At 73.0% G+C, this 230,686-nt stretch carries 202 protein-coding genes and 3 tRNA genes (2 of these 205 cut by a window edge); 134 read left to right on the forward strand and 71 right to left on the reverse strand.

Annotated features, from left to right (window positions below; genetic code table 11):
* Positions 1-55 carry the beginning of a VOC family protein gene (locus tag KG102_RS02705; protein WP_208210000.1) on the reverse strand. 380 nt of this gene lie to the left of the window's left edge, so 55 of the gene's 435 nt are visible here — the first part of the coding sequence; the start codon lies at positions 53-55; the stop codon falls past the left edge of the window.
* A gap of 62 nt (positions 56-117) precedes the next feature.
* Entirely contained in the window at positions 118-714 is a 597-nt protein-coding gene (locus KG102_RS02710) for a TetR/AcrR family transcriptional regulator (protein WP_208209999.1), read from the reverse strand.
* Positions 715-822: 108 nt separating this feature from the next.
* On the opposite strand from KG102_RS02710, the gene KG102_RS02715 reads away from it, so the two are divergent.
* The 3 genes from KG102_RS02715 to KG102_RS02725 are packed head-to-tail and all read left to right on the forward strand — an operon-like array spanning position 823 to position 3,253.
* Positions 823-1,254: an organic hydroperoxide resistance protein gene (locus KG102_RS02715; protein WP_249667442.1), complete on the forward strand. Its 432-nt coding sequence runs from the start codon at positions 823-825 to the stop codon at positions 1,252-1,254.
* A 38-nt stretch (positions 1,255-1,292) separates the two neighbouring features.
* On the forward strand, positions 1,293-1,853 hold the full coding sequence (locus KG102_RS02720) for a hypothetical protein (RefSeq protein WP_208290560.1): 561 nt from the start codon (positions 1,293-1,295) through the stop codon (positions 1,851-1,853).
* The gene (locus KG102_RS02725; protein ID WP_208290559.1) at positions 1,850-3,253 is read left to right on the forward strand and encodes a dihydrolipoyl dehydrogenase family protein; all 1,404 of its coding nucleotides are present in this window, start codon (positions 1,850-1,852) and stop codon (positions 3,251-3,253) included. The genes KG102_RS02720 and KG102_RS02725 overlap by 4 nt, the downstream gene beginning before the upstream one ends.
* 35 nt (positions 3,254-3,288) lie before the next feature.
* On the opposite strand, the gene KG102_RS02730 is transcribed toward KG102_RS02725, so the two are convergent.
* From KG102_RS02730 to KG102_RS02740, 3 genes are all read right to left on the reverse strand, one after another.
* Positions 3,289-4,284: a hypothetical protein gene (locus KG102_RS02730; protein WP_213363026.1), complete on the reverse strand. Its 996-nt coding sequence runs from the start codon at positions 4,282-4,284 to the stop codon at positions 3,289-3,291.
* Entirely contained in the window at positions 4,278-4,883 is a 606-nt protein-coding gene (locus KG102_RS02735) for a hypothetical protein (protein WP_208290557.1), read from the reverse strand. Before KG102_RS02735 ends, KG102_RS02730 begins: the two co-directional genes overlap by 7 nt.
* Positions 4,884-5,005: 122 nt before the next feature.
* A complete protein-coding gene (locus tag KG102_RS02740) occupies positions 5,006-5,725 on the reverse strand; it encodes a hypothetical protein (protein ID WP_208290556.1) in 720 nt (239 codons plus the stop codon).
* Between the two features lie 88 nt (positions 5,726-5,813).
* On the opposite strand from KG102_RS02740, the gene KG102_RS02745 reads away from it, so the two are divergent.
* A complete protein-coding gene (locus KG102_RS02745) occupies positions 5,814-6,371 on the forward strand; it encodes a hypothetical protein (RefSeq protein WP_208290555.1) in 558 nt (185 codons plus the stop codon).
* Positions 6,372-6,374: 3 nt separating this feature from the next.
* On the opposite strand, the gene rox is transcribed toward KG102_RS02745, so the two are convergent.
* Entirely contained in the window at positions 6,375-7,799 is a 1,425-nt protein-coding gene (rox, locus tag KG102_RS02750) for a rifampin monooxygenase (protein WP_208290554.1), read from the reverse strand.
* Between the two features lie 256 nt (positions 7,800-8,055).
* Between rox and KG102_RS02755 the strand changes: the two genes are divergently transcribed.
* The 8 genes from KG102_RS02755 (at position 8,056) to KG102_RS02785 (ending at position 23,722) form a co-directional block, all read left to right on the forward strand.
* The gene (locus KG102_RS02755; protein WP_208290553.1) at positions 8,056-13,779 is read left to right on the forward strand and encodes a DUF7927 domain-containing protein; all 5,724 of its coding nucleotides are present in this window, start codon (positions 8,056-8,058) and stop codon (positions 13,777-13,779) included.
* A gap of 80 nt (positions 13,780-13,859) precedes the next feature.
* Complete coding sequence (locus KG102_RS02760) at positions 13,860-14,615, forward strand: DinB family protein (protein WP_208290552.1); 756 nt, start codon at positions 13,860-13,862, stop codon at positions 14,613-14,615.
* A 209-nt stretch (positions 14,616-14,824) separates the two neighbouring features.
* The gene (locus KG102_RS02765) at positions 14,825-16,285 is read left to right on the forward strand and encodes an MATE family efflux transporter (RefSeq protein WP_208290551.1); all 1,461 of its coding nucleotides are present in this window, start codon (positions 14,825-14,827) and stop codon (positions 16,283-16,285) included.
* Positions 16,286-16,421: 136 nt separating this feature from the next.
* On the forward strand, positions 16,422-17,738 hold the full coding sequence (locus KG102_RS02770) for a helix-turn-helix domain-containing protein (protein ID WP_208209987.1): 1,317 nt from the start codon (positions 16,422-16,424) through the stop codon (positions 17,736-17,738).
* A 120-nt stretch (positions 17,739-17,858) separates the two neighbouring features.
* Positions 17,859-17,981 (forward strand): hypothetical protein, encoded by a 123-nt coding sequence (locus KG102_RS18895; protein ID WP_255547449.1) that lies wholly within the window; start codon positions 17,859-17,861, stop codon positions 17,979-17,981.
* A 374-nt stretch (positions 17,982-18,355) separates the two neighbouring features.
* Positions 18,356-22,735: a hypothetical protein gene (locus tag KG102_RS02775; RefSeq protein ID WP_208290550.1), complete on the forward strand. Its 4,380-nt coding sequence runs from the start codon at positions 18,356-18,358 to the stop codon at positions 22,733-22,735.
* Between the two features lie 51 nt (positions 22,736-22,786).
* Positions 22,787-23,068: a hypothetical protein gene (locus tag KG102_RS02780; RefSeq protein ID WP_208211207.1), complete on the forward strand. Its 282-nt coding sequence runs from the start codon at positions 22,787-22,789 to the stop codon at positions 23,066-23,068.
* Positions 23,069-23,143: 75 nt separating this feature from the next.
* On the forward strand, positions 23,144-23,722 hold the full coding sequence (locus tag KG102_RS02785) for a dienelactone hydrolase family protein (RefSeq protein ID WP_208209985.1): 579 nt from the start codon (positions 23,144-23,146) through the stop codon (positions 23,720-23,722).
* A gap of 189 nt (positions 23,723-23,911) precedes the next feature.
* Here the strand turns inward: KG102_RS02785 and mscL are convergent, their stop codons facing one another.
* The 3 genes from mscL to KG102_RS02800 form a co-directional block, all read right to left on the reverse strand.
* Complete coding sequence (mscL, locus tag KG102_RS02790; protein ID WP_249667443.1) at positions 23,912-24,544, reverse strand: large conductance mechanosensitive channel protein MscL; 633 nt, start codon at positions 24,542-24,544, stop codon at positions 23,912-23,914.
* 66 nt (positions 24,545-24,610) lie between these two features.
* Entirely contained in the window at positions 24,611-25,189 is a 579-nt protein-coding gene (locus KG102_RS02795) for an SAF domain-containing protein (RefSeq protein WP_249667444.1), read from the reverse strand.
* 235 nt (positions 25,190-25,424) lie between these two features.
* Positions 25,425-25,754 (reverse strand): FmdB family zinc ribbon protein, encoded by a 330-nt coding sequence (locus tag KG102_RS02800; protein WP_208209984.1) that lies wholly within the window; start codon positions 25,752-25,754, stop codon positions 25,425-25,427.
* Positions 25,755-25,911: 157 nt separating this feature from the next.
* On the opposite strand from KG102_RS02800, the gene KG102_RS02805 reads away from it, so the two are divergent.
* A complete protein-coding gene (locus tag KG102_RS02805) occupies positions 25,912-28,479 on the forward strand; it encodes a penicillin acylase family protein (protein ID WP_208290549.1) in 2,568 nt (855 codons plus the stop codon).
* Here the strand turns inward: KG102_RS02805 and KG102_RS02810 are convergent.
* The gene (locus tag KG102_RS02810) at positions 28,469-29,107 is read right to left on the reverse strand and encodes a 5-formyltetrahydrofolate cyclo-ligase (RefSeq protein ID WP_208290548.1); all 639 of its coding nucleotides are present in this window, start codon (positions 29,105-29,107) and stop codon (positions 28,469-28,471) included. The genes KG102_RS02805 and KG102_RS02810 overlap by 11 nt on opposite strands.
* Before the next feature lie 109 nt (positions 29,108-29,216).
* Between KG102_RS02810 and galU the strand changes: the two genes are divergently transcribed.
* The 5 genes from galU (at position 29,217) to KG102_RS02835 (ending at position 33,361) form a co-directional block, all read left to right on the forward strand.
* A complete protein-coding gene (galU, locus tag KG102_RS02815; RefSeq protein WP_208290547.1) occupies positions 29,217-30,140 on the forward strand; it encodes a UTP--glucose-1-phosphate uridylyltransferase GalU in 924 nt (307 codons plus the stop codon).
* Between the two features lie 26 nt (positions 30,141-30,166).
* Positions 30,167-31,402 carry a molybdopterin molybdotransferase MoeA gene (locus KG102_RS02820; RefSeq protein WP_208209980.1) on the forward strand — a complete coding sequence of 412 codons (1,236 nt, stop codon included), beginning with the start codon at positions 30,167-30,169 and terminating at the stop codon, positions 31,400-31,402.
* On the forward strand, positions 31,402-32,001 hold the full coding sequence (locus tag KG102_RS02825) for a GNAT family N-acetyltransferase (RefSeq protein ID WP_208209979.1): 600 nt from the start codon (positions 31,402-31,404) through the stop codon (positions 31,999-32,001). Before KG102_RS02820 ends, KG102_RS02825 begins: the two co-directional genes overlap by 1 nt.
* Before the next feature lie 60 nt (positions 32,002-32,061).
* Positions 32,062-33,234, forward strand: coding sequence for a hypothetical protein (locus KG102_RS02830; RefSeq protein ID WP_208209978.1), 1,173 nt, complete (start codon positions 32,062-32,064; stop codon positions 33,232-33,234).
* Positions 33,235-33,288: 54 nt separating this feature from the next.
* Positions 33,289-33,361, forward strand: a tRNA-Ala gene (locus KG102_RS02835).
* A 61-nt stretch (positions 33,362-33,422) separates the two neighbouring features.
* Here KG102_RS02835 and KG102_RS18705 read toward each other — a convergent pair.
* Complete coding sequence (locus KG102_RS18705; protein WP_322972667.1) at positions 33,423-33,722, reverse strand: tyrosine-type recombinase/integrase; 300 nt, start codon at positions 33,720-33,722, stop codon at positions 33,423-33,425.
* On the opposite strand from KG102_RS18705, the gene KG102_RS18900 reads away from it, so the two are divergent.
* From KG102_RS18900 to KG102_RS02855, 4 genes are all read left to right on the forward strand, one after another.
* Positions 33,690-33,821 (forward strand): hypothetical protein, encoded by a 132-nt coding sequence (locus tag KG102_RS18900; protein WP_255547448.1) that lies wholly within the window; start codon positions 33,690-33,692, stop codon positions 33,819-33,821. The two genes, KG102_RS18705 and KG102_RS18900, sit on opposite strands and share 33 nt — an antisense overlap.
* Positions 33,822-34,311: 490 nt before the next feature.
* Positions 34,312-34,473, forward strand: coding sequence for a hypothetical protein (locus KG102_RS02845; RefSeq protein ID WP_208290546.1), 162 nt, complete (start codon positions 34,312-34,314; stop codon positions 34,471-34,473).
* 530 nt (positions 34,474-35,003) lie between these two features.
* Entirely contained in the window at positions 35,004-35,801 is a 798-nt protein-coding gene (locus KG102_RS02850) for a hypothetical protein (protein ID WP_208290545.1), read from the forward strand.
* A gap of 2 nt (positions 35,802-35,803) precedes the next feature.
* Entirely contained in the window at positions 35,804-36,661 is an 858-nt protein-coding gene (locus KG102_RS02855; protein ID WP_208290544.1) for a hypothetical protein, read from the forward strand.
* A gap of 711 nt (positions 36,662-37,372) precedes the next feature.
* Here KG102_RS02855 and KG102_RS02860 read toward each other — a convergent pair.
* Both KG102_RS02860 and KG102_RS02865 read right to left on the reverse strand, forming a co-directional pair.
* Positions 37,373-37,921: a hypothetical protein gene (locus KG102_RS02860; protein ID WP_208290543.1), complete on the reverse strand. Its 549-nt coding sequence runs from the start codon at positions 37,919-37,921 to the stop codon at positions 37,373-37,375.
* Positions 37,902-38,360, reverse strand: a complete 459-nt coding sequence (locus tag KG102_RS02865) for a hypothetical protein (protein WP_208290542.1) — start codon at positions 38,358-38,360, stop codon at positions 37,902-37,904. Before KG102_RS02865 ends, KG102_RS02860 begins: the two co-directional genes overlap by 20 nt.
* A gap of 922 nt (positions 38,361-39,282) precedes the next feature.
* Between KG102_RS02865 and KG102_RS02870 the strand changes: the two genes are divergently transcribed.
* From KG102_RS02870 to KG102_RS02885, 4 genes are read left to right on the forward strand one after another with little or no spacing between them, the layout of a single operon-like run.
* Positions 39,283-40,113: an ABC transporter ATP-binding protein gene (locus tag KG102_RS02870; RefSeq protein WP_208290541.1), complete on the forward strand. Its 831-nt coding sequence runs from the start codon at positions 39,283-39,285 to the stop codon at positions 40,111-40,113.
* Complete coding sequence (locus tag KG102_RS02875) at positions 40,110-40,940, forward strand: ABC transporter permease (RefSeq protein ID WP_213363027.1); 831 nt, start codon at positions 40,110-40,112, stop codon at positions 40,938-40,940. Before KG102_RS02870 ends, KG102_RS02875 begins: the two co-directional genes overlap by 4 nt.
* Entirely contained in the window at positions 40,898-42,121 is a 1,224-nt protein-coding gene (locus tag KG102_RS02880; RefSeq protein WP_208290540.1) for a sensor histidine kinase, read from the forward strand. The genes KG102_RS02875 and KG102_RS02880 overlap by 43 nt, the downstream gene beginning before the upstream one ends.
* On the forward strand, positions 42,118-42,753 hold the full coding sequence (locus tag KG102_RS02885; protein WP_208290539.1) for a response regulator: 636 nt from the start codon (positions 42,118-42,120) through the stop codon (positions 42,751-42,753). Before KG102_RS02880 ends, KG102_RS02885 begins: the two co-directional genes overlap by 4 nt.
* Positions 42,754-42,817: 64 nt before the next feature.
* Here KG102_RS02885 and KG102_RS02890 read toward each other — a convergent pair whose 3' ends face one another.
* A complete protein-coding gene (locus tag KG102_RS02890) occupies positions 42,818-43,096 on the reverse strand; it encodes a GlsB/YeaQ/YmgE family stress response membrane protein (RefSeq protein WP_208209974.1) in 279 nt (92 codons plus the stop codon).
* A 100-nt stretch (positions 43,097-43,196) separates the two neighbouring features.
* On the opposite strand from KG102_RS02890, the gene KG102_RS02895 reads away from it, so the two are divergent.
* Both KG102_RS02895 and KG102_RS02900 read left to right on the forward strand, forming a co-directional pair.
* Positions 43,197-44,198, forward strand: a complete 1,002-nt coding sequence (locus tag KG102_RS02895; RefSeq protein ID WP_249667445.1) for a bile acid:sodium symporter family protein — start codon at positions 43,197-43,199, stop codon at positions 44,196-44,198.
* A gap of 40 nt (positions 44,199-44,238) precedes the next feature.
* A complete protein-coding gene (locus KG102_RS02900) occupies positions 44,239-45,705 on the forward strand; it encodes a family 20 glycosylhydrolase (RefSeq protein ID WP_208290538.1) in 1,467 nt (488 codons plus the stop codon).
* Positions 45,706-45,709: 4 nt separating this feature from the next.
* On the opposite strand, the gene KG102_RS02905 is transcribed toward KG102_RS02900, so the two are convergent.
* The gene (locus KG102_RS02905) at positions 45,710-47,482 is read right to left on the reverse strand and encodes a dolichyl-phosphate-mannose--protein mannosyltransferase (protein ID WP_208290537.1); all 1,773 of its coding nucleotides are present in this window, start codon (positions 47,480-47,482) and stop codon (positions 45,710-45,712) included.
* Positions 47,483-47,547: 65 nt separating this feature from the next.
* Here KG102_RS02905 and rsmI point away from each other — a divergent pair, with 65 nt between their 5' ends.
* Positions 47,548-48,417, forward strand: coding sequence for a 16S rRNA (cytidine(1402)-2'-O)-methyltransferase (rsmI, locus tag KG102_RS02910; protein WP_208290536.1), 870 nt, complete (start codon positions 47,548-47,550; stop codon positions 48,415-48,417).
* A gap of 64 nt (positions 48,418-48,481) precedes the next feature.
* On the opposite strand, the gene KG102_RS02915 is transcribed toward rsmI, so the two are convergent.
* Together KG102_RS02915 and KG102_RS02920 are read right to left on the reverse strand one after the other, a co-directional pair.
* Complete coding sequence (locus tag KG102_RS02915) at positions 48,482-49,405, reverse strand: cytochrome d ubiquinol oxidase subunit II (protein ID WP_208290535.1); 924 nt, start codon at positions 49,403-49,405, stop codon at positions 48,482-48,484.
* Complete coding sequence (locus KG102_RS02920) at positions 49,402-50,601, reverse strand: cytochrome ubiquinol oxidase subunit I (RefSeq protein ID WP_208290534.1); 1,200 nt, start codon at positions 50,599-50,601, stop codon at positions 49,402-49,404. The genes KG102_RS02915 and KG102_RS02920 overlap by 4 nt, the downstream gene beginning before the upstream one ends.
* A 149-nt stretch (positions 50,602-50,750) precedes the next feature.
* Between KG102_RS02920 and KG102_RS02925 the strand changes: the two genes are divergently transcribed.
* The 12 genes from KG102_RS02925 to KG102_RS02980 all read left to right on the forward strand — a co-directional run bounded on the left by KG102_RS02925 (position 50,751) and on the right by KG102_RS02980 (position 64,620).
* Positions 50,751-51,833 carry a PQQ-dependent sugar dehydrogenase gene (locus KG102_RS02925; RefSeq protein ID WP_208290533.1) on the forward strand — a complete coding sequence of 361 codons (1,083 nt, stop codon included), beginning with the start codon at positions 50,751-50,753 and terminating at the stop codon, positions 51,831-51,833.
* A gap of 426 nt (positions 51,834-52,259) precedes the next feature.
* Positions 52,260-53,060: an endonuclease domain-containing protein gene (locus KG102_RS02930; protein WP_213363028.1), complete on the forward strand. Its 801-nt coding sequence runs from the start codon at positions 52,260-52,262 to the stop codon at positions 53,058-53,060.
* Positions 53,061-53,530: 470 nt separating this feature from the next.
* Positions 53,531-55,324, forward strand: coding sequence for a methionine--tRNA ligase (metG, locus tag KG102_RS02935; protein ID WP_208290531.1), 1,794 nt, complete (start codon positions 53,531-53,533; stop codon positions 55,322-55,324).
* Positions 55,325-56,227, forward strand: coding sequence for a TatD family hydrolase (locus KG102_RS02940; protein WP_208290530.1), 903 nt, complete (start codon positions 55,325-55,327; stop codon positions 56,225-56,227).
* Positions 56,228-56,356: 129 nt separating this feature from the next.
* Complete coding sequence (locus tag KG102_RS02945; RefSeq protein ID WP_249667446.1) at positions 56,357-57,556, forward strand: aggregation-promoting factor C-terminal-like domain-containing protein; 1,200 nt, start codon at positions 56,357-56,359, stop codon at positions 57,554-57,556.
* 368 nt (positions 57,557-57,924) lie between these two features.
* Entirely contained in the window at positions 57,925-59,169 is a 1,245-nt protein-coding gene (locus KG102_RS02950) for a resuscitation-promoting factor (RefSeq protein ID WP_249667447.1), read from the forward strand.
* A gap of 68 nt (positions 59,170-59,237) precedes the next feature.
* A complete protein-coding gene (gene rsmA, locus KG102_RS02955; protein WP_208209963.1) occupies positions 59,238-60,176 on the forward strand; it encodes a 16S rRNA (adenine(1518)-N(6)/adenine(1519)-N(6))-dimethyltransferase RsmA in 939 nt (312 codons plus the stop codon).
* Complete coding sequence (locus KG102_RS02960) at positions 60,173-61,111, forward strand: 4-(cytidine 5'-diphospho)-2-C-methyl-D-erythritol kinase (RefSeq protein WP_208290529.1); 939 nt, start codon at positions 60,173-60,175, stop codon at positions 61,109-61,111. Before rsmA ends, KG102_RS02960 begins: the two co-directional genes overlap by 4 nt.
* Positions 61,112-61,160: 49 nt before the next feature.
* Positions 61,161-61,496: an ArsR/SmtB family transcription factor gene (locus KG102_RS02965; protein ID WP_208209958.1), complete on the forward strand. Its 336-nt coding sequence runs from the start codon at positions 61,161-61,163 to the stop codon at positions 61,494-61,496.
* Between the two features lie 2 nt (positions 61,497-61,498).
* Positions 61,499-61,972, forward strand: coding sequence for an SRPBCC family protein (locus KG102_RS02970; protein ID WP_208209957.1), 474 nt, complete (start codon positions 61,499-61,501; stop codon positions 61,970-61,972).
* A 54-nt stretch (positions 61,973-62,026) separates the two neighbouring features.
* The gene (locus KG102_RS02975; RefSeq protein WP_208290528.1) at positions 62,027-62,746 is read left to right on the forward strand and encodes a hypothetical protein; all 720 of its coding nucleotides are present in this window, start codon (positions 62,027-62,029) and stop codon (positions 62,744-62,746) included.
* Between the two features lie 65 nt (positions 62,747-62,811).
* Positions 62,812-64,620 (forward strand): ABC-F family ATP-binding cassette domain-containing protein, encoded by a 1,809-nt coding sequence (locus KG102_RS02980; protein ID WP_208290527.1) that lies wholly within the window; start codon positions 62,812-62,814, stop codon positions 64,618-64,620.
* A 32-nt stretch (positions 64,621-64,652) separates the two neighbouring features.
* Here KG102_RS02980 and KG102_RS02985 read toward each other — a convergent pair whose 3' ends face one another.
* From KG102_RS02985 to KG102_RS02995, 3 genes are read right to left on the reverse strand one after another with little or no spacing between them, the layout of a single operon-like run.
* Complete coding sequence (locus KG102_RS02985; RefSeq protein WP_208209954.1) at positions 64,653-65,828, reverse strand: MFS transporter; 1,176 nt, start codon at positions 65,826-65,828, stop codon at positions 64,653-64,655.
* 4 nt (positions 65,829-65,832) lie between these two features.
* Positions 65,833-66,357, reverse strand: coding sequence for a MarR family winged helix-turn-helix transcriptional regulator (locus KG102_RS02990; protein WP_208209953.1), 525 nt, complete (start codon positions 66,355-66,357; stop codon positions 65,833-65,835).
* 48 nt (positions 66,358-66,405) lie between these two features.
* Positions 66,406-67,002, reverse strand: coding sequence for a TetR/AcrR family transcriptional regulator (locus KG102_RS02995; protein ID WP_208210957.1), 597 nt, complete (start codon positions 67,000-67,002; stop codon positions 66,406-66,408).
* A 117-nt stretch (positions 67,003-67,119) separates the two neighbouring features.
* On the opposite strand from KG102_RS02995, the gene KG102_RS03000 reads away from it, so the two are divergent.
* From KG102_RS03000 to KG102_RS03050, 11 genes are all read left to right on the forward strand, one after another.
* A tRNA-Gln gene (locus KG102_RS03000) sits at positions 67,120-67,191 on the forward strand.
* A 235-nt stretch (positions 67,192-67,426) separates the two neighbouring features.
* Positions 67,427-68,980 (forward strand): bifunctional UDP-N-acetylglucosamine diphosphorylase/glucosamine-1-phosphate N-acetyltransferase GlmU, encoded by a 1,554-nt coding sequence (gene glmU / locus KG102_RS03005; RefSeq protein ID WP_243885161.1) that lies wholly within the window; start codon positions 67,427-67,429, stop codon positions 68,978-68,980.
* Positions 68,977-69,960 carry a ribose-phosphate diphosphokinase gene (locus KG102_RS03010; protein WP_208209951.1) on the forward strand — a complete coding sequence of 328 codons (984 nt, stop codon included), beginning with the start codon at positions 68,977-68,979 and terminating at the stop codon, positions 69,958-69,960. The genes glmU and KG102_RS03010 overlap by 4 nt, the downstream gene beginning before the upstream one ends.
* A 109-nt stretch (positions 69,961-70,069) precedes the next feature.
* Entirely contained in the window at positions 70,070-71,314 is a 1,245-nt protein-coding gene (locus tag KG102_RS03015; RefSeq protein WP_208290525.1) for an acyltransferase family protein, read from the forward strand.
* A gap of 269 nt (positions 71,315-71,583) precedes the next feature.
* A complete protein-coding gene (locus KG102_RS03020; RefSeq protein WP_208209949.1) occupies positions 71,584-72,207 on the forward strand; it encodes a 50S ribosomal protein L25/general stress protein Ctc in 624 nt (207 codons plus the stop codon).
* 91 nt (positions 72,208-72,298) lie between these two features.
* A complete protein-coding gene (gene pth, locus KG102_RS03025; protein WP_208209948.1) occupies positions 72,299-72,919 on the forward strand; it encodes an aminoacyl-tRNA hydrolase in 621 nt (206 codons plus the stop codon).
* Positions 72,920-73,070: 151 nt separating this feature from the next.
* Positions 73,071-74,600, forward strand: coding sequence for a sugar transferase (locus KG102_RS03030; protein ID WP_208290524.1), 1,530 nt, complete (start codon positions 73,071-73,073; stop codon positions 74,598-74,600).
* Positions 74,601-74,673: 73 nt separating this feature from the next.
* Positions 74,674-75,126 (forward strand): adenylyltransferase/cytidyltransferase family protein, encoded by a 453-nt coding sequence (locus tag KG102_RS03035; protein WP_208290523.1) that lies wholly within the window; start codon positions 74,674-74,676, stop codon positions 75,124-75,126.
* The gene (locus KG102_RS03040; RefSeq protein WP_208290522.1) at positions 75,126-76,286 is read left to right on the forward strand and encodes a DUF1972 domain-containing protein; all 1,161 of its coding nucleotides are present in this window, start codon (positions 75,126-75,128) and stop codon (positions 76,284-76,286) included. The genes KG102_RS03035 and KG102_RS03040 overlap by 1 nt, the downstream gene beginning before the upstream one ends.
* Positions 76,283-77,023: a CDP-alcohol phosphatidyltransferase family protein gene (locus KG102_RS03045; RefSeq protein ID WP_208290521.1), complete on the forward strand. Its 741-nt coding sequence runs from the start codon at positions 76,283-76,285 to the stop codon at positions 77,021-77,023. Before KG102_RS03040 ends, KG102_RS03045 begins: the two co-directional genes overlap by 4 nt.
* Positions 77,020-77,985 (forward strand): glycosyltransferase, encoded by a 966-nt coding sequence (locus KG102_RS03050; protein WP_208290520.1) that lies wholly within the window; start codon positions 77,020-77,022, stop codon positions 77,983-77,985. The genes KG102_RS03045 and KG102_RS03050 overlap by 4 nt, the downstream gene beginning before the upstream one ends.
* Here the strand turns inward: KG102_RS03050 and KG102_RS03055 are convergent.
* Complete coding sequence (locus KG102_RS03055; protein WP_208290519.1) at positions 77,940-78,959, reverse strand: glycosyltransferase; 1,020 nt, start codon at positions 78,957-78,959, stop codon at positions 77,940-77,942. The genes KG102_RS03050 and KG102_RS03055 overlap by 46 nt on opposite strands.
* A gap of 43 nt (positions 78,960-79,002) precedes the next feature.
* Here KG102_RS03055 and KG102_RS03060 point away from each other — a divergent pair, with 43 nt between their 5' ends.
* On the forward strand, positions 79,003-80,046 hold the full coding sequence (locus KG102_RS03060; RefSeq protein ID WP_208290518.1) for a glycosyltransferase family 2 protein: 1,044 nt from the start codon (positions 79,003-79,005) through the stop codon (positions 80,044-80,046).
* Positions 80,047-80,191: 145 nt separating this feature from the next.
* Entirely contained in the window at positions 80,192-81,535 is a 1,344-nt protein-coding gene (locus tag KG102_RS03065; RefSeq protein WP_208290517.1) for a lipopolysaccharide biosynthesis protein, read from the forward strand.
* Here KG102_RS03065 and KG102_RS03070 read toward each other — a convergent pair.
* Positions 81,523-82,812: a glycosyltransferase family 4 protein gene (locus KG102_RS03070; RefSeq protein ID WP_249667448.1), complete on the reverse strand. Its 1,290-nt coding sequence runs from the start codon at positions 82,810-82,812 to the stop codon at positions 81,523-81,525. The two genes, KG102_RS03065 and KG102_RS03070, sit on opposite strands and share 13 nt — an antisense overlap.
* Complete coding sequence (locus KG102_RS03075; RefSeq protein ID WP_208290516.1) at positions 82,809-83,948, reverse strand: glycosyltransferase family 4 protein; 1,140 nt, start codon at positions 83,946-83,948, stop codon at positions 82,809-82,811. Before KG102_RS03075 ends, KG102_RS03070 begins: the two co-directional genes overlap by 4 nt.
* A gap of 168 nt (positions 83,949-84,116) precedes the next feature.
* Here KG102_RS03075 and KG102_RS03080 point away from each other — a divergent pair, with 168 nt between their 5' ends.
* On the forward strand, positions 84,117-84,785 hold the full coding sequence (locus tag KG102_RS03080; RefSeq protein ID WP_208290515.1) for a hypothetical protein: 669 nt from the start codon (positions 84,117-84,119) through the stop codon (positions 84,783-84,785).
* 174 nt (positions 84,786-84,959) lie between these two features.
* Complete coding sequence (locus tag KG102_RS03085; RefSeq protein ID WP_208290514.1) at positions 84,960-90,830, forward strand: LamG domain-containing protein; 5,871 nt, start codon at positions 84,960-84,962, stop codon at positions 90,828-90,830.
* A gap of 54 nt (positions 90,831-90,884) precedes the next feature.
* On the opposite strand, the gene KG102_RS03090 is transcribed toward KG102_RS03085, so the two are convergent.
* The 5 genes from KG102_RS03090 to KG102_RS03110 form a co-directional block, all read right to left on the reverse strand.
* The gene (locus tag KG102_RS03090) at positions 90,885-92,006 is read right to left on the reverse strand and encodes a glycosyltransferase (protein ID WP_208290513.1); all 1,122 of its coding nucleotides are present in this window, start codon (positions 92,004-92,006) and stop codon (positions 90,885-90,887) included.
* On the reverse strand, positions 91,993-93,762 hold the full coding sequence (locus KG102_RS03095) for a polysaccharide biosynthesis tyrosine autokinase (protein WP_208290512.1): 1,770 nt from the start codon (positions 93,760-93,762) through the stop codon (positions 91,993-91,995). Before KG102_RS03095 ends, KG102_RS03090 begins: the two co-directional genes overlap by 14 nt.
* Entirely contained in the window at positions 93,749-95,167 is a 1,419-nt protein-coding gene (locus tag KG102_RS03100) for a hypothetical protein (RefSeq protein WP_208290511.1), read from the reverse strand. The genes KG102_RS03095 and KG102_RS03100 overlap by 14 nt, the downstream gene beginning before the upstream one ends.
* Before the next feature lie 131 nt (positions 95,168-95,298).
* A complete protein-coding gene (locus KG102_RS03105; protein ID WP_208290510.1) occupies positions 95,299-97,905 on the reverse strand; it encodes a right-handed parallel beta-helix repeat-containing protein in 2,607 nt (868 codons plus the stop codon).
* Between the two features lie 517 nt (positions 97,906-98,422).
* Entirely contained in the window at positions 98,423-99,538 is a 1,116-nt protein-coding gene (locus KG102_RS03110) for an acyltransferase family protein (RefSeq protein WP_208209932.1), read from the reverse strand.
* A gap of 248 nt (positions 99,539-99,786) precedes the next feature.
* Between KG102_RS03110 and mfd the strand changes: the two genes are divergently transcribed.
* The 13 genes from mfd (at position 99,787) to KG102_RS03175 (ending at position 115,147) form a co-directional block, all read left to right on the forward strand.
* Positions 99,787-103,461: a transcription-repair coupling factor gene (gene mfd, locus KG102_RS03115; protein WP_208209931.1), complete on the forward strand. Its 3,675-nt coding sequence runs from the start codon at positions 99,787-99,789 to the stop codon at positions 103,459-103,461.
* 121 nt (positions 103,462-103,582) lie between these two features.
* Positions 103,583-104,125 carry a hypothetical protein gene (locus KG102_RS03120; RefSeq protein ID WP_208290509.1) on the forward strand — a complete coding sequence of 181 codons (543 nt, stop codon included), beginning with the start codon at positions 103,583-103,585 and terminating at the stop codon, positions 104,123-104,125.
* Positions 104,122-104,763 (forward strand): MazG family protein, encoded by a 642-nt coding sequence (locus KG102_RS03125; RefSeq protein ID WP_249667449.1) that lies wholly within the window; start codon positions 104,122-104,124, stop codon positions 104,761-104,763. The genes KG102_RS03120 and KG102_RS03125 overlap by 4 nt, the downstream gene beginning before the upstream one ends.
* A gap of 144 nt (positions 104,764-104,907) precedes the next feature.
* The gene (locus KG102_RS03130) at positions 104,908-106,464 is read left to right on the forward strand and encodes a Re/Si-specific NAD(P)(+) transhydrogenase subunit alpha (protein ID WP_208290508.1); all 1,557 of its coding nucleotides are present in this window, start codon (positions 104,908-104,910) and stop codon (positions 106,462-106,464) included.
* A gap of 4 nt (positions 106,465-106,468) precedes the next feature.
* Positions 106,469-107,851: a Re/Si-specific NAD(P)(+) transhydrogenase subunit beta gene (gene pntB / locus KG102_RS03135; protein WP_208290507.1), complete on the forward strand. Its 1,383-nt coding sequence runs from the start codon at positions 106,469-106,471 to the stop codon at positions 107,849-107,851.
* A 96-nt stretch (positions 107,852-107,947) separates the two neighbouring features.
* Entirely contained in the window at positions 107,948-109,228 is a 1,281-nt protein-coding gene (eno, locus tag KG102_RS03140; protein ID WP_208209927.1) for a phosphopyruvate hydratase, read from the forward strand.
* Between the two features lie 416 nt (positions 109,229-109,644).
* Positions 109,645-110,094, forward strand: a complete 450-nt coding sequence (locus tag KG102_RS18710) for an FtsB family cell division protein (RefSeq protein WP_249667451.1) — start codon at positions 109,645-109,647, stop codon at positions 110,092-110,094.
* Positions 110,095-110,119: 25 nt separating this feature from the next.
* A complete protein-coding gene (locus KG102_RS03150) occupies positions 110,120-110,620 on the forward strand; it encodes a DUF501 domain-containing protein (protein WP_208209925.1) in 501 nt (166 codons plus the stop codon).
* A 146-nt stretch (positions 110,621-110,766) separates the two neighbouring features.
* Positions 110,767-111,720, forward strand: a complete 954-nt coding sequence (locus KG102_RS03155) for a Ppx/GppA phosphatase family protein (RefSeq protein WP_307802860.1) — start codon at positions 110,767-110,769, stop codon at positions 111,718-111,720.
* Between the two features lie 294 nt (positions 111,721-112,014).
* On the forward strand, positions 112,015-112,344 hold the full coding sequence (locus tag KG102_RS03160; RefSeq protein WP_055917522.1) for a PadR family transcriptional regulator: 330 nt from the start codon (positions 112,015-112,017) through the stop codon (positions 112,342-112,344).
* Complete coding sequence (locus KG102_RS03165; RefSeq protein ID WP_208290504.1) at positions 112,341-113,462, forward strand: hypothetical protein; 1,122 nt, start codon at positions 112,341-112,343, stop codon at positions 113,460-113,462. Before KG102_RS03160 ends, KG102_RS03165 begins: the two co-directional genes overlap by 4 nt.
* A gap of 86 nt (positions 113,463-113,548) precedes the next feature.
* Positions 113,549-115,039: an NAD(P)/FAD-dependent oxidoreductase gene (locus KG102_RS03170; protein ID WP_208210949.1), complete on the forward strand. Its 1,491-nt coding sequence runs from the start codon at positions 113,549-113,551 to the stop codon at positions 115,037-115,039.
* 34 nt (positions 115,040-115,073) lie between these two features.
* Positions 115,074-115,147, forward strand: a tRNA-Leu gene (locus tag KG102_RS03175).
* 41 nt (positions 115,148-115,188) lie between these two features.
* On the opposite strand, the gene KG102_RS03180 is transcribed toward KG102_RS03175, so the two are convergent.
* From KG102_RS03180 to KG102_RS03190, 3 genes are all read right to left on the reverse strand, one after another.
* Positions 115,189-116,580 (reverse strand): family 43 glycosylhydrolase, encoded by a 1,392-nt coding sequence (locus KG102_RS03180; protein WP_208290503.1) that lies wholly within the window; start codon positions 116,578-116,580, stop codon positions 115,189-115,191.
* A gap of 75 nt (positions 116,581-116,655) precedes the next feature.
* A complete protein-coding gene (locus KG102_RS18715) occupies positions 116,656-116,829 on the reverse strand; it encodes a VOC family protein (RefSeq protein ID WP_243885159.1) in 174 nt (57 codons plus the stop codon).
* A gap of 136 nt (positions 116,830-116,965) precedes the next feature.
* The gene (locus tag KG102_RS03190) at positions 116,966-117,826 is read right to left on the reverse strand and encodes a siderophore-interacting protein (RefSeq protein ID WP_208290501.1); all 861 of its coding nucleotides are present in this window, start codon (positions 117,824-117,826) and stop codon (positions 116,966-116,968) included.
* Positions 117,827-118,000: 174 nt separating this feature from the next.
* On the opposite strand from KG102_RS03190, the gene KG102_RS03195 reads away from it, so the two are divergent.
* Complete coding sequence (locus KG102_RS03195) at positions 118,001-121,102, forward strand: efflux RND transporter permease subunit (RefSeq protein ID WP_208290500.1); 3,102 nt, start codon at positions 118,001-118,003, stop codon at positions 121,100-121,102.
* A 58-nt stretch (positions 121,103-121,160) separates the two neighbouring features.
* Here KG102_RS03195 and KG102_RS03200 read toward each other — a convergent pair whose 3' ends face one another.
* Together KG102_RS03200 and KG102_RS03205 are read right to left on the reverse strand one after the other, a co-directional pair.
* On the reverse strand, positions 121,161-122,030 hold the full coding sequence (locus KG102_RS03200) for an ABC transporter permease subunit (protein ID WP_208209918.1): 870 nt from the start codon (positions 122,028-122,030) through the stop codon (positions 121,161-121,163).
* Positions 122,027-123,016, reverse strand: coding sequence for an ABC transporter ATP-binding protein (locus tag KG102_RS03205; RefSeq protein WP_208209917.1), 990 nt, complete (start codon positions 123,014-123,016; stop codon positions 122,027-122,029). The genes KG102_RS03200 and KG102_RS03205 overlap by 4 nt, the downstream gene beginning before the upstream one ends.
* A gap of 197 nt (positions 123,017-123,213) precedes the next feature.
* Here KG102_RS03205 and KG102_RS03210 point away from each other — a divergent pair, with 197 nt between their 5' ends.
* The 3 genes from KG102_RS03210 to KG102_RS03220 all read left to right on the forward strand — a co-directional run bounded on the left by KG102_RS03210 (position 123,214) and on the right by KG102_RS03220 (position 126,549).
* Positions 123,214-124,038, forward strand: coding sequence for a Bax inhibitor-1/YccA family protein (locus KG102_RS03210; RefSeq protein WP_208290499.1), 825 nt, complete (start codon positions 123,214-123,216; stop codon positions 124,036-124,038).
* Between the two features lie 99 nt (positions 124,039-124,137).
* Positions 124,138-125,523 carry a cystathionine beta-synthase gene (locus tag KG102_RS03215; RefSeq protein ID WP_208290498.1) on the forward strand — a complete coding sequence of 462 codons (1,386 nt, stop codon included), beginning with the start codon at positions 124,138-124,140 and terminating at the stop codon, positions 125,521-125,523.
* Positions 125,524-125,559: 36 nt separating this feature from the next.
* A complete protein-coding gene (locus tag KG102_RS03220) occupies positions 125,560-126,549 on the forward strand; it encodes an acetylxylan esterase (protein ID WP_208290497.1) in 990 nt (329 codons plus the stop codon).
* A 23-nt stretch (positions 126,550-126,572) separates the two neighbouring features.
* Here the strand turns inward: KG102_RS03220 and KG102_RS03225 are convergent, their stop codons facing one another.
* The 3 genes from KG102_RS03225 to KG102_RS03235 are packed head-to-tail and all read right to left on the reverse strand — an operon-like array spanning position 126,573 to position 128,953.
* Positions 126,573-127,481, reverse strand: a complete 909-nt coding sequence (locus KG102_RS03225) for an arginase family protein (RefSeq protein ID WP_249667452.1) — start codon at positions 127,479-127,481, stop codon at positions 126,573-126,575.
* 22 nt (positions 127,482-127,503) lie between these two features.
* Positions 127,504-128,091, reverse strand: coding sequence for a TetR/AcrR family transcriptional regulator (locus tag KG102_RS03230; protein WP_208290495.1), 588 nt, complete (start codon positions 128,089-128,091; stop codon positions 127,504-127,506).
* A complete protein-coding gene (locus tag KG102_RS03235) occupies positions 128,084-128,953 on the reverse strand; it encodes an alpha/beta fold hydrolase (protein WP_208290494.1) in 870 nt (289 codons plus the stop codon). Before KG102_RS03235 ends, KG102_RS03230 begins: the two co-directional genes overlap by 8 nt.
* 117 nt (positions 128,954-129,070) lie before the next feature.
* Here KG102_RS03235 and KG102_RS03240 point away from each other — a divergent pair, with 117 nt between their 5' ends.
* The 3 genes from KG102_RS03240 to KG102_RS03250 are packed head-to-tail and all read left to right on the forward strand — an operon-like array spanning position 129,071 to position 131,309.
* Positions 129,071-129,481 carry an FKBP-type peptidyl-prolyl cis-trans isomerase gene (locus KG102_RS03240; protein ID WP_208209910.1) on the forward strand — a complete coding sequence of 137 codons (411 nt, stop codon included), beginning with the start codon at positions 129,071-129,073 and terminating at the stop codon, positions 129,479-129,481.
* Between the two features lie 55 nt (positions 129,482-129,536).
* Positions 129,537-130,361: a MerR family transcriptional regulator gene (locus KG102_RS03245; protein ID WP_208290493.1), complete on the forward strand. Its 825-nt coding sequence runs from the start codon at positions 129,537-129,539 to the stop codon at positions 130,359-130,361.
* 33 nt (positions 130,362-130,394) lie between these two features.
* The gene (locus KG102_RS03250) at positions 130,395-131,309 is read left to right on the forward strand and encodes a transglutaminase-like domain-containing protein (RefSeq protein WP_208209908.1); all 915 of its coding nucleotides are present in this window, start codon (positions 130,395-130,397) and stop codon (positions 131,307-131,309) included.
* Here KG102_RS03250 and KG102_RS03255 read toward each other — a convergent pair.
* The 3 genes from KG102_RS03255 to msrA all read right to left on the reverse strand — a co-directional run bounded on the left by KG102_RS03255 (position 131,306) and on the right by msrA (position 134,423).
* Complete coding sequence (locus tag KG102_RS03255; RefSeq protein WP_443623133.1) at positions 131,306-132,550, reverse strand: D-arabinono-1,4-lactone oxidase; 1,245 nt, start codon at positions 132,548-132,550, stop codon at positions 131,306-131,308. The genes KG102_RS03250 and KG102_RS03255 overlap by 4 nt on opposite strands.
* A gap of 9 nt (positions 132,551-132,559) precedes the next feature.
* The gene (locus tag KG102_RS03260; RefSeq protein WP_372438463.1) at positions 132,560-133,405 is read right to left on the reverse strand and encodes a CPBP family glutamic-type intramembrane protease; all 846 of its coding nucleotides are present in this window, start codon (positions 133,403-133,405) and stop codon (positions 132,560-132,562) included.
* A 349-nt stretch (positions 133,406-133,754) separates the two neighbouring features.
* The gene (gene msrA, locus KG102_RS03265) at positions 133,755-134,423 is read right to left on the reverse strand and encodes a peptide-methionine (S)-S-oxide reductase MsrA (RefSeq protein WP_208209906.1); all 669 of its coding nucleotides are present in this window, start codon (positions 134,421-134,423) and stop codon (positions 133,755-133,757) included.
* A 222-nt stretch (positions 134,424-134,645) separates the two neighbouring features.
* Between msrA and KG102_RS03270 the strand changes: the two genes are divergently transcribed.
* From KG102_RS03270 to ilvA, 3 genes are read left to right on the forward strand one after another with little or no spacing between them, the layout of a single operon-like run.
* Complete coding sequence (locus tag KG102_RS03270) at positions 134,646-135,875, forward strand: cystathionine gamma-synthase (RefSeq protein WP_208290491.1); 1,230 nt, start codon at positions 134,646-134,648, stop codon at positions 135,873-135,875.
* Positions 135,872-137,197, forward strand: coding sequence for an AI-2E family transporter (locus KG102_RS03275; RefSeq protein ID WP_208290490.1), 1,326 nt, complete (start codon positions 135,872-135,874; stop codon positions 137,195-137,197). The genes KG102_RS03270 and KG102_RS03275 overlap by 4 nt, the downstream gene beginning before the upstream one ends.
* Complete coding sequence (ilvA, locus tag KG102_RS03280; protein WP_208209903.1) at positions 137,194-138,396, forward strand: threonine ammonia-lyase; 1,203 nt, start codon at positions 137,194-137,196, stop codon at positions 138,394-138,396. Before KG102_RS03275 ends, ilvA begins: the two co-directional genes overlap by 4 nt.
* A 60-nt stretch (positions 138,397-138,456) precedes the next feature.
* Here ilvA and greA read toward each other — a convergent pair whose 3' ends face one another.
* Both greA and KG102_RS03290 read right to left on the reverse strand, forming a co-directional pair.
* Positions 138,457-138,942 (reverse strand): transcription elongation factor GreA, encoded by a 486-nt coding sequence (greA, locus tag KG102_RS03285; RefSeq protein ID WP_208209902.1) that lies wholly within the window; start codon positions 138,940-138,942, stop codon positions 138,457-138,459.
* Positions 138,943-139,192: 250 nt separating this feature from the next.
* Entirely contained in the window at positions 139,193-139,612 is a 420-nt protein-coding gene (locus tag KG102_RS03290) for a DUF4307 domain-containing protein (RefSeq protein WP_208290489.1), read from the reverse strand.
* Between the two features lie 191 nt (positions 139,613-139,803).
* Here KG102_RS03290 and mca point away from each other — a divergent pair, with 191 nt between their 5' ends.
* Genes mca through KG102_RS03305 form a run of 3 tightly spaced genes read left to right on the forward strand, consistent with a single transcriptional unit; the run spans position 139,804 to position 141,850 of the window.
* Positions 139,804-140,664 carry a mycothiol conjugate amidase Mca gene (mca, locus tag KG102_RS03295; protein WP_208210944.1) on the forward strand — a complete coding sequence of 287 codons (861 nt, stop codon included), beginning with the start codon at positions 139,804-139,806 and terminating at the stop codon, positions 140,662-140,664.
* Positions 140,661-141,020, forward strand: coding sequence for a hypothetical protein (locus tag KG102_RS03300; protein WP_208290488.1), 360 nt, complete (start codon positions 140,661-140,663; stop codon positions 141,018-141,020). The genes mca and KG102_RS03300 overlap by 4 nt, the downstream gene beginning before the upstream one ends.
* Positions 141,017-141,850 carry a carbon-nitrogen hydrolase family protein gene (locus tag KG102_RS03305; RefSeq protein ID WP_208209899.1) on the forward strand — a complete coding sequence of 278 codons (834 nt, stop codon included), beginning with the start codon at positions 141,017-141,019 and terminating at the stop codon, positions 141,848-141,850. The genes KG102_RS03300 and KG102_RS03305 overlap by 4 nt, the downstream gene beginning before the upstream one ends.
* 8 nt (positions 141,851-141,858) lie before the next feature.
* Here the strand turns inward: KG102_RS03305 and trhA are convergent, their stop codons facing one another.
* Entirely contained in the window at positions 141,859-142,632 is a 774-nt protein-coding gene (trhA, locus tag KG102_RS03310; protein ID WP_208209898.1) for a PAQR family membrane homeostasis protein TrhA, read from the reverse strand.
* Between the two features lie 191 nt (positions 142,633-142,823).
* Here trhA and KG102_RS03315 point away from each other — a divergent pair, with 191 nt between their 5' ends.
* Together KG102_RS03315 and KG102_RS03320 are read left to right on the forward strand one after the other, a co-directional pair.
* Positions 142,824-143,585: an isoprenyl transferase gene (locus tag KG102_RS03315; protein ID WP_208209897.1), complete on the forward strand. Its 762-nt coding sequence runs from the start codon at positions 142,824-142,826 to the stop codon at positions 143,583-143,585.
* A gap of 431 nt (positions 143,586-144,016) precedes the next feature.
* Positions 144,017-145,426 (forward strand): PhoH family protein, encoded by a 1,410-nt coding sequence (locus KG102_RS03320; RefSeq protein ID WP_372438462.1) that lies wholly within the window; start codon positions 144,017-144,019, stop codon positions 145,424-145,426.
* 32 nt (positions 145,427-145,458) lie between these two features.
* Here KG102_RS03320 and KG102_RS03325 read toward each other — a convergent pair whose 3' ends face one another.
* The 6 genes from KG102_RS03325 to KG102_RS03350 form a co-directional block, all read right to left on the reverse strand.
* Positions 145,459-146,187: an ABC transporter ATP-binding protein gene (locus KG102_RS03325; RefSeq protein ID WP_208209896.1), complete on the reverse strand. Its 729-nt coding sequence runs from the start codon at positions 146,185-146,187 to the stop codon at positions 145,459-145,461.
* A complete protein-coding gene (locus tag KG102_RS03330) occupies positions 146,184-147,188 on the reverse strand; it encodes an ABC transporter ATP-binding protein (protein ID WP_208290487.1) in 1,005 nt (334 codons plus the stop codon). Before KG102_RS03330 ends, KG102_RS03325 begins: the two co-directional genes overlap by 4 nt.
* Before the next feature lie 25 nt (positions 147,189-147,213).
* Positions 147,214-150,024 (reverse strand): FtsX-like permease family protein, encoded by a 2,811-nt coding sequence (locus KG102_RS03335; RefSeq protein ID WP_208290486.1) that lies wholly within the window; start codon positions 150,022-150,024, stop codon positions 147,214-147,216.
* Positions 150,021-153,299, reverse strand: coding sequence for an FtsX-like permease family protein (locus KG102_RS03340; protein WP_208290485.1), 3,279 nt, complete (start codon positions 153,297-153,299; stop codon positions 150,021-150,023). The genes KG102_RS03335 and KG102_RS03340 overlap by 4 nt, the downstream gene beginning before the upstream one ends.
* Positions 153,300-153,476: 177 nt before the next feature.
* Positions 153,477-154,874: a class II fumarate hydratase gene (locus tag KG102_RS03345; RefSeq protein ID WP_208290484.1), complete on the reverse strand. Its 1,398-nt coding sequence runs from the start codon at positions 154,872-154,874 to the stop codon at positions 153,477-153,479.
* A 21-nt stretch (positions 154,875-154,895) separates the two neighbouring features.
* Positions 154,896-155,540, reverse strand: coding sequence for a carbonic anhydrase (locus tag KG102_RS03350; protein ID WP_208290483.1), 645 nt, complete (start codon positions 155,538-155,540; stop codon positions 154,896-154,898).
* Positions 155,541-155,648: 108 nt separating this feature from the next.
* Here KG102_RS03350 and KG102_RS03355 point away from each other — a divergent pair, with 108 nt between their 5' ends.
* Genes KG102_RS03355 through KG102_RS03370 form a run of 4 tightly spaced genes read left to right on the forward strand, consistent with a single transcriptional unit; the run spans position 155,649 to position 160,078 of the window.
* On the forward strand, positions 155,649-156,944 hold the full coding sequence (locus tag KG102_RS03355) for a sugar ABC transporter substrate-binding protein (RefSeq protein WP_249667453.1): 1,296 nt from the start codon (positions 155,649-155,651) through the stop codon (positions 156,942-156,944).
* Positions 156,941-157,936 (forward strand): carbohydrate ABC transporter permease, encoded by a 996-nt coding sequence (locus tag KG102_RS03360; RefSeq protein WP_208209889.1) that lies wholly within the window; start codon positions 156,941-156,943, stop codon positions 157,934-157,936. Before KG102_RS03355 ends, KG102_RS03360 begins: the two co-directional genes overlap by 4 nt.
* Positions 157,936-158,784: a carbohydrate ABC transporter permease gene (locus KG102_RS03365; protein ID WP_208209888.1), complete on the forward strand. Its 849-nt coding sequence runs from the start codon at positions 157,936-157,938 to the stop codon at positions 158,782-158,784. Before KG102_RS03360 ends, KG102_RS03365 begins: the two co-directional genes overlap by 1 nt.
* A gap of 37 nt (positions 158,785-158,821) precedes the next feature.
* Positions 158,822-160,078, forward strand: a complete 1,257-nt coding sequence (locus KG102_RS03370; protein WP_208209887.1) for an ABC transporter ATP-binding protein — start codon at positions 158,822-158,824, stop codon at positions 160,076-160,078.
* 75 nt (positions 160,079-160,153) lie between these two features.
* Here KG102_RS03370 and KG102_RS03375 read toward each other — a convergent pair whose 3' ends face one another.
* From KG102_RS03375 to xseA, 3 genes are all read right to left on the reverse strand, one after another.
* Positions 160,154-161,086, reverse strand: a complete 933-nt coding sequence (locus tag KG102_RS03375) for a carbohydrate kinase family protein (RefSeq protein WP_208290481.1) — start codon at positions 161,084-161,086, stop codon at positions 160,154-160,156.
* Complete coding sequence (locus tag KG102_RS03380) at positions 161,083-161,346, reverse strand: exodeoxyribonuclease VII small subunit (RefSeq protein ID WP_372438461.1); 264 nt, start codon at positions 161,344-161,346, stop codon at positions 161,083-161,085. Before KG102_RS03380 ends, KG102_RS03375 begins: the two co-directional genes overlap by 4 nt.
* 64 nt (positions 161,347-161,410) lie before the next feature.
* Positions 161,411-162,682 (reverse strand): exodeoxyribonuclease VII large subunit, encoded by a 1,272-nt coding sequence (xseA, locus tag KG102_RS03385; protein WP_208290480.1) that lies wholly within the window; start codon positions 162,680-162,682, stop codon positions 161,411-161,413.
* 148 nt (positions 162,683-162,830) lie between these two features.
* Here xseA and KG102_RS03390 point away from each other — a divergent pair, with 148 nt between their 5' ends.
* Positions 162,831-163,889, forward strand: coding sequence for a 4-hydroxy-3-methylbut-2-enyl diphosphate reductase (locus tag KG102_RS03390; RefSeq protein WP_208290479.1), 1,059 nt, complete (start codon positions 162,831-162,833; stop codon positions 163,887-163,889).
* Between the two features lie 6 nt (positions 163,890-163,895).
* On the opposite strand, the gene KG102_RS03395 is transcribed toward KG102_RS03390, so the two are convergent.
* Positions 163,896-165,272: a DNA recombination protein RmuC gene (locus KG102_RS03395; protein ID WP_243885157.1), complete on the reverse strand. Its 1,377-nt coding sequence runs from the start codon at positions 165,270-165,272 to the stop codon at positions 163,896-163,898.
* Positions 165,273-165,348: 76 nt separating this feature from the next.
* Between KG102_RS03395 and KG102_RS03400 the strand changes: the two genes are divergently transcribed.
* From KG102_RS03400 to ychF, 3 genes are read left to right on the forward strand one after another with little or no spacing between them, the layout of a single operon-like run.
* Positions 165,349-166,116 (forward strand): ABC transporter ATP-binding protein, encoded by a 768-nt coding sequence (locus tag KG102_RS03400; protein WP_243885156.1) that lies wholly within the window; start codon positions 165,349-165,351, stop codon positions 166,114-166,116.
* Positions 166,092-167,651: a hypothetical protein gene (locus tag KG102_RS03405; RefSeq protein WP_208290477.1), complete on the forward strand. Its 1,560-nt coding sequence runs from the start codon at positions 166,092-166,094 to the stop codon at positions 167,649-167,651. The genes KG102_RS03400 and KG102_RS03405 overlap by 25 nt, the downstream gene beginning before the upstream one ends.
* Positions 167,652-167,678: 27 nt before the next feature.
* A complete protein-coding gene (ychF, locus tag KG102_RS03410) occupies positions 167,679-168,752 on the forward strand; it encodes a redox-regulated ATPase YchF (RefSeq protein WP_208209880.1) in 1,074 nt (357 codons plus the stop codon).
* 54 nt (positions 168,753-168,806) lie between these two features.
* On the opposite strand, the gene KG102_RS03415 is transcribed toward ychF, so the two are convergent.
* The 4 genes from KG102_RS03415 to KG102_RS03430 all read right to left on the reverse strand — a co-directional run bounded on the left by KG102_RS03415 (position 168,807) and on the right by KG102_RS03430 (position 171,849).
* Complete coding sequence (locus KG102_RS03415; RefSeq protein ID WP_208290476.1) at positions 168,807-169,391, reverse strand: DapH/DapD/GlmU-related protein; 585 nt, start codon at positions 169,389-169,391, stop codon at positions 168,807-168,809.
* Between the two features lie 131 nt (positions 169,392-169,522).
* Positions 169,523-169,810 (reverse strand): metal-sensitive transcriptional regulator, encoded by a 288-nt coding sequence (locus KG102_RS03420; protein ID WP_208210933.1) that lies wholly within the window; start codon positions 169,808-169,810, stop codon positions 169,523-169,525.
* Between the two features lie 144 nt (positions 169,811-169,954).
* Positions 169,955-171,661 carry an FAD-dependent oxidoreductase gene (locus KG102_RS03425; RefSeq protein WP_208290475.1) on the reverse strand — a complete coding sequence of 569 codons (1,707 nt, stop codon included), beginning with the start codon at positions 171,659-171,661 and terminating at the stop codon, positions 169,955-169,957.
* Positions 171,658-171,849, reverse strand: coding sequence for a rhodanese-like domain-containing protein (locus KG102_RS03430; RefSeq protein ID WP_208290474.1), 192 nt, complete (start codon positions 171,847-171,849; stop codon positions 171,658-171,660). Before KG102_RS03430 ends, KG102_RS03425 begins: the two co-directional genes overlap by 4 nt.
* 179 nt (positions 171,850-172,028) lie before the next feature.
* Here KG102_RS03430 and KG102_RS03435 point away from each other — a divergent pair, with 179 nt between their 5' ends.
* The 4 genes from KG102_RS03435 (at position 172,029) to KG102_RS03450 (ending at position 175,067) form a co-directional block, all read left to right on the forward strand.
* Positions 172,029-172,991, forward strand: coding sequence for a ribokinase (locus KG102_RS03435; RefSeq protein ID WP_208209877.1), 963 nt, complete (start codon positions 172,029-172,031; stop codon positions 172,989-172,991).
* A 146-nt stretch (positions 172,992-173,137) separates the two neighbouring features.
* On the forward strand, positions 173,138-173,755 hold the full coding sequence (locus KG102_RS03440; protein ID WP_208290473.1) for an HD domain-containing protein: 618 nt from the start codon (positions 173,138-173,140) through the stop codon (positions 173,753-173,755).
* A 149-nt stretch (positions 173,756-173,904) separates the two neighbouring features.
* Positions 173,905-174,246 (forward strand): nuclear transport factor 2 family protein, encoded by a 342-nt coding sequence (locus tag KG102_RS03445; protein WP_208290472.1) that lies wholly within the window; start codon positions 173,905-173,907, stop codon positions 174,244-174,246.
* 56 nt (positions 174,247-174,302) lie between these two features.
* Complete coding sequence (locus KG102_RS03450) at positions 174,303-175,067, forward strand: class I SAM-dependent methyltransferase (RefSeq protein WP_213363031.1); 765 nt, start codon at positions 174,303-174,305, stop codon at positions 175,065-175,067.
* Here the strand turns inward: KG102_RS03450 and KG102_RS03455 are convergent.
* From KG102_RS03455 to KG102_RS03465, 3 genes are all read right to left on the reverse strand, one after another.
* Positions 175,060-175,557 (reverse strand): hypothetical protein, encoded by a 498-nt coding sequence (locus tag KG102_RS03455; protein WP_208209873.1) that lies wholly within the window; start codon positions 175,555-175,557, stop codon positions 175,060-175,062. The two genes, KG102_RS03450 and KG102_RS03455, sit on opposite strands and share 8 nt — an antisense overlap.
* Before the next feature lie 189 nt (positions 175,558-175,746).
* Positions 175,747-176,313 carry a GNAT family N-acetyltransferase gene (locus KG102_RS03460; RefSeq protein WP_208290470.1) on the reverse strand — a complete coding sequence of 189 codons (567 nt, stop codon included), beginning with the start codon at positions 176,311-176,313 and terminating at the stop codon, positions 175,747-175,749.
* Entirely contained in the window at positions 176,310-176,774 is a 465-nt protein-coding gene (locus tag KG102_RS03465) for a nitroreductase family deazaflavin-dependent oxidoreductase (RefSeq protein ID WP_208290469.1), read from the reverse strand. Before KG102_RS03465 ends, KG102_RS03460 begins: the two co-directional genes overlap by 4 nt.
* A gap of 364 nt (positions 176,775-177,138) precedes the next feature.
* On the opposite strand from KG102_RS03465, the gene KG102_RS03470 reads away from it, so the two are divergent.
* The 3 genes from KG102_RS03470 (at position 177,139) to KG102_RS03480 (ending at position 181,820) form a co-directional block, all read left to right on the forward strand.
* Positions 177,139-178,923, forward strand: coding sequence for an ABC transporter family substrate-binding protein (locus KG102_RS03470; RefSeq protein WP_208290468.1), 1,785 nt, complete (start codon positions 177,139-177,141; stop codon positions 178,921-178,923).
* A gap of 225 nt (positions 178,924-179,148) precedes the next feature.
* Entirely contained in the window at positions 179,149-180,690 is a 1,542-nt protein-coding gene (locus KG102_RS03475; RefSeq protein ID WP_208209869.1) for an ABC transporter permease, read from the forward strand.
* The gene (locus KG102_RS03480) at positions 180,687-181,820 is read left to right on the forward strand and encodes an ABC transporter permease (protein WP_208209868.1); all 1,134 of its coding nucleotides are present in this window, start codon (positions 180,687-180,689) and stop codon (positions 181,818-181,820) included. The genes KG102_RS03475 and KG102_RS03480 overlap by 4 nt, the downstream gene beginning before the upstream one ends.
* A gap of 2 nt (positions 181,821-181,822) precedes the next feature.
* Here KG102_RS03480 and KG102_RS03485 read toward each other — a convergent pair whose 3' ends face one another.
* On the reverse strand, positions 181,823-182,443 hold the full coding sequence (locus KG102_RS03485; protein ID WP_208209867.1) for a PH domain-containing protein: 621 nt from the start codon (positions 182,441-182,443) through the stop codon (positions 181,823-181,825).
* 26 nt (positions 182,444-182,469) lie between these two features.
* Between KG102_RS03485 and KG102_RS03490 the strand changes: the two genes are divergently transcribed.
* The 7 genes from KG102_RS03490 to KG102_RS03520 all read left to right on the forward strand — a co-directional run bounded on the left by KG102_RS03490 (position 182,470) and on the right by KG102_RS03520 (position 193,679).
* Complete coding sequence (locus tag KG102_RS03490; RefSeq protein WP_208209866.1) at positions 182,470-184,272, forward strand: ABC transporter ATP-binding protein; 1,803 nt, start codon at positions 182,470-182,472, stop codon at positions 184,270-184,272.
* A gap of 188 nt (positions 184,273-184,460) precedes the next feature.
* On the forward strand, positions 184,461-186,236 hold the full coding sequence (locus KG102_RS03495) for an ABC transporter substrate-binding protein (protein ID WP_208209865.1): 1,776 nt from the start codon (positions 184,461-184,463) through the stop codon (positions 186,234-186,236).
* A 105-nt stretch (positions 186,237-186,341) separates the two neighbouring features.
* The gene (typA, locus tag KG102_RS03500; protein WP_208209864.1) at positions 186,342-188,303 is read left to right on the forward strand and encodes a translational GTPase TypA; all 1,962 of its coding nucleotides are present in this window, start codon (positions 186,342-186,344) and stop codon (positions 188,301-188,303) included.
* 11 nt (positions 188,304-188,314) lie between these two features.
* On the forward strand, positions 188,315-189,265 hold the full coding sequence (gene mshB, locus KG102_RS03505; protein ID WP_208290467.1) for an N-acetyl-1-D-myo-inositol-2-amino-2-deoxy-alpha-D-glucopyranoside deacetylase: 951 nt from the start codon (positions 188,315-188,317) through the stop codon (positions 189,263-189,265).
* A gap of 5 nt (positions 189,266-189,270) precedes the next feature.
* Positions 189,271-189,690, forward strand: coding sequence for a hypothetical protein (locus KG102_RS03510; RefSeq protein ID WP_208209862.1), 420 nt, complete (start codon positions 189,271-189,273; stop codon positions 189,688-189,690).
* On the forward strand, positions 189,687-190,178 hold the full coding sequence (locus KG102_RS03515; RefSeq protein ID WP_208209861.1) for a flavin reductase family protein: 492 nt from the start codon (positions 189,687-189,689) through the stop codon (positions 190,176-190,178). Before KG102_RS03510 ends, KG102_RS03515 begins: the two co-directional genes overlap by 4 nt.
* Before the next feature lie 165 nt (positions 190,179-190,343).
* A complete protein-coding gene (locus KG102_RS03520; RefSeq protein ID WP_208290466.1) occupies positions 190,344-193,679 on the forward strand; it encodes a VanW family protein in 3,336 nt (1,111 codons plus the stop codon).
* Here KG102_RS03520 and KG102_RS03525 read toward each other — a convergent pair whose 3' ends face one another.
* Positions 193,680-193,970, reverse strand: a complete 291-nt coding sequence (locus KG102_RS03525; protein WP_208290465.1) for a hypothetical protein — start codon at positions 193,968-193,970, stop codon at positions 193,680-193,682.
* Positions 193,971-194,033: 63 nt separating this feature from the next.
* Between KG102_RS03525 and fdxA the strand changes: the two genes are divergently transcribed.
* The 3 genes from fdxA (at position 194,034) to KG102_RS03540 (ending at position 196,983) form a co-directional block, all read left to right on the forward strand.
* The gene (gene fdxA / locus KG102_RS03530; RefSeq protein WP_028050935.1) at positions 194,034-194,360 is read left to right on the forward strand and encodes a ferredoxin; all 327 of its coding nucleotides are present in this window, start codon (positions 194,034-194,036) and stop codon (positions 194,358-194,360) included.
* A gap of 10 nt (positions 194,361-194,370) precedes the next feature.
* Positions 194,371-195,498 carry a succinyldiaminopimelate transaminase gene (dapC, locus tag KG102_RS03535; protein WP_208290464.1) on the forward strand — a complete coding sequence of 376 codons (1,128 nt, stop codon included), beginning with the start codon at positions 194,371-194,373 and terminating at the stop codon, positions 195,496-195,498.
* Between the two features lie 186 nt (positions 195,499-195,684).
* Positions 195,685-196,983 (forward strand): citrate synthase, encoded by a 1,299-nt coding sequence (locus KG102_RS03540; protein ID WP_208209857.1) that lies wholly within the window; start codon positions 195,685-195,687, stop codon positions 196,981-196,983.
* Here the strand turns inward: KG102_RS03540 and KG102_RS03545 are convergent.
* The gene (locus tag KG102_RS03545; RefSeq protein WP_208209856.1) at positions 196,980-197,873 is read right to left on the reverse strand and encodes a hypothetical protein; all 894 of its coding nucleotides are present in this window, start codon (positions 197,871-197,873) and stop codon (positions 196,980-196,982) included. The two genes, KG102_RS03540 and KG102_RS03545, sit on opposite strands and share 4 nt — an antisense overlap.
* On the reverse strand, positions 197,870-198,811 hold the full coding sequence (dapD, locus tag KG102_RS03550; protein ID WP_208290463.1) for a 2,3,4,5-tetrahydropyridine-2,6-dicarboxylate N-succinyltransferase: 942 nt from the start codon (positions 198,809-198,811) through the stop codon (positions 197,870-197,872). The genes KG102_RS03545 and dapD overlap by 4 nt, the downstream gene beginning before the upstream one ends.
* A 45-nt stretch (positions 198,812-198,856) precedes the next feature.
* Between dapD and dapE the strand changes: the two genes are divergently transcribed.
* The 8 genes from dapE to KG102_RS03590 all read left to right on the forward strand — a co-directional run bounded on the left by dapE (position 198,857) and on the right by KG102_RS03590 (position 206,015).
* Positions 198,857-199,945, forward strand: a complete 1,089-nt coding sequence (dapE, locus tag KG102_RS03555; RefSeq protein WP_208290462.1) for a succinyl-diaminopimelate desuccinylase — start codon at positions 198,857-198,859, stop codon at positions 199,943-199,945.
* 66 nt (positions 199,946-200,011) lie between these two features.
* Positions 200,012-200,845, forward strand: coding sequence for an LOG family protein (locus KG102_RS03560; protein WP_208209853.1), 834 nt, complete (start codon positions 200,012-200,014; stop codon positions 200,843-200,845).
* Positions 200,815-201,747, forward strand: a complete 933-nt coding sequence (gene folP, locus KG102_RS03565) for a dihydropteroate synthase (RefSeq protein ID WP_208290461.1) — start codon at positions 200,815-200,817, stop codon at positions 201,745-201,747. Before KG102_RS03560 ends, folP begins: the two co-directional genes overlap by 31 nt.
* Positions 201,744-203,000: a hypothetical protein gene (locus KG102_RS03570; RefSeq protein ID WP_208209851.1), complete on the forward strand. Its 1,257-nt coding sequence runs from the start codon at positions 201,744-201,746 to the stop codon at positions 202,998-203,000. Before folP ends, KG102_RS03570 begins: the two co-directional genes overlap by 4 nt.
* Before the next feature lie 200 nt (positions 203,001-203,200).
* A complete protein-coding gene (locus KG102_RS03575) occupies positions 203,201-203,368 on the forward strand; it encodes a DUF3117 domain-containing protein (RefSeq protein ID WP_013772033.1) in 168 nt (55 codons plus the stop codon).
* A gap of 2 nt (positions 203,369-203,370) precedes the next feature.
* Positions 203,371-204,963 carry a leucyl aminopeptidase family protein gene (locus tag KG102_RS03580; RefSeq protein ID WP_208290460.1) on the forward strand — a complete coding sequence of 531 codons (1,593 nt, stop codon included), beginning with the start codon at positions 203,371-203,373 and terminating at the stop codon, positions 204,961-204,963.
* Between the two features lie 131 nt (positions 204,964-205,094).
* Entirely contained in the window at positions 205,095-205,847 is a 753-nt protein-coding gene (locus KG102_RS03585) for a class I SAM-dependent methyltransferase (protein WP_208290459.1), read from the forward strand.
* 24 nt (positions 205,848-205,871) lie between these two features.
* Positions 205,872-206,015: a hypothetical protein gene (locus KG102_RS03590; protein ID WP_208290458.1), complete on the forward strand. Its 144-nt coding sequence runs from the start codon at positions 205,872-205,874 to the stop codon at positions 206,013-206,015.
* Positions 206,016-206,054: 39 nt separating this feature from the next.
* On the opposite strand, the gene KG102_RS03595 is transcribed toward KG102_RS03590, so the two are convergent.
* The gene (locus tag KG102_RS03595; RefSeq protein WP_208209848.1) at positions 206,055-206,927 is read right to left on the reverse strand and encodes an alpha/beta hydrolase family protein; all 873 of its coding nucleotides are present in this window, start codon (positions 206,925-206,927) and stop codon (positions 206,055-206,057) included.
* 210 nt (positions 206,928-207,137) lie between these two features.
* Positions 207,138-207,770, reverse strand: coding sequence for an O-methyltransferase (locus KG102_RS03600; protein ID WP_208210926.1), 633 nt, complete (start codon positions 207,768-207,770; stop codon positions 207,138-207,140).
* A 173-nt stretch (positions 207,771-207,943) separates the two neighbouring features.
* Between KG102_RS03600 and sigE the strand changes: the two genes are divergently transcribed.
* The 7 genes from sigE (at position 207,944) to KG102_RS03635 (ending at position 214,213) form a co-directional block, all read left to right on the forward strand.
* Entirely contained in the window at positions 207,944-208,549 is a 606-nt protein-coding gene (gene sigE, locus KG102_RS03605) for an RNA polymerase sigma factor SigE (protein ID WP_208209847.1), read from the forward strand.
* Positions 208,546-209,541 carry a zf-HC2 domain-containing protein gene (locus KG102_RS03610; RefSeq protein ID WP_208290457.1) on the forward strand — a complete coding sequence of 332 codons (996 nt, stop codon included), beginning with the start codon at positions 208,546-208,548 and terminating at the stop codon, positions 209,539-209,541. Before sigE ends, KG102_RS03610 begins: the two co-directional genes overlap by 4 nt.
* Before the next feature lie 29 nt (positions 209,542-209,570).
* Positions 209,571-211,043 (forward strand): S1C family serine protease, encoded by a 1,473-nt coding sequence (locus tag KG102_RS03615; protein WP_249667456.1) that lies wholly within the window; start codon positions 209,571-209,573, stop codon positions 211,041-211,043.
* Between the two features lie 87 nt (positions 211,044-211,130).
* Entirely contained in the window at positions 211,131-211,499 is a 369-nt protein-coding gene (locus KG102_RS03620; protein WP_208290456.1) for a Sec-independent protein translocase family protein, read from the forward strand.
* Between the two features lie 66 nt (positions 211,500-211,565).
* Positions 211,566-212,606 carry a tryptophan--tRNA ligase gene (trpS, locus tag KG102_RS03625; RefSeq protein ID WP_208209844.1) on the forward strand — a complete coding sequence of 347 codons (1,041 nt, stop codon included), beginning with the start codon at positions 211,566-211,568 and terminating at the stop codon, positions 212,604-212,606.
* The gene (locus tag KG102_RS03630) at positions 212,603-213,175 is read left to right on the forward strand and encodes a 2'-5' RNA ligase family protein (protein ID WP_208209843.1); all 573 of its coding nucleotides are present in this window, start codon (positions 212,603-212,605) and stop codon (positions 213,173-213,175) included. The genes trpS and KG102_RS03630 overlap by 4 nt, the downstream gene beginning before the upstream one ends.
* A 9-nt stretch (positions 213,176-213,184) precedes the next feature.
* Positions 213,185-214,213, forward strand: a complete 1,029-nt coding sequence (locus KG102_RS03635; RefSeq protein ID WP_208209842.1) for a YihY/virulence factor BrkB family protein — start codon at positions 213,185-213,187, stop codon at positions 214,211-214,213.
* Here the strand turns inward: KG102_RS03635 and KG102_RS03640 are convergent.
* The 6 genes from KG102_RS03640 to sdhC all read right to left on the reverse strand — a co-directional run bounded on the left by KG102_RS03640 (position 214,210) and on the right by sdhC (position 219,347).
* Entirely contained in the window at positions 214,210-214,887 is a 678-nt protein-coding gene (locus KG102_RS03640) for a hypothetical protein (protein WP_208290455.1), read from the reverse strand. The two genes, KG102_RS03635 and KG102_RS03640, sit on opposite strands and share 4 nt — an antisense overlap.
* A 57-nt stretch (positions 214,888-214,944) precedes the next feature.
* The gene (locus KG102_RS03645; RefSeq protein ID WP_208290454.1) at positions 214,945-215,721 is read right to left on the reverse strand and encodes a phosphotransferase; all 777 of its coding nucleotides are present in this window, start codon (positions 215,719-215,721) and stop codon (positions 214,945-214,947) included.
* A gap of 126 nt (positions 215,722-215,847) precedes the next feature.
* Positions 215,848-216,618: a succinate dehydrogenase iron-sulfur subunit gene (locus KG102_RS03650; RefSeq protein ID WP_208209839.1), complete on the reverse strand. Its 771-nt coding sequence runs from the start codon at positions 216,616-216,618 to the stop codon at positions 215,848-215,850.
* Positions 216,618-218,468, reverse strand: coding sequence for a succinate dehydrogenase flavoprotein subunit (gene sdhA, locus KG102_RS03655; protein ID WP_208290453.1), 1,851 nt, complete (start codon positions 218,466-218,468; stop codon positions 216,618-216,620). Before sdhA ends, KG102_RS03650 begins: the two co-directional genes overlap by 1 nt.
* Positions 218,469-218,517: 49 nt before the next feature.
* The gene (sdhD, locus tag KG102_RS03660; RefSeq protein WP_208209837.1) at positions 218,518-218,976 is read right to left on the reverse strand and encodes a succinate dehydrogenase, hydrophobic membrane anchor protein; all 459 of its coding nucleotides are present in this window, start codon (positions 218,974-218,976) and stop codon (positions 218,518-218,520) included.
* Positions 218,976-219,347, reverse strand: coding sequence for a succinate dehydrogenase, cytochrome b556 subunit (gene sdhC, locus KG102_RS03665; protein WP_307802342.1), 372 nt, complete (start codon positions 219,345-219,347; stop codon positions 218,976-218,978). The genes sdhD and sdhC overlap by 1 nt, the downstream gene beginning before the upstream one ends.
* Positions 219,348-219,535: 188 nt before the next feature.
* On the opposite strand from sdhC, the gene KG102_RS03670 reads away from it, so the two are divergent.
* The 10 genes from KG102_RS03670 to KG102_RS03715 all read left to right on the forward strand — a co-directional run.
* Positions 219,536-220,636, forward strand: a complete 1,101-nt coding sequence (locus KG102_RS03670) for a mannose-1-phosphate guanylyltransferase (RefSeq protein WP_208209835.1) — start codon at positions 219,536-219,538, stop codon at positions 220,634-220,636.
* 116 nt (positions 220,637-220,752) lie between these two features.
* The gene (locus KG102_RS03675; protein WP_208210920.1) at positions 220,753-221,925 is read left to right on the forward strand and encodes an amidohydrolase; all 1,173 of its coding nucleotides are present in this window, start codon (positions 220,753-220,755) and stop codon (positions 221,923-221,925) included.
* A 208-nt stretch (positions 221,926-222,133) separates the two neighbouring features.
* Complete coding sequence (locus KG102_RS03680) at positions 222,134-223,225, forward strand: BMP family lipoprotein (RefSeq protein WP_208209834.1); 1,092 nt, start codon at positions 222,134-222,136, stop codon at positions 223,223-223,225.
* A gap of 124 nt (positions 223,226-223,349) precedes the next feature.
* Positions 223,350-224,972 (forward strand): ABC transporter ATP-binding protein, encoded by a 1,623-nt coding sequence (locus tag KG102_RS03685; RefSeq protein WP_208290452.1) that lies wholly within the window; start codon positions 223,350-223,352, stop codon positions 224,970-224,972.
* Positions 224,969-226,258 (forward strand): ABC transporter permease, encoded by a 1,290-nt coding sequence (locus KG102_RS03690; protein WP_372438460.1) that lies wholly within the window; start codon positions 224,969-224,971, stop codon positions 226,256-226,258. The genes KG102_RS03685 and KG102_RS03690 overlap by 4 nt, the downstream gene beginning before the upstream one ends.
* Complete coding sequence (locus KG102_RS03695) at positions 226,255-227,550, forward strand: ABC transporter permease (protein WP_208290451.1); 1,296 nt, start codon at positions 226,255-226,257, stop codon at positions 227,548-227,550. Before KG102_RS03690 ends, KG102_RS03695 begins: the two co-directional genes overlap by 4 nt.
* 8 nt (positions 227,551-227,558) lie before the next feature.
* The gene (locus KG102_RS03700) at positions 227,559-227,966 is read left to right on the forward strand and encodes a cytidine deaminase (protein ID WP_208209831.1); all 408 of its coding nucleotides are present in this window, start codon (positions 227,559-227,561) and stop codon (positions 227,964-227,966) included.
* A complete protein-coding gene (locus KG102_RS03705; protein WP_208209830.1) occupies positions 227,963-229,255 on the forward strand; it encodes a thymidine phosphorylase in 1,293 nt (430 codons plus the stop codon). The genes KG102_RS03700 and KG102_RS03705 overlap by 4 nt, the downstream gene beginning before the upstream one ends.
* 39 nt (positions 229,256-229,294) lie before the next feature.
* Positions 229,295-229,519, forward strand: coding sequence for a hypothetical protein (locus tag KG102_RS03710; protein WP_208209829.1), 225 nt, complete (start codon positions 229,295-229,297; stop codon positions 229,517-229,519).
* Positions 229,520-229,557: 38 nt separating this feature from the next.
* Positions 229,558-230,686, forward strand: the 5' portion of a protein-coding gene (locus KG102_RS03715; protein WP_208290450.1) for an adenosine deaminase. It continues 26 nt past the right edge of the window; the window shows 1,129 of its 1,155 coding nt (coding positions 1-1,129); it begins with the start codon at positions 229,558-229,560; the stop codon falls past the right edge of the window.

The raw sequence follows: 230,686 nt of genomic DNA on the forward strand, positions 1-230,686 counted from the left end.
ACGCCGTGGCGCGCTCCAGGTCGGTCACCGGCAGGTTGACGAACATCGAGGTCATCGTGGTCACCTCTCGGGTGCGGAACGGGACCGTGCTGACACTTGCAAAAAACAAGTGGGGCGTCAAGACCTCGCGGTCGCGATCACCGACGTGAACGCCGCGCCCAGGGAGTCCGCGACGGACGTCGGGTCGTCGAGGTAGCCGTTCACCATCGCCCCGTCGCGCAGGATCATCAGCTGCCTCGCGACGGAGTCGACGTCGCTGACCCCCGCCTCCGCGGCGATCCGGGCGAAGGCGCCCAGCATCCACCGGCGGTGCTCGTCGACGGTCTGCCGGACGGGGTCGGCCGGGTCGGAGAACTCGGCGGCCGCGTTGATGAACGCGCACCCGCGGAAGCCCGGCCGGCAGCTGGCGGAGCCGATGTCGGCGGCGAGCGCGTGCAGCGAGCCCACCGCGTCGCCCGCACGGAACAGGCCGTCGATCCAGGCCCGCTCCCCGGCCGCCTGCTCCCCGAGGTAGGCGACCACCAGGTCGCTCTTGGACCGGAAGTGCCGGTAGAAGGTGACCTTCGTGATGCCGACCTGCTCGATGATCCGGTCGGCGCTCGTGGCGCGGATGCCGTGGGCGTAGAAGAGCTCGTTCGCCGCGCCGAGGATGCGCGCCCTCGTGTCGGCTCCGGTCCCCGTGCGCGTCGCCGGCTCCGTGCTGTCGGCACGCATCTCCTGCTCCTGTCCTGTTCGGCTGGTTGCGCCAGCGCTCGCTGTGAGTCTATGGTCGGCGATGTAGACGAACTAGTAACTCTACATCGCCTCGACCTAGGAGATCTCGTGTCCGCAACCCTGTACACCGCCAGCGCCACCTCGACCGGCGACGGCCGCGCGGGAGGCCGTGCCGTGACCGACGACGGCGTCCTCGACGTGACGCTCGCCATCCCGGCCTCGATGGGTGGCCCCGGTGGGGCGACGAACCCGGAGCAGCTGTTCGCCGCCGGGTGGTCGTCGTGCTTCCACTCCGCCCTCAAGCTCGTGGCCTCGCAGCGCAAGCTCCGGCTCGTGGACTCCTCGGTGGTGGCCGAGGTGTCGATCGCCCCCGGCGCAGGCGGTGGCTTCGCCCTGGAGGCTGCGCTGCGCGTGCACCTGGGCGGCGGCATCGACCTCGAGACCGCCGAGAGCCTGACCGCAGCGGCGCACGAGGTGTGCCCCTACTCCGTCGCGACGCGGGGCAACGTGCCCGTCACCCTCACCACGTCCGTCGGCTAGTTCCACCCACACATCCGCACGAGAGAGAGAAGACCTCCATGACCACGTCCGTCCTCAAGCAGCCGTCGACCATGACGGCGATGCTGCGTCGCCTGTACCTCGTCCGCTTCGCCTTCGCGGTCGTCTGGGCCGCCCTGCTGTTCCTGACGGCGTCCGCGACCGGGCCGTTCCTCACCATCCTGCTCGTCGTCTACCCGCTGGCCGACGCCGCCGCCGTCCTGTGGCAGCTGCGCTCCAAGGACCAGGCGGCCTCGCGAGCCGCGGAGCGCATCAACGTCGCGGTCAGCGTGGCCGTCGCCGTCGCGCTCGGCTGGGCGTCGACCGTCTCCGTCTCGGCCGCCCTCACCGTCTGGGGTGTGTGGGCCGCCGCCGCCGGGCTCGCACAGCTGGCCACCGCGGTGGCACGGCGGAGCTCCGGCGGCCAGGTGCCGCAGATCCTCAGCGGTGCACTCTCGGTGCTGGCCGGCCTCGCCTTCACCGCGCAGGGGATCCAGGGCGCGTCCAGCATCTCCGGCGTGGGCGGCTACGCGATCCTCGGCGGGGTCTTCTTCCTGATCTCGGCGCTGCGCCTCGGCGCCCTGCAGCGGAGGGCCTCATGACCGACTACGACCTGATCGTGATCGGCGCGGGCCCGGTCGGGGAGAACGTCGCCGACTACGCGACCAAGCGGGGTGTCCGGGCGGCGATCGTCGAGGCCGAGCTCGTCGGTGGCGAGTGCTCGTACTGGGCGTGCATGCCGTCCAAGGCGCTCCTGCGCAGCGGGCACGCGATCCGTGCGGCCCGACGGCTCGCCGGTGCGCGCGAGGCGGTCGGGGGAGCCCTCGACGCGTCGGCGGTCCTGGCCCGGCGCTCGTCGTTCACCGACCAGTGGCGCGACGACGGCCAGGTCGCGTGGCTGGAGTCCGCGGGCATCGACCTCATCCGCGGCCGCGGCCGGCTCACCGGTCCGGGCCAGGTCACGGTCGACGGACGGACCTACTCCGCCCGGGCGGTCGCCCTGGCCACGGGCTCGGTGCCGGTCCTGCCCGACATCCCGGGCCTGGCCGCCGCCGCGCCGTGGGGCACGCGGGAGGCGACCGCAGCCGACCACGTCCCCGAGCGGCTCACCATCATCGGCGGGGGCGTGGCCGGTACCGAGCTCGCCTACGCATTCACCTCCCTGGGCTCACGAGTCACGGTGCTGTCCCGGGCGGGACTCCTGGACCGCGAGGAGCCCTTCGTCGGGGAGCACGTCGCCGCGGCCCTGGCCGTTGAGGGGGTCGACGTGCGGCTGGGTGCCGTGCCCGTGCGCGTCGACCGCGACCCGCACGGGACCGTCCGCGTCGTCCTGGCGGACGGCACCGAGGTCCTGGCCGACGAGCTCCTGGTCTCGACCGGACGCCGCCCCAGCACGGGCGACCTGGGCCTCGACGTCGTCGGGATCGACCCGGGTGCCGTGCTGAAGGTGGACGAGACCATGCTCGTCGCGGGCACGGACTGGCTCTACGCGGCGGGCGACGTGAACGGCCGAGCGCTGCTCACCCACCAGGGCAAGTACCAGGCGCGGGCGGCGGGCGAGGTGATCGCCGCCCGGCTGCACGGTCACCCGGTGGCCGACCAGCCGTGGGGAGCCCACGCGGCCACCGCGGACGAGGTGGCTGTACCGCGCGTGGTGTTCTCCGACCCCGAGGTGGCCGCCGTGGGGTTCACCGAGGCCCAGGCGCGGGGCCGGGGCCTCACCGTCCGGGCCGTGGAGTACGACCTCGGCCAGGTCGCCGGCGCCAAGCTCCACGCGGACGGCTACTCCGGCCGCGCCAAGCTGGTCGTCGACGAGGACCGGGGAGTGGTGGTCGGAGCGACCTTCGTCGGCCAGGACGTCGCCGAGCTCCTGCACGCCGCGACCATCGCGATCGTCGGCGAGGTCCCGGTCCACCGGCTGTGGCACGCCGTACCCGCCTACCCCACGATCAGCGAGGTGTGGCTCCGGCTGCTCGAGGCCTACGGCCGACCGACCGCGTAGGGATCACCGTCGGGAACCCCGCGCAGCCGCGGCGGCTACCGGCCGACGATGCTCTGGACCTCGGCGACGGGGATCTCGGCGGTCGCGGTCAGGGTCTGGGACGGGAGCGGGGTGGGGGTGGCGTCGAGCGACGACGTCCACGACGCGGTCCAGGTGGCCCGGGCCGTCAGCGTGGTGGTCCGCTGGGACTGGCCGGTCTTGACCGGCTGGTTCGCCGTCGACCGGAGGAAGGTGATCGCGCACGTCGTGGACGTCGCCCCCTCCGACCAGGGGGTGCCGGCGTCGGGGCAGTGCACCGTGTCCGCCGCCGGGGCGGACGCCTCGAGGCCCGACAGCACGGCATCCACCTGCGCCCAGGTCCCGGGGATCTCGGCGCGGACCGTGACCGTGGTCGGCGCGTCCTCGACCCACAGCCACGTGCTCGCGCCGACCACCGTGGCCCCCGACCCGGCCAGCGACGGGTTCCACCTGATCGTGCCGGTGGGCAGGTCCATCGCGTCCGACGCCACCTGCGCCAGGACCTCCGGGTCCACCACGACCTCGGTCGCGGGCGGGGTGTCGGTCGGGCCCACCCAGACCGCGGGATGGCTGAGCACGTAGCGGGTGGCCTCGTCGCTAGGGATGTCGTACCGGCACTCCGCCTCGTACCAGTGGCCCTCGGTGTCCGTGGCGTGGGACTCGAAGTCCTTGTGCAGCAGGCCCTGCGCCGCGAACGCATCGAGCGTCGGGGCCTGGCGGGCGGGACCGCCCGGCTTCCAGTACTCGTAGTACTCGAACCCGGTCATGCCCTGCCCGTACCAGCACGACGGCAGCACCCGGACCGACCTCGACGGGCTCGTGAACTGACGGCCCGACGACGTCGACCCGGACTGCGAGACCGTGACCTCCACGCCCTCGCCGGCGGCCACGGGCGTGACGGCAGGAGGAGTCGCCGGTGCGGGGTCCTCGTCACGTCCACCGGCCTGCGCGACGCCCGGGACCAGCACGATGAGCGCGGCGATCCCCAGGACCGCAGGCCGGCGCCTCAGCACGTGCCTGCGCCGGTCTCGCTGGTCAGCACGGTCCACCGCTGCTCACCGGCCACCCGGGCGAGCGTCATCTGCTTGGGCACCAGGTCCGGCCCCAGCTCCTCCGGGGTGAGCGCGCGGCCGTCCTCGGTGGCGGTCGTGTCCGAGAAGTCCCGGCACACGGCTGCGCTCGCTGTGTCGCCGTCGACGACGATCGAGTCGATGCGCACATGCATCGTGCCGTCGATGACCCACTTGTCCGCGACGTTCGACTGGACCAGCGTCGTCACGCGTTGCTGGAGCTCAGGAGACGCGAGCAGGCTCATCGCCGGGCTGATGGCGTTCGTGGTGAGCGTGCGCCAGTACTCCTTCTCGTACGTGGCGGCCCAGTTGTAGACCTGCGCGTCGTCACCACCCAGCTCGGGGACGTCGTCGAGGACGATGCCCAGCTCGAGGTCGGAGCCCTCGACGATCCCGGACGGCGACGGCGTCGGGGTGGGGGTCGGCGACGGAGCGGCAGTCGCGGACGAGGTCGGCGCGGGCGGGTCGGCCTCCTGCGTGGAGCACCCGGCCAGGACCGCGATCGAGAGTGCTGTACCGACGACGACTGCTGCTCGTCGCATTCGTGCCTCCGCTCATCGAAGTGACGGCACCGTACCGAACAAACCGGACCCCGGGGGTGCCGTCGTGACCATTGCCCCCGATCGCCGACCTTGATGTGGCGCGGTGCCCGGCTGGCGCACGGTCAGCGAGGGCCGGCTCCGACGGCCGACCGGCCACCTGGGGAGCCGGCCTCGACGGGGCTGCCCGGCCCCGCACGGCCGGGTGACGCCTGAGCGGGGACGTCGGTCCGCGGCTCCCGTCCGTCCAGCACGGCGTGCAGCCCGCCCGTGAGCACCACCGCCAGGGTGGGGACCCAGTTCGACCCGTCCGGGAACGCGAGCAGCGTCCCGACGGCGGCGAGGTACATGTTCGCGAGCCCCGAGCTGGACCGCAGGCCGCGCAGGGCGACGTCCGCGGCGCGCACGACGCGGGGGCTGTCGGCGCCGTCTGCGAGGTGGAGGGTCGCGCCGTCCCGGATGGCGCCGGCGTACCCGAGCATCCCGAAGCCGAGGACGCCGAGGACCACGACCAGCGCCGCGGTGCGCCACCACGACCCGTCGAGCACGGTGAGGGTCGCGGGCACGGCGAGCAGCACGCCGAGCGCCATCGCCACCAGGTCCCCGGTCGGCACGCGGGCCAGGTCGAAGCCGCCGGCCGCCGAGCGGACACCGGACCGGTTGGCCAGCGCCCAGAGCGCGATGGGCAGCAGGACCATCCACAGCATGGCGTAGTCGCGGATCATCACCGCGAAGAAGAGCCCGAGCGCCACGCCGACCACGAGCCCGAGGGCCTGCAGGGCGATCCGTGCCGTCCACCGGCGGGCCGTCGAGGGTGCGGACGGGGAGGGGTGGCGCGCAGACACGCGGTGAGGATACGTGCGTGCAGGTGGCCGGCCGGCACGACATAGTGCGGGGAGGTCTCCGTGGAGGGACCGACACCGGAGGCGCACCGTGCGACATGCCCGACCCGTGGCCGCCATCGCGCTCGCGGTCCTCACCGTGGCCCTGGCCGGGTGCGCCGGTCAGCAGTCCGACGACGAGCCGCCGGCCGCGACCCCGACGGCCGCGACCTCGCCGGCCGCGACCCCGGCGGCCGGGGTGGACTGCGGCACCGCCGACGTGCTCGACGCGCTCGAGGGTGGCGGCGGCTACCCCGACGACGCCAAGGCGCCGCCCCCGCTGCCCGCCGACCTGGACCCGGTCGCCGTGGTCTGGTGCCGCGGCGAGCCCGTCGGGTCGCCCGACGCCGTCGTCCAGCAGGTCACCTTCGACGACGGCATCGCGCCCGTGCTCGAGGCGCTGGCGCAGCCCACCGAGACGCCCGGCGGAGCGGACGTCATGTGCACCCTGGACTTCGAGTACAAGCCGGTGGTCTTCCTGGTGGACGACGCCGGGCGGTCGGTGCGCGCCTACTGGCCGGTCGACGTCTGCGACAAGACCCTCGCGGGCGCCGGGAACCTGATGGCGGGTCTCACCCCGACCTCCGTCGTCGACGTCGAGCGCACCTGACGCTCAGCGCGCCGGCCCGAACCAGGTGGGCAGGTGGGCACACAGGTCGTCCTGGTCGTCGCCGATCCAGACGACGTGCCCGTCCGGCCGGAGCAGGACGGCGGGCGCATCGAGCTCGGAGCTGACGTCCGCGACGTGGTCGACGCGATCGGTCCACCCGGCAACCGAGAGCGCGCCCGTCTGGTCGAGCAGGAGCCCGCGTCCGCGGCGGGTCAGGTCGTAGAGCCGCCCGCGGGAGAGCGGGAGGTCGCGCAGACGTCGGCCCAGCAGCGCGGGCCCGTCGCCGACGTCGTAGCGGATCCCCGTCCCGGCGATCTTCTCGGCCAGGAACCGGCTGACGTCCTCGAAGTCCATCAGCTCGGTGAGCAGCCGCCGCGGCGCCTGCGGGCCGGGCTCGGGGGAGAGCAGCTCGCTCTGGGCGCGCGTCAGGCTCAGCACCTCCCCGGCGACCGGCCGCCGCTCGGCGGCGTAGGTGTCCAGCAGGGCGTCCGGTGCCCACCCCTCGACCTCGGCGGCGAGCTTCCACCCCAGGTTGAACGCGTCCTGGATGCCGAGGTTCAGCCCCTGACCCCCCAGCGGCGGGTGCACGTGAGCGGCGTCGCCGGCGAGCAGGACCCGGCCCACCCGGTACCGCTCGGCCAGGCGGGTGGCATCGGTGAACCGGGACAGCGACCGCGGCGAGTGGACCCCGAAGTCGGTGCCCGCGTACGCCCGCAGCTGCGCCCGGAACTCCTCGAGGGTCGGCGGGACCGAGCGGTCCTCGGACACGCTCGACGCCGGCACGACGCCGCGGTGCAGGCCGTCGCCGCTGGGACCGATGCCGAACCCCTTGTGCGTCCGGCGGACGCGGTTCGAGATCTCGGTCAGCTCGTCGGTCGGCATGGTGACCCGGACCTCGCCGAGGATCCACTCGGTCGACGCCGGCTCGCCCGGGAAGTCGATCCCGAGCAGGCGCCGCACCAGGCTGCGTCCGCCGTCGCAACCGACCAGCCAGCGCGACCGCAGCCGGGAGCCGTCGGCCAGCTCGACGTCCACCCCGTCGTCGTCCTGGTCCAGCCCCGTCACCTCGGCGCCGCGGCGGATCTGCGCCCCGAGCTCGGCGGCGTGCTCGGTCAGCAGGCGGTCGGTGACGGGCTGGGGAATGCCGAGGACGTAGTCGTGCGCGGTGTCCAGCGGTACCGGGGGCTTCTCGATGGCGGCGAACCGGCCGACGCCGCTGGGGTACGTCTGCCCGTGCGCGAGGAATCGGTCCAGGAGCCCGCGTTGGTCCAGGATCTCGATGCTGCGCGGGTGGAGTCCGAGCGAACGGACCGCCGGGCTCGGCTCGGCATCCCGCTCCAGGACCAGCACGTCCACGCCGTGCAGACGCAGCTCACCGGCCAGCATCATCCCGGTCGGCCCGCCGCCGCTGATGAGCACGTCGATCATGGATCTCCCTCGTCGGATGCGTCGCGCACCGCGGGTCCGCGCCGCGGCCGACCATCCTGGCGGCGGGTGGGGGGCTTGTGGGAAGCCCCCGGGGGAGCTATACCTTGAAGGTGGCGAGGAGATCCGTTCTCCTCGCCTTTCGCATGCGCGGGGTATTCGGGCGGATCGCCCCCCAGGTTCCCTTTTGCCCGTCCCGGGGCATACTCGATGTATCGCGCCATTCTGTGGCGCGGTTCCGTGCGACCGGGGGGACGCCATGGACAAGAGCTTGCGACGGCTGCGGCGCTTCGGCGCGGCCCTGCTCTCGGCGGTGCTCGCGCTGGCCTTCCTGGCCCTCGGCGCGGCGCCGTCCCAGGCGCGCGGCCCCGGTGCCGTGCCGATGGTGGTCCCGCCCGCGACCGGCAACAACGCCGTCATCACGGTCCAGGTCGGAGCAGACCGGCAGGGCACCCGGGGTGTCTCGGGCCTGGCCGGAGTCACCCTCCAGCTCTACGACGGCGGCACCACCGGCCCGACCACCCCGGTCGCCGACGCCTGGGCCACGTGCACCTCGGACGCCGACGGCGACTGCAGCTTCGTCGTTCCCAACACCCAGTCCGGCATTTTCGGTTGCTTCGGCGCCGCCGCGGGGGCCAACTGCGACCGCAGGTTCTGGATCGTGCAGACCGGTGTGCCGGACGGCTTCACGCAGAACTCGACGCTGCGCACGGGCAACGGCAACGGCACCGGTTCACAGCTGACGCCCTACCAGTTCCGCACCGGCACCACGCTGCGCGCGGGGAACACCTATACCTCGAGCTCGGACTTCATGGTCGGGACGGGGTCGACCAACCGCAGCGCCTCCGGCGGCATCTGGCAGCAGTCCCGGACCAATCCCCCGCCCGTGCAGTCGTGCGGCCTGCGCGTGGCACTCGTCCTCGACCTGTCGGGATCCGTGACGTCGCCCCAGCTGGCGGCACTGAAGTCTGCCTCCGACACGTTCGTCGACGCCCTGACCGGCACGCCGTCGGAGGCCGCCCTCTTCTCGTTCTCGACCGCGACGCCCGCCCTCGGGGCCACGCAGAACTACCCCGGCCTGTCGCCCATCTCCACGCCGGCCGCTGCGGCCGAGTTCAAGGCGCGCTACGCGTCGTGGACGTCGCAGGGCGGGACCAACTGGGACCGCGGGCTCGCGGCCCCGGCGGAGGCGGCGGCGGAGTACGACGTCGCCATCGTCATCACCGACGGGGACCCCACCTACTACAACCAGCCCGCCGAGGGTCCCGGCAACTTCACCCGTCTCCGGGAGATGGAGAACGGCATCTTCTCGGCCAACGCGCTCAAGGCGCAGGGCACCCGGGTCCTGGCCGTCGGCGTCGGTGCCGGCGTGAGCGACGCCGCGACCGCACAGAACCTGCGGGCCATCTCCGGCCCCACGGCCTACGACGGCACCAACTCCCAGGCGGCCGACTACTACCAGGTGACCGACTACTCCGCCGTCGGGCAGGCGCTGCGCCAGCTCGCTCTGGGCGAGTGCGCGGGGTCGCTGTCGGTGGTCAAGCAGATCGTCGACTCCAGCGGCGACCTGTCCACCGCAACCCCGGGTGGTGCCGGTTGGACCTTCGACGCGTCGACGGCGACCACTGGTGTCACCATCGCGAACCCGAGCGCGACGACGGACTCCTCGAGCGCGGTCAACTTCCCGCTCACCTATGGCGGCGGTGTGACCTCCGGAGCGATCGAGGTCCAGGAGCAACCCCAGACGGGCACCACGCTGTTCCCCGTGGACGGCGCCAACGCGGTCTGCACCGACCTCGACACCGACCAGCCGTTGACCGTCACCAACGCGGAACCCACCGGGTTCACCGTGGACGTGCCGAGCACGGACGCGGTCACCTGCACGGTCTACAACCAGGTCGCCGCGCCTGCGTCGGTGACCGTGGACAAGGAGTGGGCGATCAACGGCGCCGCGCCAGTGCCGGAAGGTAGCCAGCCCGCGGGCTTCACCTCACAGCTGACGCTGACCGGCCCCGACGGCGCGGCCGCGAGCAACCAGCCCTGGCGGGTCACGCGCTCGGGCTACGTCGCGGGGGACGCGGTCACCATCGACGAGCAGGTCACGCTGCAGGCGCCCGACATCGACGCCGACCTCTGCACGGTCTCGACGCCGCAGATCGTGGAGATCGACGGCGCCGTGGTGACCCCCGTACCCGTCCCGCAAGGGGGGTACGCGGCGACGCTGATCGAGGGGGCCAACACCTTCACCATCCGCAACACGGTCACCTGCGAGTCGCGGCTGACCCTCGCCAAGAACGTCGAGGGCGCCGCCGACCCGGCCCTCTGGACGCTGGACGCACTACCGACCGCTGCCGGGAGCCAGCTGCCGGGACCGAGCGGCCAGGCGGGCAGCACCGGCGTGACCGACGTGTCGGTGACCGCCGGGATCGCCTACCAGCTCGCGGAGTCCGGAGGCCCGGCGACGTACCTCCAGGTGGACCAGAGGTCCGACCTGCAGACCTATCCGCTGGCCACCGGGTCGTGGAACTGCATCCGGATCGATGCTGAGGGCAACCAGGTCTCCGGCTTCGCCGACGGGCTCAACGGTGGGGTCACCGTCCCGATCGCCGAGCGGGTCAGCTGCACGGCGACCAACCAGACCGCACAGCTCGTGCTCGCCAAGGAGGTCAACAACACCGCCGGCGGCACCGCCGTCGCCTCCGACTTCACGCTGCGCGCCGTGCCGAGCACGACGCCGCCGGTCACCGGGCTGTCCGACGTCGAGGTGCCGGGCGCCGCGCAGGCCGACGCGCAGGTGGTGGAGATCCGGCCCGACCACACCTACACGTTGGACGAGACCGGCCCGGCCGGGTACGGCCTCACCGACCTGCAGTGCACCATCGACGGCGTCCTGCAGCCGGTCACCGAGGTCACCGTCGGCCGCGGCGAGACGGTCGTGTGCGACTTCGTAAACACCGACAACCCGGCGCAGCTGACGCTGCGCAAGAGCGTCGAGGCGGGGGCGACCGGAGCCACCGAGGTGCCTGCGGACTGGACGCTCACCGCTACCCCGCAGGACATCGAGGACCAGGAGCCGGTCTCCGGCAACGGTGCCGACGGCGTCACCGACGAGGAGGTCGCCGCCGGGCCGTACGCGCTCACCGAGTCGACCATCGCGGGCTTCGACGCGCAGGAGTGGGCGTGCGTCGACGCGGGTGGCGAGGACGTCACCGTCGACGCGGGCGTGGTGACCCTGGAGAACGGGTCGGACGTCACGTGCACCATCGCGAACGTCGCCGTGCAGCCCACGCTGACGCTCGTGAAGGAGGTCACGAACGACGACGGCGGCTCGGCGGTCGTGGGCGACTGGATCCTGACCGCCGACGGGCCCACGCCCGTGACCGGGGCGACCGGGGACACCGAGATCACCGGCGCCCCCGTCGCGATCGGCAGCTACGCGCTCAGCGAGGACGGGCCCGCGGGCTACACGCCGGGCGAGTGGGCCTGCGCGGCCGACACGACCGACCTGCCCGTGGCGGACGGCGCGGTCGAGATCGGCCTCGGGCAGGACGTCACCTGCACGATCACGAACGACGACCAGCCCGCGCAGCTCACGCTCCGCAAGGCCGTCGAGCCCGGGACGACCGGTGCGACGCAGACGCCGGCCGACTGGACCCTGACGGCCGACGGTCCCGACACCGTCTCCGGCAACGGTGCCGACGGAGTCACGGACGCGCCCGTCGCCGCGGGTTCCTATGCGCTGTCGGAGTCGACGGTCGCCGGCTTCGACGCCGGTGCCTGGGGGTGCGTCGACGCGAGCGGGACGGTGCCGGTCACCGACGACGAGGTGGTCCTGACCAGCGGCGCCGACGTCACGTGCACGATCACGAACACGGCCCAGCAGCCCACGCTGACGCTGGTCAAGCTGCTGACCACGGACCAGGGCGGATCGGCGGTGGTCGGGGACTGGACGCTGACCGCGACCGGGCCCACGACCGGGGTGACCGGCGCGACCGGCGACCCGGAGGTCACCGACGCCCCCGTCGCCATCGGCAGCTACGCCCTCGCGGAGGAAGGACCCGCGGGGTACACCGCCGGGGAATGGGCGTGCGAGGCGGGCGGGACGGCGCTCACCGTCACGGACGGCGCCGTGGACATCGGTCTCGGGCAGGACGTCACCTGCACGATCGAGAACGACGACCAGCCGGCGCTGCTGACGCTGCGCAAGGTCGTCGACGTGGGCGCCACCGGGGCCACCGCGGAGCCGGCGGACTGGACGGTCCGGGCGGCACCCGAGGACATCCCCGGCCAGGACATCGTCGAGGGCGACGGTGCGGACGGCGTCACCGACGTGGCCGTCTTCGCGGGTCCGTACGCACTGTCGGAGTCGTTCGTCGACGGCTTCAGCGCGGGGACGTGGGGGTGCGTCGACGCGGCCGGCGCTTCCGTCGTGGTCGACCAGGGCACCGTGACCCTGACCAGCGGCGCCGACGTCACCTGCACGATCACCAACACCGCGGTGCCCTCCACGCTGACGCTCACCAAGCTCGTCACCAACGACGACGGCGGGACAGCGGACGCGCGCGACTGGGTCCTCGTCGCGATCGGCCCCACGACCAGCCGGGCCGGGGCGACGGGCGACGACGACATCACGTCGGCCCCGGTCGAGGTGGGCCGCCACGCAATCTCGGAGTCCGGCGGGCCGACGGGGTACACGACGAACGACTGGACCTGCGCGGACGGCGACACCGACCTGCCGGTCGAGTCCGGGTCGGTCCTCATCGGGCTCGGGCAGGACGTGACCTGCACGGTCCTCAACGACGACCAGCCGGGCACGCTCACGCTGGTCAAGGAGGTCGTGAACGACGGCGGGGGGACGGCCGAGGTCACCGACTGGACCCTTGTGGCCGACGGGCCGACCCCGGGGATCTCCGGCCAGACCGGAAGCGCTGCCGTCACCGGGGTCGACGTGTCGGCCGGGAGCTACACGCTGTCCGAGGCCGACGGGCCGTCGGGCTACAGCGCCTCACCATGGACCTGCACGGGCGGCACCGTGACCGGCGACATCGTGACCGTCGCCAACGGCGAGGAGGTGACCTGCACGATCACCAACCGGTTCCAGCCGCCGCTCCTCACCCTGGTCAAGCAGGTGGTCAACGACGGCGGGGGGACGGCGGTCGCGACGGACTGGACCCTGGCCGCCGACGGCCCGGTGCCGGTCTCCGGCACGACCGGGAGCACGGCCGTCACGGGCGCAGCGGTCGCACCGGGGACGTACACCCTGTCCGAGTCGGGTCCCGCGGGCTACGTCGGCACGGGCTGGGCGTGCGAGAACCGGGGCGCGCCGGTCACCCTCGACGGTGCCGACCTCGACCTCGCCGCCGGCGACGACGTGATCTGCACCGTGACCAACGTCTTCACGCCGGCCCAGGTGAGCACCTGGACCGCGGAGAAGTCGAGCGACCCGCCGTCCGGCACGCAGGTGGATCCGGGCGAGGTCATCACGTACACGGTCCGGGCGGGCATCGTGACCGGGGACCGCGCGGCCGGCGTCGTGATCACCGACGACCTCTCGGACGTCCTGGACGACGCCAGGCTGGTCGCCGGCAGCATCCGGGCGAGCGCCGGGACGGCGACCCTGTCCGGGACGCAGCTCACCTGGACCATCGGGACGCTCGAGGGCGTCCAGGCGCTGATCTACCAGGTGCGGGTCGACGACGACGTGAACGGGGACGTGCTGCGCAACGTGGTGACGGCTCCGGGGGCGCTGCCGTGCCCGCCGGAGGGGACGGCACTCGGTGCCGCGGCCGTCGGCGAGGACGACTGCCGGAGCACCACCCACCTGACCCCGACGGCACCGGGGACGACGTGGGGCGGCGGATGGCTGTCGGACACCGGCGGGCCGGAGCCGTGGCTCGGGATCGTCGCGCTCGGGCTGCTGGCGACCGGTGCCGCGATGCGCTGGGGCACGCGGCGAGGCGCCCGGGTGCCCCCCGAGGGGTGAGGGGCCGCTCTGGCACCGCTGTCGGACCCCGGGTGTAGAAAAGGAGCGACCACTCACCGGTGCCCGGCGGGGAGACAGCCATGACCACCTTCACCCGGTCCGACGACCTGCGTGCCTCCGAGTTCCGCGGCGTGGACCTCACCGGCGCCCGGTTCGTCGGCTCGGACCTGTCCCGCGTGGTGATGCGCGGGGTCGACGTGGACGGCGCGGACATCGACGCGCCCTGGCTCCCCGGTGCCGACGGCTTCCGGATCAACGGCGTCGACGTCGTCGGGTTCGTCGAGGCCGAGCTGGACCGCCGCTTCCCCGGTCGCGCCGAGCGGTTCGCCGCCGACCCCGAGGGCCTGCGAGCCGCCTGGGCCACGCTCCAGCGCACCTGGGACGCCACGCTCGAGCAGGCCGCGGGGATGCCGGCGGGGACGGTCGACGTGTCGGTCGACGGGGAGTGGTCCTTCGCGCAGACGCTGCGTCACCTGGTGATGGCGACCGACACCTGGCTGGGCCGGGCGATCCTGCGGCTGGACCAGCCGTACCACCCGCTCGGCCAGCCCAACTCGGGGGCGGACGGCGACGGCCTGGACCTGTCGCTGTTCACCACGGGCACGCCGCCGTACGCCCAGGTGCTCGAGGCGCGGGCCGACCGCGTGGCGATGGTGCGGGACCTCCTCGCCGCGGTCACCTCGGACGACCTCGACGCGCCGTGCGTCAACCCCTGGGATCCCCGGCAGCCGGAGACCACCCGATCCTGCCTGCACACGATCCTGGAGGAGGAGTGGGAGCACCTCCGCTACGCCGTCCGCGACCTCGACGCGATCGAGGCGACTGCGGGCGCCTGAGTCCCGGCCGCACACGGGCGGCCTCGGCGGAAACCGCTCGGCGGCCACCCTCTGCTCGGTGCGGCACGCGATCGGGTGACGCGGTGTGACGTGCACCAAATTGCTCGCGGAAACCGGGATCGTATCGATACGATCGGCGCACGACGCGACCCGGCACCACCGATCACCGCGGACGTCCCACCCCGTCCCTCAAGTCCCAAGGTTTCGCTGTGCCCAAGGTCCTCACCGCCGGTTCTCCCTGGCGCGTCATCCTCCTGTTCGCCGTCCCCCTGCTCGTCGGCAACGTCGTCCAGCAGCTCTACCAAGCGGCCGACGCCGTCGTCGTCGGCCGCGTCCTGGGCGTCGACTCGCTCGCCGCCGTCGGCGCCACCGGCGCCCTGCTGTTCCTCCTGCTCGGCTTCGCGTGGGGCATGACCAGCGGCTTCGCCATCCCGACCGCGCACGCGTTCGGCGCCGGCGACCACGCGGCCGTGCGGCGCTCCGTCGCCGCCGGCGCGGTCCTGTCCGGCGCGACCAGCGCGGTGCTCACCGTCGCGGCGCCGCTGCTGGCCGGTCCGGCGCTGCGGATGCTCAAGACCCCCGAGGAGCTGCTCCCCGAGGCGACGACCTTCGCGGTGATCAGCTTTCTCGGCGCCAGCACGATGATGTTCTTCAACTTCCTGTCGGCCATCATCCGGGCGATCGGCGACTCGCGGACCCCGCTGATCTTCCTGAGCATCAGCTGCGTCCTGAACATCGTGCTCGTGGTGGTCGCGGTCGCCGGGCTCGGCATGGGCGTCGCCGGTGCCGCGGTGTCGACGGTCCTGTCGCAGGCGGTCTCGGTCGCGCTGTGCCTGGAGTTCGTGCGACGACGCGTCCCCGTGCTGCACGTGCGCCGCGAGGACTGGCGCGTGAGCGGGCACGAGCTGCGTAGGCACCTGAAGCTCGGGCTCCCGATGGGGTTCCAGGCCTCGATCATCGCCATCGGCACGCTCGCCGTGCAGGTCCGCCTCAACGGGCTGGGCTCGGAGGCGGTCGCCGCCTACACGACCGCCACACGCGTGGACGGGCTCGCGGTCGCGCTGCTGGCGTCGCTGGGCCTGGCTGTCTCGATGTTCGTCGCACAGAACCTGGGCGGCGGGCGGCCGGACCGCATCCGCCAGGGCGTCGTGCACGGCCTGTGGATGTCCGTCGCCGGCTCGCTCCTGCTCGGTGTCGTCCTGGTGGCGGCGGGCTCGACCCTCGTCGGCCTGTTCGTCGGAAGCGGTGAGGAGCGCGTCGTCGAGATGGCCGCGCACTACCTGCTGGTCAACGGAGCGCTCTACGCCGTGCTGGGCGTGCTGTTCGTGCTGCGCGGCGCCCTGCAGGGACTCGGGCAGACCGTGATCCCGACCGCGACCGGCGTGGTCGAGCTCATCTGCCGGGTCGGTGCCGCGAGCGTCCTCGGCGCGGCCTTCGGGTACAACGGTGTGGTCTGGGGCAACCCGCTGGCCTGGATCGGCGCGGTCGTGCTGCTGGTGCCCGCCTACCGGGCGGCGCAGCGGCGCCTCGCGCTGCAGCCCGTGACGGGTGCGGTCGGAGCGGTCCTCGGGGACGCGACGTCGCCGCGGCGCGTCACGCGCCTGCGGCGTCGGGGGCCGTCGGGTCGCAAGGTCACGCGGCGCCACCGCGTGCCGACGCCACCTGCGTGACGCCGCACCGCGGACGGTGGGGCAGCCCGCCGGCCGCGCGTCGAGCGCTCCGGCTTGGGCGGGTTTGTCCGGATGTCGGACATCGCGTCGCCCGCTGCGCTACCGGTGGGCCCCGCGCGGTCCCTATCGTGGCAACGTGAACCCGCTGAGCCAACGGATGCGCGACGCCCGGGACAAGGCAGGGCTGAGCCAGGGCGAGCTCGCGCGTCGGGCGGCGGTGCACCCCACGTACATCTCGCACGTCGAGAACGGTCGCCGCGGACTGGGCCACGAGGCGCTCGCCCGGGTCGCCGAGGCGCTGGGTGTCACGTCCGCCTACCTCCTCGACGGCGAGGAGGCCTCCGACTACCGGTCGGCCGGGAGCGCCCTGGTCGAGGCGCGTCGGCTCTCCCGGATGGGCGAGCCGCGGGCCGCCGCGGAGGTGCTCAGGCGAGTCGACGTGAGCGGCCTCGACATCGACACGGCCGCGCGGTTCGGGCTCGCGCTGGCCGAGACGCTTGACCTCGCCGGGGATCTGGAGGCGTCGATCGACGCACTGGAGACCCTGTGCGGCCGTCTCATCGAGTCGCGCCGGTACCCGCAGGCGGCCTACGCCGCGATGCGCATCGTCATGGCCCTGACCGAGGTCGCCGACCTGCACCGGGCGGTCGCCCGCGGGGAGCACCTGCTCGCGCAGCTGCCGGCGTCGGCGGCCGGCAGTGACGAGGTCGTCCGGCTGGAGTCGACGATCATCTGGGCGTACATCGCGCGCGGTGACACCACCTACGCGCGGTACCGCGGGCGCCAGCTGCTCGCGCACACCCGCCAGCACGGCTCGGCGCGCGCGGTCTCGTCGGTGCACTGGAACCTCGCGTTCGTGGACGACGCCCTCGGCGACCCCGACGCGGCGCTCGCGCAGCTGGAGTCCGCGATCGCGTTGGCCGGGACGGACGAGATCGACCGCGACCTTCCGCGGCTGCGCCTGGACCGCGCCCTGCTGCTGGTGTCCGTGGACCCGCCGCGTGCCGCCGACGCGCTCGCGGACCTCGACGCCGTGCAGACCGCGCTCGAGGTGGGGGAGTCGCAGATCGAGCTCGCCCGCGCCGAGTCGGTCCGGTCGAGGGTGTGGCTGCTCCTCGACGACCCTGTCGCGGCGCAGCGCCACGCGGCCCGGGCGGTCGAGCTGCTGCGCGAAGGGGTGCGCAGGGACTCGGCGTCCGCGCACGAGGCGCTCGGCGACGCGATGCTCGCGCAGAGGTCGCGTCCCGAGGCGGTCAAGGAGTACCGGTCCGCGGCCGAGCTCCTCGACATGATCTCGTCGGGGCGGTCCGCGGCCGTGCTGTGGCGCCGGATCGGTGACCGACTGCGCGTCGCCGGGGACGATGACGAGCGGGTGGTCGAGGCCTACGGCCGTGCGCTCGCGGCCGCCGGGATCCGCGGGACGCTCCCGGCACCGCCCCCGCACGCGGGGTAAACGTGGGCAAACGGGCCATGTCTACCCCGTGGTGTCCTACGTCATTGCGCCCCAGACATCGGATCGGGACCATTCGAGGTGTACCGGACAGTCCGGTACTCCCTCCGGAAGGTTCTCCCCATGAAGAAGCTCAGCATCGCCCTCCTCGTCGCCCTCGCCGCCTTCGCCGGTGTCAGCGGAGCCACGGCCGCATCCGCAGCCGCCCACGTCTCGGCCCAGCCGTGCTGCAAGATCGTGCACTGAGACCACTGGACACGGTGTCACCGGGTGCGTGGGCCGGCCTTCGGCGGGGACGCCGAAGGCCCCCGGGCGACAGCCTTGCGGTGGCATGCGGCGAGCGCGCCGGGACGCCTCCGGGCCGGTCGTGCGCACGTTCGAAAGTCCACCCTGGGTATTCACCCGGACGGGTGCCTTGGACGTTTGACCAACACCACTTTCGTACCGCACACTCGTCCTGACGGTGCGCATCGCCTGCCCCCTGCGCGGTGCGCACCGTCGCAACTTTCGGAAGGGCGGGACCGGTCCATGCGACCAGTCCCGCCCTTTCGTGCATCCCGACCTGCCGCACCCCGGCGCGTCCTGCCCGAGATCCTGCGCCGCGCGGTTAGCGTTCCAGCGTGACCGTCCCCGTGCGCACCTCCGGCCCGGGACCCGACCAGGCTCCTGAGACCGGCGCAGACTCAGCCGACCGCCCGCTTCTCGTCGAGCCCCCGACCGCTGCCGAGGTGCTCGAGGGCGCCGTCGCCACCTGGCGGGCGTCGCTGGTCGAGGCGGCAGGGGGGTCCACGCTCGTCGACGTCGAGCTGCTCGGTGACGCCGCGCTCGACCTGTCGGCAGCGCACCCGTCCGGGATCTCCCAGCTGTTCGCGGGGCGCGAGACCCGGCTGTCCAACCTCATCCGCGAGGGCTCGGCGCTGTCGACCGCACGCCGCCGCGCGCGGGCCGTGAGCGCCCGTGCCGCGGTCTACGCCCAGCGGTACGGCATCGCGCCCACGTCGCTGGCCATCGGGGTCGCCACCTGGACCGAGCGCACCACCCCGGACATCGCGAGCGACGACGTCGCCGCCCTCGCGTCGGTGACCCGGCAGCGCACGCCGGACGGCGAGCAGCCGGCCGACTCGGTCCCCCGCACCGTGCGGGCGCCCGTCCTGCTGCGGCCGGTCACGCTGCGCGCCCGGGGCTCGGGCGAGAGCGACTACGAGCTCGCGCTCGAGCCGTCGCTGGAGGTCAACCCGGTGCTCGCCCGGGCGCTGCGCTCGCGCGGGGCGCTGCTCGACGCCGGCGCCGTGGCGCGGGGCACGTTCGGCTCCGACGGGTTCGACCCGCGCGGCGCGCTGCAGCGGCTCACCTCGCTCGGCGAGGCCGTCCTCGACGACTTCTCGATGAGCGAGCGGGTCGTCGTCGGCACCTTCGTGCACCCCGGCCAGATCCTGGTCGACGACCTCGACAACCTGTCCGGCACCCTCGAGCGCCACGAGGTCGTCGCGGCGCTCGCCGGCGTGGAGGAGTCCCGCACCCGGCTGCGCCGCATCCTGCCCCAGCCGGTGCCCGGCGACCGCGACCCCGGCCACGAGCGCGGCGTTGGGGACCTCGACCCCGCGCAGCAGCACGTGCTCGACGTGGTCGCCACCGGCACGCACCTGTTCGTCGACGCCCCGGCGGGTGCCGATGTGACCGGAACCCTGGCCGCGCTCGTCGCCGACGCCGCGGCCACCGGCCGGACGGTCCTGTACGTGCCGGGGCACCGCCGGTCGGCCACCGCGCTCGCGGACCGCTTGGGTGCCCTGGGCCTCGGTGACCTGCTCCTCGACGTGGCCCCCGACGCCGGTTGGCGCGCGGCGATCTCCCGTCGCCTGCTCGGTGCCATGACCCTCGAGGCGCCCCCGGTCGACGCGAACGGCGTCGTGGCCCTGCGCAGCGAGCTGGTCGGCACGCGGGAGCGCCTGCGCTCGTACGTCGACGCGCTGCACACCGAGCGCGCACCGTGGGGCGTCTCGGCGTACGACGCGCTGCAGCAGCTGGCGCGCCTGACCTCGACGCGGCCGACGCCGAAGACGACCGTCCGCCTCCCCGCCGACGTCGCCCGCCTGCTCGACGCCGACCGGCGGGCCGACCTCACGGCGGACCTGGTCCGGGCGGGAGAGCTCGGCGCGTTCCGCATCCGGCCCACCGACACCCCCTGGTACGGCGCCGACCTGCGCACGCGTGCCGACGCCGACGCCGTGGTGCACCGGCTCGCCCGCGTGCTCGACTCCGGGCTGCCCGGGCTCGTGGCGCGCACCGCGCAGGTGGCCGCCGAGACGGGGCTGCAGCAGGCGACCACCGTCGTGGCCTGGGCCGAGCAGCTCACCATGCTCGACGGGGTGCGTGCGGCGCTCGACGTGTTCCAGCCGGTCGTCTTCGAGCGCACCGCCGCCGACCTGGTCGCCGCGACGGCGACGAAGCAGTGGCGCGCCGAGCGTGGTCTGGAGATGGGGTACTGGCTGCGCCGGCGGCTGCGCAAGCAGTCGAAGGACATGGTGCGCCCCGGTCGTCCCGTCGCGGACCTGCACTCCGCCCTGCTGGAGGTGCAGGCGCAGCGCGAGGTCTGGCAGGCGCACTGCCCGTCCGGCGGGTGGCCCCGGTTGCCCGACGGCCTCGAGCACATCGAGGAGGAGTACGCCGCCGTGCGGGCCGACCTCGACGCGCTCGACGAGGTGCTCGCGACGACCCCCGCCGGTGCGGGCCTGTCCGCGCTGCCCTTCGCAGCCCTCACCGAGCGGCTCACGCGGCTGCGCGCCGACCTGGGTGCGCTCACCGACCTGCCCGAGCGCACCGCCATCCTGCACCGCCTGCGGGCTGCCGGCCTCGGCCCGCTCGTGGACGACCTGGCGGACCGCGGCACCGATCCCGCGCTCGCGCCGGCCGAGCTGGACCTGGCCTGGTGGAGCACGGTGATCGAGCAGATCCTGGGCGAGGACCCCGCGCTGGCCGGTTACGACGGTGCCGCGCTGGGTGCGCTGTCCAACCAGTACGCCACGCTCGACCGCGCGCACGTGAAGAGCCTGTCCGGTCCGGTGCTCGGCGCGGTCGTCGGGCACGTCTCGCACGCCCTGCGCCAGCACCGCGAGCAGGCCGAGGCGCTGTTCGCGGACCTGGTCGACGAGCGGCTGACCTCGTTGCGGGACACCATCGTGCGGCACCCCGACGTGGCGCGACGGCTGCGGCCGGTCATCGCAGCGAGCCCCATGCTCGTCCCGCAGGTGCTGCCGCCGACGCGCACCGTCGACCTCGTGGTCATCGACTCGGCCGCGCACCTGCCGGTCGAGGTGGCGCTCGCCGCGGTCGCGCGCGGTCGCCAGGTGGTCGTGGTGGGCGACGCGCGGTGCGCCTCGGGCAGCGCCGTGCGCGAGCTCGCGAGCGTCCTGCCGTCCGTCGCCCTGCGCGCCGACTCGTCGCGGCGCGACCCCTACCTCACCGCGTTCCTCGCGGCGCACGGCTACGCGGGCGTCCTGCGCCCGACGCCCCTGCCGCAGCACCGGCCCCTGGTCAGCCTCGACCTCGTCGACGGCACCGGGATGCCCGACGGCCAGACCGGCTCGGTCGACTCGACGCGCGAGGAGGTCGAGCACGTCGTCGAGCTGGTGGTCACGCACGCGCTCCTGCGGCCGGACGAGACGCTCGCGGTCATCACCGCGACCTCCGCCCACGCGGAGGCGGTCCGCGAGGCCGTCCTGTCGGAGGTCCGCGGCAACCCCGCGCTGGCCGCGTTCTTCGACTCCGGCCGCACGGACCCGTTCGTCGTCACCGACCTGCCGAACGTGGCCGGGCTGCGCCGCGAGGCGATCATCCTGTCGCTCGGCCTCGGCCGGACCCCGCACCGCAGGGTGCTGCACACGTTCGGTCCCATCTCCGCGCCGGGCGGCGACGCGCTGCTGCTCGACGCTCTCGGCTCCACGGCGCACCGGCTGACCGTCGTCGCGTGCTTCGGCTCCGAGGACCTCGACCCCGAGCGTCTGCGCGGTCCCGGTCCGCGGCTCCTCGCGGACGTGCTCGCCTTCGCGGCCCGCCGCGGCGCCGGTCAGGACGTCGCCGACCTGGTGACGGTGCCGGAGCCGACCGACCCGCTGCTGCGGTCGCTGACCGTCGCCGCGGCCGCCGCGGACGACGCCCTCGCCGCGGCCCACGAGCCGGACCGGCTGCTGCTGGACCTCGCCGAGCGCCTGTGGAAGCACGGCCTGCTGGTGGAGGCCGACCACGGCATCCCGGGCGGGGACCGGATCCCGCTGGTCGTCGGACACCCGGACCTGCCCGGCGAGATGCTGGTCGCCGTCCTCACCGACGACGCGCAGTACACGGCGGAGCCCAGCGTCCGGGTCCGCGACCGCCTCACGCCGGACCGGCTGGAGCGCGTCGGGTGGAGCGTCATCCGCGTCTGGGCGGCCGCCGCCTTCATGGACCCGCAGGCCGAGGTGGACCGCATCCGGCGGGCCGTGCACGCGCGCGTTCCCGGCCCGGTGGCGCCGCGCACGGCGCCGCTGCAGCTGGGCCTGATCGACGAGCCCGACGACGCCGAGGAGCTGCCGACGCCCGCCCGTCGCCGCGACCCGCGTCCGCCGACCGGGGTCTGGTCGACGGTGGAGGTCGTGCAGCAGGCCGCGCAGGCGACCGGTCCCGCCGTGGAGCCCGGCGGGTCGCCCGCCGACGGCGCCGCGTCACCGGTGGCGCCGCCCGAGCCGGGTGAGCCGTCCCAGGACGACCCGCGGCCGGCGGGCCGGGCCCTCCAGCTCGCGCTGGCGGTGCCGACGCGGAAGCGTCCCGACGTCCGCCGCGGCCTGCCGATCGGCGCCTACAGCGACGACCAGCTGGACGACCTGGTGGAGTGGCTGCAGTCGGACGAGCAGGAGCGGACGCGCGAGCAGCTGGCGGACGCCCTGCGCGACGAGCTCGGGATCACGCGCCGCTCCTACCGGATCGACACCGCGATCCGCGGCGCCATCACCCGCGCCATGCACTGACCGTCCCCGGCGCGTTCGTGGGGGACAGGCACGCGGTGGGATCATCGAGCGGTGACGTCGTCCGAGCAGCCCGAGCAGCCACGCGTGCGCCGACCGCGCCGCGCGGTGCGGCGTGCGGGCACCGTCGGCGGTGACGACGCCAACCTCCTGTCGACGCTGCCCGCACCTGCGCCCGTGCCGGTTCCCGCGCCTGTGGCCGTACCCGCGCCCGCGGTCCCCGGTGAGCCCGCCATCGCGGTGCGGAGCGCGGACGACTCCGACACCGGCTGGGGCGAGCGCGCCACCGACTCCAACGACGACCGGCTGAGCCAGGACAAGCCACCGCACTGGTAGCGCGCCTGTCGGAGGTACGCGAGACGATCACCGCACCCCGGACGTCCGGCCGGTGCGCGAGCGAAGGAGACCGCCATGGCAGAGGTTCTGCTGTTCCACCACGCCCAGGGACTCACGTCGGGTGTCCGCGACTTCGCGGACACGCTCCGCGGGGCCGGGCACACCGTGCACGTGCCGGACCTGTACGACGGGCACGTGTTCGACGACCTCGAGTCCGGGCTCGCCTATGCCGACGAGGTCGGCTTCGGCACCGTCATGGGGCGGGGGCGAGCGACCGTCGAGCAGCTGCCCGAGGGGCTCGTCTACGCGGGCTTCTCGCTCGGCGTGCTGCCGGCCCAGCTGCTCACCCAGACGCGACCGGGCGCCAGGGGCGCGCTGTTCTTCGAGTCGTGCGTCCCGCCCGCGGAGTTCGACACCCCGTGGCCGCAGGGCGTGCCGGTCCAGGTGCACGGCATGGAGTCCGACCCGCTGTTCGCCGGCGAGGGGGACCTCGACGCCGCCCGCGCGCTGGTCGAGGAGACCCCGCACGCCGAGCTCTTCCTGTACCCCGGCGACCAGCACCTGTTCGCGGACCCGAGCCTGGCGTCGTACGTGCCCGAGGCGGCCGAGCTCCTGAAGGAACGCACCCTCGCGTTCCTCGCGACGATCCGCTGACGCCGCAGCAACCGCTCACCCGCCCACCGGACCGCCCGTCGGCGACCTCCACCCGACCCGCCCGCGACCACGCCATGAGTGGCGAGGACGGGGCCCGTAGCGCGCCTCATGGTGTGCTCACGCACCTGCACCCACCTGCACCCACCTGCACCCACCTGCACGCACCCGCTCGCCGCGGGTGCGCCCGCGTCAGAGCGGCTTGGGGGGCGCGTCCGGGCCGGGTGGGATCGAGGGCGGCAGGTCGCTGCCGGTCGACCCGGTGGCCGTACCGCTGTCGGCCGCCCCGCCGGCCGCGACCCCGCCGGCCGCGGCCTGCGGTCCGGTCGGCGTCCCGGTCGTGGCGCCCGCGCCCGCGTCGTTGGCGATGGCCGGCGAGGGGCGCGCGGCGAGCAGGTCGCGGATCTCCTGCAGCAGCAGGATGTCCTCGCTCGGTGCTTCCGGCTCGTCCTCCTGACCGCGCTTGCGCCGGGCCGCCATCGCGTTGAGCGGCAGCACGATGAAGAAGTACACGGCGGCGGCCGTGAACAGGAACTGGATCAGCGCGTTGAGGATCAGCCCGATCGAGAACACGGCATCGTTGATCTCGAAGGCCCAGACACCGCTGAGGTCGGTCTGACCGAACACCGCGGCGATCAGCGGGCTGATGAGCCCGTCGACGAACGCCGTGACGACCGCGGTGAACGCGGCACCGATGACCACACCGACCGCCAGCTCGACCGCGTTCCCGCGGGAGATGAAGTCCTTGAAGCCCTGGAGCACCTTGGCGGTGCCCTTCAGACCTTGGCGAGCGCCGCTGATCCCAGAGTTGATCCTGTCGGTCACGGTGGTGCCCCCTCGGGTGGGATGTCGATCGTCCGACGCCCCGGCGGAGCGTCTCCGCTCGTTCGATCATGACACGACGACCGCGGACAGCAAGGCGGAGGCAGCGGCGCCGGCAAGCGTCGCGGCCTCGTGCGGCGCCACGGCGAGCAGGACCGGGACGGAGTCGTCCGTCGTGCCACCGATCCCGAGCGCCGCCGAGGAGGCGCCCCGCCGCGTGACCGGGAGCACGAGCGCCCGGCTCGCGACCACCCCTCCCGGACCGCCCTCGGGGGTGGCGGCCAGGACGTCGACCCGCATGCCGGCCGAGAGCAGCCCGGCGACCGCCGGGTCGGCGAACCGGACCGTCGCGACCACCGTCCCCGGCGGTCCATGGACCTCGTCGGCGACGAGCAGGCCGGGGAGCACGGGGATGCCCGTCGCGAGCGGGACCGCGGTCGACGACCCGACGACGTCACCCGGGTCGGTGACCGCCCCGCGCGGCGCGACCGCGGTCGGCAGCCGCGCCACGCGGACGTCCGCGCCGGTCAGGTCCGTGCCGGCGGCGATGTCCCGGGCCGCGACGACGACCGCCGCGGTCGGCGGGTCGGGCGGGCGCAGCGCCTGCACGGTGCACCCGGCGGCGATGCCGAGGAGGACCGCGCACACCAGGAAGCGCGCCCGCCACAGGTGTATCCGCAGTGCGAGACGGAACGGGCGCCGACCATGCGGCAGCGGTGGCGGGCGACCCGCGAGCGGAGGGGGATGCATGGCCGCCGACGGTAGGCCGGGGTCGCACGCCGGCTGGTCCGTCAGGCCGTCGCCGGTGGAACCGGCCGCCGATCCGCGGGCTGAGGGCGGCTCGACGCCGCGGCTCAGCCCAGCTCAGCTCAGCTCAGGACGGTCAGGACGACGCGGGCTTGGCGGCCGGCTTCGCGGCGGGCGCAGGCGTCGAGGACGTCGACGAGGAGTCGGGGGTCGACGACGTGGCGGGCGTCGACGGGCCGGGCGTGCCGGACGTGCTGGGCGCCGAGCTCAGCGCGGACGACTTCGCACCCGCGCGGGCGTCGTTGCGGTAGAAGCCGGAGCCCTTGAACACGACGCCGACCGAGGAGAAGACCTTGCGCAGCCGGCCCTCGCACTCGGGGCACACGGTCAGCGAGCTGTCGGTGAACGACTGCACGATCTCGAAGGTGTGACCGCACGCCGTGCAGGCGTAGGCGTAGGTGGGCACTGAGGGTCTCCTGGCAGCTGATCGAACGACCGGATGGTCTGGCACTCGACTGGTCCGAGTGCCAATCTTAACCGCACGCCCACCCGGGGCATTCCGGTGGGCGGCGCGCGGCCTGCGGGAGCGCCGCAGGCCGAACGGGCAAAGTACCCTCCGAAGCGTGTCTCGTCGCCGCCTGCTCCGTCTCAGTCTGACCACCGTCGCCGTCGTGGTCGTCGTCGCTCTGGTCGCCGTGGTGGTCTCGGCGACCATCGTCGTGCGCCGGCCCCTGCCCGAGGTCGCGGGCGAGCAGCAGCTGCCCGGCCTGGACGCGACGGTCTCGGTCACCCGGGACGAGCGCGGCGTGCCGACGATCACGGCGACCACCGCGCAGGACCTGTTCCGGGCGCAGGGCTACGTCGCCGCGCAGGACCGCTTCTTCGAGATGGACTACCGCCGGCACGTGACGGCCGGCCGCCTCTCGGAGCTGGTCGGCGAGAACGAGGACGCGCTCGCGGCGGACAAGGTGATCCGGACGTTCGGCTGGCGCGAGGTCGCCGAGCAGGAGTGGGACCTCCTGCAGCCCGCCACCCGGGAGGCGCTGCAGGCCTACGCCGACGGCGTCAACGCGTACCTGGACGGCAAGGACCCCGGTGCGATCGCCGTGGAGTACAGCGTGCTCGGCCTCCAGACGACGGTCCGAGCGCCGCGGGAGTGGGACCCGGTCGACTCGCTGGCCTGGCTCAAGGCCATGGCCTGGGACCTGCGCGGCAACTACGACGCCGAGCTCGAGCGCGCCGCGTCGTACTCGTCGGTCGGCGACATCGCCCGCGTCGACCAGCTGTTCCCCGCCTACCCCCAGGACCTCAACCTGCCGATCCTCGCCGCGGGCGACGGCCCCGTCGCCGAGGTGCAGCAGGCCGCCGCGTCGACCGAGCCGCTCGACCTCGGCAGCTCCGACCTGCAGGAGGCGATGGCGTCCGCCGCCGCCGCGCTCGCGGCCGTGCCCCATGTGATGGGCGACGGCGAGGGCGTGGGCTCGAACTCGTGGGTCGTCTCCGGCGAGTTCACCGAGTCCGGCAAGCCGCTGCTGGCCAACGACCCGCACCTGGGCATCTCGGCGCCGGGGATCTGGGAGCAGGTGGGACTGCGGTGCGCGGAGGTGTCGGCCGACTGCCCCTACGACGTCTCCGGGTTCGCGTTCGCAGGGCTGCCGGGCGTCGTGATCGGGCACAACGCCGAGCTCGCCTGGGGGCTGACCAACCTGGGCGCGGACGTCACGGACTTCTTCATCGAGCGGGTCGACGGTGACGCGACGCTGCTCGACGGGGCGCCGGCGCCGATCACCGAGCGCCAGGAGGTCATCCGGGTCAACGGTGGCGACGACGTGCACCTGACCGTCCGGGAGTCGGTGCACGGCCCCCTGGTGTCGGACGTGCTCGACCTCGTCGGGGTCAGCACGGCGCCCGTCCCCGACGACGCTCCCGGCCGCGGCTTCCAGGTGGCGCTGCGCTGGACCGCCCTGCAGCCGGGCCGCACGATGGACGCGGTGCTCGCGATCAACGTCGCGAAGGACGCCGAGGACATCCAGGAGGCGGCCGCCCTGTTCGACGTGCCGTCGCAGAACATCGTCTTCGCGACGACCGACGGGCACATCGGCTACCAGGCGCCTGGCCGCATCCCCGTCCGGTCGACCGTCCCGACCGGTCCCGTCCCGTCGAACGGCACCTGGCCGCGTCCCGGCTGGGACAGCAGGTACGACTGGCAGGGCTTCGTCGACCCGGCGACCATGCCCCGCGCGCTGGACCCCGCCGAGGGGTTCATCGTCACGGCCAACCAGGCGGTCCTGCCCGCCGGCGTCGGGCCGTTCCTCACCGCCGACTGGGACTACGGCTACCGCGCCCAGCGCATCCGCGAGCTCCTGTCGTCCGCCACGGGGGAGGACAAGGTGAGCGTCGCCGACATGGGCGAGATCCAGGTCGACCAGCACAGCCCCTTCGCGGACGTGCTGGTCCCCGTGCTGCTCGAGCTCGACATCGAGGACTCCTTCGACGACGACGGGCAGGAGCTGCTGCGCACCTGGGACCGCGTGCAGTCCGCCGACTCGGCCGCCGCGGCGTACTTCGCGGCCGTCTGGGTCGACGTGCTGGAGGCGGCGTTCGCCGACGACCTGCCGGACGGGTACGGACCGTCGGGCGGCTCCCGCTGGCTCGAGGTGGTCCGCAGGCTCGTCGACGAGCCGGCGTCGCCGTGGTGGGACGACAAGTCGACCCCGGGCGTCGTCGAGGGGCGTGACGAGGTGCTGACCCGCGCGATGGTCGACGCCCGCCTGCAGCTGACCGCGCAGCTGGGCCGCGAGGCGACCGACTGGCGCTGGGGGAAGGTGCACGTCGCGGCGCCCGAGCACCCCGTGCTCGGGGGCTCGTCACTGCCCGGGGTGGTGCGCGACCTCATGAACCCGGACCCGGTCGCGGTCGGCGGGGGCTCGTCGATCGTCGACGCGACCGCGTGGGACGCGAGCTCCGGGTCGTTCGCCGTCACCGCGGCGCCGTCCATGCGCATGGTCGTCGACCTCGGGGACCTCGACGCCTCGACCTGGGTGACGCTGACGGGCGCGTCCGGCCACCCGGCGAGCGTGCACTACGCCGACCAGCTGGGTCCGTGGTCGAGGGGTGAGACGTTCCCGTGGCCGTTCACGCGGGCGGCGACAGAGGCGGACGCCCGGGACCGGCTGACGCTCACACCGTGATCGGGTGCCATCCCTGCGGGGTGGCGACCGCGTCGACCAGGCGGTCGTGGCTCTCCCGGGGCAGCGGCCGCTCGTCGGCGTCGTAGAGCTCCTCCGGGAACACGAGGGCGATCACGGGGGCGCCGGGGCGCAGGTGCTCGAGCGCCCGGTCGTACCAGCCGCCGCCCTGGCCGAGGCGCGCACCGCTGGTGTCGACGGCCAGGGCGGGGGCGATCACCACGTCCGCCTCCGCCAGCGCCGCGGCGCCCAGCGGGGGGCCGCTGGGCTCGGGCGGTCGGCCGGGGGCGCGTTCCCGCAGGTCGTCGGCGCGGATGTACTCGGCCCAGTCGCGCTGCAGCCCGGTGCCCAGCACGGGCAGGAGCAGCCGGACGCCGCGGGCGCGCAGCGCATCCAGCAGCGGACCGGTGCCGGGTTCGGTCACCCGGGACGCGTACACGGACGCGCAGCGCGCGTCGGCGACGGCGGGAATCGCGAGCACGACCTCCGCCAGCTCGCGGGCGGCCGCGTCGCGCAGCCGCACGGAGCGCAGCTTGCGGGTGTCCCGGATGGCGACGCGGAGCCGCTCCTTGACGTCCTCGACCTCGTCCCCCTCGGACACGCGCGGATACGGCTGGGCGACGCTGCTCATGCAGACAGTCTCACCCACCCGGCGGTCGCGGGACGACCCCCCCAGGGAGGAGATGTGGCGTGACGCACACCACTGGGCACTCCTCGGCGGGCGCGGCTAGGGTCCGAGCATGACCATCCACAAGGCAGTCATCCCCGCCGCGGGGCTCGGAACCCGGTTCCTGCCCGCCACGAAGTCGACGCCCAAGGAGATGCTCCCGGTCGTCGACAAGCCGGCCATCCAGTACGTCGTCGAGGAGGCCGTCAAGGCCGGGCTCGACGACGTCCTGCTCATCACCGGTCGCTCGAAGCGCACGCTCGCCGACCACTTCGACGCGGTGCCGGAGCTCGAGGCCGCGCTCGAGGCGAAGGGCGACCTGGATCGGTTGGCCAAGGTCCGCGAGTCCACCGACCTGGGTCACGTGCACTTCGTGCGCCAGGGCCAGCCCAAGGGCCTGGGCCACGCGGTGCTCCAGGCCAAGCACCACGTCGGGCACGAGCCGTTCGCGGTCCTGCTCGGCGACGACCTGATCGACGAACGCGACGAGCTGCTCAGCACGATGCTCGCGCTGCAGGAGCGCACCGGCGGATCGGTCATCGCCCTGCTCGAGGTGCCGCCCGCGCAGATCTCGATGTACGGCTGCGCGGCCGTCGAGCCGTTCGACGGCGCCGAGGGCGGGGACGCTGCTGACACGGTGCGGATCACCGGCCTGGTCGAGAAGCCCCCGGCGGACGAGGCTCCCAGCAACCTCGCCATCATCGGCAGGTACGTGCTGCACCCCGCGGTGTTCGAGATCCTCGAGAACACCGCACCGGGACGCGGCGGGGAGATCCAGCTGACCGACGCGCTCGCGACGCTCGCCGAGCTGCCCGCCTCCGAGGGCGGCGGCGTCTACGGCGTCGTGTTCCGCGGCCGGCGCTACGACACCGGTGACCGCCTGGACTACCTGAAGGCCGTCGTCCAGATCGCGGTGGACCGTCCGGATCTCGGACCCGAGTTCCGGACCTGGTTGGGCGAGTTCGCGCAGAACCTCAGCACGCCGCAGTCCGACTGACCTGCCGGGCGGGGCAGAATGCCCGCATGAGATCGGTCCAGGATCACCTCGCGGCCGTGCTGGCCTCCGTCGGACCGGTCGCTCCGCTCGACGTCGTGCTGCGCGACGCCGTGGGCTGCATCCTCGCTGCCGACGTCACGGCCACGCACGACCTGCCGGCGTTCGCGGTCGCGTCGCGTGACGGGTACGCCGTCGCCGCGCACGAGACCGCGGGCGCCGGCTATGCGAGCGCGCAGTCCCTGCCCGTCGCGCACGACGCCCGGCCCGGCGCCGGTCCGCTGCGCCTGGTCCCCGGCTCGGCGGTCCGGGTCGCGTCCGGCGCCGCGCTGCCGCTCGGCGCCGACGCGGTGGTCCCCCTGGAGGAAACCGACCGGGGGACCGCGCGTGTCGCGATGCAGCGCCCTGCGGTGCCCGGCCAGCACGTGCGGCCCGTCGCCTCCGACGTGCGCGCAGGTGCGGTGGTGCTCGAGGCCGGCACGCGCCTCGGTGCCCGCCAGCTGGCCCTCGCCGCAGCGATGGGCCGGGGCCGCCTTCGCGTGCACCCGACACCGCGCGTCGTGCTGCTCTCCGTCGGCGACGAGCTCGTCGAGCCCGGCACCCACGCGGACCGGGCGGGCGCGGGGGTGTTCGAGGCCGACGGGCACGCGCTGGAGGCGGCCGTCCGGGACGCGGGCGCCGCGTCCGTCCGGGTGGGCATCCTGGGCGACGACCGTGCGGTCCTGCGCGAGGCGATCGAGGACCAGCTGGTCCGCGCGGACCTCCTGGTGATCACCGGCGGCCTGTCCGAGCTGACGCACGACACCGTCAAGGACGTGCTGGCGACGATGGGCTCCGTCCGGCTGGACCACGTCGCGATGACGCCCGGCCAGCGGCACGGCTTCGGCACCGTGGCGGACGACCTGGCCAGCGACAAGGCCGTGCCGATCTTCGCGCTGCCGGGGCACCCGGTCGCCGCGCAGGTGTCGTTCGAGGTGTTCGTGCGGCCGGCGCTGCGGGCCATGGCGGGGCACGCCGAGCTGTTCCGTCCGTCCGTGGCAGCCGAGGCCGTCGAGGGCTGGGTCTCGCCGCCGGGCCTGCGCCAGTTCGTCCCGGCCACGGTGCTCGGGTCGCCCGACGAGGGGTACCGCGTGACGCCGATCGGTGACCCGTCGGCACCCACGGTGAGCGCACTGGCGCACGCCAACGCGCTCGCGGTCGTCGGGGAGCAGGACCTGACGGTCCACCCCGGACAGGTCATCCACTGCCTGGTCCTGGAGGGCTGATGGCCACCGGGTGGCCCGCGGTGCTCGTCGAGGGAGCAGTGCGACTGCGTCCGCTGCGCCGCCGCGACCAGGACACATGGATGGCGCTGCGGGCGCAGAACGCGGCGTGGCTGGAGCCGTGGGACGCCACCAGCCCGGTGCCCGTCAGCGGTCCGCGTCCGTCCTTCGGCACCTTCGTGCGGTCGCTGCACGCGCAGGCACGCGCGGGCACGACGCTGCCGTTCGCCGTCGACCTGGACGGCCGCCTCGTGGGCCAGCTGACGGTGTCGTCGATCACCTACGGGTCGCTGCGCTCGGCGGCCATCGGCTACTGGGTGTCCGAGCACGTCGCCGGCCTGGGCATCACGCCGACGGCGGTCGCGATGGCCACGGACCACTGCTTTGACGTCCTGGCGCTGCACCGGGTCGAGATCAACATCCGCCCGGAGAACGGGCCGTCGCTGCGGGTCGTGCAGAAGCTCGGCTTCCGCGACGAGGGCGTGCGCGAGCGGTACCTGCACATCCAGGACCGGTGGTGCGACCACCGGTCGTTCGCCCTGACCGTCGAGGACGTGCCCGAGGGGCTGCTCCAGCGGTGGCGGACCCGGTCGCGCGGATGACCGGGCCGACACGCCGCCACGGTCCCGGGCGGGCACGGGTCCGACGCCTACCGTCATGACGTGAACGATCTCGCAGGACCGGTCGCGCTCGCGCTGGTCGGACTGTGGGTGGCGTACCTGGTGCCGCACAAGCTGCGGCACCGACAGCAGCTGCTGGAGTCCCGTGCGGACGACCGGTTCTCGGAGGCGCTGCGCGTGGTCGCGGTGAGCGACCGGCGCATCCGCCAGGAGGCCGCCGCCGCGGAGTGCGGGCCGACGGCGAGCAGCACCGTGGGGTTGCTGACCCCGAGCAGAGGGCTCCCGGTGGCCACCGGGAGCGCGACAGGAGGCACCACCGTGGACCGACCGCACGGCACCCAGGATCGGATCACCGCCGATGCGGCCCGCCGCGCCGCGCAGGCGCGCGCTGCCCGGGCGGCCTCCGTCGCCCGCCGCGCCGCCGCCGCGCGCCGTCGTGCGGTCCTGGCCGGCATCCTCCTCGCCGCCACGGCCGTCGGGTGGGCCGCCGTCGGGTTCAGCCCCCTGGTGACCTGGGTGGCCGGTGCCGTGCCGACCGTCCTGCTGAGCACCGTCCTCGTCCTGGGCCGCCGGGCCGTCGTGGCGGGGCGCGCGGCGGACGCGGCGTGGGAGCGCAAGATCGCCGACGAGCGGCGGGTGGCCTCCGGCCCGCGCACCGGCGCGATGCGGGCGGTGGCCACCGCCACGCGGCCCGCGGCGACGACGCAGACGACGAAGCCGTCCACCAAGCAGACGAAGAAGCAGACGACGTCAGTCGCAGCACCGGCCGCCGAGGCGACCCCCGCCACGCCCGACGAGGCCCCGCTCGAGGCGCCGACGGCGTTCGTCACCGGCCGGGCCGTCCACCCCTCCGACGCCAGCACCGAGGTGTTCGAGCGCATCGTCGCGGACAAGGGCGAGTCCGGCGGGCCGGTCCGCCACGCGTCGACGGGCCAGGTGCCCGTCGTCCGGGTCGAGGCCGCGGAGCCCGAGGCGTCGTCCGACGACGAGGCGTGGTCACCGGTCCCCGTCCCGCGCCCGACCTACACGATGAAGGCGTCCGCACCGCGTCGTGAGCCCGCCCCGCTGGACAACCTCGAGGGGTCGACGGCCGTCCGCGCCGAGGCCGAGGCGCCCGCCGGCGTCGACCGCGCACCGCTCGAGGCGCCGGTCGAGACCACGGGGAGCATCGACCTCAACGCGGTCCTGGCCAAGCGCCGCGTCGCCGGGGAGTGACCGCGCGGATTTCGCGATCCGCCTGGCGCTGGTGTTAGTCTTTAGGCCGCTCGCGGGGCTGTGGCGCAGTTGGTAGCGCGTCTCGTTCGCAATGAGAAGGTCAGGGGTTCGAATCCCCTCAGCTCCACCCGAGGAAGCCCTCGTCTGACCAGGCCATATGGCCTGGGAAGGCGGGGGCTTCGTGGTTGTCATTCGTGCCCGACCCCATCGTGCGCACCCCCCGGGCGCCCCGGGCCCTCATTGAGCCTGCTGAGTCCCGCCTGATCCGCCCCGGTCCCGAGGAAATGCAGGTAGCGGTTCGTCGTGGCGATCGACTCGTGGCCGCACCACGCTTGGACCGTTCCCGGATCCACGCCGCGCGACAGCCAGAGGCATGCGGCCGTGTGGCGAAGGTCGTGCAGGCGCCGGCCGCCGCCGGTCGTTGTCCAGTGCAGCGTCCTCAAGACTGCCGATCGGTGCAGCTGCGCACCCTGTGCCGTCGTCAGCAGGAGATCGTCAGCCGCCTTGCCGTTGGCGAGATCACGAACTATCGGAAGAACCCGGTTTGCGAGTTCTGCGTGGGCCGCGTCGGCGAATCTCTCGACTGATTCGCCTAGATGTCGCCACTCCGCCGATGCGGTGACTAGGCGGGCGGTTCGTGGAGGGCGGGCGGGTGGCCTGATCGACGCCCCCGCCGTCGGCTGGACCGCTGGCGTGCTCGTTCACCTCCACGACAGGTCAGGCCCTTGCCGTTGCCCCGTTGTGGACGCTCTGCTCCTACATGCTGACTGGCGTTCCATCACTTCGACCGCGTTGCAGTCGTCAGCATCCACCACCGCCGACGGCTGCCGATCAAACTCGGCCGAGTTCGCACGCTCGCCCTTCTGTGCCTTGTCGCGGGAACCCTGCTCATCACCCTCGCGAACACGGCCGCAGGCGTCATGATCTCCGCTTGGTGGATCTGCGCTCCCCTCCTGCGCCTCGTGCCGGGAATCCGGTGGTCATGCGCAGGCCGGCTGCCGCCGGCGGCACGGCGTTCAGCGACCCACCGGGGACTGGGTCATCGCTCTACAAGTCGGGCGGCCAGGGAGTGACGCCATGGCCGGCGCCGCCGCACTGGTCCAGAACACCGTGCCCGCGACCGCGAGCATCGGAGTGCGAGCAGCCAACAATCGCCTCGCCCGGCTCTACCAGCACCAGTATGGGTTCCAGGTGGGCAACGCGGATCGCCCGCTCGAGCTGCTCCGACCCGCACAGTGACTCCGACGGGGCGTATCAGCAACTAGGTGCGATCCATCCAAGAACACGAGCAGCGGATCGGCCACCGACCTTGCCCAGCGCGCGACCAAGAGCGTCACTCGATGGGCGTTCGACCGCATCGCGGAGCTGCTCGGCGTGAGCACTCAGCGAGCCAGGCTGATCACCAAGCCTTGCGACACGGGCAAGAGATGCCCGGGTCGCGGCGGTTCATTTCTCAGGTCGTTGCCGCCTGTTCGCTCCAGTGAACACGGCGTACCGTTGATGGGGAGGAAGTGGGGTCGCCGATGGATTACGTCCCAAACGAATACGAAACCGTAGTCCGGGGCACCAGGGACCCGTCTCCGACCGTAGTCCGGGGCACTAGTGGCCTGGCTCCGAACAACTTCCCGCAAGGTCCGGGTCCCGGTCTGGGTCCTCTCGGAACCGGTATCAATCGCGGTGCACAAGGAGCACTGGATGCCAGTGTCGGTGTCCTTGCGCGTCAGCACGAGCAACTTGCTCGCCAAGCAGCCGAACATGCGCGCCAACGGGTGGCCGAGGCGGCCCGTCTCGCCGACCAGCAGCACCACGACGCCGCTGAACGGATGCGCAGGCAGGCTGAAGCAGCCGAGCGCTACGCCCGGGACCAACGATCTCGAGCGGACAATCTGCGTAGGACTGCTGCCGAGGAGCGCGGTAACCGCACGAAGAGCGGCCGTGGCCTCGGAGGTTGGCTACGGAGCCTCTTCGGCGGGGGCGCGCACTTCACTCAAAGCCCCTCGGACCAGAATGCCCCGCGACAGACAAAACCGCTGACGCCGCCCCCGCGAGTTAAATTCGGCGACCCTACCGGATGGATCCCGGACCACTGGTACGTCGAATCCGGTTCGCAACACTGGGAGCCCGCGCAAAACCAGGAAGCAGTCGACGAGGCCGTGGCGAGCGGAGCACCCGGCACGTACGCGCGCTACGAAAACGGAAGTTACGTCCAGGTGACCAACGTCCCAGACGACGCGGCCACGGGACCCGTCGAGTGGACAGACGAGGATGGGTCCGAGGGGCGATCGAAGACAGTCAACATGCCGGACGGATCGACAGTTTCCACCCAGTGGGTGACTTCATTCACGGACGACGGCTCACCTCAAACGACGGTCACGACCGTACAGAACAACCCGGACGACAGCACAAATGTGGTGGTGAAGCGGCCGGACGGTTCGACGACCGAGTCCACGACAAACTCCGACGGTAGTCAGTTGATCATCGAGACGGGAGTCAACGGGTCAATTGGGATGACGTGGACGGGTCCGGACGACCTCATTCAGGGATTGCCCGGCCCAGGGGAGGAATAGCAATGCTCTACAACCCTGACAGGGTGTACGCGATCGCCGACGGCGACGAGCTCACCGGCGAAGACCTATTCCGTGTCGCCGATCTGTTTGTATGGATGAGCAGCGCGGGCGGGTTGAGCTGGTGGGCAGGCGCGGCGCTTGAGGGCCGCGCGGTGCAGCTGTGGCCGCTGCCGGCGTACCGAAAGAGGTTTCGGCATTGGGTCGACGTCAACAAGAGTTTCGATGCGATCCCACACGACGCTACTGACCGATTGGACGCGGCCTCTCGCGCCGCGCTAGAGAGCGTCGAGGTCGACTCGCAGCACGACATTGATGTGTTAATCAGCCAGTTCCGCGACAGCACCAGTCTGGTGCTGGCCAGGACGTCAAAGGCTGTGCTCACCGACTACACCGCTGTCGCGTTCCTGTCGCGAGTCATCAGTACGGCCCGCCAGTGGTCCAACGGTGACGGCTTCTATCGGTACCGAGACCTTCCGAGTGTGGAAGTCCTTGACCGCGCCGCTGCACTCCTCGCAGAGCGATGGGCTCAACTCGAGCCGGATTACGAACTCATTGCAAACGCGCCCGTCTGGGATAACGCACTCCGCGCTTTCAACGACTCGAAAAGCAACGACTCCTGGTGGCGCTCATGGCTCGGGGTTTTTGAGTCGGAACCGGCCTGTATCCTGATAGCCGAGCAGTTCGTACCCGGCTATACCGCGATTCGGGCTCGCCGCCGACCTGCTGTTCCGACTCGAGCGGCGCGCCAGTCGTCAACCTGGGCGGACGACTTCATGCGCGCAAGCGCGACAAACTCTGCGGCAATGGTCGATATCTACAACCAGCAAACTCGACTCATTCAGAATGGGTATCGCGACTAGGGTGCGGTCTGTGGGTGCACCTGTGCGACGGCCTGGTCGCGCACTACTGGATGCCGGCCCAAGGCCGATGCTGTCTCCGACGTACCCCCAAAGTGCTACCGAACTGAATCCGGCGCACCCTGTCAAGAGGACGATGGTGCCCACTACGCACCGTGGGAGCAGCGCGAAGGCGGTGCGTAACTGGCCGCCCTCCAGCGGACTCAGGACCACGTTGCGGGTCACGTCCTCGTGCACGGCCAAGATGGCCCGCATGTCTCGAGGTCATCGCGGGCCAGTCGAGCGCGTTCACGCAGCTCGCGGTCCGAGGCGAGTTTCGCCTCCGCATCGGAGCACCGCGTCTCGCCCCGGCGTGCGTCCCGCCCCGACGTGACGCAGACCCACGACTGCGACCACGACCACGGCGGTGTTGACGCCCGCGCTTGCCCACTCGGCCCACGTCCCAAGGCTCACGGACATACGGTAGCGAGTGGTCGCAAACACCAGATGCGGTTGAGGCGGGGCACGAACGCATGGCGCAGCCGCGCCGCGAACTCGACCGCGGCTGCGGGCACTCGCATGGTGCCGGACAGGTCGCATCGGAGCAGCCATGCCCGGATGGGGGCGGCTCGCTGCTGGATCACCTTCGGTCGGATCGGGTGGCCCATGACCATGGGGAAGCCGAAGAACGCGACGCCGCACCGGACTCGGATGGCGGGAGCGCGGTGGTTGTCCTCAAACGAGCTCGGGATGCCGTTCGGCGATCTCGCTCATCTCGCGCTTCTGTTCCCGGATTACGCGGCGAGGGGTGCGTGGATCCACCTCAGCGCCAGCCTCCTGACCCTCAAGATCTGCGACCCGGTCGCGCATCGCGATGCTGATCTTCTCCAGAAACGCGACGGCCGCCTTGATGAGCGCGCCGTGGTCGGTCCCTACCGGCTCGGTGCCCCACTCCTTCAGCACGAAGTCGTCGGCACACGCGAACACGGTGTGGGTGCTTCTGAAGAATCCCTCCGCGAACGACTGCATCTCCGTGACGTTCGCGAACATCACGTCACGAAGCGACTCGCACTTCTCACCCTTGAGGTCGGTGTACGCCCACACCGTCATCGGAGAGTCCACATCTCCGATAGCACTGAAGAGCACGGTCGACTTGCCGCAGCCGAACGTCCCGAGGGTCGGCACGTCATCGGCGTGCCACACGTCAAGGTCCTCGGCGTCGGGGTTCGGCAGCCATGGCCGACTTCCGCGTCGCACGATCCCGTCAAGCATCATCTGCCTCATCACTGTGTGGTATCGGCTTATCAAAGCAGGATCCGAAGGTTTCCGACACCTTTTCTGGCCAGGGTACGACAACCTCTCCTAGGTCTTCACCTGCCCAGACGATCGACGTGTGGGTCCCGTCGATGATCTTCCCGGGGGTGTGCACCACCGTGAAGCCGGCGGTGCGCAGGTCTCCGGTCAACGCGTAGCGCACACCGCTGTTCTGCAGCTCCTCGGGGAGTGGGCTGGAGTCCTTGGTGACCTTCGTGTACGTAGCGGCGAGGCTCAAGCGGCCACGGTGGACCGAGAAGTCGACTTCGACGCCCACGCGCGGGGCGTTCCGGAACTGCCCGTTCCTGCCTGTGAGCTGCGTGACGTACTCGTCGTCACTGAGGCACTCGTGAGGCGGCGGCCCACATCCGCAACCTGATGGCATCGTCGCCTTGCGCTGGTCCCCCATGGTCGCCGAGCCTAGCCATCCACCGCGCACTCGCGTGGGCGAACTTGTTCGATGCCACGAGCCCAACCGGTCCCATGCAGGCGTGCGCCCCCGTCGAGCCAATCGCTCGTAGACCAACGCACGGCGATTGCGCCAGATCTGCAGGCGCGACCGGTCGAACTTGAGCCCGTCCGCACCCCGACCGCGGTTATGGAGACGAGCGAACGGCCGCACGTGAGAACTTTCCTTACTGACTCAAGCGCGCGGCTCCGCCGCGCGGGTCGGTCTCCAGGGCGGGGCCCCGCGCTCCGCTCGCAAGCTCGCTGCGCGCACCCCACCCCTCCGGCCGACCACCGGCACGACGAAGGCGGCTCCGGAGTCTTCTCGGAACCGCCTCGACCACGACTGCTTCCACCGCCCAGTTGCACCGTCTTGCCCGCCGGCCCCGCACCGACCGCCGAGCATCCGGCCGTCTCCGGCCCGCATCAAGGGCGCCTACGGCGTCACTGCGTGATGGCTGGCGCCACCCCTGACCCGGACCTCCGACAGCCTCTTGTGCTCCGCTATCGGTACGACGCCTCGAACTGTTCACCCCCCGTGGAGCGCGCGCCCCCCGCGCACCCCGCTGAGCGAATGCACCCACTCGTGATGCATCCAGTGCACCCGGGACACTCGCGGCGCCAACCTCGGCCAGGTCGGGAATCTATTCGCAATGAGAAGGTCAGGGGTTCGAATCCCCTCAGCTCCACCCGACGGAAACCCCGTCCGACCGGCCGCGAGGCCACGTCGGGCGGGGTTTCGTCGTTCTCAGGGCGACCGGCCCCGTCCCGTGACGCCTGGACCGACAGGCCCGACGGCGGATGCGCGGTGTCCATCGGTCGGTTGACACGGTGTCGTCCGCTCGGGTCTGCCCGGCGCGCCACGCCGGGTCGACGGTGGAGTCATGAACGCAATCGAGGTGCACGGGCTGCACAAGACGTATGACGGACGCGCGGTGGTGGCGGGGATCGACCTGACCGTCGCCCAGGGTGAGGTCTTCGCCCTCCTCGGCCCCAACGGTGCCGGGAAGACGACGACCATCGAGATTCTCGAGGGACACCGCCCGCGGGACGGGGGTGCGGTCAGCGTGCTGGGCCGAGACCCCGGGCAGGCGGACAGGTGGTGGCGGTCCCGGGTGGGGATCGTCCTGCAGCAGATCGGCGACGCGGGCGACCTGACCGTCGGGGAGAGCGTGCGGCAGTTCACGCGCTTCTACCCCGACCCGGCGGACCCTGACGAGCTGCTCGAGCTGTGTGGTCTGACCGCGCAGCGCAGCGCCCGGGTGGCGACGCTCTCCGGGGGCCAGCGGCGTCGCCTGGACGTCGCGCTCGGCCTGGTCGGCAACCCGGAGCTGCTCTTCCTGGACGAGCCGACCACGGGCTTCGACCCCGAGGCCCGCCGGCAGTTCTGGGGTGTGATCCGCACGCTCGCGTCCCGCGGCCTGACCGTCGTCCTGACCACCCACTACCTCGAGGAGGCGGAGGTCCTGGCGGACCGGCTCGCTGTCCTCGTGGCGGGTCGGATCGTGGCGGAGGGCACCCCGGGCACCCTGGGCGGCCGGGATCGCGAGCTCGCCCTGGTGACCTGGAACGACGCCTCCGGGGAGCACCGGGTGCGCACGCCGGACCCGAGCCGGGAGCTCGGAGCACTGGCCGGAGCCCAGGTCACGGACCTGCGGGTGAACCGGCCCAGCCTGGAGGAGATCTACCTCGACCTGATCGGAGCCCGGCCATGACCACGATGACGACCACGACCACGACGCGCCTCCCCGGGAACGTGTCCATGGGCCTCGCCCGCGGGCGGGTCGAGATCCTGCAGTTCTTCCGGCAACGTGACGCGGTGGTCTTCACGTTCGCGTTCCCGGCGTTCCTGATGGCCATGCTCGGGCTGATCTTCACCGAGCCGCACCCGGGGACACCGGTCAGCCTGCGGCTGGTCCTCGCGGCGAGCATCATCGCCTACGGCATCGTCTCGACGGCCTTCATGAGTACCGGGATCGGCGTCGCGGTGGACCGGGACGACGGCACGCTCAAGCGGCTGCGCGGCACGCCCGTGACCGCCACCGCCTACCTGCTGGGCAAGCTCATGCTCGTGGTGGTGGTGACTCTCGGAGAGGTGGCGCTGCTCCTGACCGTGGCGGTGCTCGCCTTCGGCCTCGAGCTGCCGACCGACCCCGGCCGGTGGGCGACCTTCGCCTGGCTGCTCGTGCTGTCGACGACCAGCTGCACCCTGCTCGGCATCGGGTTCAGTGCACTGGCCCGCTCGGCGCGCAGCGCGACCGCGGTGATGAACGTCCCGGCAGTCGCCCTCGGCTTCGTCTCGGGCATCTTCGTGCACATCCTCGCGCTGCCGGACGCGATGGTGACGGTCGCCTCGTTCTTCCCGCTGAAGTGGATGGGCCAGGGCTTCCGGGCGGTGTTCCTGCCTGACACGATGGCGGCGTTCGAGAGGGCGCGGTCGTGGGAGCTCGGACGGGTCGCGATCGTCCTCGGAGTCTGGACCGTGATGGGACTGGCGCTATGCCTGGCAACGTTCCGCTGGCGCGAACGTCGTCGCGGCTGAGCGGTGCCGGCAGTCCCGACGCGCTGCACGACGCGCGTCGGGACTGGTTCTGGCTCTGGGACCTCTACTACGTCCTGGTGTGCGCGGTCGTCTCCCTGCTCGTCGTGCACGCAGCCCGCACGCCGTCCGACGCGATCCTCACCTGCGGGTGCATCCTGGCCCTGCTCGCCTGGTACGCGCTCGTCGGTCGCCCGGCCATCCTGGCGGGGGACCAGGGGTCGCGTGGCGTCGTGTTCGTGATCGGCCTGGTCCTGATCCTGGGGCTGGCCGTGTGGGTCGTGCCGATGAGCGCGTACCTGCTCTTCGTGGCCTGTCCCATGGCGTTCATGGCGCTCCCGCTGGTGTGGGCCCTGGTGGCCGTCGTGGTGCTCAACGCCATCCCTGTGGCGGCTGCACAGCTGCAGTCGAGCGACGGCGCGCGTGCCCCGCTGTCCACCGCCGCGCTGGCGCTCGGCTTCACCGTCCTGGCGGGGACCTACCTCGACCGGACCATCAGGACCAACCACGAGCGCGCCCGGCTGATCGCGGAGCTGCAGGAACGCCGCCAGGAGGTCGAACGGCTGTCCCGGGAGGCGGGCGCCGCGGCCGAGCGGGCTCGACTGGCCGGGGAGATCCACGACACCCTGGCCCAGGGCTTCGCCTCCGTCGTCACCCTGACCCAGGCGGCGCTCGGCGCGATGGACCGGGAGCCGCAGCGCGCGCAGGAGCACCTCGACCTCGTGCTGCGCACGGCGCGCGAGAACCTCACCGAGGCGCGGGCGCTGGTCGCGGGGAGGTCGCCCGCCGCGCTCGAGGACGGGACGCTCTCGGACGCGATCGACCGCCTGGTCGACGGACTGTCCGCCGCGACCGGCAGCACGGTCGGCTGGGAGACCAGCGGAAGCGCTCGCACGCTGCCGCTGCCGGTCGAGGTCCTCCTGCTGCGCACGGCCCAGGAGGCCATGACGAACATCCGTCGCCACGCCGGTGCGCGCCACGTCCAGGTCCGGCTCCGGTACGACGAGTCGAGCGTCACGCTCGTCGTGGCCGACGACGGCCGCGGCTTCGACGAGACCGCCGACGACCGCCAGGGCTACGGGCTTGAGGGCATGGCCGCCCGGGCGACGCAGCTGGGCGCCGACCTGACCATCCGGTCGAGCCGCGGAGCGGGTACGAGCGTCACCCTGGAGGTGCCCGCGTGATCACGGTGATGCTGGTGGATGACCATCCCGTCGTCCGTGCCGGGCTGCGGGGGATGCTCGAGGTGGAGGCCGACATCACGGTGGTGGCGGAGGCGGGCTCCGGTGCCGAAGCCCTCGCCCTGGCGACGATCCACCGTCCCCAGCTGGTCCTCATGGACCTGCGGATGCCGGGCGGGGACGGTGTCGAGGCCACCCGGGCGCTCCGGGAGACGCTGCCCGAGATCGCGGTGGTGATGCTGACGACCTACGACGACGACGCCGAGATCCTGCGGGCGGTCGCCGCCGGCGCTGCGGGCTACCTCCTCAAGGACGCGACCAGCGACGAGCTCGCTGAGGCGGTGCGTGCGGCGAGCCGCGGCGAGACCGTGCTGGCCCGCGCGGTCGCGGGCCGACTGGTCCGACAGGTGCGGGAGCCGCCGGCGACCACCACGCTGTCGGCCCGCGAGCTCGAGGTGCTGCGGCACGTCGCCGCCGGCGCGACCAACGCCGAGGTCGGCCGGGCGCTGTTCATCAGCGAGGCCACCGTGAAGACCCACCTCGTGCGCATCTTCGGCAAGCTCGAGGTGACCGACCGGACCGCCGCCGTCACCACGGCGATGGCCCGGGGCCTGCTCACGCCCGGCGCCGGGTGAGTGCCCGCCGAACCGCACGAAGGCGGCCCCCTCAGGGGCCGCCTTCGTCATCCGCGCGGGGGTCTCAGAGGATGCTGCTGCGGCGGCGGCCGCGGCTGCCGGAGACCGCGGCCACGCCGATCGCGGCCAGCACCACCTGGAAGAGCAGCTCGATCCAGTCGACGCCGGCCGTGTCCTGCACACCGACCAGGCTTGCCAGGTACGTGCCGATGAGGGCGGCGACGATACCGATCACGATCGTCAGGAGCAGCGAGATGCGCTGACGGCCACGCACGAGCAGACGGCCGAGGATACCGATCACGGCACCGATGATGATCGCGGAGATGATGCCTTCGGGTGTCATGTGGAACTCCTTGCGTACGAGGGGTTCTAACGGGGACGACGAGAGAATCTAGGGGCGTTTGTCCGGATTCGCTCGCTGAGGGCGATGGCACACTGACGCGGTGTCCCGTGACAGGCCCCTGGCCGACGATCCGCCGAGCCTGTGGAGCCGGGCACGTTCCTGGGTCGACCCGCTGGTCGTGATCATCCTCTCGGCCCTGGTGCTGGGACTGGTGCTGCCCGCACGGGGAACCGTCGCCGACGTCCTCGACGTGGCCCGCCCGGCCGCGATCGTCGTCCTGTTCTTCCTGTACGGCGCGCGCATGGCCACCGGCGAGGTGTGGGCCGGTCTGCGCAGCTGGCGGCTGCAGGGCTCGATGCTCGCCGCCACCTACGTGGCCTTCCCGGTGCTCGGGCTCCTGGTCCAGCTGCTGCCGGACGCCGTCGTCTCCGCCGAGCTCAAGACCGGCCTGCTCTACCTGTCGCTGCTGCCCTCGACGGTCCAGGCGTCTGTCGTGTTCACGTCGGTCGCGCGCGGCAACGTCGCGGGGGCGATCACGGGGGCCACGATCTCCAACGTCGTCGGCATCGTGCTCACGCCCCTGCTGGTCGGCGTCCTCATGGTGCGGACGTCCGGGCAGGCGGGCGGGAACCTCGGCGGCATCCTGCTGCAGCTGCTCCTGCCCTTCGCGGCGGGGCAGCTGGTGCAGCGCTGGATCGGGCCGTGGCTGCGCGCGCACGCGCACCTCACCCGGATCACCGACCGCGGCGCGCTCGTCCTCATCGCGTACACGTCGGTGAGCGAGGCCACCGTGTCGGGGGCCTGGGCGCACGTCACCTGGGTCGCCCTGGTCGCCCTCCTCGTGGTCTGCGCGGCCATGCTCGCCACGATGCTGGCGCTGACGTGGAGCGGTGGCGCGCGGCTCGGCCTCCCGCGTGGCGACCGCATCGCCCTGCTCATGTGCGGGTCCAAGAAGAGCCTGGCGACCGGCCTGCCGATGGCCGCCGTCCTGTTCACGCCGGCGCTCGCCGCGAGCGTCGCCCTGCCGGTCATCGTGTTCCACCAGCTCCAGCTGGCAACCTGCGCGGTCATTGCGCGCCGGCTGGCGGCGCAGGGCGAGTAGCGTCTGGCCGGAACGATTCGACCGCAACCGAAGGATCACAGTGCCCGACGCCCTCGCCGTCATCCCGCGGCCTGCCCTGCTCGAGCGGACCGGCGAGGCGCCGTTCGTGGTGACCCGCGCCACGACCGTGGTCGTCGACGAGCGGCCGGACCTCATCGGCCTGGCGGTGCTCGTGGCGGACGTGCTGGGTCGCGTCGGCGGGATACCCGTCGAGGTGAGGTACTCCGAGGCCGGCGCCACGGACATCGTGCGGTTGCGGCTCGTCGAGACCCTCCCGCCGGGGGACGAGGTCTACCGCGTGCTGACGCGCAGCGGGCGCATCGACGTCGAGGCGCGCACCCTGGCGGGGCTGGTCCGCGCGCTGGTCACGCTCCGCCAGCTGATCGTGGTCGCGCCCAGCGGTGAGCTCCGTGTCCCCGCCGTGCGCATCGAGGATGCGCCCCGGTACGCGTGGCGCGGGCTGTCGGTCGACGTGGCGCGGCACTTCGTGCCCATGGACGACCTCAAGGTCGTCATCGGCCTCATGGCGCACTACAAGCTGAACGTGCTGCACCTGCACCTCACCGACGACCAGGGCTGGCGGCTCGACCTGCCGTCCCGGCCGCTGCTGACCAGGCTGTCCAGCGCGACCTCCGTCGGGGGTGACCCGGGTGGCTCGTACTCGGCGGCCGACTTCGCCGACCTCGTCGGGTTCGCGGCCGCGCGGGGGATGCGCGTCGTGCCGGAGATCGACGTCCCCGGCCACGTCAACGCGGCCACGCACGCCTACGGCGAGCTGAACCCGTCGGGCGAGCCGACCGACACCTACACCGGCATCGAGGTCGGGTTCAGCCGGCTGCACGCGGACCTGCCGGCCACGCACGCGTTCCTGGCGGACGTGTTCGCCGACGTCGCCGCGATGACGCCCGGCGAGTACGTGCACATCGGTGGCGACGAGGTGCTGACGATGGCCCCCGACGAGTACGCCACGCTGGTCGGGGCCGCCTCGGCCGCCGTCCGCGCGGCGGGCAAGAAGGTGGTCGGCTGGCAGGAGATCGCGCACACGCCGCTCGAGCCGGGCACCGTCGTGCAGTACTGGGACGCGCGGGAGGATCCTGCGCCGTTCGCCGCCGCCGCACGGGCCGGGGCGCTGTTCCTGATGTCCCCGGCGCCCAAGGCGTACCTCGACATGAAGTACGACGCGAGCACCGAGCTGGGCCTCGAGTGGGCCGGGCACATCGAGCTGCGCGACGCCTACGACTGGGACCCCGCCACGCTGATCGAGGGGGTGGCGGAGGACTCGGTGATCGGCGTCGAGGCGGCCATCTGGACCGAGACGCTGCGCGACCTGCCCGCCCTCGCCCAGATGCTGCTGCCGCGCCTGGCCGCGATCGCCGAGGTCGCGTGGTCGGCGCCCGAGCAGCGCGACTGGGAGGACTTCCGCACCCGGGTCGCCGCGCACGCCCCGTTCTGGGACCGGATCGCCCTGCCGTGGCACGCGAGCCCGCAGGTCGACTGGCCGCGCTGACGCCTCAGACCCAGGTCCGCAGCCACATGTGCGCGTGCCAGAAGTCGTAGGGGACCACCCATCCCGTCCAGATCGGGTAGAAGAACGCGCTGACCGCCACGATGAGCGCTACGAGGACGCCGCAGCCGATGATCGCCGCGCGGCGGCCCCGCGGTTCCAGGTCCTTCGGGCCGACCACCAGGCCGATCACGTAGACCAGCGTGAGCACGACCCACGGCGTGAACGCGATCGAGTAGAACGCGAAGATCGTGCGGTGGGCGTAGACGAACCACGGCAGCCAGCCGGCGACGATGCCGGACAGCACGGCGCCGGCGCGCCAGTCGCGGTACCGGAGCAGCCAGACGGCCGCGACGATGACGGCGGCGGCCGCGCACCACCACAGGACGGGGTTGCCGAGCGAGACGATGGCCTGCGAGCAGCTGGCGGCGCCGCACGCGTCCTGCGCGGCCTGGCCGGTCAGCTCGGAGACCTCCTTCGGGTAGAAGAAGGACGTCGGGCGCCACTGCACGATCCAGCCCAGCGGGTGCGCCGCGTAGGAGTGCGGCGTCTCGAGGCCGTTGTGGAAGGACCACATGTCCTGGTGGTACTTCCAGAACGAGCGCAGCGCCGGCGGCAGCCACTGGACGCCCTGGTCCGGGTTCTGCTCCGCCCACAGCCGCCCGTGCGCCTCGGAGTGCGTGAACCACGACCACCACGAGGCGACGTAGACGACGACCGCGATGCCGACCATCGAGACGCCCGCGACGACACCGTCCTTGAGGATCCCCGCGCGCCACCAGTGCCGGACACCGACGCTGCGCCGCGCGGTCAGGTCCCAGGCGACGCTGAGCAGCCCGAACACCGCGAGGAAGTACATCGCCGACCACTTGGTGCCCAGTGCGAGCCCGAGCAGCACGGCCGCGGCGAGCCGCCACCACCGCACGCCCAGCCCGGGACCGTCGCCGAGCTCGTGACCTGCGGCGAGGAGCCGGGCGGCCCGGTCGGCCAGCCGTCGTCGCGCCTGGTCGCGGTCGAGGAGGAGCGCGCCGAACGCCGCGAGGACGAAGAACATGAGGAACGGGTCCAGCAGGCTGATCCGCGACATCACGATGGCCTGGCCGTCCACCGCCATGAGCAGCCCTGCCAGCGTGCCCAGAGCGGTCGAGGCGAACAGGCGCCGGCCGATGCGTGCGACCATCAGCACCGCCAGGACCCCGCAGACGGCGGCCGCCAGCCGCCACGCCGCCGAGCTCCCGACGCCGCCGCCGAGCTGGATCCCGAGCGCGATCAGCCACTTGCCCACCTGCGGGTGCACCACGTAGGAGCCGGTCGTCGTCAGCCCACTGGTGTCGCCCGCCTCGAAGGCGGGGTTCGGCTCGTCCCCCCAGGTCGCCTCGTAGCCGTTGACCAGCAGGGAGAACGCGTCCTTGACGTAGTACGTCTCGTCGAACACGAGCTTGTGCGGGCGGCCGAGGTCCCAGAACCGCAGCACGGCGGCGAGCACCGTGACCGCGAGGGGCCACAGCCAGCCCAGGAGCCGGGCGCGGGGCGTCGCGTCGAGCGCGAGCGCGTCGTCACCGAGCAGCCGCCCCAGCAGCCGTCGGCGCAGCCGGTCCACCGACTCCAGGGGGCCGATGACCGCGCGCGGCTCGCCGTCGGGGACGGCCTCGTCGGTGCCCTCGACGACGAGCGTCCTGCCGGCGGGGGCGGGACGGGCGGTCTCGTCCGCGCTCGGGGAGGGGGCCGCTCCGCCCTGCCGATCGGCCGGGGTCGAGGCGTCGTCGTCGGTGGGCGGCACGCGGTCATCGTAGGTGCGGGGACTGTGCTGCGGGAGGGGGTTCGGCGAGGTGGCAGGCTGACCCGGTGAGCCCCACCGCCCAGACCCCCGGCCGCCTCGTGCTGGCCGCGACGCCGATCGGCAACACCGAGGACGCGTCCGCGCACCTGCGCCGGCTGCTGGCGGAGGCGGACGTCGTCGCCGCCGAGGACACCCGTCGGCTGCGCGCGCTCGCGGCCCGGATGGGCGTCGAGATCGGCGGGCGGGTGGTCAGCTTCCACGAGCACAACGAGGTCGAGCGCTCCGACGAGGTGCTCGCCGTCGTCGCGGGCGGGGGCACCGTGGTCGTCGTGACCGACGCCGGCATGCCCGCCGTGTCCGACCCCGGCTTCCGGGTGGTGACCGCCGCCGTCGCCGCCGGGCTGCCCGTCACCGCGGCCCCGGGGCCGAGCGCGGTGCTGACCGCGCTCGCGCTGTCGGGCCTGCCCACCGACCGGTTCTGCTTCGAGGGCTTCCCGCCGCGCAAGCCGGGCGAGCGCGCCCGCGCGTTCGAGCTGCTGGCCGACGAGCGCCGCACGATGGTGTTCTTCGAGGCGCCGCACCGGCTGGACGACACGCTGGCCGCGATGGCGGACGCGTTCGGTGCCGACCGACCGGCCGCCGTGTGCCGCGAGCTGACCAAGACGTACGAGGAGATCGTGCGGGGACCGCTCGCCGACCTGGTGTCGTGGGCGTCCGCGGACCAGGTGCGCGGGGAGATCGTCGTGGTGGTCGGCGGGGCGGTGAAGGCGGTGGAGCTGTCGACCGCGGACCTGGTGGCCGAGGTGCTGTCCCGCACGGCCACCGGCGACCGTCTGAAGGACGCGGTCACGGAGGTGGCGGCCGCGGCCGGCGTCCCGAAGCGAGACCTGTACGCGGCGGCCCTGGCGGCGAAGGCCCCACCGACCAAGCCCTGAGTGGTGCACCGGCCGCCGAGCGCGCCGCTCATGGCTTGCTCACCGGGGTCGGACGCGTCGGTCGTCAGTAGAACACCGCGTCGCGCGGGCTCACCGGGTGGCGGAACGTCCACCAGACCCACGCCTGGGCGGCGAGCAGGACCGGGACGCACGCGAGCAGGACGAGCTCGAGGGTCGGCGCCGGCGTGGCGACGGGGGCAAGCGCGATAGCGGCGGCGACCACCGGCAGCACCCCGCCGGCGACCACCGCACCGAGCGCCCGGTGCAGCCGACCGTGGGCCAGCGCGGGCCGGGCGACGAGGGCGGACCCGGACCCGGCGAGCACGACGAGGGGCGGCAGGACGGCGTCGAAGGGCCCGCCGGCGGGGACGAGGACGACGTAGGCGATCGCCGACGCGGCGAGCAGGCCGGCCGACCAGGGGAGCGTCCGCAGGGCGAGCCGGGTCGCGCGCTCGCGCAGGATCCCGGACGTCCGGACGGCCACGAAGACGGTGCCGAGCACCCGGGTGACGGCCACGGCCGACAGCGCGGTGAGCACGGGGACGACGACCCGCGCGGTCAGGGACGGCTGCGGCGGCAACCACACGAGCGCGGTGCCGAGCAGTGCACCGGCGGACAGCGGGAGCCCGACGGACGCGACGACGATCACGCGTTCCCACCCGGCACGCCAGCGGGTGCCCGGCTGGCGGCTGCGTAGCCAGACGCCGGCGTCGCGCAGGACCCAGGTGACCAGCAGCGCGACGACCAGCGGGTACGCGACGAACCAGAGGTCCTTCTCGAGCTCGGGGAAACCGGCGAGCAGGATGCCTGCGCCGGCGATCAGCCACACCTCGCCGGCCAGCAGGAACGGCCCGAGGGCGGTGAGCACGGTCCGGCGCTCACCAGGGGTCCGGCCGACCTGACGCACCGTGGCGCCGAGGCCCTGGGTCATCCCGTCGAGCACAGCCCAGCCCGCGAGGGCGCCGACGAGCAGCACGGTCCAGATCATCGGGACACCTCCGCGAAGGACAGGGGTTCGTCGGGCTCCCGCGCGTGCAGCGCCGGGGCGCCGAGGACGGGGGAGCCCGGTCCGAGGCGGGCGAGGCGGGCGAGCAGGACCCAGTCGACGACGGCCAGGGTGGCGATGAGGCCGACGAGCACCACCAGCGAGACCAGGACGGTCGTGGCGCTGTGCGCGGAGGTGGCGTCGGAGGTCCGCAGCACGCCGACGACGACCCAGGGCTGGCGGCCGATCTCACGGGTGAGCCAGCCGAGGATCGCGAGCACGAACGGGACGGGCAGCACGGCGGTGAGGAAGGCGTAGGCCGCCCGGCGGAACGGCAGCCGGAACAGGGCGCCCCCGATCATCAGGGCGAGCATCGGGAAGGCACCGAGGAACAGCGCGAAGCCACCCATGATCATGAACCCGAGCGCGACCTCGACGATCGGGGACTGCCCCGCGGCGGCGTCCTCGGTGAAGTACGAGAACTGGGAGAACCCGAACCCGACCGCAAGCAGCGCCCCGACCGCGCCGAGCACGACCCCGGTCCGCAGGGAGCGCTGGAACAGCTCGTCGTACCCCGTCTGCCGCCGCAGGTGCCAGGCGCTGACCCCGATGACGACGAACCCGCCGGCGAGCAGGCACGCGCCGAGGACGTGCCCGAGCGAGAAGACCGCCGCGGGGTTGAGGACGAGCGCGGTGGGGTCGGTGATGTGGGCGACGCCGTCGCGGAGCTCGTAGCCGACGGGGTTGCGCAGGAACCCGTTCGCGACCATGACGGCGAGCGCGGAGGCGTACCCGGTCAGCACCACGAGCCAGAACACCGCGGTGTGCACCCACCGGTTCAGCTGGTGCCACCCGAACACCCACAGTCCCAGCAGCGTCGACTCCAGGAAGAACGCGACCATCGTCTCGACGGCCAGAGGCGCTCCGAGCACCTCGCCGGCCACGTCGAGCAGCCCGGGGAAGTGCAGCCCGAACTGGAGCTCCAGCAGGATCCCCGCGACGATGCCGAGCGCGTAGTTGACGAGGTACAGCTGTCCCCAGAACCGGGTGGCTCGCTCGTGCACCTCACGCCCCGTGACCGCCCACCGGGTCTGGAAGATCGCGACCACGGGTCCCAGGCCCAGGGTCACGAGGACGAACAGGAAGTGGAAGCCGGCCAGCAGCGCGAACTGCGTGCGAGCGGCGTCGACGGCACTCACGTGGGCGACGCTAGGTGCGCGAGACGGGCTGGGGCCGGTTCCCCGGGGGAAGATCGGGGACGGTTCCGGGTGGTCCCGGGAGCCGGTTCGGGGGCGACTCAGGGTGGTCCCGGAGTGCGGCGGCCGGTCGCTCGTGCTGGGGTGGCCGGATGAGGTCGGGACTCGCGGCGGGGGCGGTCGTGCTCGCGGTCGTGCTCGCGGGCTGCAGCCCCGCCGGGACGCCGCAGGCTACGCCGACGAGCTCCTCGGCCGGCCAGTCCGCCGCGGTCAGCGACGTCGTCGACGGCCTCGACGTGCCCTGGGGGCTCGCGTTCCTGCCGGACGGCGACGCTGTGGTGACGCTGCGCGACGACCCGGCGCTCGTGCTGGTCGGTCCCGACGGGTCGACGTCGGACGTGACCGGACCCGGTGCCGACGACCTCCTCGACGTCGTCGTCCCGGGCGGCGAGGGCGGTCTGCTCGGCGTCGCCGTGCTCGGGGCCGAGGGCTCGACCGTCGACCTGGCGCTGTACGCCACCGCGGCCGACGACAACCGGGTGCTGCGCGGCACGCTCGACGGGTCGGTCCTGGGCGAGCTGCGACCGGTCCTCACCGGCATCGAGAAGGCCGGGAACCACAACGGCGGCCGCCTCGCGGTCGGGCCGGACGGCTACCTGTACGTGGCCACCGGCGACGCGGGCGACCCGTCGTCGGCACAGGACCCGGACGGCCTGAACGGCAAGATCCTGCGCATCACGGCCGAGGGTGACCCGGCGCCGGGCAACCCGGACGAGGGCTCACCGGTGTGGAGCCTGGGGCACCGCAACGTGCAGGGGCTCGGTTGGGCGCCCGACGGCCGGATGTTCGCCTCCGAGTTCGGCCAGAGCACGTGGGACGAGCTCAACGTCATCGAGCCGGGCGGCAACTACGGATGGCCGGAGGTCGAGGGGATGGGCGACGGCTTCGTCGAGCCGGTGGCCGTCTGGGCGACCACCGACGCGTCCCCGAGCGGCCTGGCCGTCACCGACGACGCCGTCTACCTGGCCGGGCTGCGCGGCGAGCGGCTGTGGCGGGTCCCGCTGACCGAGGACGGCGTCGGCACCCCGGAGGCGCTGCTCGACGGTGAGCACGGGCGGCTGCGTGCCGTCGAGCCCGCGCCCGACGGGTCGCTCTGGGTGGTCACGGGCAACACCGACGGTCGCGGAGCCGTGCGCCCGGGCGACGACCGCATCCTGCGGCTGGTCGTCGACTGACCACACCCGCACGGTCGCCCCTCCGCCGAGTGCCGGGTGGGTGAGGCCGGTCCGCTCGCCCGCGCTTCGGTCCGCGCGCGTTTCCGATCCAGCCGCTCCTGGTGCGGGTGCGACCGACGAGGCCCCTGTGGCAGCCCACCCGCCCCACCTGACACTCCGGCACCAGGAGCGGCTGGATCGGGCACGGCCGATGGCGTCCGGTCGCGGCGGGTGCCCCGTGCGGCGGGTGCCCCGCGGCTGGCCCCGCCGCCGTCGCGCGTCCGCCGTCGCACCGAGCCGTCCCCAGCCCTGGTGCCGCGCGCGGGATCCACAGGTGGCGAGCGGGGCCCATCGGCGGATGCGGTCCTGCCGTCGGATGGGCCCGTGCAGGAATCGCTCACCGGTCGGCTGGCGGCACTGGGCGGTGTGGCTCGTCGACGAGATCTGGTGGTGCGTCGCGGCGACGTGGCGGCCCTGCAGCGCGCGCTGTCGACGCGTGCGGTCGTCCGGGTCGCCCACGGCATCTACGGACTGCCGGGCTGGTCGACCGCGGCGGCAGCTGCCGTCGCCCACGGCGCCGCGCTCGGGTGCGTGACGGCGGTCGGTCATGCGGAGATCGCCGTCCTGCAGGTGCCGGTGCACCCGCACCTGTCGGTCCCTCGCAGTCGTGGCCGGACGCCGTCGACGTCACGCGACTCGATCCCCGCCGTGCTCCATCGTGAATCTGGGCGGCCCGCGGGGCGCGTCGTCGGCGTCCGCGCCGTCCCCCTCGAGTCGGCGCTCGCCAGGATGCTGGTGTGCTGCACCCCCGGGCAGGCGCTCGTCTCGATCGACAACGCGCTCCATCTCCGACGTACGACGACGGAGTCGATACTGCGCAGCATCCCGGCAACCGCAGCAGTCCGTGCGCGACTGCTGCTCGGCCGAGCCGACGAACGCAGCCGCTCCCCGCTCGAGACGGTCGCGCGGCTCGCCCTGCGCGGTGCCGGGCTGCGTGTCGAGCCCGGAGTGGTGATCCCGATGGTGGGCGAGGTCGATCTGGTGGTGGAGGGTCGAGTGGTGGTCGAGCTCGACGGGCTGGCGTACCACTCCGGCAGGCGCGAGTTCACCGAGGACCGGCGACGCGACCGAGAGCTCGTGATCCAGGGGTTCGTGGTGCTGCGGTTCACCGCGCAGGACGTCCTGGCCGACATCGCGAGAGTGGTCGCCACGGTTCGAGCGGCACTCGCGGCGCCGCGTCGTCGGTGACGCGCCGGGCCGGATCGGGCGTCGCCCGCGCCACCCTGCCCACGTCACCCTGACCCACGTCACCCCTCGGCCCGCACGCCCACCGGTCGAGCCGCCCACCGGTCGAAGCGCCCACCGGTCGAGCCGCCCACCGGTCGAGCCGCCGTGACCGAGGTCGGCGCGCGAAGCCCGTCCGCCGTGTCCGATCCAGCCGCTGTTGCGACCAGGGGGACCGGTGGTGCGCGGGGGGTGAAACAGGAGACACATCTGAATCTCCTGTCCCAGGAGCGGCTGTCTCCGACACGCTGCCGCGGCCGGCCGGCCGGGACAGCGCGGGACGTGTCTCCGACACGCCACCGGCAGCGGCCGGCCGGCCGGGACAGCGCGGGACGCGTGCGGTGGAGGAGTGTGGGGCGGAACGGCTGGTGGCGGGTGCCCCGGTGTGCGGGCCGCCCGACGGGCTACCCGGTCTGCTCACCTAGGATCGGCGCATGTCCCGCATCCTCTCCGCCGTCGCGTGGCCCTACGCGAACGGCCCCCGCCACATCGGTCACGTCGCCGGCTTCGGTGTCCCGTCGGACATCTTCAGCCGCTACATGCGGATGGCGGGCAACGAGGTGCTGATGGTCTCCGGCACCGACGAGCACGGGACGCCGATCCTGGTGCTGGCCGAGCAGGAGGGCGTGAGCCCGCAGGAGCTGGCGGACCGGTACAACCGCGTGATCGTCGAGGACCTGACCAACCTCGGTCTGTCGTACGACCTGTTCACCCGCACGACGACGCGCAACCACTACGCGGTCGTGCAGGAGATGTTCCGCACGGTGCACAAGAACGGCTACATGGTCGAGCAGTCGGCCATGGGCGCCATCTCGCCGAGCACCGGCCGTACGCTGCCCGACCGGTACATCGAGGGCACCTGCCCCATCTGCGGGTACGACGGCGCGCGCGGCGACCAGTGCGACAACTGCGGCAACCAGCTGGACCCGGTCGACCTGATCAACCCGCACAGCCGGATCAACGGCGAGGTGCCCAAGTTCGTCGAGTCCAGCCACTTCTTCCTCGACCTGCCGGCGCTCGCGAGCGCGCTCGAGGCGTGGCTGAGCAGCCGCCAGGGCTGGCGCCCGAACGTCCTGAACTTCTCGCTCAACCTCATCGACGACCTGCGCCCGCGCGCCATGACGCGGGACATCGACTGGGGCATCCCGGTGCCGTTGGCGGGCTGGGAGGACAACCCGAACAAGCGCCTGTACGTGTGGTTCGACGCGGTCATCGGCTACCTGTCGGCGTCGATCGAGTGGGCGCGCCGCAGCGGCGACCCCGAGGCGTGGCGCCCGTTCTGGAACGACCCCGACGCCCTGAGCTACTACTTCATGGGCAAGGACAACATCACGTTCCACTCCCAGATCTGGCCGGCTGAGCTGCTGGCCTACGACGGGCGCGGGACGAAGGGCGGCTCACCGGGGAAGTTCGGCGCGCTGAACCTGCCCACCGAGGTGGTCTCGAGCGAGTTCCTCACCATGGAGGGCAAGCAGTTCAGCTCGTCGCGCGGCGTCGTCATCTACGTCCGTGACCTGCTGTCCCGCTACCAGCCGGACGCGCTGCGCTACTACCTGTCGGTCGCCGGGCCGGAGACTCAGGACTCCGACTTCACGTGGGCGGACTTCAAGACGCGCACCAACTCCGAGCTGGTGGCGGGCTGGGGCAACCTGGTCAACCGCACGGCGAGCCTGATCCACAAGAACTTCGGCGAGATCCCGACCCCGGGTGCGCTGCAGCCGGTGGACCAGGGGCTCCTGGCGACGACGGCGGCGGGCTTCGGCACGGTCGGCGAGCTGCTCGAGCGGCACCGGAACCGCGCCGCGGTCAGCGAGGCGATGCGCGTGGTGCAGGAGGCCAACCGGTACATCTCCGAGACCGAGCCGTGGAAGCTGACGGGGGACCGTGAGCGCCTGGGCACGGTGCTGCACACGGCCGCGCAGGCGGTCAGCGACGCCAACACGCTGCTGGCGCCGTTCCTGCCGCACTCGGCGCAGAAGGTGCACGAGACGTTCGGTGGTACCGGCACGTTCTCGCCGCTGCCGCGCATCGACGAGGTCACCGACCTGGACGACGACACCCGGCACTACCCGGTCATCACGGGCGACTACGAGCTGGGCCGGACCGTCGCGCCGTGGGACTCGACCCCGGTCGTGCCCGGCACCCCGGTGGCCAAGCCGGTGCCGGTGTTCACCAAGCTCGACGACTCGATCGTCGAGGAGGAGCTCGAGCGGCTCCGGCAGGCCTGAGTGGCGCGCACCAGGGAGAAGGGCTGGCCCCCGCCACCCGAACCGCTGCCGGTCGCGGTCGTCGACAACCACACGCACCTGGACACCGTGGTGACGTGGCGGGCCGACGGCTGGGAGCCGGACCTGGACGCGCACCTCGAGCGGGCCGCGTCGGTCGGCGTGCCGCGCATGGTGCAGGTCGGCTGCGACCTCGACGCCATCACGTGGACCGACGAGGCGGTGCGCACCCACGAGCAGCTGCTCGGTGCCGTGGCCATCCACCCCAACGAGGCCGTCCGGCACGCCGGCGTGCTCGAGACCGCACCGGACGGTCTGGAGCCTGAGCCGACCCACGAGGTGTCGCTGCCCGACGCGATCGCCCGCGTGGAGGCGGCGGCGCGAGGCAACTCCCGCATCCGAGCCATCGGCGAGACCGGCCTGGACCACTTCCGCGCCGGACCGCGGGGCCGGGCGGTCCAGCGCGAGGCGTTCCGCGCTCACATCGCGCTCGCCAAGGAGCTCGGGCTCGCGCTGCAGATCCACGACCGTGACGCCCACGACGAGGTCGTCGAGGTGCTGCTGGCCGACGGTGCGCCGGACCGCACGGTCTTCCACTGCTTCTCCGGTGACGCGGAGCTGGCACGGCTGGCCGTCTCCCACGGCTGGTACCTCTCGTTCGCCGGGCCCGTCTCGTTCGGCGCCAACGACGCCCTGCGCGAGGCGCTGCGCGAGGTGCCGCCGAGCCTGCTGCTCGTCGAGACGGACGCCCCGTACCTGACGGTCCACCCGTTCCGGGGCCGCCCCAACGCCCCCTACCTCCTGCCCGGGACGGTCCGGACGGTGGCTGACGTGACCGGTCGGCCGCTGGCGGACGTGTGCGCGGCGCTGGCCTCGACGTCGGAGGCCGTCTACGGGTCCTGGTGAGGGCGCGGTGCCGCGCGGGCGTGGGTCAGTCGGGTGACCGGGTACCACGAGGGTCACGGATCGGTTACGGTCGGACCTGCGTCCAGGACGGGCGCAGCCCGTGGCAGCTCCACCGAGAGGATCCACCGCGTGACGCCGGAGCGGGAGCGTGCGACGAACGGTCGCCGACTTCGTGGCCGCCGCGCCGTGCGTGTGGTGTCGCAGGCGGCCGTGCTGGCCATCGTGGCGGGCGCGACGAGCGCCTACGCGGTCCTGCACAAGACGGTGACGGTCGACGTCGACGGCACGTCCGTGGAGGTCGAGGCCTTCGGCCGGACGGTCGAGGACATCCTCGCGAGCGGTGACATCGAGGTGGGCGAACGCGACCTCGTCGCACCCGCGCTCGACCAGCCGATCTCCCGTTCGGGTCAGATCGTAGTGCGGCACGGCCGCGAGCTGTCCCTCGAGGTGGACGGTGCGCAGCGTTCGGTGTGGACGACCGCGCTGACCGTGGGGGAGGCCGTCGACGGCCTCGGGCTGCGTGACGACGAGGTCCGCCTGTCGGCGTCCCGCTCCGCGGCCCTCGGCCGGGACACGCTGCGGGTCTCGACGCTCAAGACGATGCACCTCGTGGTCGACGGCCAGGTCATCGACGGCGTGAGCAGCGCCGCCACCGTCCGCGACGGGCTGCGGGACATCGGGCTCGTGCTGAACGAGGGCGACCAGGTCTCCGTGCCCCTCGACTCCACGGCGGTCGACGGCCTCGTCGTCCTGGTGACCCGCGCCAGCACGAGCGGGGAGACGGTCACCGAGGCGATGCCGTTCGAGTCCACCGAGGTCGAGGACCCGGGCATGGTCAAGGGCAACACGGTCATCGCCACCAAGGGCAAGGCCGGTGTCCGCACCACCACCTACGAGCTGCAGGTGGTCGGCGGCGTCGTCACGGGACGCACGCCGATCGCGTCGGTCGTCACGGTCCCGCCGGTCGCGCAGGTGACCAAGGTCGGCACCGCCGAGCTCCCCGACCCGTCCGTGGTCGCGGTCGCGCCGGGCACGGCCCAGGCCCTCGGCAAGGAGATGGCGGCGGCCCGCGGCTGGGGCGACGACCAGTTCGCCTGCCTGCTCGCGCTGTGGAACAAGGAGAGCGGCTGGCGGGTCAACGCCGAGAACAAGTCGTCGGGCGCGTACGGCATCCCGCAGTCCCTCCCGGGCTCCAAGATGGCCACGGTGGCCGACGACTGGCGGACCAACCCGGCCACCCAGATCACCTGGGGCCTGAACTACATCGGCGGACGCTACGGCGACCCGTGCGGCGCGTACGCCGCCAGCCAGGCCAAGGGCTGGTACTGAGTCGATTCGTCCTGTGAGTCGGCTCACAGGTCCTGACGTGCGGAAACGCTCGAAGCCGGGGGGAAACGGACCTCCGCGCTAGCGCATCGGCCGCCTCCTGCGCTCGACATATCGATCACGATTCGGTTACGGTCGATCCGCCCTGAGACCTGGACGTCGGCCCGAGAAACGAGCCGCGGACGTCCCGCGGGGTGGTCGGCGCCCCGCTCGAGTGGGCCGCCGTGACGGCCGGATCGGGGATCCGGGACCGACGGGAGACACCCCCCTCCGGGTGTCCGCAGAGCCTCGAACGTGAGGCCCACCGCCGGGTGCCGCTGACGCGGTGCGCTCCAGCCCCCGTGCCCGGGCACATTGACGGCTGGAGCCCCGTGCAGTTCTCGAACCTGATCCCTGGCAAGTCCGCGCGATCCCGCGCCACGTCCGACACCCCGGACGAGACCCGTATCCCGGACCGCAGGTCGGGCCGAGCACGCATCCTGCCCATCGCCGCCGCCGCCACGGTGCTCGTCCTCGCGGGCGGGTCGGCGGCGGTCGCCCACGCGCACAAGACGGTGACGCTCGACGTCAACGGCGACGTCTCGAAGGTCAGCACGTTCGCCGGCTCCGTCGACGGGATCCTGGAGGAGGAGGGCATCGTCGTCGGCGAGCGCGATGTCGTCAGCCGGACCGGCGCGCTGCCCGACGGTGCCGAGATCGTCGTGCGTCACGCGCACCAGGTCGCGGTGAACGTCGACGGTCAGGAGTCGTCCGTCTGGACGACCGCGCTGTCCGCCGACGAGGCCCTCGACTCCCTGTCCGCCCGTGGCCAGGCCGTCGCGCTCGTCGCGTCGCGGTCCGCCGCCGGTGGCCGCCCCGAGCTGGCGCTCGACCTGACGCTGCGCGGCCCGGCCGACGTGCTGGTGGACGGCGGCACGCTCGTCGTCGCCGACGCCGACGCCTCGGTCGCCCAGGTGCTGGGCGAGCTCGGCGTCGAGCTGAACGCGCTCGACCGGGTGTCGGTGGTCCGCAACGAGGCCGGACGCGTGCAGGTGGTCGTGAACCGCGTGCTCGTCCAGGACGTCGCATCCACGCACGAGGTCCCGTTCGCGTCGAGCACCCAGCAGGACGGCTCGCGCTACACCGACCAGAAGCGCACGCTGACCGCCGGTGTCCCCGGCGTCCGCACGCTCGTCGAGCGCGTCACCACGGTCGACGGTGTCGAGTCGGGCCGCGTCACGGTGTCCGATGGGGTCACCCAGGCGCCGGTCGACGAGGTTCTCAGCGTCGGCACGAAGACCCGCCCGGCCCCCACTCCCGCCCCGACGCGTCCGGCGACCCCCGCGGCCCCCGCGGCCCCCGCGACTGGCTCGCCCGTCACGGCCGGCGGCAGTGCCGACTCGCTCAACTGGGCGGCGCTCGCCCGCTGCGAGTCGGGCGGCAACCCGTCGATCGTGTCCTCGACCGGCAAGTACCACGGCCTCTACCAGTTCTCGGTGGCCACGTGGCAGGCCGTCGGTGGCGCCGGGCTGCCCTCGCAGGCGTCGCCCGACGAGCAGACCGCCCGCGCGAAGATGCTCTACAACCGCTCCGGTGCCGGCCAGTGGCCGCACTGCGGGAAGAACCTCTTCAGCTGAGCCCCTGCAGAACCCCCGCCCGGTCGTCCTGGGCGGGGGTTCTGTCGTGCTCGCCTAGGCTCGTGCGCATGCCCACCACCACCACGCTGCTCGGACCTGCGGAGATCCGCCGGCTCGCCGAGCGCGCGGGCGTCCGCCCGACCAAGCAGCTCGGGCAGAACTTCGTGCTCGACGGCGGCACGGTCCGCAAGATCGTGCGCCAGGCCGACGTCGGCGAGGGAGATCGCGTGGTCGAGGTCGGCCCGGGTCTCGGGTCGCTCACGCTCGGGCTGCTCGAGGCGGGTGCCGACGTGGTCGCCGTCGAGATCGACCCGACGCTCGCGCGGCTGCTGCCCGACACGGTCGTCCGGCACGTCCCCGGGCTGACGGTCCACGCGGGTGCGGACGACGAGCCCGTGGTCCTCCGCGACGAGGCCGGCCGCGACCGGCTGACGATCGTGCTCGCCGACGCGCTCGACGTGCACGCGCTGCCCGGCCCCCCGCCCGTCGCGCTCGTCGCCAACCTGCCCTACAACGTCTCCGTGCCGGTGCTGCTCACGTTCCTCGAGCGCTTCGACTCCCTCGAGCGCGTGCTCGTCATGGTGCAGGCGGAGGTGGCCGACCGGCTCGCCGCACCCCCGGGCAGCCGCACCTACGGGGTGCCGTCCGCCAAGGCGGCCTGGTACGCCTCGGCCCGCCGCACGGCGACCGTCGGCCGATCCGTCTTCTGGCCGGCGCCCAACGTCGACTCGGCGCTGGTCCGGTTCGACCGCCGCGAGCCGCCCGTGACCGACGCGCCCCGCGAGGCCGTCTTCGCGGTGGTGGACGCCGCGTTCGCGCAGCGCCGCAAGATGCTGCGGTCCGCGCTGTCCAGCCTGGCCGGGTCGGCGGATGCCGCCGTCGCCGCGCTCGAGGCGGCCGGGGTGGACCCGCAGGCCCGGGGCGAGCGGGTGGACATCGCGGAGTTCGCGCGCATCGCCGAGCACCTCGGGCCCGTGCGCGGCCGACCTGGCACAGTGGAGCCGTGACGCTGACCCCCGTGGCCCCGCTGCCCGAGCGCGAGGTCAGGGTCCGTGCGCCCGGCAAGGTCAACCTGTCGCTGCGGGTCGGCCCCCGCGAGGACGACGGGTACCACGCCGTCTCGACCGTGTTCCAGGCCGTCTCGGTGTTCGAGGAGGTCGTGGCGACGGCCGCGGACCGCCGCGTGCTCACGGTGAGCGGCCCGCAGGCCGAGCTGGTCCCGACCGACGACACCAACCTCGCGCTGCGTGCGGCGTCGCTGCTGGCCGAGCGGGCCGGCATCGACGACGGCGTGCACCTGCACCTGCACAAGGGGGTGCCGGTCGCCGGGGGCATGGCCGGTGGCTCCGCGGACGCGGCCGCCGCGCTGGTGGCGTGCGACGCCCTGTGGAGCACCGGGCTGAGCCGGGAGGACCTGTTGCAGCTCGCGGCCGAGCTGGGCTCCGACGTCCCGTTCTCGCTGGCGGGGCACACCGCGGTGGGCTCCGGACGCGGGCACCTGCTCACGCCCGCGCTGAGCCGGGGCGAGTTCCACTGGGCGTTCGCGGTCCAGGACCGAGGGCTGTCGACCGCCGCGGTCTACGCCGCGTTCGACGAGCTGCACGGCTCGGCACTGATCCCGAGCCAGGACGACGACGTCCCGCTGATGCAGGCCCTGCGTGCGGGAGATCCCCGAGCGCTCGGCGCGGCGCTGCACAACGACCTGCAGATGGCGGCGCTCGAGCTCGACCCCGGCCTGGCGGAGCCGCTCGCGGTCGCGCAGGACGCAGGCGCCCTCGGCGTGGTCGTGTCCGGCTCCGGCCCCACGGTCGCGGCCCTCGGGCGCAGCCGTCAGCACGCGCTGGTGCTCGCCGCCGCGTTCACCGCGGCGGGCGTCGCCGACCGCGTCCTGACCGCCGCGGGACCCGTGGCGGGCGCCCGCGTGGTCAGCTCCGCCGACTGACGTCCCGGTGTCCCTTGACATTCCGGACGACTCGGCAATACTTAAGCACATGCTTAACGATGGCGAGCTGGACAAGGTCTTCAAGGCCCTGTCCGACGCGACCCGCCGCGCCATGGTCGAACGGCTGGTGCGCGGTCCGGTCTCGGTCAGCGGGCTCGCCGCACCGTTCGCGATGTCCCTACCCGCGATCCACCAGCACCTCGCGGTGCTCGAGGACGCCGGCATCGTCACCTCGCACAAGATCGGCCGGGTCCGCACGGTCCAGCTCGCCCCCGGCGCCCTCGCCGGCGCGGGGGAGTGGATGGGCCGCCAGCGGCTCCCCGCCGAGCGCCGGCTCGACCGGCTCGGCGACCACCTCAGCAGCACCGACCCGACAGGAGCATGACCATGTCCACGGAGACCACCAGCACCCCCACCGCCACGCACGCGACCTTCGTCGTCGAGCGCACCTTCGACGCCGGCCTGGACCGGGTGTGGGACGCGTTCGCCGTCCCCGAGCAGCACGCGCAGTGGTTCGGCGCGGACCCCGGCTTCGAGGAGACCGAGGCGTCCGAGGACTTCCGCGTCGGCGGGCAGGCCGTGCAGGACGGCCAGTGGCACGACGGGCCCACCAGCCGGTACGTCGCCACGTACACCGACATCGTCGAGCGGCGGCGGATCGTGTCCACCTACGACATGTGGGTGGGTGGCGAGCACCTGTCGACGTCGCTGTCCACCGTCGAGCTCGACGCCGTCGACGGCGGGACCCGCGTGACGTACACCGAGCAGGGCGTCTTCCTGGACGGCACCGAGGACGGCGGCCAGCGGCAGGCCGGCTTCCAGGGCATCTTCGACGCGCTGGCGGCCTACCTGGCCCGGTGAACGCGACCTGCCGGAGGGTGGTGCCGCGGCTCCACCACCGGCAGGATGCGCCCCATGCGCACCACGACGCGGATCCTGGTCACCGGCATGTGCGTGGTCGCCCTCGCGGGCTGCGCCTCGGCAGAGCCGCCCGCGCAGGAACCGGGCTCGACGGTCACCGACCCCTCGCCCACCGCGTCGCCCTCGCCGTCCGCCTCGCCCTCGACCCCGGCCCCGGTGGCCGACGTCCCGCCCGAGGTGATGCTGCCCGCGACCGCCTGGGAGAACCTCGGCCCGGACGCCGCGCGGGAGGAGTCGGCGGGTGTGCTCGAGTGGCGCGTCCCGGAGGCCTGCGCCGCCGGGAGCCCGGCCACCGCCGTGGCGATGCGCACCGTCCAGACGGGTACCGGCGAGGTCGAGTCGCCCTTCGGCGTGCACCAGGTCGCCGTGCTGGCCGACGCCGACGCCGCCGTGGCCGAGATGGACCGGCTGGCTGCCGCGCTGGCGGGGTGCACGCCCACCCCACCCGGTGACCCGACGGTGTATGTCGCGGAGCCGCTGGCCGTCGGCGCACAGGGGATCGGGCTCGCCACCGTCTACTACCCGCCGCCCGAGGGGAGCTCGATCGACGACGCGATGGGCACCTACCTCACCGTCACGCGCCGGGGGAACGCCGTCTCGCTCGTGGGGCTGCACAGCGGCGAGGGCCGGGTCGGGGTCGCCCGGCAGACCGTCGTGCCGGGTGCCCAGGCCGCGTGGGAGCTGCTGTGCTCCTACGACTCCGCGGGCTGCTGACGCCCGACCGTCGGCCCGGCCGTGGGCACGTAGCGGTGCGCGGGGGCGGGTAACCTTCACAGGACATGGCTCACCTACTCGGCGCGGATCGCGTCACGCTGGCGCTGGGTACGCGCACCCTTCTTGACGAGGTCTCGCTCGGGCTGGACGACGGCCAGCGGATCGGCGTCGTCGGCCCCAACGGCGCCGGCAAGTCCACCCTGCTGCGCGTCCTGTCCGGCCTGCAGGAGCCCGACGACGGCCGCGTCACGCGGCTCAGCGGCGTGCGCGTGGCCGTGCTCGACCAGCGCGACGACCTGCTGCCGGGCAGCACCGTCCTCGACGTCGTGCACGGGTCCGCCGACGAGCACGCCTGGGCCAGCGACTCCCGCATCCGCTCGGTGCACGCCGGGCTGCTGGCGGACGTGGCGCTGGACGCCGACGTCGCGAGCCTCTCCGGCGGCCAGCGCCGCCGGGTCGCCCTGGCCGCGCTGCTGGTCCGTGACGACGAGGTGCTCGTCCTCGACGAGCCGACCAACCACCTCGACGTCGAGGGGGTGGCGTGGCTCGCCGCCCACCTGGTCGAGCGGTACACGCGCTCGAACGGTGCCCTCGTGGTCGTCACGCACGACCGCTGGTTCCTCGACGCGGTCTGCACCCGGACGTGGGAGGTGCACGACGGGACGGTCGACCAGTACGACGGCGGGTACGCCGCCTACGTGCTGGCGCGCGCCGAGCGGGCACGCACGGCGTCGACCACCGAGGAGAAGCGGCAGAACCTGCTGCGCAAGGAGCTCGCCTGGCTGCGCCGCGGCGCACCGGCCCGCACCTCCAAGCCGAAGTTCCGCATCGACGCGGCCAACGCGCTGATCGAGAACGAGCCGCCGCCGCGCGACCAGCTGAGCCTGACCCGGATGGCGACCGCCCGGCTGGGCAAGGACGTGCTCGACATCGAGGACGCCTCGGTGGTCTACGGCGACCGGGTGCTCCTGCACGACATCACGTGGCGGCTGGGTCCGGGCGACCGGATCGGCCTGGTCGGGGTCAACGGCGCGGGCAAGACCACGCTGCTGCGGCTGCTGTCCGGGCGGCAGCAGCCGACGACAGGCCGGGTCAAGCGCGGCAAGACGGTGCAGGTGGCCGAGCTGACCCAGGACGTCGAGGACCTGGACGAGCTGGCCGACCTGCGGGTGATCGAGGTGATCGAGAGCGAGAAGCGCTCGGTCGTCGTCGACGGCAAGGAGCTGACCGCGGCCCAGCTGGTCGAGCGCCTCGGGTTCGACCGCGAGCGCTCCCGCACGCCGGTGCGCGACCTGTCCGGTGGCGAGCGCCGCCGGCTGCAGCTGCTGCGCCTGCTCGTCGGCGAGCCCAACGTGCTGCTGCTCGACGAGCCGACCAACGACCTGGACACCGACACCCTGGCCGCGCTCGAGGACCTGCTCGACGGCTGGCCGGGGACGCTGATCGTCGTCTCGCACGACCGGTACCTGCTCGAGCGCGTGTGCGACACCCAGATGGCGCTGCTGGGCGACGGCCTGCTCCGCCAGCTGCCCGGCGGCGTCGAGCAGTACCTGGACCTGCGGCGGACCGCGCTCGTCGGCGGCGGGACCGCGACGGCCGCGTCACCGCTGAGCGCCCAGGCGCGGACCGACCCGCCGGCCGCGGCGACCGAGGTGTCCGCCGCCGACCTGCGCACCGCGCGCAAGGAGATCGCCCGGATCGAGCGCCGGCTGTCGCGGATCGCGGACCAGGAGGCGGTCCTGCACCAGCGCATGTCCGAGCAGGCGACCGACCACCAGGCCGTGACCGCGCTCGACGCGGAGCTGCGGGCGCTCGCCGCCGAGAAGGACGAGCTCGAGGCCGCCTGGCTGGAGGCCGCCGAGATCGTCGGCTGACGGACGGTGGCCCGGGTGCGGCACCGGGCTCGTCAGGCCTCGCGGCGCATGCTGCGCAGGCCGAGCGCCGACGCGACCCCCATGGTCACCAGCGCACCCAGCTCGACGAGCAGGGGCGCGGTCCACCCGCCGCTGGAAGTGTGCACGGCACCGAGGACGCTCGGGCCGAGCGCGGCGCAGCTGTAGCCGACGGTCTGCACGGTCGCCGACATCCGGCGCGCGGCGGCGGGGGAGCCGGCGGTCGACGCGATCACCGTGAAGATGACGGCGAAGTTCCCGCCCTGCGCGACGCCCGCGAACGTGCACCACAGGGCCCACCACGACGGGGCCAGCAGCAGACCCACGGGGAGCGTCAGCCACCCGAGCACGATCACGGCGGAGACGGCAGCGACGGGCGCGCGCCGACCCAGGGCGACGGGCACAGCGATCCCGCCGAGCATCCCGAACAGCTGGAAGAAGGCCGCGGCGCCACCGGACGCGGCCCGCTCGAGCCCGAGCGTGTCCTGCAGCACCGACGGGAGCCAGGCGCTGATCGCGAAGTAGCTGAACGACTGCCCCGCGAACGCGACGGCCAGGAACCACGTGACCGGCCTGCGCCACACCGCGGGGGCCGCGGATGCGGCCACCACGACGACCGGCTCGGGGCGCCCGACCGGGAACGCGCGCTGCCAGGCCACGAGCGCCACCACGGCGAGCAGACCCCACGACGCGAGCGCCCACCGCCAGCCGACGAGGTCGGCGAGGGGCGCGGTCAGGGTGGTGGTCAGCACGCTGCCGCCGTTGAGCGCCGCGGTGTACAGGCCGGTGACGCGCGGCACGTGCCCCGGGAAGTCGCGGCTGATCACCACGGGGACGGCGACGTTGCCCGCGGTGATGGCGACCCCGATGAGCACCGTGCCCACCAGGGCGGTGCCGAAGCCGTCGGAGACCCGGAGCACCGTGCCGACCAGGATCGTGACCAGCGAGGCGGCGACGACACGCCCGGTGCCGAGGCGGCCCAGCAGCACCGCCATGAGGGGTGTGGCCAGCGCGAAGCACAGGACGGGGATCCCGGTGAGCAGGCCCACACCCGCGGCGGTCAGGCCGAGGCCCGTGCGGACGTCGTCCACCACGGGGGCGAGCGCGGTGATCGGCGCGCGCAGGTTGAGCGCGTACAGCAGGACGGCGGCGAGCAGCACGCCGCGGGCGGCGGACCGTGCGGCGGTCATGCCCTCACGACGCGTCGAAGGGCGCGGTCACCTCGCGCAGCAGATCGGCCAACCGGTCGCGGTCGGCCTCGTCGAGGTCGCCCAGCAGGCCACGCTCGACGTCCAGCAGGTCGGCGAAGGCGGCGTCCACCCGGGCCAGTCCTGCCGGCGTGAGCTGGACCAGGACGCCGCGACGGTCGTCCGGGGCGGGCATCCGCTCGACCAGCCCGTGCTCCGCCAGCCGGTCGATGCGGTTGGTCATGGTGCCGCTGGTCACCAGCGTCTGCGTGAGCAGCGCACCGGGTGAGAGCCGGTACGGCGCACCGGCGCGGCGCAGCGCGGACAGCACGTCGAACTCCCACGTCTCGAGGTCGTGCCGCGCGAACGCCGAGCGGCGCGCCAGGTCGAGGTGCCGGGCCAGCCGGCTGACGCGGGACAGGACCGTCAGGGGGCGGACGTCCAGGTCCGGCCGCTCGCGCTCCCAGGCGAGGACGATGCGATCGACCTCGTCGCGGGACCCCGGGGCGTCCGGGGACGTGCCTGCCACCATGCTCAGGAGATTACTCGACGTCAACAGAGATCCCGGCGAGGACGTCCGTCAGCTGCGCGTCAGCGTGGGCCTGCGCTCGAGCGCCGACAGCCCGTTCCAGGCGAGGTTGACCAGGTGCGCCGCGACCACGTTCTTGCTCGGGCTGCGCGCGTCGAGCCACCACTGACCCGTCAGGGCGACCATGCCGACGAGCATCTGGGCGTAGATCGGCGCGGTCTTGGGGTCCTGCCCCTGCTTCTTGAACTCGTCCGCCAGCAGGTGCTCGACCTGCGAGGCCACGTCCCCGATCAGGCTGGAGAACGTTCCGGTCGCCTGCGCGACGGGGGAGTCGCGGACCAGGATCCGGAAGCCGTCCTCGGACGTCTCGATGTACCCGAGGAGCGCCAGCGCGGTCCGCTCGACGAGCGCCTTCGGGTGGCCCCCGACCTCGAGCGCGCTGGTCAGCGCGCCGGTCAGGGCCTGGACCTCGCGGTCGACGACGACCGCGTAGATGCCTTCCTTGCCGCCGAAGTGCTCGTAGACGACGGGCTTGGAGACCTCGGCGCGGGCGGCGATCTCCTCGATGCTCGTGCCGTCGAAACCCTTCTCCGCGAACAGGCGCCGTGACACGTCCACCAGCTGCGCGCGCCGCTGCGCCCCTGTCATGCGGGCGCGGGGCATGCGCTTGTTGTCGGTGGCCACGCGCCCATCATGCCGTGACTGGTCCGCGGAGCCCGGCAGAACCCTGGCAGAATTGGCGACCGCGACGTGTGGGGGCGTCGGTCCGCCCTGGTGTAACGGCAGCACGCCGGCCTTTGGAGCCGTGCAGTCCAGGTTCGAATCCTGGGGGCGGAGCATCCCGGCCAGTGGCCCTGGCGCCGCGGAGCCCGGGCCTCCTGGGCGCACGGCTTCCCCCTGACGACCCGGACGCGGCCTGACCCGGCCTGAGGGGTCCGTGCGCGGCGGTAGAGTGCACGGTGCGCACGAGATTCACCGCCCGATCTCCGGGCAGATCCGCGAGGAGCACCCCCAGGTGACGTTCCCCCGCCCAGCCGCCGTCGTCATCCTCGCCGCAGGTGAAGGAACCCGGATGCGCTCGGCGACTCCCAAGGTCCTGCACACCCTGGCCGGCCGCAGCATGCTCGGTCACGCACTGGCCACCGCCCGCGGGCTCGATCCCGGCCGTGTGCTGGTCGTCGTCCGGCACGAGCGTGACCAGGTCGCGGCCCACGTGGCCGAGGTCGACCCGCACGCGCTGCTGGCCGACCAGGACGACATCCCCGGCACGGGCCGTGCGGTCCAGGTCGCGATGACGGCGCTCGACGCCGCCGCCCAGGCCGCCGCGGCGGCGGACACGACCGTCGGGTCGGCCACGCACGCCCAGGTCCAGGGGGCCGTCGTCGTCATCGCCGGCGACGTCCCGCTGCTCGACGCGGGCACGCTGCAGGAGCTGCTCGAGGCCCACCACGCGGACGGCAACGCCGTGACGGTGCTCACCACCCAGGTGGCGGACCCCACGGGGTACGGCCGCATCCTGCGCGAGCCCGGCACGGGTGACGTCCTCGGCATCGTCGAGGAGAAGGACGCCGACGACGCCCAGCGCGCGATCACCGAGATCAACTCCTCGATCTACGTCTTCGACGCCACGGTGCTGCGCTCGGCGCTGGGCCGGCTGGGCCGCGACAACGCCCAGGGCGAGGTCTACCTGACCGACGTGCTGGCGATCGCGCGGGCCGACGGCGGTCACGTGCGGGCGCTGCAGACCGACGACCCGGTGCTGGTCGAGGGTGTCAACGACCGCGTCCAGCTGTCGGTGCTGCGCGCGGAGATGAACCGCCGCATCCTCGAGGGCTGGATGCGCGAGGGCGTGACGGTCGTCGACCCGGCAAGCACGTGGGTCGACGTGGACGTCGAGCTCGAGCGCGACGTCACGATCCTGCCGGGCACGCAGCTGCACGGCGCCACCGTCGTCCGCGAGGGTGCGACGGTCGGCCCCGACACCACGCTGACCGACGTCGAGGTCGGCGAGCGGGCGAGCGTCGTGCGGACGCACGGGTCGCTGGCGGTGATTGGACCGGATGCTCGGGTCGGCCCGTTCGCGTACCTGCGTCCCGGGACCGTGCTGGGGGAGAGCGGCAGGATCGGCACGTTCGTGGAGACCAAGAACGCGCAGATCGGTACCGGCTCCAAGATCCCGCACCTGTCCTACGTGGGAGACGCGACCATCGGCGAGTACACGAACATCGGCGCCGCGTCGGTGACCGTCAACTACGACGGCGTCAACAAGCACCACACCACCATCGGCTCGCACGCCCGCACGGGGGCCGACAACATGTTCGTCGCGCCGGTCACCATCGGTGACGGCGCGTACACGGGGGCCGGCAGCGTGATCCGTCGCGACGTGCCCTCCGGGGCGCTCGGCGTCAGCGCCGGTGCCCAGCGCAACATCGAGGGCTGGGTCCTGCGCGCACGCGCCGGGACCCCGGCCGCCGCGGCCGTCGCCCGGCCGTCGGTCGACGACGAGCTCTCCCCCCAGGCCCGTGCCGAGCGCGGACGCGCCACGGCCGCCGCCGCCGACGTACCACCGACCCCGCCGCCTGCCCTGCCGGACTCCGGCTCGACCGCGAAGGACTCCGCACGATGACCGGGATCATCTCCTCGGACGGCGAGAAGCGTCTCGTGCTCCTCACGGGACGGGCACACCCCGACCTGGCCACCAGTGTCGCGACCCACCTCGGGATCGACCTGCTGCCGACCACCACCTACGAGTTCGCGAACGGGGAGATCTACACCCGGTTCGGGGAGTCCGTGCGCGGCGCCGACACGTTCGTGCTGCAGTCGCACTCGTCGCCGATCAACACGTGGATCATGGAGCAGCTGCTCATGGTCGACGCGCTCAAGCGGGCGTCGGCCAAGACGATCACCGTGGTGGCGCCGTTCTACGGCTACGCGCGTCAGGACAAGAAGCACCGCGGCCGCGAGCCGATCTCCGCGCGGCTCATGGCGGACCTCTTCCGGACCGCCGGCGCCGACCGCCTGATGAGCGTCGACCTGCACGCCGCGCAGATCCAGGGCTTCTTCGACGGCCCCGTGGACCACCTGTGGGCCATGCCGATCCTCACGGAGTACGTGCGCAGCCGCGTCGACACCTCCAACGTCACGGTCGTCTCGCCCGACGCCGGGCGCATCCGCGTGGCCGAGCAGTGGGCCGCCAAGCTGGGCGGCGGACCGCTGGCGTTCGTGCACAAGACGCGCGACATCCGCAGCCCCAACAAGACGGTCGCCAACCGCGTGGTCGGTGACGTCGAGGGCCGCAGCTGCGTGCTCGTCGACGACCTCATCGACACCGCCGGGACGATCACCGGCGCGGTGCGCGTGCTCATGGAGGCCGGCGCCAAGGACGTCATCGTCGCCGCGACGCACGGGGTGCTCTCGGACCCCGCCGTCGACCGCCTGCAGAACTGCGGTGCGCGCGAGGTCGTCATCACGGACACGCTGCCCATCGCCGAGGACCGCCGCTTCCCGCAGCTGACGGTGCTGTCGATCGCACCCCTCATCGCGCGGGCCATCCGCGAGGTGTTCGACGACGGCTCGGTGACGTCGCTCTTCGACGGCCAGGCCTGAGCACCCGGACCGTGCGGCGGGGGCCGCACGGGTGACACACGTCCGGATCGTGCGTTTCTGACCGGTTTCATCCTTGACCGGCCGGTCGTCGAGCCGTCGATGATGCGCCATGAAGAACGAGCCGCGGCGATTCGAGTCGCTCGACGGCCTTCGCGGCCTGGCCGCGCTGAGCGTCGTGGCCTACCACGCGATGCTCGCCGTCCCGGCCTTCGCGGCGTTCTACGTGGCAGACGAGACCTCGCCGCCCTCGACTGTCCAGTGGTGGTTCGCGGAGGGGCCGTTGCGCCTGCTCGTCCCGGGCCACGAGGCCGTCCTCGTATTCTTCGCGCTCAGCGGTTTCGTCCTCACGCTGCCGCTGCTGCGGGGTGCGACGACCCTGCGGCACTGGGCGGTGTACTACCCGCGCCGGCTCCTGCGCCTCTACCTGCCGGTGTGGGGGTCGATCGCCGTCGCCGTCGCGCTCGCCCTGCTGGTGCCGCGCGACTCGTCGGCGGACAGCGCCTGGCTCCAGGACCATGCGGACCCGACGGTGCAGAGCACCGTCAGGACGAGCTACCTGCTGCTGGGCACGTCCAGCGTCAACTCGCCGCTGTGGTCGCTCACGTGGGAGGTGTGGTTCTCGCTGCTGCTACCGGTGCTCTGGTTCCTGATCAGGCTGGTCCGCGCGGACCGCTGGTGGCTCCCCGCGATGGCGCTCCTGGTCGCGATCTCGTGCGTCTCGCTCGTCCCCGGGGTCCGCAGCGCGCTGCCGGCCTCCGGGCTCACGGGTGGGCTGCTCGAGTACCTGCCGGTGTTCGGCCTGGGGATGCTCCTCGCGATGAGACTCGACGCCATCAGGGCCTGGGGCGCCCGCGTCCGGTCGTGGTGGCCGTACGTCCTCGGGGCCGCGTTCCTTCTGTGGGTGCCCGGTCTGGGGCCCCGCTTCCCGGACCTCGCACCCGTGTGGCTCGCATGCTCGCTCGTGGGCGTCGTGCTCGTGATGGCCGTCGCGCTGGAGTCGCCACCGGTCCACGCTCTGTTGACCACCCGGTCGCTGGGCTGGGCCGGGTCCCGGTCGTTCAGCATCTACCTGACGCACGAGCCGCTGATCGTCGCGGCGGCGCTGCTGCTCGCGGTGGATGGCTGGCTGCCGTGGATGCTCGTGCTCGTCCCGGTGGTCGCCGTCGTCCTGCTCGTCGGTGAGGGCTTCTACCGCGTGGTCGAGCGTCCCGCGCACCTGGCGTCCCAGGCGACGGGTCGTGCCCTGTCCCGGCGGCTCGGGCTGACACCCCCCGCGGGCACGGCGGCGCCGACGGCCGGCGCGGTGCTCGCGGCCGCCCCGTCGGGCGCAGCTGCGCCGGGACGCGAGCCGTAGGCGGACGGATCTCGAAGTTGGGGCGGGCCACCCGTCTCAGGTAGTCTCTTCAGGTTGCCTCGGCGAGGGACGAAGGACGGTCGGCAAAGTCTGACGACCACCTGCGCTCCGTGATCGACTGGGCGAGCGCCTCCGCGTGCCCGTCCTGCGTCCCGCGTCGAGGCCACCACCACTGTCGAACCTGCGTCGCCCGGCGTCCGCCGCGCACGCCACGCCATCACACCGTCACGTCGGCGACACTGCGCCGACGTCAGCACTGGGGAGTACACGTGTCCGAGATCAAGCTGGTCGCCACCACCCGCACCGAGTTCGGCAAGGGCGCGGCCCGTCGGCTGCGCCGCGCGCACCAGGTTCCGGCCGTCCTGTACGGGCACGGCTCCGACCCGCTGCACGTCGCGCTCCCGGGCCACGAGACGATGCTCGCGGTCAAGCAGGCCAACGCGCTGTTCGCCGTCGAGCTCGACGGCAAGACCACACTGGCCATCACCAAGGACGTCCAGCGCGACGTCGTGAAGAACACGATCGAGCACGTGGACCTGCTCATCGTGACGAAGGGCGAGAAGGTCGCCGTCGACGTCCAGGTCCACGTCGTGGGCGAGTCCTACCCCGGCACGATCCACGTCTTCGAGACGCAGGCGCTGTCGCTCGAGGTGGAGGCCACGCACATCCCCACCGAGGTCCAGGTCTCGATCGAGGGCCTGACCGGTGGTGCCACCATCACCGCCGGCGAGATCCCCCTGCCCGAGGGTGCCACCCTGCTCAGCGACCCGGACCTCACGGTCATCGCGATCAGCGTCCCGCACGCCTCGGCCGAGGACGTCGCGGCCGACGAGGCTGCCGCGGACCTGGCTGCGTCGCAGTCGGCCGCGTCCGCCGCTGCAGCCGAGGCCTGAGCCGCCCAGTAGTCCCGCGACGCCCGGTACCGTTCCTGACGGTGCCGGGCGTCGTCGTGCCCGCCCCGAACCCGCACGAGGAGACCCACCGATGAGCGACGGACCCTGGCTGGTCGTCGGCCTCGGCAACCCCGGACCGCAGTACGCGGGCAACCGGCACAACGTCGGGCAGATGGTGCTCGACGAGCTCGCGCGGCGCACCGGCGTGACGTTCGGCGCGCGCGCGTCGGGCCTGCTGTCGCGCCGGCCGCAGGCCGCCGTCGCGGAGGCCAGGCTCGGGGTGCTGCCCGGTGGCGCCCCGGGGCCGCGCGTGGTGCTCGCCAAGCCGACCACCTACATGAACGTCTCGGGCGGGCCCGTCGCGGCGCTCGCCAAGTACTACGACGTGCCGCTCGAGCGCACGGTGCTGGTGCACGACGAGCTCGACATCCCTTTCGCGGACGTCCGCCTCAAGCGCGGCGGCGGCGAGGGCGGCCACAACGGCCTCCGGGACACGAGCAAGGCGCTGGGCTCCAAGGACTACCTGCGCGTGCGGGTCGGCGTCGGGCGGCCTCCCGGGCGCATGGACCCCGCCGACTACGTGCTCCGGGACTTCGCGAAGAGCGAGCTGAAGGACCTCCCGTGGCTGGTCGACGCGGCCGCCGACGCCGTCGAGCTGCTGATCACCCAGGGGCTCGAGGCCGCGCAGCTGAAGTTCCACACCAAGGCCTGACCAGGCCGTCCGGGGCCGTTCACCGGCCCTTCACCCCTTGGTGGGTGAATCGCCACGAAAAGGGGTGAAATCGGACAGAAGGTGCCCTTACGGTCGAAATCCGCCTATAGCCTCCGTTAGTCACGACGATCGTGTCGAACGGGGGAGCAAGATGACACTGACCGCCGACCGCGGTGCCGACTGGTCCGGAGAGTCGTTCGAGCGCAGACGCGCCTCGACGCAGCCGCGCAGGTCATGGGCGTCGCGCCAGCCGTTCGAGCGTCGCCGCACCCCGCTGAACGCGGACCCGTCGCTGCGCGCGCTCGCCTGGCGCTCGGTCGGTCCCCGGTACGCCGTGGCGACCGCCGGGCTCGACGCGTTCGTCGCGACCGGCGTCGGCGCCGCGCTGCTCGCACCCCACTACTCGTTGGCCCTCGCCGCCGCGCTGGCGGCAGGCGGTGCCGCCGTGTTCGTCGCCTCGGTCGCTCTCGGGCAGGGCTATCGCCGTGAGCTCCTGGGTGACGGACCCCGCGAGTTCCAGTCGGTCCTGCGCTCGTCCGTCGCGCTCGCGATCCTCCTGATGGTCCTCGGCTTCCTGCTGGGTGTCGACGTGCCGCGCGAGCTCGTGCTCGTCGGCGTGCCGGCCCTCGCCGGCCTCGCGTGCCTGGCCCGTCACCTGCACCGGCGGCGGCTGCACGGCATCCGCCGCGACGGGTCCGCGATGATGAGCACGATCCTCGTCGGCGACGAGGGCTCCGCCCGCCGCGTGATCGCCGACCTCGCCCGGGCCGCCCACCACGGGTACCGGGTGGACGGCGTGTGCCTGCCCGACCTGTCCGCGGGGGTCGCGATCGACGGCGTCCCGGTGGTCGGCGGGACCGCGGACGTCGTCCAGGTCGTCGCCGACCGGGCCGCCGAGGTCGTCATCGTCACGGGGTCCACCCTCAGCGGGGACGCCCTGCGCCGGCTGTCCTGGGCCCTCGGCCGGGCCGGTGCGCACATGGTCGTCGCGCCCGACATCGTGGAGGTCTCCGGACCGCGCCTCACCGTGCGTCCGACGGCGGGGCTGTCCCTGCTCGAGGTGGAGGTGGACTCGCCACGACGGCGGCTGGTCGCCAAGTCGGTGATCGACATGACGCTCGCGACCCTCGGGCTGCTGGCCGTGCTGCCGGTCCTGCTCGGCGCCGCGCTCGCCATCCGCCTCACCTCGGCCGGCCCGGCGTTCTTCCGCCAGACCCGCGTCGGCGTGGACGGTGCCCCCTTCACCATCTGGAAGCTCCGGACCATGTACGTCGACGCCGACGCCCGCCGGGACGCGCTGCTCGCGCAGAGCGAGGGCAACGGCGTGCTGTTCAAGATGCGCAGGGACCCGCGCGTCACCACGGTCGGCCGCGTGCTGCGCAAGTACTCGCTCGACGAGCTCCCGCAGCTCTGGAACGTGGTGCGCGGCGACATGTCGCTCGTCGGACCGCGGCCGCCGCTCGAGTCCGAGGTCCGGCAGTACGAGGACGAGGTGCACCGCCGTCTGCGGGTCAAGCCGGGCCTCACCGGTCTGTGGCAGGTCAGCGGACGCTCCGACCTCGACTGGGACGAGTCCGTGCGGCTCGACCTGCGCTACGTCGACAACTGGTCGGTGGCCATGGACCTGATGATCCTGTGGAAGACCGGGCGCGCCGTGCTCGGCGGTTCCGGCGCGTACTGAGCGTCGCCGAGAGGCGCACCCGTCGGCACCGGCCGGCCGACAGCAGACCCCGATGCGTGGACAAGGAGACCAGATGCACCGCGAGCGCGAGGGTGGCGTCGTCGGCTACGTGCCGGGCGGCTTCGACATGCTGCACATCGGTCACCTCAACGTGCTGCGCGCGGCTCGGGCGCGGTGCGACCGCCTGGTGGTCGGCGTGGCCGTCGACGACTCGCTGCTGGCGATGAAGGGCCGGCTCCCGGTCATCCCGCATCATGAGCGCATGGAGCTCGTCGCCAGCCTCAGGTTCGTCGACGACGTGGTGTCCGACTTCTCCCAGGACAAGCGGGTCGCCTGGCACGCCCACCCCTTCGACGTCCTCTTCAAGGGCGACGACTGGAAGGGCACGCCCAAGGGAGAGCGGCTGGAGGCCGAGATGGCCGAGCTCGGGGCGCTGGTCGTCTACCTCCCGTACACGGCGTCGACCTCGTCGACCATGCTGCGCCAGTTCCTCACCGTGGGCGTGGCCGTGGAGGGTGTCGCCTGATGCCCCTGTCGGTCGCCATGGTGGGAACCCGCGGGGTCCCGGCGCGGTACGGGGGCTTCGAGACGGCGGTCGAGGAGATCGGCACCCGGCTCGCCGCCCGGGGGCACGCCGTGCGGGTGTACTGCCGCACGGGGAACTCGGAGACCACCGAGGTGTACCGCGGCATGGAGCTGGTCACGCTGCCCGCACTGCGGCAGCGCTCGCTGGAGACGCTGAGCCACACCGGGCTGTCGGCCCTGCACCTGCTGACGCACCGGACCGACGTGGCGATGGTCTTCAACGCGGCGAACGCCCCGTGGCTGCCGGTCCTGCGCGCGGCGCGCGTCCCGGTGGCCACGCACGTCGACGGCCTGGAGTGGAAGCGCGCGAAGTGGGGACCGACGGGTCGCCGGTACTACCGGGCGGCGGAGACGGCGTCGGTGCGGATGTCGGACGCCCTGATCGCCGACGCGCAGGGCATCAGCGACTACTACAGCGCCGAGTACGGCGTCCCCACGACCCTGATCAGCTACGGGGCACCGGTCCTGACGGACCCGGTGAGCGACCGGCTCCCCGAGCTCGGCCTCGAGCGGCACGGGTTCCACCTCGTGGTCGCCCGGTTCGAGCCGGAGAACCACGTGGACCGCATCGTCGAGGGGTTCGTCGCGAGCGACGCCGCGCTGCCGCTCGTCGTCGTGGGCTCCGCGCCGTACTCCGACGCGTACACGGCGCGCATCCGGGCGCTCGCGGCCGGCGACCCGCGGGTGCGGCTGGTGGGCGGAGTCTGGGACCAGGACCTGCTCGACCAGCTCTACGGCAACGCCCTGACGTACCTGCACGGGCACTCCGTCGGCGGGACCAACCCGTCGCTCCTGCGGGCCATCGGCGCGGGTGCGGCCACGATCGCCTACGACGTGGACTTCAACCGCGAGGTGCTGCGGGCCGACGGGGAGTACTTCCGGACGCCCGCCGACGTCGCCGCGGCCGTGGTCCGCGCCGAGCGCGACACCGACGGCGAGCTGGCCCGGGGCAAACGGCTGCAGGGGCGGGCCGGCGAGTACGACTGGGACGAGGTCGCCGACGGGTACGAGCGCCTGGCCTACGCGCTGCACTCCCGATCCACCCCCGGGCCGCGCCGGACGGCGCGCCGGGGCACCCGACCCTCTGGAGCAGCGCGATGACCGAGACCTACGCCGAGACGCTGCGGCGGCTCGGCTCGGCGCAGAAGGGTGCCGCACGCAGCGCGCCCGCGTACTCGCGCTTCGTGAACCGCAAGCTCGGCCGGGTGCTCGCGGCGTGGGCGTACCAGCGCGGGCTCTCGCCCAACGCGGTGACCGGGATCAGCGCGCTCTTCACGTTCAGCGGCGTCGCGCTGCTGGCCCTGGTTCCGCCGTCGTGGACCGTGGGCGTCGTCGTGAGCGCCCTGCTCGTCCTGGGGTACGCGTGGGACTCCGCGGACGGTCAGGTCGCCCGCCTGACGGGGACGGGCAGCGCCGCCGGGGAGTGGCTCGACCACGTGGTCGACGCCACCAAGATCGCCGCACTGCCCCTCGCCCTGCTCGTGGGGAGCTACCGCTTCACCGACGTGTCCGACGGCTGGCTGCTGGTCCCGATCGCCAACGCGGTCGTCGGGTCGGCCCTGTTCTTCGCGATGATCCTCACGGAGCAGCTGCGCCGGGCGCACGGCGTCGTGTCGCAGGCGGCGACGGGCGGTCGCTCCCCGTGGCTGCGGTCCGTGCTCGTGATGCCGACGGACTACGGCCTCCTGTGCCTGAGCTTCCTGCTGTACGGCAGCACGGCGGCGTTCCTGTGGGTCTACGCCGCCCTGACCGCGTGCACCGCCGGCTACCTGGTCCTGGCCCTGCGCAAGTGGTTCGTCGAGGTGCGAGAGCTGTCGCGATCGCGCGTCCCGGCATGACGTCGACCGGCCGGACCGGTGTGGTCGTCGTGAACTACGGCTCGCACGAGCTGCTCGCGACGAACCTCGCCGCCACCGTGCGGTCCGAGCGGGGGCCGCGGGACGACCTGATCGTCGTGGTGGTGGACAGCTACCGGAGCGACGCCGAGCGCGACCAGGTGCGGGCGCTCGCGGCAGCCTCCGGGTGGGAGCTGGTGGCGCCGGCCACCAACGTGGGCTTCGGCGGCGGCGCGAACCTGGGCGTCGCGCGCGCCGTCGAGCTGGACGCCACGGCCGTCGTCGTGCTCAACCCGGATCTCGCGATCGCTGCCGGCGACCTCGACACCCTGGTGGACCGCGTCCGGCGTGAACCGGACGCGCTCGTGGCGCCGCGGATCGTGCGACCCGACGGGTCGCCGTACGCGCTCGGGACCACGGACCTGGTGCTGCACGACGGGACCATGCGCGCCAGCTCGCGCCGGCCGCCGGGGGCCGAGCCCGACTCGTACGAGGAGTGGCTGTCCGGGGCGTGCCTCGCCTTCGGCGCGGGCCTGTGGGCGCGGGTGGGCGGCTTCGACGAGGACTACTTCCTCTACTGGGAGGACGTCGACTTCTCCCACCGGGTCCTGCGGGCCGGCGGACGGCTGGTCGTCGAGCACGCGGCCACGGCCGTGCACGACGAGGGGGGCACCCAGGACAGGCGGAGCGCACGCGCCAAGTCGGAGACGTACTACTACTACAGCATCCGGAACCGGATGCTCTTCGCCGCCCGCTGGCTCGCCCCGCAGACCCGTCGGCGGTGGCTCCGCACGGCGCCGACGGCCGCCCGCGCGGTGATCCTGCAGGGCGGCCGACGCCAGCTGCTCACGTCTGTCGCGCCGTGGCGCGCCGGGTGGCGCGGGGTGCGCGACGGCATCCGCCTGGCGCGGGAGGCGGGTCAGCCGCGACGCGCCCGCAACGCGCGAACGTACGCGTCGCGATGAGCCGTGCCCACGGCGGCCCAGCCGCGCCGGGACAGGTCGGGCCGGTCGGAGCGCGGGAGCCGGGCGGCACGCACGGCGTCCTGGAGCTGGCGGCCCGACAGGTCCCCGTCGAACATGTGGATCCAGCCGGGGCCGACCTCCGCGGCGATGGCGGCGTTCGCGTCGTTCCTGGGCACCAGCACGGGACGGTCCAGCGAGAGGGCCAGCAGGATCGTGCTGGAGTTGTGCATGTGCCGGAACGGCAGCGCGACGAGCTCGCAGGACGTCACCACGCGCACGAGGTCCGCGTCGTCCAGGTAGCGCAGGTCGAACGTCACGGCGTCGTCGCCCGCCGCGGCCGCGCGCACGTCGCGCTCGAGCTCGGCCGTGGACGGCTTGCCCGCCACGACCAGCGAGAGGGTCTCGTCCTGCGCGTGCGCCTCTACGAACGCGGCGACCAGCCCTTCGACGTTCTTGTACCGGCGGACGAGCCCGGCGTAGCCGATGCGCCCCGCCTGCGCCTCCTCGTGCGCCGCGCCCGCGAACCAGTCGCGGTAGTGCCCGAGCAGGACGGTCACGGCCGGTGTGCCCGGGGGCAGCGGGGTGGTCTCGTTGAGCCCGATCCGCAGCGTCGTCCACCGGTCGACCAGGCGCAGGTACAGGTAGTCGAGGCGGGTCATCCCGGTGGGCAGCTCGAGGTTGTGGACCGTGCGGACGATCGGGACCCGGAACAGCCGGACGCGCGCCAGGAACGCGAACGCCAGCGCGCGCCGCACGATGCGGCGGGGACGCGTCCGACCGGAGAGCCTCGTCTCCGGCCAGTGCAGGTGGACGACGTCGTAGCCGCCCCGCAGCGCGCGACCGTAGGAGAAGAACAGCGGTTCGACCCCCGACGTGGACTCGAGTGCCCGGTGCAGCATGACGATGTAGGGGTTGGCGGTCGGCAGCAGCTTCTCGAACGGCTGGAGGACGCGGATCGGTCGATCGGGTGCCACGGGCTCCTCGAGAGCGGTGCGATGCGGACAGGGGGGTGGGCTCGTGGGTGACGCTAGCGTGCGCGGTCGACGCAGCGGGACGCCGCGAGCGGCTGAAAACGCCACCGACGGCACGGCCCCCGGTCGGGGCGCGGACCTCGTCGACGTCACGGTGGCCGTCCTGACCTTCCGCCGCAACGAGGAGCTCGCGACGCTCCTGCCGTTGCTCGTGCGGGAGATCGACGCGCTCGCCGCGACGCGCGAGCCGGGCTTCACGACGGAGGTCGTCGTCGTCGACAACGACCCGGCACGCGGTGCCGAGCACCTGGTCGGTGCCTTCCGCGCCGACCGCGTCCGGTACGCGGCCGAGCCGACGGCGGGGATCGCCGCGGCGCGCAACCGCGCGCTGAGCGAGGCGGGACGCTCCCGGCTCCTCGTGTTCATCGACGACGACGAGCGGCCGGTCGAGGGGTGGCTGACCCGGATCGTCGGCACGCACGGCGAGCTCGGTCCTGCGGCCGTCGCCGGACCGGTCCGCTCGCGGTTCGAGGGTGACCTCGACCCCTGGATCGAGGCGGGGGGCTTCTTCCGCCGGGTGCACAACGAGCACCTGCGCACGGGCGACCGGGTGCCCGCCGCAGCGACGAACAACCTGCTGCTCGACATGACGGTGGTGCGGCGCCACGGTCTCCGGTTCGACGAGTCGCTGGGCCTGTCGGGCGGCGAGGACACGCTCTTCACGCGCGCTCTCGTGGCGGCCGGAGGGACGATCGTGTGGTGCCGGGAGGCCGAGGTCATCGACGTCGTGCCCGCCGCCCGGATGACCCGACGGTTCGTCCTGAGCCGCGTCTACTCGCACTCGAACGTCTCGGTGGGCGCCCTGCTCCGGCTGGCCGGGAGCCCGGCGCGGCGGGGTGCCGTCCGTGCCCGGTACCTCGTGATCGGTTCCGGCCGGACCGTGCTCGGCGCGGCCCGTGCCGTGGCCGGTACCGTCGTCCGCCGTGCGGACCTCCAGGCCTCCGGCATGAGGCTCGTCGCGCGGGGCGCGGGGTCGATCGTCGCGGTCGCGGGCCGACGCACCGAGGAGTACCGCCGAGACCAGGGGTGATCCGGGTTCCGCCGGGCACCGGTGGGCCGGGACGAATGCGGGCGAGCCGGGCGAACCTCACCCGCTGCGCACCCCGTGCGGCCCGCGACCGGCGGATATCGTCGGGAGCCACCCCCCGTGCCGTGCCCGTCGACAGGACTGCCCGATGACGACCGATCTCAACCGCACGGCGTCAGCCACGCGGCAGGTCGGGTCCACCGCCGTGGCGAAGGTGCTCGTCATGGGCGTCACGGGCGTCGCCGGGATCGTGACGAGCCGGTTGATCATCGAGCACTACGGCGTCGACGCCTTCGCCCAGTACGGGTTGCTCACGGCGCTGTCGTCGCTGCTCCCGTTCGCGGACCTCGGCATCGCGGCCGTCCTGATCAACGTGGTGGCCTCGTCGGCGAACGCCCGGACCGACCCGGAGGTGCGCCGGACGATCACGTCGGCCCTGCGCATCCTGCTCGTCTCCGCCTCGGTGATCGCCGGTGTGAGCCTGCTCATCGGTGCGCTGGGCCTGTGGCCGACGTTGCTGGGCGACGGGCTGGTCCCCGGGGACGGGAGCCGCGCGGCGACGCTGAGCATGGTGGTGTTCGCCCTCGCGCTCCCGCTCGCGGTCGGTCAGCGGCTGCTGGTGGCGTCCGGGCAGGCGGCCAAGGCCACCGTGATCAGCGGCCTCGGCTCGCCGATCGTCCTCGGCGTGGTGGCGCTGGCGGTGGCGCTCACCTGGTCGATCGGTCCGTACGTCGCCGTCGTCTCGTACGCCGCGAACGCCGTGGTGGCCGTCGTGTGCCTCGTGGTCGCCGCCCGCATGCTGTCGCCCCAGGTGGTGGCGGCGGCGAAGGACGTCCCCCGCCTGCGGTCGGTGCGCGGGGTCAGCGTCATCCACGTCGCGGGCCCGATGCTGGTGCAGATGGTCGCGCTGCCCATCGCGATGCAGACCGACCGGCTGCTGCTCAGCCACCTCGCCCCGACCGCCGAGCTCGCCCAGTACAACTTCGGGGCGCAGATGTTCGGGCTGATCAACGCCACGGTCGGCGCGGCGGGCGTCGCGCTGTGGCCCATCTACGCGCGGGCGCGCGCCAACGACCAGGTGCGCAGCCCGCTACGGCCGACGCTCGTCTTCGGCGGGGTAGCGCTCGGCCTCGGCCTCCTGCTCTGGCTCGTCCTGCCGATCGCCACCGAGGTCGTGACGCAGGGCAAGATCACGCTCACCTGGCCGCTCGTGGCGAGCTTCGTGCTGTTCGTGACGTTCCAGGCGCTCAAGTTCCCGTCGGGCATGTACATGACGGACGCCCGCGGCCTGCGGTTCCAGGTCCTGCCCATCCTGCTCATGGTCCCGCTCAACCTGGCCCTGTCGTGGCTGCTCATCGCGCCGCTGGGCGCGGCCGGGCCGGTGCTGGGGTCGACGGTCGCCGTGCTGCTGTGCCAGGTGCTGCCCAACGCCTGGTACGTGCGGCGCGACCTGGGACGGCGGCGCCTGGCGGCTGCTGCTCAGCTGCCCTGACGGCCCGTCCCGGGTCGCACGGCCTGCGCGTACCACCCGTCGACGAGGGCGGGCAGCCGGTCCGCCGACCAGGAGTCGTGGGGGGTGCCGGGCTCGGCCAGTGCGCGGACCAGCTCACGCGCGAGGTTGCCCACGAGGTCACCGTCGAGGTCGACGACGCGCGCGTTCCTGCCGGCCAGCACCGGCGGTCCACCCAGCGGCAGGCACACGACAGGACAGCCGAGCGCGCTCGCCTCGGCGGCCACCCACCCGGCCTGGTCGTGCATGGACGGGAAGAGCATGGCGTCCGCGCCGGCGAACGCCGCGAGCACCTCGTCGCGCGGCCGGTGGCCGAGGAAACGGACGCGGTCGGTCACCCCTCGTCGTGCCGCCCGCCGCCGCAGCGCCGCCAGCTCGTACCCGGTGCCGTAGACGTCGAGCCGCCAGGTGGAGACCTCGGGGCGGGCCAGCGCGTCGATCGCGAGGCGTCCGCCCTTCCAGGCCAGGAGCCGGGCGGCGAAGACCGCCACCGGGCCGGTGTGCGGCTCGTCGCGCACGGGTGCCGGGAGCCGGCCGAACGCGGCGTTCGGGTGCACGGTCACGGGGGCGTGGGGACCGAACCGCTCCGCCACGTCGGGGTTCTGCGCCACGACGAGGGCCGCCCGGCGGGCCGCGCGGTCGCCCCAGATCCGCCGCGGCACGCCGCTCGCGACGACGCGGACGAGCTCCGTCGCGGTGCCGCGCACGCCGAGCCAGGGCGCGAGCCTGCGGACGGGCAGGCGTGACGCGCCCCCGACCGGACCCCAGACCAGGGCGGGCCCCGCGATCTGCGCGGCGCCGCACGGCAGCCAGTCGTTGGCGAACGTCACGTGGTGGACCACGTCGAAGCGCAGCTCGTCGTGGAGCGTGCGGCCGAGTCGGGCGAACGCCCGCTGCCACGCCGCGTAGTACCAGTAGACGTCCCAGGACCGGCGCTTGAGCGCCCTGATCCGGTCGGGGAGGTCGAGGTACCGGACCCGGAGCCGCGCCGCCAGCTCGGGGTCGTCCGCGAGGGCCGCCTCGACCGCCGTCCGGAACCGTGGCCGGGTGACCACCCAGACGTCGTGGTGCCGGGCGGCCGCCACGGCGAACGCCCAGCCCGCACCGGCCTCGGGCTCCTCGAGCGGACCGCACGCGTAGGCGCTGACCAGGACGCGCAGGCGTCCCTGTGCGTCGGCCGCGCTCACCGCGTCGCCTGCCGCCGCGCTCACCGCGTCGCCTGCCGCCGCGCTCACCGCGTCGCCTGCCGCCGCGCTCACCGCGTCGCCTGCCGCCGCGCGGCGGTGCGTCCCAGCACCTGGGCGATCTGCTCGCGGTACCGGCCCGCGCCGAACCGGTCCCGCGCGGACGCCAGGCCCGCGGCCGCGAGCGCGGCAGCCCTGTCCGGGTCGTCGTAGAGCTCCCGGAGCCGGCCCGCCAGCGCGGGGGCGTCGTCCACCGGCGCGAGCAGGCCGGTCCCGTCCGTGACGATCTCGGTCAGGCCCTGCACGGCGGAGGCGACGACGGGGCGTTCGGCCAGCATGGCCTCGACGGCGACGTTCCCGAACGGCTCGGCCCGCGACGGCACGACCACCGCGTGCGCCTCGCCGAGCGGTACCCAGACGGGGTTGACGTAGCCGTGGAACCGGACGGCTCCCCGCAGATCGGCCTCGTCGGCGCGTCGCCGCAGCTGGTCCTCGAACCACTCGTAGCCCGGGAAGACGTCACCGAACAGGTCGAGCACGGCGTCGGCGCCGCCGGCGCGCAGCAGGGCCACCGCCTCGAGCGCCACGTCGGTGCCCTTGCGGGGCGACAGGCGCCCCACCAGGGCGATGCGGAACGGCTGACCGGGACGGCGACGTGCCGCGGGCAGGGGGTCGGGCGGCCCTTCCATGCCGTTGTAGACGAGCTCCGTGCGACGGGCGAGAGCCGGGAGCACCTGCGTCAGGGCGCGGCGGGCCGCGGCGGAGTTGACCACCACGCGGTGGGCGAGCAGGAGGGGCGCGGCGAGCAGCGCCCGGACCGGCCACGGCTGCGCCTCCTCCGCCTCGTGCACGTGGCAGACGACCTGCCGGCGGGCCAGCCGGGCGGCCAGGACCCACACCGGCTCGGTCAGCGTGTTCACCCACACCGCGGCGGCCCCCGAGGCGACGACGTCCCGGCGGATCGTCCACAGCGCCCGCACGGTCGCCACGACGAGCCCGGGCAGACGCCGGGGCGCGAGCAGGGACTTGCTCAGCACGGGGAACTCCGTGATGCGGACGTCGGCGCCACGGGCGAGGAGGTGCGCGACGAGCGGGCCGGTGCGGGGGAGCGTGACGGTCACGGCCCAGCCCGCGTCGCGGAACCCCTCGATCGACGCCAGGAGCTGCAGGTCGGAGCCGTACAGGTCGGGTGACGGGTGAGCGACGATCACGAGGGGTTTCCCGGGCGGCATGGGTCGATTAAACCGGTGGCCCACGGCCTGTGCCGCGACGGCGGTCGAGTTCACCCGCGCCCGGCTCGTCCGTGTCTGCGTCGGTCGGCCTATGCTGCCCGGACCCGGGCAGTGCGCCGGTGTGGAGCGGGACAGGCGGGGGATCCGATGAGCACCGACACGGCACCGAGCTGGTGGCGCAACCGGACCTGGCAGTGGGTCGCGGTGGCCGTCGCGGTCGTCGGGGTGGTCCTCGCGGTGGTCCTGACCCGTCCTGCGTCCGGTTCCCCGACCGACGCGGCGACCGGCCCGGCGCCCTCCGCGACCACGAGCCCGAGCGCCGGCGCCTCGCCGACCGGCGCGGTGTCGGCCGACCCGGGCGCCGCCCCGTCGGCCCCGGTCACCGCCGAACCGCAGCCGGCCGTCCCCGAGCCGCTCCCGACCGCCGTCCTGCCGCTTGACTCCCAGGCCGAGGCGGCCACGGGTGTCGCCATCCGCGTGGCCCAGCTCGAGTCCGTCGAGGGCGAGGCCGTCCAGGCGGGCGACGTCGGCGGGCCCGCGCTGCGGGTCACGGTCGAGGTCACCAACACCACGACGAGCGAGGCCGACCTGTCCGCAGCGGTGGTCAACCTCTACCACGGCGCCGAGCTGACGCCGGCGTCGCCTCTCCTGAGGCCCGGCGGGCGCACGCTGCCCGGCTCCGTCGGCGCCGGACAGGCCGTCACGGGCGTGTACCTGTTCTCGGTCCCGGCGGCGGCGCGCGAGCAGGTCCGGGTCGAGGTCGACGCGCAGCTGGGCGGCCCCGTCGTCGCGTTCGAGGGCCCCGCGCCCCGCTGACCCAGGGCGCCCGGGGGCCGGTTTCACCCGCATGCCGCACGGGTTCACCCGCCGAACGGCTCCGGCTGCGACCGGTACACCCGTAATGTCCGAAAAGTCATACAGTGTGCCACCGCTCCCGCCCCCCGTCCGGTGTCGGCGACCGCTGTCGGAGACGTCTCGATCGAGGACATCATGGGCATCGTCACCACTGCACTCCGCCGCGGCGCCGTCGCGTCGGTGGCTGCCGCCTCCCTCGTCGTGAGCGGCCTGGTGGCTGGCGTCGGTGCCGCGCCCGCGGCCGCGGCGAGCGACCCGACGCTGCCGATCACGGTGAGCGCCGACGCCCTGCCCACGGTCCAGATCGACGGTGTGGTCTGGCGGCAGCTGGTCGTCGGGAACACCGTGTACGTCGCCGGCAAGTTCTCGTTCGCGCGCCCGGCCGGTTCCGCCGCCGGGACCAACCAGACGGCGCGCAACAACATGCTGGCCTACGACCTGACGACCGGCGCCCTGATCACCAGCTTCGCCCCGTCGTTCAACGCCCAGGTCAAGGACCTGGCCGTCTCCGCGGACGGCAGGACGCTCTACGCGGGGGGTTCCTTCACGACCGTCAACGGGCAGACCCGCAACCGGGTCGCCGCGCTGGACATCCCGAGCGGCACGCTCAAGAGCTGGGCGCCCTCGGTGAACGCCGCGGTGCAGGGTCTGGCGGTGCACGGGTCGAAGGTCTACCTGGGCGGCGTGTTCACCACCGTCGGCGGGCAGGCGCGTCCTCGCGTCGCGGCCGTGGACGCGTCCTCGGGCGCCGTCCAGCCGTTCGTCGCGGCGGTCGACGACAACCAGGTCAATGCCGTGGTCGTCGCGCCCGACGGCCTGTCCGTGGTCATCGCCGGGAACTTCACCACGGTCGGCGGGGCCTCTAGCCCTGGGTACGGACTCGCGCGGCTCGACGCGGCGTCGGGCGCGTCGCTGCCCCTGCCGGTCAACTCGGAGATCCGCAACGGCGGCCCCAGCTCGGCCATCGGGAGCCTGTCCACCAACGGCACCTACTTCTACGGGACGGGCTGGCACTACGGCGACGGCGGCAACTCGGAGGGCACGTTCGCCGCCTCGTGGGCCACCGGAGAGCTGGTGTGGCTCGAGGACTGCCACGGCGACACCTACTCCGCGGCTCCGGTGGGCGACGTCGTCTACCTCGCGAGCCACAAGCACTACTGCGGCAACAGCGGCGGCTTCCCGCAGAACGAGCCGTGGACGTTCCAGCACGGCACGGCCGTCACGAACGACGTGCGCGGCACGAACACCGCCGACATCTACGGCTACGAGGACCACCCCGGGACCCCGCGCCCGGAGTTCCTCGAGTGGTACCCGACCTTCACACCCGGCAACGCGACCGGCGCCAACCAGGGCCCCTGGACCGTCGCCGGCAACTCGAGCTACGTGCTCTTCGGCGGCGAGTTCATGGGCGTCAACGGCAAGGCGCAGCAGGGCCTCGTCCGGTTCGCGAACCGCTCGATCGCCCCGAAGAAGGTCGGTCCGGCCAACAAGGGGCCGTTCTTCGGTCTGAGCGTGCTGTCGTACCGCAGCGGCCAGGTCCGACTGAGCTGGCCCGGCAACCCGGACAAGGACGACGACACGGTGGTCTACGACGTGTACCGGCAGTCGACCGCCACCGCACCGATCTACAGCCGGACGATCAGCGCGCCGTTCTGGAAGCAGCCCCGCACGACCTTCACGGACACGACCCAGGCGCCCGGCTCGGCGCAGCGGTACAAGGTCGTCGCCACCGACCCCGACGGCAACAGGGCCGAGTCGGACTGGATGAACGTGACGGTGAGCTCCGAGGAGCTGAGCCCGTACGCGCAGGGCGTCCTCGACGACGCGGCCACCTCGTTCTGGCGGCTGGGTGAGGCGTCCGGCACGACGGCGTTCGACTGGGCGGGCACCGACGACCTGACGACCGGTGCCGGCGTCACACGTGGTGCTGCCGGTGCGATCGACGGCGACCCGAACACGGCGTCGACCTTCAGCGGCACCTCCACGGGGTCGGGCGCGACGGCGACACCGGTCGCGGCGCCCAACACGTTCACCGCGGAGGCGTGGATCAAGACGACCACGACGTCCGGCGGGAAGATCATCGGTTTCGCCAGCTCCAGGACGGGCAACTCCGGGTCCTACGACCGGCACGTCTACATGGCGAACAACGGCCGGATCGTCTTCGGTGCGTACACCGGACAGACCCGCACGGTGACCTCCACGACCTCGTACAACGACGGTGCCTGGCACCACGTGGTGGCGACCCTCGGCGCCAACGGCATGCAGCTGTACGTCGACGGCAAGCGCGTCGCCCAGCGCGGCGACACGACGAGCGGCCAGGACTACCAGGGGTACTGGCGGGTCGGTGGCGACAACCTCGGCGGCTGGCCGAGCCAGCCCACGAGCGCGTACTTCTCGGGCGCCATCGACGACGTCGCGGTCTACCCGTCGGTGCTGTCCACCCAGCAGATCCGCGAGCACTACACGGACTCCGGGCGCACGGTCGACCTCCCGCCGGCGCCCGCCGACGCCTACGGCAAGGCCGTCTACGACGCCGAGCCCGACCTGTACTGGCGGTTCAACGAGTCGTCGGGCTCCACGGTCAACGACGCCGGCCCCGGCGGCAACGGCGGCACGCTCACCGGCTCGTTCACGCGGCAGTCGACGGGGGCCCTCACCGGCGTCGCCGGCAACCGTTCGGTGACGTTCGGCAGCGCGGGCGGCCACGCGTACAGCACGGCCGCGTTCACGAACCCGGCCGGCTACACGCTCGAGGGGTGGTTCTCCACCACGAGCACGCGCGGCGGCAAGGTCGTGGGCTTCGGCGGCTCCCAGACGGGGGAGTCGGGCAGCTACGACCGCCACGTCTACATGGAGGACGACGGTCAGCTGGTGTTCGGCACGTGGACCGGCGTGACCAACACGGTGACGACACCGGCGTCCTACAACGACGGCAGCTGGCACCACGTCATGGCGACGCAGGGTGCCGACGGCATGGCGTTGTACCTCGACGGCCAGCTCGTCGGGACGAACCCGGCGACCGGCGCCCAGGACTACGCCGGCTACTGGCGGGTCGGCGGCGACACGACGTGGGGCTCCACCTCGCCCTACCTCGCCGGCCGCTACGACGAGTTCGCGGTCTACTCCCGCGCGCTGAGCGCGAACGACGCGCTCCTGCACCACGGCCTCGGGTCGGACGGCGTCGCGCCGAACCTGCCGCCGACGTCGACGTTCACGGCCCAGGTGGCCGGGCGGTCGCTGACGGTCGACGGCGCGGCCTCCGCCGACTCGGACGGTTCCGTCCAGGACTACGCGTGGGACTTCGGTGACGGCGCGACGGCCACGACGCCGACCGCCCAGCACGCCTACCCGCGTGCCGGCACGTACGTGGTGACCCTGACCGTCACGGACGACGGCGGCGCGACCGGCGTGTCCCAGCAGTCGGTGACGGTGGTGAACGCCCCGCCGTCGGCGGCGTTCATGGTGACCGGACAGCAGTTCCTCGAGGTCACGCTGGACGGGTCCGCGTCGAGCGACCCGGACGGCGACCTCGTCGACGCCACGTGGGACTTCGGTGACGGCACGACGGGCACCGGGACCACCACCCAGCACACGTTCGCCGCCGGGGGGACCTACCCGGTCACCCTCAGCGTCACGGACGACGACGGCGCCACCCGCTCGGTCACGCACGACGTGGTCGTCGCGCCGAACAAGGCTCCCGTGGCGGCGTTCACGTCGACCGTCTCGGCGCTCACCGTCCAGGTCGACGGCACGTCGTCCAGCGACCCCGACGGAGCCGTCGCGTCCTACGCCTGGACGTTCGGTGACGCGGGGACGGCCACGACACCGACCGCCGTGCACACCTTCGACGCACCCGGCACCTACCCGGTCACCCTCACGGTGACCGACCCGCAGGGCCTGCAGGACTCGGTGACCCGGTCGGTCACGGTCACCACGAACGAGGCGCCGGTCGCGGTGATCACCCCGACCGTCGCGGACCTGTCGATCAACGTGGCGTCCGCGGGGTCGGCCGACCCCGACGGCTCGATCGTCGCGTACCTGTGGGAGTTCGGCGACGGGGCGACGGCGACCACCGCGTCGGCCCAGCACACCTACGCCGCACCCGGGACCTACCCCGTCACGCTCACCGTGACGGACAACCTCGGTGCGACGGGCACGTCGTCGGTGCCGGTCGAGGTCACGGCGCCCGTCGTGTTCGCGACCGACTACTTCTCCCGCACCGCGGCCACGGGCTGGGGCACCGCCGACGTCGGCGGCGCCTGGACCCTGTCCGGAGCGGCCTCGCAGTACCGCGTGGCCGGCGGGGTCGGTGTCGCGTCCCTGAACACGGCCGGCGTGGCGCCGCGCGGCCAGCTGCGGACGGTCAGCGCGGCGGACATTGACGTGACGGCCCAGGTGTCCCTGGACAAGCTGGGCAACGGAGGCGGCACGTACGTCTCCCTGACCAGCCGGGCCAGCGGCTGGGGGAGCCTCTACCGCGAGAAGATCTGGGTGCGGTCCGTCGGCACGGTCGCGCTGTCCCTCACGCGCCAGACGACCACCGAGGCGGTCCTCGCGCAGGTGAACGTGCCCGGGCTGACCCTCACGCCGGGGGCCGTGCTCCGGACGCGGTTCCAGACGCAGGGCTCCAACCCCACCACCCTGCGTGCCCGGGTGTGGCTCGACGGGACGGCGGAGCCGACGACCTGGCAGGTCACGTCCACCGACTCCACCGCGGAGCTGCAGGACGCCGGTGCGATCGGGATCGACACCAGCCTGTCCGGCTCGGCGACGAACGCCCCCGTGGTGATCTCGCTGGACAACCTCTACGCGGGCCGCATCGGCGCCGCCGGACCGGCGAACCAGGCACCGCAGGCCGCGTTCACCGCGGCGGCCACGGACCTGCAGGTCTCCGTGGACGGATCGGCGTCCCACGACCCCGACGGGGCGATCGCCTCGTACGCGTGGGACTTCGACGGCGTCGCCAAGACCGGCAGCACCGCGAGCCACACGTTCGCGGCGACCGGCACCTATCCCGTGCGGCTGACGGTCACCGACAACCAGGGGGCGACGGCGACCGTCACGCAGCAGGTCAGCGTCACGGCGCCGCCGGCGGCCAACCAGCTCCCGGTGGCGGCCTTCACGCAGACCACCACGGACCTGACGGTCGCGGTCGACGGCTCGTCGTCGAGCGACCCCGATGGGTCGGTCGTCTCGTACGCCTGGGACTTCGCGGGCACGCCGGCGACCGGGGTGACCGCGGCGCACACGTTCCCGGACACGGGCACCTACCCGGTCACCCTCACGGTGACGGACGACCGTGGGGGCACCGCGACGACGACGCAGCAGATCAGCGTGGTCGCGCCGCCCCTGCCGGGGGAGGTCGTCCTGGCCGAGGACACGTTCGCGCGGACGCTCGCCACGGGCTGGGGCACCGCCACGACGGGTGGAGCGTGGACCCTGTACGGCGGCGCGTCCCAGTACGGCGTCAACCCGGGCGTGGGGCTGTTCCGGCTCAACGCGGCGGGTGCCCTGCCCCGGGTACAGCTGCAGGGCGTGTCCGCGACCGACATCGACATGAGCTCGCGGTTCTCGCTCGACAAGCTCGGCAGCGGCGGCGGGACCTTCTACTCGCTCACCGGCCGCACCGCCGGGTGGGGCAGCATGTACCGCGGCAAGGTCTGGGTGAAGTCCACCGGGGTCGTGAACCTCGCGCTCACCCGGATCGCGGGTGGTACCGAGGCCACGCTCGCCCAGGTGAACCTGGCGGACCCGACCCTCGTCGCGGGGGACGTGCTCAACGCGCGGCTCCAGGCCGTCGGCTCGAACCCGACCACCCTGCGGCTGCGGGTCTGGAAGGACGGCACGACGGAGCCGACGACGTGGCAGGTGAGCGCGACGGACTCCACGGCCGAGCTCCAGGACGCCGGCGGTGTCGGCATCGACACCAACCTCAGCGGCTCCGCGACCAACGCGCCGCTGGCCATCCAGGTCCAGAAGTTCAAGGTGATCGTGCCGGTGCCGTAGGCGACCGGTGACGACGAGGGCGCCCGGGCTCGTCTCCCCGGCGCCCTCGTCGCGTCACGGCCCGAACATCCACTCCTCGGCGGCCGAGCGGCCGTCGCGGTCGGGCAGGTCGGCCAGCACCGCCTCGCGGTCACGCGGCCGCAGGAGGGCGGCGCCGAGCGCGGCGGCCAGCCCGGCGGCGCCCGTGCTGCTGGGGGCGACGTGGTGCCCGTGCGCGAGGAGCCACTCGGCGAGGCCGGTCTGCTCGGAGGTGACCACCGTGCACCCGTGCTGCAGGCCCTCCACGATCGGCAGACCGACCTGCTCCCGCCAGGTCGCCGACGGGCGGGACGGCAGGACGAGGACCGACGACCGTCGCAGGACGGCGTGGATGGTGGGTCGCGGGGGGTCCTCGACCAGCTCGACGTGGTCGTCGGCGGCCGCGAGCTCGCGCGCCTGCGCGGCAAGCTCACCCATCCCGACGAGGGTGAGCGTGGCGCCGGGTACTGCGGACGAGACGGCGGGCCAGGCCTCGAGCAGCTCGACGAATCCCTTGCGCGTGGCGAACGCGCCCAGGAACAGCAGCGACAGCGGGCGGGGCGGCTCGCCCTGCGCGCAGGTGCAGGCCGCGGGGAGCGCGGGCACCAGCATCCGACGCTGCCGGCGCGGCGTGCGCCGGTACAGGTCGCCGTACAGGTCCTCGGCCGCCGAGGTGCCGAAGGCGATCCGGTCCACCCGGGAGTGCACCCAGCGCGACAGGCCGATGCTCAGGGCGCGGCCGGCGCGGCCGCGCAACCCGTGCGCCTGCCACTCGCGGCGCGGGTCGCTGTTGGCGATCGCGTAGCAGACGACACGGGGGCGCACGCCGCGGCGCCCCAGGCTCCGCACCTCCACGGCGGCCAGCGCAAGCGCTGCCCGGCGGACGCCCGGGAGGTACGCCGGCTCGGTGAGCTCCAGGACCTGCGGGGGAGCACCGGCCAGCAGTCGGGCGGCCTCGCGGTCGGAGGCCTGGCGGGCGTCCACGCCCGCTGCCGTCGACTCGTCGAAGTCGTAGCGGCGGCGGGCGTAGAGCACCGTGACGTGCGGGCTCCCGGTCGCGCGCTCGAGATGAGCCGTCCGGGCCTGGTGGTAGAGCTTGACGTGCGACGCGAGGGGACGGGTGCCGACCGCCGCCGGGGCGTCGTCAGGACGTGGCAACGACGTTCTCCGCACCGGTCGAGGCGCCCTTGGCGGGCCTCTTGCCGGTCCGCGCACCGTCGGCGGGGCGCTCGAGGGCGGGTGCGCTCTGCTCGTCCGGTGCCCGCTCGTCGGGTGCCTGCTCGTCGGGTGCCTGCTCGACCGCCACCTGCTCGTCGACCACGTGCTCGTCGACCACGAGCTGGTCCGCCGCGGGCTCCGCCGCCGGCGTCGTGGCGTCGCCGGCCGGCGCCTCGGGCGCGTGCTCGCCACCCGCGGCAGGCGTCGCCGCCTCGGTCGCCTCGGCCGTGCCGTCGTCGGACGTGCGCGCGTCCCGCCCGGCGGACGTCGGCTCGCCGCCGACGCCGCGGGCCGAGGGGGGAACCGGTGTGCCTGCGGCGGGTCGGTGGCGGCCGCGCCGCCGCTGCTTCAGGGGGCCCACGTCGTAGCCGTACGACGACGGGCTCTCGGCACCGCGGGTGCCCGTCGCCACGACGCCGAGGATGCGCGCGCCGACGGCCTCGACCGACTCGAGCGCCGCCCGCACCTGCTGCCGGCGGACCTGGCGCAGCCCGATCACCATGAGCACGCCGTCGGTCGCGCGGCCGACGACCGACGCGTCGACCACCGGCAGCACCGGCGGGGTGTCGAAGACGACGAGGTCGTAGCTGGCGGCCGCGGCCGCGATCAGGTCCCGCATGGCGTCGGAGTCGAGCAGCTGGCTCGGGTTCGGCGGGACCTCGCCGGTCGTCAGGACGTGCAGGTTGGTGCGCCCCCACGTCTGCACGACCTCGTCGAGGGTCGCCCGCCCGATCAGCACCGTCGTCAGCCCGGCGGCCGACTCGATGTGGAGGGCGTCCGCGACCGCCGGTCGACGCAGGTCGGCGTCGACCAGGAGGACGGAGGCGCCCTTCTCGGCGGCCGCCAGCGCCAGGTTGATCGCCGTCGAGGTCTTGCCCTCGTGCGCCGTCGCCGAGGTCACCACGATGGAGCGGAGCTGGTGCACCGTGTCGAGGTACTGCAGGTTGGTCTGGACCCGCCGGAAGCCCTCGGCACGCACGGAGCGGGGATCGTCGAGGACCGTCGTCCGGGCCCGCCTGCCATCACGGATCCAGTGCACGGCACCGAGGATCGGGTAGCGCGTGAGCTTCGCGACGTCGGCCGACGTGCGGACCCTGGTGTCGAGCGCGGCCGCGGCGAGGGCGAAGGCCAGGCCGAGCGCGAAGCCCGCGGCGACGCCGGCCGCCAGCAGGACGCGCTTGTTCGGCGCGAACGGGTAGGACGGGGTCGCCGCCGGCGAGACGGTGGACAGCGAGATCGCCTCCTCGCCGTCGGGCGCGTTCGACGAGAGGTCGCCGACCTTCACGGCGAGCTGCGCACCCACGGCGTCGGCCACGGCGGCCGCACGGCTCGGGTCCGGGTCGGTCACCGAGATCTCGATGATGAAGGTGTTGAGCGGGCTCGACGCGCTCACGGAGCGGCCGAGGGAACCGGCGCTGACGTCGAGGTCCAGCTCGTCGATGACGGGCTGGAGCACCACGGGCATGCTCGCGAGCTGGACGAACGACTCGATGGAGTTCTGGACGAACGTCGAGCCCTGGACCAGCTCTCCGGCCGTCTGCCCGCCGTTGAGCGAGACGTAGACCTTGGTGCTCGCCTTGTACATGGGCGTCAGGCTCTGCGCGTAGAGGAATCCGAGCACGCCGCCGATGGCAGTGAGCGCGACGATCACCGCCCAGCGCTTGCGCAGGGCAAGGATGTAGTCACGCAGGTCCATCTGCGGCAGCTCCGTTCGTCGTGCCGGGTTTGGTCATGATCCCACGGCGTAAATCCCCCGGTGGGTCCGGGAGCGGGTCAAGTTCGGCGGCGCGACCCGGCGGTGCCGTCGGCCGCCTCGTCAGGAGCAGGCCGAGGCACAGCATCGCGATGGGGGCCGAGCTGAGGGTGGGGCTGAAGCACAGGTTCCACAGCGTCAGGAGGGCGGCGAAGAGCATGACGGCGGGGGCGGCCCGCGCGGTGATGCCCGTGACGATCCCGCGTACGACGACGACGAACAGGGTGAGCGCGAGGACCAGGCCGGGCAGGCCGAGCCACGCCCACAGCTCCCCGATGCCCGAGTGCAGCACGAAGCTGCTGCCGAACAGGTAGGTCTCGACGTAGTTGTTGTCCGGGTCGTAGTTGATCCCGACCATGCCGGTCTTGGCGACCTGGATCTCGGCAGCGTTGGGCACGACCCCGAGGCCGAAGCCCGCGGGGAACTCGCGCAGCAGGGCGGCAGCCGCGGCGAGCTCCGGACGCCCCCCGACCACCAGGTTGCCCGACTGGTGGAGCTGCAGCAGTGTGCGTTCCCGGGCGGCCTCGCCCAGCAGACCTTCGAGGATCACGGCCTGCCCGAGCGAGTACGCCGCGTAGGCCAGGCCCGCCAGCATCACCGTCGCGCGCGCGGCGGCCACGCCGTGCGACCGCGGCGGCCTGCGCAGCTGCCACGCCATCATGACCGCGACCAGCACGAGGATCGCTGCGGGGGACCGACCCCCGGCGGCGACCGACGCGGCGGCCAGCAGGACGGCCACGACGACCTCGGCCCAGCGCCGGCCCGCACGCAGCGCGAGGGACAGCGCGATCACGGTCACCGGAGTCGCGAACCCGAAGCGCCACGGGCTGATCGAGAAGTTCCCGTCCGTCCGGATGGCCGCGAGCATGCCGATGCCGAACAGCAGACCGATGAGCCACAGGGGCAGCTTGGTGCGCGCCCAGAGCAGGAAGCCGACGCCGACGGCGACGCCGACGAGCGTGCCGCCGTAGAGGATCTGGCCCGCACGGTGGACCACGTGGTCGGCGCTCGCCAGATCGGCCAGCCACACCCCCGTGACGAGCGCGACGACGAGCAGGGTCCCGAGCAGGGGGGCGAAGCGGTAGGACGCCGCGGTCCGCAGCCAGACCGGTGCGAGGAGCACGAGCGCGACCGTCGCGACGGAGACGCCTGACACGACGGGCAGGCCGGTGCCGAGGAGGACGACCAGCCCGGCGGCGACGATCCGCTCGAACCAGACCCAGGTGCCGGCGAAGGGATCGGGCGCGGGCCCCGCGTCGGCGGGCGTCGACCTCGCCGGGTGGGGAGGTGCCGGCGGGTGCGGGGATGGGGAGCTCTGCATCCGGTGGTCCTGGGAGACGTCCGCCATCGGCGTGCTTCCTTCCCCAGGGGTGCCCACCGGGCAGTACACCGTCCGCCAAGGCTAGCCGCCGAGGGCGCGACCGCCGAGGCAGGGGTGGATGAACTCCCGGCGGCACGCCCTCGGGGGCGGTCGGCGTCCTACTTCTTCACCGTCGTGATCGCGCCGATCGCGCCGATCGCGCCGTTCCAGCCCGGCGAGACCCGCAGAGCGGCGGCGACGTCCGCGGGAACCCCGGCAGGCCGGACCGCTGCCTTGGCGGCGGCGGTCACCGCGAAGGCGGAGTCCACGACGGCGGGGCCCTCCAGCAGGACGGAGCTGCGGTCGTAGCCATGGCCGGCCGTCATGGCGGCCAGCGACTTGTAGGTCTGGAAGGCGGCGGACCCGTTGGCGAGGCAGGCGACGTTCGCGGGCGACGTCGGCCCGGTCCGGTGGTACAGGTTCGTGTCGAACGCCAGGTTCATGTTCTTCGCGTACCGGGTCTGTGTCGTGTCCTGGACCAGCAGCGGGCAGGTGGCTCCGGGCGGGAACGCGATGACGTTGTTCTGGAACCGGATCGACCTGATCTGCAGCGGGAACGCCGGATCCGGCCATGTCCGCTCGTCCTGGAAGAGGCGAACAGCCCACTGTCCGTTCCCGACGAGCGTGTTGTTCCAGACCGAGACCGAGCCCGAGTCGATGATGTCGATCCCCGCGCGCCCGTTGTTCACGAAGTGGTTGCCGGCGATCAGCGCACCCTCGCTGATCTCGTACATGAGGCCGTCGGAGCCGTTGTTGCTGAACGTGTTCCGCGCGATCGTCGTCCGGAGGTTGTAGACGTCGAACCACAAGCCGTTCGTCGTGTTGGAGTCGAACAGGCTGTCGGTCACCGAGAAGTCGTCCGACTCGGAGATCTTGATGCCGCCGGACGACGGCTCCCGGTTGAAGCGCTCGGTGTTGTTCCGCGAGAAGACCGACGCGGTGATCGTGGAGCCGTCGGACGTGTTCGCGCCCAGGCCCAGGAGCCCGTTGTCGACCGCGGTGATGTTCCGGAACGTGTGCCCGTCCGCCCAGGCGAAGACGCCGATCGTCGCGTTGTCCTCGACGACCAGGTTCTCCAGGGTGATGTTCGGCATCTCGGCGCTGATGGCACCGAACGCCGAGAGGTGGTTGGCGTACCGGCGGATGCCGAGACCGCGCACGGTCGTGCCCTCACCCTGGATCTGCACGCCCTTGACCAGCGTGCTCGCGTCGACGGCGTGCCCGTTCGGGTCGGAGCCGATGACGAGCCGCTTGGCACCTCTGTCGACGAAGAACGTGCCGGGGCGCACGGCGCCGGCGGAGCCGACCTGGGCCAGCGGCGCACCGTCGATCCACACCTGGTCCGGGTACCCGGCCATCGGGTAGGCCGGGTCGACGAAGCGGGAGGAGTCGTCGGCACCGCGGATGTAGGACACGGTGTGGTCGAACGCGTAGTTCCAGCCGTCGACGTACCAGGTGGAGCCGCTGCGGACCCAGCCCGTGACGCGCGAGCTTCCGTCGAACCAGACGGCCTCCTTCGGGTACGACTGGATCACGAGCTTCTTGCGCTGCGGCACGAAGACGGACTCGTGGTAGACGCCGGCCCGCAGCACGATGGTCGAGCCCGTCGGCGCCCGGTCGATGGCGGTCTGCGCGCTGCCGTACGGGGAGGCGGCCGTGCCGCTCCCGCCGGTGGTCCCGAGGGGTGCCGCGAAGATCGCGCCGGCGGGGACCGCATAGCTCGTGCTGCCGACCGGTGCGGAGCCGACCGCCGAGGTGGCGGGCTGCGACGGCTGCGGCGCGGGCGCCGGTGCCGCGGTGGCGGTCGGGGTCGCCGTCGGGCTCGGGGCCGCGGTCGGCGCGGGACCCGGCGCCGCCGTGGCGGTGGGGGAGGGAGTGGGCTTCACGGTGGGGGTCGGCGTGGGGGTCGGCTTCGGCGTGGCCGACGCGGTGGGCGTCGGCGTGGTGCTCGGTCCGGACAGGGCCAGCCGGGACACGACGAGGTCGTCGACGTCCGTGGTCAGCGCGCTCGACGCGGAGGAGAGGTAGCCGCGCACCGCGATCGACCCGGTGGCCAGCCGCTGCGCGCTCGAGTCGGTCGCCTTGGCCCGCCACGCCGGGGTGGCGGTGCCGACCGGCCAGGCCCGCGCCCAGACGTCGACGCTCGTGCTGCCGGTGGCCTGCAGCTCGAAGGCGACCTTCTGCTTCGCCGCGACCGTGAACGGCAGGGCGCGCTCGGCGACGAGCGTCGTCTCCGAGCCGCCGCCGTTGCGCCGCACCAGGTGCAGCGTCGCGGTGCCGGAGCGTCCGAGCCGGAGCGTCGCCCGGTAGGACTTCCCATCCTGGGCACGGACGTCGAGCGAGGTGAACGCGCCGTTGCCGGCCGTCGGTGCGCTGGTGGCCGCCACGGCGACGGCGACCCGGGTGTCGGTTGCCGTGACCGACGGGACGGCGAGGGTCACGTTCCTGCCGGGCGCCAGGGCGATGTGCCCGGCTCCCGAGGAGGTGGACGACGCGCCCGGGGCGGAGCTCGTCCAGGCTTGCCCGCTCGTGGCCACACCCCAGCCGGACGCGGTGGTCCGGGAGAACGTGTCCGACACGAGGGTCGCTACGGGCGAGTACACAGGGGGGTCCGCCAGCACGGCCGGTGCGACGGCGATGCCGGCCGCGAACGCTGAGGCGACGACGACGATCGGCGCGGCCCGGCGCCACCGGCGCCGGGTTCCTGTCGAGATGGTCAATGTCATCCCCTGTCGCAGTGCCGCGTGACGCATGGCGTGTTTGCCCTGGTTGTCGCATTCGGCATTGGTTGTCGGGGAGTTTTGCACACTGTGGGGTGAGTTCTGCGGGCCAACCGTCACTCGTTCGGCCGAACTACGGCTGCCGACCCGGCGGACGGGTACCCGGTCGGGTTCCCCGGGCTCGCCGGGCGCCGCGCCGGGTCGCCGTGTCACCCGCCGGGTACGGGTGCGCGCCGGGTGGCGCGCTCCGGCGCGAGGGCGGCAGCGGCCGTCGTCGCGGGGTCGCGGCGTCGACGCAGGTCAGCCTGGCGGTCACGGCGGGGAGCCGGGCGGGGGCGTCGCGCGGCTGCGTTTTCGGTTGCCGGACGCACCTCTGCACGCGGCGCGGGCCCCGTCGCAACCGGCCGCCGCGGGCGTCGAGCAGTGCCGTCGGGGTGGGCGGCGGATCGCACCTCTACCAAATGTGAGGTAGGTCACATGTCCAGGGTGTGGATCGTCCGGTGGCCCAGTCCCAGGCCCCGACTCACGCGACCGGTGCCGGCCGCGCGGCGTCTGGCACGTCCGCCTCGGCGGGCTCGTCGGCCCGCAGGTCCGCCGCCGGCTCCGGCGCGCGGCTGTGGACCACGCGGTGCTCGTTGTGCCGCAGCGTCCGCGTGAGGGGGCGCTCGACCAGCTGGTAGATCACCGCGGCCGTCCCGATCGAGACGAGGACGGACAGCACGGCGGCCACCCGGTTGTCGATCAGGCCCGCGCGGGCGAGAGCCACGGGCACTAGCGGGGCGATCAGCGGGTGGAACAGGTAGATGGAGTACGAGGCGTCGCCCAGGAAGAGCGCCTGTGGCACTAGCACCCGGTGCAGGAACGGCTCCGCCGCGATCACGCACATGACCAGCGCCGAGACGCTGACCATCCGCAGGGGGGAGTGGCTGCCCCAGCTGAACCCGCCGGGGACCACGGCGATCAGCAGCGAGAGGCCGACCAGGCCGAGCGCGACCCGGCCGGCCCACGGGCGCCAGCGCACCGACATCACGAGCTTGCCGAACGTCATTCCGATCACGAAGTACAGGACGATCGGGTTGAAGTGGTACTCCCACACCGGCCAGGTCGGCGGACGGAGGTAGCCCCCCACCGCGAAGACCGCCAGCACGGCGCTGGAGAACAGGTAGGGACTCACCCGCAACGCCAGACCGATGGTGAACACGAGGTAGAAGAGCATCTCGAACAGCAGGGTCCAGCCGACTCCGAGCAGCACGCCCGTGTCACCGTCCGGGCTGCGCGTCGGGAGGAAGAAGTACGAGGTGAGGACCCGCTCGGGGGACAGCGCCGCGTTGACCGCGGCCGCGGGCAGGATCAGGAGCGTCGCGATCTTGACGGTGGTCGCGATCCAGTACATGGGCGCGATCCGGATGATGCGGCGGTACCCGAAGCGTGCCGCGCCCAGGGGGTCGCGGCTGAAGCTCGGCGAGCTCACCATCATCACGAAGCCGGAGATGACGAAGAAGATGTCGACCCCGACCGCGCCGAACCAGAAGTACCCGCCCGAGGTGTCGAGCCGCTGCGAGGCGTACCAGGTGCTGTGCGTGATGACGACGAGGAGGGCCGCACCGAACCGGAGGGCCTGGACGCCGTCGAAGCGCATGAGTGCAATCCCCCCTCTATCGGTCCAAAGCGGTCAGGCCACCAGGGTCGCAGCCGCGGCGAGGGAGGCACACCGGCCGCGAGGGTGAAGATTGCGTGAGGCCGGCTCGACGGGGCACGGCCCGGTGGCGGCGGCGGTCCGGCGCGGGCCCGCGGATGTCCGACGGGCCTCGTAGAATCCTGGTACACCCCGCCTCCCTCGTGGATCCGGGGCGTTCGCGCTGCGTTCGTCGAACTTCGAAGGACCTCATGGACCTGACCGGCCTCCTGCCCGCCCTGCTCGCCGACCCCGCCGCAGCCACCGCCGTCGAGTCCGTCCGCCTGCGCGGTGAGCTCGACGTCGTCGGCCCCGCGGGCGTACGACCGCCGCTGCTCGCGGCCATGGCGTCGGGGCGTCCGCTCGTCGTGGTGACCGCGACCGGCCGGGACGCCGACGAGCTGGCCGCGGCGGTGCGCTGCTACCTGCCGCACGACGACGTCGCGGTGCTGCCGTCCTGGGAGACGCTGCCGCACGAGCGGCTCTCCCCGCGCAGCGACACCGTCGCCCGGCGGCTGGCCGTGTTCCGGCGGCTGGCCCACCCGGAGACCGAGGGGCACGCCGGTCCCGTCCGCGTGCTCGTGATGCCGGTCCGCGCGCTGCTCCAGCCGGTGGTCGACGGCCTGGGCGAGCTCGAGCCCGTCGCCATCTCCACGGGGGACCGGGTGGACCTGGCCGACCTGGCGGAGCGGCTCGTCGGCGCCGCGTACACGCGCGTGGACATGGTCGAGAAGCGCGGGGAGTTCGCGGTGCGCGGCGGGATCCTCGACGTGTTCCCGCCCACCGAGGACCACCCGCTGCGCGTCGAGCTGTGGGGTGAGGACGTCGAGGAGATCCGCTGGTTCTCCGTCGCCGACCAGCGCAGCCTCGAGGTGGCCGACCACGGGGTGTGGGCGCCGCCGTGCCGGGAGATCCTGCTCACGGACGCCGTGCGCGCCCGGGCCGCGGAGCTGGTGCCGCAGCTGCCCGGGGCCGTCGACATGCTGGACAAGCTGGCGAACGGCATCGCGGTCGAGGGCATGGAGTCGCTCGCGCCCGCGCTGGTCGACCACATGGTCCCCGTGCTCGACCTGGTGCCGGACGACAGCCTGCTCGTGCTGGTCGACCCCGAGCGCGTCCGGCGCCGGGCGCACGACCTCGTCGCCACCACGCACGAGTTCCTGGAGGCGGCGTGGACCTCCGCCGCTGCGGGAGCGGCGACGCCGCTGGACCTGTCCGCCGCGTCGTTCGCGTCGTTCGCCGAGATCCGCGGACTCGCGGCCGTCCGGGGACTCGGCTGGTGGACGCTGTCGCCGTTCTCGTTGGACGTCGACGCGGCGGAGGCGGCCAAGCCGGACGACTTCTACGAGGGTTCCACGGGCAGCGGGCACACCGCGGCCCGCAACCTCGCGCCCATCGAGAGCCGCATGGCCGACGACCTGGCCGCGACGACGCAGACGCTCGTGATCGCCGCGCGCGACGTCGAGCGCTACCGCGGCGAGGTCGCCCGCGCGGTGGCCGACGTCCGCGTGCTGCAGCAGGCCGGCTGGCGGCTGGTGCTGGCCACCGAGGGGCACGGTCCTGCGCAGCGGATGGTCGAGCAGCTTCGGGCGGCCGACGTCCCGGCGCGGCTGGTGGGGCAGATCATCGACGCGCCCGAGGGCGGGGTCGTGCTCGTCGTGCCCGCCCCCGTCGGTCCCGGCTTCGTCGCCGAGCCGCTGCACCTGGCCGTGTTCTCGGAGTCGGACCTCACGGGGCGCGCGGGGACCTCGACCCGGGACATGCGCCGGATGCCGAGCCGGCGACGCAACGTCGTCGACCCCCTGCAGCTGCGCCCGAACGACTTCGTGGTGCACGAGCAGCACGGCGTCGGACGGTTCGTGGAGCTGGTGCAGCGGACCATCGGGTCGGGCGCCACCGCCGCCACGCGCGAGTACCTGGTCATCGAGTACGCGTCGAGCAAGCGTGGCCAGCCCGGGGACCGGCTGTACGTGCCCAGCGACCAGCTCGACCAGGTCACCAAGTACGTGGGCGGGGAGGCGCCGGCGCTGTCGAAGATGGGCGGCGGCGACTGGGCGAAGACCAAGGGCCGGGCCAAGAAGGCGGTCAAGGAGATCGCCGCCGAGCTCATCCGGCTCTACTCGGCGCGCATGGCGACGGCCGGCCACGCGTTCAGCCCGGACACGCCCTGGCAGCGCGAGCTCGAGGACGCGTTCGCGTACGTCGAGACGCCCGACCAGGCGGCCACCATCGACGAGGTCAAGGCCGACATGGAGAAGCCGATCCCGATGGACCGGCTGGTCTGCGGCGACGTCGGCTACGGCAAGACCGAGATCGCGGTCCGGGCGGCGTTCAAGGCGGTGCAGGACGGCAAGCAGGTGGCGATCCTGGTGCCGACGACGCTGCTGGTGCAGCAGCACCTCGACACCTTCAGCGAGCGGTACAGCGCGTTCCCGGTCACCGTGAAGGCGCTGAGCCGGTTCCAGACGCCCAAGGAGTCCAAGGAGGTCGTCGCAGGGCTGGCCGACGGGACGGTCGACGTGGTCATCGGCACGCACCGGCTGATCACCGGCGAGGTGCGGTTCAAGGACCTCGGCCTGGTGGTGATCGACGAGGAGCAGCGGTTCGGCGTCGAGCACAAGGAGACGCTCAAGGCGCTGCGCACCAACGTCGACGTGCTCTCGATGAGCGCGACCCCGATCCCGCGCACCCTGGAGATGGCGGTCACCGGCATCCGGGAGATGTCGACGCTGGCCACCCCGCCCGAGGAGCGCCACCCGGTGCTCACGTTCGTCGGGCCCTTCGACGAGAAGCAGATCAGCGCCGCCATCCGCCGCGAGCTGCTGCGCGAGGGCCAGGTCTTCTACGTGCACAACAAGGTCGACTCGATCGAGAAGACCGCGTCGCGGTTGATGGAGCTGGTGCCCGAGGCCCGGGTCGCGGTGGCCCACGGCAAGATGAACGAGCACCAGCTCGAGCAGGTCATCGTCGACTTCTGGGAGAAGCGGTTCGACGTCCTGGTCTGCACGACGATCGTCGAGACCGGCCTGGACATCTCCAACGCGAACACCCTCATCCTCGAGCGGGCGGACCTGCTGGGCCTCTCGCAGCTGCACCAGCTGCGCGGCCGCGTGGGCCGTGGCCGTGAGCGCGCGTACTCCTACTTCCTGTACCCGCCGGAGAAGCCCCTCACCGAGACGGCGCACGACCGGCTGCAGACGATCGCGGCGAACACCGACCTCGGTGCGGGCATGGCGGTCGCGATGAAGGACCTGGAGATCCGCGGCGCCGGGAACCTGCTCGGCGGCGAGCAGTCCGGGCACATCGAGGGCGTCGGGTTCGACCTCTACATCCGGATGGTCGGCGAGGCGGTGGCCAACTTCCGCGGCGAGGTCACCGAGGAGCTGCCGGACGTCACCATCGAGCTCCCCGTCGACGCGCACATCCCGCACGACTACATCGCGCACGAGCGCCTGCGGCTCGAGGCGTACCGCAAGATCGCCGCGGCGGCGGACCCCGCAGCGCTGGGCGAGGTCCGCGCCGAGCTGGTGGACCGGTACGGCGCCGTCCCGCCGGCGGTGGACAACCTGTTCGAGGTGGCCGAGTTCCGCCTGCACGTGCGGTCCGCGGGTCTGTCCGACGTCACGGCGCAGGGCAAGTTCATCCGCTTCGCCCCGGTCGAGCTGCCGGAGTCCGCGCAGCTGCGCCTGAAGCGGCTGTACCCGGGCTCGGTGCTCAAGCCGGCCACGCGCACGGTCCTGGTTCCGTGGCCGATGACCGCACGGATCGGCGGCAAGCCGGTCCAGGGCCGCGAGGTCATGCTCTGGGCGCGCCAGTTCATCGACGCCGTCGTGCGGGGCGACGTGGCCGCTGCGGCCGCCGCGGGCACGGTGCGGACCGCGCGGTAGCGCCGGACCGCGGACGGGGGTACCCCGGCTCGGGGCCTACGATGACCCCGATCGGCGAGCGACGACGCAGGAGGTCCTGGTGGTGCAGTGGCGTAGGGGTGTGCGGGCAGCGGGTGTGCTCGTGGCACTCACGACGACGGCGGGTCTCGCGGGGTGCGCGGGCCAGCCCGGCGCGGCCGCGGTGGTCGACGGCACGGCGATCCCGACGGCCGACGTGGGCGTCGCCCTGACCGAGCTCATGCCGTACTTCGAGGGCGTGACCACGACGAACGTGCTGGCCGTGCTGGTCCAGGAGCCGACGGTCGTCGAGCTGGCCGAGGAGAACGGGGTCGGGGTCTCCGACCAGGACGCGCACGACCTGCTCGACCAGGTGGTCGAGCAGAAGGTGGCCGGGCTCACGGCCACGTTCAGCGAGCCGTCGGTCGCGGTCGCCCGCTACTCGATCGCCTTCACCAACCTGCAGGGCCTGCCCGAGGCGGCCGAGGTCGGCGAGGAGATCGAGAGCCGGCTGCAGGCCCTCGACGTCGAGATCAACCCGCGCTTCGGGTCGATCGAGGACGGCAACCAGGTGGTCGCTCCCGTCCCGGTGCCCTGGCTGGTCGGACCGCAGGCACCCGCGCCGTCCGACGAGGCCACCCCGGAGCCGGCGCCCTCCGCACCGTGACGCCGCAGGGTCCGCCGCCCGGCGACGACTCCGTGCGCGCCCTCGTGCGCGTGATGGACCGGTTGCGCTCGCCGGGCGGCTGCCCCTGGGACGCCCAGCAGACCCACGAGTCGCTGGTGCCGTACGCGCTCGAGGAGGCCTACGAGCTCGCCGAGGCGATCGAGACGGGCGACCGGCCAGGTCTGCGCGAGGAGCTGGGCGACCTGCTCCTGCAGGTGGTGTTCCACGCGCGGATCGCCACCGAGCACCCGACCGACCCCTTCGACCTGGACGACGTGGCCGCCGACCTCGTCGCCAAGCTCGTGCGCCGGCACCCGCACGTGTTCGAGGACGCCCGCGTGGAGGGCGACGTGCACGTCCAGTGGGACCGGCTGAAGAACGCGGAGAAGCAGCGCGCCTCGGCGCTGGACGGCGTCCCGCTCGCCCTGGGTGCGCTCGCCCGGGCGCAGAAGATCGCCGCGCGGGCGGGCCGCGCCGGGCTGTCGGCCGTGCCCGCGGGCGACGGGCTGGGGGAGCGGCTGCTCGCCCTGGTCCTGGAGGCCGAGGCGGCCGGAGTCGACGCCGAAGGTGCGCTGCGGCGCAGCGCGGCCGCGTGGGAGCAGGACCTTCGGGCCGGGGAGAGCTCCGCCGGGTCCTGATAGGCAGTTCGGCCGGACATCCGTCCAGCAGAAGGAAAGCGCTTGCCGCACGGGAGTGGGGCCCCGTAACGTGCCCGTGGCCACCATGATGAGCCCGACACGTCCGGCGGCTGCCCTGCCCCGACCACTCGGAGGACCGCACCGATGCGCATCGGCATCCCCACGGAGACCCGCGCCGGCGAACGGCTCGTCGCCGCGACGCCCAGAACGGTCGCCCAGCTGGTCGGTCTCGGCTACGACGTCGTCGTGCAGCGGGGCGCCGGTGACGCCGCGATGTTCCGTGCGGAGGCGTACGAGGCGGCGGGCGCCGCCGTGGGGACCGCGGCCGACGTGTGGTCGAGCGACATCGTCACCAAGGTCAACGCCCCGACGGACAGCGAGGTCGCCGCGCTACGCCCGGGCGCCACGCTCGTCGCGATGCTCGCCCCCGCAGCCAGCCCGGCGCTGGTCGAGGACCTGCACGCCAGGGGAGTCACCGCGCTCGCGCTGGACGCCGTGCCGCGCATCTCCCGCGCCCAGGCGCTCGACGTGCTGAGCACCATGTCGAACGTCGCCGGCTACCGGGCGGTCGTGGAGGCCGCCGAGGTGTACGGCGGCATGTTCACCGGGCAGGTCACCGCGGCGGGCAAGACCGCGCCGGCCCGCGTCTTCGTCATCGGCGCCGGGGTCGCGGGCCTGGCGGCGATCGGCGCCGCCGGCGCGATGGGCGCCCGGGTGCGCGCCTTCGACGTCCGGCCCGAGGTCGGCGAGCAGATCGAGTCGATGGGCGCGACGTTCGTGCAGGCGGCCGCCGCCCAGCAGGAGGTCAGCGCCGACGGGTACGCGAGCGCGCTGACCGCCGAGCAGGAGCGGCTCGTGCAGGCGATGTACACCGCCGAGACGGCCGACGCGGACATCGTCATCACCACGGCCCTGGTGCGGGGTCACGCACCGACCACGATCACCGCCGCGATGGTCGCGGGCATGCGGCCGGGCAGCGTGATCGTCGACCTGGCCGCGTCCGGCGGGGGCAACTGCGAGCTCACGGTGCCCGGCTCGACGATCGTCACGGAGAACGGCGTCACGGTCGTCGGCTACACCGACCTGGCCAGCCGGATGCCGCAGCACACGTCGCAGCTGTTCGGCACCAACATCGTGCACCTCCTGCAGCTGCTGACTCCCGGGAACGACGGCGAGCTGGTGCTCGACCTCGACGACCCCGTGCAGCGCGGCATGGTGGTGACGCGCGAGGGCGAGGTGCTGTGGCCACCGCCGCCCGTGCCCGTCTCCGCGGCGCCGGCTGCGGTCCCCGCCGGACCGACCGCGAAGGAGCTGGCGACGGCGGCGGCAACCGCGCAGCGGGACCGCGAGCGGCGACGGCAGCGCCGGTCGGTCCTGCTGGCCCTCCTGGCCGTCCTGGTGCTGCTCGCCATCTCGTTCGCACCCACCGCGTTCCTCGGGCACTTCACGGTCTTCGTGCTGGCGGTGATCGTCGGCTACTACGTGATCTCGAACGTCAGCCACTCCCTGCACACGCCCCTGATGGCCCAGACCAACGCCATCTCCGGGATCATCCTGGTCGGCGCGCTGCTGCAGATCGGCGACGACAGCTGGTTGGTGACCCTGCTCGCGGTCGTCGCCGCGGCCGTCGCCGGCATCAACGTCTTCGGCGGCTTCCTCGTCGCGAACCGCATGATCCGCATGTTCCGGAAGGACGCCTGACGCCGTGCTCACCTCCCTGGCCCAGGCCGTCTACATCGCCGCCGCCGTGCTGTTCATCCTCAGCCTCGCGGGGCTGTCCAAGCAGGAGTCCGCCCGTCGCGGCAACCTCGCCGGCATGGCGGGCATGGCCCTGGCGCTCGTCGCGACCGTCGCGCTCGCCCTCCAGCGCTCGGAGCGTCCGGTCGAGGTCACCGCGGCGCTGATCCTCGTCGTGTTCCTCGTCGGTGCCACCGTCGGTACGTGGCAGGCGCGTCGCGTCGAGATGACGCAGATGCCCGAGCTCATCGCGATCCTGCACTCGTTCGTCGGCCTCGCCGCCGTCCTCGTGGGGTACAACTCGTTCCTCACCGAGCCGTCCGACGCGGCGCACCTGGTGGAGGTCTTCCTCGGCGTGCTCATCGGCGCCGTGACGTTCACCGGGTCGGTCGTCGCCTACCTCAAGCTGTCCACGCGGATCGCGTCGGCACCCCTGATGCTTCCCGGCCGCAACTACCTGAACCTCGGCATGGTCGTGGCCTGCGCGGCGCTGCTGGCCTGGTTCCTGGACACCGGCGGCGTCCTGCCGCTGCTGGCGATGACGGTGGTCGCGCTCGCCCTCGGCTGGCACCTGGTCGCCTCGATCGGCGGCGGCGACATGCCCGTCGTGGTCTCGATGCTCAACTCCTACTCCGGGTGGGCGGCCGCGGCGGCCGGCTTCATGCTCAGCAACGACCTGCTCATCGTCACCGGTGCGCTCGTCGGGTCCTCCGGTGCGATCCTCAGCTACCTCATGTGCAAGGCCATGAACCGGTCGTTCGTGAGCGTCATCCTCGGCGGGTACGGCACCGCGGGCGGCACGGTCGTCGCGTCGGACACCGAGCTGGGCGAGTACCACGAGATCCTGCCGCCCGAGGCGGCCGAGCTGCTGCTCGACGCCCGCCGGGTCGTCATCACGCCCGGGTACGGCATGGCCGTCGCCAAGGCGCAGTACCCCGTCGCCGAGCTCGTCGCCAAGCTGCGCGCGCGGGGCATCGAGGTCCGCTTCGGGGTGCACCCCGTCGCCGGCCGGCTGCCGGGGCACATGAACGTGCTGCTCGCCGAGGCGAAGGTGCCGTACGACATCGTGCTCGAGATGGACGAGATCAACGGCGACCTGGCGGACACCGACGTCGTGCTGGTGATCGGCGCCAACGACACGGTGAACCCGGCGGCGCTCGACGACCCGTCCTCACCCATCGCCGGGATGCCGGTCCTGGAGGTGTGGAACGCGGCCCGCGTCATCGTGTTCAAGCGGTCGATGGCCACGGGCTACGCGGGCGTGCAGAACCCGCTCTTCTTCCGGGAGAACACCTCGATGCTCTTCGGCGACGCCAAGGACCAGGTCGAGCGGATCACGGCCGCGCTCTGAGGTCGGGGCGTCCCACCAGTCGAAGGGCCTACGGCGGGCGCCCGACGACGCCAGTAGGGTGAGGTGGTAAACCCACCCGCTTCAGAAGGAGCACCCATGGCCAGCATCGAGGCCGTCGGCGCCCGCGAGATCTTGGACTCGCGCGGCAACCCCACTGTCGAGGTCGAGGTCGCTCTCGACGACGGCACCATCGCCCGCGCCGCCGTCCCCTCGGGTGCCTCGACCGGCGCGTTCGAGGCCGTCGAGCGCCGCGACGGCGACGCCGCCCGCTACCTGGGCAAGGGCGTCGAGGACGCCGTCGCGGCCGTCATCGACGAGATCGCCCCGGAGCTCATCGGCTTCGAGGCCACCGAGCAGCGCCTGGTCGACGCCGCGCTGATCGACCTGGACGGCACGGCGAACAAGGGCAAGCTCGGCGCCAACGCCATCCTCGGCGTCTCGCTCGCCGTGGCCAAGGCTGCCGCCGACTCGTCCGACCTGCCGCTCTTCCGCTACCTCGGCGGCCCGAACGCGCACGTCCTGCCCGTCCCGATGATGAACATCCTCAACGGTGGGTCGCACGCCGACTCCAACGTCGACATCCAGGAGTTCATGGTCGCGCCCATCGGTGCGTCCACGTACCGCGAGGCGCTGCGCACCGGCGTCGAGGTCTACCACTCGCTGAAGTCCGTGCTGAAGAGCAAGGGTCTGTCGACGGGTCTCGGCGACGAGGGCGGCTTCGCCCCCAGCCTGGGCAGCAACCGCGAGGCGCTCGACCTCATCCTCATCGCCATCGAGAAGGCCGGCTTCACGCCGGGCGTCGACCTGGGCCTCGCGCTCGACGTCGCCGCGACCGAGTTCTTCAAGGACGGCGCCTACCAGTTCGAGGGCAAGTCGCTCTCGAACGAGGAGATGTCGGCCTACTACGAGCAGCTGGTGAAGGACTACCCGCTCGTCTCCATCGAGGACCCGCTGTCCGAGGACGAGTGGGAGGGCTGGTCCCACCTGGTCGCCACCATCGGCGACAAGGTCCAGATCGTCGGCGACGACCTGTTCGTCACCAACCCCGAGCGCCTGCGCAAGGGCATCGAGCTCAAGGCCGCCAACTCGCTGCTGGTCAAGCTCAACCAGATCGGCACGCTGACGGAGACGTTCGACGCCGTCGAGCTCGCCCAGCGCAGCGGCTTCACCACGATGACCTCCCACCGCTCCGGCGAGACCGAGGACACCACGATCGCCGACCTGTCGGTGGCCACGAACGCCGGCCAGATCAAGACCGGTGCGCCCGCCCGTGGCGAGCGCATCAACAAGTACAACCAGCTGCTGCGCATCGAGGAGGAGCTGGACGACGCCGCGCGCTACGCCGGTCGCTCCGCCTTCCCGCGGTTCACGGCCTGACGTACTGCACTCGAAGGCCGGTCGCCCCGCAGGGGGTGGCCGGCCTTCGGCGCGTCAGGGGGTCGACGGCTCGTGGGTGATCACCGTCCGCCGCGCCACGGGGAGCGACGTCCGCGCCCAGCGGTGCCCCCCGGGGCAGAATCGACGCCATGTCCGCCCCCCGCCGTCCGGCGTCCCCGAGCGCCCCGGGCCGACGCCCGTCGGCACCGCGGCCCGGCGCCTCGACCCCCGCGGCGAACGTGCCGCGCGGGAACACAGGCGGACGGTCGGCGCCTCGTTCGGGCGCCACTCCACGCGTCGGCGCCACGCCGTCCTCGTCGCCCCGCCCGTCCTCGTCGCGACCGGCGGCCTCCCGCCCCGCCACCCGCGGGGCCGCCACGCCGCCCCGCGGGAACCCGCGTGCGGAGCGCGTCCAGGTGCGGGTGCCGCGGCTGTTCACCGTGCGTGCGCTGGTGTTCTCCTGCGTGCTGCTCCTGGCGTTCGTGCTGGTGTACCCGACGTTGCGGTCGTACCTGCAGCACCGCGCCGAGGTGGACGAGCTGCGGGTGCAGGTGGAGGCCGCGCGGCAGCGCAACGCCGACCTGGCCGACGACGTGCTGCGCTGGGAGGACGAGGCGTTCGTGCGGGCGCAGGCGCGTGAGCGGCTCTCGTTCGTGATGCCGGGGGAGAAGGCGTTCCGGGTGGTCGACCCGGAGATCGTGCCCGACACGGCGCCCACCGCCCCGGGCCCGGCCTCCGCGCTCGACGCCGGTTCGATGCTGCCCTGGTACGCGACGGTCTGGGAGTCGGTGGAGGAGGCGGGTAAGGCCCCGGCGCCGGGCGACAATGGGACGACTGAGCCGCCCACGCCGCCCGCGGGTGGCTGACTCCCCCGCGCGAACGGACCGACCTGTGTCTCCCTCTTTCGATGCCGTGTCCGAGCAGGACATCGCCGTGCTGGCCGAGCAGCTGGGCCGCCCCCCGCGAGGCGTCGTCGGGATCGCCGCGCGCTGCGTCTGCGGGCGACCGCTCGTCGTGCGCACCGCCCCGCGCCTGGACGACGGCACCCCGTTCCCCACCACGTACTACCTGACGTGCCCGCCCGCGGTGGCCGCGGTGAGCACGCTCGAGGCCGGTGGCCTGATGAAGGAGCTGACGGCGCGGCTTGCCGAGGACGAGGAGCTCGCCGCCGCCTACCGCCGCGCGCACGAGGCCTACCTGGCGGACCGAGAGGCCCTCGGGCACGTCGAGGAGATCGCGGGCATCTCCGCCGGGGGCATGCCGACGCGCGTCAAGTGCCTGCACGTCCTGGTCGGCCACGCCCTCGCGGCGGGCCCGGGCGTCAACCCGATCGGCGACGAGGCCCTGGCCCTCATCCGCGACGAGTGGCGCCCGGACCGCTGCACCTGCTGACCTCGTTGCGTCCGAGCAGATGTGGCCTATGACCGGCATCTGCTCGGACGTTCTGCGTGGTGACCTCGTTGCGTCCGAGCAGATGTGGCCCAGGACCCGCATCTGCTCGGACGCTGCGGGGGAGCGTCGGTGGGAGGATGGGCGGCGTGACTCGTGTGGCTGCCATCGACTGCGGGACCAACTCGATCCGACTCCTCGTCGCGGACGTGGATCCCGACGCCGGGACCCTGGTGGACCTGGACCGGCGGATGGAGGTCGTCCGCCTGGGCCAAGGCGTCGACCGGACCGGCCGCATCGCCCCGGAGGCGCTGGTGCGCACGCTCGACGCCGCCCGCCGGTACAACGACATCTGCACGGGCCTCGGGGTCGAGGCGATCCGGTTCGTCGCCACGTCGGCGTCGCGTGACGCGGAGAACCGCGCCGACTTCGTGTCCGGCGTGCACGACGCGCTCGGCGTCGAGCCCGAGGTCGTCGCCGGGCACGAGGAGGCCGAGCTGTCTTTCCGCGGCGCGACGGGCGTGCTCGGCGCCCGGCACCCGGGACCGTTCCTCGTCGTGGACCTGGGTGGCGGCTCCACCGAGCTGGTGCTCGGCACGACGGCTCCGGAGGCCGCGTTCTCCATGGACATCGGCTGCGTGCGGATGACCGAGCGCCACCTGCGCAGCGACCCGCCGACCGCCGTCGAGATCGCCGCCGCGCACGCCGACGTCGCCGCCGCGCTCGACACCGCATCGGCCGTCGTGCCGCTGGGCAAGACCGTGACCCTCGTCGGCCTGGCCGGGACGGTCACGACGGTGACCGCGCACGGTCTCGGGCTGCCGGCCTACGACCCCGCCGCCATCGACGGCTCGGTGCTGCCGGTCGACGTGGTGCTCGCCGCGTGCGACGACCTGCTGACCCGCACGCGCGAGGACCGTGCCGCGCTGGGCTTCATGCACCCCGGCCGCGTCGACGTCGTCGGCGCCGGGGCCCTGGTCTGGGCGGACGTCATCCGGCGGGTGCGCGACGACGTCGCCGCCGCCGGCGGTCGGCTGACCGAGGTGGTCACCTCGGAGCACGACATCCTCGACGGCATCGCCTGGAGCATCGCCACCCGCTGACCTCCACCCCGGACGTCCGAGCAGAAGTGGGCTATAGCCGCCATCTGCTCGGACGTTGCCGTGGGGGTACGCGGGGCGTCCGAGTAGAAGTGGGCTATAGCCGCCATCTGCTCGGACGTTGCGGGTTTGAGGGGGCGCGACACGCCCTGGCGCGTTGTGGACAGTAGTGCGCAATGTGTAATAGCGTCTCGCCTGCGGGAGCCGGAGGGGGCTCCCGCGCCAGCACGCCGGCTCGGTGCCGTCGGTCGCCCACCCGGGCGGCCGGCGGCACCGGGACGCGGAACCGGAGGACGCATGGACACCACACAGCTGCTCAAGGGTGTGCTCGACCTGGCAGTGCTCGCCGTGGTCTCCGACGAGGACGGCTACGGCTACGACGTCGTCCGCCGGCTGCGCGCCGCGGGCATCGAGGAGGTCGGGGACGCCTCGGTGTACGGCACGCTGCGGCGCCTGTACTCGTCGGGAGCCCTGACGTCCTACGTGGTGCCCAGCGACGAGGGACCGCACCGCAAGTACTACGGCATCAACGCGCAGGGCCGGGCGATGCTCGAGGCCCAGCGCAAGGACTGGCAGGAGTTCGCAGGCACGATGGGCCGCCTGCTCAAGACGGAGGTCGTGCGATGAGCGTGCTGGACACCACCGAGGTTCTCGACGTCGCCGGCTACGCAGCCGCCGTGCGGCGCAGCCTGGTCGACCTCGGTCCGGAGCTGGTCGACGACCTCACCGACGACCTCGAGGCCGACCTGGCGGAGGCGCTGGGCGACGAGCGCCACGTCGCGCACGGCCGCGGCGTGCTGGAGCAGTTCGGGCCGCCCGAGGAGTACGCCGCGGAGCTGCGCGCAGCGGCGGGGCTCGCGCCGGCGGAGTCCCGGCGGCGCGTGCGGCTGTTCAGGGACCCGGTGGAGGACGGCCGGCGGCTGGGGCACTGGGCGTTGCGACGACTGCGCGCGCAGACGTGGTGGGCGCCGGTCGAGGCCTTCCTGATCGCGCTGCGACCGGTCTGGTGGCTGCTGCGCGGGTGGGTCGGGTTCTCGGTGCTGAACTACGTGCTGGGCGGGGCGCGGATCGAGTTCATCCCCCGCGAGCCCGTGCTGCTGCTGGTGCTGGCGCTGTGCATCGTGGTCAGCGTCCAGTGGGGGCGCGGTGCGTGGCTGCAGTCGCGCTCGGTCTCCTGGGTGGGTGTGCTCGGGAACGCGACGGCGGTGGTCCTGCTGCTCCCCGTCCTCGCGACGGTCCAGGACCAGACCAGCCATCGCGACGCGGTCTACGACTCCTACGTCGCGGGGGCGTTCCACGGTGGCGTCCCGACGACCGTCGTCGAGGAGAAGCCGATGGACGGGGTCGTCGTGGACGGCATGGTGGTGAGCAACCTGTTCGTCTACGACGCCGAGGGCAACCCCCTCAGCGACGTGCAGGTCTACGACGACCGGGGACGACCGGTCCGCACCACGTTCGACAACGGCTTGGAGCAGTACTGGTTCCCCGAGGCCACGGAGCCGTGGTCGTTCGTCAGTCGGGTGGACTCCGACGGCCGCGCGCGGTGGAACGTCTACCCGCTGCAGGGTGCGCCGACGTCCGAGTTCACCTACGACGACGACGGGATGCGGGTGCTCCCCACCGGGACCAGCCCGGCGACGCCCCCGTGGCCGTTCGCCAAGGCGCCGGCGCTCGAGGCCTCGGCCGACGCCGAGATCGCGGCGGAGGGCGCGACCCCGTCGCCGACACCGACGACCGCTCCCTGAGGCACCCCGGGAGCGCAGTGTGCGCATGATCACCGGGATCTGGGTGCACGCAGGCCTGCCCGCGCGGCTACCGTGGAAGCATGTCTATGCCTGCGTCCGATGTCGCCACGACGACCACTGCGGCCCCTGCACCGACCCGGTCGGGTAAGCCCCGCAAGGTTCCGCGCGTGGTGATTCTGGGCGGCGGCACGGTGGGGCTCTACACGGCCCGTCGGCTGCGCAAGCGTCTCGGCCGGCGCGAGGCCGCGATCGTGGTCGTCGACCCGCGCCCGTACATGACGTACGCCCCCTTCCTCCCCGAGGCCGCGGCCGGGTCCATCGACCCCCGCAACGTCGTCGCCCCGCACCGCCGGGCCCTCAAGGGCGTCGACGTGCTGCAGGGCAAGGTCAGCGAGATCAACCACGCCGGCCGCACGGTGCAGATCACCCCCGAGGAGGGGGACCCGTACTGGATCACCTACGACCACCTGGTGGTCGGCCTCGGCTCGGTGGCCCGGACGCTGCCGATCCCCGGCCTGGCGGAGCAGGGCATCGGCTTCAAGAACGTCGAGGAGGCCATCGCCGTCCGCAACCACGTGCTCAACCGGATCGACGTCGCGTCGAGCACCTGGGACCCGGAGCTGCGCAAGCGCATGCTCACGTTCGTCTTCGTCGGCGGCGGCTTCGCCGGGATCGAGGCGCTCGCCGAGGTCGAGGACATGGCGCGGGCCTCGGTCAAGTACTACAAGGCGATCGAGCAGGACGAGCTGCGCTTCGTCCTGGTCGAGGGCTCGCCCCGGATCCTCCCCGAGGTCAGCGAGGAGCTCGGCGGGTACACGCTCGAGCAGCTGCGCAAGCGGCAGATCGAGATCCACCTGTCCACGTTCCTCAACAGCTGCGTCGACGGCCACGTGGTGCTGTCGAACAAGATGGAGTTCGACGCCGAGACCATCGTGTGGACCGCCGGCGTCAAGGCCAACCCGGTCCTGCAGAACTCGGACCTGCCGCTGGACAAGATGGGTCGCGTCACCTGCAACGCGCGCCTGCAGGTGATCGACGCCGACGGCGTCCCCGTGCCCGACGCGTACGCCGCCGGTGACTGCGCCGCGGTGCCGGACCTGTACAACCCGGGTCAGTTCTGCCCCCCGAACGCCCAGCACGCGCTGCGCGAGGGCAACCACCTCGGCGACAACCTCAGCCGCGTCCTGCGCTCGGCCGAGCTCACGGAGTACAAGCACAAGAACATCGGCGCGGTCGCCTCCCTCGGCATGTACAAGGGCGTCGCGCAGATGTTCGGGCGCATCAAGGTGCGTGGGTTCCTGGCCTGGGTGCTGCACCGCACGTACCACGTGGCCGCCATGCCGACCTGGAACCGCAAGATCCGCATCGCCGTCGGCTGGACCGGGGCGCTGCTGCTGCGCCGCGAGGTGGTCGCGCTCGGCACCCTGCACGACCCGCGGGCCGAGTTCCGTGCCGCGTCCGTGCCGGCCAAGCCCCGTGCGGTCGAGCCGGGCGAGGCCGACCCCGCGCTTCCCTCGCAGAAGGCCCAGCCGGGCTCGCCCGCCGAGAAGCGCGCCGAGGGCGCGAAGAGCGCCTGATCAGGGCCTGCGCGACTGGCAGGATGTGGCCGGCGCCCCCGTAGCCCAACTGGCAGAGGCAGCCGGCTTAAACCCGGCACAGTCCGGGTTCGAACCCCGGCGGGGGTACGAACCACGGACCGGCTGGGCGGGACCGCGTGCGGGCCGGATCAGCTCACGTACGGCCAGCCGGACGAGTCCCAGGCCAGCCGGTTGATGCCGAGCCGCGCATCGCCCGCGTCGGTGTAGTAGTGGTAGAAGAGGACGGTCCCGTCGGAGTCCGTCAGGGTCGCGGAGTGGCCCGGCCCGTGGATCGAGCCGTGGCCGGCGAGGATCTGCGTGCCGCCGCCGCTGGTCATCGCGGTGCCGTTGCGGTCCACGTACGGACCGGTGACGGAGGACGAGCGCCCGACCGCGATGCGGTACGTGCTCTGTGCGCCCCTGCAGCAGGCGTCGAACGAGACGAACAGGTAGTAGTAGCCGTCGCGGTAGTGGATGTCCGGCGCTTCGATGCCCCCGCTGCGTGAGGCGATCGACGTGATCGCCGTCCCGGACCGGAGCCCGGTCGCGGGGTCGATCGCGATGAGCTTGAGCCCCGACCAGAACGACCCGAAGCTCAGGAACCAGCGTCCCTGCTGGTCGACGACCAGGTCGGGGTCGATCGCGTTGTAGCTGCTCGACGCGGTGGTGCTGACGACGAGGCCACGGTTGGTCCAGGTGCCGGCGTTGCCGCTGGTGCTCGTGGCCAGGTAGATGCCGGAGGTCGTGCTGCCGAACGTGGACGCCGAGTAGTACAGGTAGTACTGGCCGTTGCGGTACGACAGGTCGGGCGCCCATAGGTCCCCGGTGGTGTGGGCCGAGGTCCACGGCGTGCCGTTCGGGAAGGCGGCCCCGGCGTCGGTCCAGGCCGTGCGGTCCGAGGACGTCTTGAGCGGGATGCCGCGGCCGGTCGTCGCGACGAGGTACGAGCCGTCGGGCCGCTTGACGACGGTCGGGTCGTGGGCCCAGGTGGCGCCGGTGACGTTCCCGGGGCCGGGGTACGCACCGGGGGCGGGGCTGCCGGTGGCGGACCAGCGCTGGTTCTCGCGGCCGTTGCAGGTCCACAGGTGCACGGGCGTGCCGTTGGCGGTGCGCGACCCGTCGACGTCGACGCAGAGCCTCGACTGCTGGTGGACGAGCGAGCCGTTCGACCCCCACGCGAAGCGCTGGTTGGCGCCGCCGGTGCAGCTCCACGAGATGAGCGCGGTGCCGGCGGTGGTGCCCCAGTTCAGCGCGTCGAGGCAGCGGGTGCCGTCGAAGGTGCGCATCTCACCGGCGGACGTCAGGGTCCAGCCCTGGCCGGCGACGCCGTTGCAGTCCCAGATCTGCACGCCGGCGCCGGGCGTCGAGTCGTTGCCGTTGACGTCGAGGCACCGGCCGGACTGCGCGGAGACGAGCGGCGGCGCGGCGGCTCGAGCGGGTGGGGCCAGGGCGGCGAGGGTGGCGGCGGCGACCAGGGCGGTGATCGCCCCGAGGGCGGCGAACCGCCGGGGCCGACCGGTGTGGGTGCTGGCTGGGCTCATGGTCGCTCCTCGGCACGGCGATGTGAGCGCTCACATTCGCCCGCGGCGGCACCGGTCAGCAACGCATGAAGCGTTTCACCGGGTGGAAGCAGAAACTCGGTGCCTGCGGCCGCTTGACGACACCTGCACGTCGAGGTGCACGCGGTTCTTGCTCACCTTGCCCTCGGGGACCTGGAGGAACGAGAGCGACGGGAGCACGCCGGCGGGGTCGGCCAGGTAGGCGCCGTCGTCGAGCTCGTCGTCGGGCACGTCGTGATGGCGGGCCCAGGCGTCCCACGTCTCGCACCCGTCAGGAGGGGGCGGCTCGACGTAGCCGAGCGCCGGGCCCCCAGAACCGGGCCATCGTCGCCGGGCTCGCACAGTCGAACGTCACGCTCCACATGGCTCAGTCCAGCCCTTCCGCCGCCTCGGTCTGCTCGATCCCGGCCAGCCACTCGCGCTTGGTGGCGCGCCAGCCCTCGTCGTCGGCGCCGAGGCGCCAGTAGCCCGACACCGACAGCCGGTCCCGGGTGATCCCGCGGTCCACGCGCAGGTGCCGGCGCAGCTCGCGGACGACGCCCGCCTCACCGTGCACGAACGCGCTGACGGGCGCCGGCAGGTCGGGGAGGGCGACCACGGTGTCGACGAGGGCGAGACCGGCGACCCCGACACCCTGGTGCACCCACAGGACCTGTACGCCGTCGGGGGAGGCCAGCGGGATCTCGTCCTCGGCTCCGTGCACCTCGATCACCGCGTGCCCGACCGCGTCGGACGGCAGCCGCTCGAGGGCGACCGCGATCGCGGGCAGCGCGCTGGCGTCGCCCGCGAACAGGTACGACGCCGCGTCCGGGTCGGGTGACCAGGCGCCGCCGGGCCCCACCAGGAGGACCTCGTCGCCGGGCTGCGCGCTCGCCGACCACGGTCCCGCGATGCCCTCGTCGCCGTGCACCACGAAGTCGAGCGTGAGCTCACGCGAGTCCGGGTCCCATGCGCGGACCGTGTACGAGCGCTGGCGGGGCTGGGCGTCCGGCGGCAGGGTGGCGCGCACCGCGTCGAGGTCGAGCCGACCGTCCTCCCGCCGGGGACGGTCCGTGCCGGCGGGCAGGAACAGCACCTTGACGTAGGAGTCGGCGTGCGGGGACGGCTCGAACCCCGCCAGCCCTGGGCCGCCGACCGCCACGCGCACCATCGTCGCGGCGATGCGTTCGGTCCGGACGACCTCCGCCACGAACGGTGCGGGGCGGGGCCGGGCCGGTGCGTCGGTCATCGAGGTCCTTCGTCGGAACGGGAGGTTCTGCGGCGGCCCACGGTAGCCGAGCCCGCGGGGCGCGGATGTGACCCGGAACGTTCCCGGATCCGGGAACGCCCCGACGCGGACGTGCGTTCTGGCACGTGGGCGCGGTTCTGCGTCACCTGTTGCACAGTCGCGGACCGGAGAACCATGTCTCGCCTCGCACGCCTCTCGCTGGCCAACCGCTCCGTGGTCGCGCTGCTGACCCTCGCGATCGCGGTCTTCGGCTGGATCAGCCTCGGGTCGCTCAAGCAGGAGCTCATCCCCTCGCTGCAGATCCCGACGGCCGTCGTGGTCGCGGTGGACCCCGGCTCCTCGCCGCAGCTGGTCGAGCAGCAGATCACCGTGCCCGTCGAGCAGGCCGTGCGCGCCGTCGAGGGCGTCGAGGGCGTCACCTCGTCGTCGGCCACGGGCGTGTCGACGACGACGGTCGAGCTCGAGTACGGGGGCGACCTCGACGCGTCCGCGCAGGCGCTGCAGCAGGCGGTCGACCGCGTCCGCAGCTCGCTGCCGAGCGGCGTCGAGCCGTCCGTCTTCACCGGCTCGATCGACGACTTCCCCGTGGTGCAGCTCGCGATCTCCGGTGGGACCGGCATGGACGACGCGGCGCTGGCCGCCCTCGTGCAGGACACCGTCGTGCCGCGCTTCGAGCAGATCGACGGCGTCCGGGACGTGACGGTGACCGGGATCGCCGACGATGCCGTGACCGTCGCCCTGGACCTTCCGGCGCTCGCGGCCGCGGGGCTCTCGCCCGCCGACGTCGCGACGATCCTGCAGGACAACGGCGTGGTCCTGCCGACGGGCACCGTCGACGACGGCGACACGACGCTGTCGGTGCAGGTGGGCAGCGAGCTGGCGTCGATCGAGGACCTCGAGTCGCTGCCGCTGGTGGGCGCGGAACCGGTGACGCTGGGCGACGTCGCGGACGTCACCGTCGCGCCGGTGGGCGCCACGTCGTACTCCCGCCTGGACGGCGAGCCCGCGCTGGCGGTCGGGCTCACCAAGACCCCCGACGGCAACACCGTGGACGTCTCGCACGCCGCGCAGGAGGCGGTCGCGGACCTCGAGGCGTCGCTGGGTGACGACGTGCAGGTCGCGGTCGTGTTCGACCAGGCGCCGTTCATCGAGGAGTCCATCCACGGGCTGGCCACCGAGGGCGCCCTCGGCCTCGTGTTCGCGGTGCTCGTGATCCTGCTGTTCCTCGGCTCGGTCCGCTCGACGCTCGTGTCCGCCATCTCGATCCCGCTGTCGCTGCTGGTGACGTTCGTCGGCCTGCAGGTGGGCGGCTACTCGCTGAACATCCTCACGCTCGGCGCGCTGACCATCGCGATCGGCCGCGTGGTCGACGACTCGATCGTCGTGATCGAGAACATCAAGCGGCACCTGTCCTACGGCGAGGCGAAGTCCACGGCGATCCTCACCGCGGTCCGCGAGGTCGCCGGGGCGATCACCGCGTCCACGGTGACGACCGTGGCCGTGTTCCTGCCCATTGCGCTGGTCGGCGGCATGGTGGGCGAGCTGTTCCGGCCGTTTGCCGTCACGGTCGCCGTCGCGATGACCGCGTCGCTGTTCGTGGCGCTGACGATCGTGCCGGTGCTGGCGTACTGGTTCATCAAGGCCGCACCCTCCACGGAAGGATCCACGGAAGGATCCACGGACGGGTCCACGGGCCGCGAGGACGCCGAGCAGCGCGAGCGCGCCGGCCTCCTGCAGCGCAGCTATCTGGCGACCCTGACCACGGCGCTGCGGCGCCCGGTCCTCACGCTCGGCGCGGCGGTGCTCGTGTTCGTCGGCACCCTCGCCCTGGTGCCGCGGCTGGAGACCAACTTCCTCGGCGACGCCGGCCAGGACACCCTCACGGTGACCGAGACGTTCGCGCCGGGCACGTCGCTCGCGGCGCAGGACGCGGCGGCCCAGCAGGTCGAGGAGGCGCTCATGGGCGTCGAGGGCGTGACGACCGTGCAGACCACGGTCGGGTCCTCCGGGGGTATCGAGTCCGTCCTCGGCGGCTCGGGTACGCCGCGGGCCTCGTTCGCCCTCACGCTCGACGGCGACGTGGACCCGGAGGTCGTGCAGGAGGACGTGCGCGCCGCGGCCCGGGACCTGGGGCAGACCGCCGGTGAGGTGACCGTCGCCGGCGCCGGAGCCGCGTTCGGCAGCTCGACCGTCGACGTCATCGTGCGTTCCGACGACCCCGACCAGCTGGGCGAGCTCGCTCAGCGGGTGCAGGAGATGGTCGAGGAGGTCGACGGCGTCTCCGACGTGACGAACAACCTCGCGGCGGCCCAGCCCACCGTGCAGGTGGTCGTCGACCGCGCGGCCGCGGCGGCGGCCGGGCTCACCGAGACGCAGGTGGCCGGCACGGTCGCCGCCTTGATGAGCCCGCAGCCGATCGGCACCGTGGACCTCGGTGACGGTCCGCTCGACGTGACCATCGAGGGCATCCCGGGCCCGACCACGCTCGACGACCTGCGCGCGGTGGTGCTGCCGACGGCGACCGGCATGGTCCCGCTCACGCAGGTGGCCAGCATCGACGAGGTCGACGTTCCCACGTCGGTCACCCGCGTGGACGGCGACCGGTCGGCGACCGTCTCGGCGACCCCGACCGGCCAGGACCTGGGCGCCGTGACCACGGCGCTGCAGGCGCAGATCGACGAGCTCGACGTGCCGGCGGGCGCGAGCGTGGCGATCGGCGGCATCGCCACGGAGCAGGAGGACGCGTTCGCCGACCTGGGCCTCGCGCTGCTGATCGCGATCGCGATCGTCTACCTGGTCATGGTGGCCACGTTCCGCTCGCTCCTGCAGCCGGTGATCCTGCTGGTCTCGGTGCCGTTCGCCGCGACCGGCGCGCTGCTCGCGCTGCTGCTCACGGGCACCCCGCTCGGTGTCCCGGCGCTGATCGGCGTGCTCATGCTGATCGGCATCGTGGTCACCAACGCGATCGTGCTCATCGACCTGGTCAACCAGTACCGCGCGGCGGGCCGGCCGCTGGCCGAGGCCGTGCTGGAGGGAGCACGCAAGCGTCTGCGGCCGATCCTGATGACCGCGGCGGCGACGATCTTCGCGCTCACGCCCATGGCGTTCGGGCTGACGGGCGGCGGCGTCTTCATCTCCAAGCCGCTGGCCATCGTCGTCATCGGCGGCCTGGTCAGCTCCACGCTGCTGACCCTCGTGCTCGTGCCGGTGCTCTACACGCTGGCGGAGAAGGCCAAGGAGCGCGGCGCCCGCAGGCGGGACGCCAGGCGCGCCTGAGCGCAGGAACGACGAGGGGCGGCCCGCACGCGGACCGCCCCTCGTCGTGCGTCGCAGGTCAGGCGTCGCGCTTCTTGAGCAGGACGGCGGCTGCGCCCAGGACGAGCACGACCCACAGGATCAGCACCCCGTACCCCTGCCAGGCGGACAGGTCCACACCGACGTCGCTGAAGGCCGCGGTCGCCTCCAGCTGCTCGTTGGTCTGCGTGAACTGCTGGCCCGCGACGCCGGGCAGGAACGGGTTGGCCAGCTGGAGCGGCTCCCACGGGATCGCCCCGAACAGGATCGGCGCCACCAGCAGGAGACCGAGGACCGTGGCCAGCGCCGCCGCCGAGTGACGCAGCAGCGCGCCCAGGGCGTAGGAGAACAGGGCGATCGTCGCGAGGTACACCGCGGTGCCCACCAGCGGTCGCACCATCTCCGGGTCGGTCACGTCGATCGAGAAGCCCTCGCTGTCGAAGAACAGCCACTGCAGGCCGACGGACAGGGCCACGGCGACCAGCGCGACGGCGAACACGGAGACCACGAGGATGATCCCCTTGGCCCACAGCATCGGCAGGCGCTTGGGCACCGCGGTGAGGCTGGACCGGATCATGCCGGTGCTGTACTCGCTGGTGATCGTGAGCGCGCCCAGCACGGCCAGCGCGAGCTGGGCGAGGGTCACGGCGATGCTCAGCGGGTCGAGCGGGTTGCCCGCCGTGCCTTCCGGCGGCCCGCCCTCCTCCGGGCTCGGCACGTTGATGAAGGCCAGGCTGATCAGGCAGACCAGCCCGACCGTGGCGACCAGGAAGATCGACAGCGTCCACGTGGTCGAACGGACCGACCAGAACTTGATCCACTCCCCGCGCAGCAGGTGGCCGAAGCTGAGCTTGTAGTCGTTCTGCGGGGTGGCGCGGCGGCGCGGCTCGGTGGCGACGGCGGTGCTCATCGGGCGTCCTCTCCGGGGGTGGTGGCTGCGGGGGTGGCGGCGGTGGCCTGGCTGCCCGCCGAGCGGGTCTCGCCGGGGATCGCGGCCGAGTGGTACTCGACGGAGTCGGACGTCAGGGACATGTACGCGTCCTCGAGGGAGCCGGTCATCGGCGTGAGCTCGTGCAGGACGATGCCGGACGCCGCGGCGATCTCGCCGACCTCCACGGACGTCGCGCCGTGGACCTCGAGCAGACCGTCCTCGGCGGGGGTCACCGTGACCGCGCGGCTGGCCAGGCGTGCCGCCAGGTCCGTGGCCTGCGGGGACCGCACGCGCACGGTCGAACGTGTGGCTGCGGCGATCACCGTGTCCGTGGGGCCGTCGGCGATGATCCGGCCGCGGCCGATGACGATCAGGTGGTCCGCGGTCACGGCCATCTCGCTCATCAGGTGCGAGGACAGGAACACCGTGCGGCCCTCCGTGGCGGCCAGGTACTTGACCAGGTTGCGCACCCAGAGCACGCCCTCGGGGTCGAGCCCGTTGACCGGCTCGTCGAGGATCAGCGTCTGCGGGTCGCCCACGAGGGCGACCGCGATGCCGAGGCGCTGGCCCATGCCGAGCGAGAAGCCGCCGACCCGCCGCTTCGCGACGGAGTCGAGCCCGGTCATCGAGATGACCTCGTCGACGCGCTTGGTGCCGATGCCGTGGGTCGCCGCGATGGCGCGCAGGTGGTTGCGGGCGGTGCGGCCGGTGTGGACCGCCTTGGCCTCGAGCAGCGCACCGACCTCCGTGAGCGGCGAGCGGTGCTCGGCGTACGGACGCCCGTTCACGGTGACCGAGCCGCGCGTCGGCCGGTCGAGGGCGACGATCATCCGCATGGTGGTGGACTTGCCGGCGCCGTTGGGGCCGAGGAAGCCGGTCACCCGGCCGGGCTGGACCGTGAACGAGATGTCGTCCACCGCCGTCGTGCTGCCGTATCTCTTGGTGAGGTCGTGGGCCTCGATCATGTCTGTTCCCTCGTCGTCGGGATGGTGAGCCGCGTCGAACGTAGGACTGCGACGCACGGCGATACATCGGACCAAGGGGGGAGGTGGACCCCGCCGAAAGGTCGAGCCGTCGACGGCCTGGGAACGAACGCACCCCCGTCTGCGTTCGCTACGGTGACAGCCTTGTCTGACAGCGCCCGATCCGTCCAGGAGGACGCATGGCCAATCCCGTGTTCAACAACAGTCCGGTCTTCCAGGACCCCGTCCAGCGTCGTGGCCAGAAGTCGCCCGCCTCGACGGTGTCCTACGGCACGGCCGGTGCCCAGGTGGCGGATGCCGCCACCCTCGACCAGATGTACGCCGCCCCCGCCGCGACCACGCGCGAGACCGGCCGGCTGACGTACGACGACGTCATCATGAAGACCGCGGGGCTGCTGGCCATCCTCGTCGTGACCGGCGCGGCCACCTGGGTGCTCGCTCCGGGCCTGTGGATCGTGGGCGCGATCGTCGGGCTCGTGCTCGGCCTGGTCAACGCGTTCAAGAAGAACCCCAGCCCGCCGCTGATCATGCTGTACGCCGCCGCCCAGGGTGTGTTCCTCGGCGGGATCAGCGCGATGTACGAGTCCTGGTACGACGGAGTCGTCGTCCAGGCCGTGCTCGCGACGATCTCGGTGTTCGCGGTGTCGCTCGTCCTGTTCCGGTCGGGCAAGGTCCGCGTCACGCCGAAGTTCACGCGTGGGCTGCTCCTGGCCATGGGCGGGTACCTCGTGTTCTCGCTGGTCAACGTCGTGCTGATGCTCTTCGGGGTCGGCGGCGGCGAGTACGGCCCGCTGCGGTCCGGCTTCCTCGGCGTCGTCGTCGGCCTGATCGCGGTCGGCCTGGCCGCCGCGAGCCTGATCGTCGACTTCGACTCCATCAAGCGCGGCGTCGAGGCCGGGGTCCCGGCCAAGCTCGCGTGGACGGCGGCCTTCGGGCTCGTCGTGACGCTGGTCTGGCTGTACCTGGAGCTGCTGCGGATCTTCGCGATCCTGCGTGGTGACTGACCCTGCCTGACTGCCTGATGTCGGCCCGGGTGCGATGATCGATCGCACCCGGGCCGACGTGCGTCTGCCCACCCCGCCACCCATGGGAGCTGCAGGACAGTGAAGTTCGCGAAGCACATCTCGGAGCTCGTCGGCGGCACCCCGCTGGTCCAGCTCACCACCGTGACGGCCGGCCTGACGGCGACGATCCTCGCCAAGGTCGAGTACATGAACCCCGGCGGATCCGTGAAGGACCGCATCGCGCTGAAGATGATCGAGGCCGCGGAGGCCAGCGGCGAGCTGCTGCCGGGCGGCACGATCGTCGAGCCGACCAGCGGGAACACCGGCGTCGGCCTGGCCCTCGTCGCGCAGCGCAAGGGCTACCGCTGCGTGTTCGTCTGCCCCGACAAGGTCAGCCAGGACAAGCGTGACGTGCTGCGGGCCTACGGCGCGGAGGTCGTCGTGACGCCCACGGCGGTCGCGCCCGACCACCCCAGCTCGTACTACTCGGTGTCGGGCCGCCTGGCCCGGGAGATCCCGGGCGGCTGGAAGCCGAACCAGTACGCGAACGTGAACGGGCCGGCCAGCCACTACGAGACGACCGGCCCCGAGATCTGGGCGGACACCGACGGTCGCGTCACGCACCTGGTCACCGGCGTCGGCACCGGCGGCACCATCACCGGCACCGGGCGCTACCTCCACGACGTGTCCGAGGGTCGCGTCGTGGTCATCGGCGCCGACCCCGCCGGCTCCGTCTACTCCGGCGGCGACGGTCGTCCCTACCTGGTCGAGGGCGTCGGCGAGGACTTCTGGCCCACCGCGTACGACCCCACCGTGCCCGACGAGATCATCGCCGTCTCCGACGCCGACTCGTTCGCGATGACGCGTCGGCTCGCGCGCGAGGAGGGTCTGCTGGTCGGCGGGTCCTGCGGCATGGCGGTCGAGGCCACCCTGCGGTACGCGCGGCGGCTGCAGGAGGAGGACCCGGAGGCGGCAGCCGCCGCGGTGATCGTGGTGATCCTGCCCGACAGCGGACGCGGGTACCTGTCCAAGATCTTCAACGACAAGTGGATGCGCTCGTACGGCTTCCTGGGTGCCGACGAGGGCGCCACGGTGGCCGACGTGCTGCGCACGAAGACCGGCACGCTGCCCGACCTGGTGCACACCCACCCGAACGAGACCGTGCGCGACGCGATCGAGATCCTGCACGAGTACGGCGTCTCGCAGATGCCCGTCGTCGGCGCGGAGCCCCCCGTGAAGATCGGCGAGGTGGCAGGTGCGGTCAGCGAGCGCGAGCTCCTCGACGCGGTGTTCTCCGGCGAGGCCGAGCTGTCCGACCGCGTCGACCGGCACATGTCCGCGGCGCTCCCGCTCATCGGGTCGGGCGAGTCCGTGGAGTCCGCGCGGTCGGCGCTGCAGAAGGCGGACGCGCTCATGGTGGTCGACGACGGCGCGCCCGTCGGCGTGCTGACGCGCCACGACCTCCTGGGCTTCCTGGCGAGGTAGGTTCTCGTAGGGAGAGATCCCGTTCGAAGGAGCACGATGGCCCTGTTCGACCTGTCCCTGCCCGACCTCGAGCGCTACCTGCCCGAGCTGGACGAGCCCGAGGACTTCGACGAGTTCTGGGCCGGCACCCTCGCAGAGGCCCGGACGTTCGACCTGGCACTGACGGTGACGCCGGTGGACACCGGGCTCACGGTGATCGACGCGTTCGACGTGACGTTCGCCGGGTTCGGCGGGCACCCGATCAAGGCGTGGGTGACCCGCCCGGCCGGGGCGGCGGGGGACCTGCCCGCGGTCGTCGAGCTCATCGGCTACGGCGGCGGGCGGGGCTTCGCGCACGAGCGGCTCGCCTGGGCGGCCGCCGGGTACGTGCACCTGGTGATGGACACCCGTGGGCAGGGGTCGGTCTGGGGCGGCGGCGGGCACACGCCGGACCCCGCGGGCTCGGGCCCGGCGGCACCGGGGGTCATGACGCGGGGGATCCTCGACCCGCACGAGCACTACTACCGTCGGGTCATCACCGACGCCGTCCGCGCGGTGGACGCCGTGCGCGCGCTGCCCGGTGTCGACGCCGCCCGCGTCAGCGTGACGGGCGGCAGCCAGGGCGGCGGGCTCGCGCTCGCGGTCGGCGGCCTCGCCGACGACCTCGTCGCGGTGCTGCCCGACGTGCCGTTCCTGTGCCACTACCCGCGCGCGTTCGCGATCACCGACGCGTTCCCGTACGGCGAGGTCGTGCAGTACCTGGCGGTGCACCGCGACCAGGAGGCGGCCGTGCTGCGCACGCTGTCGTACCTGGACGGGGTGCACTTCGCACGGCGGGCCTCCGCCCCCGCGCTGTTCTCCGTCGCCCTGCGGGACCAGACGTGCCCGCCGTCGACCGTGTTCGCCGCGTACAACCACTACGCCGGGCTGTCGGGGGCGAGACCTGCCACCGAGATCGCCGTCTACGCCTACAACCAGCACGAGGGCGGGCAGGCGTTCCAGGTGGACCGGCAGCTGCGCTGGCTGCGGGCGCTGCACGCGGCGTAGCCCGACCAGGGCCACGCCCGACGTCACGGCCCGTGGTGCACCGTGCTGCCCAGCGCGGACAGCCCGTCGACGAGGAGGTCGACGAGCAGGCGCGCGTACCGTCCGTCGGGATCCAGGTCGGGGTCGAACACCGTGATCGAGGCCCCGAGCGCGTCGGGCGCCAGACCCCTCAGCAGCCCCGCGAGCCCGGCGACGTCCAGGCCGCCGGGATCGGGGCTGTCGACCGCCGGCATGACCGAGGGGTCGAGGACGTCGACGTCGACCTGGAGCCAGTACCCGGACCCGGCGGCGGCCTTCGCTGCCGTGACCGCGGGTACGACGCCCCAGGTCGTCACCGCCGAGGCGGGGGTGACCGAGCCGAGGACCCGGCGCGCCTCGTGCGCGCCCCCGTCGTCGTCCCGGTGGCCGATGTGGGCGGTGCGGGCCGGAGCGAAGTACGGGCCCAACCCGTCGATGTCGGCGATCGCCGGCCAGTGCAGGCCGACGGCCGCGGCGAGGTCCTCACCGGCGACGCTCGCGCACTCGTCGCTGTTGCCCGGGTGGCGGAAGTCGGTGTGACCGTCGACGTGGACGAGACCGGCCCCACCGCGGGTGGCCGTGGCGATGCCGGCGGCCAGGAGCACGCTGCAGTCCCCGCCGACGACGAGCGGCGCGCGCCCGGAGGCCAGGACGTCGCCGATGCGGGTCGCGAGCCGCATCGAGTGGTCGACGAGCGCGGCCTGGTTGCGGACCAGCCCGGGCGCGCGGGTGGCGTCGTCGTCGACGTAGCGACCGGGCAGGACCACCCCGCCGTCCCGGGCGCCGGTCAGCGCGAACCGCTCGAACAGACCCGCCTCCCGCAGGGCCTCGGGCGCCTTGGCCGAGCCGGGGACGCCGCCGGGCTCGGGCGGGCGCAGGCCGAGGTTGCTCGGTGCGGAGACGAGCGTGATCACCCGGTGATCCTCTCCCGGCGGGCTAGTGCACGGCCAGCCGTTCGAGCCCACCGACGAGGCCGTCGACGAGGAACGCGAAGCTGACGTCGACATCGTCCGGCATGCCGAAGCCGCCGTCGAGCTCGAGCACGACGAAGCCGTGCACCGCGGCGCGGAACGCCCGGACGGCGTCGATGCGTCGCTCGGGCGCCACCCCGAGCGCGGCGATCGCCCCGGCGAGGAGGTCGACCGTCCGGGCGGCCGCCGTCTGCACCGCGGCGGCGTCGGGGTCCCGTGCCCAGCTGCTGCCCTGCACGCACTGGTAGCGGCCCGGGTAGGACTTGGCGTAGGCGCGGGTGGCGTCGGCCATCGCGCGCAGCGCGTCGGGACCGTCGAGCGACCCGCGCGCCGCCACGAGGGACGTCGTGAACCCCTCGATCGAGGTGCGCGCGACCTCGCGTCGCAGGCCGGGCAGGCCCGCGACGTGCTTGTAGAGGCTCGGCACCGCGACGCCGGCTCGCCCGGCGACGGCCGCCAGCGTGAGGTCGGTGAAGCCGGTCGGTCCGCCGTCGTCGACCACCGCGAGGGCGAGGTCGACGACGGCGGCGCGGTCCAGGCCGGCCCTAGGCACGGGCGCTCGAGCGGACCTGGAACCGGCCGGCGGCGTCGCGGGGGAGGTCGGCCAGGAACGCCAGCGTGCCCGGCACGACGACCTCGGGCGCCTGGTGGTGCGGGTAGTGGGCCACGTCGGGGATGAGCGTCACGTCGGCGTCGATCGCGCTGCGCAGCCACGCGGCCTCCGCGGCGGGGTCCTTGTAGTCGGGGTCGATCGCCCCCACGAAGACCACCGCGGGCGCGACGATCTCGGGCACCCGCGCCTCGACCGGTGCGTGGGTCAGCTGGACGGTCAGGTGCCGGAAGGAGCGCAGGTGCGCGGGGTCACGCATCGAGGTCCGCAGGTCGGCGACGTGCTCGTCGAGCCACGGCGCCTTGGTGCCGCGGTTGAGGTAGCCGCGGTAGTACGACGTCCACACGGCCGCCCCCCACGGGCGTGCGAAGAGCGCGCGCATCAGGCCGCGCATGGCCGCGGTCACGAGCCCGGGGGCGGGCGGGTCACGCAGGAGCGGACCGGTGAGCACGAGGCCGGCGACGAGGTCGGGGCGCTCGGCCGCCGCCCATGCCGACGACGCCGCGCCCATGGAGTTGCCGACGAGGACCGCGGGGCCGCCGAGGTGCTCGACGAGCGCGAGCAGGTCCTGGCCGGTGACGACGTCCCCGTGCGTGCGGAAGGAGGTGTCGGAGTCGCCGTGGCCGCGCAGGTCGAGCGCGGCGACGCGGTGCCCGGCGTCGGCGAGCGGTCCGATGAGCTCGCGCCAGGTGCTGCGCAGGTCCCCCATGCCGGGGACGAGCACGACGAGCGGCCCGGTGGCGGGCCCGTCGACCGTGTAGGCGATCCGCCCCTCGGGGCGCTGCAGGTGCTGGATGGGTGTCATGGCAGCAAAGCTAATGGCATTAGCCAATCCCGTCAACCCCCGATGCGGCGGGCGTGGGCAGGGGTTGGCAAGATGGGCTCCGCACGATCGCACCGTCATCCACTGAAGGAGTACGTCATGTCCGCAGCGCTGCCCGAGGTCTCGGGTTCCTTCGGCCAGAAGCCGACCCTGACCTTCCCTGACGCCGCGCCCTCCGGTGAGCTCGAGGTCCTGGTCCTGTCCCGTGGGGACGGCCCCCTCGTCGAGGCCGGTGACGACCTCGAGGTGCACTACCTCGGCCAGGCGTGGCAGGGCGGCGTCTTCGACAACTCGTACGACCGGGGCTCGTCGATCAGCTTCCCGATCGGCGTCGGCGCCGTGATCGGCGGCTGGGACGAGGGCCTCGTCGGCCAGCAGGTCGGGTCGCGCGTCCTGCTGTCGATCCCGTCGCACCTGGGCTACGGCGACCGCGGCGTGCCGCAGGCCGGCATCAAGGGCGGCGACACGCTGGTCTTCGTGGTCGACATCGTCGGCACCAGCAGCAACTGATCGCCCGGCGACAGCCCCCCGCGCTCCGCGTGGGGGCTGTCGCTATCCTCGGCGCGTGGCGGCGGGCGAGGTGACGATCGGCGAGTTCGCGCGCCGCTCCGGGCTCTCGCTCAAGGCGCTGCGGCTCTACGACGCCCGCGGGCTGCTGCAGCCGGTGCGCGTCGACCCGGCCACGGGCTACCGCTACTACGACCTCGACCAGCTGGCCCGCGCGCGCACCGTCTCGCTCCTGCGCCGCCTCGAGATGCCGCTCGGTGCGATCGCCGACGTGCTGGCCGAGCCGGTCGGGCAGGCGGCCGCGATCCGCTCGTGGTGGTCCGAGAGGCAGCGGGACCTGGCGGACCGCGGCCCCGAGCTCGACCTGGTGCTGCAGTCCCTCGGTGCGGCGGGCGAGTCCGTCCACACCGGGCGGTTCGGCATCGACGACGTGCTCGTCCGGCCGGCCGCGGCGCGGACCGTCGCGACCGTGCGGCGCCACGTGGTGCAGGACGACCTGGTCGCTGCGTTCGCGTCCGACGTCCTGGAGATCCGGTCGTTCCTCGACGAGGGCGGCGCCTCGTACGGCACCGAGTTCTGGGTGGTCTTCCACGGCGCGGTGGGGCGTGACGGCGACGGGCCGATCGAGACGTGCTTGCCGTACGAGGGGGCGCTCACGCCCGTCGGCCCGATCACGCTGCGGCAGGAGCCCGCGCAGACGATGGCGTTCGTCCCGGTCACCGCGGCCGACTGCCGCTACCCCCAGATCATCGGTGCCTACGTCGCGCTCGAGACCTGGTTCTCCGTCGGTGGACGCCGCGCGGCGGGCCCGTCGCGCGAGCTCTACCCGGTGCCGTGGTCGGACGAGGGCGTCGTCGCGCACGTCGCGCAGCCGGTCGCTTGACCCTGCCCCAGGGGCAGACACCACGCTGGCGCCATGCCCGATCTCGACGCGTACGCGACCCACAGCCCGTACACCGACCCCGGCCGCCACGCCGCGCTGCTCCGAGGGGTCGGAACCGACCCGGCGGCGCTGCACGCGGCGTCGTGCCGCACGGTCATCCACTACCGGGCCGGCGCGGAGCAGCTGGTCCCGGGCCAGGACGCGGACATCGACCTGCGCTGGCTGGCCGACATCCTCGGCGAGGCGCAGCGCCGCGCCGCCGGACCGCTCGACGCGGAGCGCCCGCCGGTCCAGCAGATCGCGGGATGCTGCCGCGACCACACGCTGGTCGCGGTCGCGGTCCTGCGTGAGCACGGCATCCCGGCGCGCAGCCGCGTCGGCTTCGCGGCCTACTTCCGTCCGGGCTTCCACCACGACCACGTGGTGGCCGAGCGCTGGGCCGGGTCGCGCTGGGTCCGCTTCGACCCGGAGCTGGACGCGGGCGACGACTGGTTCGACTTCGACTCCCACGACCTGCCGACGGGTCTGGGGGCGCCGTTCGAGACGGCCGCCGAGGTGTGGCGCGCGCACCGGCTCGACGGCCTCGACGTCTCGACCTACGGCGTCGACCCGTCGTTGCCCGAGCTGTGCGGGCCGGAGTTCGTGCGCGGGTACGTGGTGACCGAGCTCGCGCACCGGCGGCGTGACGAGCTGCTGCTCTGGGACGTCTGGGGCGACACGATGCCGGAGACCGACACCCCCGCCGACGAGCTCGACCGGCTGGCCGACGAGGTCGCCGCGCTGCTCGTGGCCGCCGACGCGGGGGACGGCCGGGCGGAGGCCGAGCTGACGCGGCGGTACGCGACCGACGCGCGGCTACGGCCGGGCGGCTCCGTCGTCACGCTGTCGCCGACCGGGCGGGTGGGCGACGCGGACCTGCTCGCGCGGGTGAACCGCTGGCGGTCCTAGAGGACGTGCCGCTCCAGGTAGGCGTTGCGGAAGACGCCCTCGGGGTCGGTCCGGGCGACGAGCGCGCGGAAGTCGTCCCAGTGCGGGTAGAGCCGGGCGAGGTCGCGGCCCTCGTCGGCGAACAGCTTGCCCCAGTGCGGTCGCGCGTCGAACGGGGCCAGCGCGGCCTCGATCGTCGGCAGCAGTGCCGTGACCTCGCGCTGGAGCGGGCGCCAGGTGAAGTGCAGGCCCACGCGCGGCCCGCCCTGCGCGCCCGACAGCCACAGGTCGTCGCCGGCCATGGTCCGCACCTCGGTCACCTGGAGCAGCGGTGAGATCCGGTCGCCGAGGGACCGCACGGCCTCGAGCGCCTGCACGGCGTGCGCGCGCGGCACCAGGAACTCGGACTGGAGCTCGTCACCGTTGCTCGGCGTGAAGTCCATCCGGAAGTGCGGCAGGCGGTCGTGCCACGGTCCGGGCTCGCCCAGCTGCGCCGTGCAGTTGACGGGGTCGATGCCGGGCAGCGGGTGTCGCGGACCGTCGGCCGGCGTGGCACCGAACAGCTCGGCGCGCTGCTGGTACGACGGGGTGACGCGCGACTTGCGCCAGACCTGCTGGATGGTGTCGCCCGTCCAGTCGGTGAAGAGGCTGACGGAGTCGGCGCTGCCGGTGATCTCGTCCAGGTGCTCGAGGGCGGCGGGCCAGGGGAGGTCGACGTGCACCTCCTGGGCGACGTCGTAGGTGGGCTCGATGTCGAGGGTGACGCGGGTGACCACGCCGAGCGCCCCCAGGGCGACCACCGAGCCGGCGAAGTCCTCGTCGCCGCGTCGGACGGTCCGCAGCGCGCCGTCGGGCCCGACGATCTCCAGCGCGGCGACGGCGCCGGCCAGGTTCCTGCTCGCGTCGCCCGAGCCGTGCGTCCCGGTGGCGACCGCTCCCGCGACCGAGATGTGCGGCAGGGACGCCAGGTTGTGCACCGCCCACCCGGCGGGGTGCAGGTGCTGGGCGAGGGTGCCGTAGCGGGTGCCGCCGGTGACGGTGACCGTCCGGGCCTGCGCGTCGATCTCCGGGGTGGACTCGAGACCGTCCAGCGCGACGAGCGCGTCCGGGCCGTCGGCGAGGTCGTTGAAGCAGTGCCGGGTGCCCAGCGCGCGGATCCGGCGCGCGCCCGCGACGGTCTCCTGGAGCTCCTCGACCGTGCGCGGATGGTGGATCTGGGCGGCGCCGTACGTGTAGTTGCCCGCCCAGTTCGTCAGCATCACCACTCCCACCTACGAGCCACCGGTGACGAAGATATCGAACAGGTTCGGGTCGTGCGCGTGCACCAGCACCATGAACACGAACAGGTCGAAGAGCAGGTGGACCGCCACGACGTAGGTCAGCGACGTGGTGCGCCGGAAGATCCAGCCCTGGATCAGCGCGAACGGGATGGTCAGCAGCGGGCCCCACTCGCGGTAGCCCAGCTCCCACAGGAACGACACGAAGACCGTCGCCTGCAGCAGGTTGGCCAGCCAGAACGGGAAGTGCGGCCGCAGCAGCGCGAGGACCACGCAGATGAAGAACAGCTCGTCCCAGATGCCGACCGCGTTGACCCCGACGAACAGCCGCACGACGTCACCCGTGCCGTCCAGGTCCGGCCAGTTGCGCCACACGCCCGACCCCAGGAAGTAGGCGGGCAGGATCAGGTACGCGGCGACCGCCACGGCCACCAGGTACACCGCCTGCCACCGGTCCCAGCGGCGGCCCGTGTGGATCGGGTAGTGGATCTTGTCGTCGCGGAAGACCTTGCGCGAGATCAGCGTCGGCACCAGCACCGCGAGGCCGAGGGCGAGCGTGAACTTGAGCATGCCCAGGTTGGACAGGTCGGCCTTCAGCGAGATCGTGCTGATGATCGCCTGGCCGAGCGCGATCAGCCCCAGGTCGCGGCCGAGCCGCCGGTCCACGGCGAGGCCCAGTGCGACCCCCGCGACCAGCGGCAGGTAGCCGAGCGGGCGGACGTGGACCGCGAACAGCAGGACCGCGGCACCGCAGACGAGCGCCGCCGCGAGGAGGCGGGCGGCGTTCTGGGCGGCGGACCGTCGGTCGTCGAGCACGGGAACGGGGAGCTGGGCGGTCACGACGTGCAGTCTGACTGCTGCGCGGCTGCTCGGCGACCCCTACCCCGGCTCGGGACGGGTTGCCGTCGGGCGCTCGCGGCGGTGTACGTGGACCGAGGTCCAACGCCGCATGGACGATCGTGGACGACGTCGGCGCGCCCTGGATAGGTTCGCGGCGGACCGGCAGGGGGCGACTCGGCCGGTCCGCCACAGACGTTCCCGTGGGTGGCTGATCAGGACGACGGGGGAGTCCTGACCAGCCCCGGTGCGGGCGGGTGACCGGCAGCGGGGGCTTACCGGTCACCCGCCCGTGCGCAGGGGACCAGACGCCGGCCGCGACAGCGTCGTCGCGCGTCCGGTCACGCCGCGGTCACGCGCCCGTGGGCCGCGGGCAGGAGACGCCCGTGCCGCCGATCCCGCAGTACCCGTTGGGGTTCTTGTCCAGGTACTGCTGGTGGTAGTCCTCGGCGTAGTAGAACGGGCCGGCGTCCTGTGCCGACCGGATCTCCGTGGTGATCTCACCGAATCCCGACCGGGTCAGCCGCGGCTGGTACTCGTCCCGCGTGGTGCGCGCGAGGCGCTCCTGCTCGGGGGTCGTGGTGTACACCGCGGAGCGGTACTGCGTGCCCACGTCGTTGCCCTGCCGGTAGCCCTGCGTCGGGTCGTGCGACTCCCAGAAGGTGCGGAGCAGCTCCTCGGCAGAGACGACGGCCGGGTCGTACGCCACGAGCACGATCTCGGTGTGCCCGGTCAGGGCGGTGCAGGTCTCCTCGTAGGTCGGGTACGGCGTGAAGCCGCCCTGGTAGCCGGCCGCGGTCGTCACGACGCCGGGGATCTGCCAGAAGGTGCGCTCGGCACCCCAGAAACAGCCCATCGCCAGGTAGATGACCTCGGTGCCCTCGGGCCAGGGGCCCTGCAGGGGTGTGCCGAGGACCGTGTGGGTCGAGGGGATGCTGTAGGCGTACCGGTCACGGCCCGGCAGGGCCCGCTCCGGTGCCACCATCGTGGACTTGAGGGCGGATCCAAACAGCCAGTTCATGGTGGTGTTCCTCTCCGGGAGCCCGGTGGGTCACCTGGGTCCTCCCGGGGTCTGCAACCGTGCGCACGCGACGGGTGTTCCCGCCGACCAGGGGTTCTCTTGACCGAACCAATACCTGACCGAGAACGCACGAGCGCATGACCTGGACCGCACCGGGACCGCACCCCGGGCCGTCCCGCGCGGCCGACCCGGCGGACGTCGGCGACCGCCTAGCCTGGGACGGTGACGAACGACGCGCAGCCCCACGACGACTGGTCCTCCGCCGGCTTCTCGACCCGCGCCATCCACGCGGGCCAGGACCCCGACCCCGCCACCGGGGCGGTCGTGACCCCGATCTACGCGACCTCGACGTACAAGCAGGACGGCGTCGGCGGCCTGCGCGGCGGGTACGAGTACTCGCGCTCCGCCAACCCGACGCGTACCGCGCTCGAGGCGGCGCTCGCCGCGGCCGAGGGGGGTGCGGCCGGCTTCGCGTTCTCCTCGGGGCTCGCCGCCGAGGACACGGTCCTGCGCGCGACCCTGCGGCCGGGCGACCACGTCGTCATCCCGAACGACGCCTACGGCGGCACGTACCGCCTGATCGCGCGCGTGTTCGGCCCGTGGGGCATCGACCACACCGCGGTCGACCTGTCCGACTCGGACGCCGTGCTCGCCGCCATCCAGCCCGGCCGCACGAAGGTGGTCTGGGTAGAGACGCCGACCAACCCGCTGCTCGGCATCGCCGACATCGCCGTGCTGGCCGCGCACGCGCGGTCGGCGGGCGCGGTGCTCGTCGTCGACAACACCTTCGCGACGCCCTACTTCCAGCAGCCGCTCGCGCTCGGCGCCGACGTCGTCGTGCACTCGACCACCAAGTACATCGGCGGGCACTCGGACGTCGTCGGCGGCGCCCTCGTCGTGGCGGACGGCGCGCAGCTCCCCGTGGGGCTCGACGGCCCGACCGGCACGGCGAGCCTGGCCGACGCGGTGCGGTTCCATCAGAACGCCTCGGGCGCGGTCGCGGGCCCGTTCGACGCGTGGCTGACGCTGCGCGGCCTCAAGACGCTCGCCGTGCGGATGGACCGGCACGCGAGCAACGCCCGCGCGGTCGCGGACTTCCTCGTGGCGCACGACGCCGTGGTGTCGGTGATCTACCCGGGGCTCGAGAGCCATCCCGGGCACGCCGTGGCGGCGCGCCAGATGACCGGGTTCGGCGGGATGATCTCGTTCCGCACGGGCAGCGAGGCCTCGGCCCTCGCGGTGTGCGCGGCGACCCGCGTGTTCACTCTCGCGGAGTCCCTCGGCGGCGTGGAGTCGCTGATCGAGCACCCGCACCAGATGACGCACGGGTCGGTGGCGGGCACCGAGCTCGAGGTGCCCGCCGACCTCGTGCGCCTGTCGGTCGGCATCGAGGACGTCGCCGACCTGCTCGCCGACCTCGAGGCGGCGCTCGTCGCCGGGCGCGGCGCGTGAGCCCGACCGCGTCCAGGCCACGGCTCGACGAGCCCGGTCGCACCGGCGATGGGCAGGCCGTCCCCCCGGCGGTGCGGAACGCGGCCGCCTGGTCGTGGCGGTTGCTGCTCATCGGCGCCGGGCTGGCGGTCCTGCTCTGGCTCCTGAACGAGCTCAAGGTCGTCGTCGTCCCGATCGCCGTGGCCGTGCTGCTCGCGGTCCTGCTCACGCCGTTCGTCGGCTGGCTCCAGCGGGTCACCCGCATGCCCCGCGCCGCGGCGGCCGGGATCGGTCTGTTCGGGATGCTCGCGCTGGTGGCCGGTCTGCTGACGCTCGCCGGCCGCTCGATCATCAAGGGCTTCGGCCAGCTGTGGCAGCAGGCGGCGCAGGGGATCGACAGGCTGACCACGTGGCTGGCGGACGGCCCGCTGCAGGTGTCCGACGCGGACATCGCGAGCTGGACCGAGACGCTGCAGGGCTCACTCACCGGCGGCACCCCGACGCTGGTGTCGGGGGCACTGCACGCCACGACGACCGTCGGGCACGTCGCCGCCGGAGCGCTCATCGCCCTCTTCTGCACGTTCTTCTTCCTGCTCGACGGCCGGACGATCTGGGCCTGGGTGGTCGGGCTCTTCCCGCGCGGGTCGCGTGAGTACATCCACCAGGCCGGCCGGCGAGGGCTGGTCACGCTCGGCGCGTACACCCGCACGCAGATCCTGGTCGCGGCCGTCGACGCCGTCGGCATCGGCGTCGGTGCCGCGATCCTGCAGGTTCCGTTGGCGCTGCCCCTGGCGGTGCTGGTGTTCCTGGGCTCGTTCATCCCCGTCGTCGGTGCCGTGGTGACCGGCTCGGTCGCGATCCTGGTGGCGCTGGTCTCGAACGGCCCCGGATCGGCCATCTGGATGCTCGCGGTGGTCCTGCTCGTGCAGCAGTTCGAGGGTCACGTGCTCCAGCCGTTCCTCATGGGCCACGCCGTCTCGCTGCACCCGGTCGCGGTGCTGCTCTCGGTCGCGGCGGGCTCGTTCGTCGCGGGGATCGTGGGCGCCCTGTTCGCGGTGCCCGTCGCGGCGACGATCAACACCGTGATCCTGTACCTGCACGGGCACGACAAGTTCCCCCAGCTGGGCACCGACGACCACGTCCCGGTCCGGGGTCGGGGGCACCCGATCCTCGACCGCGCCATCGCACAGATGGCCGAGGCGCGCTCCGAGCGGGTGGCGACGCGGGCGGAGGCCGCCGAGCGCGCCGAGGCGGACGCGCCGGCCGTGATCGGCACCGAGGCGCACGACGCCGGCGAGCCGGGCGGGCCCGACTCCCGACCTGCGACCTCGGACCCGCGGTGACCGACCTCGCGGACGTCCGTGCCGCAGCCGTGCTGCTCGACGGGGTCGCGGACCGGACCCCGGTGCAGCTCAGCCGCGCGCTGTCGCAGGCGTGCGGGGCGCAGGTGTGGCTCAAGTGCGAGAACCTGCAGCGCGCGGGCTCGTTCAAGCTACGCGGCGCGTACGTGCGGATGGCCCGGCTCTCACCGCAGGAGCAGGCGCGGGGGGTCGTCGCCGCCAGCGCGGGCAACCACGCGCAGGGCGTCGCGCTCGCGGCCCGCATGCTCGGGCTGACCGCGGTCGTGTTCATGCCGGCCGACGCGGCGCTGCCCAAGATCGCGGCCACCCGGGACTACGGCGCGCACGTCGAGCTGGTCGGGGCCAGCGTGGACGAGGCGCTGGTGCACGCGCGCGCGTACGCGGACCGGACGGGGGCCGTGCTCATCCACCCCTTCGACCACGACGACGTCGTGGCGGGCCAGGGCACGATCGCGCTGGAGATCGTGGAGCAGGTGCCCGACGTGGCGACGGTCGTCGTGCCGGTCGGTGGCGGCGGGCTCGCGGCGGGGGTCGTCACGGCGCTCGCGGAGCTGCGGCCCGACGTGCGGGTGATCGGCGTGCAGGCGGAGCGGGCGGCCGCGTATCCCGCGTCCCTGGCGGCGGGCCGGCCGACCGCCGCCCGGGAGCTGCGGACGATGGCCGACGGCATCGCGGTCGGGACGCCGGGCGGCGTGCCGTTCGGGATCCTCGCCGCGCACGACGTCGAGGTGCGGACCGTCTCCGAGGAGGACCTGTCGCGCGCTCTGCTGCTGGTCGCGGAACGCGCCAAGATGCTGGTCGAGCCGTCCGGGGCTGCCGCGGCGGCGGCCCTGATGTCCGGGATCGGGCCGGTCACGGGGCCCGTCGTGGCGATCCTGTCCGGCGGGAACATCGACCCGCTCGTCCTCATGCGGGTGGTGCGGCACGGGCTGGCCTCGGCCGGCAGGTTCCTGCAGCTGCGGGTGCGCATCGACGACACCCCCGGCGCGCTCGCGGACCTGCTGCGCGCCCTGGCGGACACCGGCGGGAACGTCATGCACGTCTCGCACGCACGCACCGTCGGCGACCTGCAGCTCGACGAGGTGGCGATCGAGGTGCAGGTCGAGACGAAGGGGCCGGAGCACTGCGCCTACGTCCTGGACCGGCTCCGCACGGCGGGATACCGGCTCGCGGACGGTTGACGCGGAACGAGCGCGAGGCGCCACCCCGTCGGGGTGACGCCTCGCGGCCGTGGTCCTGGGTCAGCCCTCGAAGGGCTTCGCGCCGGTGATCTTGACCTCGATCACGCGGCCGTTGGGCGCCGTGTACGAGGTCGAGTCGCCGATCATCGTGCCGTTGATGGCGGCGCCGAGCGGCGAGGTCGGCGAGTAGACCTCGATGTCGGACGACCCGGCGATCTCGCGGGAGCCGAGCAGGAAGACCATCTCGTCGCCGGCGACGACGGCCGTGACGACCATGCCCGGCTCGACGACCCCGTTGTCGGGGGGCGTCCCGATCTGGACGTTGCGCAGCTTCTCCTTGAGCTCGCGGATGCGGGCCGCCTGCTTGGCCTGCTCCTCACGAGCCGCGTGGTAGCCGCCGTTCTCCTTGAGGTCGCCCTCGTCGCGCGCGGCGGCGATCCGCTCGATGACCTCGGCGCTGCCCTCACCCTCGAGGTGCGCGAGCTCGGCCGTGAGGCGGTCGTAGGCCTCCTGGGTCAACCATGTGGCCGCAGTCGTATCGGACACGATCGCTCCTTTCCTGACGTGTATGCCGGACGTGCCGTGGTGAGCGTCGTCGGGGGACGACGCTCGGCAGTCCGATCGACCGGAAGCATGGAACGCGTCCGGATAGCGGGTACTGAGGGGTTCTCCGCCGTTCCCTCTCGGTCACGTCGACCAGTGATGTCGACCAGTGATGGTGCGCAACCGGGGCGGCGTTGAAACGAACAGGATAGCAAGCGTCGGCCGTCAGGCCCCCGAGATCACCCGTGTGCGCTCAGGATCGTGCGTCGGAGACCAGCTCGCAGGACTCCACGGTCCCCGTCACCGGCAGCCCGGTGGTCGGCACCGTGACGGTCACCCGTCGGGTCGCCTGGTCGGCGGGACCGATCTCCACCGTGCGCACACCGACCTCGGAGTACGACTCCGACAGGGCGGTCACCCGGCACGCGACGGTGGACTCCTTGGGCTTGGTCACCTCGAACGTCACGTCGATGGCCTGCTCGCCGTCGAGCGCGAAGCCGACGTCCTTGAACGACACCGGCCGGGACGCCATCGACAGGGCGACCCAGAGGGCCACCGCGATCCCCAGGACCGCGGCGGCGAGCAGGGCGATGCGCCCGCGGCGTGCGGAACGCGCGGTCGGCTCGGGACCGTAGCGACCTGCGGGCGGTCGGGTGGCGGCTGACTCGGTCACGGGACTCCTCGTGCTCTCGCGCGCGCTGCGCGAGCTCGGTGGACTGCACGCGGGCCGTGGCGCGATGCGGGCGCCGCGTGCGCGATCATTGTCTCTCGTCCAACCACCCGCCCGTGCCGAGCGGTACCGCGCCCGCGGTCCACCGGCGGGCGACCGACGGGAGGCCCCAGGTGACGGATCGGCTGCGCCTGATGGCGGTGCACGCCCACCCCGACGACGAGTCGAGCAAGGGGGCGGCGACCACGGCGAAGTACGCGGCCGAGGGCGTCGACGTCCTCGTCGTCTCCTGCACCGGGGGGGAGCGCGGGGACGTGCTCAACCCCAAGCACCCGCCGGTCGACGGCGGCCTCGACGGGATGCGCGAGTACCGCAGGCACGAGATGGCGGCCGCGGCCGCGGCGCTCGGGGTGCGTCACCACTGGCTGGGCTTCGTCGACTCCGGTCTGCCGGAGGGGGACCCGCTGCCGCCGCTGCCCGAGGGCTGCTTCGCGCTGGTCCCGCTGGAGGAGGCGTCGGCGCCCCTGGTCCAGCTGATGCGCGAGTTCCGGCCGCACGTGGTCACCACGTACGACCCGACGGGCGGCTACCCGCACCCGGACCACATCATGTGCCACCGGGTGTCGGTGGAGGCGTTCGAGGCGGCGGGCGACCCCGAGCGGTACCGCGGTCTCGGGGAGCCGTGGGCGCCCTCGAAGCTCTACTACAACCACGGGTTCTCGCTGGCGCGGATGCGTGCCGTGCACGACGCGATCGTCGCCGCCGGCGGGGAGTCGCCCTTCGGTGACTGGCTCGACTCCCGGCAGGCCCGCGAGGTGCCCGAGCGCGAGGTGACCACCCGCATCGACTGCTCGGAGTTCTTCCCGCAGCGCGACGCAGCCCTGCGTGCGCACGCCACCCAGATCGACCCCGACGGCTTCTTCTTCGCGGTGCCCCGCGAGCTGGAGGTCGCCCAGTGGCCCACCGAGGAGTACGAGCTCGTGACCTCACGCGTCCCGGTCACCCTGCCCGAGGACGACCTGTTCGCCGGACTGCGAGAGGTGGTGCCCGCGTGATCGCCACCCTGCTCCTGGCCGTGCCGACGCCGAGCCCGTCGCCCTCGGACGTGACGATCGACGGGACGCCGCTGGGCTCGCCCGGGTTCCTCGGCTTCGTCTTCACGTTCGCCCTGGCAGTGGCGGCCGTCTTCCTGTTCCTGTCGCTGACCAAGCAGATGCGCGTGGTCGACCGCCGCGCCAAGGCGCAGGAGCTCGAGGACGAGCGCCGCGACGCGGAGGAGCAGGCGCCCGTGCGCCCCGACCCCGGTGCGGTGGAGACCGGTGCCGCGGGTCCGGACCTCGACGTCTCGCCGCGCCAGACCGGGCCCGACGACGGTCCGGAGCCCGACGACCGTCCGGGTACCGGCCGATGAGCTCGCGCCCCGAGCCCCCGCAGCGCCCGTCGGTGCGGGTGACCGTGGCGCAGCTCCAGGTCAGCGACGACCACACCGCGAACCGGCAGGTGGTCGAGGACGCGTTCCGCACGGCTGCCCGTGCCCGGGCGGACCTGCTGGTGCTGCCCGAGTACGCCTCGGGGTTCGATCCCCGGGGGGTCGGCGTGGAGCACGCCGAGCCCCTGGACGGTCCGTTCGTGGCGATGCTGCGTGCCCGTGCGGCGGCGACGGGTGTCGCCGTGCTGGCGGGCACCACGCTGCCCGCCGACGGCGACGACCCGCGTGCGGTGAACGCCGTCGTGGGGGTGGACGCCGCGGGCGACGTGGTCGGGGTCTACCGCAAGGTCCACCTGTACGACGCGTTCGGTCAGCACGAGTCGGAGCGCCTGGCGCCCGGGCCGGCGGACGCGGCGCCGCTCGTCATGGACGTGGGCGGCCTGAGGTTCGGCGTGCTGACCTGCTACGACCTGCGCTTCCCGGAGTCGGCCCGCCGGCTGGTCGACGCCGGTGCGCAGGTGCTCGTGGTGCCCGCCGCCTGGGCCGCCGGCGAGCTCAAGGCGGTGCACTGGCGGACGCTGGCCATCGCGCGAGCCATCGAGAACACCGCCGCGGTGGTCGCGGTCGGTCAGGCGGGCAGGGCCGTCACCGGACGCTCGCTCGTGGTGGCCCCGGACGGCGTCGTGGGCCTGGAGATGGACACCGAGCCGCAGGTCCGGACGGTCGACGTGGACGGTGCCGCGCTGCTGCGCGTCCGCGAGCAGAACCCGTCGCTGGCCAACCGCCGGTACGCGGTGGTCCCGGTCGTCTGAGCCAGGGGTCAGGCCGACCCGTAGGCCGCGAGCGACACCGCGACGTAGTGGCACCCGTACCCGATCACGGTCAGCACGTGGAAGATCTCGTGGAACCCGAACCAGCGCGGGCTCGGGTTGGGCCGCTTGGTGCCGTAGACGATCGCGCCGACCGTGTAGGCGAGCCCGCCGCCGGCGATGAGCGAGATGATGGCCACGCCCCCGGAGCGGTAGAAGTCGGGGAAGAACCAGACGGCCACCCAGCCGAGCGCCAGGTACACCGGCACGTAGAACCAGCGGGGCGCGCCGAGCCAGAACACGCGCGCGAGCAGGCCGACCACCGCGCCGGACCACACGACGATCAGCAGGGTGCGGGCGGTGTCCGGGGGCAGCAGCAGGACCGCCAGCGGCGTGTAGGTGCCGGCGATGATCAGGAAGATGTTCGTGTGGTCCAGCCGGCGCAGCACCGCGGCGGTCCGGGGGGTCCAGCGGCCGCGGTGGTACACCGCGCTGGTGCCGAAGAGCATGACCGCGGTGACGCCGAACACGGCGGTGGACCACCGGGCCTGTGCGGTCGGCGAGAACATGACCAGCACGATGGACGCGACGACGACGAACGGGGTGGCACCGGCGTGGATCCAGCCCCGCAGGTGCGGCTTGACGGTGTCGGCGACCCGCTCGACGATCCCGGCGGACTCCTCGTCCCCGGCCACGCCGGCTCCGGGCGTCTGCCCCTGCACCGCGGAGGGGGCTGCGGGCGTGCTGCCCTGCTGTCCCGGAGCGGGCGCGGGGGAGGAGCTCATGGAGCGGACTCGTTTCGTCAGCGGGGAACCTACGACACCGTAGGTTACGACGCCGTAGGGGGGGTGTCGACCGCGCTGCGGACGATGTGACGCGGTCCACCAACCGGAGCAGGGGGCCCTGCGGACTGCGTCCGCGGTGCCCGCGCGGCGAGTACCGTGAGGGGTCCAGATCGCCAGACCGAGGAGTGCGCGTGCGTCTGCCCCACCCGCTCTACGGGCTGTACGAACGTCGGTTGGCAGCATCGCTCCCGCAGGACGGGCTCCCGCGCCACGTCGGGGTCATCCTCGACGGCAACCGTCGCTGGGCCCGCAGCCTGGGCGAGTCGACGCGGCACGGGCACCAGGCGGGGGCCGACAAGATCGCCGACCTGCTCCAGTGGAGCGAGGACATCGGCGTGGAGGTCGTGACCCTGTGGATGCTGTCCACGGACAACCTCGCGCGCAGCGCCGACGAGCTCGAGCCGCTCCTGGAGATCATCGAGGACGCGGTGGCGGCCCTGGCCGAGACCGGGCGGTGGCGGATCCAGGCCGTCGGCTCGCTCGAGATGCTCCCGGACCAGACCGTCAAGGCGCTCACCGCCGCCCAGGACGCCACGGTCGCGGTCACCGGTCTGCACGTGAACGTCGCGGTCGGGTACGGCGGGCGCAAGGAGATCGCCGACGCGGTGAAGGCGTTCCTGCGCGAGCACGCGGACGCCGGGTCGAGCCTGGACGAGCTGGCCGAGGCGTTCGACGTGGAGCACATCGCCGAGCACCTCTACACCAAGGGGCAGCCGGACCCCGAGCTGGTCATCCGGACGTCGGGGGAGCAGCGCCTGGGCGGGTTCCTGCTCTGGCAGAGCGCGCACTCGGAGTTCTACTTCTGCGAGGCCTACTGGCCGGACTTCCGCCGGGTGGACTTCCTGCGGGCGGTCCGCGCGTACGCCGCCCGGGAGCGTCGCGGAGGCCGTTGAGCGGGCACGTGCGCTGAGCGCCGGCGACGCGCCGTCCGCATGCCGGGCAGGCGCGCACTCGGCACTCTCGCGGCGGCTCGCGACCCGCGGCCCGACCGACGGCTCCCACCTGCGCGTTCGCGCCGGGTGGGGGACCCGGTCCGGCGTTCCCCCGGAAAGACGCGGATGAACACCGCGTGACGGCGTCGCGTGTCGCCCTCGACGGACGGGTACCGCGCCCTATGTTCCGCCGTAGAGGACAGCGACCGCCGTCCCCGGGAGGCCAGCCCATGGAGCATCCGCTCCGGGAGGAGGGCCGGTTCCGGCCCTCCGTCCCCGGAGGGGCCGACCGCCCCCGTCCCGTCGCCGTCCGTCGGTGCATGGTCCTGCTCCGGCAGGACACCGGCGTCCGGTGCCCGTCGCGGCGCACGTAGCGCCGGAGGGAGCCTGCCGTGGTCAGCAACGCGCAGCACGACGCCCAGCACACGACGTCCGAGCGTCCCCAGCCGGACCCGTCCGCCGAGGCCGAGGGTCGCAAGACGCACGTGCTCGACACCTCGGTCCTGCTGTCGGACCCGCGGGCGATCCTGCGGTTCGCCGAGCACGACGTGGTCCTCCCGGTGGTCGTCATCACGGAGCTCGAGGCCAAGCGGCACCACGCCGAGCTCGGCTACTTCGCCCGGTCGGCGCTGCGCATGCTGGACGACCTGCGCATCCAGCACGGCCGGCTCGACGTCCCCATCCCGCTGAACGACGACGGGGGCACCCTGCGGGTCGAGCTGAACCACACCGACCCCACGGTCCTCCCGGCCGGGTTCCGGCTGGGCGACAACGACAGCCGCATCCTCGCCGTCGCGGCCAACTTCGCTGCCGAGGGGCGTGATGTGGTCGTCGTCTCCAAGGACCTGCCGATGCGCGTCAAGGCGTCGGCGGTCGGGCTGTGCGCGGAGGAGTACCGCGCGGAGCTGGCGGTGGACTCGGGCTGGACCGGGATGGACGCACTCGACCTGGGCGAGCAGCAGATGGCCCAGCTGTGGGAGCACGAGTCGATCGCGCTGGCCGACGTGGCCACGGCGTTCACCCCCACGAGCGTCGCCGGCACGCACCCGAACGACCTGCTGTGCCACACCGGGGTGGTGCTGCACAGCCCGCGCGGCTCGGCGCTCGGCCGGGTGACCGCCGACAAGCACGTGCAGCTGGTGCGCGGCGACCAGGACGTGTTCGGCCTGCACGGCCGCAGCGCCGAGCAGCGGATCGCGATCGACCTGCTGCTCGACGAGGAGATCGGCATCGTCTCCCTGGGGGGACGCGCGGGCACCGGCAAGTCCGCGCTGGCCCTGTGCGCGGGCCTGGAGGCCGTCCTCGAGCGGCGCCAGCACCGCAAGGTCATGGTGTTCCGACCCCTGTACGCCGTGGGCGGCCAGGACCTGGGCTACCTGCCCGGCAGCGCCGACGAGAAGATGAACCCCTGGGCCCAGGCCGTGTTCGACACCCTCGGGGCGCTCGTGTCCAAGGAGGTCGTCGAGGAGATCATGGACCGCGACATCCTTGAGGTGCTGCCGCTGACGCACATCCGTGGGCGTTCGCTGCACGACGCGTTCGTCATCGTCGACGAGGCCCAGTCGCTCGAGCGCAACGTCCTGCTCACGGTCCTGTCCCGCATCGGCCAGAGCTCGCGGGTGGTCCTCACCCACGACGTGGCCCAGCGCGACAACCTGCGCGTCGGGCGGCACGACGGCGTCGCCGCGGTGATCGAGGCGCTCAAGGGCCACCCCCTGTTCGCCCACGTCACGCTGACGCGTTCGGAGCGCTCGCCCGTGGCCGCGCTGGTCACCGAGCTGCTGGAGGGCATCGAGGTCTGAGGCGCCGACGGGCGCCAGGCACCTGGCGCCCGTCAGCCCTCGGGTCCCTCGACCAGCCGGCCGTCGGCGATGTGCAGCACCCGGTCGGCCAGCGACACCATGAGCGGGTCGTGCGTGGACACGATCGCGGTCATGCCCTCGGCCTCGACGACCGCGCGGATGAGGGCCATCACGGCCGTGCCGGTCTCGGTGTCCAGCTGCCCGGTCGGCTCGTCCGCCACCAGCAGCCGGGGGGAGTTGGCCAGCGAGCGTGCGATCGCGACGCGCTGCTGCTGCCCGCCGGACAGCTCACCGGGTCGCTGCAGCGCGTGCGGGCCGAGGCCCACCAGGTCGAGCAGCAGCTGCACCCGCGCCTCCCGGTCCTTGGTCGGCAGCTTGCGCAGCCGCAGCGGTACGCCGACGTTCTCGGCCGCCGAGAGCACCGGCACGAGCCCGAACGTCTGGAAGATGAACGACACGACGTCGCGGCGCAGCTCGACCAACCCCGCCTCGTCGAGCGAGGACACCTCGCGCCCCTCGACGACCACGCGGCCCTCGTCGGGCCGGTCCAGGCCGCCGATCACGTTGAGCAGGGTGGTCTTGCCCGAACCGGAGCGGCCGACGAGCGCGACCAGCTCGCCGGGCGCGATGGTGAACGAGACGTCCCGCAGCGCGTGCACCGCAGCTGCGCCGGTGCCGTAGGTGCGGCTGACGCCCTCGACCCGGACGACCGGGTCGGTACTCGCCCGGGCGGTCGGCGCAGGGGTGCTGGTGAGGGTCATCGGCCGGTCTCCTCGGAGGGGGCGGAGTGGCGGCCGAACCTGCGCGCGGGTTCGGCCGTCGGGGCGGGGCGGTCCGGCCACAGCGACACGTGCGACTCCTCGAGCGCCAGCCGCACGCGGCCGACCAGCTGGAGCGCGTCGCGGTACTCGCGCGGCAGCTGCACGCGCCCGGAACGGTCGAGCACGGCGAGCTCCTCGGCGACCACGTGCTCGCTCCCGTCCTCACGCGTCTGGGTGCGCCGGATCACCTCCGAGCTGGTCCGCCCGTCGCGGATGGCGACGGTCCGCTGCACGTGCTCGCTCACGCCGGGGTCGTGGGTCACGACCACCACCGTGGTGCCCAGCTCGCGGTTGACCGTCCGCAGCCCCTCGAGGACGTCGTGCGACGTCGCGGAGTCGAGCTCCCCGGTGGGCTCGTCGGCGAACAGCACCTGCGGGGAGTTCGCCAGGGCGACCGCGATGGCGACGCGCTGCTGCTCGCCGCCGGACATCTGTGACGGTCGCCGGTCCGCGCAGTAGCCGACGCCGAGGACGTCGAGCAGCTCGGCGGCACGACGGTCGCGCTCCTTGCGGCGCACGCCGGCGAGCGCGAGCGGGAAGGCGACGTTCTCGGTGCCGCTCAGGTACGGCACGACGTTGCGCGCAGTCTGCTGCCAGACGAAGCCGACCATGGAGCGCCGGTAGGCGACCCGCTGCGCGCCGGTCATCGACATGAGGTCCCAGGGACCGACGCGGACGCGTCCGGCCGTCGGCACGTCGAGCCCGGACAGGACGGAGAGCAGCGTCGACTTCCCCGAGCCGGAGGCGCCCACGATCGCGACGAGCTCACCCTCCTCGACCAGCAGGTCCAGGCCCTGCAGCGCCTGCACCTCCACGCCCTCGGACTGGTAGATGCGCACCAGGGAGTCGCAGACGATCAGGGCGTGCTCGCCGAAGGCGCCCGTGCGCTGCCGGGCACGCTCCTCGAGCGCGCCGAGCGTCGGCTCGTCGGTCAGGGTCACGAGTGCCTCCCACGTGTCGTCCGGTTCATCGTTCGCCCACCCGCAGCACCTCACCGAGCCGGTCGCGCCGCCGCACGGCCGACTCCACCATGACGGCCGCCGCCAGCGCCACGAGCACCACCGCAGACGCGCCGGCGATGGGCACCCAGGTGACCACCAACCCGGTCGCTGCCGGGTCGCCCGTGAGCAGGTCCAGGCCCAGCGCGCCCGTGAGGAGCCAGGGGACCGCGATACCGATCGCGGTCCCCGTGAGCACGGCGGACAGCGCCAGGGGTGCCAGCTCGCCGAACGTCATGGCACGGCCCGTGCGGCCGTCCATCCCCAGCGTGCGCAGCGCCGACAGCGTGCGGCCGCGCTCGCGGCTCGTGGCGACCACCGTGAGCACCAGGGCCAGCGCGGCGTACCCGGCGAGGACCACCCCGGTCGCGATCAGCAGCAGGAGCAGGCCCGCGTTGAGCGAGGAGGCCCGCCAGGTCTCGAGCCAGTCCGACCGCTCGGTCACCATCAGCCCGGGGGAGTCCGCCAGGCCGGCCTCGCGCACCGCGGCGAGCGCGCCGGGACCGTCCACCCACAGGGTCGTGATGGGGGCCTCGATCCCCGCTCCGGCCAGGAACGTGTCGCGGTCGGCGACGATCGTGCCGTCGGCCGGGGCCGACGGCAGCGCCCTCGGGTCCCGGGGGAGGTTCGGCGGGTGTTCTGTGGCGCCGACCACGTCGAGGTCGACGAACCGCGAGGCTCCCATGACCGCCGGCTGGACCAGCTCGGCGGTGCGCCGCAGCGACGCGCTGATGAGCACCGGGATGCCCTCGCCCGTGCCGAGCGTGGCGAGGCCCGGGTCGACCGGCCGGTCGTGCGCCTCCAGGATGGTCGCCAGCTCGGCCGCGTCCACCAGCAGGAGCCGCGCCTTGGTCCCGCTCTCCTGGCCGAACGTGCGGTCGCCGAGCGCCGTCGCGGCCGCCGCCGACGTCACCCCGGGCAGGTCGCGCAGGCGCGCGACGTCGGCCGGGTCGACCGGCCCGTCGACGCGCACGTCCGCGCCCACGACGATGTCCGCGGCGGTCTCCTGCCCCTGCTGCACCGTGTCTGCCGTGGTCCCGCAGAACACGACGAGCGCCACCGAGATCGTGAGCGTCAGCAGGGGGACGCGGATGCCGGACGTCAGGCTGGCGCGCGCCGTCGCGATGACGGGGACCAACCCCCGGCGACGGGAGGCGCCGTGGGACATCGCCCGCAGCGTGGGCGGCAGGATGCGCGCGAGCAGGACGGTCGCGGCGGCGGCCAGCAGCACCGGGGTCGCCGCGAGCAGCAGGTCGACGTCGCCGGTCGCCGTCTGCAGCAGCCCGCGGCTGCGCACGGAGACGAGCGCGGCGGCGGCGATGGCGACGAGCGTGAGCTCTGCGGTCACGCGGCGGGCCCCGCGGCGACGCAGGGCGCGCTCGCGGTCCGCGCGGTTGGCCGGCTGGCGCCGACCCGTCCAGGCGCCGGCGACCACGACGCAGGCGGCCACGGCCGGGGCCAGGGCCGCGACCACGACGATGATCGCCGCGACGACCCAGGTGCCGCGGCCGTCCGGGGCGATGAGCCAGGCGCCGGCAGCGCCGACCGCAGCGGCGGCGACCACGAGGGGCACCGTCTCGACCAGCGACCGCACGGCGACGGACGCGATCGACGCACCGCGAGCCCGCTCGGCGACCAGGAACGTCTCGCGGCGCACCACCAGCAGGCGCGCGGCCAGCACGAGGGCGAGCGCTCCGACGACCCCGAGACCGACCAGGAGCACCGAGGTCTGCGCGCTCGCCGCCACCATGCGCTCCTGGGCGATGCGCAGCACGGTGTCGAGCTCGGTCTGGATGGCGGGCGGGGTGCCGTCGGTACCCGTCAGCGGCGTGGGCACCAGCACCACCTGCGACACCGCCTCCGCCAGCGCGCCGACGTCGGGGGCCGTGAGGTGCGTCGGGTCGGCAGGGAAGCGGTAGGTGGTCGTCACGCCGCGGGTCTGCTGCACGGCGAGGAGCATGTCCGGCAGGGACTCGTCGGAGAGCAGCATCGCCACCCGCCCGACGGCCACGGCCGCCGCGGGTGCCGGGGTCTCGTCGAGGAGGTCCGGGTACTGCGACCACACCGGCGACGCGGGGTCCAGCGGCTCGTACAGCCCGCTGATCTCGACCTGCACCCCCTGCGGCAGCGTGCCGCTGAGGTCGAGGCGCTGGCCCACCACCAGACCGTGCCGCGCGGCGGCCGGGGCGGAGACACCGACCTGGACGAGCGAGGTGACCTCCAGGGGGGCGGACGCGGTCGGGGCCGGCTCGGCACCGGCGACCCAGCGGACGACGGGGTCGTCGGTGCGCCAGGTGGTCCCGACGTGCACGAGCCGGGTGCCGAGCACGATGGTGTCGCCGCCGTCACCGGGCCGGATCGTCGCGCTGACGTCCTGGCTCCGCACGGAGTACACGGCCGGCGCGGTGACGGCCTGCACCTCGGGCGGCAGCACGGTCCCCATGTCCCGCGCGGCGTTGGCGGCGAGGACCGCCGCGTCGTCCACCCGGACCGGATCCGCCAACCTGGCGCTGCTGGAACCGGGACCGCGCGGGAGCACCGCGACCACGTCCGCCCCCGGCCCGGCGTCCACGATGCTCTGCCGGACCCCCTCGTCGGCCATCTCCTGCACGAGGCGCGGCACCGCCAGAGCGATGAGCACGGCGACGGCGAGCACGACGGCGGCGAGGGTCAGGAGCCCTGCGTCCTGGGCGCCACGGCGCCGTGCCACGAGGACCGCGTCCCCCGTGGCCGCACGCCACCCCACCCTCGGCGGCCGGCGCAGCGTCGGTGCGCTCATCGTTCGTCCCCCAGCCGCAGCAGCTCGCCCGAGGCCCGGCGCAGGAGAGCGTTCGTGGTCGTCGCGACGGCCAGGCCGACGAGCACCAGGAGGACCGTCACCAGCGCCAGCTGCACGGCCCACGGCCACTGCACGATGACGGCGGGCACCGGTCGCCTGCCGTCGCCGGCCACGGTCACCAACGGTGCGACGACGCGTCCGAGCAGGGCTCCCAGCGCCAGACCGGCCAGCAGGCCGAGCACGCCGAGGATCGCGTGCTCGACGAGCACCGAGCGCACGAGCCCCGACCGTGCTGAGCCGAGCGCCTGCAGCCGCGCCAGCTCCAGCCGCCGGGTGCGGACCGCGACGGTCGCGCTCATGGCGAAGCCCGCCACCGCGAGCGCCACCGCGGCGAAGGTCACGATCCACAGCGCCGCCTGGACGCTGATCCGCAGCGGGCCGTCCGTGGCCTCCCCGCGCTGCACGGCGCGGGACTCCGAGACGCCGAGGCCGGCCTGCTCCAGGTGGTCGATGAGCCCGGGGGCGTGCTCGTCGGGGACCTCGAGCCACCACTCGTCGAGGAGCGTGGCGGTCCAGGACTGCAGCAGGGCGGCACGCGCGAGCGTCTCCCTGTCGACCAGGAGGCCGGAGCCGCGGGGCAGCCCGGGAAGGTAGGGCACCTCCCGTTGGATCACCACGGGCACGAGCGTGCCGCCCAGGTCGAGCTCGAACTCGTCGCCGACCTCGCCGGAGACGCTCGACAGCAGGGTGTCCGTGGCGAGCACCGGCATCGGCCCGGGGTCGGGGTGGGTGACGGCCGCGAAGCCGGTCGCCTCGAACAGCAGGTCGACGTACGGGATCAGGGCCCGCAGGTGCAGGCCCTCGCCGTCGGGCACGACCGAGAAGACTGCTCCGCCACCGACCTGACCGGGTCGGCCGCGGACCGTCCACTCCGGGCTGTCGAGCGGGACGGGCGTGATGGCCTCCGACTCCACCACGCGCAGGTTGCGCAGGGAGATGCTGACGTCGACGAGGACCCGCTCGCGCGCCGACACGGCCTCCCCGCCTCCCTCGATCGCCGAGAGCACCTGTCCGACGACGCCCACCAGCCGCAGCCCCTGCGACCCGGGCGGTAGCGGCACGGACACGTCCGTGACCTGCTCGTCGAGGGGCACCTCCGAGAGGTTCAGCCCGACCCGGTTCGACATGGCGTCCTCGACGACCAGCGTGACCAGCAGGCTGCCGACGACCTCGTCCCCGGTCACGCCCTCGACGTCGACGAGCAGACCGGTCGGCGACCCCGGCAGCTCCAGCCCGGCCGTGGGTCCGGCGGGGTGCAGGGGTTCGGTGAGGGCCGCCCAGTCGGGCGAGATGCGGCCGCGCAGCAGCTCGTCGGCGAGCGTCGTGTCGACCGCCAGCAGGTTGGCGGACGCGGTCCGTCCGCGCGCGCCTCCGACCGACGGCGGGCCGAGGGCGACCGAGCGGTTGGTGACCCCGCTCGCGTGCTCGACGTCCGGCAGCCCGGCGACGGCCGCCGTCTGCTCGATCGCCGAACCCTCCAGGCGGTCGAGCCGGACGTCGGTGCCGAGGGCGAGGTCGGCCTGCTCCGCCTGCGACATCCGCCAGGTGCTGAGGAAGGACTGGGAGAAGGACCCGACGGCCAGGGCGAGCGTGAGGAGCAGGACGGCGCCGGCGGCGCGGCCCGGTCGTCGGCGCACCTCCCAGGCCGCGAGCGGCCAGACCAGCGAGCGGCTGCGCGCGGCGAGCCGCTCACCCGCGCCGGTGATCACGGGCAGGAGCCGCAGCGCCAGGACGGCACCGGCGAGCAGCAGGAGCGCGGGTGCGGCGACGAGCACCGGGTCCAGCCGAGCCGGTCCGGTGGCCGCGACCGGCGAGCGGTAGCTGCTGAGCTGCCAGATGGCGACACCGGCCACCACCAGCAGCGCGAGGTCCGCGCCCGAGCGGGCGAGGCCGCCCCGGCGGTCCTGGCGCACCAGCTGCTGCTCGGCGTCCACCACGCTCCCGCGGCGGCGCAGCAGCGGACCGAGCAGCACGCAGGACAGCACGAACGACGCGGCCGCGCACGTGATCCACAGCACGGGGGGTCGGCCCGGGTCGTGGTGCAGCCCCGCCCGAGCGAGCGGGCCGGCTGCGGTGATCGCCTGGAACAGGAGCACGGCCAGCCACGGCGAGACGAGCGTCGTCACCAGGGCGACCCCGGCCGACTCGAGCGCGGCGAGCCCCAGGAGCTGGCGACCCGAGGCGCCGCGCGACGCCATGAGCGTCTGCTCGGGTGCGCGCCGGTCGGCGAGGAGCCGCGCGGCCAGCAGGAGCACGGTCACGGCCAGGACCACGAGCATCAGCCCGACGATGACCAGGCTGACCCGGGTGACCGCGAGCGCGTTCATCGCCTCGTCGATCGTCGGTGCCAGCCGTGAGCCGAAGATGCTGGACACGGTGAAGGAGTCCGTGGCAGACAGCAGCGAGGGCTGCGCATCCTGCAGCCGCTCGCGCAGGGCGGTGACCGCGCCGGGCGGGCTCCCGGTCAGTTCCGGGGACGCCACCAGAGTCGCCATCGCGACGGTCGCGGATTCGGTCAGCGCGTCCGGGGCGACCACGAAGGGCCCCCAGGCGTCGGTCGTCATGAGGCCGAAGCTGTTGGGGATGGGGTGGTTGGGGTCGTGCTCCGCACCGACCAGGAGGTCCCGGGTCCACAGGGTGCTGGGACCGGCGAGCTCGTGCACCCCGACCACGACGACCGCGGACTCGTCGTAGGTGTCGAGGTTCTGCACCGGCAGCTCGGTGCCGACGGTCCACCCGTACTCGTCGGCGGCGACCTTGGGCACCGAGACCTGGACGCGACCCGCGGCGTCCGCGGAGGTCGTCGGCCACTCGCCCTCGAGGAGCGTGGCGTGCGACGGGATCACCGGGTAGGAGGCCTGGTACGCGAGCGGCTTGATGCTCCCGTCCTCGCCGGTGAGCCGGTAGAGGGGGGAGGTGAGCCACGTGGATCGCTCGGCAGGGACGTCGGCCAGGAGCTCGTCGAGGAACTCCCCGCCCGCCGCGACGGCGTCGTCCGGGCGGGTGTTGAGCAGCGAGAGGTCGACGTCGATCTCGGTCGCCGCGGCCGGCGCCTGGTCGAGCGCCATGTCGAGCGCGCGGTGCTCGCTGGTGAACAGCAGGAGCGCGAACGTGCCGAGCAGGCTGGATCCGACCAGCGCCACGGCGACGACCGTCGCCACGAGGACCCGCTGGGCGCCGGCGCGGTGACGCAGCACGCGCAGGCTCCACCCCATCAGACCTCCCCGTCCGGGCGCACACGACCGGCCGTGGTGCGGCTGCGCGGTGCGGCGATCGTAGGGGAGCACTCACGCTCCGTGGGAGCGTTTCCGCAGTTGTGACCGAACCGAGACATGCAGGTCAGGGACGGACGAGGGCCCCGGTGCCGGTGCACCGGGGCCCTCGCCGGACGGTCAGGCCTGCGGCGGCCGCGTCATGCTCAGCACGTCCAGCGCGCTGTCCAGCTGCTCCTCGGTGACCTCGCCGCGCTCGACGAAGCCGAGGTCGATGACGGCCGCGCGGACCGTGATCCCGTGCTTGACGGCGTGCTTGGCGATCTTCGCGGCCGCCTCGTAGCCGATCACGCGGTTCAGCGGCGTGACGATCGACGGCGAGGACTCGGCCAGCGCACGGGCGCGCTCGACGTTGGCGACGAGGCCCGACACCGTCTTGTCGGCCAGCAGCCGGGACGCGTTGGCCAGCAGGCGGATCGACTCGAGCACCCCGGCGGCGATCACGGGGATCTGCACGTTGAGCTCGAACGACCCGCTCGCGCCGGCCCAGGCGACCGTGGCGTCGTTGCCGACGACCCGCGACGCGACCATCAGCACGGCCTCGGGGATCACGGGGTTGACCTTGCCCGGCATGATCGAGGAGCCCGGCTGCAGGTCGGGGATCGCGATCTCGCCCAGCCCGGTGTTCGGGCCCGAGCCCATCCAGCGCAGGTCGTTGCAGATCTTGGTGAGGCCGACCGCGATCGTGCGCAGCGCACCCGACAGCTCGACCAGCCCGTCGCGTGAGCTCTGCGCCTCGAAGTGGTCGCGCGCCTCGGTCAGCGGCAGGCCGGTGTCCTCGCGCAGCAGCGCGATCACCCGCTGCGGGAAGCCCGCCGGGGTGTTGATCCCGGTGCCGACGGCCGTGCCGCCGAGCGGGACCTCCGACGCGCGAGGGAGCGCCGACTCGAGGCGCTCGATGCCGTACCGCATGGCGGCCGCGTAGCCGCCGAACTCCTGGCCGAGCGTCACCGGGGTGGCGTCCATGAGGTGTGTGCGGCCGGACTTGACCACCTGCGCCCACTCGACCGACTTGGCCTCGAGCGCCTCGGCCAGGTGGCCGAGGGCCGGGATCAGGTCGCGCACGACACCGGCCGTGGCGGCCACGTGCACCGAGGTGGGGAACACGTCGTTGGACGACTGCGAGGCGTTGACGTGGTCGTTCGGGTGCACGTCGCGGCCCAGGAGCCGGCCGGCGAGGGTGGCGAGCACCTCGTTGGTGTTCATGTTGGAGCTGGTGCCGGACCCGGTCTGGTAGACGTCGATCGGGAAGTCGCCGTCGTGCCTGCCGCTCGCGACCTCGTCGGCGGCGGCGGCGATGGCGTCGGCGACGTCCTGCTCCAGGACCCCCAGCTCGGCGTTCGCGCGGGCGGCCGCCTTCTTGATGCGGGCGAGCGCCTCGATGTGGCTGCGTTCGAGGCGGCTGCCGGAGATCGGGAAGTTCTCCACGGCCCGCTGGGTCTGTGCGCGGTAGAGGGCGTCGACGGGGACGCGCACCTCGCCCATCGTGTCGTGCTCGATGCGGTACTCAGAAGTCATGCGGTCATCCTGCCGCACGGACTACACCCCGACGTCGCCCAGGGCCTCGGAGAGGTGCACGGTCCCCTCGGCGAGCGTGTACTCGACCCCGACGATCGCCACGCGGCCCTCCGTGATCGCCTCGGCGAGCGAGCGCGAGTAGCCCTGCAGCATCTGCACCGTGTGCCGGACGTGCTCCTGGCCGAGCACGGCGGGGTCGAGGGTGTCCAGGGCACCGAGGCCGCCACCCGCGAGGTTGACGATGCTCGGGATCACCCGGTCGACGATCGCGCGCACGAACCCGGTCGGGAGCTCGCCCGTGGTCAGGGCGGTCGTGGCAGCCGCCACGGCGCCGCAGCTGTCGTGGCCGAGGACGACCACCAGGGACGCGCCGAGGACGTCCACGCCGTACTCGATCGAGCCGATGACCGTCGTGTCGAGCACGTGGCCGGCGGTGCGGACCACGAACACGTCACCCAGGCCCTGGTCGAAGATGATCTCGGCGGCCACACGCGAGTCCGAGCACCCGAAGATCACCGCGAACGGGTGCTGGGCGGAGCTCAGGTTCGCGCGGTGGTCGACGCCCTGCGAGGGATGGAGCATCTCGCCGCGCACGAACCGCGTGTTCCCTTCGCGCAGTGCGGACCAGGCTTCGGCGGGTGTCGTGGGTCGTGTCACGGGCCTCATGCTCGCAGGTCATCTCCGGAATCGGCAGACCGTCTCCAGTGGCGGGCACCCGGAGGCAGGTGTAGCCAAGGGGGGTGGGGCAGGACGCCTCGCAGGGGGAGGTGTTCCGTGCGACGACGCACACGGGGGATCGCGCTGGTGCTCGCGGTGGGGGTGCTCGCCCCGCTCGCCGCCTGTGCCGATTCCGGGTCGGGTACGCCCGTGCTCACCTGGTACATCAACCCCGACGACGGGGGACAGGCCGAGATCGCCAAGCAGTGCACCGAGGACGCCGACGGCGCCTACGCGATCGAGACGTCCGTCCTCCCGCGTGACGCGAGCGCGCAGCGTGAGCAGCTGGCCCGCAGGCTCGCCGCCAAGGACTCGTCGATCGACATCATGAGCCTGGACCCGCCGTTCATCCCCGAGATGGCCGAGCCCGGATTCCTGGCTCCGGTGCCCGACGACGTGCAGGAACGGGTCAGCAAGGACGTGGTCGCCGGCGCCCTGGCCGGCGCGTCGTGGGGCGACGAGCTGGTGACGGTCCCCTTCTGGGCGAACACGCAGCTGCTCTGGTACCGCAAGTCGGTGGCCTCGGCGGCAGGACTCGACCCGGCGACGACCCCGGTGACGTGGGACCAGATCATGGACGCGTCGAAGGACCAGGACAAGTACCTCGGGGTCCAGGGCACCAAGGCCGAGAGCCTGACGGTGTGGATCAACGCGCTCGTCGCGTCGGCCGGAGGGGAGATCCTCGAGAACCCCGAGGCGCCCGCGGACCAGATCAAGCTGGGCCTGGAGACCCCCGCGGGCGACGCCGCCGCGACGATCATCGGCACGATCGGCAAGGAGGGGCTCGGCGGGCCCGCGCTGCCGACGGAGGACGAGAACGCGTCACTGTCGATCTTCCAGGGGGACAGGGGCTCGTTCATGGTGAACTGGCCGTTCGTCTGGTCGGCCACCAAGGCCGGCGTCGAGGACGGGACGTTCACGCAGGCCCTGCTCGACGACATCGGCTGGGCGCTGTACCCGCAGGTGACGGCCGACCAGCCGACGGCTCCGCCCTACGGCGGGATCAACCTCGGCATCGGCGCCTTCAGCAAGCACGTCGACCTCGCGTACCAGGCGGCGGAGTGCATCGTCACCCCCGAGCACCAGGCCTTCTACTTCGCGACGAACGGCAACCCGCCGTCCAACACCACGGCGTTCGACGACCCGGCGGTCACCGAGGCGTTCCCCATGGCGGACGTCATCCGGGAGTCCCTCGAGCTCGCCGTCCCGCGGCCGCAGACGCCGTACTACAACGAGGTCTCCACGGGTCTGCAGCAGACGTGGCACCCGCCGAGCGCGGTGAGTCCGGAAGTCACGCCGACGAAGTCGACCGACCTGATCATCGCCGTGCTGCGAGGGGAGCGACTGCTATGAGCACAGCGTCGACGGGTGCGGGGGCGGTCACGGCCGCGATCCCTGACGGGGCGAGGCCCGACCTGCGCGATGCGGGGGCGAAGGCCGGCCGCAGCGACCGCGCCAGGTCCGAGGCGCGCCTGGGCTGGCTGCTGGCCGGTCCGGCGTTCGTCGTCATGCTCGCGGTCACGCTCTACCCGATCCTGCAGGCCGTGTACGACTCGCTGTTCCACTTCCGGCTGACCGCGCCTGACGACAGGTCCTGGGCCGGGCTGGAGAACTACGGGGTGGTCCTGTCGGACTCGCTGTTCTGGCAGGCGCTCGGTGTCACCGTGTTCATCACGGTCGTCACCGTCATCGTCGAGCTGATCCTCGGCTTCGCGCTCGCACTCGTCATGCACCGCGCGATCACCAGGCTGCGCGGGCTGCTGCGCACCGCGATCCTCGTGCCGTACGGGATCATCACGGTGGTCTCGGCCTTCGCGTGGTTCTACGCGTTCGACATCAGCTCCGGGTACGTCAACCACTGGTTCGACTGGGTGCCCGGGATCAGCGAAGACCTCAACTGGTTCGCCGAGCAGGGGACCAGCCTCTCCGTCATCATCATGTCGGAGATCTGGAAGACGACGCCGTTCATCTCCCTCCTTCTGCTCGCCGGGCTGTCCCAGGTGCCCACCGAGCTGGAGGAGGCCGCGGAGGTCGACGGCGCCACCTGGTGGCAGCGCCTCACGCGGGTGATCCTGCCGAACATGAAGGCCGCGATCATGGTCGCGGTCCTGTTCCGGGCCCTGGACGCGTTCCGCATCTTCGACAACGTCTTCATCATGACCAACGGCGCCAACGGCACCGAGGTGCTCTCGCTGCTGGCCTACCGGACGTCCATCGGACGCCTCGAGATCGGGCTCGGCTCCGCGATCTCGGTGCTCCTCTTCCTGTGCGTGATCCTCATCTGCTGGGCGGCGATCAAGCTCTTCAAGGTCGATCTGGCCGGCGGCACGAGGGGAGCGTCCTGATGAGCTACCTGTCGACGAGGGCGAAGTGGGGCTGGGCGCTCATCACGATCTTCGTGCTGCTGTACGCGCTCTTCCCGGTCGTGTCGATCTTCGCGACGTCGTTCAAGCTGCCGAGCCAGCTGAACCTCGGGCTGTTCTGGCCCAAGACGTGGTCGACCACCAACTACGAGCAGATCCTCGCGCCCGACGGCTCCGCGCAGACGCTGTTCCTGTCGTCGCTGCGCAACTCCGTCGGCATCTCGTTGATCGCCACGGCCATCGCGGTCGTCCTGGCGACACTGGCCGCCTACGCGATCGCCCGCCTGGACTTCCCCGGCAAGCGCGTCGTCCTGCTCACCGCGCTGGGCGTCTCGATCTTCCCGGTCATCTCGATCGTGACCCCGCTGTTCAACCTGTGGCGCAACATCGGCCTCTACGACACGTGGCTCGGCCTGATCATCCCGTACCTGTCCCTGACGCTCCCGATCTCCATCTGGACCCTGGCGGCGTTCTTCCGGCAGATCCCCTGGGAGCTCGAGCAGGCCGCTCAGGTGGACGGCGCCACGACGTGGCAGGCGTTCCGCAAGGCGATCGTCCCGCTGGCGGCTCCCGGCGTGTTCACCACCGCGCTGATCGCGTTCTTCATCGCCTGGAACGACTTCGTCTACGGCATCTCGCTGACCTCGACCGACCGCGCCCGACCCGTCCCGGCCGCGCTGGCGTTCTTCACGGGCGCCTCCCAGTTCGAGGAGCCGACCGGGGCCATCTCCGCCGCGGCCATCGTCGTGACCATCCCGGTGGTCATCCTCGTCCTGCTCTTCCAACGCCAGATCGTGTCCGGCCTGACCCAGGGCGCCGTCAAGGGCTGACGCCCGCGCGCACAGCTCGTCCCACGAAGGAGATCCGATGGCCGCCATCACCCTCAAGGACATCGTCAAGCAGTACGGCGACGGCTTCCTCGCCGTGAAGGGCGTGAGCCTGGACATCGCCGACGGCGAGTTCGTCATCCTTGTCGGCCCGTCGGGGTGCGGGAAGTCGACGCTGCTGCGCATGATCGTGGGCCTCGAGGACATCACCGCGGGCGAGCTCACGATCGGCGGCGTCCGGGTCAACGAGAAGGCCCCGCGCGACCGCAAGCTCGCCATGGTGTTCCAGAACTACGCCCTCTACCCGCACCTGACGGTCTTCGAGAACATCGCCTTCCCGCTGCGGCTGCAGAAGGGCCAGTTCACGGAGGAGCAGGTCCGCGAGAAGGTCGAGTTCGCGGCGAAGACCCTCGAGCTGCAGGACCACCTCGACCGCAAGCCGGCCAACCTCTCCGGTGGCCAGCGGCAGCGGGTCGCGATGGGCCGCGCCATCGTCCGCGACGCCGAGGCGTTCCTCTTCGACGAGCCGCTGTCCAACCTGGACGCCAAGCTGCGTGGCCAGATGCGCACCGAGATCGCCCGGATGCAGCGCCGGCTCGGCACGACGACGGTCTACGTCACGCACGACCAGACCGAGGCCATGACCCTCGGCGACCGCGTGGCCGTGCTCCGCAAGGGCGAGCTCCAGCAGGTGGCCAGTCCGCGCGGGCTGTACGAGCAGCCGAAGAACCTGTTCGTCGCCGGCTTCATCGGGTCGCCGCCCATGAACTTCCTCCCGGGCACCGTCGAGGGCTCGACCCTCAAGCTCCCCTTCGCCGCCGCGCCCATCTCCGCGGAGCTCGCCCCGAAGCTGCGCGGCAAGGAGCTCGTCATCGTCGGCATCCGTCCCGAGCACTTCGCGGACGCCACCCTGCTCGAGGACCACAAGCGCGCGTCGGGTGTCACGTTCACCGCACCGGTGGACGTCACCGAGTGGCTCGGCTCCGAGCTCTACGCGTACCTCCCGTTCGAGACCAACCCGGAGGTCGCGACGACGCTCGAGGAGCTGGACCGTGACCTCGACGGCGAGGGCCTGCGCACCCAGCTCATCGTCACGCTCGGCTCGGAGACCAAGGTGCGTGACGGCGTCGACGCGGAGCTGTGGTTCGACCCGGCCCGGATGATGGTGTTCGACCCGGAGACGGGGGAGAACCTCACCTGGGACGGCGAGCTGGCGCAGACGCTGGACCGCGAGAACGAGGCCGACCGCAAGGCCTCGCTGGAGCGCGCTCAGGCTCGCGAGAAGGCCACCGCCTGACCTCCTCGACCACAGCGTCCGAGCAGATGGCGGCCAGGGGCCACATCTGCTCGGACGTTGCCGTGGGGGCGGCGCTCAGCCCAGCTCGGACAGCCGCGGGGGATTGGCGCCCGCGCGGGACACGGTGATCGCGGCGATGCGCGCGCAGCGCTCCAGCACGGCCTGCACGGTCGCGGGATCCGCGTCGGCCAGCGCCTGGCGCCGATCCGCCCCGAGCAGCCCCGCGGACCACAGGCCGTCGATCAGCCCGCCCATGAAGGAGTCGCCGGCGCCGACGGTGTCGGCGACGTGCACCTTCGGTGCCTCGACGGAGATCCGCGCACCCGCCGACGTGCTCGCGAACGCACCCTCGCCGCCGTGCGTCACCACGACGAGCGACGGCCCCGACCGGCTCCACTCCTCCGCGATCTCCGCCGGCGCCACGCCGGGGTGCAGCCAGGCCAGGTCCTCGTCGCTGACCTTCACCACGTCCGCCTGCCGGACGAGCCCGTCCACGACCGGCAGGGCGTGCTCCCGGGACCCCATGAGCACCGGACGGAGGTTCGGGTCGTACGTGATGGTCGACGACTCGTGGCGCCGCCCCACGATCGCCGCGACCGCCGCGCCGCCGGGCTGCAGCACGGTCGCGATCGACCCGGTGTGGATGACGAGCGGGTCCCCCGGCTCCTCGTCCCACGTCTCGGGCAGGTCCCACTCGAGGTCGAACTCGTACGACGCGACCCCGGCCTCGTCGATGTGCGCCGCCGCCACGGGCGTGTGCAGCGCCGAGCGGTTGCCCACCGGGACGTTCACGCCGGAGCCGCGCAGGTGCCGGCGGACGAGGTCGCCGTAGGCGTCGTTCCCCAGCCAGGTGAGCAGGTCCACGCGCCGACCGAGGCGCCCGAGCCCCAGGGCCACGTTGGCCGGGCTGCCGCCGGGGTGCTCCGAGCGGGTGCCGTCGGGTCGGGTGACGACGTCGATGAGCGCCTCGCCGAGGACGAGGGCCCGTTGGTCCGGCGGTGTGGTCATCGTGACTCCTCCTCGGCCGGCACGGCGGTGTCGCGCACGGCGCTGAGCCGCTCGCGCGCGCCGTCCAGCCACGTCTGGCACCGCGTGGCGAGTGCCTCGCCGCGCTCCCAGAGGGCCAGCGACTCCTCGAGCGTCGCGGCACCGGCCTCGAGCCGCGCGACGACGGCGACGAGCTCGTCCCGCGCCTCCTCGTAGCCGAGGTCGGCCACGTCGGCGTGGGGATCGGACGGCGGGGACTGCGAGGGCTTGGGCACAAGCACAGTCAATCAGGAGCGGCGCGTGACCGACGGTCGACGCATGGAGCCGGCCGCCCGCGTACCCGGATCAGGCGTCGGTGACCGTCGCCGCGAGCTCGCCGCGCGCCACGCGGATCCGCAGGGCGTCGTCCGCCGCTACCTCGGCCGGGTCCCGCACCACGTACCCGTCGGCGCGCCGCACGACGGCGTACCCCCGGTCGAGCGTGGCCGCGGGCGAGAGCGCGCGTACCTGGGCGGCGAGCCCGGCCACCTCGGCGCGACCGTGCACCAGCGCGGTGTGCAGCGAGCGGCGCGCGCTCTCCCGCAGGGCGAGGACCCGGTGCTCGTGCAGGTCCACCACCGTGGTCGGGTTGGCCAGCACCGGGCGGCTGCGCCAGTGGTCGAGCGCGGTCTGCTCCCGCGTCAGCCGCATGGTCAGGGCGGCCCGGGCGCGCAGCCGCGCCTGCGTGAGGCGCGCCCGCTCCTCGCTGACGTCGGGCACGACCCGCTTGGCGGCGTCGGTCGGGGTCGAGGCGCGGAAGTCGGCGACCAGGTCGAGCAGGGGGGTGTCGAGGTGGTGCCCGATCGCGCTGACCAGAGGCGTGCGGCAGGCCGCCGCGACGCGCACCAGCGACTCGTTGCTGAACGGCAGGAGGTCCTCGAACGAGCCGCCGCCGCGCGCCACCACGATGACCTCGACGCGCGGGTCCCGGTCCAGCTCGGCGATCGCCGCGCTGACCTCGGGCACGGCGCGCGGCCCCTGCACCGTCACGCGCCGGATCTCGAACTGCACCGCCGACCACCGGGCGCGAGCGTTGGACACCACGTCGTGCTCGGCGTCGCCCTGCTGCGCGACGATCAGCCCGACGACCGCCGGCAGGAACGGCAGCGCGCGCTTGCGTGACGGCTCGAAGAGCCCTTCGGCGCCGAGGATGCCCTTGAGGTGCTCGATCCGCGCGAGCAGCTCACCCAGGCCCACGAGCCGCACGTCGTCGGCCGCGAACGTCAGCGTGCCCTTCTTCGCGTGGAACTGCGGCCGGGCGTGGACGACGAGGTGCGAGCCGTCCGCGAGCTTCTCGGCGAGCCGACCGATCGCACCGGCCGGAGCCGTGACCGACAGCGACATGTCGAGGTCGGTGTCCCGCAGGGTGAGGAAGTAGAGGGTGTTCCACTTCTTCAGGTTCAGCACCTGGCCCTCGACCCAGACCGGCGGCATCTTCGCGATGTAGTCCGCGATCTTCGGGGCGAGGTGCCGGACGGGCCACGGGCGGTCCGGCGTCGTGTCCGCGGCGCGCAGCGGGGGACCGGCCGCCGCCGGGGTGCTCAGGGGACCGGTGCTCACGCCCTCAGCCTGCCTCATGGCGCCGACACGGCGACAACCGACCCCGATCGGCGGACGGCGCCGGGACGAGACCGCATGTGTCGGCGCCGTGCGGGTCGGGTGCAGGTCACATCCGCGGGCACCCTCCCGACCCGGCCGGCTCGACCTGCCGAACTAGACTCGCACCGTGACCTCTGCGACCGTCCCCGCCCCCGGCGCGCCCGTCGGGCCGACCGCCACCGGCAAGCGCGTCCTGCTGGCCGCTCCGCGCGGGTACTGCGCGGGCGTGGACCGCGCCGTCATCGCGGTGGAGAAGGCGCTCGAGCACTACGGCTCCCCGGTGTACGTGCGCAAGGAGATCGTGCACAACAAGTACGTCGTCGAGACGCTGGCGGCCCGCGGTGCGGTGTTCGTCGACGACACCGACGAGGTGCCCGAGGGCGCCCGCGTGGTGTTCTCGGCGCACGGCGTCTCGCCGGCGGTGCACGCCGCGGCGGCCGTGCGCAACCTGCAGACGATCGACGCGACGTGCCCCCTGGTCACCAAGGTGCACAAGGAGGCCGTGCGGTTCGCGTCCGAGGACTACGACATCCTGCTCATCGGCCACGACGGGCACGAGGAGGTCGAGGGGACCTACGGCGAGGCGCCGGACCACATCCAGGTGGTGAACTCGCCGGACGCCGTGGCCGACCTGGTCGTGCGCGATCCCGACCGGCTCATCTGGATCTCCCAGACCACGCTCTCGGTGGACGAGACCATGGACACCGTCCGGCGTCTGCGCGAGCGGTTCCCCAACCTGCAGGACCCGCCCAGCGACGACATCTGCTACGCCACGCAGAACCGCCAGGTGGCCGTCAAGAAGCTCGCCCCCGAGTGCGACCTCGTCATCACGGTCGGCTCCGCCAACTCCTCGAACTCGGTCCGGCTGGTCGAGGTCGCCCTCGACGCCGGCGCCCGGACGTCCTACCGCGTCGACCGGGCCTCCGAGATCGACCTCGCGTGGCTCGACGGCGTCCGGACCGTCGGGGTGACCTCGGGCGCCTCGGTCCCCGAGATCCTGGTCCGGGACGTGCTCGCGCTGCTGGCTGAGCACGGTTTCGGGGACGTCGAGGAGGTCCGCACGGCCACCGAGGACCTCATGTTCTCGCTGCCCCGCGAGCTGCGCGCCGACCTCAAGGCCGCCGGCAAGGCGCCCGCCACGCCGCGCCGCGAGGGTCGCCGCTCGCTGGACGTCCAGCCCGCCTGACGACCCTCAGGCGCTCGACGCGTCCGGGGTGGCTAGCCCGTCGCGCAGGGCCCGCTCGTCCCGCAGCGCCCGTTCGTCCCGCAGCGCCCGTTCGTCGCGGTCGGCGCCGCCGTCGAACATGACGATCAGCTCGTCCGCCGAGGCCACGAGCTCCGGTGCGCTCACCGCGGACAGCTGCGGGTTGGCCGGCGCCGGTGTGGGCAGGTCCCCGTCCACGACGTGCAGGTCGGCGAACCGGCGGGCGCTGACCAGCACGCGCGTCTCGAGCGACGACACGGTCTGGTTGTACGCACCGGCCGCCGCGTCGATGGCGCGGCCCAGCTTGGCCAGGTGCGCGCCCATGGTGGCCAGCCGGCCGTGCAGCTCCTTGCCGAGCGACAGGACCGCCTGCGCGTTGCTGGCCAGCGCGTCCTGCCGCCACGCGTACGAGACGGTCCGCAGCAGGGCGAGCAGCGTGGTGGGCGTGGCGATGACGACGTTGCGCTCGAACGCGTACTCGATCAGCGCGGGGTCCTGCTCGGCGGCCGCGTGCAGGAACGACTCGGCCGGCACGAACATGACGACGAACTCCGGCGCCGGGGCGAACTGGTCCCAGTAGCGCTTGGCGGACAGGTCGTCGACGTGCGCGCGCACGTGCCGGGCGTGCGCCGCCAGCCGGTCCGCGCGGACGCGCTCGTCGGTGGCCTGCGCCGCGTCGAGGAACCCGAGGAACGCGACCTTGGCGTCCACGACGACGTTCTTGCCGCCGGCCAGCTTGATCACCATGTCGGGGCGCAGGAGCCCGTCGTCGGTGCGCACCTGGTCCTGCTCGACGAAGTCGACGTGGGCGAGCATGCCCGCTGCCTCGACCACCCGCTTGAGCTGCAGCTCACCCCACTTGCCGCGCACCTGGGACGAGCGCAGGGCCGTGACCAGCTGGGCCGTCTCACCACGCAGGTGCTCGGACGCCTGGTGCATGGCGCGCACCTGCTCACCCAGGGCCGCATGGCCGGCCGCGCGCGCCTGCTCCGCCGTGGACAGCTCGGCGCGCACCTGGTCGAGGGTGCGGGACAGCGGCTCGACCATCGCGCGCACCGCCTGCTCACGCTGCGCGAGCTCGCCGACCTGCGTCTGGTGGTCCGCGGCGAACCGCTGGTGCGCGAGGGCGAGGAACTGGTCGGTGCTCGTGGCCAGCGCGTCGGCCGCGAGCGCCCGGAACTGGTCCGCGAGCCGGTCGGAGTCCGCCAGCCGCGCCTGCGCGCCGTGCCGCTCCGCCTCCAGCAGCGCCTGGGCCCGCGCCGCCGCCAGGTCCGCCGCGCGCAGTCGCCGCGACGCGAGCAGCCAGCCCCCGAGGGCGCCGACAGCGGCACCGATCACGAGCCCGAGCAGCAGTCCTGTGTCCATGCGCCCCAGGCTGCCAGCCGCCACCGACATCCCTGGTCAGGACCCACGGGCGCGCCTCGCCGTCTACGGTGTACCGATGGTGAACGCACCCGCCCTCGAGCTGCGCGGACTGTGGCGCAAGTTCGGTGACAAGATCGCAGTCTCCGGCATCGACCTCGTCGTCCCGGCCGGCTCCTTCTACGGGCTCGTCGGGCCCAACGGAGCCGGGAAGACCACCACGCTGTCGATGGCCACGGGCCTCCTGCAGCCCGACTTCGGCACCGTGCTGGTGCACGGGCAGGACCTGTGGGCCGACCCTGTGGCGGTCAAGGGCATGCTCGGCGTCCTGCCCGACGGGGTCCGCCTGTTCGACCGGCTCACCGGTCAGCAGCTCATCACCTACGCGGGCCTGCTGCAGGGCCTCGACCGCGAGACGGTCGCCACCCGCGCGACGGACCTGCTCGCCGCGCTGGACCTGCGCGCGGACGCCGACAAGCTCGTCGTGGAGTACTCCGCGGGCATGACCAAGAAGGTCGCGCTGGCGTGCGCGCTGGTCCACGCACCGCGGCTGCTGGTGCTCGACGAGCCGTTCGAGGCCGTCGACCCCGTCTCGGCCGCGAACATCCGCGACATCCTTGCCTCCTACGTCCGCTCCGGTGGCACGGTGATCGTGTCGTCGCACGTCATGGACCTGGTCCAGCGCATGTGCGACCACGTCGCCGTGATCGCGGCCGGGCACGTGCTGGCGGCCGGCACGATCGACGAGGTACGCGGCGGGAGCACGCTCGAGGACCGGTTCGTGGACCTGGTCGGCGGTCGGGTGAGCGGGGAAGGACTGGCGTGGTTGCGCACCTCCTCCGTCTGAAGCTCACCCTCCTGCGCAACTCGTTGCGCCGCAGCCCGTGGCAGGTCGTCGGGCTCGCCGTCGCCGTGCTGTACGGGCTCGGCGCCCTGGCCGGTGTGGTCATCGGGATGGCGGTGGTCAGCGTGCAGGAGCCCGACATCCGCGGGCTCGTCGTGGTCCTGCTCGGGTCCCTGCTGGTGCTGGGCTGGTGGGTGGTGCCGCTGCTCGCGTTCGGTCTCGACGCCACGATCGACCCGGCCCGGTTCGTCACGTTCGCCATCCCGCGGCGGTCCCTGCTCACCGGCCTGGCGCTCGCGGGGGTGGTGGGCGTCCCCGGCGTCGTGACCCTCGTGTCGGTGCTGGCCATGGCGGGCGTGTGGTGGCGGACACCCGCTGCCCTCGTGGCGGGCATCGTGTGCGCCGTGGTCGCGCTGGCCACGTGCGTCCTCGGCTCGCGGGCCACCACGTCGCTCGCGTCCGGCCTGCTGGCCGGACGCCGATTCCGCGAGGTGATGGCGGCGGTGGCCGTGCTGCCGATCATCGTGATCGGTCCCGTGCTGGGTCGGCTCACCGACGGCGGCCTGCCGAGCGCCGCGACCGTGGAGCAGCTCGCCGACGTGCTCGCGTGGACGCCGTTCGGTGCCGTCTGGGCGGTGCCCGGCGACGTCGCTGCGGGCCAGTGGGGCCTCGCCGCCGCCCGCTTCGCCATCGCACTGGCCACGGTGGCCGTCGTGGCCGTCGTCTGGGACCGGGCGCTCGCGCACGCGCTGGTCAACCCGGCCCACGAGAAGGCGTCCGGCAAGGGCCACGGGCTCGGCTGGTTCGATCGCCTGCCCGCGACGCCGCTGGGCGCGGTGACCGCGCGCTGCCTCACCTACTGGGCGCGCGATCCCCGCTACGCGCTCGCCGTGGCCGTCGTGCCGGTCCTGGCGATCGTCCTGTACGTCGTGAGTCCCGGCGGCGCCCTGGTCCTGCTCATCGCGCCGATCACCGGCTACCTCATGGGGTGGGGCATCTCCGCCGACGTGGCCTACGACGGCACGGCGTTCTGGACGCACGTCGCCGCCCCGCTGCGCGGGCACGTGGACCGCCTGGGCCGCGTGCTGGCCGCGGGGGCCATCGCGCTGCCGACGGTCACGCTGCTGGCCGTCGGCGCGGCGGTGCTCTCCGGCGACCCGTCCGCCGTCCCGGCGCTGCTGGGGGTGTCGCTGGGGGTGCTGCTCACGTCGCTCGGTGTGTCGAGCGTGCTGTCCGCGCTCGTCGTCTACCCGGTGCAGCTGCCCGGGGAGAACCCGTTCCAGTCGAAGCAGGGTGCGTCCACGGCCGCGGTGGTCTCCCAGCTCGCCGGCTCGCTCGCGATCATGGTGCTGTGCCTGCCGGAGGGGCTCCTGGCGCTCATGGCCATCCGCAGCGGCTCGGCGGCCCTCGGCTGGGCGGCCCTGGCGGTCGGGCTCGTGCTCGGCGCGCTGCTCCTGGCGATCGGCGTCCGGCTCGGCGGCCGCACCCTAGACCGCACCGCTCCCGACCTGCTGCGCCGGATCGTGGCGTTCGCCTGACGAGGGGCCCCCGTAGACTTTCCCCCCGTGGCACTCACAATCGGCATCGTCGGCCTGCCCAACGTCGGCAAGTCCACCCTCTTCAACGCCCTGACCCGCGCGCAGGTCCTCGCGGCGAACTACCCGTTCGCGACGATCGAGCCCAACGTCGGCGTCGTGCCGCTGCCCGACCCTCGCCTGGACAAGCTCGCGGAGCTGTTCGGCTCCGAGCGCATCGTGCCGGCGACCGTGTCGTTCGTGGACATCGCCGGCATCGTCAAGGGCGCCAGCGAGGGCGAGGGCCTGGGCAACAAGTTCCTGGCCAACATCCGCGAGGCCGACGCCATCTGCCAGGTCACGCGCGTGTTCGCCGACCCCGACGTGGTGCACGTCTCCGGTGAGGTGAACCCCAAGGACGACATCGAGATCATCGCCACCGAGCTGATCCTCGCGGACCTGCAGACCCTCGAGAAGGCGATCCCGCGCCTCGAGAAGGAGGTGCGGGCCAAGAAGGCCGAGCCCGGCCTGCTCGCCGCCGCGCAGGAGGCGCAGGCGATCCTCGAGACGGGCACGACCCTGTCGCAGAGCGGCAAGCAGATCGAGCACCTCGACGAGCTGCAGCTCATGACGAGCAAGCCGTTCATCTATGTGTTCAACACCGATGACGCAGGCCTGGCCGACACGGCCATGCAGGACTCGCTGCGCGCGCTGGTCGCTCCCGCCGACGCGATCTTCCTGGACGCGAAGTTCGAGTCGGAGCTGGTCGAGCTCGAGCCCGACGAGGCGCGCGAGATGCTCGCGGACAGCGGGCAGGAGGAGGCCGGCCTGGACCAGCTGGCGCGCGTCGGCTTCCACACCCTCGGCCTGCAGACCTACCTCACCGCCGGCCCGAAGGAAGCGCGCGCCTGGACCATCCACCAGGGCTGGACCGCCCCGCAGGCGGCCGGTGTCATCCACACCGACTTCCAGAAGGGCTTCATCAAGGCCGAGGTCATCTCGTTCGACGACCTCGTGGCCGCCGGCTCCGTCGCCGCGGCCCGCGCCGCCGGGAAGGCGCGCATCGAGGGCAAGGACTACGTCATGGCCGACGGCGACGTGGTGGAGTTCAGATTCAACGTGTAGCCCGATCGCGTGACGCCGCAATCGACTCGGTGAGTGCAGCGGCGTAGTCCCCGATCACCCGTCCTGCACCGTGCCCACCTGCTTCGCCGGCACGCCGACGACCACTGCACGCGGTGGCACGTCCTTGGTGACGACGGCCCCCGCACCCACGACCGCCCCGTCGCCGATGGTCACGCCAGGCAGCACCGTCACGTTTGCCCCGAACCACACACCTCGACCGACGACGACGGGAGCGGGGTGCAGGTCGGCTCGTCGGCTCGGCGACATGTCGTGGTTCAACGTCGTGATGACGGCGTTGTGGCCGATGAGGGATCCGTCGCCGATGTCGATCCCACCTTGGTCCTGGAACCGGCAGCCGCTGTTGACGAACACGTCCTCACCGAAGCGGAGGTTCTTGCCGAAGTCCGCGCTGAACGGTGGGAAGAGGTGGAAGGACTCAGGGACCTCGTGCCCGGTCAGCTCGCTCATCAGGGCCCGTACCTCGTCGGGGGAGTGATAGCGCCCGTTGAGCTCGGCGGTGATGCGTAGCGCCTCCTGGCTCGTGGCGTGGATGGCCACGTGGTGCGGCGAGCCTCCGGGGATCGTCTGTCCCGAGTTCAGTGCCTGCAGAAGTGCGTCGAGGCCGTGGATCTCCACCATGCGGAGACAGTATCTGGGTGTGAGCGGCGCCCCGGCGGGCGCGGTTACGGGACGGGGAGTCCGCTTCGACGTGTGGATCGACTGCGCCGCCGCGTCGTGCTGCTCGGCTGACGTAGGCCCTTCCTCGGGGGTCAGGCGAGCGACAGGAACAGCTTCTGCAGCTTGTCGACGTCGAGCGAGCCCGCGGCGTCCGGGTCGGTGAGGCACTGCTTCATGCCCGAGACGATGACGGCGAAGCCGGCGCGGTCGACGGCCTTGGAGACCGCGGACAGCTGGGTGACCACGTCCTCGCAGGAGCGACCCTCCTCGAGCATGCGGATGACGCCGGCGAGCTGGCCCTGGGCGCGCTTGAGCCGGTTCACGACCTTGACCAGCTCGGCCGCGTCGGGGGTGACGAGCACCGGCTCCACGTCGGTCATGAGGTCGGGCACGTGCACCGGTCCTGAGGCGCGACGCCGGCCATGACGGCGTCGGCGTGCTCGCCGCAGCCGGTCCAGGTGGTCTTGCCGCAGCGGGGGCAACGAGCGGGGCTGCACATAGGTGTCCTCCAGGGGTGGTGGGTGTCAGGACGTGCCGAGGCTCGGCTGGGCCGCCACGAGGGTGAGCCAGCCGCCGGACAGGTTACGGGCGTCGAGGCCCGAACCCCGCAGGATGCGGGTGGCCAGGTAGGAGCGCACGCCGCTGGCGCAGTGCACGCTGACGGGTCGCCCCGCCGCTGCGGCGCGGACCTCGTCGAGGCGGCCGCGCAGGTCGGTGTGCGGGATGTTGAGCGCCCCGGGCACGTGCCCGCCGGCGAACTCCTTCTCCGAGCGGACGTCGAGCACGAGGGTGGTCGCCAGGGCGTCGTCGAGGTCCCACGCCTGCCACTGCGGCATCGTGCCGTCGAGCGCGTTCTGGGCGACGAACCCGAGCATGTTCACGGCGTCCTTGGCGGAGCCGTACGGCGGCGCGTAGGCGAGCTCGAGCTCGGCCAGGTCGTCGGCGGTGAAGCCGGCCCGGATGGACGTCGCGAGGACGTCGATGCGCTTGTCGATGCCGTCGCGGCCCACGCCCTGCGCGCCCAGCAGGGTGCCGTCGGGGGCGAAGGTCGCCACCAGGTGCATCTGCTCGGCGCCGGGGAAGTAGCCGGCGTGGTGAGCGGTGTGGACGTGCACCACCTCGTGGGGGATGCCCTCGCGGCGCAGGGTGGCCTGGTTGGCGCCGGTGATCGCGGCGGTGAGCCCGAAGACGCGCACGATGGCGGTGCCCAGTACGGGGGCCTGTGGGGTGGTGCGGTGCCCGCAGATCGAGTCGGCGGCGCGTCGTCCCTGCCGGTTGGCCGGTCCGGCCAGGGGAACCGGACCCGTGGCGCCGGTGACCGCGTGGTGCACCTCGACCGCGTCGCCGACCGCCCAGACGTGCGGATCGGACGTGCGCTGGTCGCCGTCCACGCGGATCGCGCCCGTGGGGCCCAGGTCGAGGCCGGCGTCGGCGGCCAGCTGGGAGGCGGGGCGCACACCGACGTTGACGACCACCAGGTCGGCGGGCAGCCGGACGCCGTCGGACAGCGTCACCTCGGCGGCCCCGGTGTCGCCCGTGCCGACCGACGCCGCGCTCACGCCCAGGTGGAGGTCCACGCCGTGCGCCGCGAGCTCGTCGGACAGCAGCGGGGCCAGCTCGGCGTCCAGCGGCGGGAGCACGTGGTCGGCCAGCTCCACGAGGTGCACCTGCAGGCCGCGGTGGGCCAGGGCCTCGACGGCCTCGAGGCCGATGAACCCGGCGCCGACGACGACTGCGTGCGGTGCGTCGGCCGGGTCCCGACGGTCCAGGAGGCCCTCGACGACCGCCCGCAGCCCGTCGACGTCCGGGATCGTGCGCAGGGTGTGCACGGCCGGGTGGTCGAGGCCCGCGATCGGAGGTCGCACGCCGACGGCACCGGGGGCCAGGACGAGGGCGTCGTACGGCTCGCGGTACGAACCCTGCGCGGTCTCGACCGTCAGCGCGCGGGCGTCCCGGTCGATGGAGAGCACGCGGTGCCCGGTGCGGACGTCCAGGTTGAGCGCGGCGCCGAGCGTGGCCGGCGTGTGCAGCAGCAGGTCGTCGCGCCGCTCGATCTCGTCGGACAGGTGGTACGGGAGGCCGCAGCTGGCGAACGAGACGTAGTCGCTCTGCTCGAGCACCACGATCCGCGCCTGCTCGTCGAGCCGCCGGGCGCGGGCGGCGGCGGACATGCCGCCGGCAACGCCGCCCACGACGACGATGCGGCGAGGTGCGCTCGTCGGGGCGGTCATCGCGTCACCTCGCCGCCCGCGCGCTGCCACGCCGCCATGCCACCCGACAGGCTGGTGGCCTGGAACCCCATGCTCCGCAGCTGCTGGGCGCCCGAGCGTGAGCGCATGCCGGACGCGCAGACCACGACGAGGCTCGCGTGTCGGTCGAGGAAGGACCGGCGGGACGTGCTCGTGGGGGTGGTGCTCATCGGTGTCTCCAATCGACGCCTCCAATAATACCCCCCTGGGTATGGATGTCCGAGCCACGCCCGCGTGCGTAGGCGATGCTGTGCGGGGCGAGGTCGCCGTCCCGCCGTGCGCCGACCCGGCACCGCCGCCGCACCCCTCGTCCGCGTCCGGTCGTGCGCACCAGCATCAGGAGCAGCAGATGAACCGCCCCCCGCCGCACGGGATCGTCGTCCTCGGCTCGGCCAACGTCGACCTCGTGGTCGACGTGGACCACCGTCCGGCGGCGGGGGAGACCCTCCTCGGGTCGGACCTGGTCACGACGGCGGGCGGGAAGGGTGCCAACCAGGCGGTGGCGGCGGCGCTCCTCGGCGGCTCGGTGGCCTTCGTCGGCTGCGTCGGCGACGACGGTCCGGGCGGGCTCCTGCGCTCGTCGCTGTCGGCCGCCGGGGCCGACGTGTCGATGCTGCAGGTCGTCGACGCCCCGACCGGCACGGCGATCATCATGGTGACCCCCGACGGCAACAACTCGATCGTCGTCGCCCCGGGCGCCAACCGGAGGATGACACCGGCGGCCGCCGAGGCGTCCCGTGCGCGGTGGGCGGGTGCGAGGGTGCTGGTCCTGCAGCTCGAGGTGCCGATCGAGACCGTGGACGCGGTCGCGCAGAGCGCCGCCGCTGCCGGCACCCGGGTGGTCCTGAACGCCGCGCCCGCCGGTGCGCTGGACGGGGCGACGCTCGCCGTGTGCGACCCGCTCGTGGTCAACGAGTCCGAGGCCGCCGCGCTGGTCGGCGCCGAGGTCACGCTCGCGACAGGGCCGTCCGTCGTGGGCGACCTGCTGGCGCTGGGGGCCCGGTCGGTCGTCGTCACCCTGGGTGGCTCGGGCGCGTTGCTCGCGTCCGTCGACTCGCCCGACGTGGTGCACGTCCCGGCGCAGCAGGTCGCGGCGGTCGACACGACCGGCGCGGGCGACTCCTTCGTCGGGGCGGTCGCCGTCGCGCTCGCGGAGGGCGAAGGGCTCGAGGTGGCGGTCCGGTGGGCCACCCACGTGGCCGCACGCAGCGTGCAGCGCCGTGGCGCGCAGGCCTCCTACCCGGCGCGGGCGGACGTGCCGCCGCCGTCGGCGCTCCGCGCGCGGCCCGAGCAGGTCCCGACCGGGCACTGAGAGACCGGTCGCGCGGAGACGGGTGGCAGGAACTCGGGCAAGGTTGGCGCGGGGGCGCATCGCCGGTCGCGCGCGACCTGCGAGACGGTGGCCGTCTCGCGGCGCCGGTCGAGGCGAAGCCGCAGGTGACGAACGGATCGACCGCCATGACCGAGCTCCCCCGCCCCCGCACCGCGGTGGCCCAGGCCGCCGTCGAGGTCGGGCGCGCCTACTACCCGCCGGCACTCTTCAACCACTGCCTTCGCTCGTACCATTTCGCGGCCGACGCGGGGCGTCGCCTCGGGCTCGACGTCGACGACGAGCTGTTGTTCGTCGCGGCCCTGCTGCACGACATCGGGCTCGTGGCCGTGTTCGACTCCGCGACCGAACCGTTCGAGATCTCGGGCGGTCACCTCGCGGAGGTGTTCACGTGGGGTGCGGGCTGGCCGGAAGCCCGGCGCAGACGTGCCGGCGAGGTGATCGTGCGGCACATGGAGGACGACGTCGACCCCGCGGTCGACCCCGAGGGGCACCTGCTGGAGATCGCGACCGGGCTGGACGTCAGCGGCCGCAACTCGAAGCAGTGGCCGCGCTCGACCCTCGTCGAGGTCCTCCACCGGTACCCGCGGCTCGACCTCACCGACGTGTTCGCCGGGTGCTTCGACGAGCAGGCCAGACGCAAGCCGGACAGCCTCGCAGCGGGGTTCGTGCGCAGCGGCATCCGCGCCCGCCTGGAGACCAACCCACTGAACGACGTCCAGGTCCTCGGGGATCGATCGGCCTGACCCGCCGGGTGGGGATCAGCGAGCCGCCGCCCTGCAGCCGCCCACGACCCCGGTACGGCATGCGCCATATGTCGCACCGGGGTCGTTCCTCGTCGGTCGTGCGGCCGATCCCGGCTGCGGCGTCGCGACCGCGATGGTTGCCTGGAGGCATGGCAGTCGTCGACGAGCTGATGGCCATCGAGAACGACCTCGCACTGGGCCGCGGGGCGCAGTACGAGCGGGTGCTGCACGACGATGCGCTGGTCGTGGTGCCCGGCGCCGTGCTCACCAAGGACGAGTGCGTGCGGGCCATGGACGCCTCGCCCGGCTGGGACGAGGTCGACCTGGGCGAGCCGCGGCTGGTGGAGTCGCGGGCGACCGCGACCGTCGTGTATCCGTTCGTCGGCACGCGGGGGAGCCGCACGTACCGGGCGGTGCTGTCGTCGACCTACACCCGCGGTCCGGATGGTCGCTGGCGGCTGCTGGTCCACCAGCAGACCCCGGAGGCCTGACCCACCGCCCGTGAGACCGGGCGGCCCGTGCGCGCCGGCCCGCCTAGCGTCAGCCCATGGCCGACGACATCTTCGAGGTCCCCCGCCTCGCCCAGCTCTACGACCCGCTCGACCCGGACCGCGGCGACCTCGACGTGTACGTCGCGCTCGTCGACGAGCTCGGTGCCCGCAGCGTGCTGGACGTCGGCTGTGGGACGGGCACGTTCGCGCTGATGCTCGCGCAGCGCGGGCTCGACGTCGTGGGGCTCGACCCGGCCAGGGCGTCGCTGGACGTGGCTCGGGCCAAGCCGGGAGCCGACGCGGTCCGGTGGCTCGAGGGTGACGCGACGGCGCTCCCGCCGTTGCAGGTGGACCTGGCGACCATGACGGGCAACGTGGCCCAGGTGTTCGTCACCGACGAGGACTGGGCACGGACGGTGACGGCGGTCCGGGAGGCGTTGCGACCGGGCGGCCACCTGGTGCTCGAGACGCGGGTGCCCGAGCGCGAGGCGTGGCGGGGGTGGACGCGGGAGGCGACCCATCGGGTGGCCGACGTCGCGGGCGTGGGCCGGGTCGAGGCGTGGGGCGAGGTCACCGACGTGGTCGGCGAGCTCGTGACGTTCCGCTGGACGTGGGTCTTCGAGTCCGACGGGGCCGTCCTGACCTCCGACTCCACGCTGCGGTTCCGGGACCGGGCGGCCGTCGAGGGATCCCTCACGGAGGCCGGGTTCGAGGTCGTCGACGTGCGCGAGGCGCCGGATCGGCCCGGGATGGAGATGGTGTTCGTCGCCAGCCGGGGAGCGGGTCGCGGCCGGAGCCGCGACCCGCTGCCGATCAGCTGACGGGGAAGCCCGCCTCGGTGCACGCCGTCACGATCGTCGCGGACACGCTCGGGTAGTCGAGCGTCGCGGCGTTGGCGCCGCCGGTCTCGGCGGCCTCCAGCGCGCCGTCGACGCGCTCCTGGATCGAGGTGTAGGCGCCGGCGAGGTCCTCCGGCGCCACCTTGACGGCGTCCGCGAGGGCGGAAGAGATGGCACCGAGCTCCTCGGTCTGGTCCTCGTCGAGCGCCGTGCCGGCGTCCTGCGCCTCGAGCACGGGGACGGCCGCGGCGATGCGCGCGTTGAGCGAGCTCTCCCCGCCGTTGAAGTAGCGGCCGCAGGCCAGGGCCGCGTTGGGCTCGACGGGCGCGGCGGGGCTCGCGTCCTTCTCGGCGGGCGCCGACGACGCGGACGAGGTCGCCGTCGCGTCCGCGGCGTCGGAGCCGCCGTCGCAGGCGGTGAGGGTGGTGACGGTCAGGACGGCAGCGGCGAACAGGACGGCAGCGCGCTTCACGGTGGTTCTCCTAGCAATGGTTCGACGACCGGGCCGTGTGCGGCCCACCCCTGAGTTACCAGCGAGTAACTAGGCGCCCCGCCGCTGTCCGCGTCCTGGACTGCGCAAGGGGCACTCGTCCGAGCATTCGCCGCATGATTGCGGGCCGCAAGCGCAATAGCGCGTGACGGATGCCACGCGCGCCGTCCGTCAGCCGCGGCGCTCGGGCGGCGTGCTGTCCCGCAGCCGCGAGTACATCTCCATGTCCCGGCGCTCGCCCCCGACCGCCTGCCACGAGCGCAGCAGCCCTTCGCGCTCGAACCCGGCGCCCAGGGCGGTGCGGGCGGACGCCACGTTCCAGGGCTCGACGTAGAGCTCGAGCCTCGCCACGCCCGGCAGCGTGAGCGCCCAGCCCGCCAGCGTGCGCAGGGCGTCGCGTGCCAGCCCGCGGCCGCGCCGCGAAGCGACGACCCAGTACCCGAGCGAGACCCGTCCGTGGTCGAGGTCCCGCAGGCCCAGGTACGCGTGGCCGACCGCGACGTCCGTCTCGAGGTCCGCGACGGCGAACGCGTACCCCGCCCCGGTGGTCAGACGCTCGCGCTGGCGGGCGACGAAGGCGAGGCAGGCGTCGTCGTCGCCGTGCGCGGGCACCGAGCCGATCAGCGGGATCAGGGGGTCGGTGCTCGCCTCCCGGACCGCGGGCAGGTCCGCGGCCGTGAACCCGCGCAGCCGGACCTGCGCGCCGAGCAGCGTGGGCAGGACCAGCGGCGCGCTCACGCCGGGGCCAGCCGGAAGACCCGCAGCTCGCGGCCCGCGCGCGCGGCGTAGTCGGCATAGCCCGGCCAGACGGCCAGCAGGGCCGGCAGCAACCGCTGGCACTCGTCGGCGTCGGCGAGGCTGGCGACGACGGGTCGGGTCAGGTCACCGATCGTCACCGTGGCACGCGGGTCGGCCAGCAGGTTGCCGGACCACGCGGGGTGGTGCTCCTGGCCCCAGTTCGAGCCGATGAGCACCCAGCCGTCACCGTCGGCCGCGTACAGCAGGACGGCCTCGCGCGGCTCCCCGGAACGGCGGCCCGTCGTCGTGAGGACCAGCTGCGGCAGGGTGACCGGGCCGAGCACGCTCCACCGTCCCCGGGTGGCCTTGTGCAGCCGCCGGTCGACCCCGGCGCACGCGCGGCCCAGCCGAGCGAACCAGCGGGTCCGGCCGAGCCGCCGCACGGTGGGCGTGAGATCCATCCGGCGAGTGTGCCCGAGAGCCGGCCGACGCGGCGCCGTCGCACGCCGCGGGGGCCCACATACCAGACCCTGACCTGGACAACCGTCAGATTCGTGGTCTACAACGCTTCCGGCCGCAGGATCGGACACGTTACGGTGATGTTTCCGCAGGTTTCTATCTCGTATGCTGGACTGTACTGCCCAGTATCAATCGGGTAACGATCCGGCGCCATGCACACCCGTGGCTCATAAGTGCGGCCAACCGTGACTTACCTTGTCTGTCAACTCACGGCGGACGTGCTCGACACCGGACCGCTCGTTGCCCGCAGCCCTGCTGCGGACGCGGAGCGCGTAGGTCAGCGTCCACCCCTTTCCAGGAGGAACATTGAAGATCAGGCGAATCAGCGCCGCGACTGCGGTTCTCGCAGCCGGTGCCCTGGTGCTCACCGCGTGCTCAAACACGCCGACCGACACCGCGTCCCCGTCGGAGTCCGCTGCTGCGACGACCGGTGGCAACGTCGTCGTCGCCGAGGTGAACGAGTTCTTCTCGTTCAACTCCTCGACGGCCAACGGCAACACGGACATCAACTCGAAGGTGTCGCTCGCGACGAACTCGAACTTCTACTACATCGACGGTGACCTCAAGGTCCAGCGCGACGAGTCGTTCGGGACCATCGAGAAGGTCAGCGACGACCCGCTGACGGTCAAGTACACCGTCAACGAGGGCGAGACCTGGTCCGACGGTGAGCCGATCGACGCCGACGACCTGATCCTGGCGTGGGCCGTCTACTCCGGCTTCTACGACGACGGTGGCAACCCGGACGAGGAGGGCAACCCGACGACCGGGACGTCCTACTTCAGCTACGCCGGCTCCACCGAGGGCCTGGGCCTGACCGAGTTCCCCGAGATCGGCGACGACAACCGCAGCGTCACGCTGACGTATGCCGAGCCGTTCGCCGACTGGGAGGTGGCGTTCGGTCTCGACCGTCCGGCCCACGTCGTCGCCAAGGGTGGCGGCCTCGCCGACGGCCAGGCGCTCATCGACCTGCTGAAGGACAAGCCGCGCGGCAACGTCGACGCCCCGGTCCCCACGGACCCGGCGCTCAAGGCCGTCGCCGACTTCTACAACACGGGCTTCGACTCCCGCACGCTGCCCAGCGACCCGTCGCTGTACCTGTCCAGCGGCCCGTACATCGTCTCGGACGTCGTCGAGGGCCAGTCGGTCACGATGGTCGCCAACGACAAGTACGAGGGTGACTTCGGGCCGAAGCTGGACGAGATCACCATCCGCACCATCGCGGACCCGTCCGCCATGGTCCAGGCGCTGCAGAACGGTGAGGTCGACGTCATCTCGCCGCAGGCCAACGCCGACACGCTCGCCGCGCTCGAGGGTCTCGACGGCGTCGACGTCCACAAGGGCAACCAGCTCGCGTACGACCACATCGACCTGAACTTCTCGGGTGTCTTCGCCGACCAGAACGTCCGTGAGGCGTTCCTCAAGACGATCCCCCGTCAGGCGATCCTCGAGGCGATCATCACGCCGCTGGACCCCGAGGCCAAGGTCCTCGACTCGCAGCTGTTCGTGCCGGCCCAGGACGGCTACGCCGACGCGATCGCGAACAACGGCTCCGCCGCGTACGCCGAGCCGGACATCGCCGGCGCCAAGGAGCTGCTCGCCGGTGCCACGCCGACGGTCCGCATCCTCTACAACGTCAACAACCCGAACCGCGTTGACGCGTTCACGCTGATCCAGCAGTCGGCCACCGAGGCCGGCTTCATCATCGAGGACCAGGGCGACGCCAAGTGGGGCTCGCGCCTCGGCGACGGCTCGTACGACGCCTCGATCTACGGCTGGGTCAACTCCGGCGTCGGCGTCAGCGGCGTGCCGCAGATCTTCGGCACCGGTGCGGCGTCGAACTTCAACGGCTTCACGGACCCGTCCGCGGACGAGCTGATGGCCGAGCTCATCACGACCACGGACGTCGAGGAGCAGACCCGTCTGCAGCAGGAGATCGACGAGAAGATCTTCGCGTCGTCCTACGGCCTGCCCTTCTTCCAGAGCATCGGCGTGGACGCTGTCGCCGAGCGCGTCGAGGGCATCGACGCGTACAACCCCAACCAGAACGGTGTCTGGTGGAACGTCTGGAACTGGAGCGTCAACGACGGCTGAACCCAGTCGCCCTAGCGCACCACCGGACGACTGTGTGACAGTCGCCTGAACGGCCGAAGGTGCCGGGTCGCCCGCCTCGCGGGGGCCCGGCACCTTCGGGTCCGTCCTCAGCATGCACAGCAGGGACAACGGGGTCCGTGCGTGAGGGGGGTGGCGTCTGAATTAGGCTTGACTCCTTTCCGGTCCGCCTCCGGCGGGCGGCCCCCCGACACCACCTGAGAAACGATGACCACCTACATCCTTCGACGGTTGCTCGCGTCCCTGCTGATCCTGCTGGGCGCGTCGTTCATCGTCTATCTGCTCATCGCCTACTCGGGCGACCCGCTGGCCGAGATCCGGTCGAGCAACTCGCCGAGCAAGGCGGCCCAGATGCAGCAGCGCACGGAGCTGCTCCACCTCGACGTGCCGCCGGCTCTTCGCTACTTCATCTGGCTGGGCGGTGCCGTCAAGTGCGTCGTGCCGTTCGCCGGTCAGTGCGACCTGGGCGTCACGCTGCAGAACCAGCCGGTCACCGCGGCGCTGTCGTCCGCCATCCCGACGACGCTCCAGCTGGTGACGACGGCGGCTCTGCTCGCCATCGTGCTCGGCGTGACCATCGGTGTCATCACGGCGCTGCGGCAGTACAGCACGCTGGACTACGGGGTCACCTTCGTCACGTTCCTCTTCTTCTCGCTCCCCGTGTTCTGGGTCGCGGTCCTGCTCAAGGAGTTCGGGGCCATCGGCTTCAACGACTTCTTGCGAGACCCCTTCATCGGCAACGCCACGATCGTGGTGATAGCGCTGGTCGTCGGCCTGCTGTGGACGGTGATCATCGCGGGGCCCCTCAAGCGCCGGCTGCTGACCTTCGGCACGGCCTTCGTGGTCACCGCAGCCGTCCTGTACTACCTCTCCGTGACGCGCTGGTTCACGACGCCGTCGCTCGGGCTCGTCGTCATCGGGGTCACGGGGATCGCGGCGGCCTACGGGTTCACCGTGCTGTTCGCCGGCCTGCAGAACCGCAAGGCGCTGTACTCCTCGCTGATCAGCGTCGCCATCGGCCTCGTCGCGTACGTCGCCCTGCAGCCGCTGCTGGACAAGGCCACCCTGTGGCTCGTCGTCCTGCTGGGCGTCGTGGCTGTCGGCGCCGGCATCCTGGTCGGCTACCTGATGGGCGGCTACGACCGCGGGCAGTCGATGAAGGCAGCCGGCCTGACCAGCTTCGCGGTCGCCGCACTGGTGCTGCTCGACCGCTTCATGCAGGCGTGGCCCGCGTACATGGACAACCCGCGCATCCGTAACCGGCCGGTTGCCACGATCGGTGCCGAGACCCCCGGTCTCGAGGGCGACTTCTGGATCCAGGGGCTCGACAAGTACACCCACCTGATCCTGCCGACCATCGCGCTGATCCTCATCTCGCTGGCGTCGTACACCCGCTACTCGCGGGCGTCGATGCTCGAGGTGATGGGCCAGGACTACGTCCGGACGGCGCGCGCCAAGGGCCTGTCCGAGCGGGTCGTGGTGACCCGGCACGCGTTCCGCAACGCGATGATCCCCCTGGCCACGATCGTCGCCATCGACATCGGCAGCCTGATCGGCGGGGCGGTGATCACCGAGAACGTGTTCTCCTTCAAGGGCATGGGGCAGCTGTTCCTCACCGGCCTGCGCAACACCGACCCCAACCCCGTGATGGGCGTCTTCCTGGTCACCGGTATCACCGCGGTGATGTTCAACCTGCTGGCCGACCTCACCTACTCGGCCCTCGACCCCCGAGTGAGGGTGAAGGCATGACCACCGTCCTGGAGAACACGGCGGACGTCCCGCCCAACCCTGCGACCCCCGGCGGCGGCGAGGACGTCCGTGGCCTCAGCCAGGGCCGTATCGTCACCAAGCGCTTCTTCGGCCACACCGGTGCGGTCGTCAGCATCGGGGTCCTGGCCGGCGTGCTGATCCTCGCCATCTCGGCGATCGGGATCGGCCCCATCCCGGGGTGGTGGAAGTACACCTACCTGCAGACCCCGCCGCTCGTCGACGGGGGCAAGCCGACCCTGCAGCTGTTCCCGTTCTCGCTGGGGGACCACCCGTTCGGTCAGGACCGCGTCGGGCGCGACATGTTCGCGATGACGATGCGCGGCGCCCAGATCTCGATGTTCATCATGCTGATGGTGGGCGCGATCGCCGCGCTGGTGGGCGTGCTCATCGGGTCGGCCTCGGGCTTCTTCCGCGGCAAGATCGAGGCCGTCCTCATGCGGTTCACCGACATGATCATCATCATCCCGGCGCTGATCGCCGCCGCGGTCGTGGGCAACTCGGCCAAGAGCGTCGTCGCCCTGGCCCTGTTCCTCGGGCTCGTCTCGTGGACCGGCATGGCGCGACTGGTGCGCGGTGACTTCCTGACCCTGCGCGAGCGGGAGTTCGTCGACGCCGCCCGGCTCGCCGGGGCGTCGAACGGCCGGATCATCTTCAAGCACATCCTGCCGAACGCGGTCGGCGTCATCACGGTGAACACCACGCTGCTGATGTCGGCGGCGATCCTCACCGAGACGGCGCTCAGCTACGTGGGGCTCGGCGTCAAGTCGCCCGACGTCTCGCTCGGGCTGCTCATCAGCGCCAACCAGGCGGCGTTCGCCACCCGCCCGTGGCTGTTCTGGTGGCCCGGTGTGTTCATCGTCGTCATCTGCCTGACGATCAACTTCATCGGTGACGGTCTGCGCGACGCGTTCGACCCCCGCCAGAAGAAGTTCGCGCTGCGCCGGGTCAAGGAGACGCGCGAGCGTCCCGACCTGTACGCGCAGCCGACGGCGCGCGGTCCGGTCGCCAGCGGTGGCGCCACGACGGTCGCCTCCGGCGGGTTCTACGAGTCGCTGGACCAGCCGCGTGACATGGGCGAGGGCAACGACGACGGTGAGGGCCGGCGGTGACGTCAGGTCAGCGCCACGACCACCACGCCGACGAGAGCCACCGCCAGCACCACGAGCGCCGGTCGGTTCCAGGTCGTCTCGACCGGGGTCTCGTCGGCGGCACCCAGCGTCAGCTGGCCGTTCTCGGCCAGGTGCTCCCACCGGCGGCGGACCAGGGCGGCCACGCGGCCGGAGGGCGCGCTGGGCAGGTCGCCGATGGCGACGGCGCCGCGCGAGTCGCGGGCCAGGCGGGACATCCCGACCAGCTCGTCGCTGCCGGCCGTGACCACCTGGTGGCGCCCGGGGCCGGGCGCCGCCCACGCGCGGTAGCGCCCACCGGGCGTCACCAGCGCCAGCGCGTACTGGGTCTCCACGTTGATGAGCGCCGCCCACGGCACGCGGATCGTCCGCAGCGGGTTGACCAGCACCACGTCGTGATCGGTGACGTCGACGCGCGGGTGCCAGAACACCAGCCACGCGACCAGCCCCAGCGCGACGGCGAGGGGCAGCGCCCGCAGCACCGCCGTCATCCCGTCCTCGAAGCCCTGCGCGGCCGTCAGTCCCGCGATCACCGCCCACGAGGCGATGGTGGACGCATATCTGCTGCGCGGCCTGTATGTCAGGTCGCCACTGTCGGCACGCATGTACGCATGATCTCAGGAGTCTCACGATGACCGATACGACCGCCCAGGGCGCACCCGTCCTCCAGGTCACCGACCTGTCCGTCGACTTCGCCGTGGACAAGAAGTGGATCCCCGCGGCGATCGACGTGAGCTTCGAGGTCCACGCCGGCGAGGTCCTCGCCATCGTGGGCGAGTCGGGCTCGGGGAAGTCCGTCAGCTCGATGGCCCTGCTCGGCCTGCTGCCCAAGAACGCACGCGTCACGGGCAGCATCAAGCTGATGGGCCACGAGATGAGCGAGATGTCGTCGTCGCGGGTCCGGGAGATCCGCGGCAACGAGATCGCGATGATCTTCCAGGAGCCCATGACCGCGCTGAACCCCGTCTACACGATCGGGGCGCAGATCGTCGAGGCGCTGCGGCTGCACACCATGATGTCGCCGACGCAGGCCAAGGACCGGGCGCTCGAGCTCCTCACGATGGTCGAGCTGCCGGATCCCCTCAAGGCGTTCAACTCCTACCCGCACCAGCTCTCCGGCGGGCAGCGGCAGCGCGCGATGATCGCCCAGTCGCTGTCCAACGATCCCGTGCTGCTGGTCGCCGACGAGCCCACGACGGCGCTCGACGTGACGGTGCAGGCCGAGATCCTGGACCTCATGCGCAACCTGCGCGACCACCTGCACTCGGCGGTCATCCTGATCACGCACGACATGGGCGTGGTCGCGGACCTGTCGGACCGCATCGCCGTCATGCGCCGCGGGCTGATCGTCGAGACCGGCACCGTGCGGGAGATCTTCAGCAACCCGAAGCACCCGTACACCCAGGAGCTGCTGGCCGCGGTCCCGCACCTGGGCGCCGCCGACTCGACGGGCGAGGAGATCGACCTCACGGCCGCCCTCGCGGCGGCGACGGGCAACGAGGACGCCATCGCGGTCGACGCCGAGGAGCTCGCTCGCCGGGAGGCGGCGAACAAGCGGGCGCTGGAGATCGCCGAGCGTGCGCAGCGCGCAGCGGAGGTCGAGGGCACCACCCCGATCCTCGAGCTGGTCGACGTGGCGATCGAGTACCCCAAGCAGGGTCGGATGCCGGCCTTCCGTGCGGTCGAGGGCGCCAACCTGGTGATCCGTCCGGGCGAGGTCGTCGGTCTGGTGGGTGAGTCGGGTTCCGGCAAGACCACCATCGGCCGTGCGGCCGTGGGCCTGCTGCCCGTGGTCGAGGGCACGCTCACCGTCGCGGGGGTCGAGCTGACCAAGCGCGACCCGAAGAAGCTGCGCTCGCTGCGGCGCAAGGTCGGCATGGTGTTCCAGGACCCGTCGTCGTCGCTGAACCCGCGGCTGCCGGTCGGCGAGAGCATCGGCGAGCCGATGTTCCTGGCGGGCGTCGCCAAGGGCGACGCACTGCAGAAGCGGATCGAGGAGCTGCTGGACCAGGTCCAGCTGCCCCGCAGCTACCGCAACCGCTACCCGCACGAGCTGTCGGGCGGCCAGAAGCAGCGCGTCGGCATCGCGCGCGCGATCTCGCTGTCGCCCGAGCTCCTGGTCGCCGACGAGCCGACGTCCGCGCTCGACGTGTCGGTCCAGGCGACCGTGCTGGAGCTCCTGCAGGACCTGCAGTCCCGGCTGAAGTTCGCGTGCCTGTTCGTCACGCACGACCTGGCGGTCGTCGACGTGCTGGCCGACCGCATCGCCGTGATGCGGCGCGGGGCGATCGTCGAGCAGGGCACCCGCGACGCGATCCTGCGCAACCCGCAGCAGGCCTACACGCAGCGGCTCATCGCGGCCGTCCCGCTGCCCGACCCGGACAAGCAGCGCGAGCGTCGCGAGCTGCGTGCGCTGCTCCTCGACAAGTCCTGACGCACCCCGCGCGGGCCCGGCCGGAGTCATCCGACCGGGCCCGCGTGGCGTCCGGGACGTGGACGGGATGTCCGGCAAGGTTCAGTTCCGGGTGTGATCGGTCGATATCGCTCCCGGCGGGCGGTTTCGTCCGTCATCGGTGGGTCTGAGCGGGGGTCGTCGTGCAGCGCAGGTCGTGGGTCGGGGTCGTGGCGGCAGGGACGCTGGTGCTGCTCAGCGCGTGCACCACGGCGGAGCCCGAGCAGGTTCGGACCGACACGGCCGTCGTCGCCGTCGCCGCACCGTTCACCTCGCTCAACGCGGGCACGGCCGAGGGCCGCACGCCGGGTTCCACGCTCGTGCGCTCCCTGGTGAACGGGGGCTTCGTCTCTCTCGACGAGGACGGTGTCGCGGTGCTCGACGAGGGCTTCGGCACCGTCGAGAAGCTCGCGGACTCGCCGCTCACCGTGCGGTACACGATCGCGCCCGACGCCGCGTGGTCCGACGGCACGGCGGTCACGCCGGACGACCTGCTGCTCGAGTGGGCCGCGCGCAGCGGCCAGCTCGACGACGTGACCCCCGAGCTCGACGCCCAGGGGGGCATCACCAACAACGACGCCCTCGACGCGGGGGTGGCCTTCGCGGCGACCTCCCCGGCGCTCGTCCAGGTGCAGCAGCGGCCGACCGTGGAGGGAGCGACGCTCACCCTCGTCTATGCGGCGCCCGTGCCCGACTGGCAGGCCGCACTCGACGTGAACGTGCCCGCGCACGTGGTGGGCAGGTCCGCGCTGGGCGTCGAGGACGCGACGGCTGCGGCCGCGGCGGTGTCGAAGGCCATCGTCGACGAGGACAAGGCGGCGCTCAGCTCCGTCTCGGCGGCGTGGCGCACGCAGTTCGATGCCGACGCCCTGGCCCAGCACGTCGATCACGCCGTCACCACGGGCCCGTACGCCGTGGACCTGGTGGTACCGGGGGAGCGGGTCGAGCTGGTCCGCAACGAGGAGTACCGGGGCGAGCAGCCCGCGCGGTACGAGCGGCTGGTCGTCCGCAGCGACCTCGACCCGCTCGAGGAGGTCGAGGCGCTGGCGGCGGGCACGGTCGACGTCGTGACGCCGGCGAGCACGACCGACGTGCTGGACGCGCTGACCGAGGTGTCGGGGGCCGAGGTCCGCACGGGCGGCGACAGCCAGCTCCAGCTCGAGCTCCAGGCCGCCGGCGCGGGCGCCTTCGACCCCGCGACGTACGGGGGCGACGCCGCGGTGGCGTCCGCAGTGCGCCGGGCGTTCCTGCTCACCGTGCCGCGCGACGCGCTCGCCGCGGACGTGGTCGCCCCGCTGTGGCCGGACGCCGACGTGGCCTCCGGTCTCCTGCCGTCCGTTGCCCCGGGCGCGGGGGGCGTGACCGCCGACGGCGCGGCGGACGTGGCCGGTGCGCGCCGGCTGCTGACCGAGGCGGGCGTGAGCGAGCCCGTCGCGGTGCGGGTGCTGACCAACACGTCGGACCCGCTGCGCTCGGCCATGCTCGACCTGATCGTGGCGTCGGCGGCGGAGGCCGGCTTCGAGGTCGAGCCGTACACGCCGGTCGACGGGCTCGGCCCCGACCTGGCGACACCGGGCGCGTGGGACGCGGCGCTGGTGCCCGTGCCGCAGTCGGACCTGCCGCTGGACTCCGTGCTTGCACGGTGGCGGACGGGTGGGGCGACGAACGTCACCGGCTGGTCGGACGCGGCCACCGACGCCGCCGTCGCCACGCTGTCGCAGACGCTCGACCCCGCCGCTGCCCCGGCTCCGCTCGCCGCCGTCGCGGAGAGCCTCGCCGCAGGCGGTGCGGCGGTCCCGCTGGTGCGGCAGCCGATCGTCGTCGCCACCCGAGGCTCCGCGGCGCCGACCCCCGGGACCACGCCGGCGGCGCCCGAGGTGGAGCCGCTGGCGCTCGGCCGCGCGGACCTGACGTCCTGGTGGTCCTGGGCGCGCACCGACGCCTGAGGTGGGCCTGGTCACCTTGCGGCACAGGCGGAGGCCTGTACGGGTAGAATTGACCGGCGCGACCGACGACTCGGTGCGCTCCCCACCTTCTGAGATGAGTTCCCCATGTCTGAGCCCACGACGGTGCCTGAGTCTGTGCCGACGTCGTCGGCGGGCACGAGCGTGCGCGCCGACCTGCGCAACGTCGCCATCGTCGCCCACGTCGACCACGGCAAGACGACCCTGGTCGACGCCATGCTGTGGCAGTCCGGGGCCTTCGGCTCCCACGCCCACGTCGACGAGCGCGCGATGGACTCCGGCGACCTGGAGCGCGAGAAGGGCATCACGATCCTCGCCAAGAACACCGCGATCCGGTACTCCGGACCCGCGGCTGCGGAGATCGGCCAGCCCGACGGCATCACCATCAACGTCATCGACACCCCGGGTCACGCCGACTTCGGCGGTGAGGTCGAGCGCGGCCTGTCCATGGTCGACGGCGTCGTCCTGCTGGTCGACGCGAGCGAGGGCCCGCTCCCGCAGACGCGGTTCGTGCTCCGCAAGGCGCTCGAGGCCAAGCTCCCCGTGATCCTCGTCGTGAACAAGACGGACCGTCCGGACGCCCGCATCTCCGAGGTCGTGCACGAGGCGACCGACCTGCTGCTGGGCCTGGCGTCCGACCTGCACGAGGAGGTCCCGGACCTGGACCTGGACGCCATCCTCGATGTGCCGGTCGTGTACGCGGCGGCCCGTGCCGGTCGGGCGTCGCTGAACCAGCCCGAGGACGGTGGCCTGCCGGACTCCGAGAACCTCGAGCCGCTGTTCAAGACCATCCTCGAGAAGATCCCCGCCCCCACGTACACGGAGGGCGCGCCGCTGCAGGCGCACGTCACCAACCTCGACGCGTCACCGTTCCTGGGCCGCCTCGCGCTGCTGCGCATCTTCAACGGTGAGCTCCGCAAGGGCCAGACCGTCGCGTGGGCGCGGGCCGACGGCACGATGCAGAACGTGAAGATCACCGAGCTGCTGGAGACCAAGGCGCTCGAGCGCGTCCCCACGGACTCCGCGGGCCCCGGTGACATCGTCGCCGTCGCCGGCATCGAGAACATCACCATCGGCGAGACGCTGACCGACCCCGACGACCCGCGTCCGCTGCCGCTGATCAAGGTCGACGACCCGGCGATCTCGATGACCATCGGCATCAACACCTCGCCGCTGGCCGGCCGCGGCGGCAAGGGCCACAAGGTCACCGCCCGCCAGGTCAAGGACCGCCTCGACAAGGAGCTCGTCGGCAACGTCTCGCTCCGCGTGCTGCCGACCGAGCGTCCCGACGCCTGGGAGGTCCAGGGCCGTGGTGAGCTCGCGCTCGCCATCCTGGTCGAGCAGATGCGTCGCGAGGGCTTCGAGCTGACCGTCGGCAAGCCGCAGGTGGTCACCAAGAAGGTCGACGGAAAGACGTACGAGCCCGTCGAGCGGATGACGATCGACGTCCCCGAGGAGTACCTGGGCGCCGTCACGCAGCTGCTCGCGCAGCGCAAGGGCCGCATGGAGACCATGTCGAACCACGGCACCGGCTGGGTCCGCATGGAGTTCCTGGTCCCCGCGCGTGGCCTGATCGGCTTCCGCACACGGTTCCTCACCGACACGCGCGGCACCGGCATCGCGTCGTCCATCGCCGACGGTTACGAGCCGTGGGCCGGCCCCATCGACACGCGCGTCAACGGCTCGCTCGTCGCGGACCGCGCGGGCGCCGTGACGCCGTTCGCCATGATCAACCTGCAGGACCGCGGCTCGTTCTTCGTCGAGGCCACGCAGGAGGTCTACGAGGGCCAGATCGTCGGTGAGAACTCGCGCAACGAGGACATGGACGTCAACATCACCAAGGAGAAGAAGCTCACCAACATGCGCTCCGCGGCGGCGGACAACTTCGAGAACATCATCCCGCCGCGCAAGCTCACGCTGGAGGAGTCCCTCGAGTTCGCCCGCGAGGACGAGTGCGTCGAGGTGACGCCGGAGATCGTGCGTATCCGCAAGGTGGTCCTCGACCAGACCGAGCGCGCGCGCATCACGGCTCGCTCCAAGCGCGCCTGACCTCTGGGTCTGTGACCTCCGGAGGTCTCGTCGCGGTGCACGCGCACCCCGACGACGAGACGCTGACGACTGGCGCGCTGCTCGCCACCTGGGCAGCCGCCGGTCGTCCCGTCGCCGTGGTGACGTGCACCCGCGGTGAGCGTGGCGAGGTCATCGGCGCCGAGCTGGCCCACCTGGAGGGTGACGGCCCGGCGCTGGCCGAGCACCGGGAGCGCGAGCTCGCCGGCGCGCTGACGGCGCTCGGGGTGCGCGAGCACGGCTTCCTCGACGCCCTCGGCGGACCGCCCGCTCGGCGCTTCGAGGACTCGGGCATGGCCTGGGTCGGTGCCGGGCGAGCGGGCCGAGCCGACGAGGTCCCGCCCGGCGCCTTCGTCGGCGTCGACCTGGACGAGGCCGCCGAGCGGCTCGCCCGGGTCCTGCGGGCCAGGCGCCCCGAGGTGGTCGCCACGTACGAGCCCGGGGGCGGCTACGGCCACCCGGACCACGTCCGGACCCACGAGGTGACGCAGCGCGCGGTCGAGCTGGCCGGGGTGCGCCCCGATGAGGCGTCGCCGGCGTTCGCGGTCCCGGTCGTGCTGTGGGCGGTGCAGGGCCGCTCGGCCCTCCGGCGCGGCCTGCGGGATCTCGGGGGCGGGGCGGTGCTCGCCGCCCTCGGGTCGTCGCGTGCCGGTCTCCAGCTGCCCGACCCGGAGGCTGAGCTGCCGTCCGTCGCGGTCCCCGACGACCAGCTCGACCTCGCGGTCGACGTCCTGCCCGTGCGGGACCGCGTGCTCGCCGCCCTGCGGGCGCACGCCACCCAGGTCCAGGCGGTGCGCGCCATCGACCACCAGCCTGGGCTCGTCGCGTGCTATGCGCTGAGCAACCGCATCCTGGCGCCGGTGCTCGCCGCCGAGACGTACCGGCGGGTGACCGGGTCGGCGGAGGCCGTCGTCTGGCCCGCCGGCGTCCGCCCGGTAGCCTGACGCGCGTGCAACCGCTCACCGCAGGCGTCCTCGGCAAGGCCGCCCTGGCACTCGTGCTCGGCGTCGTCGTCGGCGCGCTCGGCACCGTGATGCACCGCAGCATGCCGCCCTGGGGCATGGTCGTGTGCCTGGCGCTCGCGTTCGCCGCGGCCCTCACGACCCGGGCCTGGGCGGGGTGGTTCACGCTCGTCGGCTACACCGGCGGCCTGGTGCTCAGCATGCAGGTCCTGGCCACGCGAGGCCCCGGCGGCGACATCCTGGTGCCGGACGGCCAGGCGATCGGCTGGGCCTGGGTGCTCGGGGCGGTCGCGGTCACGGCGCTCGTCGGTGTGCTGCCCCGGCGGCTCTTCCAGGAGCGGCCGCGACAGCCGTGGGAGGCGGACCCCACCGCGGGCCGCCACGACGGGCCGGGCGTCGGCGCGTGAGCGACCTCGCCCCGGACGTGTTCCGTGCGGCGGTCGGACGACTTCCCGCGGGGGTCGCGGTCATCACGCTGCGCTGGCGGGGCACCCTGCAGGCGATGACCGCCAGCGCGATCACCTCGGTGTCGCTCGAGCCGCCCATGCTCCTGTTCTGCGTCCACACCGACGCGCGCTTCCGGGACGCCCTGGACGACGTCGACACGTGGTCCGTCAGCGTCCTGGCCGACGACCAGGCGCACACCGCCGACTGGCTCGCCTCGCCCGGTCGGCCCGCGATCGACCAGCTGGCCCGGGTGCCGCACCGGCCTGCACCCGTCGCCGACGCGGTGTGGGTCGACGGCGCCGCGGCATGGTTCGACTGCCGGACCGCCTCGGTGCACCGGGCCGGTGACCACGACATCGTCGTCGGGTCGGTGCTGCTCGCGGAGCAGGGCGCGGCCGGTGCCGGAGGGCTCGTGCACCTGCGCGGCCGGATCCACCCGGTGCGCTGACCCGCCGACGCGCGAGGCTGATGACGTGCCGTGCTCCGGGCGTGCGGGCCCCGGTGTGCGCGGTGCGTGAGCGGGTGAGATCGCCCCGTGCGCGTGCCCGCGGCTCAGGGCAGCCACGTAGACTCGCGCGGACGCGTGTGCGCGCGGCGAGCAGTGGGGAGCAGGATGAGCAAGGGCACCGAGCGCGACGAGCCGGGACAGCGCATCGAGGACGGGCCCCGAGGGGCCACCGAGAGCAGCGATCGGACGTCGGACCCGGTCTGGCCGGTGTGGGGCGGGAACGGCGCGACGACGCCGATCCCCGCCGTGCCCCCGGCCGACGAGCTCGCCCCTGTGTCCCCGCCCGCCGGCGAGCCGACCGACGAACCCGCGGCCGACGGAGCTCACGGCGAGGACGTTCCTGAGACCACCGGGCCGGTCGGCGAGGTCGCCGACGAGACGTTGGTGGACGAGGGTGCCGCTGACGTCGCGCCGGTCGACGAGGCTGCCGCTGACGTGGCGCCGGTCGACGAGGCTGCTGATGTCGCGCGGGTCGACGAGGTCGCCGCTGACGTGGCTTCTGCCGACGAGCCTGCCGCCGACGGGCCGCCGGTCGACGAGGACGCCGCTGATGTGCCGCCGGCTGACGAGGCTGCGGTTGATGTCGCGCCGGTCGACGAGGTTGCCGCTGACGTGGCTTCTGCCGACGAGCCTGCTGTCGACGAGCCTGCCGCCGACGAGCCGCCGGTCGACGAGGACGCCGCTGACGTGGCGCCGGTCGATGCGGAGGAAGCGCCCGACGACCAGGTTGCTGCCGACGATGCGCCGGTCCACGGCCCTGCCGACGAGGCGCCGGTCGACGAGTCCGCCGTCGCCGAACCTGCCGTCGCTCAACCTGCCCTCGCTGAGCCCGCCGTCGACGACGGCGCCGCTGACGAGACGCCGGTCGATGAGGAGGCCGCTGACGAGGTGCCGGCCGACGAGGGTGCCGCTGAGGTGGCGTCCAGCGACGGCACCGACGGCACCGACGCCACCGAGGCGCCTACGGCCGACGTCTTGGCTCACGAGGTCGCGCTGGAGGAGGCGGGCGCCGACCAGGTGACAACCGAGGAGCCGGTTGCCGACGAGACCGTTGCCGACGAGACCGTTGCCGACGAGCCGGTTGCCGATCTGACGGATGCAGACGCGACGGGCACCGACGAGCCGGTTGCCGACGAGGCAGGTGCCGACGACGCGGTCGTCGGCGACGCGGTTGCCGACGAGACGCAGGTCCCGGCCGAGGCGGACGCCGCAGCGGTGACCCCGGACGAACGAGACGCCGACGGCGCTGCCGAGCCGACCCGGACGGGCGCCGCCGGCGACCCCCAGGCCCCCGCCGACGCGGACCCGACCGCCGACGCGAGCGCCGCCGAAGCGGGCACCGCCGAAGCGGGCACCGCCGACGCGACGGACTCCACCGAGCCGGCTCGACCCACGGCCGCCACCAGCCGCGACGACGCCACGGCGGTCATGGCGCCCGTGGCCGCGGCCGCGGCGACAACCTCTGCGCCCCCGGCTCAGCAGCCCGCACCGGGCACGACACCGATCGGCACGCTGGCCGCCCCGGTCACCCGCACGGTCCCCGGGTCGGGGACGAGCGCGCCGTCGAACCCGGCGCCCGTCTTCCCGGCGACGACGGCGGCAGCTGCGTCGTCGGCCGGGACGCGCGCGGACACCGCGCCGGGCGAGGCGCCGGCAGCCCGGACAGGTGGTCCGATCCCGTCCGGCCCGGTGCCGCCGTCCGAGCGCAAGGAGTCGCCGCTGGACGGGTTCGAGCCCGACGACGGCCGGCGCCGCTGGCCGCGGCGGCTGCTGGTCGTCGCTGCCGTGGTCGTCGTACTGTGCGCCGCGTACGTCGGCGCGTCGTACGCGCTCGCGGACCGGGTGGCGCGCGGCGTGACCGTCGCGGGCGTCGACGTCGGCGGCCTGTCGTCGGAGGAGGCGGTCGACCGGCTGGACGAGGAGCTCGAGGGCGCGACGACGCTGCCGATCGACGTCGTCGCCAACGACGTGCAGGCGACCATCGACCCCGCCGCGGCCGGCCTCACGTTCGATGCCGAGGCGACGGTGGACGAGCTGACCGGGGTGAACCTCGCGCAGCCGCAGCGCCTGTGGGGTCACCTCGTCGGAGTCGGCGAGCACGATCCCGTCACGGCGGTCGACGACGACGCCCTCGCGGCGGCGATCGACGACCTGGGCAGCTCCCTGACGCTGCCGCCCGTGGACGGGACCGTGGTGTTCGTCGACGGGTCCGCGCAGTCGACAGCGGCGGTGGACGGCTGGGACCTGGACCCGGAGGGTGCGGCGGACGTGCTGGCGGCCGACTGGCTGGTGGCGGCGCGGCCGATCGAGCTTCCGGCGCAGACCGTCGAGCCGGACATCACGCAGGCCGAGACCGAGGCCGCGGTGGTGCAGGCGCAGCAGGTGACGTCGGCACCGGTCGCGGTCGCAGTCGCGGGGCGTAGCGCAGCCCTCGACGTCCCGACCCTGGCGGCGAACGCGTCGTTCGTCCCGTCCGAGGGCGCCTTGGTGCTGCAGATGAACGGGGAGGGGCTGGCCGCGGCGGTACTGGCGCAGCTGCCCGACCTGCTGACGGAGTCGGCGGACGCGCACTTCGAGTTCGTGAACAACGCCCCTGTGATCATCCCGGGGACGCCGGGGACCTCGCTGGACCCGGCAGCGCTGAGCACCGCCGTCGCGACGGCGTCCACGGCGACCGATCGCACGGCCGCCGTGGAGCTGGTCCAGGCCGACCCGGCGCAGTCGACGGCCGAGCTCGAGGCACTGGGCATCAAGGAGGTCGTCGGTGAGTTCTCCACGCCTCTGAACAACGAGCCGCGCCGCACGGTGAACATCGCGAACGGGGCGAGCAAGATCAGCGGGACGCTGATCCGCCCCGAGGAGATCTTCAGCCTGACCCAGGCGCTCGGACCGATCGACGCGGCCCACGGGTACGTCGAGGCGGGCGCCATCGTCAGCGGCGAGCACAAGGACGCGTGGGGCGGCGGTCTGAGCCAGATCTCCACGACGACGTACAACGCGGCGTTCCTGGCGGGCTTCGAGGACGTCGAGCACCGGCCGCACAGCGAGTGGTTCTCGCGGTACCCCGAGGGGCGCGAGGCGACGATCTTCACCGGCACGCTCGACATGCGGTGGAAGAACAACACCCCGTACGGCGCGCTGGTGCAGGCCTGGGTCTCGGACGGGCGCGTGTACGTGCGGGTGTGGGGCACCAAGCACTGGACGGTCGAGTCGATCACGAGCCCGCGGTCCGGTGTGGTCCAGCCGACGACCGTCTACTCGCAGTCGCCCACGTGCGAGCCGCAGAGCGCGGGCAACCCGGGCTTCTCGGTGACGGTGACGCGCAAGATCTCCCTGAACGGCGAGCTGGCCAAGACCGAGTCCAACTCGTGGCGCTACAAGCCGCAGAACAAGATCATCTGCGGAGCGCCGCCGGCGCCCACGGCCCCCGCCACGCCGTAGCTAGTCGCCCGTCGGGCGGTGGCGACGCGTGGGCGCGGGCGGCACCAGCTTGGTGAGCACGATGTCCTGCGCGGGCACCCGCACGTCGCCGCGCCGGGTGCGCACCAGCACGCCGTCGTCGTCCACCTCGAGCAGCTCGCCGAGCACGTCGCTGTGCTGCGGCACGTGCAGTGCGGGGTGCTCGGGGTGGGCCTCGGGCAGGTCGTCGCGCACCCGGCGGACCACCACGCGGACCCCGGGCGACCACGACCGCCAGCCGCCCGGGCTCACCGAGGTCCCTGTGATGGACATCGCGCTACGAGCAGGAGCATGTGAGCGATACTAAGAGCACCCCTGGCCTGTGGAGGACCGACCGTGACGTATGTGATCGCCGAGCCCTGCGTGGACGTCAAGGACAAGGCGTGCATCGAGGAATGTCCCGTGGACTGCATCTACGAGGGCAAGCGATCGCTGTACATCCACCCCGACGAGTGCGTGGACTGCGGTGCGTGCGAGCCGGTCTGCCCGGTCGAGGCGATCTACTACGAGGACGACGTCCCGGAGCAGTGGACCGAGTACTACAAGGCGAACGTCGAGTTCTTCGACGACCTCGGCTCGCCGGGCGGTGCCGCGAAGATGGGTGAGATCGACAAGGACCACCCGATCATCGCGACCCTGCCGCTGCGCGTCCACGGCGACTGACACCGGCCCGATGGGCCTGCTGACCGGCGCGCTGCCGGACTTTCCCTGGGACACGCTCACGCCGTTCGCCGAGAAGGCGCGCGCGCATCCCAGCGGCATCGTCGACCTGTCCGTGGGCACCCCTGTGGACCCGACGCCCGCGGTCGTGCGGGAGGCGCTGGCCGCGGCGGCGGACTCACCGGGCTACCCGACGACGCACGGCACCGCCGAGCTGCGGCAGGCGGTCGTCGACTGGTTCGCCCGCCGGCGCGGCGTGCCCGGGCTCGACCCGGCCGCGGTCCTGCCGACGGTCGGCTCCAAGGAGCTGGTCGCGTTCCTGCCGGCGCTGCTGGGCCTCGGCGCGGGGGACGTGGTGCTGCACCCGTCGGCGGCGTACCCGACGTACGACGTGGGCTCGCGGCTGGCGGGGGCGACCCCCGAGCCCTCCGACCACCCGGCCGCCCGACTCGCCGACGGGGACGTCGGCCTGGTCTGGCTCAACTCACCCGGCAACCCCGACGGCGCGGTGCTCGGGGTCGAGCAGCTGCGGGCGGTCGTGGACGCGGCGCGCGCGTCGAGCAGGCCCGTCGTCGTCGCGTCCGACGAGTGCTACGCGGAGCTGGCCTGGGACGAGCCGTGGACGTCGGCCGGGGTGCCGAGCATCCTCGACCCGCGGGTGACCGGCGGAGACCTCACGGGCCTGCTCGCCGTCTACTCGCTGTCCAAGCAGTCCAACGTGGCGGGCTACCGCGCGGCCTTCGTCGTCGGCGACCCGGAGCTGGTCGCGCGGCTGCTGGAGGTGCGCAAGCACGCCGGGATGATCGTTCCCGGACCGGTGCAGGCCGCCATGACCGCGGCGCTGCGCGACGACGAGCACGTCGCCGCCCAGCGGACGCTCTACGGCCGCCGTCGGCGGCTGCTGAAGGCTGCCTTCGAGAGCGCGGGCTACGCGGTCGACGGCTCCCACGCGGGTCTCTACCTGTGGGTCCGTCCGGAGGCGGGGGGCCAGGACAGCTGGGCCACCGTCGCCGACCTGGCGGGCCTGGGCATCCTCGTCGCACCCGGCGCCTTCTACGGCGACGGCGAGCACGTGCGGGTGGCGCTGACGGCACCCGACGAGCGCGTCGCGGAGGCTGCCGCACGGCTCTCCGGCGCGTGATCACGCGGTGTGAGGGTGGTCACACCGACCCCAACGTCTCGTCGAGGATTGGTCACGGAACCTCCGCCCGGGTACCGTCGCTCCACGCCAAAGAGGGCACCATCGCGTCAGCGCGCCAGGCCGTCGTCGCCGACGACCGGGGCCGCGGGACATCCCCGCCACCCGGAGTCGCAGGAGAGGAAAACCATGTCGGACGTCGTCAGCGGGCCGGTCCAGCTCATCATCGGTGGACAGTCCAAGGAGCTTCCGGTCGTGACCGCGACCGACGGCAACGACGGCATCGTCGTCTCCACGCTGCTGCGGGACACGGGCAAGGTCACGGTCGACCCCGGCTTCATGAACACCGCGTCGTGCGAGTCGAAGGTCACCTACATCGACGGTGACGAGGGCATCCTGCGCTACCGCGGGTACCCGATCGAGCAGCTCGCGGAGCACTCGACGTTCCTCGAGGTCGCCTACCTCCTCATCCACGGCGCACTGCCGACCGCGACCGAGCTCGCGGCCTTCGAGGACCGGGTCAACCGGCACACGCTCGTGCACGAGGACTTCCGCACGTTCATGGGGACGTTCCCGCGCAACGCGCACCCGATGGCCGTGATGTCGTCCGCGATCAACGCGCTGTCCACGTTCTACCCGGAGTCGCTGGACCCGTTCGACCCGGAGACGGTCGAGCTCGCCACCGTGCTGATCCTGGCCAAGACGCGGACGATCACGTCCTACGTCCACCGCGCCGCCAAGGGCGAGCCCCTCCTGTACCCGGACTACTCGCGCGGGTACGTCGAGGACTTCCTGCGGATGACGTTCGCGGTGCCGTACCAGCAGTACGAGCCGGACCCGCGCGTCGTCGCGGCCCTGGACCAGCTGCTGATCCTGCACGCCGACCACGAGCAGAACTGCTCGACGTCCACGGTCCGCATCGTCGGCTCGAGCCACGCCAACCTGTACGCCTCGGTCGCTGCAGGGATCAACGCGCTGTCCGGTCCGCTGCACGGCGGCGCCAACGAGGCCGTGCTGAAGATGCTCACGGAGATCCAGGCCAACGGCGGCGACGCCTCGGACTTCATGAAGCGCGTCAAGGACAAGGAGCCCGGCGTCCGGCTCATGGGCTTCGGGCACCGCGTCTACAAGAACTACGACCCGCGCGCCGCCATCGTGAAGAAGAGCGCCGACTCCGTGCTGTCCGCGCTGGGCAGCAACGACGAGCTCCTGGACCTCGCGATGGGGCTCGAGGAGATCGCGCTGTCGGACGACTACTTCATCTCCCGCAAGCTGTACCCGAACGTCGACTTCTACACGGGCCTCATCTACAAGGCGATGGGCTTCTCCGAGCAGATGTTCACCCCGCTGTTCGCCCTGGGCCGCATGCCCGGGTGGATCGCGCAGTGGCGCGAGATGATGACCGACCCGCAGACCAAGATCGGCCGCCCGCGGCAGATCTACACGGGCGCGACGGCGCGCGACTACACCGAGCTCGACGCCCGCTAACCGGCCTGCTGGCCGGCGACGGTCAGCCGCACGGCCCCCGCGGGCACGGCGGCGTCCGTCGTCTCCCACGCGCCGGCGGCACGGTCCCACGTGCGGTCGGCGACCGTGACGGAGGTCAGCTGGAGCGGCTCCGCGACGGACACGGCCCACTGCGCCACGGCCCAGTCGAGCCGGGCGCGGTCCTGCGCGGCACCGAACGCGGAGGTGTCGACGACCAGGCCGCCGGCGTCGTCCGCGACGACCGGCACGGCGCCCAGGTCCCGCTGCACGCGTGCGACGACCGCGTCGGGCGACGCGGCGGCGGGGTCGGGTGCGTGCAGCCGACAGGTCAGGGTCGCGGGAGACCAGCCGGTGAGCGCCGATGCCCAGGCCCGTGAGCGCGTCTCGTGCTGCGCGTACGCGTCGGGGAATCCGGAGCGTTGCACGGCCTGCGCGGCCTCGGTGACCGGCAGGGTCTCGTAGCCGTCGACCGTGACCAGGCCGTCGTAGAACTTCCCCGTGGCGTACACCGGGTCCTGCACCTGCTCCTCGGTGCCCCAGCCCTGGGAGGGACGCTGCTGGAACAGGCCGAGGCTGTCGCGGTCGCCGTAGGTGACGTTGACCAGCTTGGACTCCTGCAGCGCGGTGGCCAACGCGATGGTCACCGCGCGGGCGGGCAGCCCACGGTGGACGCCCGTCGCGGCGATCAGGGCGGCGTTCTGCGCCTGGTCGGGGCTGAGCGACCAGCTCGTACCGTCGAGCTCCGCCACGCAGCGTTGGGCGGCCGGTGGGGCCGGGTGGGACCGCGTCAGGGCCAGGACGACCCCCGCGATCCCGACGAGCAGCACCGCCACGGCCGCGGCGACGGCGAGACCGGCCCGGCGAGCACGCCGCCGTCGTCGCGCGCTCACTCGTTGGCGTGCAGCGTGGCGTTCAGCTGCACGCCCGAGCCGGCACGCGCGACGGCCTCGACGCCTCCGGTCAGGGAGTTGCGGCGGAACAGGACCCCGTCGCGTCCGGCGAGCTCGCGGGCCTTCACCACGCGGGGCGAGTCCTCGAAGTCGATGAGCGAGACCTTGGTGCCGGCGGTCACGTAGAGCCCGGCCTCGACCACGCAGTCGTCGCCGAGGGGGATGCCGACGCCCGCGTTCGCGCCGAGCAGCGTGCGCCGGCCGATCGAGACGACCTCCCGACCGCCGCCGGACAGCGTGCCCATGATGGAGGCGCCACCGCCGATGTCCGACCCGTCGCCCACCACGACGCCCGCGGACACGCGGCCCTCGATCATCGACGTGCCGAGCGTCCCGGCGTTGAAGTTCACGAAGCCCTCGTGCATGACGGTCGTGCCGGCGGCCAGGTGGGCGCCGAGGCGGACGCGGTCGGCGTCGGCGATGCGGACGCCGGAGGGCACGACGTAGTCGACCATCCGCGGGAACTTGTCGACGCTGAGCACCGTGACGGTGACGCCGGCCGCGCGCAGGCGACCGCGCGTCTGCTCGAAGCAGTCGACCGCGCACGGTCCGCGGTCGGTCCACACGACGTTGGGCAGCACGCTGAACAGGCCGTCGAGGTTCTGGTCGTGGGGCCGGACCAGGCGGTGGGACAGCAGGTGCAGACGCAGGTAGGCGTCGGCGGTGTCGACCGGGCCGGTGTCCAGGTCGATCACCGTCCGGACGACCTCCACGCGGACGGCCCGCGCCTCGTCGACCCGCTCGCCGGCGCTCAGCGACGCCGGAGCGGGGGAGCCGTCGGGGCTGCCCAGGCTCGGCGAGGGGTACCAGACGTCCAGCGTGGTGCCGTCGTCGGTCACCGTGGCCAGGCCGAACCCCCAGGCCGTCCGTGCAGTCATGGCGACAACCCTAGGTCACGGGCCCCATCGGGCTAGGGTCGCGACGTGGAGACGACCCTGGACCTCTCGTCCGATCTCGTGACGCTCACCCGCGCACTCTGCGACCTGCCCTCGGAGAGCGGCGACGAACGCGCGATCGCCGACGCCATCGAGGCGGCCCTGCGCCGCTACGCCCACCTGGAGGTGCTCCGCGACGGCGACGCGGTCGTCGCGCGGACCAACCAGGGGCGACCGAGCAGAGTGGTCGTCGCCGGACACATCGACACCGTGCCGATCACGGACAACCTGCCCACGCGGCTCGTCGGCGAGGGGTCCCAGGCCGAGCTGTGGGGTCGCGGCACGGTGGACATGAAGGCCGGGGTGGCCGTGCAGCTCGCGCTCGCGGCCGAGCTGAGCGCACCGAGCCGGGACGTCACGTGGGTGTTCTACGACCACGAGGAGGTCGCGGCCGAGCTCAACGGGCTGGGCCGGATCGTGCGCGAGCACCCCGACTGGGTGGCGGGCGACTTCGCCGTGCTGTGCGAGCCGACGGGCGGCGGGCTCGAGGGCGGCTGCAACGGGACGCTGCGCGCCGAGGTGCGGCTCACGGGAGTCGCGGCGCACTCCGCGCGTGCCTGGATGGGCCGCAACGCGGTCCACGCCGCGGGAGAGGTGCTGCGCCGCTTGGAGGAGTACACGCCCGCCGAGGTCGAGGTCGACGGCCTGGTCTACCGGGAGAGCCTCAACGCGGTCCTCATCTCCGGCGGCACGGCCACGAACGTCATCCCCGACGCCTGCGTCGTCACCGTCAACTACCGGTTCGCTCCGTCGGCGAGCGTGGAGCAGGCGTCCGCGCACGTGCGCGAGCTGTTCGACGGGTACGACGTGGAGATCGTCGACGCGGCGCCCGGCGCCCGCCCCGGCCTCGACGACCCGACCGCCCAGGAGTTCGCACGGGCCGTGCTGGCGATCACCGGCGGCGTCCCCGCGGCCAAGTACGGCTGGACCGACGTCGCCCGGTTCTCCGAGCTCGGTGTGCCCGCCGTGAACTTCGGTCCGGGGGACGCGCTGCTGGCGCACAAGCGGGACGAGCGGTGCGTCGTCGGACAGATCACGGCCGTGCACGCGGCGCTGCGGGACTGGCTGACCGCCTGAGACCGGCCGCGTGGTCCGGTCGAGAACGCGTGCCCAGGTCGGGCGAGCCGACCTAGAGTCGGGGCCATGAGCGACGAAGGACTCTCCGCACCCGGGCACGGCTACCGCAAGGGACCGGTGCTGCTGCGCGGCGACCAGATCCCCAAGACCACCTCGGACCAGCGGCTGCTGAGCCGTGCCGGCAGTGCCGACTGGGTGCACGGCGACCCGTGGCGCGTCATGCGCATCCAGAGCGAGTTCGTCGAGGGCTTCGGGGCGCTGGCCGAGGTCGGCCCCGCGGTCAGCGTGTTCGGCTCGGCCCGCGTGCCGGTGGACCACCCCGACTACGCGCTCGGCCGGGAGGTCGCCCGCCTGCTGGTCGAGGCGGGGTACGCCGTCATCACCGGAGGTGGCCCCGGGATCATGGAGGCCGCCAACCAGGGCGCCTACGAGGCGGGCGGGCTCTCGGTCGGGCTCGGCATCGAGCTGCCGTTCGAGCAGGGCATGAACGACTACGTCGACCTCGGCGTGAACTTCCGCTACTTCTTCGCCCGCAAGACCATGTTCGTGAAGTACTCCGAGGGCTTCGTGGTGATGCCGGGCGGCTTCGGCACGTTCGACGAGCTGTTCGAGGCGCTGACGCTCGTGCAGACGCACAAGGTGATCAGCTTCCCGATCGTGCTGGTGGGCCGCGACTACTGGCAGGGGCTCATCGACTGGGTCGGCAGCGCGGTCCTCGACCGCGGCATGATCTCCGCGGCCGACCTCGAGCTGCTCAAGGTCGTGGACACCGCGCGCGAGGCGGTCGACGTGGTGCTCGAGCGGGGCGCCCAGCTGCGCGCCGAGGAGGAGGCAGCCGCCGCCGAGACGGCTCGCGCGCAGCAGGCCGCGTGGGAGTCGGCGCGGGACGCGGCACGGTGAACCTGCCGCCCGCCGGCGCCGCGCTGCGCCTGCGCGGGCGCTGGTTCGGCGCCGACCGCCCCGTCGTCATGGCGGTGGTCAACCGGACGCCCGACTCGTTCTACGCGGCCGCCCGCTACGACGACGCCTCCGCGGACGAGGCGGTGGCCCGCGCGGTCGACGACGGCGCGGACATCGTCGACCTGGGCGGGGTCCGCGCCGGGCGGGGCCCCCGGGTCGACGCCGCGGAGGAGATCGCCCGGGTGGTCCCGCTGGTGCGGCGCGTCCGCGCACGCCACCCCGACCTGGTGGTCAGCATCGACACCTGGCGCGCGCAGGTGGCCCGGGCGGCCGCCGACGAGGGGGCCGACCTGGTCAACGACACCTGGGCCGGGCACGACCCCGCGCTGATGGAGGTGGCGGCCGAGCGCGGCCTGGGCATCGTGTGCACGCACACCGGCGGCGCCCGTCCGCGCACCGACCCGTTCCGGGTCGAGTACCCGCCGGGCGACGGCGACCCGCTGGACGGCGTGCTCGACGACGTCGTCCGCACGGTCAGCGCGGCCGCGGCCCGGGCGGTGGGCCTCGGCATCGACCCCGCGAGCGTCCTGGTGGACCCGACGCACGACTTCGGCAAGAACACGTGGCACTCGCTGCACCTGGTCCGGCGCACCGAGGCGCTCGTGGCGCTCGGCTTCCCGGTGCTGATGGCGCTGTCGCGCAAGGACTTCGTCGGGGAGAGCCTCGACCTGCCGGCCGAGGAACGGCTCGAGGGCACCCTCGCCGCGACCACCCTCGCCGCATGGCTGGGCGCGAGGGTGTTCCGGGCGCACGACGTGCGCGCGACCCGGCGGACCCTCGACATGGTCGCCACCCTCCGCGGGGACCGCCCGCCCGCCCGGGCCGTGCGAGGGCTGGCGTGAGCGAGGTGCGCGTGGTCGACGAGCCGTCCCTGGAGCCCACGCCCGGGCTGTGGGCCTGGGCTGCGAGCCGGCCCTGGTGGGTCCAGGTGCTGGCCGTCTACGGGGCGGCGCGGCTCTTCACGACCGCGGTGTTCCTGTGGGTGGCCGGCCTGCAGGAGCAGAACCCGTGGACCCCGGCCGACCCCGACTACTTCCCGTACGTCGGGTTCATGTTCGACGGGTCCTGGTACCGGACCGTGGCGGAGAACGGGTACCCCGCGCAGCTCCCGATCGGCGCCGACGGACTGGTGCAGCAGAACGCGTGGGCGTTCTTCCCGCTCTTCCCGATGCTCGCGCGCGGACTCATGCGGCTCACGGGCGGGCCGTGGGAGGTCGTCGCGCCCCTGCTCGCCGTCGTCCTCGGCGCCGGGGCGATGCTCGCGATCCACCGCACGGTGGTGCGCGGAGCGCCGCGCGCGGTCGCCGCTCGTCCCGGCCTCCCGCTGGCGACCGTCGCGCTGGTGAGCGTGTTCCCCACCGCCGCCGTGCTGCAGGTCGCGTACACCGAGGCGCTCGCCCTGCTGCTCGTCGCGGGCGCTCTGCTGCTCCTCCTGCGGCGCGACTACGCGTGGATGGCGCTGGTCGTCGTCGCGCTGGGGTTCACGCGCGCGGTCGCGCTCCCGATGGCCGTCGTGGTCGTGGTGCACGCCGCGGTCCGCTGGTGGTCCGCCCGGCGGGGGACCGGCACGTGGACCTGGCGGACCGGCACGGGCCTGGGGGCGCTCGCGGTGCTGTCGGCGGTGTCGGGCCTGCTGTGGCCCGCGATCTGCGGCTGGGTCACCGGTGTGCCGGACGGCTACCTGCAGACCCAGGAGGCCTGGCGGGGGGTGCGCGAGGTGGCGCCGTTCGGCGGGTGGACCTACGTCCCGCAGTTCTGGTTCGGCCAGTACGCGTTGCCGGTGGTGGCCCTGTCCTTCGCGCTCGTGATCGCGGTGCTCGTCGTCCCGGCCGCCTGGCGCCTGGGCCGCGAGCTGCACGCCTGGGCTGCCGCGTACATCGTCTACATCGCCGCCGTCGTGGAGCCCGGCAGCAGCCTGGCCCGCTTCCTGCTGCTCGCGTACCCGCTGGGGGCGGTGACGGCCGGCGTGGTCACGCGCCCGGCGGCGGCCCGGCGCTGGTGGTTCGGGGCCGTGCTCGTGCTGATGCTGGGCCTCCAGGTCCTGTGGGTGCGCCAGATGTGGCACGCCAACCCGGTGGCGGACTGGCCGCCGTGACCGCTCGGAGGCACGGCTGGATCCGCCGCCGGGTGCTGGACATTCGTCCGATCGTGGCCTGACCGGCATCGGGACAGGTGGGGGGCCGCCGGTGAACTAGGATGGGACCCGGACAACCGATAGGCGAGGCCGACGTGGGGTGCGTGAAAACGCTCCCCACGAGTCACGCACCGGACGCACCAGCGAAGGAGAGGCCCCGCATGGCCGCGATGAAGCCGAGGACCGGTGACGGCCCGCTCGAGGTCACGAAGGAGGGACGCGGCATCGTGATGCGCGTTCCGCTCGAGGGCGGTGGACGGCTGGTGGTCGAGCTCAACGCGACCGAGGCCGCGGAGCTGGGTGAGGCTCTGACGTCCGTCGTCAGCTGACGATGGCACGGACCAGCTCGAGAGCGTCGATCGGTCGCACGCCCCCCGCGGTGACGGTCGACGGCGGCAGCATCACCACCACGACGCTGCTCACCGACGGCTCCACCGACGCCGTCGCCGTCCCCGTCGCGCCGCCGCGCGACGGGGACGACGCGTTGCGTCCCCTGCAGGGCACCGCCGAGGCGGCGGCACGCTACGGCGTCGACCTCGCGGAGATCGGTGATCGCGCCGGGCTGAGCGGTGCGGCCGGGGAGATCTACGTCCTGCAGCTGCCGCGCCCGGTCGGGTCCTCCGTGACGCTGCCGTGGTCGGGACTGCCGCCGAGGCTCGTGCTCGTGGGCGTCGGCTCCGGCCGACCCGCTGACCTGCGTCGCGCCGGTGCCGCACTCGCGCGGTCGACCCGCGGTCTCCGCCGGGTCGTGACCACCCTCGGTGCGGAGGCGCACCAGGACGACTCGGCCGCCGCCACGTGCGCCCGAGCCGTGGCCGAGGGCTACCTGCTCGCCGCGTACGTGCCGCAGACGTCCGCCACCCAGGACTCGTCGCCTCGCGATGCGGCCGAGCTCGTGCTGCTCGGCCGAGACGGGACCCGGGCCACCGCCGCCGTCGCCGAGGGCCGCACTGCCGCCACCGCGACGTGGCTGGTCCGCGACCTGGCCGCCACCCCGGCGAGCACCAAGACGCCCGCCTGGCTCGCCGACCAGGCCAAGCGGCTCGCGACCAAGGCCGGCCTCGAGGTCGTCGTCCGGAGCCCGCGCGAGCTCGCGGCGGAGGGCTTCGGCGGGATCCTCGCGGTGGGCGCCGGATCGGCGTCCTCGCCGCGGTTGGTGACCGTCTCCTACACGCCGCCGACCGCCGGCGGCCGGCACGTCGTGGTCGTCGGCAAGGGCATCACGTTCGACACGGGCGGCCTCTCGATCAAGCCGCGCGAGGCCATGGTCCCGATGAAGACCGACATGACCGGTGCCGCGGTCGCGCTGGCCACCGTGCTGGGTGCCGCTGCCGCGGGCGTCGCGCACCGGGTCACGGCCGTGCTGCCCCTGGCGGAGAACCACTTCGGTGGTGCCTCGTACCGGCCGGGTGACGTGCTGACGATGTGGGGCGGCACCACCGTCGAGATCGCCAACACCGACGCCGAGGGTCGCCTCGTCCTCGCCGACGCGCTGGCCTGGGCCGACGCGACGCTCGACCCCGACGTGCTCATCGACGTCGCCACCCTGACCGGCGCCGCGACCCTCGGGCTCGGCAAGCAGCACGCCGCGCTGTACAGCGCCGACGAGGAGCTCGCGACCGCGCTGGCCGCGGCCGGCGACGCGTCCGGCGAGCTCGCCTGGCACATGCCGTTGGTCGAGGAGTACGAGGAGGCGGTGGAGTCGCAGATCGCCGACCTGCGCCATGTCCCGGTGGACAAGCACATCGGTGGCGGCTCGATCACCGCCGCCCTGTTCCTGCGGCACTTCGTGGGATCCCGCCGGTGGGCGCACCTCGACATCGCTGGTCCCGCCCGCGCGACGTCGGACAAGCACGAGGTCACCGAGGGCGCGACCGGCTTCGGCGCCCGCCTCCTGCTGCGGTACCTCGAACAGCTGCGCTGAGCCGCCCACGGCCGGCGGGCGCCGGTGCACCGAGCTCAGGACGTCTCCGTCCTCATCCCGGTACACGCTCTGGCCTGCTCACCGGCTGGCCCTGACTCGATGATGCGCTCGACCAACGGGGGTACCACCGCATGACCGATCCCGCGAACTTCTACACCGGTCTCGTCGTTCAGGCCTACTCGGCACTCAAGGCCCAGACGTTCGATCCCGCCCCGTACGCCGCGTTCGTCCGATCGCACGGGCAGCCTGGTCTGGAAGTCGGGTGCGGCGCCGGTCAGCCCCTGCTCGAGCTGGTCAGCAACGGGCTCGACGTCGACGGCGTCGACTCCTCGCCCGACATGATCGAGCAGGCGCGGACGGCGGCCCGACAGCAAGGGCTGGATGTCAGGCTCCACGTGGCGCGGATGGAACAGATGGACCTCGGCCGGCAGTACCGGTCGATCTACCTGGCCGGGCCGACCTTCCAGCTGCTCCCCGATGACGAGGTGGCCCTCCGTGCGCTCGAGGCGTTCCGCCGCCACCTCGCGCCAGGCGGCACCCTGATGGTCCCCCTGTGGGTTGCCGGGCCTACGCCCGCCGAGCAGCTCGGAGCAGCCCGCGAGGCCGTCGACGACTCCGGCGCAGTCCTGCGCTACACCCCCGTGTCCGAGGTCTACGACCCGGCAACGCGTACTCGGCGCACTGCCGTTACTTACGAACGGGTCCCCACCACCGGTCCGCGAGAGCGGGTCGACCGGGAGTGGGTGATCCACTGGCAGACCCTGAGAACCATCACCGAGCTCGCATCACAGGCTGGCTTGACGGTTCGGAACGTGGAGCCGCCGAGTGCCGCCGGTGACGCCGACCTCGGGGCGGAGTTCACCGTCTTCCTGACGCACGCGTAGCAGGCGCCTCGGCGGGTGCGACTGGTGAGCTCCGAACCCGGGTTCCCCCGGTGGGGGCACCTCGACATCGCCGGCCCCGCCCGCGCGACGTCGGACAAGCACGAGGTCACCGAGAGTGCGACTGGCTTCGGCGCCCGCCTCCTGCGCTACCTCGACGACCTGCGCTGACGCGTCCCGCACCGTCTCCGGTGCGGGACGCGCTCGCGGTCAGAACGGGCAGCTCGAGCTGACCGCGGAGAACGCCGTGCCGGACGGCGCGGGGCACAGGAACTGCGTGAAGCGGGTGTCGTTGTCGACGAACCGCTTGAGCCAGGCGATCGAGTTCTCGGCGATCGTCGTGTTCGAGGTGTTGGGCGCGAAGTGGCTCGCTCCCCGCAGCTCGAGGTACGTGCGCGGCGTGGCCGCCGGCAGCGACTGGTAGAACGGTCGCGCGTGCGACGTGACGGCCGCGACCGAGTCGTTCTGCGCGCCGATGACGAGCGCGGGTGTGACCACCTCGGGCCAGGTCTTGTCGATGTTCCACGGGGTCAGCGGGATCACCGCCTTCAGGGACGGGCGGTCCTTGGCGGCCTCGAGGGTCCCCCCGCCGCCCATCGAGTGGCCCATGAGAGCGACGCGGGTGGCGTCGATCCGGCCGGCGACCGTGCTGCGCTGGGTCAGGTAGTCGGCGGCCGCAAGCAGCTGGTCGCCGCGGGATGCGGGCTGGTCATAGCGCGACGACGTGTCGATGGTGAACACGACGAAACCCTGCGAGGCGATGCGCGGGCCGAGCCAGGCCATGCTCGACTGGTCGGCCGTGTACCCCGGAGCGACCACCACGGCGCCGAACGTGCCCTGTGACTGGTCGGAGGGGTAGTAGATGGTGCCGCCGCCGAACCCGGAGACGAGCCACCGGGAGAGCGAGGTCTGCGAGACGGCGAACGGGCCGCGAGCGGCCTGGATGCTGGCGCGGGTCGGTTCCGGTCCACGCTGGTACGGGTTGTCCGCGGCGCCGGCGGGGCTGGCGATGCCCCCGACGAGGAGCGAGGCGCTCAGTGCGGCGGTGGCGACGGTGCGACGCCATGAGGTCAGAGATGTCACGACGGTGTGTCCTCTCCTGGGTGCTGCCCCACGGGAACCGACCGGGACGAGTGAGGCGATGGGCGGGCCGCTACCTCCTTTCAACAAACCGACTGGTCGGTTCGTCGAACGTAGCAGCGACCGTCCGGATTGTCACCGTTCGTCCGTGACAGGGTCACAGGGGTCAGCACGCGGCCGTGGCGCCGCCTGCTGTGATGGTCGCCGAGCGCCTCAGCGCTTGACTGCCACCAGCAGGCCGTCGCCCACGGGCAGCAGCGACGGGAGCAGCCGGTCGTCGGCCCGCACGGTCCGGCCCACCTCGCGGATCGTCGTCGTGGTCTCGTCGCGCCGCGCGGGGTCGGCCACGCGGTCGTGCCACAGCGCGTTGTCGACCACCAGCACGCCACCACGGCGCAGCAGCCGCACGGCCTGCTCGACGTACCCGGCGTAGCTGCCCTTGTCGGCGTCGACGAACACGAGGTCGTAGCCGCCGTCGGTCAGCCGCGGCAGCACGTCGAGGGCGCGTCCCGAGATGGTCCGGGTCCGGGTGGGCTTGACGCCCTCCTCGACGAACGCCTCCTTGGCGGCACGCTGGTGCTCGACCTCGAGGTCGATCGTCGTGAGCACGCCGTCGGCGGGCATGCCGCGCAGGAGGTACAGCGAGCCCACACCGGCACCGGTGCCGATCTCGACGACGGCACGCGCGGCGACCGCCGCGGCGAGCACGCTCAGCGCGGCTCCGGCACCGGGCAGGACCGGGGTGCACCCGAGCTGCGCGGCGCGCTCACGGGCGCGCTGCAGGATGTCGTCCTCGGGCAGGAACTCCTCGCAGTAGACCCAGCTCTGGGCCTTGTCGGTGGAGATGGTTGCCTCCTGGGGCAGGGCGACGGGGTCGTTCGGTGGTCGTCACCAGCGTAGTCGCGCCCCGTCCGGAGCAGCGGGGGCGCGCGCGGTCCGCTACGGGCGGAACTTCTGGGCGGCCAGAGGCGTTCCTACCGTTCGAGGCCCACAGGTCGACCTGGGACACTGAGGGCACGATGTCGAACCCTGAGGAGACCGCACCCGTGACCACCCAGCCCGCCGTCTGGCAGGCTCCGTCGTGGGAAGAGATCGTCCGCGACCACTCCGCGCGGGTGTACCGCCTCGCGTACCGGCTCACGGGCAACAAGTACGACGCCGAGGACCTCACGCAGGAGACCTTCGTCCGCGTGTTCCGGTCGCTGCACTCCTATACGCCCGGCACGTTCGAGGGCTGGCTGCACCGCATCACCACGAACCTGTTCCTCGACCAGGCCCGCCGGCGCCAGCGCATCCGCATGGACTCGATGGGTGAGGAGTCCGACAGGTACCCCTCGGGTGACCAGCTGGGCGCGCCTGAGCGGGCGTTCGAGCACGGCAACCTCGACCTCGACATCCAGCGGGCGCTCGACGACCTGCCTCCCGAGTACCGCGCGGCCGTCGTGCTGTGCGACATCGAGGGCCTCTCCTACGAGGAGATCGCGGTGACGCTCGGCATCAAGCTGGGTACCGTCCGCTCCCGCATCCACCGCGCTCGCGCCCGCCTGCGGGTCTCGCTCGAGCACCGCGCTCCGGCGGCCCTCGGTGTCCCCGTCGACGACACACCCCTGACGGTCCTCGGATGAGCCACCTCGGGTCGCGGATCAGCGCGCTGGTCGACGGGCAGCTCTCGGTCGTCGAGACCGAGAAGGCCCTCGCCCACGTCGCCGGCTGCCCCGAGTGCTGCGCCGAGCTGGCCGCGTCCCGCGCTGCCCGCCGAGCCCTGGCGTCCGCCGACGAGGTGGCGCCGACGTCCGACCTGACCGCGCGGCTGCTGTCGCTGGCCGCGAACGCGGACCCGTGCACCGGCGACCCGTTCGCGCCCCCGGTGCGCCAGTCGCGCGACGAGCTCGCCTCCTACGGCGTCGCCAGCGGCGGGCTCGGCGCGGGCAGCTGGCGTGCGGGCGGGTCACTGCGCGGAGACGTCAACCACCGGCGGTCGTCGGTCCGCATCGCCGCCGGGTCCATGGCCGGCCTGGGCGCCGTGGCGGCGATGCTGTTCGTCCTGGGCGAGCGGCCCGACGTGGTGCCGACCGTGCACCCCGGCGTCGACCTGGGGCTGTTGAGCCAGGCCGTCACCGCTGACCCCTCCGCGCGCGACGGGGCGACCGGTGCCGCCGCGCGGCCTGCGGTCGACGACCTCGAGCAGTCCGTTCCCCAGACCGCGTCGTGGCTGCGCGCGCACGCGTGGACCTTCCCCTCCGAGCTGCCCGACGGCTGGTCGGTGACGGCCGTGCGCTGGTCCGGCGACGACTCGAGCGTGCTCGAGGTCGACGTGGTCGGCGCCGACGGCACGTCCCTCGTGGTGACCGAGCAGCAGGGTCGGCTCGACACCACCGCGCTGGCCGGAGCCCCCACGGACGACGTGGGCGGCCGGCAGGTGCACGTGCTGTCCTACGAGCCGTGGCACGTCGTGTGGCAGTCCGGCGCCACGGTCGTCCAGGTGGTCGGCTCGCAGTCGTCCCCCTCTGCCGTCACACTTGTGGGAGCCTTCCCCGGCGGCGCCTACGACGACGGCGTGCCCGCGCGGATCACGCGCGGCTGGGACACCGTGACAGGAGCGCTCGAACGGCCATGACGACCTCGGACGATGCCCAGCCAGGCACGGTGCCCGAGCCGGCTGAGGCGCCCGCCGCCGAGACCGCGCGGACCGACCCGCAGCCGAGCCCCTTCGCCTCACCCTCCGGCCGCCGAGCGCTGCCCCCGACCCCGAGCGCCACGGACGGCATGACGCCCGGCGCCCCGGTCGCCGCGCCCGCGCCGCAGGCCCAGGGCACGCACTGGCCGGTCCCGCACGGCTCCGTCCCGCCGTTCTCGCAGACCCCGTACGCGCCGCCGATGCCGCAGGCTCCGGCAGGTCAGCAGCAGCCCTGGGCGGGCGTTCCGTTCGCCATGAGCGCGCCCGTGGACGAGCAGGCGCCCGGCCAGCCCGGTATGCCCCACACCCTGGTGGTGCGCCGTAAGCGCCGGCGGCGGTCGCTCTCCGTCGCGTGGCTGGTGCCGCTGCTCGTGCTCGCGCTGGTGGCGGGAGCGGTCGGCGGGATCGTCGGCTCCCGGCTGACCGAGGACGACCGCCTGGCGGACGCCGGCCTGCCGGTGACGCCGGCCGGCTCGGGGACCATCGAGCGCGCACCCGACTCCGTGGCGGGCATCGCCGCCCAGGTGCTGCCGAGCGTCGTGTCCATCCAGGTCGACGGGGCCGAGGGCAGCTCCACCGGCTCGGGCTTCGTGCTGCGCGCCGACGGGTACCTGGTCACCAACAACCACGTCGTCGCGCAGGCCGACGGTTCCGAGTCGGCCACGATCACCGTGACGTTCGTCGACGGCAGCGAGCAGGAGGCGTCGATCGTCGGGCGCACGTCCGACTACGACCTGGCCGTGCTCAAGGTCGACGTCGACGGCCTGACACCACTGGCGCTCGGCGACTCGGACACCGTGGTCGTGGGTGACGCCGTCGTGGCCGTCGGCGCGCCACTCGGCCTGGCGGGAACCGTGACCACCGGCATCGTGAGCGCGCTCAACCGGCCGGTCTCGGCGGGCGTGTCCACCGACACGGAGGACACGGCCTTCATCAACGCGATCCAGACCGACGCCGCGATCAACCCGGGCAACTCCGGTGGCCCCCTGGTCAACGCGGCCGGCGAGGTCATCGGCATCAACTCGGCGATCGCGCAGCCTCCCGGGTCCACGTCGCTCGTCGGCGGCAGCATCGGGCTCGGCTTCGCCATCCCCTCGAACCAGGTGCGCCGCACGGCGGGCCAGCTCATCGAGACGGGCAGCGCGACGTACCCGATCATCGGCGTCCTGCTGGACCAGCGGTACAGCGGCGAGGGCGTGCAGGTCTCCACCGCAGACACCGCGGGACGGGAGTCGGTCACGGCCGGCGGTCCCGCCGAGCGCGCCGGGATCCACCCCGGCGACGTCATCCTGGCGATCGACGGCCGTCCGGTGACCGATCCCGACGAGCTCATCGTGGCGATCCGGGCGCGGACGCCCGGGGACACGATCGTGCTGCGCGTGCGCAGCGGGTCGAGCGAGCGCGACGTGCGCGTCCGGCTCGACGAGTCGCCCACGCAGTGAGGACGGCCGTCCACCCGCTCACCTGAGCCGCACAGCGGGCCCACGGTACGGACGTCCGGGCTCAGCGGCCGGGGGTACTCTGGCCCGGTGTTCGGGATCAACGGCGGTGAGCTGCTGGTGCTGCTCGCCGTCGCGGCCCTGGTCATCGGCCCCGAGCGGCTTCCGGGGTATGCCGAGCAGCTCGGGCAGTGGGTGCGACGCGGGCGTGAGCTCCTGAGGGACGCCAAGTCCCGCGTCGACGAAGAGCTCGGCGAGGAGGTCGGCGACGTCGACTGGGCCGCGCTGGACCCCCGCAAGTACGACCCGCGGCGCATCGTGCGCGACGCCCTCCTCGACGACGACCCGCCTCGTCGCGTGACCCCGCCCAGCAGCCGCCCCATGACCGGCGCCGCGGCGGCAGCACACGCGGCCGAGCGGGGACCGGCGGCGGCACCGTACGACGACGAAGCCACCTGACAGCCCCCACCCCTCCCCCCGGGAGGCCTGGCACGCCGGGCCCTCCCGCCCTGACAGAATGGTCCGATGGTCTTGGCGCCCCAGCAGTCGCGCATCTTCTCCGGGATGCAGCCCACCTCCGACTCCCTCCAGCTGGGCAACTACCTGGGCGCTCTGACCCAGTGGGTCGCGCTGCAGGAGGAGCACGACGCCATCTACTGCGTCGTCGACCTGCACGCGCTGACGGTGGGCCCCGACCCGGCGGTCCTGCGGGACCGGACGCGCCGCACGGCGGCCCAGTACCTCGCCGCGGGGGTGGACCCGGCGCGGTCGATCCTGTTCGTGCAGTCGCAGGTGCCCGAGCACGCCGAGCTCGCCTGGTTGCTCTCGTGCCACACGGGGTTCGGCGAGGCCAACCGGATGACGCAGTTCAAGGACAAGTCCGGCAAGCACGGCGCCGAGGGCACCACGGTGGGGCTCTTCACGTACCCGGTCCTCATGGCCGCGGACATCCTCCTGTATGACACGACGCTCGTGCCCGTGGGGGAGGACCAGCGCCAGCACCTCGAGCTCACGCGGGACCTCGCTCAGCGGATGAACGCGCGGTTCGGTCCCGACACCGTGGTGGTGCCCGAGCCGCACATCGTCAAGGCGACCGCGAAGATCTACGACCTGCAGGACCCCACGGCCAAGATGAGCAAGTCGGCCGAGAGCCCCAACGGTCTGATCGAGCTGCTCGACGACCCGAAGGTGGTGGCCAAGCGGATCAGGTCCGCGGTCACCGACGCCGAGCGCGAGATCCGGTTCGACCCCGAGAACAAGCCCGGCATCTCCAACCTGCTGACCATCTACTCGGCGCTGACCGGCCGGGAGATCCCCGCGCTCGAGGCGGACTACGCCCACAAGGGCTACGGCGATCTCAAGGTGGACCTCGCCGCCGTGGTGGTCGACTTCCTCACGCCGTTCCAGGCGCGGGTGCACGGCTACCTGTCCGACCCGGCGACGCTCGACGACGTCCTGGCCGACGGCGCAGACCGCGCGCGCGAGCTGGCCGGCACGACGCTCGAGCGCCTCTACGACCGCAGCGGCCTGCTCCCGCGCCGGTCCCGCGCGCGGGTGGGCGCGTGAGGCTGCCGCAACGATCCGGCGACCAGGTCCGGATCGGCGTGGCGATCACCGTCCCGGAGCCGTACGCCTCGGTGCTGCACGCCGCGCGGGCCCGGTGCGGTGACCCGTGGGCCCAGTACATCCGGCCGCACATCACGCTGCTGGGTCCGACGGTCGTCGAGCCCGACGAGATCGCACAGGTCGACGAGCACCTGGCGGCCGTCGCGCGCCAGCACGCGCCGTTCGTCGTCGAGCTGCGCGGCACGGGGACGTTCCGACCGGTCTCGCCGGTGGTGTTCGTCCAGGTGGCCGAAGGGCTGGCCGGGTGCGTGGGGCTGGAACGCAGTGTCCGCTCCGGCGTGCTCGCCCAGGACACGCACTTCCGGTACCACCCGCACGTCACCGTCGCGCACGAGGTCGAGGACGACCTCCTCGACGAGACGTCCGACGCGCTCGCCGGCTTCGGCGCGACCTTCGTGGTGGACAGCTTCCACAGCTACGCGCACGGTGACGACGGCGTGTGGCGGCCGTCGCGTGACTTCAGCCTCACCGGCTCGCCCGCAGATGCCGAGGTCAGCGCCGCGACCTAGGGTCGCTCCATGGCAGCCGACGGAACCCGCGCGCAGGACCAGGCCCGACCTGCGACCGGCGCGGGAGTGGCTCACGCGCACGCCTCGGCGGCCTCCCCGGACCCGGTCGAGCAGCGTCCGCAGCGGTCGCTGATCGAGCGGGCCAAGGCCCTGCTCGCCTGGTGGCAGCACACGCGCGTGGCGCGGGCCAACGCCCGGTTCGGTGCGCGCGGAGGCGGCGTGCTCACCGGCGGGATCGCGTACTCGGCCCTCTTCTCGGTGTTCGCCGCACTGACCATCGGGTACACGGTGTTCATGGCGGTCCTGGGCAACAACGACGCGCTGCGTCAGCGGGTGCTGGAGGCCATCGACGCCTCCCTGCCGGGGCTCATCGACACCGGTGACCGCGAAGGGATGATCAACCCGAGCGACCTGCAGCTGAGCGACGGGCTCACCCTCACCGGCGTCGTCGCCGTCGTCGTCCTGCTGGTCAGCGCGCTCGCGGCGATGGCCGCGCTGCGCACCGCGGTGCGGGCGATGTTCTCCGACCAGGGCGGCGGCGGCAACGTGGTGCTGGGCAAGGCCCGCGAGCTCGGCGGCTTCGCCGGCATGGCGTTCGCCGTCCTCCTCTCGGCCGTGGTGACCACGGCCGTCGGCAGCGTGGCGTCGTGGGTGCTGGACGCGCTGGGCTGGGAGGGCTCGACGAAGGTCGTCCTGCGCGGCACCGGCATCCTCGTCTCCTTCGTCATCGACGCCGCGATCTTCCTGCTGCTGGTCAAGGTGCTCGCGGCCGAGAACCCGCCGTGGCGGGACCTGCGGTGGGGGGCGGTCATCGCGGCGACGGGCATCGGCATCGTGCGCATCCTGGGGACCAGCGTCGTCGCGGGCAGCGTGAGCAGGAACCCGCTCTTCACGTCGGTCGCCGTCATCGTCACCCTCCTGGTGTGGGTGAACCTGATCGCGCGCATCGTCCTGCTCGCGGCGGCCTGGACGGCGGACCCGCCGTTCGTCGACCCGGCGGCGAAGGACGCGGCCGACGAGGACGCACCCGCCGTCTAGGTGACGGCGCGACCGGGGTCTCGCGCCATCGCGACGCCCACGAGCACGCCCCAGAACCCGACCGCGCCGGCGGTCACGAGGTTCAGCCACGTCGGCAGCAGCCACGGGTACGACCCCACGACGAACACCGCACCCAGCGTGATCGTGACGGCAGCGATGGTGCGGCGGGCCCGGGTGGACCTCGCCGGCACGGGCAGGGCGAACGCCGCGACCGCGAGACCGAGCAGGGCCAGATGGACGGCGCCGACGACGACGCTCGCCAGGAGGACGACGGTGTCTGCGGCGAGGTCGCCGGCGACGACCGGGTAGACCAGGCGGCCCAGCGCGAGCAGGACGACCACGAACGCGACGAGTGCGACGCCCAGAGCGACGAGTGCGATCGTGCCGCGCACCGACGTGCCGGCGCCGCGTGTGGCTAGGGCACCGGCGGCGCCGGTTCCCCACGCGAGGGTCGCGAAGAACAGGAGCTCTCCTGCCCACGTGAGCGGGAACGTGCCGTCCTCGACCCAGGCGGCAGCCGCGCCGGGCGGCACAGGCGGCAGCGTCGCCAGCAGGGCCAACGCCACGCTCGCGAGGAGCGCCCCGGCGGTCCACAGCCACGCGAGCGCGCGCCTCCGACGATCCGTCCTCACCCCGTGGTCGCCCTCGAGGCGGGCGGGCTCGGTGTCGGTCACGGCGGCGACCCTAGTGCTCGGTCGAGCTGTCCCGGCAGGCAAATATGCCCGCCGGCCCTAGGTCGACAGTGCCTCGTGCAGCTCGGGGAGTCGCGCCGCCAGGACCGCGATCCGCGCGCGTGTGCTCGCCGGCTCGCCGACCGTGCCCAGCCGGAGCATGCCCGGGTCGCCCGCCGTCTGCGCGGCCTCGATGCGGTTCGCCGATTCGGTCATGCGAACGATCACGCGGTCCAGCAGGTCGTGCGGGTCCAGCCCGCCGTAGCCGTCCGCGATCGTGCGCAGCGCGTGGGCGACCTCCGCCGCGTCGGCGTCCGGGAACAGCACCGCGGTGTTCCACGCGAAGATCGCCACGTCGTCGAGCGGGATCCCGGGGCCGGCGACGTCCCAGTCGAACACCCCGGCCAGCTCATCGGCGGCGAACGCCATGTTGTACATCGCGGCGTCGTGGTGGCAGATGATCTCCCCGGGTTCGAGCGCGCGCTCGACGAACCGCCACCGCCGGCTCTCCCGGGGGAAGCCGGCCACCACCGCGTGGAAGTCGCGCAGCCAGTGCATCGCCGAGCGGATCTGGGTGTCGGTCAGCGTCTCCCGGCCGATGTCGAGCACGCGGCCGGGCAGGAACGTGAGGATCTCGCGGCCGCGGTCGTCGATCCCCAGCACGCGGGGGATGAGGGGGAGCCCGGCCTCGTCGAGAAACCGCAGCAGCTCGTGCACCGCGGGCGTCCACGGGCCGGTCGGTCGCCGGACGGTGTCACCGACGCGGACGGCCCCGCCGACGTTCCCACCGGGCAGCGGGATCTCGTCGACGGGGCCGAGGGAGGCGTCAGTGGGCACGGGCGATGATTGCGCACCACGCACCCGCGACGCGACTCGCGTGAAGACTTCGTATCGCCAGGCGGTACGAAGTCTTCACACCGAGGTGCACACGGGGGGCGCGCCCTTCGGTGCGTGAGCCGTCGGTCAGATGGCGCGCGTGATCATCGCACGCTTGACCTCTTGGATCGCCTTCGTCACCTCGATGCCGCGGGGGCACGCCTCCGTGCAGTTGAAGGTCGTGCGGCAGCGCCACACGCCCTCCTTGTCGTTGAGGATCTCGAGGCGCTGGGTGCCGCCCTCGTCGCGGCTGTCGAAGATGAACCGGTGCGCGTTGACGATCGCGGCGGGGCCGAAGTACTGCCCGTCCGTCCAGAACACCGGGCACGACGAGGTGCACGCGGCGCACAGGATGCACTTGGTCGTGTCGTCGAACCGCTCGCGCTGCTCGGCGCTCTGCAGGCGCTCCTTGGTCGGCTCGTTCCCCGTGGTGATGAGGAACGGCATGATCTCGCGGTAGGAGGCGAAGAACGGCTCCATGTCCACGACCAGGTCCTTGATCACCGGCAGGCCCTTGATGGGCTCCACGATGATCGGCTTGCTCGGGTCGAGGTCCTTGAGCAGCGTCTTGCACGCGAGCCGGTTCCGGCCGTTGATCCGCATCGCGTCGGAGCCGCACACGCCGTGCGCGCAGGAGCGACGGAACGTCAGCGAGCCGTCCTCCTCCCACTTGACCTTGTGCAGCGCGTCGAGCACACGGTCGGTGCCGTGGGCGCGGACCGTGAACTCGTCCCAGTAGGGCTCGGGCGCGCCGGCACCGTCGTCGGGCAGGTAGCGCCGGATCTTCAGGGTCACGTCGAAGCTGGGGACGGCCCCGACCTCGGAGTTCGGGGTGGACGCTTCGAGAGTCGCAGTCATCAGTACTTACGCTCCATCGGCTGGTAGCGGGTCATCGTGACGGGCTTGGACCCCAGCACCAACTGGTAGTCCTCGAACACCGTCGTGTGGGCGAAGGGGCCCTTGTGGTCGCCATCGCCCTCCGTGCCCCACAGGCGGTGGCCCTTGGCGGGCAGCGGGCGGCGGTACGCCATGGTGTGCCGCATGTAGTTCTTGTCGTCCCGCTCGGGGAAGTCCTCGCGGAAGTGCCCCCCGCGCGACTCGTCGCGGTTGAGGGCGCCGACTACGACCGTCTCGGCGATGTCGAGCAGGAAGCCGAGCTCCACGGCCTCGAGGAGGTCCGTGTTGAACATGCGGCTCTTGTCCTGCACGGACACGTGCCGGAACCGCCGCTGCAGGGACTTGATGTCGTCGAGCGCCTGCGTGAGCGACTCCGAGGTGCGGAACACCTGCGCGTTCCTGTCCATCGACTCCTGGAGCGCCTTGCGCAGGTCCGCCACGCGCTCACCGTCGGGCCGCGTGCGGATCTCCTCGAGGCCGGCCACCACCGTGGCGGCGGGGTCCTCGGGGAGCTCGACGAACGACGCCGTCTGCGCGTAGGCCGCGGCGGAGATGCCCGCCCGCTTGCCGAAGACGTTGATGTCGAGCAGCGAGTTGGTGCCCAGCCGGTTGGAGCCGTGCACGCTCACGCACGCCACCTCGCCTGCCGCGAACAGCCCGCGGATCACGTCGGTGGAGTTGCGCAGCACCTCGGCCTCGATGTTGGTGGGGATGCCACCCATCGCGTAGTGCGCCGTGGGGTAGACCGGCACGGGCTCCGTGTACGGCTCGATGCCCAGGTAGGTGCGGGCGAACTCGGTGATGTCGGGCAGCTTGGCGTCGATGTGCGCGGGCTCGAGGTGCGTGAGGTCCAGCAGCACGTAGTCCTTGTTCGGACCGGCTCCCCGGCCCTCGCGGACCTCGTTGGCCATCGACCGCGCCACGATGTCGCGGGGCGCGAGGTCCTTGATGGTCGGGGCGTAGCGCTCCATGAAGCGCTCGCCCTCGGAGTTGCGCAGGATCGCGCCCTCACCGCGCGCCGCCTCCGACAGGAGGATGCCCAGACCCGCCAGGCCGGTCGGGTGGAACTGGAAGAACTCCATGTCCTCGAGCGGGATGCCGCGGCGGTACGCCAGCGCCATGCCGTCACCCGTGAGCGTGTGGGCGTTGGAGGTCGTCTTGTAGATCTTGCCGGCGCCGCCCGTGGCCAGCACCACCGACTTGGCCTGGAAGACGTGGATCTCCCCGGTCGCCAGCTCGTAGGCGACGACACCGGAGACGTTGACCTCCTCGCCGTCGGGCACGTGGCCGGCAGCGAGGTCGTGGTCGACCAGCAGGTCGAGGACGTAGAACTCGTTGAAGAACTCGACCTCGTTCTTGACGCACTGCTGGTACAGCGTCTGCAGGATCATGTGACCGGTGCGGTCCGCGGCGTAGCAGGACCGGCGCACGGCCGCCTCGCCGTGGTTGCGGGTGTGCCCGCCGAAGCGGCGCTGGTCGATCCGTCCCTCGGGCGTGCGGTTGAACGGCAGGCCCATCTTCTCCAGGTCGAGGACCGCGTCGATGGCCTCCTTGGCCATCACCTCCGCGGCGTCCTGGTCCACCAGGTAGTCACCGCCCTTGACGGTGTCGAAGGTGTGCCACTCCCAGTTGTCCTCCTCGACGTTGGCCAGCGCGGCGCACATGCCGCCCTGCGCCGCCCCGGTGTGGGAGCGCGTCGGGAAGAGCTTGGAGATGACGGCCGTGCGCACGCGGGTCGAGGACTCGAGCGCCGCGCGCATCCCGGCGCCGCCGGCGCCGACGATCACGACGTCGTACTGGTGGGTCTGCATCGAGGTCGATGCCTTCCTTTGCTGAGGGAGCGCGCGTCCAGGGGAGGGGCTACGCCGTGCAGAACGAGGGCAGCAGGTCCGCCGGGGAGCCCGCCGGGCACGGCTCGAACGTGAAGATCACGAGCGTGCCGAGCACGACCACGACGACGAACGCCAGGTACAGCAGGCCCTTGAGCACCAGCCGCGTCCCGTCGCGCTCCGCGTAGTCGTTGATGATCGTGCGCACGCCGTTGGTGCCGTGGATCATCGCCAGCCAGAGCATCAGCAGGTCCCAGACCTGCCAGAACGGCGAGGCCCACTTGCCGGCGACGAAGCCGAAGTCGATCGCCGAGATGCCCTCGCCGGCCACCAGGTTGACGAACAGGTGCCCGAAGATCAGGACGATGAGGATGACGCCGGACGCGCGCATGAACAGCCAGCCGTACAGCTCGCTGTTGCCGCGCGTGGTCACGCGGGACGGGCGTGCCCGGGGAGGGCGCGGGGCCTTCGGGTCGGCGATCGTGGTCATCACTCGCCTCCGAACACGTGCATGAGGTGCCGCGGGAGGAACCCGGCCATCGTCAGGACGAACAGGCCCATCACGACCCACAGCATCACGCGCTGGTACCTAGGACCCTTGGCCCAGAAGTCCACCAGGATGATCCGGATACCGTTGAAGGCGTGGAAGACGATGGCGGCCACCAGGCCTGCCTCGCCGATGCCCATGATCGGGTTCTTGTACGTACCGATGACGTCGTTGTACGCCTCGGGGGAGATGCGCACGAGCGACGTGTCCAGCACGTGCACGAGTAGGAAGAAGAAGATCGCGACGCCGGTCACGCGGTGCGCGACCCACGACCACATGCCTTCACGCCCGCGGTAGAGCGTTCCGGCGGGCACCTTTCGGGCGGCCGGCGCTGTTGGCGCTGGTGGCACGGAGAGCCTCCTGGCGAGTACGAGGTGCGGACGACGGCGTCCTTGTCGTACCCACACTAGTGAACCGCTCAGGCCGGACCCGTCGGCCGGGGCCCCGTGTGAGGTATTCCACAGCCTCCGGGCACGGTGCCGCGGTCGTTACCCTGGCCCCCATGTCGACCTCGATCCCCGGCTTCCACGCCGTCGTCCCGGCGGGCGGTGCGGGCACGCGCCTGTGGCCGTTGTCCCGCGCCGGCCACCCGAAGTTCCTCATCGACCTCACCGGCTCCGGCCGCACGCTGCTGCAGGCGACGGTCGACCGGCTGCTCCCCCTGACCGGTGAGGGTGGCGTGCTCGTCGTCACCGGGGCGCGCCACGCGGAGACGGTCGCCGCCCAGGTGCCCGAGCTCGGGACCGCCGACGTCCTGGCGGAGCCGTCGCCGCGGGACTCGATGGCCGCTATCGGCCTGGCCGCCGCGGTCCTGCTCGAGCGGCACGGCGAGGACGTGGTGCTGGGCTCGTTCGCGGCCGACCACGTGATCCACGGCACCGAGGCGTTCGAGCGTGCCGTGCGCGAGGGCGTCGTCGCCGCGCACGCCGGGTACGTCGTGACGATCGGGATCACCGCGACGGGGCCGTCGACCGCGTTCGGGTACGTCCGCTCGGGCGCGTCGCTCGGGCTCGACGAGGCGCCGAGCGTGGCGCACGCCGAGGGGTTCGCCGAGAAGCCCGACGCCGTGACCGCGTCCGCCTACCTGGCGACGGGGGAGTACCGCTGGAACGCGGGCATGTTCATCGTGCGGGCGCGCGTGCTCCTCGACCACCTGGCCGCGCAGCTGCCGCCACTGGCGGCGGGTCTGCGCGAGATCGCCGCCGCGTGGGACGGTCCCGAGCGGGCCGAGGTCCTCGACCGGGTCTGGCCGGGCCTGACCAAGATCGCGATCGACCACGCGATCGCCGAGCCGGTCGCCGCCGCCGGCGGCGTCGCGGTGGTGCCCGGCGACTTCACCTGGGACGACATCGGCGACTTCGACTCGCTGGCGCACCTGCTGACCGGTGACACGCTCGGGGACGACGACCTCACCCTGCGGATCGACGCGCCTGGCGCGTTCGTGGTGCCCGGCGGCGGCCGGACGGTCTCGGTCGTGGGGCTGCCGGACGCGGTCGTCGTGGACACGCCCGACGCCGTGCTGGTCACCACGCTGGCGCACGCGCAGGCCGTGAAGTCCGCGGTCGACGGCTGGCGGGCGCGCGGCCGCGAGGACCTGCTCTGAGGCGCCCGGGATCGGCCCGCGACCCGCTCGCGACTAGGGTCGAGGCCGTGCCCCCCGCCGTCCCCGCCCCCGTCGCCGCCCCGCTCAGCACCCTGCGGGCGGAGCCGACGGAGCCCATGTCCGCACGCCTGGCCGAGCTGGTCGCACAGCTGCGCGACGAGCTCGTCGCCCTCCGGCGCGACCTGCACGCGCACCCCGAGCTGGGCCGGACCGAGGTCCGGACCACCGGCCTGGTCGCCGACCGGCTGCGGGCCGCCGGCCTGGCGCCCCGGCTCCTGCCGGGCACCGGCCTGGTCTGCGACATCGGTCCGGGGCCGGCGACGACCGGGCGCAAGCGGATCGCCCTGCGGGCCGACCTCGACGCGCTGCCTGTGCAGGACACGAGCGGTGTGCCGTGGGCGTCGACCGTGCGTGGCGTGACGCACGCCTGCGGCCACGACGTGCACACCGCGGCCGTCCTGGGTGCGGGCCTGGTGCTCGCCCAGGTGGTCGACGAGCTGCGGACCGGGGTGCGGCTGATCTTCCAGCCCGCCGAGGAGGTGCAGCCCGGGGGAGCGCTCGACGTCATCGCCGCCGGCGGGCTGGACGGCGTCGCGGAGATCTACGCGTTCCACTGCGACCCCAAGCTCGACGTCGGTCAGGTCGGCACGCGGATCGGCCCGATCACGTCCGCGAGCGACGAGGTGACCGTGACGGTCTCCGGGCCGGGCGGACACACGTCGCGCCCGCACCTGACCGGCGACGTCGTCTTCGCGCTCGGCCAGGTGATCACCCAGGTGCCTGCCATCCTCGGCCGACGGCTCGACCCCCGCTCGGGGGTGAACCTGACGTGGGGCGCGGTGCAGGCCGGACAGGCGCACAACGCCATCCCGGCGACCGGCACCGTGAAGGGGACGCTCCGGTGCCTCGACGTGCGCGCCTGGGAGAAGGCGTCGGAGGTGTTCCACGCCGCCGTCGAGCAGGTGGTCGCGCCGCTCGGCGTCACCGCCGAGGTCCGCCACCAGCGCGGGGTGCCGCCCGTGGAGAACGCCGCGCACGCGACGGGGGTGCTCGAGGCGGCGGCGCGCGACGTGCTCGGCCCGTCGTCCGTGGTGCTGACCGAGCAGTCGCTCGGCGGCGAGGATTTCGCCTGGTACCTCACGCACGTGCCGGGCGCGATGGCACGCCTCGGCTCCCGGACGCCCGGCGGTCACACGTACGACATCCACCAGGGCGACCTGCGCGTGGACGAGCGCGCGATCGAGGTCGGGGCGTTGCTGCTCGCGCGGACGGCGCTGCTCGCCGGCTGAGACGGAGGTCCGTCGCCTGGGCCGACACATACCAAGTCGGTAACGGAACCGGCGTGGATACCCGTCGGTAACGTGAACGACACGGCGGGGTCGTTAAGGTCCGAGGATCGAAGCCGGGCAACCCCAGAAGCTGTGGTGGTACACCGTCGTGCTAACCCGCACGGTCGGTCCAGCCGGACCGGCTGTTGACGAGATCCAGGAGAGTCGCGTGAAGAAGATCATTCGAGTGGCCGCGCTCGGCGGGGCCGTCGCCCTCGCGCTTGCTGCGTGTGGCAGTGCCCCCGAGGAGAACGAGGCGACCGGCGGCGAGACCGCTGCGAGCGTCGACTACAAGGCCTGCATGGTCTCGGACGCGGGCGGGTTCGACGACAAGTCGTTCAACCAGGCCGGTTTCGAGGGCCTGACCAAGGCCGAGGAGGAGCTCGGGATCGAGGTGGCGACGGTCGAGTCCGCCGCGGACACCGACTACACCCCGAACATCGACAGCCTGATCGCCGAGAACTGCAACCTGATCATCGGCGTCGGCTTCCTGCTCGAGGACCCGATCCAGGCCGCCGCCGAGGCGAACCCGGACGTCGACTTCGCGCTCGTCGACAGCGCCTTCTCCGACGCCGACTTCGCGCCGGTCACGCTGGACAACGCCAAGCCGATCCTGTTCGACACGTCGCAGGCCGCGTACCTCGCGGGCTACGTCGCCGCCGCGCAGTCCGCCACCGGCAAGGTCGCGACCTTCGGTGGCGTCGACATCCCGTCCGTCACCATCTTCATGGACGGCTTCGCCGACGGCGTCGCCAAGTTCAACGAGGACAACGGCGCGTCGGTCCAGCTGCTCGGCTGGGACAAGGAGGCGCAGACCGGCGTCTTCGCCGGCAACTTCGACAGCCAGGACGACGGCAAGAACATCGGCCAGTCCTTCATCGACCAGGGCGCCGACGTCATCATGCCCGTCGCCGGTCCGGTCGGCCTGGGCACGGCGTCCGTCGCCGAGGCCGCCGGCAACGTCTCGATCATCGGTGTCGACGCCGACTGGTTCGAGACCACGCAGTACGGCCCGATCGTCCTGACCTCGGTCATGAAGGAGATCGGCCCGGCCGTCTTCGACACGATCAGCGAGGCCGTCGACGGCGAGTTCAGCTTCCAGCCGTACGTCGGCACGCTGGCGAACGACGGCCTCGGCCTGGCGCCGTTCCACGACTTCGACTCCAAGGTCTCCGAGGAGACCAAGGCGAAGATCGAGGAGCTGAAGACGGCGATCATCGACGGCGAGATCGTCGTCGAGTCCGACGCCTCCCCGAAGTGATCTGACGCACCACAGCAGGTCGACGGCCCGGGCTCCGCGCCCGGGCCGTCGGCCTGTCCGGCACGGACCCGACCTGGGGATGGATAGTGTCTGAGAACAGATGTGACGTCGAGGGAGACGACCGGTGAAGCTGGAGCTGCAGGGCATCACCAAGACGTTCGGGGATCTGGTCGCCAACGACCACATCGACCTCGTCGTCGAGCCGGGCGAGATCCACGCCCTCCTCGGCGAGAACGGCGCCGGCAAGAGCACCCTGATGAACGTGCTCTACGGGCTCTACCAGCCCGACGGCGGACGGATCCTCGTCGACGACGCCCCCGTGGCGTTCGGCGGGCCCGGGGACGCGATGGCGGCCGGGATCGGCATGGTCCACCAGCACTTCATGCTGGTACCCGTCTTCACCGTCGCCGAGAACGTGGTCCTCGGCCACGAGCCGGTGCGCGGTGGCGGCCTGATCGACCTTCCCGAGGCGCGACGCCGGGTCAAGGAGATCTCCGACCGGTTCGGGTTCCACGTCGACCCCGACGCGTACATCGAGGACCTCCCGGTGGGCGTCCAGCAGCGCGTCGAGATCATCAAGGCGCTGTCCCGCCAGGCCAAGGTCCTCATCCTCGACGAGCCCACGGCTGTGCTCACCCCGCAGGAGACCGACGAGCTGATCGCGATCATGCGCCAGCTCAAGGAGTCCGGCACCTCGATCGTCTTCATCACCCACAAGCTGCGTGAGGTGCGCGCCGTCGCCGACCGGATCACGGTCATCCGCCGCGGCAAGGTGGTCGGCACGGCCGAGCCGACGTCCTCCGAGACCGAGCTCGCCTCGCTCATGGTGGGCCGGTCGGTGTCCCTCGGCGTCGAGCGTGCGGTGGCCGTACCCGGCGAGCGCACCGTCCAGGTGCGCCACCTGACGGTCATCGACGAGGCGGGCGTGCGACAGCTCGACGACGTCTCGTTCGACGTCGCACGCGGCGAGATCGTCGCGATCGCCGGCGTCCAGGGCAACGGCCAGACCGAGCTCACCGAGGTCATGCTCGGGCTGCAGGCGCCCGTCGCCGGCTCCGTGCAGCTCGACGGCAACGAGCTCGTGGGCCGCTCCGTGCGGGACGTGCTGGACGCGGGCATCGGGTTCGTCCCCGAGGACCGCTCCACGGACGGCGTCATCGCCGACTTCTCCATCGCGGAGAACCTCATCCTCGACCTGCACCGGCACGAGCCCTTCGCGCGCGGGGTCGCCCTGCGGCCCGCGGCCGTGCGGGAGAACGCCGAGAGGCGGATCGCCGAGTTCGACGTCCGCACCAGCTCGATCGACGCCACCGCGAGCATGCTCTCCGGCGGCAACCAGCAGAAGGTCGTGCTCGCGCGCGAGATGTCCCGGCCCCTGCGGCTGCTCATCGCGTCGCAGCCGACCCGAGGCCTCGACGTCGGCTCGATCGAGTTCGTGCACTCGCGCATCGTCCAGGAGCGCGACAGCGGCACGCCCGTGATCATCGTGTCCACCGAGCTGGACGAGGTGCTCGCCCTCGCGGACCGCATCCTCGTGATGTACCGCGGCCGGATCGTCGGCGACGTGCCCGGTGGGACCGACCGCGACGTCCTCGGCCTCATGATGGCCGGAGTCCCGCTCGAGGAGGCCGTCCGCCAGGCCGCCGCGCACCACACGGCCCTCGGCGAGGCCGACCTCGAGGCGGCCCATGAACCACCCCCGCCCCCCGCCCCCGACGCGTTCCCGTTTCCCCTGGAGGAGCTGTGAGCGGCCAGCCGCCCGTCCCGCTGCCCGACGCTCAGGTCCCGCCCTCGGGGCAGACCGGTGCCGAGCAGCCCACCCAGGAGCCGGACGGCGGTCGGCGCATCCTGCACGAGATCGTGTCGAGCAGCTGGCTCGTGTCCGTCCTCGCCGTCGTGCTGGCGCTCGTGATCGGCGGGCTGCTCATCGCGGCCGCCAACCAGGAGGTCCAGGCCGCGGCCGGCTACTTCTTCTCGCGCCCCGGTGACCTGCTCGGCTTGGCGTGGACCGCCGTGTCCGATGCCTACGCGGCCCTGTTCGCGGGCGCGGTCTTCGACCCGCGCGCCGAGGAGTTCCGCCGGGCGATCCGACCGATCACCGAGACGCTCACGGTCGCGACGCCGCTCATCCTGGCCGGTCTCGGCCTGGGCATCGGCTTCCGCGCCGGCCTGTTCAACATCGGTGCGCAGGGCCAGATCATCCTCGGCGGGATCTTCGCCGGGTTCATCGGCTTCACGTTCGACCTCCCCATGGGCCTGCACCTGGTGCTCTGCGTCCTCGGCGCGGCCCTCGGTGGCGCCCTGTGGGCCGGCATCGCCGGTGTGCTCAAGGCGCGCACGGGTGCGAACGAGGTCATCGTCACGATCATGCTCAACAACATCGCTATCTACCTGGTGGCGTACCTGTTGAGCCTCGACCCGTTCCAGCGCACCGGGAGCAACAACCCGGTGAGCCCGCCCATCGCCGACACCGGGGTGTACCCGCTGCTGCTGGGCACGGGCTACCGGCTGCACGCGGGCTTCCTGGTGGCCATCGCCGCGGCGTTCTTCACGTGGTGGCTCATGGAGCGCTCGACCATCGGCTTCCGGTTCCGGGCGGTCGGGTCCAACCCCGACGCGGCACGCACCGCGGGCATCTCGGTGAACTCGACCTACGTCTGGGTCATGCTCACCGCCGGAGCGCTCGCAGGGCTGGCCGGCTCGGCGCAGGTGCTCGGCACGGAGCGCGTGCTCACCGCCGGCGTCGCGGCCAGCTTCGGGTTCGACGCCATCACCGTCGCCCTGCTCGGCCGGTCGAAGCCGCTCGGCACCGTGCTCGCGGGCCTGCTCTTCGGCGCCCTGCGGGCCGGCGGCGTGGTCATGCAGGCACGCACTGGGACGCCGATCGACATCGTGCTCGTCGTGCAGTCCCTCATCGTGCTGTTCATCGCGGCCCCGCCGCTGGTCCGCTCGGTGTTCCGGCTCCCGTCAGCAGGCGGGTCGCGATCACCCAAGCCGATCGTCCCCGTCACAGCGAAGGAGGTCAGCGCATGAGCGCCGCCACGATCGACGCCCCGGCGTCGGCACGCCCCGCCTCCGAGCCCGTGCTGCCCCCCATCCGCTGGCACGCCCCGATCGCCTACGCGGCCGTGGCCGTCCTCGGGCTGATCGCCTTCGGCCTGCTCGGCAAGGGCGGTGTGGTCAGCACCTTCGGCGTGTCCACGGCGCGCGACTTCATCCAGTTCACGCCGTTCTCGGTGCCGTCGAAGGTCACCGCGATCGTGCTGTGCCTCGCCGCGCTGGCGCTGGCCGGGGTGTCGTTCTACGAGACGCGCCGCCGCGAGAAGGCCGGCGTCTGGCTGCCGATCACCTACGGCGTGCTCATGGTCTTCGCGTTCCTCGTGTGGGCCGTCGCGGGCAAGGACAGCGCGCTGCCCCTGACCGGGCTGCTGCAGGGCTCGCTGTTCCTGGCCATCCCGCTCGTGTTCGGCGCCCTGGCGGGCCTGCTGTGCGAGCGGTCCGGCATCATCAACATCGCGATCGAGGGTCAGCTGCTGGCCGGGGCGTTCCTCGCCGCGGTCGTCGCGACCCTGACCGGCAGCGCGTACGCCGGCCTGATCGCCGCGCCGATCGCGGGGGCCCTGGTCGGCCTGCTGCTGGTGCTCTTCTCGATCAAGTACGTGGTCAACCAGATCATCGTCGGCGTCGTGCTGAACGTCCTGGTGGTCGGCGTGACCAGCTACCTGTTCTCCACCGTGCTCAAGGAGAACCCGGAGACCTGGAACAACCCGCCGAGCCTGCCGGTCATCAGCATCCCGGTGCTCTCGCAGATCCCGGTCATCGGCCCGGTGCTGTTCCGGCAGACCGTGCTCGTCTACATCATGTACGTCGTCGTCATCCTGCTGCAGGTCATGGTGTTCAAGTCCCGCTGGGGGCTGCGCCTGCGGTCGGTCGGCGAGCACCCGAAGGCCGCCGACACGGTCGGCATCAAGGTCAACCGCACCCGGCTGCGCGCCACGGTCCTGGGCGGCGCGGTGGCCGGCCTCGGCGGCGCCTTCTTCACCGTGGCCGCGGGCCTCGCCTTCGGCAAGGAGATGACCAACGGCAAGGGCTACATCGCGCTCGCCGCGATGATCCTGGGCCGCTGGAGCCCGAAGGGCGCCCTCGCTGCGGCACTGCTGTTCGGCTTCGCCAACAACCTCCAGCTGCAGCTGAGCATCATCCAGACCCCCATCCCCAGCCAGATCATGCTGATGACGCCCTACATCGTGACGATCTTCGCCGTCGCAGGGCTCGTCGGGCGCGTGCGCGCACCCGCGGCAGAGGGCATCCCCTACACGAAGTGAAAGCGGAAATGAACAACGCAACATCCGTAGATTGGGACGCGCTGCGTTCCGCGGCCACCGAGGCCATGCACAAGGCGTACGCGCCGTACTCGCAGTTCCCGGTCGGCGCTGCCGCGCTGGTCGACGACGGCCGTGTGGTCGTCGGCTGCAACATCGAGAACGCCTCGTACGGCCTGACGCTGTGCGCCGAGTGCTCGCTGGTCTCCGGGCTGCACGGCTCGGGCGGCGGACGCCTCGTGGCCTTCACCTGCGTGGACAAGCACGGCAACCTGCTGATGCCCTGCGGGCGGTGCCGTCAGCTCCTCTGGGAGCACGGCGGGGCGCGACTGCTGGTGGAGACCGCGCACGGCGTCAAGCCGATGACCGAGGTGCTCCCCGACGCCTTCGGTCCCGCAGACCTGGAGGAACGAGCATGAGCGAGCAGTTCGACGCCGTCGACGTCATCGTCACCAAGCGCGACGGGCACCGCCTGAGCGACGCGCAGATCGACTGGGTCATCGACGCGTACACGCGCGGGGCCGTGGCCGAGGAGCAGATGTCGGCGCTGAACATGGCGATCCTGCTCAACGGGATGGACCGTGCGGAGATCGCCCGCTGGACCGCGGCGATGATCGCCAGCGGCGAGCGGATGGACTTCTCGGGCCTGTCCCGCCCGACGGCGGACAAGCACTCGACCGGCGGTGTGGGCGACAAGATCACGCTGCCCCTGGCGCCGCTGGTCGCGGTGTTCGGGGTCGCCGTGCCGCAGCTGTCCGGCCGCGGCCTGGGCCACACCGGCGGGACGCTCGACAAGCTCGAGTCGATCCCGGGCTGGCGCGCCGCCCTGAGCAACGAGGAGATGATGGCCCAGCTCGACGACGTCGGCGCGGTCATCTGCCAGGCGGGCTCGGGGCTGGCCCCGGCCGACCGCAAGCTGTACGCCCTGCGGGACGTCACCGGCACGGTCGAGGCCATCCCGCTCATCGCCAGCTCGATCATGAGCAAGAAGATCGCCGAGGGCACGAGCGCGCTGGTGCTCGACGTCAAGGTGGGCTCGGGCGCGTTCATGAAGGACGTCGACCGTGCCCGTGAGCTGGCCCGCACGATGGTCGCCCTCGGTACGGACGCCGGCGTGCGGACCGTCGCGCTGCTCACCGACATGTCGACGCCGCTGGGCCTGACCGCCGGCAACGCGCTCGAGGTGCGGGAGTCCGTCGAGGTGCTCGCCGGCGGTGGACCCGCGGACGTCGTCGAGCTCACCGTGGCGCTGGCCCGGGAGATGCTGGCGGCCGCCGGGCAGCCCGACGCCGACCCCGCTGCCGCCCTGGCCGACGGGCGCGCGATGGACGTGTGGAAGCGGATGATCGAGGCGCAGGGCGGCGACGCCGATGCGACGCTCCCGGTGGCGCGCGAGACCGAGCAGGTGCTCGCGCAGTCCGACGGCGTGCTCACCGAGCTGGACGCCTACGCCGTGGGGATCGCCGCATGGCGGCTCGGCGCCGGCCGGGCGCGCAAGGAGGACCCGGTGCAGGCGGGTGCCGGCGTCGAGCTGCACGCCAAGCCGGGGGACAGCGTCCGGGCCGGGCAGCCGCTCATGACGCTGCACACGGACACCCCCGAGCGGTTCGGGCGCGCGTTCGAGGCGCTCGACGGCGCGGTCGTCGTCGCACCCGCGGGCACCGCCGCACCCGCGCGGCCGCTGGTGATCGACCGCATCGACGCCTGACGCCTCGCGCCCCCGTGGCGGCGGGGGCACGATGTCCAGATGAGCACAGTTCCCGGAAGTGATGCCTGGCGGGACGCCGGTCTGGCGCCGGTCGACCCGGACGGTCCGCGCAGCCTCGAGGACGAGTCCGTCGACCCCGCGCCCGAACCGGAGGACTACGAGCCCGGGTTCCCGCGGCCCGACCGTGACGGTGACGCCGACGAGGCGGACGTGATCGAGCAGGACACCGAGGTGCCGACCGACGACGAGCCGTCGGACGCCTGAGGTCTGTTCGGGCGGCTTTGCCCCGCTACGGTGGGCGCATGACCCTTTCCGAGCCCCTGGTGGCTGACGCGCCCGCCGACCCGGCGGAGGCCGCCGACACGGTCACCGCGCTCGTCGCGGCGATCCCGACCCTGCCGAAGGTCGTGCTGCACGACCACCTGGACGGTGGCCTGCGCCCCGCGACGCTGATCGAGCTGGCCGCCGAGATCGGGCACGAGCTGCCCGCGACGGACCCCGAGGCGCTCGGTCGCTGGTTCGTCGAGGCCGCCAGCTCCGGCACGCTCGAGCGCTACCTCGAGACCTTCGACCACACCGTCGCGGTCATGCAGACGACGGACGGGCTGCGTCGCGTCGCGCGCGAGTCCGTGGTCGACCTGGCCGCGGACGGCGTTGTGTACGCCGAGCAGCGCTACGCCCCCGAGCAGCACCTGACCCAGGGGCTGAGCCTGCAGGAGGTGGTCGACGCGGTGCAGGAGGGCTTCGCCGAGGGGATCGCCGAGGCCGCCGCGGCAGGGCGCTCCATCCGGATCGGCACGCTGATCACCGCCATGCGGCATGCGGACCGCGGCGACGAGATCGCGGCGCTCGCCCTGGCGAACCGGGACAACGGCGTGGTCGGCTTCGACATCGCCGGTGCCGAGAACGGGTTCCCGCCGTCGCGCCAGGCGGCCGCGTTCGACACCCTCGCGCGAGCCGACTTCCCGGCGACCGTGCACGCCGGTGAGGCGGCCGGGCTGGAGTCGATCGCCGAGGCGGTGCACGTGGCGCACGCCTGCCGGATCGGCCACGGCGTGCGGCTCATCGAGGACGTCACCGCCGACGAGCTGGGCGACAGGCTCGGCACGCTGGCGCACTGGGTCCGTGACCGTCGGATCCCGCTGGAGCTGTGCCCGTCGTCCAACGTGCAGACCGGTGCCGCCGAGTCGGTCGCGAGCCACCCGATCACGCGGCTGCGCGACCTGGGCTTCGCCGTGACCGTGAACACCGACAACCGCCTGCAGTCCGGCACGTCGATGAGTCGGGAGCTCACGCTCCTGGTCGAGGAGGCCGGATGGACGCTGGTCGACCTGCGCGACGCGGCGGTCACCGCCGCCGCGCACTCGTTCCTGCACCACGACGAGCGCTCGACGCTGATCGACCAGGTCATCCGGCCCGCGTACGCGGCGG

This window comes from Cellulomonas fengjieae, assembly GCF_018388465.1.
GTDB classification, from domain to species: domain Bacteria; phylum Actinomycetota; class Actinomycetes; order Actinomycetales; family Cellulomonadaceae; genus Cellulomonas; species Cellulomonas fengjieae.

Bases quoted from the DNA above. Each gene is read 5' to 3' on its own strand.
- sdhA (WP_208290453.1), bottom strand. From the start codon at position 218,468: ATGCAGACCCACCAGTACGACGTCGTGATCGTCGGCGCCGGCGGCGCC.
- KG102_RS18895 (WP_255547449.1), top strand. From the start codon at position 17,859: ATGAAGAAGCTCAGCATCGCCCTCCTCGTCGCCCTCGCCGCCTTCGCC.
- mfd (WP_208209931.1), top strand. From the start codon at position 99,787: ATGGACCTGACCGGCCTCCTGCCCGCCCTGCTCGCCGACCCCGCCGCA.
- rox (WP_208290554.1), bottom strand. From the start codon at position 7,799: ATGATCGACGTGCTCATCAGCGGCGGCGGGCCGACCGGGATGATGCTG.
- dapD (WP_208290463.1), bottom strand. From the start codon at position 198,811: ATGACTGCACGGACGGCCTGGGGGTTCGGCCTGGCCACGGTGACCGAC.
- KG102_RS03695 (WP_208290451.1), top strand. From the start codon at position 226,255: ATGAGCGCCGCCACGATCGACGCCCCGGCGTCGGCACGCCCCGCCTCC.
- KG102_RS03540 (WP_208209857.1), top strand. From the start codon at position 195,685: ATGTCGGACGTCGTCAGCGGGCCGGTCCAGCTCATCATCGGTGGACAG.
- KG102_RS03180 (WP_208290503.1), bottom strand. From the start codon at position 116,580: ATGAGCCCAGCCAGCACCCACACCGGTCGGCCCCGGCGGTTCGCCGCC.
- KG102_RS02820 (WP_208209980.1), top strand. From the start codon at position 30,167: ATGAGATCGGTCCAGGATCACCTCGCGGCCGTGCTGGCCTCCGTCGGA.
- KG102_RS03195 (WP_208290500.1), top strand. From the start codon at position 118,001: ATGTCTCGCCTCGCACGCCTCTCGCTGGCCAACCGCTCCGTGGTCGCG.
- KG102_RS03420 (WP_208210933.1), bottom strand. From the start codon at position 169,810: ATGACCGACGTGGAGCCGGTGCTCGTCACCCCCGACGCGGCCGAGCTG.
- xseA (WP_208290480.1), bottom strand. From the start codon at position 162,682: ATGAGGCAGGCTGAGGGCGTGAGCACCGGTCCCCTGAGCACCCCGGCG.
- KG102_RS03375 (WP_208290481.1), bottom strand. From the start codon at position 161,086: ATGACCACACCGCCGGACCAACGGGCCCTCGTCCTCGGCGAGGCGCTC.
- KG102_RS03010 (WP_208209951.1), top strand. From the start codon at position 68,977: ATGACCGGGATCATCTCCTCGGACGGCGAGAAGCGTCTCGTGCTCCTC.
- KG102_RS03400 (WP_243885156.1), top strand. From the start codon at position 165,349: ATGGTGAACGCACCCGCCCTCGAGCTGCGCGGACTGTGGCGCAAGTTC.
- KG102_RS03045 (WP_208290521.1), top strand. From the start codon at position 76,283: ATGACCGAGACCTACGCCGAGACGCTGCGGCGGCTCGGCTCGGCGCAG.
- KG102_RS03670 (WP_208209835.1), top strand. From the start codon at position 219,536: ATGTCGACCTCGATCCCCGGCTTCCACGCCGTCGTCCCGGCGGGCGGT.
- mca (WP_208210944.1), top strand. From the start codon at position 139,804: ATGGCGGTGCACGCCCACCCCGACGACGAGTCGAGCAAGGGGGCGGCG.
- KG102_RS03700 (WP_208209831.1), top strand. From the start codon at position 227,559: ATGAACAACGCAACATCCGTAGATTGGGACGCGCTGCGTTCCGCGGCC.
- KG102_RS02720 (WP_208290560.1), top strand. From the start codon at position 1,293: ATGACCACGTCCGTCCTCAAGCAGCCGTCGACCATGACGGCGATGCTG.
- KG102_RS02725 (WP_208290559.1), top strand. From the start codon at position 1,850: ATGACCGACTACGACCTGATCGTGATCGGCGCGGGCCCGGTCGGGGAG.
- KG102_RS02785 (WP_208209985.1), top strand. From the start codon at position 23,144: ATGGCAGAGGTTCTGCTGTTCCACCACGCCCAGGGACTCACGTCGGGT.
- KG102_RS03435 (WP_208209877.1), top strand. From the start codon at position 172,029: ATGAACCGCCCCCCGCCGCACGGGATCGTCGTCCTCGGCTCGGCCAAC.
- sigE (WP_208209847.1), top strand. From the start codon at position 207,944: ATGTCGAACCCTGAGGAGACCGCACCCGTGACCACCCAGCCCGCCGTC.
- KG102_RS02875 (WP_213363027.1), top strand. From the start codon at position 40,110: ATGACCACGATGACGACCACGACCACGACGCGCCTCCCCGGGAACGTG.
- trhA (WP_208209898.1), bottom strand. From the start codon at position 142,632: ATGAGCTCCTCCCCCGCGCCCGCTCCGGGACAGCAGGGCAGCACGCCC.
- KG102_RS03110 (WP_208209932.1), bottom strand. From the start codon at position 99,538: ATGCGCTTCGACGGCGTCCAGGCCCTCCGGTTCGGTGCGGCCCTCCTC.
- KG102_RS03650 (WP_208209839.1), bottom strand. From the start codon at position 216,618: ATGACTGCGACTCTCGAAGCGTCCACCCCGAACTCCGAGGTCGGGGCC.
- KG102_RS03580 (WP_208290460.1), top strand. From the start codon at position 203,371: ATGGCACGGACCAGCTCGAGAGCGTCGATCGGTCGCACGCCCCCCGCG.
- KG102_RS02810 (WP_208290548.1), bottom strand. From the start codon at position 29,107: ATGAGCAGCGTCGCCCAGCCGTATCCGCGCGTGTCCGAGGGGGACGAG.
- KG102_RS03430 (WP_208290474.1), bottom strand. From the start codon at position 171,849: ATGAGCACCACCCCCACGAGCACGTCCCGCCGGTCCTTCCTCGACCGA.
- KG102_RS03675 (WP_208210920.1), top strand. From the start codon at position 220,753: ATGTCCGCACGCCTGGCCGAGCTGGTCGCACAGCTGCGCGACGAGCTC.
- KG102_RS02860 (WP_208290543.1), bottom strand. From the start codon at position 37,921: ATGAGGCAGATGATGCTTGACGGGATCGTGCGACGCGGAAGTCGGCCA.
- KG102_RS02825 (WP_208209979.1), top strand. From the start codon at position 31,402: ATGGCCACCGGGTGGCCCGCGGTGCTCGTCGAGGGAGCAGTGCGACTG.
- KG102_RS02865 (WP_208290542.1), bottom strand. From the start codon at position 38,360: ATGGGGGACCAGCGCAAGGCGACGATGCCATCAGGTTGCGGATGTGGG.
- KG102_RS03220 (WP_208290497.1), top strand. From the start codon at position 125,560: ATGGCCCTGTTCGACCTGTCCCTGCCCGACCTCGAGCGCTACCTGCCC.
- KG102_RS02915 (WP_208290535.1), bottom strand. From the start codon at position 49,405: ATGATCTGGACCGTGCTGCTCGTCGGCGCCCTCGCGGGCTGGGCTGTG.
- sdhD (WP_208209837.1), bottom strand. From the start codon at position 218,976: ATGACCACGATCGCCGACCCGAAGGCCCCGCGCCCTCCCCGGGCACGC.
- KG102_RS03415 (WP_208290476.1), bottom strand. From the start codon at position 169,391: ATGGTGGAGATCCACGGCCTCGACGCACTTCTGCAGGCACTGAACTCG.
- KG102_RS02880 (WP_208290540.1), top strand. From the start codon at position 40,898: ATGCCTGGCAACGTTCCGCTGGCGCGAACGTCGTCGCGGCTGAGCGGT.
- KG102_RS03205 (WP_208209917.1), bottom strand. From the start codon at position 123,016: ATGATCGAGGCCCACGACCTCACCAAGAGATACGGCAGCACGACGGCG.
- KG102_RS03305 (WP_208209899.1), top strand. From the start codon at position 141,017: ATGAGCTCGCGCCCCGAGCCCCCGCAGCGCCCGTCGGTGCGGGTGACC.
- KG102_RS02755 (WP_208290553.1), top strand. From the start codon at position 8,056: ATGGACAAGAGCTTGCGACGGCTGCGGCGCTTCGGCGCGGCCCTGCTC.
- KG102_RS03240 (WP_208209910.1), top strand. From the start codon at position 129,071: ATGTCCGCAGCGCTGCCCGAGGTCTCGGGTTCCTTCGGCCAGAAGCCG.
- rsmA (WP_208209963.1), top strand. From the start codon at position 59,238: ATGCCCACCACCACCACGCTGCTCGGACCTGCGGAGATCCGCCGGCTC.
- msrA (WP_208209906.1), bottom strand. From the start codon at position 134,423: ATGAACTGGCTGTTTGGATCCGCCCTCAAGTCCACGATGGTGGCACCG.
- typA (WP_208209864.1), top strand. From the start codon at position 186,342: ATGTCTGAGCCCACGACGGTGCCTGAGTCTGTGCCGACGTCGTCGGCG.
- KG102_RS03035 (WP_208290523.1), top strand. From the start codon at position 74,674: ATGCACCGCGAGCGCGAGGGTGGCGTCGTCGGCTACGTGCCGGGCGGC.
- KG102_RS02990 (WP_208209953.1), bottom strand. From the start codon at position 66,357: ATGGTGGCAGGCACGTCCCCGGACGCCCCGGGGTCCCGCGACGAGGTC.
- KG102_RS03445 (WP_208290472.1), top strand. From the start codon at position 173,905: ATGGCAGTCGTCGACGAGCTGATGGCCATCGAGAACGACCTCGCACTG.
- KG102_RS02925 (WP_208290533.1), top strand. From the start codon at position 50,751: ATGAGGTCGGGACTCGCGGCGGGGGCGGTCGTGCTCGCGGTCGTGCTC.
- KG102_RS03085 (WP_208290514.1), top strand. From the start codon at position 84,960: ATGGGCATCGTCACCACTGCACTCCGCCGCGGCGCCGTCGCGTCGGTG.
- pth (WP_208209948.1), top strand. From the start codon at position 72,299: ATGAGCGACGGACCCTGGCTGGTCGTCGGCCTCGGCAACCCCGGACCG.
- KG102_RS03635 (WP_208209842.1), top strand. From the start codon at position 213,185: ATGGCAGCCGACGGAACCCGCGCGCAGGACCAGGCCCGACCTGCGACC.
- KG102_RS03105 (WP_208290510.1), bottom strand. From the start codon at position 97,905: ATGACATTGACCATCTCGACAGGAACCCGGCGCCGGTGGCGCCGGGCC.
- KG102_RS03210 (WP_208290499.1), top strand. From the start codon at position 123,214: ATGGCCAATCCCGTGTTCAACAACAGTCCGGTCTTCCAGGACCCCGTC.
- KG102_RS03525 (WP_208290465.1), bottom strand. From the start codon at position 193,970: ATGTCCATCACAGGGACCTCGGTGAGCCCGGGCGGCTGGCGGTCGTGG.
- KG102_RS03610 (WP_208290457.1), top strand. From the start codon at position 208,546: ATGAGCCACCTCGGGTCGCGGATCAGCGCGCTGGTCGACGGGCAGCTC.
- KG102_RS03050 (WP_208290520.1), top strand. From the start codon at position 77,020: ATGACGTCGACCGGCCGGACCGGTGTGGTCGTCGTGAACTACGGCTCG.
- trpS (WP_208209844.1), top strand. From the start codon at position 211,566: ATGGTCTTGGCGCCCCAGCAGTCGCGCATCTTCTCCGGGATGCAGCCC.
- KG102_RS03560 (WP_208209853.1), top strand. From the start codon at position 200,012: ATGAGCGACGAAGGACTCTCCGCACCCGGGCACGGCTACCGCAAGGGA.
- KG102_RS03095 (WP_208290512.1), bottom strand. From the start codon at position 93,762: ATGGACCTGCGTGACTACATCCTTGCCCTGCGCAAGCGCTGGGCGGTG.
- KG102_RS03065 (WP_208290517.1), top strand. From the start codon at position 80,192: ATGACGACCGATCTCAACCGCACGGCGTCAGCCACGCGGCAGGTCGGG.
- galU (WP_208290547.1), top strand. From the start codon at position 29,217: ATGACCATCCACAAGGCAGTCATCCCCGCCGCGGGGCTCGGAACCCGG.
- KG102_RS03250 (WP_208209908.1), top strand. From the start codon at position 130,395: ATGCCCGATCTCGACGCGTACGCGACCCACAGCCCGTACACCGACCCC.
- KG102_RS02855 (WP_208290544.1), top strand. From the start codon at position 35,804: ATGCTCTACAACCCTGACAGGGTGTACGCGATCGCCGACGGCGACGAG.
- KG102_RS03325 (WP_208209896.1), bottom strand. From the start codon at position 146,187: ATGACCCTCACCAGCACCCCTGCGCCGACCGCCCGGGCGAGTACCGAC.
- KG102_RS03585 (WP_208290459.1), top strand. From the start codon at position 205,095: ATGACCGATCCCGCGAACTTCTACACCGGTCTCGTCGTTCAGGCCTAC.
- KG102_RS03440 (WP_208290473.1), top strand. From the start codon at position 173,138: ATGACCGAGCTCCCCCGCCCCCGCACCGCGGTGGCCCAGGCCGCCGTC.
- metG (WP_208290531.1), top strand. From the start codon at position 53,531: ATGTCCCGCATCCTCTCCGCCGTCGCGTGGCCCTACGCGAACGGCCCC.
- KG102_RS03235 (WP_208290494.1), bottom strand. From the start codon at position 128,953: ATGACACCCATCCAGCACCTGCAGCGCCCCGAGGGGCGGATCGCCTAC.
- KG102_RS02975 (WP_208290528.1), top strand. From the start codon at position 62,027: ATGCGCACCACGACGCGGATCCTGGTCACCGGCATGTGCGTGGTCGCC.
- KG102_RS02760 (WP_208290552.1), top strand. From the start codon at position 13,860: ATGACCACCTTCACCCGGTCCGACGACCTGCGTGCCTCCGAGTTCCGC.
- KG102_RS03490 (WP_208209866.1), top strand. From the start codon at position 182,470: ATGACCGATACGACCGCCCAGGGCGCACCCGTCCTCCAGGTCACCGAC.
- KG102_RS03345 (WP_208290484.1), bottom strand. From the start codon at position 154,874: ATGACTTCTGAGTACCGCATCGAGCACGACACGATGGGCGAGGTGCGC.
- KG102_RS03710 (WP_208209829.1), top strand. From the start codon at position 229,295: ATGAGCACAGTTCCCGGAAGTGATGCCTGGCGGGACGCCGGTCTGGCG.
- KG102_RS03360 (WP_208209889.1), top strand. From the start codon at position 156,941: ATGAGCACAGCGTCGACGGGTGCGGGGGCGGTCACGGCCGCGATCCCT.
- KG102_RS02970 (WP_208209957.1), top strand. From the start codon at position 61,499: ATGTCCACGGAGACCACCAGCACCCCCACCGCCACGCACGCGACCTTC.
- KG102_RS03520 (WP_208290466.1), top strand. From the start codon at position 190,344: ATGAGCAAGGGCACCGAGCGCGACGAGCCGGGACAGCGCATCGAGGAC.
- eno (WP_208209927.1), top strand. From the start codon at position 107,948: ATGGCCAGCATCGAGGCCGTCGGCGCCCGCGAGATCTTGGACTCGCGC.
- KG102_RS02845 (WP_208290546.1), top strand. From the start codon at position 34,312: ATGGCCGGCGCCGCCGCACTGGTCCAGAACACCGTGCCCGCGACCGCG.
- KG102_RS02870 (WP_208290541.1), top strand. From the start codon at position 39,283: ATGAACGCAATCGAGGTGCACGGGCTGCACAAGACGTATGACGGACGC.
- KG102_RS02965 (WP_208209958.1), top strand. From the start codon at position 61,161: ATGCTTAACGATGGCGAGCTGGACAAGGTCTTCAAGGCCCTGTCCGAC.
- KG102_RS02980 (WP_208290527.1), top strand. From the start codon at position 62,812: ATGGCTCACCTACTCGGCGCGGATCGCGTCACGCTGGCGCTGGGTACG.
- KG102_RS03475 (WP_208209869.1), top strand. From the start codon at position 179,149: ATGACCACCTACATCCTTCGACGGTTGCTCGCGTCCCTGCTGATCCTG.
- KG102_RS03350 (WP_208290483.1), bottom strand. From the start codon at position 155,540: ATGAGGCCCGTGACACGACCCACGACACCCGCCGAAGCCTGGTCCGCA.
- KG102_RS03370 (WP_208209887.1), top strand. From the start codon at position 158,822: ATGGCCGCCATCACCCTCAAGGACATCGTCAAGCAGTACGGCGACGGC.
- KG102_RS02995 (WP_208210957.1), bottom strand. From the start codon at position 67,002: ATGACAGGGGCGCAGCGGCGCGCGCAGCTGGTGGACGTGTCACGGCGC.
- KG102_RS03130 (WP_208290508.1), top strand. From the start codon at position 104,908: ATGCGCATCGGCATCCCCACGGAGACCCGCGCCGGCGAACGGCTCGTC.
- dapC (WP_208290464.1), top strand. From the start codon at position 194,371: ATGGGCCTGCTGACCGGCGCGCTGCCGGACTTTCCCTGGGACACGCTC.
- KG102_RS03485 (WP_208209867.1), bottom strand. From the start codon at position 182,443: ATGCGTGCCGACAGTGGCGACCTGACATACAGGCCGCGCAGCAGATAT.
- KG102_RS02890 (WP_208209974.1), bottom strand. From the start codon at position 43,096: ATGACACCCGAAGGCATCATCTCCGCGATCATCATCGGTGCCGTGATC.
- KG102_RS03170 (WP_208210949.1), top strand. From the start codon at position 113,549: ATGCCTGCGTCCGATGTCGCCACGACGACCACTGCGGCCCCTGCACCG.
- KG102_RS03015 (WP_208290525.1), top strand. From the start codon at position 70,070: ATGAAGAACGAGCCGCGGCGATTCGAGTCGCTCGACGGCCTTCGCGGC.
- KG102_RS03425 (WP_208290475.1), bottom strand. From the start codon at position 171,661: ATGACCGCCCCGACGAGCGCACCTCGCCGCATCGTCGTCGTGGGCGGC.
- KG102_RS03190 (WP_208290501.1), bottom strand. From the start codon at position 117,826: ATGACCGACGCACCGGCCCGGCCCCGCCCCGCACCGTTCGTGGCGGAG.
- KG102_RS03335 (WP_208290486.1), bottom strand. From the start codon at position 150,024: ATGAGCGCACCGACGCTGCGCCGGCCGCCGAGGGTGGGGTGGCGTGCG.
- KG102_RS03465 (WP_208290469.1), bottom strand. From the start codon at position 176,774: ATGGATCTCACGCCCACCGTGCGGCGGCTCGGCCGGACCCGCTGGTTC.
- KG102_RS03165 (WP_208290504.1), top strand. From the start codon at position 112,341: ATGAGCGTGCTGGACACCACCGAGGTTCTCGACGTCGCCGGCTACGCA.
- KG102_RS03365 (WP_208209888.1), top strand. From the start codon at position 157,936: ATGAGCTACCTGTCGACGAGGGCGAAGTGGGGCTGGGCGCTCATCACG.
- KG102_RS02735 (WP_208290557.1), bottom strand. From the start codon at position 4,883: ATGCGACGAGCAGCAGTCGTCGTCGGTACAGCACTCTCGATCGCGGTC.
- KG102_RS03395 (WP_243885157.1), bottom strand. From the start codon at position 165,272: ATGGACACAGGACTGCTGCTCGGGCTCGTGATCGGTGCCGCTGTCGGC.
- KG102_RS03040 (WP_208290522.1), top strand. From the start codon at position 75,126: ATGCCCCTGTCGGTCGCCATGGTGGGAACCCGCGGGGTCCCGGCGCGG.
- KG102_RS03575 (WP_013772033.1), top strand. From the start codon at position 203,201: ATGGCCGCGATGAAGCCGAGGACCGGTGACGGCCCGCTCGAGGTCACG.
- KG102_RS03705 (WP_208209830.1), top strand. From the start codon at position 227,963: ATGAGCGAGCAGTTCGACGCCGTCGACGTCATCGTCACCAAGCGCGAC.
- glmU (WP_243885161.1), top strand. From the start codon at position 67,427: ATGCGCTCGGCGACTCCCAAGGTCCTGCACACCCTGGCCGGCCGCAGC.
- KG102_RS03030 (WP_208290524.1), top strand. From the start codon at position 73,071: ATGACACTGACCGCCGACCGCGGTGCCGACTGGTCCGGAGAGTCGTTC.
- KG102_RS03340 (WP_208290485.1), bottom strand. From the start codon at position 153,299: ATGGGGTGGAGCCTGCGCGTGCTGCGTCACCGCGCCGGCGCCCAGCGG.
- KG102_RS03160 (WP_055917522.1), top strand. From the start codon at position 112,015: ATGGACACCACACAGCTGCTCAAGGGTGTGCTCGACCTGGCAGTGCTC.
- KG102_RS03480 (WP_208209868.1), top strand. From the start codon at position 180,687: ATGACCACCGTCCTGGAGAACACGGCGGACGTCCCGCCCAACCCTGCG.
- KG102_RS03450 (WP_213363031.1), top strand. From the start codon at position 174,303: ATGGCCGACGACATCTTCGAGGTCCCCCGCCTCGCCCAGCTCTACGAC.
- KG102_RS02985 (WP_208209954.1), bottom strand. From the start codon at position 65,828: ATGACCGCCGCACGGTCCGCCGCCCGCGGCGTGCTGCTCGCCGCCGTC.
- KG102_RS03100 (WP_208290511.1), bottom strand. From the start codon at position 95,167: ATGGCGGACGTCTCCCAGGACCACCGGATGCAGAGCTCCCCATCCCCG.
- KG102_RS02710 (WP_208209999.1), bottom strand. From the start codon at position 714: ATGCGTGCCGACAGCACGGAGCCGGCGACGCGCACGGGGACCGGAGCC.
- KG102_RS03200 (WP_208209918.1), bottom strand. From the start codon at position 122,030: ATGAGCACCGCCGTCGCCACCGAGCCGCGCCGCCGCGCCACCCCGCAG.
- KG102_RS03080 (WP_208290515.1), top strand. From the start codon at position 84,117: ATGAGCACCGACACGGCACCGAGCTGGTGGCGCAACCGGACCTGGCAG.